162 protein-coding genes, 3 pseudogenes and 2 riboswitches are annotated in these 166,659 nt (G+C 71.2%); of the genes and pseudogenes, 101 read left to right on the top strand and 64 right to left on the bottom strand.

Annotated features, from left to right (window positions below):
- Positions 1–247 precede the first annotated feature (247 nt).
- Positions 248–1,735 (bottom strand): leucyl aminopeptidase, encoded by a 1,488-nt coding sequence (locus tag AB0N02_RS31705; RefSeq protein WP_363953900.1) that lies wholly within the window; start codon positions 1,733–1,735, stop codon positions 248–250.
- A 126-nt stretch (positions 1,736–1,861) separates the two neighbouring features.
- Between AB0N02_RS31705 and AB0N02_RS31700 the strand changes: the two genes are divergently transcribed.
- From AB0N02_RS31700 to AB0N02_RS31690, 3 genes are all read left to right on the top strand, one after another.
- Positions 1,862–2,209, top strand: coding sequence for a GntR family transcriptional regulator (locus AB0N02_RS31700; protein ID WP_363953898.1), 348 nt, complete (start codon positions 1,862–1,864; stop codon positions 2,207–2,209).
- An 88-nt stretch (positions 2,210–2,297) separates the two neighbouring features.
- The gene (locus AB0N02_RS31695; protein WP_363953896.1) at positions 2,298–3,281 is read left to right on the top strand and encodes a DUF1648 domain-containing protein; all 984 of its coding nucleotides are present in this window, start codon (positions 2,298–2,300) and stop codon (positions 3,279–3,281) included.
- A gap of 63 nt (positions 3,282–3,344) precedes the next feature.
- On the top strand, positions 3,345–4,268 hold the full coding sequence (locus AB0N02_RS31690; RefSeq protein ID WP_363953894.1) for a CPBP family intramembrane glutamic endopeptidase: 924 nt from the start codon (positions 3,345–3,347) through the stop codon (positions 4,266–4,268).
- Between the two features lie 17 nt (positions 4,269–4,285).
- On the opposite strand, the gene AB0N02_RS31685 is transcribed toward AB0N02_RS31690, so the two are convergent.
- Together AB0N02_RS31685 and AB0N02_RS31680 are read right to left on the bottom strand one after the other, a co-directional pair.
- The gene (locus AB0N02_RS31685; RefSeq protein WP_363953892.1) at positions 4,286–5,263 is read right to left on the bottom strand and encodes an adenosylcobinamide-GDP ribazoletransferase; all 978 of its coding nucleotides are present in this window, start codon (positions 5,261–5,263) and stop codon (positions 4,286–4,288) included.
- A 65-nt stretch (positions 5,264–5,328) separates the two neighbouring features.
- Entirely contained in the window at positions 5,329–6,501 is a 1,173-nt protein-coding gene (locus AB0N02_RS31680; protein WP_363953890.1) for a bifunctional adenosylcobinamide kinase/adenosylcobinamide-phosphate guanylyltransferase, read from the bottom strand.
- 228 nt (positions 6,502–6,729) lie between these two features.
- On the opposite strand from AB0N02_RS31680, the gene AB0N02_RS31675 reads away from it, so the two are divergent.
- The gene (locus tag AB0N02_RS31675; RefSeq protein WP_363953888.1) at positions 6,730–6,936 is read left to right on the top strand and encodes a hypothetical protein; all 207 of its coding nucleotides are present in this window, start codon (positions 6,730–6,732) and stop codon (positions 6,934–6,936) included.
- Between the two features lie 238 nt (positions 6,937–7,174).
- On the opposite strand, the gene AB0N02_RS31670 is transcribed toward AB0N02_RS31675, so the two are convergent.
- Positions 7,175–8,173: an aldo/keto reductase family protein gene (locus AB0N02_RS31670; protein ID WP_363953886.1), complete on the bottom strand. Its 999-nt coding sequence runs from the start codon at positions 8,171–8,173 to the stop codon at positions 7,175–7,177.
- Between the two features lie 56 nt (positions 8,174–8,229).
- On the opposite strand from AB0N02_RS31670, the gene AB0N02_RS31665 reads away from it, so the two are divergent.
- Entirely contained in the window at positions 8,230–9,585 is a 1,356-nt protein-coding gene (locus tag AB0N02_RS31665; protein ID WP_363953884.1) for an SMI1/KNR4 family protein, read from the top strand.
- Between the two features lie 177 nt (positions 9,586–9,762).
- Here the strand turns inward: AB0N02_RS31665 and AB0N02_RS31660 are convergent, their stop codons facing one another.
- Positions 9,763–10,371, bottom strand: coding sequence for a DUF3043 domain-containing protein (locus AB0N02_RS31660; RefSeq protein ID WP_363953882.1), 609 nt, complete (start codon positions 10,369–10,371; stop codon positions 9,763–9,765).
- Positions 10,372–10,518: 147 nt separating this feature from the next.
- Here AB0N02_RS31660 and AB0N02_RS31655 point away from each other — a divergent pair, with 147 nt between their 5' ends.
- The 8 genes from AB0N02_RS31655 to AB0N02_RS31620 all read left to right on the top strand — a co-directional run bounded on the left by AB0N02_RS31655 (position 10,519) and on the right by AB0N02_RS31620 (position 18,750).
- Complete coding sequence (locus tag AB0N02_RS31655) at positions 10,519–11,322, top strand: PspA/IM30 family protein (protein WP_363953880.1); 804 nt, start codon at positions 10,519–10,521, stop codon at positions 11,320–11,322.
- On the top strand, positions 11,319–11,597 hold the full coding sequence (locus AB0N02_RS31650; RefSeq protein WP_363953878.1) for a hypothetical protein: 279 nt from the start codon (positions 11,319–11,321) through the stop codon (positions 11,595–11,597). The genes AB0N02_RS31655 and AB0N02_RS31650 overlap by 4 nt, the downstream gene beginning before the upstream one ends.
- A 9-nt stretch (positions 11,598–11,606) precedes the next feature.
- Positions 11,607–12,515, top strand: a complete 909-nt coding sequence (gene htpX / locus AB0N02_RS31645; RefSeq protein WP_363953876.1) for a zinc metalloprotease HtpX — start codon at positions 11,607–11,609, stop codon at positions 12,513–12,515.
- Positions 12,516–12,518: 3 nt separating this feature from the next.
- Positions 12,519–13,136: a hypothetical protein gene (locus AB0N02_RS31640; RefSeq protein ID WP_363953874.1), complete on the top strand. Its 618-nt coding sequence runs from the start codon at positions 12,519–12,521 to the stop codon at positions 13,134–13,136.
- A 3-nt stretch (positions 13,137–13,139) separates the two neighbouring features.
- Positions 13,140–14,615 carry an alpha/beta fold hydrolase gene (locus AB0N02_RS31635; protein ID WP_363953872.1) on the top strand — a complete coding sequence of 492 codons (1,476 nt, stop codon included), beginning with the start codon at positions 13,140–13,142 and terminating at the stop codon, positions 14,613–14,615.
- A 95-nt stretch (positions 14,616–14,710) separates the two neighbouring features.
- The gene (locus tag AB0N02_RS31630) at positions 14,711–17,206 is read left to right on the top strand and encodes a protein kinase (RefSeq protein WP_363953870.1); all 2,496 of its coding nucleotides are present in this window, start codon (positions 14,711–14,713) and stop codon (positions 17,204–17,206) included.
- A gap of 1 nt (position 17,207) precedes the next feature.
- Entirely contained in the window at positions 17,208–17,960 is a 753-nt protein-coding gene (locus tag AB0N02_RS31625) for a maleylpyruvate isomerase family mycothiol-dependent enzyme (protein ID WP_363953868.1), read from the top strand.
- 70 nt (positions 17,961–18,030) lie between these two features.
- Complete coding sequence (locus tag AB0N02_RS31620; protein ID WP_363953866.1) at positions 18,031–18,750, top strand: SIMPL domain-containing protein; 720 nt, start codon at positions 18,031–18,033, stop codon at positions 18,748–18,750.
- A gap of 58 nt (positions 18,751–18,808) precedes the next feature.
- On the opposite strand, the gene nadA is transcribed toward AB0N02_RS31620, so the two are convergent.
- Positions 18,809–19,963, bottom strand: coding sequence for a quinolinate synthase NadA (gene nadA, locus AB0N02_RS31615; RefSeq protein ID WP_363953864.1), 1,155 nt, complete (start codon positions 19,961–19,963; stop codon positions 18,809–18,811).
- Between the two features lie 193 nt (positions 19,964–20,156).
- On the opposite strand from nadA, the gene erpA reads away from it, so the two are divergent.
- Positions 20,157–20,510 (top strand): iron-sulfur cluster insertion protein ErpA, encoded by a 354-nt coding sequence (gene erpA, locus AB0N02_RS31610; RefSeq protein ID WP_363953862.1) that lies wholly within the window; start codon positions 20,157–20,159, stop codon positions 20,508–20,510.
- Between the two features lie 170 nt (positions 20,511–20,680).
- Positions 20,681–21,667, top strand: a complete 987-nt coding sequence (locus AB0N02_RS31605; RefSeq protein WP_363953860.1) for a carbohydrate kinase family protein — start codon at positions 20,681–20,683, stop codon at positions 21,665–21,667.
- A 275-nt stretch (positions 21,668–21,942) separates the two neighbouring features.
- Here the strand turns inward: AB0N02_RS31605 and AB0N02_RS31600 are convergent, their stop codons facing one another.
- Both AB0N02_RS31600 and AB0N02_RS31595 read right to left on the bottom strand, forming a co-directional pair.
- A complete protein-coding gene (locus AB0N02_RS31600) occupies positions 21,943–22,212 on the bottom strand; it encodes a sulfurtransferase TusA family protein (RefSeq protein ID WP_363953858.1) in 270 nt (89 codons plus the stop codon).
- A 25-nt stretch (positions 22,213–22,237) separates the two neighbouring features.
- Complete coding sequence (locus tag AB0N02_RS31595) at positions 22,238–23,374, bottom strand: cysteine desulfurase family protein (protein WP_363953856.1); 1,137 nt, start codon at positions 23,372–23,374, stop codon at positions 22,238–22,240.
- Between the two features lie 294 nt (positions 23,375–23,668).
- On the opposite strand from AB0N02_RS31595, the gene coxB reads away from it, so the two are divergent.
- The 4 genes from coxB to AB0N02_RS31575 all read left to right on the top strand — a co-directional run bounded on the left by coxB (position 23,669) and on the right by AB0N02_RS31575 (position 27,796).
- A complete protein-coding gene (coxB, locus tag AB0N02_RS31590; RefSeq protein WP_363953854.1) occupies positions 23,669–24,340 on the top strand; it encodes a cytochrome c oxidase subunit II in 672 nt (223 codons plus the stop codon).
- Positions 24,337–26,004: a cytochrome c oxidase subunit I gene (gene ctaD, locus AB0N02_RS31585; protein ID WP_363953852.1), complete on the top strand. Its 1,668-nt coding sequence runs from the start codon at positions 24,337–24,339 to the stop codon at positions 26,002–26,004. Before coxB ends, ctaD begins: the two co-directional genes overlap by 4 nt.
- Positions 26,001–26,396, top strand: a complete 396-nt coding sequence (locus AB0N02_RS31580) for a cytochrome c oxidase subunit 4 (protein ID WP_363953850.1) — start codon at positions 26,001–26,003, stop codon at positions 26,394–26,396. Before ctaD ends, AB0N02_RS31580 begins: the two co-directional genes overlap by 4 nt.
- A gap of 203 nt (positions 26,397–26,599) precedes the next feature.
- The gene (locus tag AB0N02_RS31575; RefSeq protein ID WP_363953848.1) at positions 26,600–27,796 is read left to right on the top strand and encodes an Ig-like domain-containing protein; all 1,197 of its coding nucleotides are present in this window, start codon (positions 26,600–26,602) and stop codon (positions 27,794–27,796) included.
- 604 nt (positions 27,797–28,400) lie between these two features.
- On the opposite strand, the gene AB0N02_RS31570 is transcribed toward AB0N02_RS31575, so the two are convergent.
- Genes AB0N02_RS31570 through AB0N02_RS31555 form a run of 4 tightly spaced genes read right to left on the bottom strand, consistent with a single transcriptional unit; the run spans position 28,401 to position 32,598 of the window.
- Positions 28,401–30,047: a ubiquinol-cytochrome c reductase cytochrome b subunit gene (locus tag AB0N02_RS31570; protein WP_363953846.1), complete on the bottom strand. Its 1,647-nt coding sequence runs from the start codon at positions 30,045–30,047 to the stop codon at positions 28,401–28,403.
- Complete coding sequence (locus tag AB0N02_RS31565) at positions 30,044–31,156, bottom strand: Rieske 2Fe-2S domain-containing protein (protein ID WP_363953844.1); 1,113 nt, start codon at positions 31,154–31,156, stop codon at positions 30,044–30,046. The genes AB0N02_RS31570 and AB0N02_RS31565 overlap by 4 nt, the downstream gene beginning before the upstream one ends.
- Complete coding sequence (locus AB0N02_RS31560; RefSeq protein ID WP_363953843.1) at positions 31,156–31,965, bottom strand: c-type cytochrome; 810 nt, start codon at positions 31,963–31,965, stop codon at positions 31,156–31,158. The genes AB0N02_RS31565 and AB0N02_RS31560 overlap by 1 nt, the downstream gene beginning before the upstream one ends.
- 15 nt (positions 31,966–31,980) lie before the next feature.
- A complete protein-coding gene (locus AB0N02_RS31555) occupies positions 31,981–32,598 on the bottom strand; it encodes a heme-copper oxidase subunit III (RefSeq protein ID WP_363953842.1) in 618 nt (205 codons plus the stop codon).
- Positions 32,599–32,793: 195 nt separating this feature from the next.
- Here AB0N02_RS31555 and AB0N02_RS31550 point away from each other — a divergent pair, with 195 nt between their 5' ends.
- From AB0N02_RS31550 to AB0N02_RS31540, 3 genes are all read left to right on the top strand, one after another.
- Positions 32,794–33,192 carry a hypothetical protein gene (locus AB0N02_RS31550; protein WP_363953911.1) on the top strand — a complete coding sequence of 133 codons (399 nt, stop codon included), beginning with the start codon at positions 32,794–32,796 and terminating at the stop codon, positions 33,190–33,192.
- Positions 33,193–33,213: 21 nt separating this feature from the next.
- Positions 33,214–34,260, top strand: a complete 1,047-nt coding sequence (gene trpD, locus AB0N02_RS31545) for an anthranilate phosphoribosyltransferase (protein ID WP_363953841.1) — start codon at positions 33,214–33,216, stop codon at positions 34,258–34,260.
- An 83-nt stretch (positions 34,261–34,343) separates the two neighbouring features.
- On the top strand, positions 34,344–35,162 hold the full coding sequence (locus AB0N02_RS31540) for a histidine kinase (RefSeq protein ID WP_363953839.1): 819 nt from the start codon (positions 34,344–34,346) through the stop codon (positions 35,160–35,162).
- A gap of 95 nt (positions 35,163–35,257) precedes the next feature.
- On the opposite strand, the gene AB0N02_RS31535 is transcribed toward AB0N02_RS31540, so the two are convergent.
- The 3 genes from AB0N02_RS31535 to AB0N02_RS31525 are packed head-to-tail and all read right to left on the bottom strand — an operon-like array spanning position 35,258 to position 37,596.
- Entirely contained in the window at positions 35,258–35,545 is a 288-nt protein-coding gene (locus AB0N02_RS31535) for an Lrp/AsnC ligand binding domain-containing protein (protein ID WP_363953837.1), read from the bottom strand.
- 58 nt (positions 35,546–35,603) lie between these two features.
- Positions 35,604–37,331 (bottom strand): DEDD exonuclease domain-containing protein, encoded by a 1,728-nt coding sequence (locus AB0N02_RS31530; RefSeq protein WP_363953835.1) that lies wholly within the window; start codon positions 37,329–37,331, stop codon positions 35,604–35,606.
- A 58-nt stretch (positions 37,332–37,389) separates the two neighbouring features.
- Positions 37,390–37,596 (bottom strand): hypothetical protein, encoded by a 207-nt coding sequence (locus AB0N02_RS31525; protein ID WP_363953833.1) that lies wholly within the window; start codon positions 37,594–37,596, stop codon positions 37,390–37,392.
- A 109-nt stretch (positions 37,597–37,705) separates the two neighbouring features.
- Here AB0N02_RS31525 and AB0N02_RS31520 point away from each other — a divergent pair, with 109 nt between their 5' ends.
- From AB0N02_RS31520 to AB0N02_RS31480, 9 genes are all read left to right on the top strand, one after another.
- Complete coding sequence (locus AB0N02_RS31520) at positions 37,706–38,944, top strand: histidine kinase (protein WP_363953831.1); 1,239 nt, start codon at positions 37,706–37,708, stop codon at positions 38,942–38,944.
- A gap of 10 nt (positions 38,945–38,954) precedes the next feature.
- A complete protein-coding gene (locus tag AB0N02_RS31515) occupies positions 38,955–39,668 on the top strand; it encodes a response regulator transcription factor (protein WP_363953829.1) in 714 nt (237 codons plus the stop codon).
- A 311-nt stretch (positions 39,669–39,979) separates the two neighbouring features.
- Positions 39,980–41,302: an NYN domain-containing protein gene (locus AB0N02_RS31510; protein WP_363953827.1), complete on the top strand. Its 1,323-nt coding sequence runs from the start codon at positions 39,980–39,982 to the stop codon at positions 41,300–41,302.
- A gap of 46 nt (positions 41,303–41,348) precedes the next feature.
- Positions 41,349–41,963, top strand: coding sequence for a hypothetical protein (locus AB0N02_RS31505; RefSeq protein WP_363953824.1), 615 nt, complete (start codon positions 41,349–41,351; stop codon positions 41,961–41,963).
- A gap of 126 nt (positions 41,964–42,089) precedes the next feature.
- Positions 42,090–43,037, top strand: coding sequence for an NlpC/P60 family protein (locus tag AB0N02_RS31500; protein ID WP_363953822.1), 948 nt, complete (start codon positions 42,090–42,092; stop codon positions 43,035–43,037).
- A 664-nt stretch (positions 43,038–43,701) separates the two neighbouring features.
- A riboswitch (cyclic di-AMP (ydaO/yuaA leader) is annotated at positions 43,702–43,858 on the top strand.
- Positions 43,859–44,000: 142 nt separating this feature from the next.
- Positions 44,001–44,447 carry a C40 family peptidase gene (locus AB0N02_RS31495; RefSeq protein WP_363953820.1) on the top strand — a complete coding sequence of 149 codons (447 nt, stop codon included), beginning with the start codon at positions 44,001–44,003 and terminating at the stop codon, positions 44,445–44,447.
- 100 nt (positions 44,448–44,547) lie between these two features.
- Positions 44,548–45,333: a hypothetical protein gene (locus tag AB0N02_RS31490; protein WP_363953818.1), complete on the top strand. Its 786-nt coding sequence runs from the start codon at positions 44,548–44,550 to the stop codon at positions 45,331–45,333.
- Positions 45,330–46,619, top strand: a complete 1,290-nt coding sequence (locus tag AB0N02_RS31485; RefSeq protein WP_363953816.1) for a M48 family metallopeptidase — start codon at positions 45,330–45,332, stop codon at positions 46,617–46,619. Before AB0N02_RS31490 ends, AB0N02_RS31485 begins: the two co-directional genes overlap by 4 nt.
- Positions 46,616–47,893: a glycosyltransferase family 4 protein gene (locus AB0N02_RS31480; RefSeq protein WP_363953814.1), complete on the top strand. Its 1,278-nt coding sequence runs from the start codon at positions 46,616–46,618 to the stop codon at positions 47,891–47,893. The genes AB0N02_RS31485 and AB0N02_RS31480 overlap by 4 nt, the downstream gene beginning before the upstream one ends.
- A gap of 28 nt (positions 47,894–47,921) precedes the next feature.
- Here AB0N02_RS31480 and AB0N02_RS31475 read toward each other — a convergent pair whose 3' ends face one another.
- Positions 47,922–48,353, bottom strand: a complete 432-nt coding sequence (locus AB0N02_RS31475) for a YbaB/EbfC family nucleoid-associated protein (protein WP_363953812.1) — start codon at positions 48,351–48,353, stop codon at positions 47,922–47,924.
- A gap of 180 nt (positions 48,354–48,533) precedes the next feature.
- On the opposite strand from AB0N02_RS31475, the gene AB0N02_RS31470 reads away from it, so the two are divergent.
- Both AB0N02_RS31470 and AB0N02_RS31465 read left to right on the top strand, forming a co-directional pair.
- A complete protein-coding gene (locus AB0N02_RS31470; protein ID WP_363953810.1) occupies positions 48,534–48,833 on the top strand; it encodes a hypothetical protein in 300 nt (99 codons plus the stop codon).
- A 59-nt stretch (positions 48,834–48,892) separates the two neighbouring features.
- Entirely contained in the window at positions 48,893–49,603 is a 711-nt protein-coding gene (locus AB0N02_RS31465; RefSeq protein ID WP_363953808.1) for a hypothetical protein, read from the top strand.
- Positions 49,604–49,649: 46 nt separating this feature from the next.
- On the opposite strand, the gene AB0N02_RS31460 is transcribed toward AB0N02_RS31465, so the two are convergent.
- Positions 49,650–49,937 carry a hypothetical protein gene (locus tag AB0N02_RS31460; RefSeq protein WP_363953806.1) on the bottom strand — a complete coding sequence of 96 codons (288 nt, stop codon included), beginning with the start codon at positions 49,935–49,937 and terminating at the stop codon, positions 49,650–49,652.
- Between the two features lie 236 nt (positions 49,938–50,173).
- Positions 50,174–51,979 carry a long-chain fatty acid--CoA ligase gene (locus tag AB0N02_RS31455; protein ID WP_363953804.1) on the bottom strand — a complete coding sequence of 602 codons (1,806 nt, stop codon included), beginning with the start codon at positions 51,977–51,979 and terminating at the stop codon, positions 50,174–50,176.
- A 299-nt stretch (positions 51,980–52,278) separates the two neighbouring features.
- Between AB0N02_RS31455 and AB0N02_RS31450 the strand changes: the two genes are divergently transcribed.
- The 7 genes from AB0N02_RS31450 (at position 52,279) to AB0N02_RS31420 (ending at position 58,256) form a co-directional block, all read left to right on the top strand.
- Complete coding sequence (locus tag AB0N02_RS31450) at positions 52,279–53,046, top strand: metallophosphoesterase (RefSeq protein WP_363953802.1); 768 nt, start codon at positions 52,279–52,281, stop codon at positions 53,044–53,046.
- Between the two features lie 91 nt (positions 53,047–53,137).
- Entirely contained in the window at positions 53,138–53,584 is a 447-nt protein-coding gene (locus tag AB0N02_RS31445) for an SRPBCC family protein (protein WP_363953800.1), read from the top strand.
- A 73-nt stretch (positions 53,585–53,657) separates the two neighbouring features.
- Entirely contained in the window at positions 53,658–54,827 is a 1,170-nt protein-coding gene (locus tag AB0N02_RS31440) for a TRC40/GET3/ArsA family transport-energizing ATPase (RefSeq protein ID WP_363953798.1), read from the top strand.
- Entirely contained in the window at positions 54,820–55,269 is a 450-nt protein-coding gene (locus tag AB0N02_RS31435; RefSeq protein ID WP_363953796.1) for a DUF5304 family protein, read from the top strand. Before AB0N02_RS31440 ends, AB0N02_RS31435 begins: the two co-directional genes overlap by 8 nt.
- Positions 55,270–55,291: 22 nt before the next feature.
- Complete coding sequence (locus tag AB0N02_RS31430; protein ID WP_363953794.1) at positions 55,292–56,236, top strand: ROK family glucokinase; 945 nt, start codon at positions 55,292–55,294, stop codon at positions 56,234–56,236.
- A gap of 62 nt (positions 56,237–56,298) precedes the next feature.
- The gene (locus AB0N02_RS31425; RefSeq protein ID WP_363953792.1) at positions 56,299–56,997 is read left to right on the top strand and encodes an endonuclease/exonuclease/phosphatase family protein; all 699 of its coding nucleotides are present in this window, start codon (positions 56,299–56,301) and stop codon (positions 56,995–56,997) included.
- A gap of 131 nt (positions 56,998–57,128) precedes the next feature.
- On the top strand, positions 57,129–58,256 hold the full coding sequence (locus tag AB0N02_RS31420) for a hypothetical protein (protein WP_363953790.1): 1,128 nt from the start codon (positions 57,129–57,131) through the stop codon (positions 58,254–58,256).
- A gap of 141 nt (positions 58,257–58,397) precedes the next feature.
- On the opposite strand, the gene AB0N02_RS31415 is transcribed toward AB0N02_RS31420, so the two are convergent.
- Together AB0N02_RS31415 and AB0N02_RS31410 are read right to left on the bottom strand one after the other, a co-directional pair.
- Complete coding sequence (locus AB0N02_RS31415) at positions 58,398–58,874, bottom strand: hypothetical protein (protein ID WP_363953788.1); 477 nt, start codon at positions 58,872–58,874, stop codon at positions 58,398–58,400.
- A gap of 46 nt (positions 58,875–58,920) precedes the next feature.
- Positions 58,921–59,685, bottom strand: a complete 765-nt coding sequence (locus AB0N02_RS31410; RefSeq protein ID WP_363953786.1) for an alpha/beta fold hydrolase — start codon at positions 59,683–59,685, stop codon at positions 58,921–58,923.
- Between the two features lie 149 nt (positions 59,686–59,834).
- Here AB0N02_RS31410 and AB0N02_RS31405 point away from each other — a divergent pair, with 149 nt between their 5' ends.
- Positions 59,835–60,542 (top strand): lysophospholipid acyltransferase family protein, encoded by a 708-nt coding sequence (locus AB0N02_RS31405; protein WP_363953784.1) that lies wholly within the window; start codon positions 59,835–59,837, stop codon positions 60,540–60,542.
- 65 nt (positions 60,543–60,607) lie between these two features.
- Here the strand turns inward: AB0N02_RS31405 and crcB (AB0N02_RS31400) are convergent, their stop codons facing one another.
- The 3 genes from crcB (AB0N02_RS31400) to crcB (AB0N02_RS31390) are packed head-to-tail and all read right to left on the bottom strand — an operon-like array spanning position 60,608 to position 61,862.
- Positions 60,608–60,982, bottom strand: a complete 375-nt coding sequence (gene crcB / locus AB0N02_RS31400) for a fluoride efflux transporter CrcB (RefSeq protein ID WP_363953782.1) — start codon at positions 60,980–60,982, stop codon at positions 60,608–60,610.
- A complete protein-coding gene (locus AB0N02_RS31395; RefSeq protein ID WP_363953780.1) occupies positions 60,979–61,323 on the bottom strand; it encodes a DUF190 domain-containing protein in 345 nt (114 codons plus the stop codon). Before AB0N02_RS31395 ends, crcB (AB0N02_RS31400) begins: the two co-directional genes overlap by 4 nt.
- On the bottom strand, positions 61,320–61,862 hold the full coding sequence (gene crcB / locus AB0N02_RS31390; protein WP_363953778.1) for a fluoride efflux transporter CrcB: 543 nt from the start codon (positions 61,860–61,862) through the stop codon (positions 61,320–61,322). The genes AB0N02_RS31395 and crcB (AB0N02_RS31390) overlap by 4 nt, the downstream gene beginning before the upstream one ends.
- A 346-nt stretch (positions 61,863–62,208) precedes the next feature.
- On the opposite strand from crcB (AB0N02_RS31390), the gene AB0N02_RS31385 reads away from it, so the two are divergent.
- From AB0N02_RS31385 to AB0N02_RS31330, 12 genes and pseudogenes are all read left to right on the top strand, one after another.
- Complete coding sequence (locus tag AB0N02_RS31385) at positions 62,209–62,592, top strand: CrcB family protein (protein WP_363953776.1); 384 nt, start codon at positions 62,209–62,211, stop codon at positions 62,590–62,592.
- Complete coding sequence (locus AB0N02_RS31380) at positions 62,589–62,948, top strand: CrcB family protein (RefSeq protein WP_363953774.1); 360 nt, start codon at positions 62,589–62,591, stop codon at positions 62,946–62,948. Before AB0N02_RS31385 ends, AB0N02_RS31380 begins: the two co-directional genes overlap by 4 nt.
- Positions 62,949–63,267: 319 nt before the next feature.
- The gene (locus AB0N02_RS31375; protein ID WP_363953772.1) at positions 63,268–64,239 is read left to right on the top strand and encodes an urea transporter; all 972 of its coding nucleotides are present in this window, start codon (positions 63,268–63,270) and stop codon (positions 64,237–64,239) included.
- A 68-nt stretch (positions 64,240–64,307) separates the two neighbouring features.
- Complete coding sequence (locus AB0N02_RS31370) at positions 64,308–64,613, top strand: urease subunit gamma (protein ID WP_363953770.1); 306 nt, start codon at positions 64,308–64,310, stop codon at positions 64,611–64,613.
- A 2-nt stretch (positions 64,614–64,615) separates the two neighbouring features.
- Positions 64,616–65,419, top strand: a complete 804-nt coding sequence (locus tag AB0N02_RS31365) for a hypothetical protein (protein WP_363953768.1) — start codon at positions 64,616–64,618, stop codon at positions 65,417–65,419.
- A 79-nt stretch (positions 65,420–65,498) separates the two neighbouring features.
- Positions 65,499–65,834, top strand: a pseudogene (locus AB0N02_RS31360) (urease subunit beta); the annotation flags it as partial.
- Between the two features lie 273 nt (positions 65,835–66,107).
- Complete coding sequence (gene ureC / locus AB0N02_RS31355) at positions 66,108–67,832, top strand: urease subunit alpha (RefSeq protein WP_363953766.1); 1,725 nt, start codon at positions 66,108–66,110, stop codon at positions 67,830–67,832.
- Positions 67,833–67,850: 18 nt separating this feature from the next.
- Positions 67,851–68,540: an urease accessory UreF family protein gene (locus tag AB0N02_RS31350; protein ID WP_363953764.1), complete on the top strand. Its 690-nt coding sequence runs from the start codon at positions 67,851–67,853 to the stop codon at positions 68,538–68,540.
- Between the two features lie 27 nt (positions 68,541–68,567).
- Positions 68,568–69,197, top strand: coding sequence for an urease accessory protein UreG (ureG, locus tag AB0N02_RS31345; RefSeq protein ID WP_363953762.1), 630 nt, complete (start codon positions 68,568–68,570; stop codon positions 69,195–69,197).
- 77 nt (positions 69,198–69,274) lie between these two features.
- A complete protein-coding gene (locus tag AB0N02_RS31340; RefSeq protein ID WP_363953760.1) occupies positions 69,275–70,258 on the top strand; it encodes an urease accessory protein UreD in 984 nt (327 codons plus the stop codon).
- A gap of 118 nt (positions 70,259–70,376) precedes the next feature.
- Positions 70,377–70,583 carry a hypothetical protein gene (locus AB0N02_RS31335; protein WP_363953758.1) on the top strand — a complete coding sequence of 69 codons (207 nt, stop codon included), beginning with the start codon at positions 70,377–70,379 and terminating at the stop codon, positions 70,581–70,583.
- Between the two features lie 20 nt (positions 70,584–70,603).
- Positions 70,604–71,008, top strand: a complete 405-nt coding sequence (locus AB0N02_RS31330; protein ID WP_363953756.1) for a PIN domain-containing protein — start codon at positions 70,604–70,606, stop codon at positions 71,006–71,008.
- 126 nt (positions 71,009–71,134) lie between these two features.
- Here the strand turns inward: AB0N02_RS31330 and mmuM are convergent, their stop codons facing one another.
- The 5 genes from mmuM to AB0N02_RS31305 all read right to left on the bottom strand — a co-directional run bounded on the left by mmuM (position 71,135) and on the right by AB0N02_RS31305 (position 77,629).
- Positions 71,135–71,998 (bottom strand): homocysteine S-methyltransferase, encoded by an 864-nt coding sequence (gene mmuM, locus AB0N02_RS31325; protein ID WP_363953754.1) that lies wholly within the window; start codon positions 71,996–71,998, stop codon positions 71,135–71,137.
- A 254-nt stretch (positions 71,999–72,252) separates the two neighbouring features.
- Positions 72,253–72,396 (bottom strand): putative ATP-grasp target RiPP, encoded by a 144-nt coding sequence (locus AB0N02_RS31320; protein ID WP_363953752.1) that lies wholly within the window; start codon positions 72,394–72,396, stop codon positions 72,253–72,255.
- A gap of 224 nt (positions 72,397–72,620) precedes the next feature.
- Positions 72,621–74,252, bottom strand: coding sequence for a DUF885 domain-containing protein (locus tag AB0N02_RS31315; protein ID WP_363953750.1), 1,632 nt, complete (start codon positions 74,250–74,252; stop codon positions 72,621–72,623).
- A gap of 72 nt (positions 74,253–74,324) precedes the next feature.
- Entirely contained in the window at positions 74,325–76,811 is a 2,487-nt protein-coding gene (locus tag AB0N02_RS31310) for a VIT domain-containing protein (protein WP_363953748.1), read from the bottom strand.
- The gene (locus AB0N02_RS31305) at positions 76,808–77,629 is read right to left on the bottom strand and encodes a MerR family transcriptional regulator (protein ID WP_363953746.1); all 822 of its coding nucleotides are present in this window, start codon (positions 77,627–77,629) and stop codon (positions 76,808–76,810) included. The genes AB0N02_RS31310 and AB0N02_RS31305 overlap by 4 nt, the downstream gene beginning before the upstream one ends.
- Positions 77,630–77,742: 113 nt before the next feature.
- Here AB0N02_RS31305 and AB0N02_RS31300 point away from each other — a divergent pair, with 113 nt between their 5' ends.
- Positions 77,743–78,210 (top strand): DNA starvation/stationary phase protection protein, encoded by a 468-nt coding sequence (locus AB0N02_RS31300; protein ID WP_363953744.1) that lies wholly within the window; start codon positions 77,743–77,745, stop codon positions 78,208–78,210.
- Between the two features lie 226 nt (positions 78,211–78,436).
- Here AB0N02_RS31300 and AB0N02_RS31295 read toward each other — a convergent pair whose 3' ends face one another.
- Positions 78,437–78,892: a MarR family transcriptional regulator gene (locus tag AB0N02_RS31295; RefSeq protein ID WP_363953742.1), complete on the bottom strand. Its 456-nt coding sequence runs from the start codon at positions 78,890–78,892 to the stop codon at positions 78,437–78,439.
- Positions 78,893–79,048: 156 nt separating this feature from the next.
- Here AB0N02_RS31295 and AB0N02_RS31290 point away from each other — a divergent pair, with 156 nt between their 5' ends.
- Positions 79,049–79,477 carry an SPW repeat protein gene (locus tag AB0N02_RS31290; protein WP_363953740.1) on the top strand — a complete coding sequence of 143 codons (429 nt, stop codon included), beginning with the start codon at positions 79,049–79,051 and terminating at the stop codon, positions 79,475–79,477.
- A gap of 212 nt (positions 79,478–79,689) precedes the next feature.
- Here the strand turns inward: AB0N02_RS31290 and AB0N02_RS31285 are convergent, their stop codons facing one another.
- Positions 79,690–80,601: an NAD(P)H-binding protein gene (locus tag AB0N02_RS31285; RefSeq protein WP_363953738.1), complete on the bottom strand. Its 912-nt coding sequence runs from the start codon at positions 80,599–80,601 to the stop codon at positions 79,690–79,692.
- Positions 80,602–80,780: 179 nt separating this feature from the next.
- On the opposite strand from AB0N02_RS31285, the gene AB0N02_RS31280 reads away from it, so the two are divergent.
- On the top strand, positions 80,781–81,257 hold the full coding sequence (locus tag AB0N02_RS31280; protein WP_363953736.1) for a MarR family winged helix-turn-helix transcriptional regulator: 477 nt from the start codon (positions 80,781–80,783) through the stop codon (positions 81,255–81,257).
- A 155-nt stretch (positions 81,258–81,412) separates the two neighbouring features.
- Positions 81,413–82,204, top strand: a complete 792-nt coding sequence (locus AB0N02_RS31275; RefSeq protein ID WP_363953734.1) for a maleylpyruvate isomerase family mycothiol-dependent enzyme — start codon at positions 81,413–81,415, stop codon at positions 82,202–82,204.
- 103 nt (positions 82,205–82,307) lie between these two features.
- Here the strand turns inward: AB0N02_RS31275 and AB0N02_RS31270 are convergent, their stop codons facing one another.
- Entirely contained in the window at positions 82,308–83,795 is a 1,488-nt protein-coding gene (locus tag AB0N02_RS31270) for an acyl-CoA dehydrogenase family protein (protein WP_363953732.1), read from the bottom strand.
- 412 nt (positions 83,796–84,207) lie between these two features.
- On the opposite strand from AB0N02_RS31270, the gene AB0N02_RS31265 reads away from it, so the two are divergent.
- A complete protein-coding gene (locus tag AB0N02_RS31265) occupies positions 84,208–84,498 on the top strand; it encodes a hypothetical protein (RefSeq protein WP_363953730.1) in 291 nt (96 codons plus the stop codon).
- A gap of 243 nt (positions 84,499–84,741) precedes the next feature.
- Here the strand turns inward: AB0N02_RS31265 and AB0N02_RS31260 are convergent, their stop codons facing one another.
- Positions 84,742–85,098: a hypothetical protein gene (locus AB0N02_RS31260; RefSeq protein ID WP_363953728.1), complete on the bottom strand. Its 357-nt coding sequence runs from the start codon at positions 85,096–85,098 to the stop codon at positions 84,742–84,744.
- Between the two features lie 226 nt (positions 85,099–85,324).
- On the opposite strand from AB0N02_RS31260, the gene AB0N02_RS31255 reads away from it, so the two are divergent.
- Positions 85,325–86,200, top strand: coding sequence for a helix-turn-helix transcriptional regulator (locus AB0N02_RS31255; RefSeq protein WP_363953726.1), 876 nt, complete (start codon positions 85,325–85,327; stop codon positions 86,198–86,200).
- Complete coding sequence (locus AB0N02_RS31250) at positions 86,200–86,427, top strand: DUF397 domain-containing protein (protein ID WP_363953909.1); 228 nt, start codon at positions 86,200–86,202, stop codon at positions 86,425–86,427. Before AB0N02_RS31255 ends, AB0N02_RS31250 begins: the two co-directional genes overlap by 1 nt.
- A gap of 59 nt (positions 86,428–86,486) precedes the next feature.
- Here the strand turns inward: AB0N02_RS31250 and AB0N02_RS31245 are convergent, their stop codons facing one another.
- The 3 genes from AB0N02_RS31245 to AB0N02_RS31235 all read right to left on the bottom strand — a co-directional run bounded on the left by AB0N02_RS31245 (position 86,487) and on the right by AB0N02_RS31235 (position 91,706).
- Positions 86,487–87,182 carry an HAD family hydrolase gene (locus AB0N02_RS31245; protein ID WP_363953724.1) on the bottom strand — a complete coding sequence of 232 codons (696 nt, stop codon included), beginning with the start codon at positions 87,180–87,182 and terminating at the stop codon, positions 86,487–86,489.
- Between the two features lie 249 nt (positions 87,183–87,431).
- Positions 87,432–87,977 carry an AAA family ATPase gene (locus AB0N02_RS31240; protein WP_363953722.1) on the bottom strand — a complete coding sequence of 182 codons (546 nt, stop codon included), beginning with the start codon at positions 87,975–87,977 and terminating at the stop codon, positions 87,432–87,434.
- A gap of 408 nt (positions 87,978–88,385) precedes the next feature.
- Positions 88,386–91,706, bottom strand: coding sequence for a P-loop NTPase fold protein (locus AB0N02_RS31235; RefSeq protein ID WP_363953720.1), 3,321 nt, complete (start codon positions 91,704–91,706; stop codon positions 88,386–88,388).
- A gap of 198 nt (positions 91,707–91,904) precedes the next feature.
- Here AB0N02_RS31235 and AB0N02_RS31230 point away from each other — a divergent pair, with 198 nt between their 5' ends.
- Positions 91,905–93,080 carry an alkaline phosphatase PhoX gene (locus tag AB0N02_RS31230; protein ID WP_363953718.1) on the top strand — a complete coding sequence of 392 codons (1,176 nt, stop codon included), beginning with the start codon at positions 91,905–91,907 and terminating at the stop codon, positions 93,078–93,080.
- Between the two features lie 95 nt (positions 93,081–93,175).
- Here the strand turns inward: AB0N02_RS31230 and AB0N02_RS31225 are convergent, their stop codons facing one another.
- The 5 genes from AB0N02_RS31225 to AB0N02_RS31205 form a co-directional block, all read right to left on the bottom strand.
- Entirely contained in the window at positions 93,176–94,102 is a 927-nt protein-coding gene (locus AB0N02_RS31225; RefSeq protein WP_363953716.1) for an ABC transporter ATP-binding protein, read from the bottom strand.
- A 109-nt stretch (positions 94,103–94,211) separates the two neighbouring features.
- Positions 94,212–95,255 (bottom strand): ABC transporter substrate-binding protein, encoded by a 1,044-nt coding sequence (locus tag AB0N02_RS31220; RefSeq protein ID WP_363953714.1) that lies wholly within the window; start codon positions 95,253–95,255, stop codon positions 94,212–94,214.
- A gap of 24 nt (positions 95,256–95,279) precedes the next feature.
- On the bottom strand, positions 95,280–96,239 hold the full coding sequence (locus tag AB0N02_RS31215; protein WP_363953712.1) for an ABC transporter permease subunit: 960 nt from the start codon (positions 96,237–96,239) through the stop codon (positions 95,280–95,282).
- Entirely contained in the window at positions 96,236–97,318 is a 1,083-nt protein-coding gene (locus AB0N02_RS31210) for an LLM class flavin-dependent oxidoreductase (RefSeq protein ID WP_363953710.1), read from the bottom strand. The genes AB0N02_RS31215 and AB0N02_RS31210 overlap by 4 nt, the downstream gene beginning before the upstream one ends.
- 161 nt (positions 97,319–97,479) lie before the next feature.
- Positions 97,480–98,379 carry a helix-turn-helix domain-containing GNAT family N-acetyltransferase gene (locus tag AB0N02_RS31205; RefSeq protein WP_363953708.1) on the bottom strand — a complete coding sequence of 300 codons (900 nt, stop codon included), beginning with the start codon at positions 98,377–98,379 and terminating at the stop codon, positions 97,480–97,482.
- Positions 98,380–98,609: 230 nt separating this feature from the next.
- Here AB0N02_RS31205 and AB0N02_RS31200 point away from each other — a divergent pair, with 230 nt between their 5' ends.
- Positions 98,610–99,551, top strand: a complete 942-nt coding sequence (locus AB0N02_RS31200; protein ID WP_363953706.1) for a beta-propeller fold lactonase family protein — start codon at positions 98,610–98,612, stop codon at positions 99,549–99,551.
- Between the two features lie 175 nt (positions 99,552–99,726).
- On the top strand, positions 99,727–101,457 hold the full coding sequence (locus AB0N02_RS31195) for a N,N-dimethylformamidase beta subunit family domain-containing protein (protein ID WP_363953704.1): 1,731 nt from the start codon (positions 99,727–99,729) through the stop codon (positions 101,455–101,457).
- Between the two features lie 343 nt (positions 101,458–101,800).
- Here AB0N02_RS31195 and AB0N02_RS31190 read toward each other — a convergent pair whose 3' ends face one another.
- Together AB0N02_RS31190 and AB0N02_RS31185 are read right to left on the bottom strand one after the other, a co-directional pair.
- Entirely contained in the window at positions 101,801–102,052 is a 252-nt protein-coding gene (locus AB0N02_RS31190) for a hypothetical protein (RefSeq protein ID WP_363953702.1), read from the bottom strand.
- Positions 102,053–102,419: 367 nt separating this feature from the next.
- Positions 102,420–103,268: a helix-turn-helix domain-containing protein gene (locus AB0N02_RS31185; RefSeq protein WP_363953700.1), complete on the bottom strand. Its 849-nt coding sequence runs from the start codon at positions 103,266–103,268 to the stop codon at positions 102,420–102,422.
- Between the two features lie 290 nt (positions 103,269–103,558).
- On the opposite strand from AB0N02_RS31185, the gene AB0N02_RS31180 reads away from it, so the two are divergent.
- On the top strand, positions 103,559–104,923 hold the full coding sequence (locus AB0N02_RS31180) for an alpha/beta fold hydrolase (protein ID WP_363953698.1): 1,365 nt from the start codon (positions 103,559–103,561) through the stop codon (positions 104,921–104,923).
- Positions 104,924–105,499: 576 nt separating this feature from the next.
- Here AB0N02_RS31180 and glpK read toward each other — a convergent pair.
- The gene (gene glpK / locus AB0N02_RS31175) at positions 105,500–106,972 is read right to left on the bottom strand and encodes a glycerol kinase GlpK (protein WP_363953696.1); all 1,473 of its coding nucleotides are present in this window, start codon (positions 106,970–106,972) and stop codon (positions 105,500–105,502) included.
- Between the two features lie 148 nt (positions 106,973–107,120).
- On the opposite strand from glpK, the gene AB0N02_RS31170 reads away from it, so the two are divergent.
- On the top strand, positions 107,121–108,146 hold the full coding sequence (locus AB0N02_RS31170) for a 6-phosphofructokinase (protein WP_363953694.1): 1,026 nt from the start codon (positions 107,121–107,123) through the stop codon (positions 108,144–108,146).
- Positions 108,147–108,456: 310 nt separating this feature from the next.
- Here the strand turns inward: AB0N02_RS31170 and AB0N02_RS31165 are convergent, their stop codons facing one another.
- Positions 108,457–109,377 carry an MHYT domain-containing protein gene (locus AB0N02_RS31165; RefSeq protein ID WP_363953692.1) on the bottom strand — a complete coding sequence of 307 codons (921 nt, stop codon included), beginning with the start codon at positions 109,375–109,377 and terminating at the stop codon, positions 108,457–108,459.
- Positions 109,378–109,455: 78 nt separating this feature from the next.
- On the opposite strand from AB0N02_RS31165, the gene AB0N02_RS31160 reads away from it, so the two are divergent.
- The 3 genes from AB0N02_RS31160 to thiI all read left to right on the top strand — a co-directional run bounded on the left by AB0N02_RS31160 (position 109,456) and on the right by thiI (position 112,608).
- A complete protein-coding gene (locus AB0N02_RS31160; protein WP_363953690.1) occupies positions 109,456–110,565 on the top strand; it encodes a DUF5931 domain-containing protein in 1,110 nt (369 codons plus the stop codon).
- A gap of 21 nt (positions 110,566–110,586) precedes the next feature.
- Complete coding sequence (locus tag AB0N02_RS31155) at positions 110,587–111,225, top strand: response regulator transcription factor (protein ID WP_363953688.1); 639 nt, start codon at positions 110,587–110,589, stop codon at positions 111,223–111,225.
- Between the two features lie 180 nt (positions 111,226–111,405).
- Positions 111,406–112,608, top strand: coding sequence for a tRNA uracil 4-sulfurtransferase ThiI (thiI, locus tag AB0N02_RS31150; RefSeq protein WP_363953686.1), 1,203 nt, complete (start codon positions 111,406–111,408; stop codon positions 112,606–112,608).
- 130 nt (positions 112,609–112,738) lie between these two features.
- Here thiI and AB0N02_RS31145 read toward each other — a convergent pair whose 3' ends face one another.
- Both AB0N02_RS31145 and aroF read right to left on the bottom strand, forming a co-directional pair.
- Complete coding sequence (locus tag AB0N02_RS31145) at positions 112,739–113,023, bottom strand: YiaA/YiaB family inner membrane protein (protein ID WP_363953684.1); 285 nt, start codon at positions 113,021–113,023, stop codon at positions 112,739–112,741.
- A gap of 310 nt (positions 113,024–113,333) precedes the next feature.
- Complete coding sequence (gene aroF / locus AB0N02_RS31140; protein ID WP_363953682.1) at positions 113,334–114,371, bottom strand: 3-deoxy-7-phosphoheptulonate synthase; 1,038 nt, start codon at positions 114,369–114,371, stop codon at positions 113,334–113,336.
- Positions 114,372–114,700: 329 nt separating this feature from the next.
- On the opposite strand from aroF, the gene AB0N02_RS31135 reads away from it, so the two are divergent.
- The 4 genes and pseudogenes from AB0N02_RS31135 to AB0N02_RS31120 form a co-directional block, all read left to right on the top strand.
- A complete protein-coding gene (locus AB0N02_RS31135) occupies positions 114,701–115,321 on the top strand; it encodes a molybdopterin-dependent oxidoreductase (RefSeq protein WP_363953907.1) in 621 nt (206 codons plus the stop codon).
- A 48-nt stretch (positions 115,322–115,369) separates the two neighbouring features.
- On the top strand, positions 115,370–116,554 hold the full coding sequence (locus AB0N02_RS31130) for a histidine kinase (protein ID WP_363953680.1): 1,185 nt from the start codon (positions 115,370–115,372) through the stop codon (positions 116,552–116,554).
- Positions 116,555–116,630: 76 nt separating this feature from the next.
- Positions 116,631–117,389, top strand: coding sequence for a LytTR family DNA-binding domain-containing protein (locus AB0N02_RS31125; RefSeq protein WP_363953678.1), 759 nt, complete (start codon positions 116,631–116,633; stop codon positions 117,387–117,389).
- A gap of 410 nt (positions 117,390–117,799) precedes the next feature.
- Positions 117,800–117,943, top strand: a pseudogene (locus AB0N02_RS31120) (ClpX C4-type zinc finger protein); the annotation flags it as partial.
- Between the two features lie 784 nt (positions 117,944–118,727).
- Here AB0N02_RS31120 and AB0N02_RS31115 read toward each other — a convergent pair.
- Positions 118,728–119,567 carry a deoxyribonuclease IV gene (locus AB0N02_RS31115; RefSeq protein WP_363953676.1) on the bottom strand — a complete coding sequence of 280 codons (840 nt, stop codon included), beginning with the start codon at positions 119,565–119,567 and terminating at the stop codon, positions 118,728–118,730.
- A gap of 311 nt (positions 119,568–119,878) precedes the next feature.
- Between AB0N02_RS31115 and uraH the strand changes: the two genes are divergently transcribed.
- The 6 genes from uraH to AB0N02_RS31085 all read left to right on the top strand — a co-directional run bounded on the left by uraH (position 119,879) and on the right by AB0N02_RS31085 (position 125,247).
- Positions 119,879–120,190 carry a hydroxyisourate hydrolase gene (uraH, locus tag AB0N02_RS31110; RefSeq protein ID WP_363953674.1) on the top strand — a complete coding sequence of 104 codons (312 nt, stop codon included), beginning with the start codon at positions 119,879–119,881 and terminating at the stop codon, positions 120,188–120,190.
- Positions 120,191–120,194: 4 nt separating this feature from the next.
- Positions 120,195–121,100: a factor-independent urate hydroxylase gene (gene pucL / locus AB0N02_RS31105; protein WP_363953672.1), complete on the top strand. Its 906-nt coding sequence runs from the start codon at positions 120,195–120,197 to the stop codon at positions 121,098–121,100.
- Positions 121,101–121,102: 2 nt separating this feature from the next.
- Positions 121,103–121,990 carry an FAD binding domain-containing protein gene (locus AB0N02_RS31100; RefSeq protein ID WP_363953670.1) on the top strand — a complete coding sequence of 296 codons (888 nt, stop codon included), beginning with the start codon at positions 121,103–121,105 and terminating at the stop codon, positions 121,988–121,990.
- Positions 121,990–122,463: a (2Fe-2S)-binding protein gene (locus AB0N02_RS31095; RefSeq protein ID WP_363953668.1), complete on the top strand. Its 474-nt coding sequence runs from the start codon at positions 121,990–121,992 to the stop codon at positions 122,461–122,463. Before AB0N02_RS31100 ends, AB0N02_RS31095 begins: the two co-directional genes overlap by 1 nt.
- Positions 122,464–122,593: 130 nt before the next feature.
- Positions 122,594–123,952 (top strand): 8-oxoguanine deaminase, encoded by a 1,359-nt coding sequence (locus AB0N02_RS31090; RefSeq protein WP_363953666.1) that lies wholly within the window; start codon positions 122,594–122,596, stop codon positions 123,950–123,952.
- A 92-nt stretch (positions 123,953–124,044) separates the two neighbouring features.
- Positions 124,045–125,247, top strand: a complete 1,203-nt coding sequence (locus tag AB0N02_RS31085; protein WP_363953664.1) for a glycerate kinase — start codon at positions 124,045–124,047, stop codon at positions 125,245–125,247.
- Positions 125,248–125,369: 122 nt separating this feature from the next.
- Here AB0N02_RS31085 and pknB read toward each other — a convergent pair whose 3' ends face one another.
- The 4 genes from pknB to thiO form a co-directional block, all read right to left on the bottom strand.
- On the bottom strand, positions 125,370–127,322 hold the full coding sequence (gene pknB, locus AB0N02_RS31080; protein WP_363953662.1) for a Stk1 family PASTA domain-containing Ser/Thr kinase: 1,953 nt from the start codon (positions 127,320–127,322) through the stop codon (positions 125,370–125,372).
- A gap of 76 nt (positions 127,323–127,398) precedes the next feature.
- Positions 127,399–128,157, bottom strand: a complete 759-nt coding sequence (locus AB0N02_RS31075; protein ID WP_363953660.1) for a thiazole synthase — start codon at positions 128,155–128,157, stop codon at positions 127,399–127,401.
- 5 nt (positions 128,158–128,162) lie between these two features.
- Positions 128,163–128,363 carry a sulfur carrier protein ThiS gene (gene thiS, locus AB0N02_RS31070; protein WP_363953658.1) on the bottom strand — a complete coding sequence of 67 codons (201 nt, stop codon included), beginning with the start codon at positions 128,361–128,363 and terminating at the stop codon, positions 128,163–128,165.
- A gap of 16 nt (positions 128,364–128,379) precedes the next feature.
- Positions 128,380–129,552: a glycine oxidase ThiO gene (thiO, locus tag AB0N02_RS31065; protein ID WP_363953656.1), complete on the bottom strand. Its 1,173-nt coding sequence runs from the start codon at positions 129,550–129,552 to the stop codon at positions 128,380–128,382.
- Positions 129,545–129,651, bottom strand: a riboswitch (TPP riboswitch). (Overlaps the previous gene by 8 nt.)
- Before the next feature lie 235 nt (positions 129,652–129,886).
- Here thiO and AB0N02_RS31060 point away from each other — a divergent pair.
- From AB0N02_RS31060 to thiE, 3 genes are read left to right on the top strand one after another with little or no spacing between them, the layout of a single operon-like run.
- Positions 129,887–131,059 (top strand): FAD-dependent oxidoreductase, encoded by a 1,173-nt coding sequence (locus tag AB0N02_RS31060; RefSeq protein WP_363953654.1) that lies wholly within the window; start codon positions 129,887–129,889, stop codon positions 131,057–131,059.
- A 50-nt stretch (positions 131,060–131,109) separates the two neighbouring features.
- The gene (locus AB0N02_RS31055) at positions 131,110–131,484 is read left to right on the top strand and encodes an Rv2175c family DNA-binding protein (protein WP_363953652.1); all 375 of its coding nucleotides are present in this window, start codon (positions 131,110–131,112) and stop codon (positions 131,482–131,484) included.
- Positions 131,462–132,106, top strand: coding sequence for a thiamine phosphate synthase (thiE, locus tag AB0N02_RS31050; RefSeq protein ID WP_363953650.1), 645 nt, complete (start codon positions 131,462–131,464; stop codon positions 132,104–132,106). Before AB0N02_RS31055 ends, thiE begins: the two co-directional genes overlap by 23 nt.
- Before the next feature lie 105 nt (positions 132,107–132,211).
- Here thiE and AB0N02_RS31045 read toward each other — a convergent pair whose 3' ends face one another.
- Positions 132,212–133,279, bottom strand: coding sequence for a polyprenyl synthetase family protein (locus AB0N02_RS31045; RefSeq protein WP_363953648.1), 1,068 nt, complete (start codon positions 133,277–133,279; stop codon positions 132,212–132,214).
- A 290-nt stretch (positions 133,280–133,569) separates the two neighbouring features.
- On the opposite strand from AB0N02_RS31045, the gene metF reads away from it, so the two are divergent.
- Positions 133,570–134,502 carry a methylenetetrahydrofolate reductase [NAD(P)H] gene (metF, locus tag AB0N02_RS31040; RefSeq protein WP_363953646.1) on the top strand — a complete coding sequence of 311 codons (933 nt, stop codon included), beginning with the start codon at positions 133,570–133,572 and terminating at the stop codon, positions 134,500–134,502.
- Positions 134,503–134,506: 4 nt separating this feature from the next.
- Here metF and AB0N02_RS31035 read toward each other — a convergent pair whose 3' ends face one another.
- Positions 134,507–135,103: a GNAT family N-acetyltransferase gene (locus AB0N02_RS31035; protein ID WP_363953644.1), complete on the bottom strand. Its 597-nt coding sequence runs from the start codon at positions 135,101–135,103 to the stop codon at positions 134,507–134,509.
- A gap of 286 nt (positions 135,104–135,389) precedes the next feature.
- Between AB0N02_RS31035 and AB0N02_RS31030 the strand changes: the two genes are divergently transcribed.
- The gene (locus AB0N02_RS31030; protein WP_363953642.1) at positions 135,390–136,034 is read left to right on the top strand and encodes a helix-turn-helix domain-containing protein; all 645 of its coding nucleotides are present in this window, start codon (positions 135,390–135,392) and stop codon (positions 136,032–136,034) included.
- 248 nt (positions 136,035–136,282) lie between these two features.
- Here the strand turns inward: AB0N02_RS31030 and AB0N02_RS31025 are convergent, their stop codons facing one another.
- Positions 136,283–136,762 carry a YbaK/EbsC family protein gene (locus AB0N02_RS31025; RefSeq protein ID WP_363953640.1) on the bottom strand — a complete coding sequence of 160 codons (480 nt, stop codon included), beginning with the start codon at positions 136,760–136,762 and terminating at the stop codon, positions 136,283–136,285.
- Between the two features lie 109 nt (positions 136,763–136,871).
- Between AB0N02_RS31025 and AB0N02_RS31020 the strand changes: the two genes are divergently transcribed.
- Both AB0N02_RS31020 and AB0N02_RS31015 read left to right on the top strand, forming a co-directional pair.
- On the top strand, positions 136,872–137,678 hold the full coding sequence (locus AB0N02_RS31020; RefSeq protein WP_363953638.1) for a L,D-transpeptidase family protein: 807 nt from the start codon (positions 136,872–136,874) through the stop codon (positions 137,676–137,678).
- A 459-nt stretch (positions 137,679–138,137) separates the two neighbouring features.
- Entirely contained in the window at positions 138,138–138,584 is a 447-nt protein-coding gene (locus AB0N02_RS31015; protein WP_363953636.1) for an SAV_6107 family HEPN domain-containing protein, read from the top strand.
- A 63-nt stretch (positions 138,585–138,647) separates the two neighbouring features.
- Here the strand turns inward: AB0N02_RS31015 and AB0N02_RS31010 are convergent, their stop codons facing one another.
- From AB0N02_RS31010 to AB0N02_RS30965, 10 genes are all read right to left on the bottom strand, one after another.
- A complete protein-coding gene (locus AB0N02_RS31010) occupies positions 138,648–139,871 on the bottom strand; it encodes a PP2C family protein-serine/threonine phosphatase (RefSeq protein WP_363953905.1) in 1,224 nt (407 codons plus the stop codon).
- A gap of 146 nt (positions 139,872–140,017) precedes the next feature.
- Positions 140,018–140,512, bottom strand: a complete 495-nt coding sequence (locus AB0N02_RS31005; RefSeq protein WP_271219163.1) for a transcriptional regulator — start codon at positions 140,510–140,512, stop codon at positions 140,018–140,020.
- 271 nt (positions 140,513–140,783) lie between these two features.
- Positions 140,784–141,686: a universal stress protein gene (locus AB0N02_RS31000; protein ID WP_363953634.1), complete on the bottom strand. Its 903-nt coding sequence runs from the start codon at positions 141,684–141,686 to the stop codon at positions 140,784–140,786.
- A complete protein-coding gene (locus AB0N02_RS30995; protein ID WP_363953632.1) occupies positions 141,683–143,107 on the bottom strand; it encodes an amino acid permease in 1,425 nt (474 codons plus the stop codon). The genes AB0N02_RS31000 and AB0N02_RS30995 overlap by 4 nt, the downstream gene beginning before the upstream one ends.
- Before the next feature lie 95 nt (positions 143,108–143,202).
- Positions 143,203–144,138: a carbamate kinase gene (gene arcC / locus AB0N02_RS30990; RefSeq protein ID WP_363953630.1), complete on the bottom strand. Its 936-nt coding sequence runs from the start codon at positions 144,136–144,138 to the stop codon at positions 143,203–143,205.
- A gap of 61 nt (positions 144,139–144,199) precedes the next feature.
- On the bottom strand, positions 144,200–145,201 hold the full coding sequence (gene argF / locus AB0N02_RS30985; protein ID WP_363953627.1) for an ornithine carbamoyltransferase: 1,002 nt from the start codon (positions 145,199–145,201) through the stop codon (positions 144,200–144,202).
- 24 nt (positions 145,202–145,225) lie between these two features.
- On the bottom strand, positions 145,226–146,470 hold the full coding sequence (locus AB0N02_RS30980; RefSeq protein WP_363953625.1) for an arginine deiminase: 1,245 nt from the start codon (positions 146,468–146,470) through the stop codon (positions 145,226–145,228).
- A gap of 48 nt (positions 146,471–146,518) precedes the next feature.
- The gene (locus AB0N02_RS30975) at positions 146,519–147,949 is read right to left on the bottom strand and encodes an amino acid permease (RefSeq protein ID WP_363953623.1); all 1,431 of its coding nucleotides are present in this window, start codon (positions 147,947–147,949) and stop codon (positions 146,519–146,521) included.
- A 211-nt stretch (positions 147,950–148,160) separates the two neighbouring features.
- A complete protein-coding gene (locus tag AB0N02_RS30970; RefSeq protein WP_363953621.1) occupies positions 148,161–148,433 on the bottom strand; it encodes a DUF3040 domain-containing protein in 273 nt (90 codons plus the stop codon).
- A 115-nt stretch (positions 148,434–148,548) separates the two neighbouring features.
- Positions 148,549–149,472 (bottom strand): F0F1 ATP synthase subunit gamma, encoded by a 924-nt coding sequence (locus tag AB0N02_RS30965; protein ID WP_363953619.1) that lies wholly within the window; start codon positions 149,470–149,472, stop codon positions 148,549–148,551.
- 259 nt (positions 149,473–149,731) lie between these two features.
- Here AB0N02_RS30965 and pyrR point away from each other — a divergent pair, with 259 nt between their 5' ends.
- The 16 genes and pseudogenes from pyrR to AB0N02_RS30885 form a co-directional block, all read left to right on the top strand.
- Positions 149,732–150,301 (top strand): bifunctional pyr operon transcriptional regulator/uracil phosphoribosyltransferase PyrR, encoded by a 570-nt coding sequence (gene pyrR / locus AB0N02_RS30960; protein WP_363953617.1) that lies wholly within the window; start codon positions 149,732–149,734, stop codon positions 150,299–150,301.
- Entirely contained in the window at positions 150,298–151,230 is a 933-nt protein-coding gene (locus AB0N02_RS30955) for an aspartate carbamoyltransferase catalytic subunit (protein WP_363953615.1), read from the top strand. Before pyrR ends, AB0N02_RS30955 begins: the two co-directional genes overlap by 4 nt.
- Positions 151,227–152,522, top strand: a complete 1,296-nt coding sequence (locus AB0N02_RS30950; protein ID WP_363953613.1) for a dihydroorotase — start codon at positions 151,227–151,229, stop codon at positions 152,520–152,522. The genes AB0N02_RS30955 and AB0N02_RS30950 overlap by 4 nt, the downstream gene beginning before the upstream one ends.
- 133 nt (positions 152,523–152,655) lie before the next feature.
- Complete coding sequence (carA, locus tag AB0N02_RS30945) at positions 152,656–153,792, top strand: glutamine-hydrolyzing carbamoyl-phosphate synthase small subunit (protein ID WP_363953611.1); 1,137 nt, start codon at positions 152,656–152,658, stop codon at positions 153,790–153,792.
- Positions 153,785–157,105 (top strand): carbamoyl-phosphate synthase large subunit, encoded by a 3,321-nt coding sequence (gene carB / locus AB0N02_RS30940; protein WP_363953609.1) that lies wholly within the window; start codon positions 153,785–153,787, stop codon positions 157,103–157,105. Before carA ends, carB begins: the two co-directional genes overlap by 8 nt.
- A gap of 107 nt (positions 157,106–157,212) precedes the next feature.
- Positions 157,213–158,058, top strand: coding sequence for a dihydroorotate dehydrogenase electron transfer subunit (locus AB0N02_RS30935; protein ID WP_363953607.1), 846 nt, complete (start codon positions 157,213–157,215; stop codon positions 158,056–158,058).
- Positions 158,048–159,022 (top strand): dihydroorotate dehydrogenase, encoded by a 975-nt coding sequence (locus tag AB0N02_RS30930; RefSeq protein ID WP_363953605.1) that lies wholly within the window; start codon positions 158,048–158,050, stop codon positions 159,020–159,022. Before AB0N02_RS30935 ends, AB0N02_RS30930 begins: the two co-directional genes overlap by 11 nt.
- On the top strand, positions 159,019–159,732 hold the full coding sequence (pyrF, locus tag AB0N02_RS30925) for an orotidine-5'-phosphate decarboxylase (RefSeq protein ID WP_363953603.1): 714 nt from the start codon (positions 159,019–159,021) through the stop codon (positions 159,730–159,732). Before AB0N02_RS30930 ends, pyrF begins: the two co-directional genes overlap by 4 nt.
- A 186-nt stretch (positions 159,733–159,918) precedes the next feature.
- Complete coding sequence (mihF, locus tag AB0N02_RS30920) at positions 159,919–160,242, top strand: integration host factor, actinobacterial type (protein ID WP_012889515.1); 324 nt, start codon at positions 159,919–159,921, stop codon at positions 160,240–160,242.
- A 194-nt stretch (positions 160,243–160,436) separates the two neighbouring features.
- Positions 160,437–161,009 (top strand): guanylate kinase, encoded by a 573-nt coding sequence (gmk, locus tag AB0N02_RS30915; protein WP_363953902.1) that lies wholly within the window; start codon positions 160,437–160,439, stop codon positions 161,007–161,009.
- Positions 161,010–161,022: 13 nt separating this feature from the next.
- Positions 161,023–161,286 carry a DNA-directed RNA polymerase subunit omega gene (gene rpoZ, locus AB0N02_RS30910; protein WP_012889517.1) on the top strand — a complete coding sequence of 88 codons (264 nt, stop codon included), beginning with the start codon at positions 161,023–161,025 and terminating at the stop codon, positions 161,284–161,286.
- A gap of 8 nt (positions 161,287–161,294) precedes the next feature.
- Positions 161,295–162,668 (top strand): bifunctional phosphopantothenoylcysteine decarboxylase/phosphopantothenate--cysteine ligase CoaBC, encoded by a 1,374-nt coding sequence (coaBC, locus tag AB0N02_RS30905; protein ID WP_363953600.1) that lies wholly within the window; start codon positions 161,295–161,297, stop codon positions 162,666–162,668.
- A 79-nt stretch (positions 162,669–162,747) separates the two neighbouring features.
- Positions 162,748–163,116 (top strand): hypothetical protein, encoded by a 369-nt coding sequence (locus AB0N02_RS30900; RefSeq protein WP_363953598.1) that lies wholly within the window; start codon positions 162,748–162,750, stop codon positions 163,114–163,116.
- 146 nt (positions 163,117–163,262) lie between these two features.
- Positions 163,263–163,880: a TPM domain-containing protein gene (locus tag AB0N02_RS30895; protein ID WP_363953596.1), complete on the top strand. Its 618-nt coding sequence runs from the start codon at positions 163,263–163,265 to the stop codon at positions 163,878–163,880.
- A gap of 297 nt (positions 163,881–164,177) precedes the next feature.
- The gene (gene metK / locus AB0N02_RS30890) at positions 164,178–165,365 is read left to right on the top strand and encodes a methionine adenosyltransferase (protein ID WP_363953594.1); all 1,188 of its coding nucleotides are present in this window, start codon (positions 164,178–164,180) and stop codon (positions 165,363–165,365) included.
- A gap of 929 nt (positions 165,366–166,294) precedes the next feature.
- Positions 166,295–166,659 (top strand): annotated as a pseudogene (locus AB0N02_RS30885) (hypothetical protein); the annotation flags it as partial.

Raw genomic sequence — 166,659 nt, 5'->3', positions numbered from 1 at the left:
GGCAGCCAGTCGACGGTGTCGAACTGGGCCGCCCCCAGGGCCCGCCAGCGGTTGGAGAAGTGGGGGGGGGGGGGCGCCGGGGGGGGGGGCGCGGGGGACGCCCCCCCGGCGGCCGCCCCCCCCGCCTCCGCCCCCGGTCCCGGCTTGCCGCCGTGCCGGTGTCGCGCCCTCGGCCTGACACCGGCAACCGCATCCTTTCATCTGTCCGCGTCGCTCGCGGCCGCTCGCGGGCCGCTCACGCGACCTGTCAGCCCGCGTAGCGTTCCGCGAGGCCGACGAGGGTCCGGGTGATCGCGCCGGTGCCGCCCTTCGGCGTGTAACCGTGGGGCTCTCCCTTGTTGAACGCGGGCCCGGCCATGTCGATGTGCGCCCAGCGGACCCCCTCCGGCACGAACTCCCGCAGGAAGAGGGCCGCCGTCAGCATCCCGCCGAAACGATCGGGGTGCAGGTTGGCGATGTCGGCGACGGGGGAGTCGAGGCCCTTGCGGAGCTCCTCGGGCAGGGGCATGCCCCACGCGGCCTCACCCTGCCGGCCCGCGACCTCGACGACCTGCTCGCGCAGCTCGTCGTCGTTGGCCATGACGCCGGCCGTACGCCAGCCGAGCGCGACGATCTGCGCGCCGGTGAGCGTGGCGACGTCCACGATCACGTCGGGGTTGTCCCGGCCTGCGCGGGCGATGCCGTCGATCAGCACCAGACGGCCCTCCGCGTCGGTGTCGAGCACCTCGACGGTCTTGCCCGCCAGGCTGGTGAACACGTCGGAGGGACGCTGGGCGGTACCGCTCGGCATGTTCTCCGCCAGGCAGAGGTAGCCGACCGCGTTGACCTTCAGGCCCAGCCTGGCGATCGCGACGAGCGCGCCGAGGACCGCCCCGGCGCCGCCCATGTCCGACTTCATCCAGTCCATCGAGGCCGAGGGCTTGAGCGACAGGCCGCCCGAGTCGAAGGTGATGCCCTTGCCGACGAAGGCGACCGTCTTGGCGGCCTCCGGGTGGATGTAGGCGAGGCGGACCAGGCGCGGCGGGTTGGCCGAGCCCTGGCCGACGGCGACGATGCCGCCGTAACCGCCCTCCTTCAGCTGCTTCTCGTCCAGGACCTGGACCGACAGGCCCGCCTCGGAGCCGGTCTCCTCGGCGATCTCGGCGAAGCGCGCGGGCCACAGGTCCGAGGGCGGCATGTTGACCAGGTCGCGGACGAGGGAGACCGACTCCGAGACGGTGGCGGCGCGCCCGACGGCGTCCTCGGCGCCCTCGGCGTCGCTCAGCACCGTCAGCTCGACGACCGGGGCCGGCTGCTCGCCGTTGGTGCGGTACCTGGTGAAGGAGTAGGCGCCGAGCAGGCCGCCTAGGGCGACGGCCTCGGCCTGCCGCGCGTCGGCGGTCGGCAGGGCGAGCGCCACGCGGGTGGTGCCCGCCAGCGCGCGTACGGCGGTGCCCGCGGCGCGGCGCAGCGCCTCGGTGTCGTGGTCGCCCTCGGGAGCGTCCCCGAGGCCGACGACGACCAGGAGAGGGGCGGTCAGCGCGCCAAAGGTCGGAAGTTTGGCGATCTCGCCGGGTTTGCCGTTGAAGCCCACGGCGCCGAGAGTCGTGGCGAGCCTGCCGCCGAGGGCCTCGTCGAGCCCCTCGGCCCCCGGAGCGGGGAGAAGGCCCTCCGGGCCGCTATGGACGCCGACGACCAGCGCATCGGTATCGAACGAGACGACGTTGTCAGTTGAGTTCACCCGCACAGTGGTCACGCGCCCGATGCTAGCCCTGCTTGGGCCGTACGCATAAACGAGGGTTCGTCCTATGAATTTACAAGGCCGGTATGAAGCTAGTCCGGCTATCACCATCGAGATGATGGTGCTACTGTCGATAGCATCATGTTGCTCACTCTGGATCTGAACGACTCCCGGCCGCTGCACGAGCAGGTCGCGGGAGCGATCCGCCGCGCCATCGCCGACGGTTCCTACGCGCCGGGCGACAGGCTGCCGCCGGCCAGGGATCTGGCGGACGCGCTGGGCATCAACGCCAACACGGTGCTGCGCGCGCTGCGCGAGCTGCGGGACGAGGGGCTGCTCGAGTTCCGCCGTGGACGCGGTGTCAGCGTGTTCAGCAGGCCGGACGCCCGCGCGGTGCTGGCGGAGGCGGCACGTGAACTGCTCGCCGAGGCCGACCGGTACGGCTACGGCCCGGAAGAAGTGATCCACATCATCAGAGAACTGTCGTGAACCTCCCGCCCCCGCACACGTCCGCCCGGGTCTTTCGCCGGGTTCCCGAATCCCCCGCCCCGCAGCTCCACCATCGGAAGGAGGCGTGATGACTCTCCGAGGCCGCGTCGCCCTCGCCCTCGCCTGGGGCGCGCTCGTCACCGCGCTCATGATCGGCATTCAGCTCGCCCTGCGTGACCGCCTTCCCGGCACGCTCGCGACCCACTGGAACGGCGCGGGCACCCCCGACGGCCACATGTCCTTCACCGCCAACCTCCTGTTCGACCTGCTCTTCTGGGTCGTCCCCTGGATCGTCCTGACGGTTCTCGCACTGCGGGACCCGACGCTGCGCACCCGCCTCGGGCGCGCCTACTGGAGCGGATTCCTCTTCGGCTGGTCCGTGCTGGCCGTCGGCATGCAGGTCTCGACCCTCCTGGCCAACCTCGGCGTCGCCGACTGGCGCCAGGCGACGCTGCCCGCCTGGCAGGTCGGCGTCGTGATCGCCGCCGCCGTCGCGGCGGGCGTGCTCGCGGGCCTGCTCGGCAGGGGCGGCCCCGACCCGCGTCACGAGCACCCGGAGGCGCCCGCCATGCGGCTGCGGCCCGGGCAGCGCGCGGTCTGGGTGGGCCGTACCACCAACCCCTGGCTCGTCGGCCTGTCCCTCGCCTCCCTGGTCGGCGCGCTGGCCGTCGCCGTGTTCGCCGTCACGGGCGTCGTGTCCGGCGGGGAGCTCTGGATCGTCATGGTCGTCCTGACGGTGGTGACGGTTCTCGGCCTCGGCACCAGTTCGATCAGCGTCCGCGCCGACGTGGACGGCCTGCGCGTCGGCTTCGGCCCCCTGGGCAGGCCCGTGCGCCGCACCCCGATCGCCGAGATCGAGTCGGCCTGGGCGGAGACGATCAGCCCCGCCGAGACCGGAGGGTGGGGCCTGCGGGGCCTGCCCGGCACCGGCCGGGTCGTCCTCATGTTGCGCGCGGGCGAGTGCCTGGTCGTCCGGCGCGTCTCCGGAGGCGAGTTCGCCGTCTCCGTCGACGACGCCGAGCGCGCCGCCGCCCTGCTGAACGCCTACGTCGCCGAGACCGTCGACTCCTGACCCCCTCCTGCCCCCCCGGAAAGTCGACTCCTGATCCCCTCCTGCCTCCCGGAAAGTGGTCCCATGTCCCGCCGCCCCGCCGACCTGCGGTTGTTCCTGCTCGTCGCGTTCGGCCTGTCCTGGCTGTTCGCCCTGCCCCTCTGGCTGAGCGGAGCGCCCCTCGGCTCCCCGCTCCTGCTGGTCACCGGCACCGTGATGATGTTCACCCCCACGCTCGGCGTGCTGGCCGTCCGCATGTACGGCAGGCGGCGCGGCGAGCCCGGGACCACCTGGCGCGAGTGGGCCAGGCTGACCGGCCTGACCCTGGGGGAGCGCAGGGGCCGTACGGTCGCGCTCGTCGCGCTGGGCTGGTTCGGCACCCAACTGCTCGTGGTGGCCGCGATCGCGCTCAGCGCCGCCCTCGGGCTGGTCGTCCTCGACCTCGACGGGCTCAGCCTGTTCCGCGAGGGCCTGGAGGCGGCGGCCCCCGGCCGGCCCCTGCCCATGGCCCCCGGGACGCTGGCCGTGCTGCAGCTCGCCCTGGCGGTGCTGATCGCCCCTCTGATCAACTCCGTCGCGGCGTTCGGCGAGGAGTGGGGCTGGCGGGGCTGGCTCCTTCCGCGCCTGATGCCGCTGGGCACCTGGCGGGCGATCGTGGTCTCCGGCGTGATCTGGGGGGCCTGGCACGCCCCGCTCACCCTGCGCGGCTACAACTATCCGGAGCTCGGTGCCTGGGCCGCGCCGCTGTTCGTCGTCTTCTGCGTGGTCTACGGCGCGCTGCTCGGCTGGCTGCGCCTGTTCTCCGGCAGCGTCTGGCCCGCGGTCGTCGGCCACGGGGCCCTGAACGCGTCGGCGAGCCTGATCCTGCTCGTCGGCGACGCCGCCCATCCGCCCAACCTCGCCGTCGCAGGGATCACCGGCCTGGCCGGTTCGGCGCTGCTGGCCGTGATCGCGGCCGTGCTGTTCCGCCGCCTGCCGGTGCGCCCGCCCGTCTCCGCCGGGGTCTGACCGGGATCGGGGACTCGTCAAAGGACCGCCGCGCACACCACCAGCGCGGCGGTCGTGGCGATCTCGACGAGCGCGCCGAGCACGTCCCCGGTGACCCCGCCCAGCCGCCGCACGGCCCGCCGCCGCAGGGCCCAGGCCGCCGACAGAGCCGCGACGACGGCCAGGGGCGGCCCGAGGAGCCAGGTGTACGAGCCGAACGGGACGGCCAGGCCGCCCGTGTCCGTGTCGGCGGGCGCCTGCCCGTACAGCACGGTGGCGCTCCGTCCCCAGACCTCCTCCGGGACGGGATACACGAGGCCCGGGGAGAGCTCGTGGAAGGAGGAGTCCCCCGGGAACGGGAGAAGGGGCGCGTCCAGGACTCCGGCCGCGTAGGCGGGAGGCAGGGCCGCCGCCCCCAGGAGCACCAGCGCCGTCACGGCCAGCGCGGGGCCCCGCCGTACGGTTCCGGCGACCAGCGCGCCGAGGCCGCCGGGGCGGGCGGCGGGGACGCCCGTCCGGCAGGCCCAGGTCAGGGCCAGCCGTCCCGCCGCGCAGGCGGTGACCAGCGCGACCGGTCCCGCCCCCGAGGCGGTGACCTCCGACAGCGCCGCGACCTGGACCAGCAGGGTGAGCAGCAGCGTCACGACGCCGAACGGCCCGATGTCGGACCGTTTCATGATGTCGAGCGCCTGCTCGGCGGGCCTGCCGCTGCCCAGCCCGTCGGCCAGGTCGGCCAGTCCGTCCAGGTGCAGTCCCCGGGTGAGCAGCGCCAGGGCCGCGACGGCCAGCGCCGAGGCGAGCAGCGGGGCCAGGCCCAGCCACAGCGCCCCCGCCAGCACGGCCGCGCAGCAGACGCCGAGCACCGCTCCCACGAACGGGGCGGCCGTCATCGCGACCCCGCCCGCCCGGCGGTCGATCGTTCCCGGGCGGACCGGGAACACGCTCAGCGTGCCGATCGCCAGGCGCAGCCCGTCGGTCACCGTCGAGCCGGGTGCGGAGGGCGGGGTTTCGGACACGGACGACGATCGTAGCCCCCGGGGAACCGGCCCGAGGAGGGCGGCGCTCAGACGGGCAGGGGCGCTCAGACGGGCAGGGGCAGGAGGCGGCCCGCGACGACCAGGGCGACGTCCTCGGACTCCAAGGCCAGGCGCTGGTTCAGCCCGCCGAGGGCGTCGCGGAACATCCGGCCGCCCGCGCTGACCGGCACCACGCCCAGCCCGACCTCGTCGGAGACCGCGACCACCCGGGAGCGGGCCTGCCGCCAGGCCGCGACCAGTTCGTCGCACCGGGCCGCCACGGCCTCCAGGCGGGCAGCGCCGTCTGTGCCGTCTGTGCCGCCCGTGTCGTTCCCGTCGTTCCCGCCGCTCGCGTCGGGCCAGGCGCCGCACTCGTCGAAGACCGCCGCGATCCAGGTGCCGAGCCCGTCGATCAGCATCGGGGTCCGGGAGGTCCGCAGCAGGCCCGCCAGGTCGGTGGTCTCGACCGTCGCCCAGTGGGCGGGCCTGCGGTCCCGGTGCGCCCTGATCCGGCGCTCCCACTCGGCGTCACCCGCTCCGGAGGGGCCGGTCGCGACGTAGAGGACCTCGGGCTCGGCCGCCAGCCGCAGCTCAGCCTCCGCCGACTTGCCCGAGCGCGTCCCGCCCATGAGCAGGGTCCGCCGGGGCGGCGCGGGCCGGGCGGGCGCGGGCTCGCCGAGGTCGAGGACCGTTCCGTCGGGTACGGCCCGCACCCCCCACAGCAGCGCCCGCCGGGCCAGCTCGGCCTCGGAGGGCACCCGGTGGTCGAGGCCCACCGCGACGACGTGCGTCCGCTCGGTGAGCACGCCCCGGCGGCGCAGGTCGCCCAGCCGCTCCGGCCGGTCCAGAGGGTCGATCAGCACCAGGTCGCAGGCCGCGCCGTCGTCCCCGGCAGGCCGGCCCGGCGCGGACGGGACGGCGGAGGCGGGCGGAGTGGTGGAGGCGGGCGGGGCGGCGTGTCCCGGTGGGGCGGCATGGAGGATCCGATGGCCGGAGGGGGCGGTGACGACGAGGCCGTCCGGGCCCGCCGAGGCCAGGTAGCCCGGCGGCAGCCGGACGCCCGCCTCCGGGAAGACACGGCCGGGCTCCGGCAGCGGGAGCCGTAGCGGGGCCTCGACGCCGAGGACGACCTCGGTGGGACGGCGGTGGCCGGGGAGGAGACGGGCACAGGAGGCGCACCCGCACCCCGGGGCGGGCCATCCGCCCGCTCCCGCCGTACCGGAGATCAGGACTCGCACCGCCCCAGCGTACGGGCGAGCCCGCGGGGCGGTGGTGGCGTGGTGGTGGCGTGGTGGCGGCGCGGTGACGGCGCGGTGACGGTGCGGTGATGGCGCGGTGACGGTGCGGTGATGGCGCGGTACGGCCGGCGTCCCCCCGGTCACCGGAGGCGCGGGCGTTATAGGGTTCGCTGAGCCCTCTGGAAGGCGTCACCGGACCCCGGGATAACGGGATAGGGAGTGTGTTGCATGACGTGGCACTGGCGTTACGAAAACGCGAACGGCGGCGAGGTGACCGAGGGGGTCACGCCGTCCGACGCGTTCCCGAGCCAGGCGGACGCGGAGTCGTGGCTCGGTGAGAGCTGGCGCGAGCTGCTGGAGGCCGGTGTCGAAAGCGTCACGCTGCTCGAAGGCGACCGGGTCGAGTACGAGAAGATGTCGCTCCGTCCCGAGTGAGACGGGCCCGTCCGGCGCTGTGAGCGGGAACGTTCACCGGGGCGGAGGCCGCGCCGGCGCCGGTCCGCCCCGCTCCATCGCCCGCCGCAGGGCGCCCGAACGGTCACGAGCGCGGCGAAGGCGGGCGTTCAGCGCACCGGCGGCCCGATGTCCGGGGCCGGGAACGGGTGATCCCCTGGGCTCCAGGTGGGAGAGGACCAGGGGATCGGGTTCCGTCGCCGGTGGAGGGAGGCGGCGCCTACGGGCGCTTCTCGGGGCTGACGGTCTTGGCCGGATCCCGCTCGACGACCGGGCCGAGGACGTCGTCGATCTTCTTGAGGACCTCGGCGTCCAGCTTCACCCCGGCGGCCTTGACGTTGTCGCGGACCTGCTCCGGCTTGGACGCGCCGATGATCGCCGAGGACACGTTCGGGTTCTGCAGCACCCAGGCGACCGCGAGCTGCGCCATGGTCAGCCCGAGGTCGGCGGCGATCGGCTTGAGGTCCTGGACGCGGGTGAGCACGTCGTTGGCCAGGACCCGGGAGATGAAGCCTCCGCCGGTCGGGTCGGTGGCCCGCGATCCCGCGGGCGGGGGCTGCCCCGGAAGGTACTTTCCGGTCAGCACGCCCTGGGCGATCGGGGACCAGACGATCTGGCCGAGACCCTCCTTCTCACTCAGCGGCACCACCTCCGCCTCGATGACACGCCACAGCATCGAGTACTGCGGCTGGTTGGAGACCAGGCGGTCGAAGCCCATCTCGTCGGCGATCCTCAGCGCACGGGCGATCTGGTCGGCGCTCCACTCGCTGACGCCGACGTAGAGGACCTTGCCCTGCCGTACGAGGTCGTCGAAGGTCTTGAGGGTCTCCTCGAGCGGAGTCTCGTGGTCGAAGCGGTGGGCCTGGTACAGGTCGACGTAGTCGGTCTGCAGGCGCCGCAGCGAGCCGTGGATGGACTCGGTGATGTGCTTACGGGACAGACCGCGGTCGTTGGGACCCGGTCCGGTCGGCCAGTAGACCTTGGTGAAGATCTCCAGGGATTCGCGGCGGATCCCCTTCAGCGCGCGGCCGAGCACCTCCTCAGCCTTCGTTCCCGCGTAGACGTCCGCGGTGTCGAAGGTGGTGATCCCCTCGTCGAGCGCCGCCCGCACGCACTCCTTCGCGGCATCCTCCTCGACCTGGGAACCGTGAGTGATCCAGTTGCCGTAGCTGATCTCACTGACCATGAGGCCACTACGGCCAAGGTGGCGGAATTCCATGTTTCCGACCCTAGTAGGTGCGATGGGATAGGGGGATTCGGGATAACCTGCCCGGCGTGTTGCGGTTGATCACTTCTCGATGGGTACGGCTCGCCCTGGCGGCCGCCGTGACGACGGCGATCGTCGTGGCGGTCCTGCGCCTGCGCCGGTCCCCGGCCGTCTCCGGGGCGGGTCCCCGTCCCCGGACCGTGCCCAGGAGTGTGCCCAGGATCGCGCCCGGGGTCGCCGTCCGCGTCGAGACCGATCCCGGGACGCTCTCCGGAGCCGGATCCGGCCGATCGAAGAGCTGGCCCCCGGCCCCGATCCTCGGCACGCCGACGGCCGACGACCTCAGGCGCTACGCCGCCACCTCCCGTGTGCCGGAGTTCTTCCTCCGCGAGGCCGTACCGCGCAAGCCCCTGGACCACGCGCTCCGGCGCACGCTGACCCGCTGGGGCGCGGTCGTGTGCGCGCTGTGTCTGCTGGCCCTCGGCGGGCAGTTCCTGGAGAGCGCGGTCTTCCCCAAGAAGGTGGAGACGGAGGAGCGCAGCGTCATCGGCGAGTCCCGCGCGTGCCCGGTGTACGGGGGCGAGGCGGAGTGGCGGGAGGCGGGGGAGACCGACGACGCCTGCCCGGAGCGGGACGGCACGGCGTTCTACGACTTCTCCCAGCCCACGCAGCCGCCGGGCGTCGACGACGACGGCTCCTCCGATCACGCCGTCGCGGAGGGGCCGTGGACCCCCTCGCCGGAGCCGACCCCCGTCACGGCCGGTCCGGCCGTCGACGCCGACTGCCACCCGGTGGCCGGGAGACCGAGGGCGCGGCCGCTCAGCCCGAGGGTGACCAGGGCGGTGAACCTGCAGTGGGCGCGGATCGAGAGGTGGCTGAGGGCCAACGCCCCCGCGACCTACCGAACCCTCGCGGGCCCCGCCAGGCCCGGGACCATCGCGGTCGCCGAGGCGCAGATGGGCCTGCGCCTCCCCAACGACCTGCGCGCCTCCCTGCTGCGGCACAACGGCTCGACGGGGAGGAACGGGGCGCGGGGGTTCGGCCCGATGGGCGACGAGCTCATGGGCGTCAGGCAGATCCGCGACACCTGGCGGACGCTGTGCGGAACCGACGACAGGCAGGGGGAGGCGGAGACGGGGGCGGAGCCCGATCCGCGCACGGAGCGGTGGGACGGGCGGATGGTCCCGTTCGGCGTCGACGGCGCCGGCGGTCACCTGCTGGTCGACTCGGTCGCGCACGACGTGGGAGAGTCCGGCGGGGAGGGCCCGATGGGCTTCACCCCGGGCGGGATCCGGATCAGGTCGTACTACGCGCTGCTGAAGGCCACCGCCGACGCCCTGGAGACGGACGGGACGGTCGGCGCCTGGAGGCCCGTGCTCATGGGGAGGGCGCTGGGGTGGCGCAACGCCGCCGGATCCGGCTGAGTCCCGGGAGACGAATCCCTGGAAGGCACGTGTCGGATCCGGCCGTGGAGATCCGGAGCGGTCCGTGGGGATCCGTGGGGATCGGTCTCCGGCCGGGGGCGGACGGAAACGGAGGAGGGAAAGCACAAGCCCCGGTCGCCCGCTTCGGGGACCGGGGCTCGCGGGATCCGCTCGGGCCTACTTCTTCGCCGGGACCGGCCTGCCGCCGGGCAGCACGGTGGGCGGCGGGAAGCGCAGCTTGCGGATCTGCAGCGCGCGCATCGCGGCGTAGAAGCCGACGCCCTTGACGCTCTCTTCGGGGAACTTCTCCGCCACCAGCTTCTTGACCTTCCACGCGACCCAGAACGAGGTCAGCAGGACTCCGGCCATCATGAGCGGCCAGCCGACGGTGATGACGGCGACGTAGACGGTGCCGCGGATCTCCGCCGGGAAGGGGATCCAGGTCAGCAGTAGAATGAGCAGCGAGAACGGCAGGAAGTACTGGCTGGGCAGGCGCCGGGAGTCGACCCATTCGCGGGCGAACTTGCGGGCCGGGCCCCGGTCGCGGGCCGGGAAGTAGCGCTCGTCACCACGGAGCATGCCCTCGCGGGCCTTGACGCGATCGTTGGCCTGGCGCTCACGGAGCTGCTTGTAGGCCTCTTTGCGGTTCTGCGGGGCGTTCACCGGCTGGCGGCGACGACCTTCGGCGTCCCGGCGCTTGGGTGTGGGACGCCCCTTGCCCGCAGGCTTAGGATCGTTGACGGAGACGGGGGAGTCGTCCGCGGTGGTCTGGGTACGTCGGAACACAACGTCAGCCTACCGGGACTGCAACTTAGTGACGCCCCCGTGCGTTATGCGTAGGGTGAACCTATGGTGGCTCCGGTGCTTTTCTTCGGGGGCTGGAATCACTGGGGTGACCCGAAGCGCATTTGAAGAAGGGGACGGCCGACGCGCATGAGCGTGATGAAGAGACTTTCCATGATCTTCAAGTCCAAGGCGAACAACGCCTTGGACAAGATGGAGGATCCGCGCGAGACCCTGGACTACTCCTACCAGCGTCAGTTGGAGTTGTTGCAGAAGGTGCGCCGGGGCGTGGCCGATGTCGCCACCTCGCGTAAGCGGGTGGAGTTGCAGATCAACCAGATCGAGGCCCAGGCGCGCAAGCTCGAGGAGCAGGGCCGCAAGGCACTCGGGGTCGGGCGCGAGGACCTCGCCCGCGAGGCGCTGACCCGCAGGTCGAGCCTGCAGACCCAGATCGCCGATCTTCGTGTGCAGCACGACAACCTGCAGGCCGAGGAGGAGAAGCTCACCACGGCCTCGCACCGCCTGCAGGCCAAGGTCGACTCCTTCCGTACGCGGAAGGAAACGATCAAGGCGACCTACACCGCCGCCGAGGCGCAGACCCGGATCAACGAGGCCTTCTCCGGCATCTCCGAGGAGATGGGCGACGTCGGTCTGGCGATCCAGCGGGCCGAGGACAAGACCGCCTCGATGCAGGCCCGCGCGGGCGCCATCGACGAGCTGCTGGCCAGTGGCGCGCTCGACGACTTCAGCGGCCAGCGCGGCGACGACATCCAGGCCGAGCTCGACCGCATGGGCGGCGGGCACGACGTGGAGCTGGAGATCGCCCGGATGAAGGCCGAGCTCGGCCAGGGCCCCGCGCCCAAGAGCGCGATCGAGCAGGGCCCGTCCCAGCAGCAGCAGCCTCAGCAGCAGCACCAGACGCAGCAGCTGCGTCAGCCGGGGGAGGGGCTGTGATCGTACGCATCATGGGCGAGGGCCAGATCGAGATCGCGCCGGACGACCTCGACGTCCTCAACGCCCTCGACGGCGAGCTGGAGGCGGCCATCAAGGCCGGGGACGAGGAGTCCTTCCGGGGCAGGCTGCACGATCTGCTGGACAAGGTCCGTCACGTCGGAAAACCCCTTCCCGACGACAGCCTTGAGCCCTCCGAGCTGATTTTGCCTCCCGCTGACGCTTCCATGGACGAAGTGCGGGAGATGCTCGGCAACGAGGGGCTGATTCCCGGATAGTTTGGGCATATGGCACATACCCGGTTCGCCCCGGACCGGGGCCTGACCAGCCGCATGGTCGTGACCATGTTCCTGCTGGGGCTGTTGTACGTCGTGTTCGTGGGCGTCCTGATCTCGCTGGGCGTCCGGACGGTCGTGGTGCTGCTGATCGCCGTGGGCATCCTCGCAGTGCAGTACTTCATGTCCGACCGCATCGCGCTGTTCGCGATGCACGGGCGTGTCGTCAGCCCGCAGGAGGCTCCCGAGCTACACGGCATGATCGACCGTCTCTGCGCGATGGCCGACATGCCCAAGCCGCGGGTGGCGATCGCGGACTCGGACGTCCCGAACGCGTTCGCCACCGGCCGCAACCAGAAGAACTCCGTGGTCTGCGCGACCACCGGGCTGCTGCGGCGGCTGGAGCCCGCCGAGATCGAGGGCGTGCTCGCCCACGAGATGTCCCACGTCGCCCATCGCGACGTCGCGGTGATGACCATCGCCTCCTTCCTCGGCATCGTCGCCGGGCTGATGACCAGGGTCGCGCTCTACAGCGGCCTGGGCGGGCGCAGGGACAACCAGAACGGCCCGCCGATCGGCCTGATCGTGATGCTGGTCTCGCTCCTGGTCTACGCGGTCAGCTTCCTGCTCACCCGCGCCCTTTCCCGCTACCGTGAGCTGGCCGCCGACCGCGCGGGGGCGTTGCTCACCCAGCGGCCCTCCGTGCTGGCCAGCGCGCTGGTCAAGGTCAGCGGCGAGATGGCCCGCATCCCGACCAGGGATCTGCGCGAGGCCGAGCCGTTCAACGCCTTCTTCTTCGCGCCGGCGCTGGCCGGTCGCGGGGGCGCGTCCCTGGCCTCGTTGTTCGCCACCCACCCGCCGCTGGAGCGGCGTCTGGAACAGCTCAGGCAGATCTCCGCCCAGCTCGGCCGGGGGGTGTGACAGGTGGCCAGATGGTGGGACGCGCTGCTGGGCCGTACCGAGCCGGTCAAGCCCGACCTGGACGCGCTGTTCGCGCTGCCGTCCGCCGCGGTGACCCTGCAGGCCGCGACCGGGCTGGAGCCGATCGGGACCGGTTCGGTCTGCTTCCGCGCGGCCGAGGGCGGGGCGTTCACCACCCTGGAGCACGACGTCCTGGGGCTGCTCGACACCGGGGAAGGGCCGCCGATCACGCAGTCCAAGGACCCCTACGGCTACAGCTGGCTGGTGGTGCACCGTACGCCCGACCAGGTCGGTGAGCTGGTCACCGACCTGCACGCCGTCAACTCCTCCCTGGAGGCGGCGGGCTTCGGCCCCTCCCTGCTCTGTTCCCTGGTGGTCTTCGGCATCTCCCCGGACGGTCCGCCGGACGGTTCCCCGCTCGAATCCGTGGCCGGGGTGGGACGCGGGCTCGCCCTGGTCTACCTCTACAAAAGAGGCACCTTCTACCCCTTCGCGCCGCTGGCCGGCCAGCGCAGGGACAACGCGCTCGAACTCCAGGTGCGCGCGGCCCTCGAAGGGGAGCTGAGGATCGAGCCCGACCTCGGCCGCTGGTTCCCCCTCTGGGGCGCTCCCGGGCTGTGAGCGGTGCGCTCCAGGCGAAGGGTGACCCTGGCCGCCGCCCGCGCGTTCCTGCTCGCGGGCCTGTGCTACGGCGCCTGGGTGCCGCTGCAGTTCCTCAACCCGGGGATCGACCGCTCCTGGGCCTACCTCAGCGAGCTGGCGATCGTCGGCCAGCCCTGGTCGTGGCTGGTGCGGGCCGCCGACGTGGCGGCCGGGACCGCCTGCCTGGCGGGGGTCGCGCTGGCGCCCGACGAGCGGCCCGGGCGGGCGGGGGCGGCGGGGTGGCTCGGGCTCGCGCTGTTCGGTGTGATGACGGTCCTGGACGCGGCGCTCTTCCCGCTCGACTGTGCCGCGCTGAGTGATCCCTCCTGCGCGGTGGCCGAGGCCACGGGCCGGGTCTCGGCCGCCCACCGGATCCACGCGGTGGCCAGTTCGCTGGCGCTCGCGGGAGTGGCGGTCAGCCTCGTGGCGCTGCCGCTGAGTGCGCTGCGGCGGCGCAGGTGGCCGATCCTGGTGTACGGCGGAGCCGCGCTGGCCGCCCTCATGGCCGTCGCGACGCTGTGGACCCTGTCCCTGGTCGCGGCGCTGACGGTCGCCGGGCTCCGGGGGCCGGTGGGCACGGCGCAGCGCTTCCAGGTCGGGATCGTCGCGCTCTGGCTCCTGCTGGTGGGGGCCGCGCTGTGGCGGGACAGGACACGGGCGGCCCCGCCGAAGACGCACGTCCTGCCCGAGGGGGCGGACGGGCCGCCGGTGGTGATCTGCGCGGGGATGGCCGGGGCGTGGTTCCACTGGGACCGGGTCGCCGCGGGCCTGAGCGGCGACCACCGGGTGATCCGCTTCGACCGTCCGGGCCTGGGACTCAGCTCGGCCCACCTCGGCCCGCCCACGCTGCGTGAGGAGGCGGAGCGGATCGCCGCGCTCGCCGATCGCGCGCTGGTCGTCGGTCACTCGGTCGCCGGCTGGCACGCCGAGGCCTTCGCCCGGCTCCACCCCGGGCGGGCGGCGGGCCTGGTCCTGGTCGATCCCAGCTGCGAGCCGGGGCTCAGGCCCAGGGGGCGGGCGCGGGCGGCTCTCGTGCGCGCCGTGCAGGGGGTCCTGCCCGCCCTGGGCGGGACGTTCGGCGCCACCGCGCTCGCCTGGCTGACGCTGCCCCTCGCCCACCGCCTCGTCATGGGCCCGCACGACCGCGCCCGCCTGGTCTACGGCAGGGGCCGGGTCCTGGCCGCCGCGCTGGCCGAGTGGCTGGCCTATCCCGACATGGCCGCCGAACTCGCCGAGTTGCGCCGGAGCCATCCCCTTCCCGGGATCGAGGTCGTCATCCTCAGCGGCGGGCCGGGCGATCCCCGCCACCGGGCCCTGGCCGAGCTCCTGAACGCCCGGCTGGTCGCCCTGCCGGGGACCGGTCACGAGATCCAGCTCGAACGCCCGGAGGCCATCGTCGAAGCGGTCGGAACGCTCGGCTCCCTCCGCCGCGAACCACCGGACACACCGCGCGGATAGCGCTTTTCGGTCCGCCCGCTTCGGGATTGATGCACTGGCCGTGATGCTTTGCCGCCACAATGGAGCGTAAAAAGTCCCTAAAGAGAGGGTTGGGTATGCCGGACCTCGCGTCCTTGCGACCTGGGGACCCCGAGCAGGTGCGGGAGTACCGGCTCACCGGGCGGCTCGGTGAGGGCGGCCAGGGAACGGTCTATCTCGGCGTCTCGCCCACGGGCGCCCGCGTCGCGGTCAAACTGCTCCGCGCCGACCTCGCGCAGGACGAGGAGGCGATGGAACGTTTCGTCCGCGAGGTCAGCACGACCCAGCGGGTGGCGCCGTTCTGCACCGCCGCGGTCATCGACACCGGGGTCGACCAGCACCGCCCGTACATCGTCAGCGAGTACATCGACGGCCCCACGCTGGCCGAGGTCGTGGCCGCGGAGGGACCACGCGAGGGCTCGGCCCTGCACCGCCTGGCGATCGGCACGGTTACCGCCCTCGTCGCGATCCACCAGGCGGGGATCGTGCACCGGGACTTCAAGCCGTCCAACGTGCTGCTCGCCCCCGACGGCCCCCGGGTGATCGACTTCGGCATCGCCAAGGCGCTCGACCGGACCTCGACGCTGACCGCGACGGCGATCGGCACCCCCTCCTACATGACCCCCGAGCAACTGGCGGGGGAGAACGCCGGATCGCCCGCCGACATGTTCGCCTGGGGCTGCACGATGGTCTTCGCGGCCACCGGCCAGCCGCCGTTCGGCACCGACAGCCTGCCCGCGATCTTCAACCGGATCATGAACATGGAGCCCGACCTGCGGGCGATCACGGATCCGGCGCTGCGCGAGCTGGTCGGGCAGTGCCTGTCCAAGGACGCGACCCTGCGTCCCACCGCGGGGGACGCCCTGCTGCGGCTGCTCGGCCACGCGGGCGGCGCGCCCGGCGTCGCCATGCCGACCGCGCCCCGGGGCATCCTGGCCGAGGGATCGGCCGCCGCCGCGCAGCAGACGGGTCCGGGCGGGCACCCGCAGGCCGGGTGGAACGCCTACGGCCAGGCCTCCGGGCCGGAGCACGCGGGACCGGCCGGTCCCGTCGGCGGACCGTACCCCCATCCCGGTCAGCACGGACATCCCGGCCAGGGCACCTATCCGGACCAGGTCGCCTACCCCGGCGCCTACCCCGGCCAGAACGTCCATCCCGGTCAGCACACCTACCCGGACCAGGTCGCCTATCCCGGCCAGAACGTCAACCCCGGCCAGACGGGACCCGGCGTCCCGCAGGGCTTCCACGACGTGGGAGCCGCCCCCGCCGACTACGGGCAGACCCGCTACGGCGGTCCGGGATATCCGCAGCCGGGGCCGGGCCATCCCCAGCAGATGCCCACGCAGCCGGGACCGGTCCCCCCGCAGCAGATGTCCCCGCAGCCCTACGGCGGCCCGGTGCCCCAACCGTCTCCGGGGGCGGCGCCGTACCGGGGGCAGGAGGCCGGGCGTGGGCGCGGGCGCGGGGTCTGGATCGCGGTCGGCGCCGGGCTCGTGGTCGCCCTGCTGGCCGCGGGCGGGATCACGCTGGCGACGCGCGGCACCGGGACGGGCGGGACCGTCGCCACCGGCGCGGCCCGCACCCCGGAGGCCACCGGGCCTGCCGAGCCCTCGGCCACCCAGAAGGGTGAGCTCCCGGCCAGCCCGACCCCGACGGTCCCCGAGCTTCCCGAGGCGACGAGGAAGGTCAAGATTCCGGGCCTCTCGATCACTCTCCACGAGAGCGACGACGACCCGATCAGGCTGACCTCCTACAGCCCCGACGGGGGTCAGACCCTCTACGTCCGCAGCCCCGGCGGCGCCTTCGCCAAGAACGACAAGTACTTCGAGTACACGGTGAGCCCCTCGGGCACCCAGGCGCTGGCGACCGACCGGCAGTACGACGCGAACAACTACGCCATCGTCTCGATCGTCGACCGGGCGACCGGCGCCGTGACCAAGATCAAGACAACCAAGGCGCCGGTCTACCCGACCGTGCCGCAGTGGTCCGCCGACGGCCGGCGGGGCCTGGTGACGCTGTACGAGGCGGTCGGGGACATCAGCAAGGAGTACGGCTACGCGATCATCGACATCGCGAGGAAGAAGGCCAGGATCGTCCACGTGAAGGAGAAGGACGTGGGCAAGTGGAGCTACTTCTGGCGAGGGGACGGCAAGGCCGTCGGCAGCTGGGCGCTCGTCGGCAAGACCAAGCGCATCCGCTTCTACGACCTGCAGGGCACCGTGCTGCAGACCCTGCTCGACGTCGGCACCCCGATCACCGTGGAGGGCGACGACGTCTCCCCCTCGGGGGGGTTGATCATGACGTACTGCAAGGGGAAGGACAAGGGGGAGAGCCGGGAGGTCTGCATCTGGTCCACCGCCTTCGACGAGGACGCCCGCTACCGGGTCCCCTTCGAGACCGACCGGCTCATCGGCTGGTACGACGACCAGCACATCGCGGGCTGGCGGCGCAAGGGCGGCGGTTACGAGGTCGTGGTGATCGACTTCCAGGGCCGGGTGAAACGGGTCCTGGCGGTCAGCACCGACGCCAAGGAGTACGAGAAGCAGTACGTGCGCTTCACACGAAAGGACTGAGTTGAGGGACTGGACCCACGAAGAGCACGCCGAGGCCGTCGGCCGGGAGATCGCCCGGATGGCCGAGACGCTGCGGGGCCGTGACATGTCCACCGAGGTGCGAACCTGCCCCGGCTGGGATCTGGCCGCGCTCACCGTCCACACCGGCGGGGTGCACAGGTGGGCGACCGCGATGGTGCGCGACCTGGCCGAACGGCGCTACGACCGCGACACGGCGGAGATGGGCCTGCCCGCGCACGCGGCGGACTACCCCGCCTGGCTCGCCGAGGGCGCGGCCCCGCTGACCGAGGCACTGCTCGCGGCCGATCCCGGCGCGCCGATGTGGGCCTGGGGCGGCGACAGGCACGCGCGGTTCTGGTCGCGGCGGCAGCTGCACGAGACCGTGGTCCACCGGATCGACGCCGAGCTCGCGCTGGGCGTCCCGGTCTCGGTCGAGGAGGACGTCGCGGCCGACGGCGTCGAGGAGTTCCTGGACGTCCTGCCCTACGCGCGCTGGAGCCCCGGCGTCGCCGAGCTGCGAGGGGCGGGCGAGACGATCTCCCTGCAGACCGACACCGGAGCCGGGTGGACGGTCACCCTCGACCCCGACCGCTTCCATTACGAGCGCTCCCCGCGGCCGGGGACCGTCACCGTCCGCACCGCGACCGCCGCCGACCTGCTGCAGGTGGTGTGGGGCAGGCGGAGCGCGGACGACCACGCCGTCGAGGGCGAGGCGGGGCTGTTCGCCTGGTGGCGGGAGCGCGCCGTAATCTGATCTTCAAGACACGGCAGGGCGTCCAGGAGCCTCCCCGGCGCCACCGGCCTTCCGTGCTGGCATGGACCCTATGATCAAGTTGTCTCACACCGTGGCCGTGACCGCGCTCGTCACCATGGGGATGTTCGGCGGGGCCGCGTTCGCCGATTCCGACTCCGACGCTGCGAGGGTGATCGTGAACGAAAGGCAAGCCCAGGTGACGGTCGTGGGGGAGGCGAGCCTGTCCTCCGCCCCCGACGTCATGCGTCTGAACGTCGGCGTCGAGGTGCGCCGCCCCACCGCGGGACAGGCCTTCGCCGACGCGCGCCAGGCCGCGGCCAGGCTGACGAAGGCACTGCTCGACACGGGGATCGACGCCAAGGACCTGCGGACGAACGAGCTCTCCCTCGGGCCCGAGTACGACAACTACCCCAAGGTCGCCGGCTACCGGGCCGCACAGGGCGTCGAGGCGGTGGTGCGCGACGTCGAGAGCGCGGACCGGGTCATCGAGGCGGCGGTGGCCGCGGGTGAGGAGGTCCGGCTGAACGGCATCTCCTTCGAGATCTCCGACGGCCGCAGACTGCTCAGGGCCGCGCGTGAGGCGGCGTTCAAGGACGCCAGGGCCCGCGCCGAGCAGTACGCCAGGCTGTCGGGGCGCGAGCTCGGCCAGGTCGTGAGGATCACCGAGGAGAACGTCACCCCGCCCCGGCCGATGGCCTACGGCGCCGGCCTGGCGGCGGACAAGGCCTCGATCAGCCCCGGCCAGCAGGCCGTCTCGGTCAACGTCCAGGTGGTCTACGCGCTGCGGTAGGCCGGGGACCCCACCGGGCCGGACACCGCCCGCGGGCGCCGGCCGGGGGAGCGGACGGTCAGGGCAGGGCCAGCATCCGGTCCAGGGCGACCTTGGCCCAGCGGGTGGTCTCCGGGTCCACGGTGATCTGGTTGGCCACCTGCCCGGCCGCCAGGGACTCCAGCGCCCACACCAGGTGCGGCAGGTCGATCCTGTTCATCGTCGAGCAGTAGCAGACGGTCTTGTCGAGGAACGTGACGTTCTTGTCGGGGAACATCTGCCCCAGCCGCTTGACCAGGTTCAGCTCGGTGCCCACCGCCCACGAGGATCCGGCCGGGGCCTCCTGGAGCTTCTTGATGATGTACTCGGTCGAGCCGACGTAGTCGGCCTTGGTGACCACCTCGTGCCTGCACTCGGGGTGGACCAGCACGTTGACCCCGGGGATCCGGGCGCGGACGTCGTCCACGCAGCCGGCGGTGAAGCGGCCGTGGACCGAGCAGTGGCCCTTCCACAGGATCATCTTGGCGTTCTCGAGCTGCTCGGCGGTCAGGCCGCCGTTCGGCCGGTGCGGGTTGTACACGACGCAGTCGTCCAGCGACAGGCCCATCTCCAGCACCGCGGTGTTGCGGCCCAGGTGCTGGTCGGGCAGGAACAGCACCTTCTCGCCCCGGGAGAACGCCCAGTCGAGGGCGCGCCTGGCGTTGGAGGAGGTGCACACGGCGCCGCCGTTACGCCCGCAGAACGCCTTGATGTCGGCGCTGGAATTCATGTAGGTGACCGGGACCGTGACACCGGCGATCCCGGCGTCCTCCAGCACCTCCCAGCACTCCTCCACCTGGTCGAAGGTGGCCATGTCGGCCATCGAGCAGCCGGCCGCGAGGTCGGGCAGCACGACCTTCTGGGAGTCGTTGGTGAGGATGTCGGCGGACTCGGCCATGAAGTGCACGCCGCAGAAGACGATGTACTCCGCGCCGGGCCTGGCGGCGGCCTCCCTGGCGAGCTTGAACGAGTCGCCGGTCACGTCGGCGAACTGGATGACCTCGTCGCGCTGGTAGTGGTGCCCCAGAACGAAGACCCGCTCGCCGAGTGCGGCCTTGGCCCGCCTGGCGCGCTCGACGAGCGCCGGGTCCGAGGCTGCCGGCAGCTCACCGGGACAGTCGACACCGCGCTCGCTGTGCGGATCGGTCCCCCTGCCGAGGACGAAAAGCGGAAGTCCGGTCTCGGTGGTCGTCACGACCACACCCCCTTATCGTCGAACTGACGACTAATGATGACACACGCCGTAGGGGGATTTATTCCGGGGTCGGATGAGGGTTGCGGTCTCAGGAATGTGTAGCCGTCGGCGCGTGTTGGTAGCGTCTAAGAAGGACGTCAACATCAGACAACCGTTCCGAACGGGCGGTTGACGCAGACGCGGGAGTCACCACATGTCGGTTCACAGCAGCGAGACCACGGCACAGGGCCTGACCCTCACTGACGCGGCCGCGGCCAAGGTCAAGAGCCTGCTGGAGCAGCAGGGTGAGGAAGGCCTTCAGCTGCGCGTGGCCGTGCAGCCGGGTGGCTGTTCCGGCCTGCGCTACCAGCTCTTCTTCGACGACCGCTCCATGGACGGCGACGTCGTCACGGACTTCAACGGCGTCAGCGTGGTCACCGACCGGATGAGCGCGCCGTACCTCACGGGCGCCACGGTCGACTTCGTCGACACGATCGAGAAGCAGGGCTTCACGATCGACAACCCGAACGCCACCGGCTCCTGCGCCTGTGGCGACTCGTTCAACTAGGCGAACGCGCGCGGACACGCGCGGCCACGATCGACAAGTGATGTACGGCGGCCTCGCGAGGTGATATCTGTCACCTTGCGGGGCCGTCGCGCGTCTGCGTGGTCGCGTATTCTTGCGGGGCTCCAATCCCCGTCCTTTCCGTAGATGCTGACAACGAGGAGAATGATCCCGTGCGCATCGCCGTCACCGGCTCAATCGCGACCGATCATCTGATGACCTTCCCCGGCCGCTTCGGCGACCAGCTCATCGCCGAGCAGCTGGACCGGGTCTCCCTGTCGTTCCTCGTGGACGACCTGCAGATCCGCCGAGGAGGCTGCGCGGCCAACATCGCCTTCGGCATGGGCTGCCTGGGGCTGCGACCCGTCCTGGTCGGCGCGGTCGGCGCGGACTTCGCCGACTACCGGTCCTGGCTCGAGCGGCACGGCGTCGACTGTGACTCCGTGCGCGTCTCCGAGATCCACCACACCGCCCGGTTCCTGTGCACGACCGACGAGGAGCACAACCAGATCGCCTCCTTCTACACCGGCGCCATGGCCGAGGCGCGGATGATCGAGCTGGGCCCGGTCGCCGACCGCCTAGACGGCCTCGACCTCGTCCTGGTCAGCCCCAACGACCCCGACGCGATGCTCAGGCACACCGACGAGGCCAAGAACCGCGGCATCCCGTTCGCCGCCGACCTGTCGCAGCAGCTCGCCCGCATGCCGGGAGAGGACATCCGGCGGCTGGTCGACGGGGCGGCCTACCTGTTCGGCAACGACTACGAGAAGGGCCTGATCGAGCAGAAGACGGGCTGGTCCGACGAGGAGGTCCTCGACCGGGTCGGCGTCCGGATCACCACGCTCGGCCCCAAGGGCGCCGTGATCGACCGCAAGGGCGAGCCGTCGCTGCACATCGCGCCCGCCCCCGAGCTGGGCAAGGCCGACCCGACCGGCGTCGGCGACGCCTTCCGCGCCGGCTTCCTGGCGGGTCTCGCGTGGGACCTGTCCCTGGAGCGCTGCGGCCAGATCGGCAACCTCACCGCCACCCACGTTCTCGAGCACGTCGGCGGCCAGGAGTACGAGCTCGGCCAGCGGGGCTTCCTCGACCGCTTCGCCGCCGCCTACGGCCCGGAGGCCGCCGACGAGGTCGCCGCCTTCGTGAAGTGCCACTACGCCTGAGCCCTCCGGGGCACGAGGCACCTCTGAGCCCTCCGGGGCGGGAGGCACGCGGTACGGCGGGCATGAGGGGGCCGTCGGCCCCTGGCGCTCGCCGTACCCTCCGCGGAGGCGGAGCCGCGTGAGGGCGGCGCCGTCCGTCACGCGGCTCCGTCCGTACGGCCTCGCCACGACCTTGTCAGGGTCTGGCCCCGCCCGGCGCCGCCCGAGGGCCGCGTCGCGGGGCCGCCGGGCGCCGGGACGCCGGCCCGAGGGGCGTCAGCGGCTCCCGAGGGGCGTCAGTAGTTGCGCCGCACGTGGATGGCCCAGCCGCCCTCGGGAAGCTCGTAGCTCCCCACGTGGTGGTGCGACTTCAGCCTGCACCAGGCAGGGACGTCGGTGAACGCCGCCGGGTCGTCGGCGAGGACCGAGACGATCGCGTTGAGCGGCACGTGGTTGATCTGCTCGGCGAGCATGATGATGGGGATGGGGCATTTCTTGCCCAGCGCGTCGATGGTCAGGGCCGGCGGCTGGGTGGCACCCTCCGCGGCGGTCCGCACGGACGTCATGAAGCTTTCACTCCCCGAATGTTGATCATGATTTCACTCCCGCGTCCTCACGAATCCTCCTCACCATGTCCGGCAGGACGGCGAGGAACCGGTCGACATCCGTCGCGGACGCGCCTCGGGGCAGCGATACCCGGACGTTCCCGTGCGTAAGCACGCCCATGGCCTCCAAAACGTGTGACGGACGAAGCGTACTGGCCGTGCAGGAGCTGCCGGAGGATACGGCGAATCCTGCCTTATCCAATTCTGTCAGCAACGCCTCACCTTCCACGTAAAGACACGAAAAGGTGACAATATGTGGGGCGCGGGCGACCGGATCGCCGATCACCTCGACGTCGGGGACCAGCCGGGGGACCTCCGTCCTGATCCGGTCGACCAGCGCGGAAAGGCGCGCCGACTCCCTGGCCGACTCGGCGATCATGGCGCGCAGCGCCGCGGCCGACGCGACGATCGCGGGCACGTTCTCGAATCCCGGGACCCTGCGGCGCTCACGCTCGTCCTCGGGGAGCGGGCTGCGCCACCGGGTGCCCTTGCGGACCACCAGGACGCCCACGCCCGCGGGGCCGCCCCACTTGTGCGCGCTCGCCGTCAGCACCGACCAGCCGCCGGGCGGCGGCATCCGGCCCGCGGTCTGCGCGGCGTCGACCAGCAGCGGCACCCCCGCCTCGGCGCAGGCCGCCGCCGCCTCGGCCACCGGCTGGAGCGTTCCGACCTCGTGGTTGGCGCTCTGCAGGCAGGCCAGGGCCGTGCCCTCGGCCAGGACCGCCTCCCGGAACGCCGCCGGATCGACCGCGCCGGTACGGCCGACGCCGACCGTCTCCACCGAACCGCCGTCGCGTTCGTGGATCCCCGCCGCGTGCAGCACACTGGAGTGCTCGACCGCCGAGGTCACCAGGCGGCGCCCCGCCCTGCGCCGCCCGTGCAGGGTGCCCAGGACGCCCAGATGCACGGCCTGGGTGCCGGAGGCGGTGAACGAGACCTCGTCGGGACGCGCCCCCAGGGCTTCGGCCACCTCTGTGCGCGCTTGTTCCAGTAACATCCTTGCCCGGCGGGCGGGACCGTACAGCCTCGCTGGGTCGGTCCAGCCGACGTCGAGTGCCGCGATCAGAGCCTCGCGCGCCTGAGGGTGCAGCGGCTCTGTGGAGGCCGCGTCGAAGTACGCCACACCCCAATCGTCGCATCACGTGCGACGCAATCGGGGGCTGCGCGGGGGGGCGAGGGCGGTCCGCGCTAATGTGTCCCCCAGCGTAAAGCTGTGAACTACAAGTTGTGAACAAGAACAAACGACCGCCCAGGAGCGACTCCTGGGCTTCATCTGTGGGGTAGGCGATCCGTGAGTCCGACCCGCCGTTCTGCACGGCGTCCGTTGGCACGCCGCCGGGTGCCACGCGCCGCCGCTCTGGCGCTGCTGCTGGTGTCCGTGACGGCGTGCAGTGCCGATGAGTGGTCCCGTGGCGGAATGCCCGTCGGCATCACCAAGCAGGCCGACACCGTCCAGAATCTGTGGAACGGGTCCTGGATCGCGGCTCTCGCCACCGGTGTGGTCGTGTGGGGCCTGATCCTGTGGTCCGTGGCGTTCCACCGTAAGAGGAAGAACGCGAAGGAGGAGCTGCCGCCGCAGGTGCGCTACAACCTCCCGATCGAGATCCTCTACACCGTTGTGCCGATCATCATGGTCGGAGTGTTCTTCTTCTTCACCGCGCGGGACCAGAACTACATCAACACGGTCTCCGGGCAGCCCGACGTGAAGGTCAAGGTCGAGGGTTTCCAGTGGAGCTGGCGCTTCACCACCGACTACAACGGCAAGCAGGTCCCGGTCGTCGGCACCCCCGTCAGCGACTACACCCAGGGCCCGCAGCTGATGCTGCCCGTCGGCAAGAAGGTCGAGTTCGACCTCGTCTCGCCGGACGTCATCCACTCCTTCTGGGTGCCCGCCTTCCACTTCAAGCGGGACGTCATCCCGGGTGTGAAGAACAAGTTCGAGGTGGAGACCCTCGACAAGCCGGGCATCTACGCCGGCCGCTGCGCCGAGCTGTGCGGTACCGACCACAGCCGGATGCTGTTCTCGGTGAAGCTCGTCCCCCAGGCCGAGTTCGATCAGTACATCGCTAGTCAGGCGGGTGCCCAGTGACCGCACTTAACGAGCCCATTGCGCTCCCCCCGGTGGCGACCCGCAAGGGGTCGATCATCGCGAAGTGGACGTCGTCCACCGATCACAAGATCATTGGACACCTCTACCTCATCACCTCGTTCGTGTTCTTCCTGATCGGCGGCGTCATGGCGCTGATCATGCGAGCGGAGCTGGCGCAGCCCGGACTGCAGTTCACCAGCAACGAGCAGTTCAACCAGCTGTTCACCATGCACGGCACGGTCATGCTGCTCATGTTCGCGACGCCGCTGTTCGCCGGCTTCGCCAACGAGCTCATGCCGCTGCAGATCGGCGCGCCGGACGTGGCCTTCCCGCGTCTGAACATGGTGAGCTACTGGCTGTTCACCTTCGGCAGCACCATCGCCCTGTCGGGTTTCCTTACCCCGGGCGGCGCGGCCAGCTTCGGCTGGTTCGCCTACACCCCGCTGTCGAACGCCATCAGCTCGCCCGGCATCGGCGGTGACCTGTGGATCGTCGGCCTGACCATCAGCGGTCTGGGCACGATCCTCGGCTCGGTCAACTTCATCACCACGATCATCTGCATGCGGGCGCCCGGCATGACGATGTTCCGCATGCCGATGTTCACCTGGAACGTCCTGCTCACCTCGATCCTGGTGCTGATGGCCTTCCCGGTGCTGGCCGCCGCGCTGCTGGCCCTGGAGGCCGACCGCAAGCTCGGCACGCACATCTTCGACCCGGCCACCGGCGGTGCGATGCTCTGGCAGCACCTGTTCTGGTTCTTCGGCCACCCCGAGGTGTACATCATCGCGCTGCCGTTCTTCGGCATCGTCACCGAGATCCTGCCGGTCTTCAGCCGCAAGCCGCTGTTCGGCTACATCGGCCTGGTCGGCGCCACCATCGCCATCGCCGGTCTGTCGATCACCGTGTGGGCGCACCACATGTTCCCGACCGGCCAGGTGCTGCTGCCGTTCTTCTCGTTCATGACGTTCCTCATCGCGGTCCCGACCGGTGTGAAGTTCTTCAACTGGATCGGCACGATGTGGCGGGGACACCTGTCCTTCGAGTCGCCGATGCTGTTCTCGATCGGCTTCCTGGTCACCTTCCTGTTCGGCGGCCTGACCGGCGTCATCCTCGCCTCCCCGCCGCTGGACTTCCAGGTGTCGGACTCCTACTTCGTGGTGGCGCACTTCCACTACGTCGTCTTCGGCACCGTGGTGTTCGCGATGTTCGCGGGCTTCTACTTCTGGTGGCCCAAGTTCACCGGCAAGATGCTCAACGACACCCTGGGCAAGGTCCACTTCTGGACGCTGTTCATCGGCTTCCACACCACCTTCCTGGTGCAGCACTGGCTCGGCGCCGCGGGCTTCCCGCGCCGCTACGCCGACTACAGCCCCATCGACGGCTTCACCGACCTGAACATGGTCTCCTCGGTCGGTGCCTTCCTGCTCGGCGCCTCCACGCTGCCGTTCCTGTACAACGTGTGGCGGACCCACAAGACGGCCCCGAAGGTCACCGTCGACGACCCGTGGGGCTACGGCAACTCCCTGGAGTGGGCGACGTCCTGCCCGCCGCCGCGGCACAACTTCACCTCGCTGCCGCGGATCCGGTCCGAGCGCCCCGCGTTCGACCTCAAGTATCCGCACATCACCTCGGCCGTACGTGAGCTGGGGGAGGAGACCCGATGAAGGTCCAGGGCTGGTTGTTCATCCTCTGCGGCATCTTCTTCGCCGCGGTGGACGTCGTCTACTGGTTCTGGTCCAGGGAACCGGTCGGCACGACGGCGATGGCCATCTCGGTGGGCTTCGCCTTCATGATCGGCTACTACCTCATGTACACCGCCCGCCGCATCGGCGAGCAGCCTGAGGACAGCAAGCAGGGCGAGATCGCCGACGGCGCCGGAGAGCTCGGCTTCTTCAGCCCGCACAGCTGGTGGCCGTTGTTCGTCTGCCTGGCCGTCTCGCTCACCGCGGTCGGCCTGGTCATCGGCTGGTGGCTGTTCCTGATCGGCGTCTTCGCGGTCATCATGAGCATGATCGGGTTCGTCTTCGAGTACTACCGGGGTCACTTCTCGCACTGATCCCGGGGGCGGCCGCGGTGTCGTCCCTTGTTCCCGGAAACGGGCCACTCTTCCCGGAAACGGGCCACGGAAGCTTCCGTGGCCCGTTTTTTGGTGTTTATTGGGGGCTCTGCCCGGCTGTCATATGTGGCGCTCCGCTTACTCCGGGTAATAACAGGATCAGTAGACCGGTCCTGAACAGGGGAGTACACGTGGGGCGGGCGATGCGTGGTTCGATTCCGGGGGCCGGACTGCTGGTCCTGGCGCTGGTGACCTCATGTTCGGACGATCCGGCCGACGTCGCGCGGAACACGGCGGAGGCCAGGCAGTACGCCGACGCCGCCGTCAGCGTGGTCCCCCTGGACAAGGCGGGCAACGTCCCCACCGACTCGACGGTCCTGGTGGCCGCGCGGGGCGGAACCCTGAAGAACGTCACCGTGAAGAGCCCCAGAGGCTCGCTGCCGGGCGTGCTGAGCGCCGACGGGACACAGTGGCACAGCCGGGGTACGGCGCTTCCTGGGACCTCCTACGAGGTCACGGCGGTGGCGGTGAACCCGTCGGGGAAGGTCACCCAGACCGCCACCTCCTTCTCCACGGTGAAGGCCGACAAGAGCTTCGCGATCCAGGACCTGCAGCCCAACAAGGAGGCGACGGGCCTGACGGTCGGCGTCGGCATGCCGATCATGATCACATTCGACCAGCCCATCACCGACCGCGTCGAGGTCGAGCGCAACCTGGTGGTCCGCACCTCCAAGCCGGTCCTCGGAGCCTGGCACTGGTTCGACGACAAGACCGTGCACTTCCGGCCCAAGACCTTCTGGCCGGCCAACACCCGTGTCCGGCTGGACGCCCACCTCGAGGGCGTCAGGGGCGGCAGGGGCCTGTACGGCAAGCAGAGCCAGACCCTCCGCTTCAAGGTCGGCCGCTCCCAGATCACCAAGGGCAGCACCCTCACCCACCACCTGACCGTCAGGCGCAACGGCAAGGTCGTCCGGGAGATCCCCATGAGCGCGGGCCAGGGCGGCGAGTGGAAGTACTACACGACCAGCGGCGTGCACCTGGCCATGTCCAGGGAGCCCGTCACCGTCATGACCTCGCCCGGCATCGGCCCCGGCTCCGCCGGCTACTACCAGATGACCGTCTACAACACCGTCCGCATCTCCAACAGCGGCGAGTACGTGCACAGCGCCCCGTGGTCCGTAGGCTCACAGGGCTACTCCAACGTGAGCCACGGCTGCGTCAACGTCAGCCCGGGCAACGCCGTCTGGTTCATCGACAACACGCTGATCGGTGATCCGATCATCATCACCGGCTCGCCGCGCAAGCTGGAGCCGACCAACGGGTGGGGGCACTGGCAGGAGAACTGGAAGCAGTGGCTGAAGTGGAGCAGCGTCAAGTACTTCACCACCGAGTCCCTTTGAGCCGCTCGCGCCCGGTTCCTCTGTGAGCCGCTTCCCGTGAGCCGCTCGTGCCCGGTGGCCGGCCGGTACTCGGTGGGACGGCTCGTGCTCGGCAGGTCGGCCGGTGCTCCCTGATCGGCCCATGCTCCGGAGTCCGTCCGCGCTCCGGACTCTGTCCGTGCTCCGGGTTCGTCCTGCTCCGGGGTTCGTTCGAGCCCCGCGACCACGGGTTTTCCGCGAGCGGCCCATGACCCGCCGGAGGTTCACGGTGGGTTCACCGCTCAGGGAACTCCCGTGGGCCCCTGCTCCGAGCTCCTGAGAGGTCCCTGGGAGGTGCGTGCCCCCTTCTCCGCCTTCCCGACCAGGCGGGATGTGCGAGGTCGTGTGGGCCGTACAGGGGGCCGTACAGGGACGTCGGCGGGAGGCCGCGTCGCCCCCGATCCGTGGGGAGGGCGTTCCCGGTGTCGTGGAGGCCGTGAGGACGCGGGCGCGGTACGACGGTGAGGGAAGGACGGGGGAGCGGACAGGTCCGGGAAGAGGGACGACAGACGCGACAGGGCCCGGACACCGTGTGGTGTCCGGGCCCCGTCTTCGACGATCCGCGCCCGTCAGGCGGGCCGGCGGGTCAGTGGGTCAGGGACTTGTCGTCCTTGCCCGGGCCGACCTCGACCTGAGCGCCGTGGCTCTCGTCGTGGCCGTGACCCTCGTCCAGCGGGATCTTCTCGCCGCCGTAGGCCTTGCTCATCTTGGCGCGGAGCTTGCCGAGCGGACCGCGCATCTCCTTCGGCGGGACCTCCTCGTCGCCGGTCTCGGCCGCGGCGACCATCGGAACCGGCTGCTTGCCCCGGACGTGGGCCGCGATGTCCTCGTTCGGCGGAACGTGGACCTCGATGTACTCGCCGTGGGGCAGGCGCTTGATGACGCCCGACTCCACGCCGTGGCCGATCACCGCGGCGTCGCTGCGCTGCAGGCCCAGGCACATCCGGTAGGTGATGATGTAGGCGACCAGCGGGCCGATGAAGACCAGGGCCCGGCCGACGTAGGTCGTCCAGTTCAGCGAGACGTGGAAGAACGAGGAGATCTCGTCGTTCGCGCCGAGCAGCCACAGCACCCCGTAGAAGGTGATCGCCGAGATGCCGATCGAGGTGCGGTGCGGGTTGTTGCGGGGACGGTCGGCGATGTGGTGCTCGCTGCGGTCTCCGGTGACCCACTGCTCGATGAAGGGATACAGGGCCAGGCCCGTCATGACGATGCCCATCGGGACCAGCGCCGGGATCAGCACGCTCATCGGCAGCGTGAAGCCCAGGAAGTTGATCTCCCATGAGGGCATCAGGCGGAGCGAACCCTCCAGGAAGCCCATGTAGAAGTCGGGCTGCGAACCCGCCGAGATGTCCGCCGGCGTGTAGGGACCGAACAGCCAGATCGGGTTGATCTGGGCGAAGGTGCCCAGCAGTGCGATCACGCCGAACGTGAACATGAAGTAGGCGCCGGCCTTGATCATGAAGGCAGGGTAGAACGGGGCGCCGACCACGTTGGTGTTCGTCCGGCCCTTGCCCGGCATCTGCGTGTGCTTCTGCACCCACATCAGGATCATGTGGGCGGTGATGAGCGCAAGCAGGATGCCCGGGATGAGCAGGATGTGCAGCGAGTAGAAGCGGGAGATCACGTCATGGCCGGGATACTCGCCGCCGAAGAGGAAGAAGGTGATCCAGGTGCCGACCAGCGGCAGCGAGATCGCCACACCCTCGGTGATCCGCAGACCGGCGCCGGAGAGCAGGTCGTCGGGCAGGGAGTAGCCGGTCAGGCCCTCGGCCAGCGCCAGGGTCAGCAGCAGGACGCCGATCAGCCAGTTGAGCTCGCGCGGCTTGCGGTACGCACCGGTGAAGAACACCCGGAGCGCGTGCACCATCATGCCGGCGACGAACAGCAGGGCGGCCCAGTGGTGCATCTGCCGCATCAGCAGACCACCGCGGACGTCGAAGCTGATGTTCAGCGACGAGGCGTAGGCCTCGGACATCTCGACGCCCTTGAGGGGCTCGTACGAACCGTTGTAGATGACCTCGCCCATGGAGGGCTTGAAGAAGAAGGTCAGGAACGTGCCGGTGAGCAGCAGGACGATGAACGAGTACAGCGCGATCTCGCCCAGCAGGAACGACCAGTGGTCGGGAAAGATCTTGCGCAGGTTGCGCTTGAGGAAGTTTCCCGCGCCGATGCGGTCGTCGATGAAACTGCTCGCGCCCGCGATGGGCTTCGGGACGGTTTCGAGGCTCATGCGTGGCCTCCGTTCTTGCGGACCTCGGCCTCGGCGTCGCCGCGCTCCCAGAAGCTGGGGCCCGGCGGGACGGAGAAGTCGGCCGTGGCGACGAGGTAACCCTCGTTGTCCACGGCGATCGGGAGCTGGGGCAGAGGCCGGGCGGCCGGTCCGAAGACGACCTTGGCGCCGTCGGCGGCGTCGAAGGTCGACTGGTGGCACGGGCACAGGATGTGGTGCGTGGTCTGCTCGTAGAGGGCCGCGGGGCAGCCGACGTGCGTGCAGATCTTGGAGTACGCGACGATCCCGTCGTGCGTCCAGTTCAGGTTCGTGCCGGACTTGATCTCCTCCGGACGGAACTTGATCAGGATCAGCGTGGCCTTGGCCAGAGCGTTGAGGTCGTGCTCGTAGCCCTCGGGCACGACCGAGAGGATGCCGCCGGGGGAGTTGAAGTCCGCCGCGCGGATCGGCGCGCCGGTGCCCTCGACGACGAGTCTGCGGTTCTTGCCGTCCTTGGTCTTCTCACCCCAGACGGTGTGCCGCAGCTTCTCCGGGAAGTTGCTGTAGGACGGGCCGAGGTCGCGCAGCAGCACCAGCGGCGCCAGGCCCAGCGGGGCCGCGGCGAGCAGGAGCGTACGGCGCAGCAGCGGCCGCTTGACGAAGCCGCTCTCGTTCGCGCCCTGCAGGAAGGTCTCGGCGACGGTCTCGCGGGTCCCGGAGTCCGAGGCCATCGCGTGGCGTTCCTGGACCAGGTTGTACTTCGGCATGACCAGGCGGACCCAGACCACCATGCCCGCGGCCATCGCGAGCAGCGCGAGCGTGAGCGTGCCGCCCAGGGCCAGGGTCGAGGTCCGGGTCGTCTCGAGGTCGCCGACCTGGAAGACCACGTAGGAGACGATGAAGGCGATGCCCGCGATCAGGGTGACGGTGAAGCACAGGGCGGCGATCCGCTCGCCCTTCCTCGCGGTCTGCTCGTCCTTGAGGGTCACGCCGGGGACGTCGGAGACGCCCGCGGCGGACTGCTCGTCGGTTCCCAGCAGGGAGGTGCCGGCAGCGGGCGAGGGGGTGCCGATGACGCGGCGTGGCACGCGTTCGTCGGGCTGCTCGATGTCGTGGTTGTTGTCAGTCATTAGTGGGCCTGTCGCTTCTTCGCGGTGATCCAGATGGCGGCGAGGACCAGCAGGCTGATGCCCGCGATCCAGGCCACCAGACCCTCGGTAACCGGGCCGATGCGGCCGAGACCCGCGCCGCCCGGGTTGGGCTCCTCACGCACGCCCACGATGTAGGCGATCATGTCCCGCTTCTGGTCGGGCGTGATGATGCTGTCGTTGAACACGGGCATCGCCTGCGGGCCGGTGATCATGGCCTCGTAGATCTGCGTCGGGGTGGCCTCGCCCAGCGGCGGAGCGTACTTGCCCTGGGTCAGGGCACCACCGGCGCCGACGAAGTTGTGGCACTGGATGCAGTTCGCCCGGAACAGCTCGCCACCCTTGGCCTTGTCGCCCTTGGCCGGGTCGACCTGCTCGGCGCCGGGGACGGTCGGGCCGCCGCCCAGGGACTGGATGTAGGCCGAGAGCTGCCGGATGGTGTCCTCGTTGACCCAGTGGGCCGGCTGCTTGCGCGGAGCCTGGGCGCCGGGGTTGGCCAGGGGCATGCGGCCACTGCTGACCTGGAAGTCCACGGCGGCGGCTCCGACGCCGACGAGCGTCGGGCCGTTCGCGGTGCCCTCGGCGTTGAGGCCGTGGCAGCTGGAGCAGCTCTGCTCGAAGAGTTTCTTACCCTCGGCGACGTCGTCGGCCCTGCCGGACGCGATCGCCGCGTCAGCCCGCTCGCTCGTCGGGGCCGCGAGGGTGTAGAACCCACCGAGCAGCCCCAGGGCAAGAAGCAGGACCGCGTATCTCGCGAGGGGATGCCGCCGTCCAGCGGTGATCCTATTCACAGAGATCCCGATTCCTTAATGAATGCCGTAGATGGTCACGAAAAGGCCAATCCAGACCACGTCGACGAAGTGCCAGTAATAGGACACGACGATGGCGCTGGTCGCCTGCTCACGGGTGAAGCGCTTCGCGGCGTACGTGCGTCCAAGCATGAACAGGAACGCGATCAGTCCACCGGTCACGTGAAGGCCGTGGAAGCCCGTGGTCAGGTAGAACACCGAGTCGTACGCGGAGTGCGACAGGGTGTGCCCCTCGTGGGCCAGCTGGCTGTACTCATACAGCTGACCGCCGACGAACACGGCGCCCATCAGGAAGCTGACGATGTACCAGAACCGCAGCTTGGCGACCTGGCCCTTCTCAGCCGCCCACACGCCCAGCTGGCAGGTCACGCTCGACAGGACCAGGATGATCGTGTTGACCAGCGAGAACTGGACGTTCAGGTGAGCCTCTGGCCAGGGGAGTCCCTCGCCGAGGCTGACCGACCGGATGGTGAAGTACATCGCGAACAGCGCCGCGAAGAACATGAGCTCAGAGGACAGCCACACGATCGTTCCGACGCTGACCAGGTCTGGCCGGCGGGACGAGTGCGCTGTCGTCGTCGTTGATATTGCGGATGCTGTCGCCACGGGCAGCATTATTGCGGCTCTCCTGGTCGGGTCGCCGCACGACCCCCCAATAGGGGGCTCAACCGTCCCCCTGAAGCGGTCTGGGACGGCAATTGTCTCGCGTGCGGCTCCGGCCTGGGTCTCCGGGCGAGACGACCGGTACCATCCCTGGTGACCATACATCGACAAGGGATAGTGAGTGCCACCGTGAGCACCGACGACAAGATGAGGGTCCTCGTCTACAGCGACGACGCGAACACCCGCGAGAAGGTGCGGCAGGCCCTCGGCCGGCGTCCCGCCGCCGACGTGCCTCTCGTGGAGATCGTGGAGTGCGCCACCCACGCGAAGGTCGTCCAGCACTTCGACTCGGGCGAGATCGACGTGGCCGTGCTCGACGCCGAGACCCAGCCGGCCGGCGGCATGGGGGTCGCCAGGCAGGCCAAGGACGAGGTGTACGACTGCCCGCCGATCTGCCTGCTGATCGCCCGCCGTGACGACCGCTGGCTGGCCGAGTGGTCCCGCGCCGAGGCCGTCGTCCCCCAGCCCATCGACCCCGTGACCCTGGCCGGCACCGTCGCCGACCTGATGCGCCGCCGCCTGTCGACCCGTCTGACCGCCCGCTAGAACACCTTTCTGGAGACCTGCATGGACGCGCGCACCACCTGGCCCGCGCTGTTGTCCGCCCTGCTCGCGGGCGAGCACCTGACGGCGGACGAGACCGCCTGGGCGATGAACGAGATCATGTCTGGTTCGGCGACGTCCGCGCAGATCGCGGGGTTCGCCGTGGCGTTGCGGGCCAAGGGGGTGACGGTCTCCGAGCTGACCGGGCTGGCGCGCACGATGCTGGAGCGGGCGACCCCGCTGTCGGTCGAGGGGCCCGTCGTCGACGTCGTCGGCACCGGCGGCGACCGCGCCCACACGGTCAACGTCTCCACGATGGCCGCGATCGTGGCCGCCGCCGCGGGTGTGCGGGTGGTCAAGCACGGCAACCGGGCTGCCTCCTCCTCCTGCGGCGCCGCCGACGTGCTGGAGCACCTGGGCATCGTGCTCGACCTGTCTCCCGCGAACACCGCCAAGGTCGCGGTCGAGGCGGGCATCGCCTTCTGCTTCGCGCCGGTCTACCACCCGGCGCTGCGCTTCGTCGGGCCCGCGCGCGCCGAGCTCGGCATCCCGACGGTCTTCAACTTCCTGGGCCCGCTGACCAACCCCGCCAGGCCCCAGGCCCAGGCGATCGGCATCTTCGACCCGGTCATGCTCCCCGTGATCGCGGGCGTCTTCGCCGAGCGCGGCGTCTCGGCCCTGGTCTTCCGGGGCGACGACGGGCTCGACGAGCTCACGACCGCGACGACCTCGACCGTCTGGGTGGTGCGCGACGGCGTCGCCCGGCAGACCGTCTTCGACCCGGCCGTGCTCGACATCCCCAGGTCGGAGCCCGAGGCGCTGCGCGGCGGGGACGTGGCGTTCAACGCGCGGGCCGTACGCGACCTGGTGGGCGGCAAGACGGGCCCGGTGCGCGACGCGGTGCTGCTCAACGCCGCCGCCGCGCTGGTCTCCTCCGAGGGCGCCGGTGACGACCTCGACGCCGAGATGGCCGCGTGCTACGCCAAGGCCGCGCGGGCCGTCGACTCCGGCGAGGCCGAGGCCCTCCTCGACCGCTGGGTCGCCATCAGCCAGGAGTTGAAGCAGGCCTGACCGGTCTTCTCCCCTCACGGGCGGACTCAAGATCCTCCCGTGAGGGGATGTAGCCCCCTCGGACCCCGCCCTAGATTGCGCTCATGTGGCGTGTTGACCTTCTGACCGAGCGGGTGGCCTGCGGCCTGCTCGTCCTCGCGGTTTGCTGCCTGTCACTGGCGACCGCGAGGCTTCTGCGCGAACGGCGGCTGCTGCTTCTGCGGCTCACCGGGGAGCGCGCCCGGCTCGCCGGGCAGCGGGACCTGCTGGCCGGTGCCGTCATGCTGAGGGAACGCGCCCGCATCGCCGGGGAACTGCACGACGTGGTCGCCCACGGGGTCAGCATGATGACGCTGGGCGTCGGCGCCGGTCGGATGATCATGGAAAAGGACCCCGCCAGGGCCCGCGAGACCCTGCGCGTGGCCGAGGAGTCGGGCCGTCAGTCGCTTCTGGAGCTCCAGCGGATCCTGACCCTGCTGAGCGCGGCGGGCGGCTCCACCGGGAGCAGGGCGCCCCAGCCCAGGCTGTCCGACCTGCGCGACCTGCTCGCCCAGGTCCGTACGGCGGGCCTGCGGGTCGAGGTGGTCGAGGACGGCCGCCCCGTGGAGATCGGCCTCGCCCTGGAGCTGTCGGCCTACCGCATCGTCCAGGAGGCGCTGGGCAACACCCTCAAGCACGCCGGGGCCCGGTCGGCCCACGTCACCCTGCGCTGGCGCCCCGGCTTCCTCGACGTGCTGGTCCGGGACGACGGCCGGGCGGCCTCCGCGGTCACCGCCGGTCCCGGCCTGCTGGGCATGCGCGAGCGCGCCACGATGTTCGGCGGAACCCTGAAGGCCGGGCCGCTGCCCGAGGGCGGCTTCGAGGTGCGGGCGCGCCTGCCCACCGTGGGCGAGGTGCGCCAGGGCGTTCAGCCGCCCACGTGACCCCGCCCTCTTACGGCGCCTGGCGGCGCCGCGGGCGTGGGCTCGGGCTCGGGCACGGGTGATCCGCGCTCACCGGCCGGGGCGGAGCGTCCGTTCTAGTCGGACTCGCCGAGACCGATCGAGAAGGCGGCGTCCAGATCGTGCCGGGAGTAGGTGCGGAAGGCGATGTGCGTCTCGGTGTGCAACACCCCGGCCACCTTGTTCAACCGGCCGGGAATGACCTCGGCGATCTCCTCGTAGGCGGAGACGCGGACCATGGCCAGCAGGTCGTACTCCCCGGTGATGGAGTAAACCTCGCTCACCCCGCCGATCTCGGCGATCGCCTGGGCGACCTCGGGGATCCGGTCCACCTCGGCCTTGATGTGCACGATCGCGGTGACCACTGGCTTCCTCCTCGTTGAGAGCTGCTCGCAGTTTTCACCGAAGTTATCAGCGTGCCCGTCAGCGCAGCGGACGGCCCTCGCGCGGCCGGTGCTGTTCCCGGGCCTGGTAGGCGTGGTCGATGCGAGCCTTGAGCCGTCCCGCGCCGCCGATCGGCAGGCTCCAGCCGCCCTCCACCCGCACCAGCCGCACGCCGGGGCTCTCCAGCCAGCGCAGCACGCACTCGGTCTCCTCGGCGCCGGCCGCCGCGACGGGGCCGGGGCCCGGCACCACGGTCTCCGCGGTGGCCACCAGCGCGTCCACGAACGGGACGGGGTGCGCCCCCCCGGGCATCACCCCCGCCGAGACCAGCCTGCCGTGCCTGACGACGTGGATCTCCCAGGCGCCGCCGCCCGTCACGGGGGCGGCGGCCACCATCTCCGGGATCGAGGTCAGCGCCCGCAGCCGCTGCATACGCGCCGACGTGCGGATGTAGGAGGCGAGCCGGTCGCGGTCGGCCGCCGCCTCCTCGTAGCGCTGCTCGAGGGAGAGCCGCTCCATCCTGGCCTCGATCGCGGAGAAGACCGCGGTGGCGTCCACCTCCATCGCCCTGCGGGCGGCCGCCGCGTGCACGGCGTACTCCTCGACGCTCTGGCGCCCTTCGCAGGGCGCGCCGCACCTGCCCATCCCGGCGAGCGCGCAGGCCGGGCGGCCGGTGCGCGGGGTGATCCGGTCGGTGCACTGCCGCAGCGGGATCGTCTCGTGCAGCGCGGCGCGGGCGTCGTCGGCGGCGCGGGCGCTGCCGAACGGGCCGAGGTAGCCCGCGCCGTCGTCCTTGACCTCGCGCACGATGGACAGCCGGGGGAACGGCTCGTCGGTGAGCTTGAGCCAGACCATCCTCTCCGGGAAACGGGACCTGCGGTTGTAACGCGGCTTGGCGGACCCGATCAGCCTGAGCTCCCTGACCTCGGCCTCCAGCGGGGTCGCGCAGGCGATCGTCCTGACCCGCTCGGCGATGCCGACCATCTCGCGGATCCTGGGCCGGGTCTCGCTCGCGGTGAAGTAGCCGCGCACGCGGTTGCGGAGGTTGGTGCTCTTGCCGACGTAGAGCGGGTCGCCGCGCCCGTCCTCGAACACGTAGACACCCGGTCCCGACGGCACCCCGTCGGCCAGGTGCCGCTTCCGGCGCTGCTCGGCGCTCGGAGCGCGCACGAAGCCCTTCAGCTCCTCCAGGGTCGCCACCCCGAACGAGCCCGCCCGCTCCAGCAGCGCGTGGAGCACGTCGACGGTCGCCCGGGCGTCGGCGAGCGCGCGGTGGCAGGGCTCGTTACCGCTGAAGAGCCTGGCCAGCGTGGACAGCTTGCAGTTCGGGGCCTCGTCTCGGGTGAGCAGCCTGCGGGCCAGCACGACGGTGTCGACCACCGGGTGGGCGGGCGGAGGGTAGCCGTGGGCGGCGCAGGCCGCCTTGAGGAAGGACAGGTCGAACCCCGCGTTGTGCGCCACCAGCGTGGTGCCCGCGGCGAACTCCAGGAAGGACGGCAGCACCGACCCGATCCTCGGCGCCGTCACGACCATGGCGTCGGTGATGCCGGTCAGCACCGAGATGAACGGGGGGATCGGGGCGCCGGGATCGACCAGCGTGCCGAACTCGCCGAGCACCTCACCGCCGCGCACCTTGACCGCGCCGATCTCCGTGATCGCGTGCTCGTCCGCGGAGACTCCCGTGGTCTCCAGGTCGAACACGACGAACGTGATCTGGTCCAGCGGTGTGCCCAGCTCGTCCAGCGTCCCCTGCACGGCGTACTTCACGGTTAACGACCATAGGAGCCCTCACCGACATTTGCCCCCCGGGGGTGCCGCCGGGCGCTCACTTCCTCCTCACGGCCCCCGAAGCACCCCACAGCGCCACCCCCAGCACGCCCAGCACGATGCCGGCGAAGATCTGGCGGCCCTCCAGAAAGGCCGGGAGGTTCAGCTGGAACCAGCCGTGCCCGCCGCCCCACAGGCCGTCGGCCGTGCCGCCGACGGCCTGCACGACGCAGAGGGCTCCGAGGATCCGCAGGGTCGCTTTCACGGTCCCGATGCTGGCCGAGGACACGGTCGCGGCGCGTCGGCCGAAGGTCGACGGACCATCGACTTTGGTCGGTTCCGGAGCGTCTCGCGCGGCCCTACGCTCGGGGAACGTGACCGAGCAGACGGAGTACAGATCGCTTTTGCCGGCCGTCCTGCTCGGTGACCGGCCGGAGGGGCAGGCCGCGGTACGGCGCTCGACCCGTGACTGGATCGTCGACACCGTCGTCTTCCTCCTGGCCGCGGGGCTGGGACTCCTGGCGGCGCTGGTGCTGGACGCGGACGTCTCGACGCCGGGTCCGGTGCTCGTCGCCGACCAGGTCGTCGGCGGGCTCGCGTGCGCCGCCGTCTGGTTGCGCCGCCGCTGGCCGATGGGCCTGGCCCTGGCCCTGGTGCCGGTCTCGCCCGTGTCGACCGTCGCCGCGGGGGCCTGCTGCGTGGCGCTGTTCACCGTGGCCGTGCACCGCTCCTTCACGTCCGTGGCCCTGGCGGGCGGCCTGCACGTGGCGGCGCTCGTGCCCTACCTGTGGTGGCGGCCCGACCCGGATCAGGGCTTCTGGGAGGGGTTCGCGTTCTCCACGCTCGGCTACGTCGTGCTGATCGGCTGGGGCATGTTCGTGCGGGCCAGGCGCCAGCTCGTGCTCTCGCTGCGCGACCGCGCCGAGCGGGCCGAGGTCGAGGCGGTGCTCAGGGAGGAGCGGGCCAGGCGCCTGGAGCGCGAGCGCATCGCCAGGGAGATGCACGACGTGCTCGCGCACCGGCTGTCGCTGCTCAGCGTGCACGCGGGCGCGCTGGAGTACCGCCCGGACATCCCCGCGCCGGACCTGACCCGGGTCGCCGGAGTGATCAGGGCGGGGGCGCACCAGGCGCTCCAGGATCTGCGGGAGGTCATCGGCGTGCTCCGCCTCGACGCCGAGGGCACCACCCCGGACCGCCCCCAGCCGACCCTCGCCGACCTGGCCGGCCTGGTCGAGGAGTCCCGGCTCGCCGGGATGGACGTGACTCTGGACATGCGGGTGGGCGACCCCGGCCGGGCGCCGGCCGGACTCGGCAGGAACGCCTACCGGATCGCCCAGGAGGGGCTGACCAACGCGCGTAAGCACGCCGCCGCCGCGCGGGTCGACGTCACGGTGGCGGGCGGGCCCGACGAGGGGCTCACCGTGGAGATCCGCAACCCCGTGACCGGGGGGCGGACCATCCCGGGCAGCGGGGCGGGCCTGATCGGCCTCACCGAACGCGCCGAGCTCGCGGGCGGCCGCCTCGACTACGGCAGGTGTCTCGACGGCCGGTTCCGGCTCAGCGCGTGGTTGCCGTGGACGGCGGAGGCGGCCGGGACTCCCGGGCGCGGTTAACGTGACCGGCATGAGTTCATCCTTCTCCCGGCCGGACGGTGACCGGCTGGACGGCGGGGCGCCCGGCCCGGAGATCCGCGTGCTGATCGTGGACGACGACGCCCTCGTCCGCGCCGGGCTGTCGATGATCCTCGGCGGTGCCCCCGACCTCGCCGTCGTGGGTGAGTGCGCGGACGGGCGGGAGGTGCCGGCGGCGGTGGCCGGGCACCGGCCCGACGTGGTGCTGATGGACATTCGCATGCCCGGGGTCGACGGGCTGGCCGCGACCGAGCGGCTGCGCGCGGACGCCCCGGCCCCCGAGGTGGTCGTCCTGACCACCTTCCACGCCGACGCCCAGGTTCTGCGGGCGCTGCGGGCGGGGGCGGCGGGATTCCTGCTGAAGGACACCCCGCCGGGCGAGCTGGTCGCCGCGATCCGCAAGGTCGGGGCGGGCGAGCCGATCCTGTCGCCCGCGGTGACCCGGCAGCTCATCGCCCACGTCGCGGACGGCGGCGCCGGGACGCGGAGCGAGCGGGCTCTGGCGTTGCTGGCCCGGCTCAGCGAGCGCGAACGCGAGGTCGCGCTCGCGGTCGGCAGGGGACGGTCGAACGCGGAGATCGCCGCCGAGCTCTACATGAGCGTGGCGACGGTCAAGGCCCACGTGTCACGGGTGCTGACCAAGCTGGAGCTGAACAACCGCGTCCAGATCGCCTTGACCGTCCACGACGCCGGTCACCGGGCCTGAGCGGGCGCGCGCGGAGCCGTGCGCCGCGCCCCTCGCGTACGGCCGGCCGCCGGGATCCCGAGCCCCGGCCGGAGACCGCCGGCCGGATCCGGACTCGGCCGGAGATCGTTCGCCGGGATCCGCGTCCCGGGTGAAGGTCGTCCGGTGGGTATGACGTATACCTGCGAGACGTCCATCGGACGCCTGCCGGAAACCAGTGCTCCATGTCCCGTTTACCCGGGACGTGAATGCCCCAGGTCCGCCGGTCAGGTCGGTGGCGGGGTGCGGGAGCCGTACCCTTGACGTGAAGACCAATCCGAGTAGGGGCCGTGATGAGTTCAGCCGGAGAGGGCCTGTCTCGTCCGCTGCCCGAGCAGGTCCGCTTACATGTCGTGGAGCTGGCGTCCCAGATCCTGGGATCGATGCCCGCGGCCACCGTGCCTCCGCCGCTGAAGGGGATCGCCAGGTTCGACCCCCGCAAACGGGCCAAGCTGGGCGGTGCGCCGATCGCCGCCCAGCTGGAGACCGACAAGAAGTTCCGGGAGCTGGTCGCCGAGGCGCTGGGCACCGGCTGGCCCGAGCTGGTCGAGAGCCTCGCGGAGGGCGTCGTGCCGCCCGCCGCCGAGCCCGTGCTGGTCGCCGCGGCCGCCTATCTCACCCGGCCGCCCGGCTGGGTCGAGATGGTCGAGGCGGCCCGGGCGGATCTGGAGCAGTCGGCCGCCGCCGCCGAGGGATCGGCCCAGGAACAGACGCTGACCCGGCTGCGCGAGCAGCTCGCCGCGCAGAAGAGCGCGGCGAAGGAGGAGGCCGACCGGCTGCGCGAGCAGCTCAAGGGGGCCCGCGCGGAGATCTCCGACCTGCGTCGCAAGCTGCACGACGCGCGGGAGCGCGCGAAGGCGGCCGACACGCGGGCCGCCACGATGGCGGAGACCGCGCAGGAGGTCAAGGCCACCGCCGCCGCGGCGGGAAGCGCGGGGGAGAGCGAGCTGCGCCGTCTGCGCGAGCGGGCGGCCGACGCGGAGCGCCAGCTGGAGGCCACCCGGCGGGCGGCCCGAGAGGGCCGCAGCGTGGAGGACACCAAGGTCCGCATGCTGCTCGACGCGCTCCAGGACGCCGCCGCCGGGTTGCGCAGGGAGCTCGCGCTGCCCTCCGGCATCCACCGGCCCGCCGATTCGGTGGCCTCCGTCGCGCCGGGCAGGCACGGCGTCCAGGCGGTGCCGGCGCGGGCGCTCGCCGACGACGATCCCGCCCTGCTCGACCAGCTGCTCGCGCTGCCGCAGATCCATCTGATCGTCGACGGTTACAACGTGACCAAGACCGGCTACGGTACGCTCACCCTCGCCGACCAGCGCAACCGCCTGCTGACCGGTCTCGGCGCGCTCTACGCGCAGACACGCACCGAGCTGACCTGCGTCTTCGACGGCGCGGAGCTGAACGGCCCGGTTCCGGTCTCCGCCCCCAGGGGAGTCCGGGTGATGTTCAGCGCCCCGGGGCAGATCGCCGACGACCTGATCCGCCAGCTGGTCCGGGCCGAGCCCATGGGCCGTGCCATCGCCGTGGTCTCCTCCGACCGAGAGGTGGCCGAGTCGGTCCGGCGGATGGGCGCGCGCCCGGTTCCCTCGGTGTTGCTCCTGCGACGTCTGGGACGTGCCTGAGCCTTCCGGCCCTATGGTTCATCGGATCACACTGGAGGTTGGTTCGATGAAGAAGATCGCCGCGTTGGTCTGTGCCGCCCTGGTCGCCGGTACGGCCGCCGCCGCCCCCGGCATCCCCAGGGGCTTCCTGCTGTACGAGAAGGCCGCAGCCGTGAAGGACGACGATCCCCAGACGAGCTGGAGGGTCAGTGACTCGCCGAGGTCCCCGTTCGCGGTGGATCCCTGCGGCAGGGGAGCCGTGGGCAAGGCGGGCAGGACGGCCGTCAGGACGGTGACGTTCACCGGTGTCCCGGACTTCATGAAGGTCGAGCAGGTCCTGCTGTACGGCTCGCGGGCGGACGCCGGGCGGGCCATGACCCAGCTCCGCGGCGGCCTGTCCGCCTGCCGGTCGAGGAAGGACTCCGCGTCCGGTTACCGTTACACCTCCGCTCCCGTGACCGGGCTCGGAGACGACGCCCTGAGGGTCTCGGGGCAGGTCTACTACGGCGGGAAGGCCGGCGTCGGCGGGGAGCGCGGCGTGGTGGTCCGCAGGGGAAACGCCGTGCTGATCTATCTGCGGGCCGGGGAGTACGGCAGGCCCGCCGGGCGGGACTGGGCCGATCAGCTGCGGGACGCCACCGCGATGACCGGAAGGATTTGCGGGATCGCCACGTGCTCGTAATGAACAAAACAGCCAAAAAGGTGAGCTAACCCTTACCGGTTCTGTACTATTTCGCCCCAGGTCTTGGCTTGGGGAGGCAGTGCGGTGGCCGTGGCGGGTGTGCCGGTTAGGTTTGTGCGGGGGCCGATGGCCGCGGGGCTGGCCCTCGCCCTGCTCCTGATCCCGGTGGGCGGGGTGTCCGCCGAGCCCAAGCCGACGATCGCCCAGGCCAAGCGGAAGCTGGCGAAGCTCAACGAGCAGGCCGACCAGATCGTCGAGAAGTACAACCAGGCCGGCGAGCGCTGGAAGCGGGCCCGGAAGAAGTACCGGGAGCTGAACGGCGACCTCGGCAGGCAGAACGCGAAGGTCGAGGGTCTCCGCAAGGACCTGATCACCATGGCCGTCAGCAGCTACCAGAGCGGCGCCGTCGGCTGGCAGAACCTGGTCGGCCAGACCGATCCGAGCATGCTGCTGAACGGCCTGGCCGCGGCCGACCAGCTCTCCGCCTCCCGCGCCCAGTCGCTGAACGCCTTCGACGAGGCCACCAAGGCGCTGCGCCAGGGCCGCGACAAGGCCAAGGAGGCCCTGACCGAGGCCGACCGGACCCGCGACGAGCTGGCCGCGGAGAAGGCCAAGGCCGAGAAGATGGTCAAGGCCCAGACGAAGGTCCTGCGCGAGCTCGGCACCTTCCAGGCCGGCGACCCCAACAGCACGGGCATGCAGTACACCGGCTCGGCCTCCGGCAACGCCAGGGCCGCCCTGGCGTTCGCCTACGCCCAGATCGGCAAGCCGTACCAGTACGGCGGCACGGGCCCGGGTAGCTGGGACTGCTCCGGCCTCATGCAGGCCTCCTGGCGCAGCGGAGGCGTCAGCCTTCCCCGCACCACCTGGGAGCAGTGGAGCTGGGGCGCCAGCCGCAAGGTCTCCATGAGCGACCTCCAGCCGGGCGACCTCCTCTTCAGCAACGGCCTGGGCCACGTGGGCATGTACGCCGGGGACGGGAAGATGGTCCACGCCCCCCAGACCGGAGACGTCGTCAAGGTCACCCCGCTGTCGGCCTACGGCGGCCGTTTCGTCGGCGCCGTGCGCCCCTGAGCACCGCGCTCCCGGGCGTCTTCGCGCGCTCCCGAAGCCGCGCCTCCTGAAGCCGCGCTTCCCGAAGGGCCTTCGAGTGTTCCCGGGCGCCACGCCCCTGAGCGCCTTCAGGGCGGCCCGGGGCGCCGGGGCGGCTTTGACCCGCGGGGCGGGGGATCACGGCCTGTAAGGGGGCGCAGGGCCGCCCCGGCGAGGGCCGGACCCGAGGCGGTTCCGAGGCGGTTCCGAGGACGGTGCCCCATCGCGACACGCCGGTGAATCCACCGGGCGGGCCGCCTCGGATGGAACGGTCCCAGAAGTGTCTCCAAAAGGTCAGGCACGCGATGGAGCGTTCCCAGGGTGGCCGTCCGGAGCCGGGACGACGAAGATCGAAAAAACCGGTGTGACGCATGTAACAGAAGTGGTGCTTTTCGGCAACGATGTCAAGAATGTGATGAGGGTCATATTCGAACGGTGTACCGGGGTTCCGAGCAGGGATTTCATAAACGTGAAAATCTTTTTTCGATCTTCGGCTTTTACCGATTGATTGCCGAAACCCTGCCGCCGGGGTACCTTCTGGCCGCGGTCAGCAAGCCATGCGGACGCACCGAATGCCGGTCCCCCAGGCCGGTGTCCCACATAGAAATCCAGCTGGTCGCCGTTTTCCTCAGGGGTGCGCCCCAACCACGGTGACCTGCCGAGTCCGTGCAGTCATGAGGCGCGGAGCCGGGGAACCAAAAGGCCTTTGATATGGCCAGGGGTGAATCGACATGTCGTGTCGTAGGGCGTCCTTCCCTGCCCGAATCCGTCAGCTAACCCGGTAGGCATCAGTGGAAGTCCCAAGGAGAAATCCTGTCTACCACCCTGCACAACCCTCGTTTGTCGCGCCTTTCCCGCCTTTCTGTCGGCGGGTTCGTTCTCACGCTGGCCGCCTCAACCGGAGCGGTCGCACTGGGATCCACGGCGGCACACGCGACAGACACAGTGGCTGCGGTTCAGGTCAAGAGCACGGCGAAGACTCACGTCAAGCGCAAGGCGAAGGCCAAGATGAGCAGGGCCGCGCTGCAGAAGGTGAAAGCGAAGGCGGCCGTTCGGACGGCCAGGAAGCAGATCGGCGACCCGTATCGCTGGGGAGCCTCCGGCCCCGGCGCGTTCGACTGCTCCGGGCTCGTCCAGTACGCGTGGCGCAAGGCCGGCGTGTCCCTCCCCAGGATCACGACCAGCCAGTACCGCGCCGTCAGGAAGAAGGTCTCGTGGAGCAAGTTGCGCCCCGGTGACCTGCTGTTCTTCTACGGAAAGGGCCACGTGGGCATGTATGTCGGCCACGGCAGGATGGTCCACTCACCGAGCAGCGGCAAGACGGTCCGGATCGTGACGCTGAAGGGGTACTACAGGTCCGCGTTCGCCGGAGCGGTTCGCCCCGGCGCCTGAGAAGCGGGATACGGCCCCGTCCATGCCCCCGGATGGACGGGGCCGCCGCATGCGGCGCGTACACGGGAGAACGGGCACCGGTCGAGTAGCATCGGCTGACATGTCCGTCCCGAGGGGGCGCCGCGCCGTGCTCACCGGGATGCTGGCGCTGATGGGCGCGGGTCTGGTCGCGGGGGCCCGGCCTGTGCCGCGGGCGGCACGCGAGCTGTGGCCGGGGGCCGCGACCGTGGTCCGCGGCGAGCGCTCGCTCGTCGTCGGCCACCGTGCCCCGCCCGCCGAGCTGCGGGACCTGGCCACGAGGGCCGACCGCGCCTGCCGTACCGTCGGGGAGGTCTGGGGGCCGGTCAGGGCGGTGATCCTCTTCCCCGCCACCGACGCGGAGGCCGCCGCGCTCGCGGGGGCCGGGGCCACCGGCGGCCTGGCCGCGATGGCCGCCGCCGGCCGGGTGGTCGTCCTGCCGACGGGATACGCCAGGCTCAGCCCGGCGGGCCGGGACGTGGTGATCACCCACGAGCTCACCCACGTGGCCACCGGCGCGACCAGGGGCGGCCGGGTGCCGATGTGGCTGTCGGAGGGGTTCGCCGACTACGTGGGCTACCGCCACGCGGGGATCGAGGTGCGGGCGGCCGCCGCCGAGCTGGCCGAGGAGGTACGCGCGGGCGTCGTGCCCTCCCGGCTTCCCGAGCCCGCCGACTTCGCCCCCGGCGCGCCACGGCTGGCGCAGGCCTACGAGGAGGCCTGGCTGGCCTGCCGCTACATCGCGGAGCGCTTCGGCGAGAAGACGTTGGTAAGGCTTTACGGTAGCGATGTGGACAGCACGCTGGGCCTGTCGCGGGCGGAGCTCACCGTCGCCTGGCGCGATCATCTCCGGAGGGAACTCGCATGACGCGGACCGTGACGGACACTTCCGCGGGCGCCCCTGCGGGACCGCGGGGGGCCGGATGGGCGCTGGTCGCCCTCGGGGCGCTCACCGTGGCGGTCGTCGCCTTCACCACGCCCTGGCGGGCGCTGCCCGCCGACGCCCCGCCCGTCGCGCCGGATCCGGCCCGCGACTTCACCGCGGCCCAGATCGCCCGTTCCGAGGCCTTCGACGCCGTCACGAGCGTTCCCGGCTACCTGTCGCTCGGCCTGACCCTGGTCGTGGCGGGGCTGCTGATCGCCACCCCGCTGGGCGCGCGGCTGCTGGGCCGCCTGAGGGGCCCCTGGTGGCTGCGGGTGCTGCTCGGCGTCCTGGCGGTGACGGTGGCCGTGGCGATCCTGCGCTGGCCGCTGGGCATGTGGTCGGAGACCTACCTGCGCGAGTACGGCCTGTCCACCCAGACCTGGCCGTCGTGGGCGGCCGACCGCGCCAAGAACATCGGGATCGGCGCCGTGCTGACGGGGATCATGGTGCTCGCGGTGGTCGCGCTGGCCCGCCGCTACCGCCGCTGGTGGATACCCGCGGCGGTCGGGGCGTTCGCGCTGACCGTCGTCACCTCCTTCGCCTACCCGGTGGTGGTCGAGCCTCTCTTCAACGACTTCACGCCGATGCCCGCCGGGCGGCTCCGCACCGACCTGCTCGCGATGGCGGCCAGGGACGGCGTGCCGGTCGAGAACGTGCTCGTGGCCGACGCCTCCCGGCGGACCACCGCGCTCAACGCCTACGTCTCCGGATTCGGCGCGACCCGCAGGATCGTGGTCTACGACACGCTGCTGCGGGTCCCGGCGGACCAGGTCGAGCTGGTGGTCGCGCACGAGCTGGGCCACGCCAAGGCGGGTGACGTGCTGTACGGCACGCTCGTCGGCGCCCTGGGCACGGCCTTCGGAGCGTGCCTGCTCTACCTGGTGACCTCGGCGGGGCCGGTACGGCGGCGCACCGGGGTCGCCTCGGTCGCCGACCCGAGGGCGGTCGGCCTGATCATGGGGCTGCTGACGCTGGCCGGCGTCCTGTCGGGGCCCGCGCAGAACCTGGTCAGCAGGCACATCGAGGCCCGTGCCGACGCGCACGCGCTGGACCTGACGCGGAATCCGGCGGTCTTCGTGTCGATGCAGAAGCGGCTGGCGATCACCAACATCTCGGACCTGTCGCCGGACGTCGTCGAATATCTGCTCTACGCGTCCCACCCCACGACGCCGCAGCGCATCGCGATGGCGCGCTCCTGGGCACTGCTGAACGGCGTCCCCCAGCCGTGAACCGCACGTTGATCGTCACCAACGACTTCCCGCCCAGGGCCGGGGGGATCCAGTCGTTCGTGCACGGTCTGGCCGCCTGCCTCCCGCCGGAATCGGTGATCGTCTACGCCCCCAGGTGGCCCGGCTGCGGGGGCTTCGACACGCGGCAGCCGTACCCGGTCGTGCGCCACCCCACCTCCCTGATGCTGCCCACCCGCGCGGTCGCCCGCCGGGCGGCGGAGCTGGTCGCCGAGTTCAAGTGCGAGACGGTGGTGTTCGGGGCGGCGGCGCCGCTCGGCCTGCTCGCGCCCCGGATGCGGGCGGCGGGGGCGCGGCGGATCATCATGATCACCCATGGCCACGAGGCCGCCTGGGCGGGGGTCCCGGGCGCCCGCGCGCTGCTGGCGAGGATCGGCGGCCACGCCGACGCGGTGACCTACCTGGGGGAGTACACCCGGCGGTGGCTGGCCCGGGTGATTCCCGAGGACAGGCTGGTACGGCTCGCGCCCGGCGTCGACACCGGCGTGTTCCGCCCCGGCGCGGGCGGAGCGGGGGTCCGCGCGGCGCTGGGCCTGGGGAGCCGGCCGATCGTGATCTGCCTGTCCCGGCTGGTGCCCCGCAAGGGGCAGGACGTCCTGCTGCGGGCCTGGCCCCGGGTGCTGCGCGAGGTGCCGGACGCCGTGCTGCTGATCGTCGGCGGCGGGCCGTACCGCGGGGCGCTCGAACGTCTCGCCCGGCCGCTGGGCGGTTCGGCCCGGATCACCGGCCCGGTGCCGTGGGCGTCGCTGCCCGCCTACCTCGACGCGGGAGACGTCTTCGCGATGCCGTGCCGTACCCGGCTGGGCGGCCTCGACGTCGAGGGGCTCGGCATCGTCTACCTGGAGGCGTCGGCCAGCGGGCTGCCCGTGGTCGCGGGCTCGTCGGGCGGCGCTCCCGACGCGGTCCTGCCCGGGGAGACGGGGCTGGTGGTCGACGGCACCTCCCCGGCCGAGGTGGCCGAGGCCCTCGTGGGCCTGCTGCGGGATCCGGCGGCGGCGCGGGCGATGGGGGAGCGCGGGCGCGAGTGGGCCGAGCGGGAGTGGGACAGCCGGCTCGTCGGGGAGCGCTTCGGACGTCTGCTGGGCACGCCTCCGAACGCGGAACCGGGCGCGACACAGAGCACGGAACCGGGCACGACACAGAGCACGGAATCGGGCGCGACCCCGGGTACGGAACCTAGCACGGAACCGGGGGCGACCCCGGGTACGGAACCGGGCGTGACGCCGCCGGACGCGACGGTGGTCACGGGGGCCTGACACGGCCGGGGCCGCGGGTCCCCGGGCGTCACGGGAGGCCGGTCGAGCGCTCCCGCATGACGTGGGCGTAGGAGTCGTGCGACCGCCTCAGCCGCGCCTCGATCTCGTCGAGGTCGAGCGGCTCCGCGGGAAGCCCCATGCCGCCCATGGCCTCGCCGAGCAGCTCGCGGACCTGGCGCTCGCCGTCGTCCTGGGCCGCGCGGACGGCCTTGAGCAGTTCCTCGGCCAGGGCCCTGCTCTCCAGGCGCATCACACGGGGATTGAGATCGATCCGCTCCAGGCGGCCGGAACCGTCGGTGACCGCGCCGATCATGCCGTCCGCGCCCGTCCCGGTGCCGCGTATCCCGCCGAGCTCCCCTTGAACGCCGGCCAGGCGCCGCAGCGTGCGGTCGGCCTCCCCGGCCATCCGTTCCAGGTCCTCCGGGTCGAAGTCGGCAGGGTCGAATCGGAAGTCGGCCACGCGAAGCCCCCTTGGATGCTCTTGGTCCACTTTTGGACGCTGAGTTATCACATGTCACTTAAAACACTCGTGACACATGACAAAACTCAAGATACTGTCCCGTCGACGGGAACGTCGGCTTATCGAGCGACGACTTGAGCGTGAACAGAGGGTGCACGGAAATCGGGGGAGAGACCGCGCATGACCCAGGACAGATACGTCACCTCCACCTGCATCGCCAACATCCAGCGCAACCTCGGGGAGAAGGTCCTGCCGAGCCTGCGGCGTCTCAAACAGGACGTCGGCAGCACCGACGTGGACTTTCCCGGGTTCGGCACGCTCGGGGCGGTGCTGATCGGCAAGTACGGCGGCGTGCAGGACGACGTCCGGGGAATGGTCGAGGACTCCATCGACACCGTCGAGGCGTGGATCGCCGCGCTGGAGACCATCAAACGGAACTGGCGCCTGGCGGAGGAGAACAGCGCCGTCGTCTACAAGTGACGACCGCGCACAGACGACGACCCCGCCCACACGGGGTGACCGGGAGGAGTTGACGGGGCATGCCCTTTCCCGCCCTGCAGTCCAAGGCGGCCATCGACGCGCTCAAGGAGGCGGCCAGATCCGCTCCGGGCCTGCTCACCGGGGTGACCATCCTCGCCACGGCGGTGGCGAACGTCCCGGGGATGGGCGACGCCAAGGCCAACTGGAACGCGCTCGCCAAGATGCTCGAGGTCGAGCTGCCGGGCATCCTCGGCAACGCGGTCTTCCTGTCCAGGGGAGACTGGATCGCCGAGGACCGGGAGGAGTTCCTGCACGCCGCTTCGCTGTTCGGCGGTGACCTGCAGAAGCTCAGCGGCCTGTGCTACACGATGGAGGGCCAGGTCGACCAGGTGCGCGACGCCTACGCCGTCTACTGGCTGGAGATCGGCACCCTGGCCGCCACCGTCCTCGGCTACGTGACCGCGGCCCAGGCCATGCGGCTCACGCCGTACACCAGGGCCCAGGCCGAGGTGTGGCTCAACCGCCTCGTCACGCTCACGAACCTGATGATCGCCCAGAAGACGAAGATCCTCATGGGCTTCCTCGCCGTGGCGGGCGGCACCCTGGCCACCAGCAGCCAGTCGCTGGGGCAGCTGTTCAACGTCAAGCCGACGGGTGACGCCCGGGTCGACTTCAAGCGGGCCACGATCTCCACCGAGCCCCCACCCCAGTGGGTGGCGCCCAAGCGCGACGTCGCGGAGCCGTACCGGGTCGCGGAGCCGCAGCGGTAGGGGGCGTCCCGAGGCGTCCCGAGGCGTCCCGAGGCGTCCGCCGCGCCTATCGGTCGCGGGGGCGTCCGCCTCCCACCCCCATGCCCGGCCGGTCGCGTTCGTTCCAGACGGTGATGGTGGCGGGCCGCCACGCGGGTGAACGGCCGAATACCCTGTCCGGCCGGGGGAGATCGCCGGCTTTCGGTGTGCCGTTTCTCTGGTTGGCCACCGAACGGGCGTTGTAAACCCTGACGGTGTTGATCTGGACGCCGAGGAATCCGGCGACCTCAGAAATCGTCCAGTAATCCGCCTCAAGGTCCGGTTTTTCGGGAATCTCCTTTTCTGCGTCTTTCACTCATCCAAAATAGCAACGTTCACCGAGAAAGTGGATCGCCCTCGACTCCGGCCCTGTCCGATTATGCGCCCATTTGAAGTGGAATGTCGCCGAGGACGTGCGAAGACGGAATCCGTTCCCCCGGAGAAGGTCTCGGCGCAGGCCCGGAAGAATCGGCGCAGGCCCAGAAGAAGAGGAAAAGAACCTCCGGCGGGGCGTCACCGCGCACACCCCGCCGGGACGCCCCGCCGGGGGATTCAGCTCCGTACGACGTCGCCGTACAGGGCGGCGATCTGCCCGGCGAAGTCGCGGGCCACCACGTTGCGCTTGACCTTCAGCGTCGGGGTGAGGTGGCCGCTCTCCTCGGTGATGTCGGTGTCGAGCACCACGAACTTCTTGATCTGCTCGGCCTTCGAGACCGTCCTGTTGGCGTCGTCGATCGCCTTCTGCACCTCGGCCAGGATCACCGGGTCGCCGCTGAGCTCGGCGACGTCCGCCCCCGCCCGGCCGTTGGCCCTCTTCCACTGCTCCAGCGCCTCGGGGTCGAGGGTCACGAGCGCGGCGACGAACGGCCGGTCGTCGCCGACCACCATCGCCTGGCTGACCAGCGGGTGGGCGCGGATGCGGTCCTCCAGCGGGCCGGGGGCGACGTTCTTGCCCGCCGCGGTGACGAGGAGCTCCTTCTTGCGCCCGGTGAGACGCAGGTAGCCGTCCCGGTCCAGCTCGCCGACGTCGCCGGTGTGGAACCAGCCGTCCGCGTCGATCACGGCCGCCGTCGCCTCGTCGTCGTTCCAGTAGCCGCTGAAGACGTGGCGGCCCTTGACCAGGACCTCGCCGTCCTCGCCGATGCCGATCGTGACGCCGGGGAACGGCTTGCCCACGGTGCCGATCTTGTTGGCGCCCGGCTGGTTGACCGCGGAGGGGGCCGAGGTCTCGGTCAGGCCCCAGCCCTCGAAGACCTCGATGCCGACGCCCTTGAAGAAGTGGGAGAGCCGCTCGCCCAGGGCGGAGCCGCCCGACACCGCGGCCGACAGCCTGCCGCCGGTGGCCGCGCGGAGCTTGCCGTACACGAGCCTGTCGAACAGGGCGTGCTTCAGCTTGAGCCCCACCCCGGCGCCGCCGCCGGCCTCGGCGCGGCTCCAGGCGATGGCGGTCGCGACCGCGGCGTGGAAGATCTTGCCCTTGCCCTCGGCGGCGGCCTTCTGCTCGGCGGCGTTGTAGACCTTCTCGAACACCCGGGGCACGCCCAGCAGGAACGTCGGCCGGAAACTCTGCAGGTCGGGGGCGACGTTCTTCATGTTCGGCGTGTGCGCGAGGACCGTGCCGGTCTCGACCAGGACGATCTGGATCATGCGGGCGAAGACGTGCGCGAGCGGCAGGAACAGCAGGGCCGCGCTGCCGTCGGTGAACAGCGGCTCCAGCGGCCCCGCCGCGACGTTCTTCGCGGTGAACAGCAGGTTGTCGTGGGTCAGCGCGCAGCCCTTCGGGCGGCCCGTCGTGCCCGAGGTGTAGACGATGGTCGCCAGGTCGGCCCGCCCGCGCCCCGTCCTCCGCCCGGCCAGCGTCTCCCCGGTCACCTCCGCGCCCTGGGCCGTTAGCTCGTCCAGGGCGCCCTTCTCGATGTGCCAGACGCTCTTCGGCTCCGGCAGGCCGGCCATCGCCTCGCGGACGGTCTCCTCGTGCGCGTCCAGCTCGACGAAGACGACCTTCGCGCCGCTGTCGGAGATGATCCACCCGACCTGGTCGGGCGAGGAGGTCTCGTAGATCGGCACGCTGACCGCGCCGGCGGCCCAGATGGCGTAGTCGATGACGGTCCACTCGTAACGGGTACGCGACATCAGGCCCACCCGGTCGCCCGGCTCCACACCGGCCGCGATCAGCCCCTTGGCGACCCCGGCCACCTGGTCGCGGAACTCGCCTGCGGTGACGGCGGCCCAGGCGCCGCCGGCCTTGCGGCGCATGGTGACGGTGCCCGGCTCCCGCTCGGCGCGCTGGAAAACCGTGTCGGTCAGGTTGGCTGAGGCCGGGACATCCACCAGCACGGGGACGCTGTACTCGCGCACGGTTCACTCCTGAGGGACGCGGGTCGATGGCCGCCTGGAGCCGGAGGTCGTCGCGACGCGCTACGTGCGGGTGGATCCGTCGCCAAGCGTTCTCGGGGACGGTTTCACGGTATCAGCCTCCCCCCGCGTGCCCCTCTGACCACGCGCGCGGCGCACGTGTCGCGTCCGAGTCGTTATGCCCGAGCCCCGTCCCGCGTCCGAGTCGTTACGCCCGAGCCCCGTCCCGCGCCCGGACGGCCGTGCCCGGCGGCCCAGCCGCGCCCGGGAGCGGCCGCGGGCGGGTGGTTAGGATGGCGGCCATGCGGGTTCATGTCGTCAGCGATGTGCACGGAAGAGCCGACGCCCTGGCCCGCGCGGGAGACGGCGCCGACGCGCTCGTCTGCCTGGGCGACCTGATCCTGTTCGTCGACTACGACGACCACTCCCAGGGGATCTTCCCCGAGCTGTTCGGCCCGGAGTCGGCCTCGCGGCTCGTACGGCTGCGCACCGCCAAACGGTTCGACGAGGCACGGGAGATGTCGGCCGCGCTCTGGGCCTCGCTGGACGGCGACCCCGGCGACCACATCGAGCGCCTGGTGCGCAGGCAGTACGCCGAGCTCTTCGCCGCGATGCCTACCCCCGCCTACCTCACCCACGGCAACGTGGACCTGCCCCGCTTCTGGCCCGACTACGCCCGGCAGGGGCACCACGTGCTCGACGGGCAGACGGCCGAGATCGGCGGGCTGCGGTTCGGCTTCGTCGGGGGCGGGCTGCGCACGCAGTACCGGACGCCCAACGAGATCGACGACGAGGAGTTCGCGCGGAAGGTGGAGGCGGTCGGCGAGGTGGACGTGCTCTGCTGCCACATCCCCCCGGCCGTTCCCGAACTGCTCTACGACGTGGTCGCCCGGCGCTTCGAGCGGGGCAGCGAGGCCACGCTGGAGGCGATCCGGCGGACCCAGCCGCGCTACGCGCTCTTCGGTCACGTGCACCAGCCGCTGGCCGCCCGCACGCGCATCGGCAGGACCGAGTGCCTCAACGTGGGCCACTTCCGCAGCACGGGCACCCCCTTCGCCCTCGAATGGTGACCCGGGGCCGCTTCGGTGGGCCCGGGGCGCCCCGTCCTTGATCGGTGAGCCGGACCTCCTCGCCGGAACGATGAACGAGTACGGTAAGCGCATGGCTGATCGCACCACCTCGAGCATCACGATCGGCGCGGACCGGTCGACCGTCATGAAGGTCATCGCCGACTTCCCGGCGTACCCGGAGTGGGCGGGACAGGTGAAGTCCGCGCGGGTCCTGTCCACCGGGCAGGACGACCTTCCGGAGAAGGTCAGGTTCGTCCTGGACGCGGGAGTGATCAGTGACGAGTACACCCTCGGCTACGTCTGGCACGGCGAGGACGGCGAGGACTCTGTCGAGTGGAGCGTCACCGAGGCGGGGAAGATGGTCTCCGGGCTCACCGGCAGCTACCGCCTGGCCGACGCGGGCGGCGGCACCGAGGTGACCTACGAGCTCGCGGTCGACCTCAAGGTCCCGATGATCGGCATGATCAGGCGAAAGGCGGAGAGGGTCATCATCGACACCGCCCTGAGGGGGCTGAAGAAGCGCGTCGAGGGCCCGTGACGCCCCGCGCGGCGCGGCCCGGGGCCTCCGGTGAGCGTGCCGTACGGCCCGCCGTACCGGACCGGGAGGCCCCGTGAGCAGGATCCTGCTGTTCACCGGCAAGGGCGGCGTCGGCAAGACGACCGCGGCCGCGGCGACCGCCGTCAGGGCGGCCGGGTCCGGCCTCAAGACGCTGGTGGTCTCGACCGACACCGCCCACTCGCTGGCCGACGCGTTCGGCGTGACCGCGGGCGGTGAGCCCGAGGAGGTCTCACCCGGCCTCTACCTGCACCAGGTGGACACCCAGCGGGCGCTGGAGCGCCAGTGGGGCGAGCTGCGCGACTACGCCAGGGGCCTGTTCGCCGAGCTGGGCCTGGACGAGGTCACCGCCGAGGAGATCACCGTGCTGCCCGGCGCGGAGGAGATCCTCGCCCTGCTGCAGCTGCGCGAGCACGCCCGCACCGGAGCGTGGGACGTGATCGTCGTCGACTGCGCGCCCACCGCCGAGACGCTCAGGCTGCTCGCCCTGCCCGAGGCGCTCGACTGGCACGTCAGCCGGCTGCTGCCGGTGGGCAGGCGGCTGCTGCGCGTGCTGTCGCCGCTGGTCCGCGGGATCGCCCAGGTCGGCGTCCCGGAGGATCACGTGGTCGGCGCCGGGGAGCGGCTGCACCGGGGACTGCTGGAGACCCGGGAACTGCTCACCGGTCCCGGCGCCGGCGTCCGCCTCGTGCTCACCCCCGAGGCCGTCGTGCTGGCCGAGGCCCGCCGTACGCTCACCTCCCTCAGCCTGTACGGCTACCGCGTCGACGGGGTGATCGCCAACCGGGTCTTCCCCGCCGAGGGCGCCGACCCCTGGCGGCGCAGGTGGGTCGAGGCCCAGGCCGGGCACCTGGCCGAGATCGAGGAGTCCTTCGCCCCGCTGCCCCTGTACACCGTGCCCTACCTGGAGGCCGAACCCGTGGGCCCGGACGCCCTGGCGCGGGTCGCCGAGGCCATGTACGGCGAGACCGACCCCTTCGCCCCGCCCGCGACCGAGGCGCCGCTGCGGATCACCCCGGACGGCGAGCTGCTGCTGGCGCTGCCGCTCGCCGCGAAGAGCGAGGTCGGCCTGGCCCGCAAGGGCGACGAGCTGATCGTCGACGCGGGCTCCCACCGCAGGATCCTGGCCCTGCCCGCCGCGCTGGCCCGCAGGGCCGTGCGAGAGGCGGTGCTCCAGGAGGGCGTTCTCCGGGTACGGTTCGAGACGGGAGGGCCTGATGACTGAGAAGACCGCAAGGGCCGAGGACACCGAGAGGTCCGGCAACGACAGAGACCCGCTGGGCAGCGCGGCCGAGGAGGCTTTCAAGCTCTTCGAAGCGCTCCAGCAGAAGGCGACCAGGGAGCTGCGCAAGAACCTGATCAGAGGCACGGTCAGCGGGTTCGGCAACGCCTTCTCCGGCGGTGGCGGCGGAAACGACCGGGACGTGTGGGGAGAGGCGGTCGCCGAGCACGACGAGTACATCTGCCGTGCCTGCCCCATCTGCCGCGCCATGGCCGCGCAGCGCGAGTCGGGCAGCGCGGTCACCGACCACCTGATGCAGGCGGGCAGCGAGCTGTTCGCCGCCTTCAGGTCCGCCGTCGACGGGCTTAACCGGCCCTCACCCGAGCAGCGGGCGCGTGAGCGCGACCGGGCGGAGACCCCCGTGGAGCACATCGACCTGGGATGAGCCCAGGGGGAGAGGACGAGCAATGGCGCTGACCATCGGTGTGGACATCGGCGGAACCAAGATCGCGGCGGGTGTCGTGGACGAGGACGGCCGCATCGTCGAGCATCTGCTGCGGCCGACCCCGGCCAGGGATCCCGAGCGGGTCGCCGAGAGCATCGGCGAGGTCGTCAAGGAGCTGGCCAAGGACCGGGAGATCGAGGCCGTGGGGCTCGGCGCCGCCGGGTTCGTCGACGAGACACGGGCCCTGGTGCGCTTCGCGCCCAACCTCGCCTGGCGCGAGGAGCCGCTGCAGAGGAAGGTCTCCCACCTGGTCGGCCTGCCCGTCGTGGTGGAGAACGACGCCAACGCGATGGCCTGGGGCGAAGCCAGGTTCGGCGCCGGGCGCGGCGAGAGCCACCTGGTGTGCGTGACGGTGGGCACCGGGATCGGCGGCGGCATCGTGTTCGACGGGGCGCTCTACCGCGGCCGCTGGGGCATGGGCGCCGAGCTCGGCCACATGCAGCTCGTCCCCGAGGGACGGCTGTGCGGATGCGGGAACCTGGGCTGCTGGGAACAGTACGCCAGCGGCAACGCCCTGGTGATCGAGGCCAGGGAGATCGCCGAGGCCGATCCGGGGCGCGCCGCCACGCTGCTGGAGATCGCCGGTGGCAAGCCGGAGCTGATCGAGGGCAGCGCGGTCACCGAGGCCGCCCGGCGGGGAGACTCGGCCGCGCTGGCCGCGTTCTCCGCGATGGCCGACTGGCTCGCCCAGGGACTGTGCGACCTCGCCGCCATCCTCGACCCCGGCTGCTTCATCCTCGGCGGCGGCGTCTCGACCGCCGCCGACCTGTGGATCGACCAGGTCCGCGACGGCTTCACCGCCAACCTGACGGGCCGGGGGCACCGCCCGGCGGCCGACATCCGGCTGGCCGAGCTGGGCGCGTCCGCGGGCCTGGTGGGCGCGGCGGACCTGGCCCGGATCCGCTGACGGCCCGGAGGGCCGGAGGAAAGGAGCCTCTCCTGCCCGTCGAGGGCCCGGCGCCGCTCAGGGTGGCCACCTACAACGTGCGCTCCATGAAGGACGACGCGGCGGCGCTGGGGCGGGTGATCACCGCGCTCCGCGCCGACGTGCTCTGCGTCCAGGAGGCGCCCAGGTTCCTGCGCTGGCACCGCAGGCGCGGGCTGCTGGCCGCCTCGGGGGGCATGTCCGTGGTGGCGGGCCGCCGCCTGGGCGGGGTCGCCGTGCTGACCGGTCCCGGCGTGCGTCCGCTGTACGGGGAGGGGCGTCCGCTCAGGCGCTTCCTCGGCCTGGAACAGCGCGCGGTCGCGATCGCCGTGGTCGAGGCCGGCGGGCGCAGGGTGGCCGTCGGCTCCGTCCACCTCGATCTCGACGCCGCCGCCAGGTCGTACCACGCGGCCGAGGCGCTGACCCTGCTGCTGGCCGTGGCGGGCCGTTTCGACGCCCTCCCCGTGCTCGCCGGGGACGTCAACGAGCAGTCGCACGAGGCGGCCTGGCGGCTGCTGGCCGGGCGGCTGACCGACTGCTACCCGGTCTCGCCGCGCGGCGACGGCCTCACCTTCCCCGCGCGGAGGCCGCGCGTGCGCATCGACGCGATCTTCGCGGCGGCGGGGCTCCGGGTGCTCTCCTGCGGCGGGGCGCAGGCCGATCCGTCCGACCTGGCCAGGGCCACCGACCACCTGCCGGTGGTCGCCGAGCTGGCGGTCCCCGGGGACCGCGCGGACCTCTGAGAGGGGCGGGAACCGTTCAACCCCAAGGATCCGGCAGGTCACGGTCCGCGCACCTCCCCGAGATCTCCATCCGGAGGACAACTGCGGGAGCCACGCACACGGGCCACGTTTCGCCCCGTACCATTTGGGACATGACCCGTCGCCTTCCGCGGCGTGTGCTGGCGCTGTGCGCGGGAGGTCTGATCCTGCCGGCCTTTCTTCCGCCGGCCGCTCACGCCGATCCCGTCAGCCCGCCCGTGGCGGAGGCATGGCAGGCGCCGACCAGCGCGCGGCTGAGCACCGACGGGTCGCTGTCCGACGTGGTGGGGGTCTCGGCCTCCAGTATCTGGGCGGTCGGGCAGCAGAGCGTCTGGGACGTCTGGCAGAGCAGGGGCGCGATCACCCACTGGAACGGCGTGACCTGGACCGAGGTCGGCATCCGCAACGATCCGACCGGGGCGGGACTCCTGCGCTCGGTCGCCGCGGCCTCCCCGTCCCAGCTGTGGGTGGTCGGCGAGGGGCACGACAGCCTGCCGTACCTCGCCGTGGGCGACGGGACGGCCTTCGACCGGGTCGTCGTCGACAAGCTGCACGCGGGCGACTGGCTGGGCGGGGTCGCGGCGCTCCCCGGCCGGATGGCCGCGGTCGGCCGCCGGGACAAACAGCCGCTGATCCTCACCCAGACCGGCGGCAAATGGAAACTCACCCAGCTCAAGGACAGGGGCTCGCTGTACGGCGTGGCCCTGTCCGGCAAGGGCGACGGCTGGGCGGTCGGCGACACCGGGGGCAGGCCGCTGGTCACGAGGCTCTCCGGCGGCCGGTGGAAGCCCTTCGCCGCGCCCGACGTCCCCGGCGGCTACCTGCGCGACGTCTACGTCGACTCGCCGAAGCGGGCGCTGGCCGTCGGCGGCGTCTACCAGAGGTCGGGCGAGGTGCGCCCGCTGATCCTGTCCTGGAACGGCAGGAAGTGGTCCCGGGTGGCCGCGCCGGACGGCGACATGCGGCTGTACGGCGTGACCGGTGACCGCAAGGGGCGCTTCTGGATCTCCGGGGCGGACATGGACCGGCCGGGGGAGGCCTTCATGATCCGCTACGACGGCCGTACGACGAAGACGCTGCACGGGGCCGACAACGCCACGCCGCGGACGGTCAGGCTCCAGTCGGTGGCCTACGTGGCGGCCACCGGGACCGTGTGGGCCGTGGGACACGTGGTGGACGCCGAAGGCCGCTACAGCGACGTGATCGAGCGGTTCGGCTCACCGGAGCAGGCCAAGCCGTAGCCCGGATGCGGTCGTGACCCGGTTCCGGTCGTGACCTGGATCCGGTCGTGACCTGGATCCGGCCGTGACCCGGCTCCGGCGGCCCGGAGCCGATCCGGCGAGGGCGGGCCCGGTCCGCCCCGTGAAGGGCGGTCCCGGGCGTCAGACGACCGCGCCGTCGTCCCAGCCCGAGTCGTTGGGCGGGCCGTCGCCCATCCGCACCACCAGCGCCACGAAGCCGCCGATGAAGGCGGCGACCGCGGTGAACAACATCCAGCCCTGCAGCCGCCAGCTCAGGGCCGCGCTGAGCAGCAGGTAGGCGGGACCGCCGAACAGCGCCAGCCAAGCGATCTTGGTGGTGGTGTCGGTCTTGGGAAGGGGAGGCGGGGGCGGGGGAACGTAGTGACCCTCGTCGTCGTCATCCTCGGCCTTCCCGCCCTCGGCGTCGCCGATGTCGGCGAACTCCTCGGGCCGGGGAAGGCGCTCCTCCTCCGACTCCTTGACCACCCTCCGGGACGGCTCCGCAGGCAGGTTCTCGCTGTCCGGCCAGGGCTGGTGGGCCGAGTCGAACTCGGCGGTGTCGTTGAAGGAGGCGACGATCTGACGCCAGACCTCGTCCTCATCGCTTTGAGGTGTCACTTAGCTGGCCCGTCCCTCCCGGAGACCGCGCATCCCCCACTCGCGTTCAGTCTCCCTGCAAGGGTACAGAGGCGTTCGCGTTGATGAACTCCAGGCTCCCCGCAAAGATCCGATCCGCATCGTTGTCGAGAGTCGCGACGTGGTAGCTGTCGTTGAGCTCCACAACATTAAGATTCCCCCCGGTCAGCCTCTCACGCAAAATACGCAAACTGGTCGGCTTCACCACATGGTCCTGCGGGCTGTGAAAAACCAGCACCGGCTGGGTGACCTTGTGCAGTTCCGACTGGGTCAGCGCCCACAGCCGGGGAAGGGTCGCCGCGGCCTTGACCGGGGTGCGTGTGTACCCCAGCTCGGTCACGCCCTCCTTCTTGATGTCCCCGGCCACGCCCGGCACCGAGGAGATCACCAGGCCGAGCAGCGGCGCCAGCGCCAGCAGCGGGACGTCGTTGGCGATCGAAGGGTTGACGATCACCAGCCCCCTGATCCCCCCGCCGTGCACCTGGGCCAGCCGCAGCGCCATGCAGCCGCCCAGGGACAGGCCCGCCACGAAGACCTCGTCGCAGCGCCCGCGCAGGTCGGCCAGCGACTTGTCCAGTTCGGCGTACCAGTCCTCCCAGCGGGTGTGACTCATCTCCTGCCAGGTGGTGCCGTGGCCGGGCAGCCGGGGGAGCGCGACGCTCAGGCCTGCGGCGGCCAGGTACTCACCCCAGGGACGCAGTGACTGTGGCGACCCCGTGAATCCATGACAGAGCAGAACCCCGATTCGCCCACCTCTGTGGTGATACGGCTCCGCGCCGGGCATGACTGGCATCGCAGCTCCTTGTAAGGTTCGCCCGATCGTCGCACGACTGGGGCGTGTTTTGCGAGAGGTCGGTTTGGGTGGTTTGACGATGTAGGTGGTCCGTGCCGGAGGTGGGAGGATGACTTCAGGTCCCCACCTGCCGACAGAAGGAGCCTCGCGTGTTCTATTGGGTGGTGAAGGCCATCCTCTGGCCCTTCCTTCACTTCATCTTCCGCCCCTGGGCGGAGGGAGTGGACAATGTGCCGAAGGAAGGACCGGTGATTCTGGCCGGCAACCATCTGTCGTTCGCCGACCACTTCTTCGGGGCGCTGTTCCTGCCGCGCAAGGTGATCTCGCTCGGCAAGTCCGACTACTTCACGGGCCGCGGAGTCAAGGGCATGCTCAGCCGGGCCTTCTTCAGCGGGGTGGGCACCGTTCCGATCGACCGCTCCGGCGGCAAGGCGAGTGAGGCGGCGCTGCGCACCGGCAAGCGCATCCTGGCCGAGGGGCAGGTGCTCGCCATCTACCCCGAGGGCACCCGCTCCCACGACGGCCGCCTCTACAAGGGTAAGACCGGCGTCGCCCGGCTGGCGCTGGAGGCGCGCGTCCCGGTCATCCCGTGGGCGATGGTCAACACCTTCGAGATGATGCCGCCCGGCCGCCCCCTGCCCCGGCTCGGCATCCGGCCCGGGGTGAAGTTCGGCAAGCCGCTCGACTTCTCCCGCTACTACGGGATGGAGGAGGACCGCCTCGTCCTGCGCGCCGTCACCGACGAGATCATGTACGCGCTGATGGAGCTCTCCGGTCAGGAGTACGTCGACAAGTACGCCGCCAGCGCCAAGGTCGAGGCCGCCCGCGCCGCCCGGGAGGCCCACAAGCGCTCCTGAGGGAGAGTCCGGGGGACAGGGCGCCCGTGGGCGCGGGCGCGGGGCACATCGGCGGGGAAGGCCCCTCACCCGAAGATCACCTGGGCCAGCGTGACGCCGACGAACGTCGCGCCCAGCCCGGCGACGACCGAGGCGGCGACGTTGGCGACGGCGAAGAACGTCGCGCCGGTCTCGGCCAGCCGCAACGTCTCGTAGGAGAACGTCGAGTACGTGGTCAGCGCCCCGCAGAAGCCGGTGCCCAGCAGCAGCCGCACCTCGGTGCCCAGCGCCCCGGACAGCGTGGCCCCGGTCAGCACGCCCAGGATCAGCGAGCCGATCACGTTGACGGTGAAGGTGCCCCAGGGGAAGACGGTGTCGTGGCGCGCCTGCACGGCCCGGTCGGTCAGATAGCGCACCGGCGCGCCGACGGCGCCGCCGATCAGGATGAGCAGCCAGTTCACTCCGCCGCCTGACGTCCGCGGTGGTGGATGACCTCGACCTCGTCCAGAACGGCCAGGCCCTCGATCAGCAGGTCGTCCAGGAGGGGAAGGAAGGCGCGGATCCGCTCCTCGGTGTCGATGATCACGACGGCCACCGGCAGGTCGTCGGTCATCGACAGCAGCCGGGTGGTGTGCACGACCGAGGTGGCGCCGAAGCCCTCCAGGCCGCGGAAGACCGACGCCCCGGCCAGGCCGGCGGAGTGGGCGCGGTGCACGATCTCGGTGTACATGGGGCGGTGGTGCCAGGTGTCGGTGTCGTCGACGAAGACCGTCAGGCGCAGGGCCCGGCCGGACATGATCATCGCGTCCTCCTCGCTGTTCTCGCCGCCAGGAGACGGCGGGTGCCCCGCGCGCCGACCGTCACCGCGGCCATGGCGGCCAGGACCGTCGCGACCAGGTAGACGAGTGCGGCATCGGGGTTGCCCCCGGACACCAGGCGTTCGATCTCCACGCAGTAGGTGGAGAAGGTGGTGAACCCGCCGAGCACGCCGGTGGCGAAGAACGGCCGCACCCAGGCCGGCGCCGTCCACGCCTCGGTCAGTATCACCAGGAGGATCCCGATCACCAGGCAGCCCGCCGTGTTGACGACCAGCGTGGTCCAGGGGAAGGCGCCCGCCGCGGTGGGCCACAGCAGGGCAGCCCCGTAGCGGGCGCTCGCCCCGATCGCGCCGCCGAGGGCGACCACCGCCAGCGTGTGGCGGTGCGGACCGGCGAGGGCGACCAGCGCCGACACGAGATCGCGCGAACGGCGCGGCTCACGGCGCTCGCGCGGGACGGGGGGATCGGCATCGGGGTCGACGGGGTCGGTCACTGTCACGAACCTCATCTGATCCGAACTCATGTCTCTCCCTACACGTAACGAGCGCCCGCGTCCGCGGGCACGAGATGTCACGGGTAGGGACCGTTGGCGGCAGCGAAGTGCCGCGGTTCGGGTACGGCGGGTCCCACCGCCGCGGACCCCGCGTCGACCGACGAGGCGTCCTCGTCGTTCAGTGTAGCCCGGCGGCTCCCGCTCGCGCCCGTGTGGGCCGGAGTGCCATGGGGGAGCGGGCGGTGCCGTACGGAGGGCGGCGGGGAGGGACACCGTTCCGTGGAACGTGTCCCGGATCCCCAAAAGCAGGCCAAACAGCTCCACACCGGGAGTGTCGGGTCCGGCCGCCGCCCAGGTCCGCGCCTAGTCTGCCGATATGAGGATCTCTGGGCCCGCACTCGCGGCGGTGGCCTGCGGAGGGGCCCTCGGTGCGCTGGCCCGGCACCTGGTGCATCTGACCTTCCCGAACACGCCACAGGGGTTCCAGTGGACGCTTCTGTGGGTCAGCGTGTGCGGCTGTTTCCTCATCGGAGTGGTCACGGTGTGGATCGAGAGGCATCCCGGCCACCCGCTCGTCGGGCCGTTCGTCTCGACCGGTTTCCTCGGTGGTTTCACCACCTTCTCCTCCTACGCCGTGAACGTGGAGCGGAAGTTCCACTACGGCGAGACCGGTGTGGCCATCGCCCACCTGGTCCTCACCCCCGCGCTGGCGATGCTCGCGGTGTTCGCCGGAACGGCCCTCGCCAGGAGGGCGCTGTGATCGTCGGGCTTCTGGTGTTGCTCGGCGGTGCCGTCGGGGCCCCCGTCCGCGCCCTTCTCGACAAACGGCTCGCCGTGCGCCTCCCGTGGGGCATCTTCGCCGCGAACGTGTCGGCCTCGTTCCTGCTGGGCCTGGTCGGGGCGCTGGTGACCACCGGACGGCTGCCCGGCTGGACGCTCGCCCTGGTCGGCACCGGGTTCTGCGGGGCGCTCAGCACCTACAGCTCCTTCGCCAACGACACCCTGAAGCTGGCCGAGAAGGGCGAACGCCGTCTGGCGGTGCTCAACCTGCTGCTCAACGTGCTGTGCGGTCTCGCGGCGGCTGTCATCGGTGCCGCCCTGGGCAGGGCGGGCTGACGGAGGTAAGGGGCAGGCGGCCGGCTTCCCGCCCGGCACCCGGACGGAATCGCCGGTGTTCGATCCGGTGGGCGTCCTCGAAGCTCGCTCAGCGCCGCCTTTGATCTGTTCGTTAATGATCAGTGTGGCGCGAGATGAAATGCCGCTTTTATTGATTTTGATATTGACAAAGCCGGAAAGGTAAAAGTCGGTAAGAAATAGGTGTTGGTGATATTAAAAGAGTCGTCGGACGGTGGTTGGCCGACCTGTCCCGGGAATGACCGCCAACACGGGTCAACTCTTCCGCGATCGCCGTACGGGGAGAATCGGAGAGGCCGACGTGACATCGACGACCCCGGCGGAGACCCCTTCGCCCACCCGACAACTGAAGCCCCTCGACCTGCTCGTCGCCGTGGTCCGCGGCATCGGGCAGGTCGACTTCATGGCCAGTCCCTGGACCGGGCTCATCTTCCTCGTCGCCCTGTTCGTCGGCGGCTGGCGCTTCGGGGTCTACGGCCTGCTGGGCTCGGCCGTGGCCACCCTCACCGCCTACGCCCTCGGGGTGGCACGCGGCAGCCGGATCGCGCCGGGCCTCGAAGGGTTCAGCGGAACCCTCATCGGCGTCGCGTTCGCCCTCTACTTCGGGGCGAGCTGGATGACCACGCTCCTGGTCGTCCTGGGATGCATCGCCGGCGGCGTCGTCACCTCCGCGCTGGTCACCCTGCTCAAACCGTTCAACCTGCCCACCTTCACCGCGCCGTTCTGCATCATCACCACCGCGATGCTGCTGGCCGCCCCGGCCTTCGAGCGCGTCAGGCACGGCAGGATCGGTCCCATGCTCCCCTCGGCCGCGACCGGCCGTACGGCGCTCACCTGGAACGACGTCTGGCAGGGCATGTTCAACGGGATCGGCCAGATCTTCTTCCAGAACAAGTGGTACGTCGGCCTCGTCTTCCTCGTCGGCCTGGTCGTCGGCAACCGGGTCGCCGCCGTCGCCGCGGTGGTCTCCAGCCTGGTCGGGCTGCTGGTCGCCTGGGTGCTGGGCGCCCCCGCCGCGGACATCGGCGCCGGGCTGTACGGCTACAACGCCGTGCTGACGGGGATGGCGCTCGCCGGGATCTTCGTCGTGCTGACCCCGGCCGGCGGCGCCTACGCCCTGATCGGGGCGATCATGGCCACCGGTCTGACCGCGGCTCTCACGACCTTCTTCACCCCGTTCGGGGGCCACACGCTGACATGGCCGTTCGTCCTGGCCAGCTGGACGTTCCTCGCCGCGGTCCCGCAGTTCGCCCTGCTCAGACGGGCCGGGTGAGCCCGCCGGAAGGACACCCGGCGCCCTGTTCCGCCACCGGATCACACGAATCCCGAAAGGGGACTCTCATGAATCTCACACCGCGAGAGCTCGACAAACTGCTGATCTACGTCGTGGCCGACCTGGCGGCCAAACGCAGGGAACGCGGCCTGAAACTCAACTACAGCGAGACCGTCGCGCTCGTCAGCGCGGCCGTTCTCGAGGCCGCTCGCGAGGGCAAGTCGGTCGCCGACTGCATGGAACTCGGCAAGAAGGTCGTCGGACCGGCCGACGTCATGGAGGGCGTCCGGGAGATGCTGCCGCTGATGCAGGTCGAGGCGACCTTCCCCGACGGCTCCAAGCTCGTCTCCTGCCACGATCCCGTCGGCGTCTGAGCATGCCCGCGCTCCAGCGGACGGAACCACCGGCGGAACCGGCGGCGGTGGCGCGGGAGCCCGCCGCCGCGCGGCGGCCGCCGGCGGCCCGCCGGACGGTGCTGGTCGGCGGTCACGAGAGCCGGTACGGCGGCGCGATCGACGGGCCGCCCGGCGTGACGGTGACGGCCGTCGGCCGGGAGCTCTACGCCGCCACCCGGCATCCCGCGATCGTGGTCCCGATGACGCTGGGGCGGGACGCGGAGCTGGCGTCCCAGACGGCGCAGCTCCTCCGCTGGAACGGCCGCGGCCGCGAGCCCGGCGAACTGCTGCTCGCCCCGCCGCTCGGCACGGCCGCGCATCTGGTGGGCTGGCTGCGGGCGGCCGCCGGGCGCGCCGCCGTACCGGACACCCCGGGCCTCCCGGACACGGCCGCCGCCGGGTTCCGGGCGGTGCTGGTGACCGCGCCCGCGGCGTCGGCGGAGGAGGACGCCGAGCTGTTCCGGGTGGCCCACCTGGTCCGCAGGCACAGCGGGCTGCGCTGGGTCGAGGTCGCGTTCACGGGCGGGGAGCCGGACATCGCCGAAGGAGTGTCCCGGTGCCGGCTGCTCGGCGCGCGGCACGTCACCGTCGTCCCGGCGTCGTTCGACGAGCCCGCCCTTCCCGAGGGCGTTACGTGGGCGGGGCCGTTGCTCACCCCGGCCGCCCTGACGGAGCTGGTCGGGCGGCGCGTCGAGGCCGCCCGCGACCGCTGGGCCCGCGACGCCGACGACGGCCTGGCCGCCGTCTCCGCCGGACACCATCACCATCACAACCACCGTCACTGAGCGACCACCGTCACTGAGCGACCACCGTCACTGAGCGACCACCGTCACCGAGCGATCACGGGCACCGAGGAGGGAAGTCATGGCACGCAAGACACGACCGCACGAGGGGCTGCCGCGTTTCGAGCGCTACATCTACGGCGAGGGCGACATAGAGATCAACAAGGGGCGCAGGAAGGCCACCCTGACCGTCCGCAACACCGGCGACCGGGCCGTGCAGATCTGCTCCCACTACCACTTCTTCGAGGTCAACCCGGCGATCTCCTTCGACCGCGACGCGGCCTACGGCATGCACCTGGACCTTCCCGCCGGCAACGCCATCCGGATCGAGCCGGGGGACACCCACGAGGTCCACCTCGTCGAGTACGGCGGCGGCCTGCGCGTCTACGGCTTCAGCGGCCTGGTCGACGGCAGCGTCCGCGCGGGCAGGACCCACCGGGTCGCGCTGGAGCGCATGGACATCCTCGGCTTCCTCGACGTGCCGGAGGACAAGCAGAAGCGCGGGAACGGAGCGGCCAAGAAGGCACCCGCGAAGAAGCCCGCGACCGCCGCCAGGAAGACCGCGGCGACCGGCAGGAAGACCGCGACGGCGTCGAGCAGGGCGACCTCCGGAAAGACGGCGTCGAGCAGGACGGCCTCCGCCACGAAGGCCTCCGCCACGACGGCCTCCAGGAAGAAAGGCTGACGTCCCATGGTCACCATGAGCCGCAAGCAGTACACCGACATGTTCGGTCCCACCGTCGGAGACCGGATACGTCTCGCGGACACCAACCTCGTGATCGAGGTGGAGCACGACTACAACGCCGGCCTCTACGGGGACGAGACCGTCTACGGCGGCGGCAAGACCGCCCGCGACGGCATGGGCTCCGCGCCCGGCGCCACCAACCACAGCGGTGCGCTCGACATGGTGATCACCAATGTCGTCGTCGTCGACCCGGTCCTCGGCATCGTCAAGGGGGACATCGGCATCAGGGACGGCATGATCGCCGGTATCGGCAAGTCGGGCAACCCGAACACCGAGGACGGCGTCGACCCGAGGCTCGTCGTCGGCCCCGGCACCGAGGTGCTGTCCGGCGAGCACACGATCGCCACCCCGGGCGCCATCGACAGCCACGTCCACCTCATCTCCCCGCAGCAGGTCCAGGCCGCGCTGAGCAACGGGATCACCACGCTGATCGCCGGTGGCGTCGGCCCCTCCGACGGAACCCGGGGCACCACGTGCACGCCGGGACCGTGGGGGATCAGCCGGATGCTCCAGGCGTTCGAGGAGCTCCCGATCAACATCGGCCTGATGGCCAAGGGCAACGGCAGCAGGCCCGAGCCACTGAGCGAGCAACTTCTGGCCGGGGCGTGCGCGCTGAAGGTCCACGAGGACTGGGGCTCGACCCCGGCGGTGATCGACAACGCGCTGACGATCGCCGACGAATTCGACGTTCAGGTCGCCATCCACACCGACACCATGAACGAGAGCGGCTTCCTGGAGGACACGATCAGTGCCTTCAACGGGCGCGCGATCCACACCTTCCACACCGAGGGCGCGGGCGGCGGGCACGCCCCCGACCTGCTCCGCGTCGCGGGCGAGCCGAACGTGCTGCCCTCCTCGACCAACCCGACGCTGCCCTACACCGTCGACTCCGTGGACGAGCTGCTGGACATGGTGATGGTCTGCCACCACCTCAGCCACGACGTCCCCGAGGACATCGCCTTCGCCGACAGCCGGGTCCGCGCCGAGACCATCTCCGCCGAGACCGTCATGCACGACCTGGGCGTGATCAGCATGGTCTCCTCCGACTCGCAGGCCATGGGCCGGGTCGGCGAGTCCTTCACGCGCGCCTTCCAGATCGCCCACCACTGCAAGGAACTGCGGGGCGCCCTGCCCGAGGACTCCGCGCGCAACGACAACTTCCGGGTCCTTCGCTACCTGGCCAAGCTGACCATCAACCCGGCCAGGACCACGGGCATCGCCGACGTGATCGGCTCCCTGGAGACCGGCAAGCTCGCCGACATCGTGCTCTGGCAGATGTACGGCTTCGCCGCCAAGCCGTACATCGTCGTCAAGGGCGGGCAGATCAGCTGGGCGCAGATGGGCGACCCGAACGCCTCGCTGCCGACGCCGCAGCCGGTCTACTACCGGCCGATGTACGCCGCGTTCGGCAAGGCGCTGCCCGCGACGCACATCACCTTCATGTCGCAGGCCGGAATCGCGGCCGGGGTGCCGGGCAAGCTCGGCCTGGAGCGGCTGATCCACCCGGTGCGGGGCTGCCGCACGATCGGCAAGCAGGACATGCTCCGCAACGACGCGCTTCCGACGATCACCGTGGACCCGGAGACCTACAAGGTCACGGTCGACGGCGAGCTCGCCGCCATCGAACCGGCGGCCAAACTGCCGCTGACCCAGCTCTACTTCATCGCCTGAACCCCGTGTGAGTCCTGTGTGAACATCACCTCGCTCCTCGCCCAGCTCCAGCTCACCGACTCGGCCTTCCCGAGCGGTCTGTACACGCTGTCGCACGGCCTGGAGGGGTACGTCCAGTCGGGCCTGGTCGATCCGGAGGACCTGCCGGGCCTGCTGGCCGACCTGCTCCGCCACTCCGCCGGGCCCGGCGACGCGACGGCGCTGGTGCTCGCGCACCGCGCGGTGATCCAGGACGACTGGGACGGGCTGGTCGCGGCAGACCGGAGGCTGCACGCGATCAAGCTCAACCACGAGCTGCGGGCCGCCGCGACCCGGACCGGTCACCAGGTCCTGGAGACCGCGGCCCGTGTCTTCGGGGGGCCGGTCGTGGACCGGCTGGCGTCCCTGGTGCGGGAGAGGGCCACCCCGGGCAACCACGCCGTCGTGGTCGGCGCGGTCCACGCCGCCCTGGGGGTGCCCGAGGCGCAGGCGGTCGCCGGGGACCTGTTCGCCTTCTCCTGCAGCTGGACCGGCGCCGCCGTACGCCTGGGCAGGGTGGACTTCCGCCGGGCCCAGGCGATCCTGTACGGCGCGCACCCCGAGATCGCGCGTGCCGCCGCGACCGCACTCGCGGCCCGGAGCCCGCACGACATCCACGGCTCGGTGCCCCTGGCCGACACCGTCTCCGCCGCGCACGAGCGGGCACCCGCCCGCCTTTTCACGACCTGACCCCGTCAACGGATCGAAGGGATCCCCATGGAGAACGTACTGAAGGTCGGCATCGGCGGCCCGGTCGGCTCCGGCAAGACGGCCCTGATCGAGGCCGTGGTGCCGCTGCTGATCGAGCGGGGGCACTCACCGGGCGTCATCACCAACGACATCTACACCCAGGAGGACGCCCAGCACGTCCGCCGCTCGCTGGCCGGGATCCTCGACCCGCGGCGCGTCGTCGGCGTGGAGACCGGGGCCTGCCCGCACACCGCGGTCCGCGACGACCCCACGATGAACCTCGCCGCGGGCGCCGAGATGCTCGACCGGTTCCCCGACATCGACGTCCTGCTGTTCGAGAGCGGCGGGGACAACCTGACGCTCACCTTCAGCCCGGCCCTGGCCGACCTGTACATCTTCGTGCTCGACACGGCGGAGGGCGAGAAGATGCCGCGCAAGCGCGGCCCGGGGATCACCGACTCCGACCTGCTCGTGATCAACAAGATCGACATCGCCGAGTACGTCCGCACCGACCTGTCGGTGATGGAGCGCGACGCCCACACCGTCCGCGGCGACCGGCCGGTTCTGCTGACCGACTGCCTGACCGGGACCGGGGTGGCCGAGGTCGCCGATTTCATCGAGGTGCGCGGGGCGGTGACGTGTCCCTCGGCGAGGTAGGGACGCGCCGGACCCCCGCGCGCCGGGCTCCCGTACGCCGGGCCTCCGCGAACGGGGTCTCCGCGGACGGGTCCCCCGTGGACGGGTCTCCCGTGGGCCGGGTCTCCGCGGACCCCGTGGACCGGCTGGACCCCGGGTACTACACGATCGACGGCGTCCCCGGCGCCGTGACCGCCCACGCCGGGATCCCCGACATGCTCCCGGTGGGAAGCCCGGGCAAGGTGGGGATCCTGGAGCTGGAGTTCGGCAGGACCGACCGGCGGACCGAGCTGACCGGCCACTACCAGAAGACGCCGCTGCAGATCATGCGGCCGCTCTACTACGACGAGCACCGCCCGGAGATGGCCTACGTCATGGTGATGACGGCGGGCGGTGGCATCGTCCAGGGAGACCGCTACCGCATGGACTTCACCTGCGGCCCCGACACCGAGGTGAACCTGACCACCCAGGCCGCCACGAAGGTCTACAAGATGGAGCAGGACTACGCGACCCAGCTCGTCACCGTCACGGCGGGCCCCGGAAGTTACGTGGAGTATCTCCCGCACCCCACGATCCCGTTCGCGCACTCCCGGTTCTACCAGCGCGTCCGGCTCGTCGCCGACCCGTCGGCCACGGTGATCCTGGGCGAGGGCATGCTCGCGGGCCGCCTCGCCAGGGGCGAGCGCAACGACTACGACGCGTACTGCTCCGACCTGGAGGTGACCCGCCCCGACGGGGAGACGGTCTTCGCCGACACCGTACGGCTGGTGCCGTCCGAGAACGGCGTGACGGGTCCCGCGGTCCTCGGTGACTTCGGGGTGATGGCCACGCTGTTCGTGGTGACCGGCGAGGTCCCCGCCCCGGTGGTCGCCGACACCCTGCACGAGGCCCTGGCCGTACAGGTCGAGCGGGCCGGGGGTGCCCTCCGCGCGGGCAGCAGCGTGCTTCCCCGGGACTCCGGCGCCTGGGCGCGCATCCTGGGGGAGGAGTCGCCCGAGGTGGAGGCCGCGATGCGCGCCGCCTGGGACGCCGTCCGCCGTCTCCTCCTCGGCGCCCCCGTCCCCGCCCGCCGCAGACCCTGACGTCTTCGCCGTGTCCGGGGCTGATGAGGGGCCGCTGAGAGGTAGGTGAGAGGAGGAACAGGAGAGCCCGCCGGACCGAACGCGAGCTAGGGCCAGCCCCGCCTTCTACAATCGAGGTATGAGTGCCAAGGACGAGCTGCACCGCCTGGTCGAGGAGATCCAGGACAACGAGGCCGAGGAACTGCTTCGCGAGGTCCGGCAACGTTACTGTGTTCCGGCCAGGCGACGGCGTTCACCCGCCTTCGTGGGGATGGGCGACAGCGGTCGTTCCGATCTCTCCGAGCATGTGGACGATGCCCTGCGCGAAGGCGGTTTCGGCCGCTAACCTGCGGTGATGTGATCGTCATGGATACAGGGGTTCTCTACGCCCTCGCGGATCGCGGAGATGCTCACCACAACAGGTGTGCCAAATGGCTCACCTCGACGGCCGGCCCCCTGCTCGTGCCCCAGACGGTCGTCGCCGAGGCGTGCTACATGATCGGGACCTACTGTGGCGTCGACGTCGAGGCGGCCTTCCTCGATTCCGTGGGCGCGGGAAAGACCTTCCAGCCTGAGGCACTCGTCGACGGTGACTTCGAACGCATGGCCGAACTGGTTCGTCGCTACGGCGACCTGCCGCTCGGCGGAACCGACGCGTCCGTGATCGCGGTGGCGGAGCGTCGTGGAAGCACACGGATCGCCACGGTCGACCATCGGCATTTCACCGTCGTGCGCCCCCGTCACACTCCTGCCCTGGAGCTGTTGCCCTAGCGCACCCCTCGAACGGCCGTGTCATCGTGCTGGCCGTCATGCCCGCCCTGGCAGACGGTCGCGGCATCTGATCCGGCGGACCGGGCGGCCGGAGGGGAGAGGGGCGGGGCGATCGGCCGGTGGAGCTCAGCCGGTGGGGAGGTGTTCGCGGATCTGGTGGATGTGCTCGGGGGTGGTACGGCAGCAGCCGCCGACGAAGGCGGCGCCGGCCGCGTGCCATTCGGCGGCCGCCGCGCCGTACTCGACCGGGTCGGCCAGCCCGGACCAGCGGCGCTCCGCCGCGTTCCAGGTCTCGCCGGAGTTGGGGTAGACCACCACGGGCTTGTCCTCGATCCGGCCGATGAGGTCGGGGATGTGGCGCGGCGCGGTGCAGTTGACGCCGACCGCGAGCACCTGCGGGACGCCGCTGAACAGCGCGGCGGCCTCGGCGAGCGGGGTGCCGTCGCTGATCCGCTCCCCGTCGCGGCAGGAGAAGCTCACCCACGCCCGCGTTCCGGGCGTCTCGGCCAGCAGCCGCCGCAGCGCCCTCGCCTCGGCGTAGGAGGGGATGGTCTCGCAGGCCAGCAGGTCGGCCCCGCTGCCGGCCAGGATGTGCCAGCGGTCCCGGTGCCAGTCGGCCAGGCCGTCCTCGTCGAGGTCGTAGTCGCCGGTGTACTCGGCGCCGTTGGCCAGGTAGGCGCCGTACGGCCCGACGCTGGCGGCGACCGTGCCCTCGCCGTACGCGTCCCTCGCCTCCGTGGCCAGCCGGACCGACAGCAGGATCAGGTTCTCGGCCTCGCCGACGTCCAGCCCGCGCCGGGTGAACGCCGGGATGCTCGCCTGGTAGCTGGCCGTGGTCGCGACCTGGGCTCCGGCGGTGAAGTAGTCGAGATGCGCCTGGCGGATCACCGACGGACTCTCCAGCAGGAGCCTCGCCGACCAGAGTTCGTCGCGCAGGTCGGCGCCGAGCGCCTCCAGATGCGTGGCCAGCCCGCCGTCCAGAATCACCATTCCGCCACCCTACGCGGGCGTCACGGCTGTGCGGTCCGGTTCACTCGCGCCGCGTACGGCACGCCTCCGCCAGGCGGCACGGTACGGCGCGCCTCCGCCGGACGGCGTCGGTCCCGGACCGGCCGTGCCGTTCCGGTGGAAGCGGGAAAGAAGGCCTTCCCCCCGGCAGGCAGGGAGAAGGGGGGCTTCCCCCGCGAGCCGGGAAGGCGGTTCGCGGGGGGAAGCGCCGGTCGGACCCGGTCGTCCGGCCGGACTCAGTTGTTGGTGCCCTCCCACTCGGCGGGCCTGCCGCCGATCATCCAGGAGACGTGCATCCGGCCGCCGGACACCTCGCCCAGCTCGGCGTCGGACAGCTCGGCGCCCTCGAACGGGATATCGTCAATGTTGATCTTGGACATGTCGGACTCCTTCGCCGCTCTCGCGGTGATGCTTGATCTCCGGGCCGCCGCACCGCGACGGCCCGCTTACGTGGACCAAGCTAGGAACACCGACTTGGCGATCACTTGGGATCGCCTGAAAGTCGCCATGTCCGCCACTTGCGGTTCACCTGTGGAGTTCGGGCCCCGTGATCGCGGAGCCGAACTCCACGGATGAAGTTCGGGTTCCGTGGTCGCGGAGCCGGTCAGCCGATCCGGCGCAGGGCCTCGGCCAGGCCGGACAGGCCGACCGGGCCGAGCTCCAGGGCCGCGGTGTGCCAGCGGCGCAGGTCGAAGTCCGCGCCCAGCCGCCGCCTGGCCTCCTCCCGCGCGGCCAGCCAGGCGCGCTCGCCGAGCTTGTAGGTGATCGCCTGTCCGGGCCAGCCGAGGTAGCGGACCACCTCGGCGTGGACCCGGTGCGGTTCACACCTGCCCCGCTCGCGCAGCACCTCGCAGGCCTTGTCGAAGGTCCACCGCGAACCGTCGGGGAGCGGCAGGTCCAGGTGCGAGCCGATGTCGATGACCACCCTGGCCGCCCGCAGCGCCGAGCCGCCGAGCATGCCCAGGCGGGTGCCGGGCTCGGCGAACCAGCCCAGCTCGTCGGCCAGCCGCTCGGCGTACAGGGCCCAGCCCTCGCCGTGGCCGCTCACCCAGGAGTTCCTGCCGAAACGCGACAGGCTCTCCCCGGCCACCCGGGTGGCGCCGAACTGGAGGTGGTGGCCGGGCACGCCCTCGTGGAAGACCGTGGTCAGCTCGGGCCAGGTCTCGAACCGGTTCCTGCCTTCGCGGACCGGCCACCAGGTACGGCCCGGCCGGGACAGGTCCTCGCTGGGCGGGGTGCAGTAGGCCGAGCCCGAGGTCGAGCCGACGGCCAGCGTGACGTCCACCCTGCGCAGCGGCTCGGCGATGTCGAAGTGGGTGCCGTGCAACTGCTCGATCGCCCGGTCGTGGCGCTCCTGCAGCCAGTCTCGGTAGGCGTCCGGCCCCTCGACGTACTGGGTCCGGTTGAGGATCTCGGTCGCCTCCTCCACCGAGGCGCCGGGCCGTACCCGTCCCGCCTCGACGGCCAGCTCCGCCTCGATGCGGGCCAGTTCGGCCCAGCCCCACTCGTAGGCGTCCACCAGGTCGATGTCGGCGCCCAGGTTGATCCGGGCGCCCACCGCGTAGCGTTCGGCGCCCACCGCGTCGTGCTCGGCGGCCCGGGGGGCGTACTCCTCGCGGAGGTATCGGGCCGTCTCGGCGTAGGCCGCGTGCGCGGCGGCGGCGCCCTTGGCCAGGTCGCCGGCGACGGGGCCCTCGCCGTACCGGGCCACGAGGGGCTCGTGCGTGCCGTCGCTCGCCAGGAGGCCGGCCTGGACGGCCGACTCCAGCGCCTGGCGGCGGGCCGCCCGCAGCCCCCGGTCCAGGCCGGTCTCCAGGCTCCTGCGCCAGCCGTCCAGCATCTCGGGGACCGCGGCGAGCCGGGCCGCCACGTCGCGCCATTCGTCGTCGGTGCCGTGCGGGAGCAGGTCCACGCTGTCGCGTATCTCGCTGACGAGTCCGAACGGCGCCTGCACCGCGCGTAGCGGTTCGCCCGTGTCGTGCCAGGCGAGCTCGACCTCGAGGCGTTCGCGCAGGTGCGCCGAGGCTCGCACGTCCGCCTCGCCCAGGGGGTGCAGGCGGGCCAGCCTTCCCAGCGTCTCGCTGATCAGGGCGGCCCGGGCGGCGTGACCGTCCGGGCCGTAGTCGGTGGCGGGGGCGAATTCCATGGCGATGCCCGTCGTCTCGGCGGCGATCGGATTGAGCGCCGCCGACTGCGAGACATATTCATCGCAAAGGGTAAAAATCGGACTGGTCACGCGGGAACTGTAACCAACCTGATCTGCAGATCAACCCCTATTGTAAATTTTCCTTACTTTTATAGTAAGAAGTTATCTCTTCCAGAACGGGCGGCGCTTTTTGGGCCCGCTGAGGGCCTCCAGTCCCTCGACCGCCCTGCGCCACAGGGCCTCCAGGTCCCCGCCCGCCCGGAGGTCGTCGGCCAGGGCTTCGAGCTCCGCATGACCGCCCAGACGGACGGCCAGGGCGGCGAGCCTGCCGGCCAGGTCCTCCAGATGGCGCAGCCGGTCGGCGGCGGGCAGTGACGCGGCGGCGCGCAGCCGCCGCAGCTCCTCGCCGAGCTGGGCCGTGAGCGTCTGAGGCGACCCTACCGGGGGCGCGGGCACCGGAGCGGGACTCGGAGGCAACGTGGCACGCGGAGCAAAGCCGCCCCCGCCGGCCGTGCCCTCGGCCCCGCCCTTGTAGCCGTGCAGGAAGTCCGGCACGTCCATCTCCTCCTCTTGCGGGTCGAACACCACGCTCCTCCTCGCGGCCCTGGGGGCCGCGCCGGGAGCCCCTCCGGCGGCCATGGGACTCATCGGAGCGGGCATCGGAGCGGAGATCGAGGCGGGCATCGAGGCGGGCTGAGCCATCCCGGTGAGCATCATCGGGGCCGCGACGACCGGCTCCGCCCAGCCGCTGGGCGTCTCGACCGGCTGGATCACCCGGTGCCCGGGGCCGCCCTCCGCGACCACCCTGCTGTCGACCGCGACGAACGCGGTGAACCGGCACAGCACGCCGTACTTCAGCGAGACCCCGACGATCTCCTCCTCCAGCGAGCGGTCACCCGTGGCGTAGCGATCCTCCAGCGCGCGCAGCCGGGCCCGCGCCCAGATCGCCCGCACGGCCGGGTTGCCCACCCGCGTCCCGGTGACCCGCCGCTCCCAGGGGCGCCCGGCCGAGTCCAGCCCGTGTACGGCCAGCGCCCCGTCCGGCGTCCCCCGGTACCGTCCCTGGACGGTGAGCGGCACGCCGGGATAGATCGACCCGAGGTGCCCGACGCTCCCGGGGACCAGGTCGAGCCCGTCGGCCTTGACGGACAGATCCGTGACCAGGGGAGCGCCGATCCTGCGGTGGATGTGCTCCATCGCCTCGTCGAGCCTGTCCTCCGACTCGACCAGCTCGCACCGGCCCGCGCCCAGCCCGGCCAGCCTGCCGAGGAACCCGGCGTTGACCGCCCGGTCGATGCCGACGGTGTGCACCCGCGCCCCGGCCAGCCGGGCGCCGAGCCGCTCCAGGATCTGGTCCTCGTTGCCGACCTGGCCGTCGGTGACGAGCACCAGGACACGGTCCCTGCCGGAGTCACCGGCACCGGCATCGGCACTGTCACCGTCACTGTTCCCGGCGGGGGCGGCGAGCAGTGTGACGGCCCGCTCCAGCGGCTCCAGCATCTCGGTGCCGCCCCTGGCCTCCAGGCGGGCCAGGTGTTCGACCGCCCGGTAGCGGTTGCGGTCGGACGCCTCGGACAGCCCCTCGCCGAGCCCCTCGGGATGCTCGACCACGGTGTCGAAGGAGAGCACGGCGAACCGGTCGCCGCTCACGAGCGTGTCGACGATGCGGGCCGCCGCGCGCCTGGCGGCGACCATCTTCCAGCCGGACATGCTGCCCGAGCGGTCCAGCACCAGCACGACGTCCTTGGCCCTGGCCGTGGCACCCGCGGGATCGGGGACGACGGTCAGCGTGAACGTGCCCTCCCTCTCGTCCTCCGTCTCGTCCTCCGCACCGCCGGTCCCCTCGTCGGGGACCAGCGCCAGCGACGTCGAGGCGTCGAAGTACAGCCGCAGGATGAAGTCGCGGTCCAGCCGCTCGCCGGGGCTCAGGCGGACGGTGCCGCCCTCCTCCCGGACCACGTGCAGGCTGGAGCGGACCTCGCGCAGTTCCAGGCCCGCCGGGTCGACGGAGACAGCCAGCGACAGCCGTACCGGGCTGGGGAAGCCGGGCAGCAGCACCGGCGGCGTGATCCGGGAGGCGTCGGGCACCGCGTCGGTGTCCGGAGCCCAGCCGTCGCCGGCCTGCTCGCCGTCGAGCGGGGTGCCGGGGATGTAGCGGGGGGCCACGACCAGCGGGAAGCGGAAGGTCGAGGCGCCGTCCTCGTAGGGGAGCGGCTGGTCGAGCGTGAGGCGTACGGTGACCCGCTCGCCGGGCACGATGTTGCCGACCCTGATGGTGAAGACGTCGGGGCGGTCCTCCTCGGCGATCGCCGCCCGCCTGCCCTCGGAGATCGCCTGGTCGTAGTCGGCCCTGGCCTGGCCGCGCTCCTTGAGGGTCCCCTCGATGACGTGCCCGTCGGCCTCCATCCTGAAGGAGGTCACCGCGGCCCGGTCGGGCAGCGGGAAGACATAGGTCGCCTCGAGCGCCACGTCATGGGGGTTGCGGAAGCCCTGGACCACCTCGACCCCGGCGACCAGGCCGGACACGGCGGCGGTCACGTCCACGCTCTCCAGCGGCAGGTTGCCGCGCTCGGTGACGAGCGCCCCCAGCCCGGCGTCCGCGACCGGCTCGCACTCCTCGGGGCGTAGCGTCGTGATCTCGGTAATCATGGCTGGTTCCCTTCCTGGTCCTGCTGATGCTGCGGGTTTGCGGGGACGAGGTCGTGCTCACGGAGGACCGAGAGGAGCGCCTGGGAGGCGGCGCCGATCTCGGCGAGTGCTTCCGGCGACGGGGTACGGCCGCCGCCGTCGAGCAGCAGCGTCACCCCGGCAGCCAGCCGTACGCCGTGGACGGCCACGGGGGACGGGGACGGCGCGCTCCGGGTGTGCGGTGGGGCCTGCGGGGCGCCCCGGGGGGCGGCCGCGCGGGGCGCCCCCTCCGAGGCAGCGGGCTCTGAGGCGGCGGGCTCTGAGGCGGCGGGTCGCGTCGTGGTGCCTGCCGGGGCGGAGGCGGTTCCTGTCGCGGCGGCGGGGGCGGCGAGGGGGCCGGAGGCGGCGTCCGCAGCGGTGTTCGCGGTGGCGTCCGCGGTGGTGTTCGCCGCGGTGGCCGACGGCCCGGCCCAGAATCGGGGACGCCCGGTCCGGGGCGCGGTCCTGTCCGGCTCGCCGTTTCCGCCGGAGGCGGCGTCCTGGAGACCGGCGACCGCCTCCAGCGCCTGGTCGGTCGCCCCGGCCAGCTCGGCCTGGATCTCCGCGATGGTCCGGCCCTCCGCCTGACGGCGCTTGACGGCGATGAGCTGGAGCAGGTGGCGCCTGCTGTACAGCGCGACGCGGCCCCGGCGGGCCGAGGGCGGATCGAGAAGGCCGATCGTGGCATACCACCGGATGAGGCGCTCGTTGGGCGTGTCCCTGACCCGCCCGTTGAGCTGAGCGGTCGGGGACAGTGCCGCGGAGGCCCGCTCCGCCAGTTCACCGATGGTCCATTCCATGCTTCGATAGTGACACTGTCATCGTGACACTGTCAACATAAGGTGGAGATAGGTGGGTAGGGACGTTTTAGGACAAATAGGAAATTGATCCTGAAACAGGGGGAGGACACCGTATGTCCGCGATCACCAGTCCGCTCAAGGGTGAGGACAAGAAGGTCGTCACCACCGCTCTCCAGGGAGCGCTCGTCGACCTCCTCGAACTCTCGCTTCTGGGCAAGCAGGCCCACTGGAACGTGATCGGCCACCACTTCCGCTCGCTGCACCTGCAGCTCGACGAGATCGTCGCGGCGGCCCGGGAGCACGCCGACACCGTCGCCGAACGGGCGGTCGCCATCGGGGCCAACCCCGACGGGCGCGCGTCCACGCTCGCCAAGACGAGCGAGGTGCCGGAGATAGAGGCGGGTTACATCAACGACGGCAAGGTCGTCGCCGCCATGACGGACATCCTCGGGTCCGTCATCCGCAGGATGCGCGAGCGCATCGAGGCCACGGAGAAGCCCGACCCGGTGACCCAGGACATCCTCATCGAGATCACTCAGGACCTGGAGAAGCAGCACTGGATGATCGAGGCGCAGCGCTAGACCGTCTCCGCCGCCCGGAAGACGTCCCGGCCCGACGGGGCCGGGGCGCCCGCGCCTGTCCGCGGGGCGTGCGCGGGTCTTCGGCCGGGCCGTCCGGGGCGGGTCCTGCGGTGAGGACGGTCGCGGAGCCGTACCGGTGTCCGGGGATCGTCGTCAGGTCGTCGGGTTCCGTGACGTCCCGCGCCGTCCTTCACGGCGGGCCGCCGCGTCCTGAGAGACGTCGTCCTCAGGACGCGGCGGGCGCCATCGAGGCGTTCGGGACGGTCGACGCCTGCTCGACCAGCATCTTGATCAGAGGGGCCAGCCGCTGGAGCTCTTCCAGATGGGTGGCGCTGAGCAGGGTCAGTTTCTTCTCGCCCGCACCGGTGAGCGCGAGGCGCACAAGCCGGCGGTCGTGGCCCTCCCCGCGCTTGCGGGTGACGAGGCCGAGGTGCTCCACGCGGTCGATCAGCTGCACGGTGCTGTGGTGCCGCGTGCACAGGTATTCGGCGAGCTCTCTGATGGTGGGTCCCCGGGGGTCGGAATGCCCTCGGATCGCCAGCAGCAACTGGTGCTGGGTGGCGGTGAGTCCCACCTCGGCCGCCCGCTCCTCGCTCCAACGCAGGAAGCGGCGGACCCCGACCCGGAACGCCAGCAGCTTCGCGTAGTCACGGTCGGTGAGACAAGCGGGTAGTGACTTCATACTCATAATCTCCTGGCATGATATTATCACAAAGTGATATATGAGCCGGGCGCCGGCGAGGGGGATACGGCTCCACGCCGCAACTGATCGCGGTCGCCTCGCTCGAGCAACCTCACGCACGCGCGCACGCTGCGTTCGGAGAAGGTGGTGAAAGACATGGCTGATCAGGCCATGAGGCTGCACCCCGACATCGCGGAGTTGCGGGCGAAGTACGAGCTCGCCTCAGAGGCGCCGACCGCCAAGGTGATCGCCGGCCTCGCATTCCTGTCTGGGCTCTACCTCGCAATCTCTCCATGGGTCGTCGGATTCAACAATCGGTTCCCGACCCTGACGGGGAACAATCTGATCACCGGGATCGCCCTGGCGGTGCTGGCTCTCGGATTCGCCTCCGCCTACGGTCGGACCCACGGAATCGTCTGGGTGGCACCGCTGATCGGCGTGTGGACGATCATTGCTCCCTGGGTCGTCAGCGGCGGCGTCGCCACCGCGTCGACGATCTGGAGCAACGTGGTGGTAGGTGCGATCATCCTGCTGCTCGGGCTGGGGATGGCGTTCCCCATGGTGAAGGGGGCCCGTTCCCGATGATGAAGGAGGCCCGGTGACCTTCGAGAAGAGTCTTTCCTGAGCGGAAGCCGGACCCGGCCGTCCGGCTTCCCGCCTCACGTCGGCCTTGTGCGCCTTTCCAGCCGATCCGCTCACTGTCGAGGCGGCGGTCGTCGGCAGGCGCGACGGTCCGCCACGCTGTCCGCGCGGCACCGGAGCGCTCACCCACGGGGCACCGGAGCGCCGGAGCGCGCTCACCCACGGGGCGCCGGACCGTCCGTCCCGCCGACGCCGGACCACCCCGTCTCGCCGGCGCCGGACCGACCCGTCTCGAAGTCGGCGCGGTGCGCGCGGGCCCACTCCGTGAACGTGCGGCCGGGGTGACCGGTGATCCGCTCGACGGTGTTGGTGACGGGTGCGGGGACGCCCACGGCCGCTGCGGCGGTGTCCAGCAGCGCTTCCAGGACCGGCTCGGGCATCCAGGGCGCGCGTCGCGCCAGGGCCTGTTCGCGGGTCAGCTCGTCGACCGGAACCGGTGTGCCGAGAACATCGCCGAGGACGCCGACGACGTCGCGCAGACGCATCGACCGAGGCCCGGTGAGCACCTGCATCCGGCCGCGATGCGTGTCCCGGGTGAGCAGGTGCGCGGCCACCTCGGCGACGTCGTCGATGTGGACGGGATTGACCTGCGCGTCGGGGTGGGCGAGACCGACGCGTCCTTGGGAACGGATCTGCTCGCCCCAGTCCCGGCGCGCGTTGGTGGCCAGCCAGCCGGGATACAGCACCGTGTGGCGCAGGCCCGATTCCTCCAGCGCCCGCTCCACCGCGCGATGGGCGAGCCCGATGGGCCGGTCGTACTCGCCGGGCTCGTAGGCCGCGGGCGAGGACAGCAGCACGACGTACCGCACGCCCGCGTCACGTGCGGTCTTCAGGAAGCCGCCGACCTCACCTCGTGTCGGGTAGAGGAACATCGCCTCGACGCCCCGCAGGGCCTCCTCGGCGCTGTGCGGGTCGGTGATGTCCAGCTCGGCGGTCTCGACGCCCGCGGGTGGCCGTAGCGTGGCCGCGTTCCGGGCCGAGCCGCGCACGTGGTGCCCGGCTTCGGCCAGCATGGCGACGACGCGGCCGCCGATGTTGCCTCGGGCGCCGGTGACGAGGATGGTCATATCGCTCTCTGTGTCCTTCGTTCCTTTGGGGGCCGGGGCCGTCGCGATCCCGTGACCTGCGGACGGCGGGCGAGTGCAGCCCGGACGGGGACGGGCCCTCGGCTACGATGAGTACACAACTGTTTTGCTTTGGAAGGCAAATATCTTTGCTTGCAAATGTATCTTGCGGGGGGCGGTAGATGTCAACCGGACCCCGGCGGCCGGATGAGGCGGGACCGGGCGTCGACGACGCCATCCGGGCGCTGCTGCTGCTCATGCCCCGCATGGTCGGACGGGTGAAACGGCTGCCCGTGCCCGAGGAGTTCCAGTCGCTGGCACTGGGGCCGCGGCACCTGTCCCTGCTGTCCTACCTGCTGTTCGACGGCCCGATGACGGTGAACGAACTGGCCGCGCGCCTGGAGGTCGCGCCGACGACGGTGAGCCTGATGGTCGGCGAGCTCAGCCGTAAGGGCGTCCTGCACCGGCGGGAGGACGACGACGACCGGCGCCGGAGGATCGTCAGCATCGCCGACGCCAAACGACCGGTGATCGACGACTGGCTGGCGCGCGGCGCCGTCGCGTGGCGTCAGGCGCTCGAACCGCTAACCCCCGACCAGCGGCGGATGTTCGTCGACACCCTGCGCGCCTACGAACGCGCGGTCGAGGACCTGTCGTGAGACCGGTGTGAACGAGCGCTCCCGGCGGTGACTGTGAACGAGCGCTCCCGGCGGTGACCGTTCGCCGAGGCGCGGTGTGCGGGACGGCGGCGACGCGCCGGTCCGGAGGATCGGCGGGCGCCTGTTCTGTCGGAGGGGCGTTCTAGCGTGGCGTCATGTCCCTGTTGAGCTATGACCGCCACTGCGCCGAGATCGTCGCGCAGACCGACCTGCTGAGGTCCCGGATCGAGGGCGCGGACCTGACGGTTCCCGTGCCGTCGTGCCCCGGCTGGAACGTCGGGCAGCTGCTGCGGCATCTCGGCGGCGGCCACCGCTGGATCGAGGAGATCGTGCGGACCCGGGCGACGCGGCCCCTGCCCGACGAGAGCTTCCGCGACCTGTCCGCTTACACCGACGAGGATCCGGCCGTGCTCGGCCCCTGGCTCGCCGAGGGCGCCGCGCGACTGGCCGACACGCTGCGCGCCGCCGGACCCGGCGCGCCGGTGTGGACGCCGATCCCGGGGGAGACCTCGATGTTCCTGGCCCGCCGGTTCGCGCACGAGACGGTCGTGCACCGCGCCGACGCGACCCTGGCGCTCGGCAAGGAGTTCACCGTCGAGGAGGAGGTCGCCCTCGACGCCCTCGACGAGTGGATGGAACTCGGCGCGCTGCCGCAGATCCTCGACGTCCACCCCGAAAAGCGTGCCCTGTTCGGCCCGGGCCGCACCCTCCACCTCCACGCCACGGACACGGCACCGGAGACGAAGGCGGAGTGGCTGGTCGACCTCACCGGCGAGACCGTCGTCTGGCGCCGCGCGCACGAGAAGGCCACCGTCGCCGTCCGCGGCCCGCTGACCGACCTGCTGCTGATCGTCTACCGCCGGCGGCCCGCCCGCGGCGAGGGCATCCAGATCTTCGGCGACGAGGGCCTGCTCGACTTCTGGCTGGAGCGGGTCGGCTTCGGATGACCGTGAAGACGTCCCGGGGGCCGTCTTCACGATGGTCCAGGTCGTGCGGGATCGTCTAGCGGAGCACTTCGCCCCGGGCCGCGACCGCTTCATTCCTTCCTGGTCACGTCCGGGCGAGACGCGAGAACGCGCTGCGGGTCGGCGGTACCGCATCGTCGGCGTCGCCGAGGATTCCGGTGGCCATTAGGCGGAATTCCGCGGCGACGCCGACGAGGTCATGTTTGAGGAACTCGATGGCGGCCTGGACTCTACCGGGGGTGGCGCGGGTCTCGGCGGCCCACCGCATGACCTGACCGGCCGCGAACAGGTAGGCGATGGCACGGCCGGCCAGCACCTGATGTTCCTGGTCGAGGTCTTGATCGAGGAAGCTCAGGTCCGGCTTGAGCGTTGTGACGGCGGGCGCGGTGAGTGGCCAGCCGGACAGGAAGCCGCTGAGGGACCGGCCGGTCTGCTGGGCCAGGCAGTACTCGGTGAGCTGCTGGCTGAGCAGGTCGTTGTTGCCGTCGAAGACCGTGAAGACGCGGCTGTCCAGGGCCGCCTGGCCGGCGATGTTGGTGGGTGAGCCGCATCGGTACCCTTCACCACCGGCTAGCTGCTGGTAGTGCAGGGCCGAACTGAGCATGCGTTCGGAGGCGACCGTCTTGATGGCTTGCACGGCGGGGAACGCCAGTGTCATGTCGGCTTTGACGTCCAGCGTTGTCTGCAGACAGTGGTTGAGCGCCTCGCAGATGGTGTAGGAGGTGTCGATGGCCGCGAGCCTGTAGCGGGCGAACCGGATCGTCGACAGCGGCGCCGTCCCGATCTTGCGGTGGTCCGCGTACGCGTGCGCCTCACGGCTGACACGGCGGAGGAATCCGCACCCCATTGCCGCCATCATCGCCCGCGACACCATGAGGATCTCCACCAGGGGGCCCAGGTTCGCTCCCTCGACCTTGAGCCGCCGGTGCCGGGGAACGATCGCATCGATGTCGTTGACCCCGTAGTCGACTATCTTCAGGCCCAGTGGCTCGTAGCGCTCGATGGTGCGGAAGCCCTCGCTGCGCTTGACGATGAAGTAGCCGTACTCGCGGCGACCGGGATCTGCGTGGCGAGCGACGACCAGCCACCAGTGTGCGGAGAAGCTGAGGGCCTGCCAGTGCTTACGGCCATGGATTCGGTAGCCTCCCTCGACCTCCTCGAACGTGGTGGTCATGCTGGACAGAGCCGAGCCGCAGCCCGGTTCGGTGGCGGCGAGCCCGGCCATGAGCGGATCGTTGCCGGCGAAAAGCGGCAGCATCTCCTGCTGGGCGTCCTCGCCGGCCCACTTCACGACGGGCCGCAGACCAAGCGCCATGTTGACCGTCACGTGGACGCCCAATGCCAGATTCCACTCCGAGGTGATCTCGGCGATCCGGCACATTTCTACGTGGCTGTCGCGGCCTCCGAACTGCTTGGGCAGAGATGGAAGCAGGACACCGGCCTTCACCAGTCGTTCCCAGTCGGCGGCGGGAAGGTTCTGCTGCGGATAGCTGGCGGAGTCGAACGTGGATGCGACCGCGTCGATGCCGGCGATGAACTCGTTCGTCGGCAGTGCCAGAAGATCCCTGGTCATGTACTCGCTCTCAGGGTCGGGGGCCGGCAGGGGGAAGGAGAATCCAGATCAAGGCCGCCCTGACATCCGAAATGCCCGTTCCATAATTTAGTAGTGTGGCATGCGGAGCCCCTCCCGGGACGCTAGTTATGCGTAGTGGCCCACAAGCTCATGGTGATTACGGAAATCGCGAAGCGTAAGACGTCGTTTTGGCCAGCTTCAAACCACTCACCCGTCGCCTTGGACCGGGCCTCACCTCGATGGATGGATGATCTTACTTTCGCGCGCGAGCCTTACGACTGGCCGGTGCGGTCGGACCCGGGTCGCAGAGCCGGGGACCTACAGGTCGGCCAATGCTCTGAAGGCCCTCGATGACTTCGAGAAGCACTTTAAGGACAACGCACTTCCCAAGTCGAATACATTGGTGAACGCTGTGGCTCTGACAGCTGATGAACAACAGTCGACAGTTGACCATATCCTCCGCGGGATTCTCGGGCGTGTCTTTCAGTTCCTGGTCCTGCTGGGCCGCGGTGATCGGGCCAAGGCAGCCGAGATCGTGGTGCTTCGCCATCAGGTCAGGGAATGCGCCAGCAGGCTGCCGATCTACGGTGAATGCCATCTCCGCCGAGTTCTGCAAGCATACGAACGGCATCACAACGGCCGCGGGCAGGTGAGGCCGGGTGAGCCGTCCGTGCTCGTACCGCAGGCCGTACCGGTGTGCTGAGCCGCCGCGCTGATCACCCCCGCTCCAGCCGCCGGGGCGGGTGGGCAGAGCAGGGCCCGAGCCCGTCCGCGTCCGGCGCCTCGCTGACGCCCGGGGAAGCCGACCTTCGCGCACGCTTTCAGGCACAGGTCCTCCAGCGCTCAGAGGGCGAGTGGCCGGCAAGACCGACCTCAGGTTCTGGCCCTTTCCGCCGTTCCCGGTGCCTGGTTCGACATGGACAGGGCGCTCTCCCGTCTCCGTGACCTACGACAGGGAACCTTCCGTGCCGTCCGGCCGTACGGTGTCCTCCCCGAGCCAGACGAGGTCGGAGTGGAGTCGCCAGGCGGCGCTGTCCGCGCTTCTCCACAGGCCGAAGCCGTGGCCGTTCGCGCCGACGGTTGTCGCCGTCCCGCCGGGCAGCGCCAGCCCGTAGGCCACCACCTCCGCGACGGTCTCCTCGTCGTCCCCTCCCCGGACCAGGGCGAACATGCGGGGGAGTTCGCGGATCAGTGCTCGTGTGTCCTCATGCGCGGGTTCCGGGGCGGTGTCCCAGGGGCGGGGGGTGTCGAGGCTCGGATCACGGCGGGCGGATGACTGGTCGGAACCGGTGTGACGCTCCATGGCGAGTGTTCCCTTCCGGTGCGGGGCCTGAGCGGAGATCTGATGGACGGTTCCACGCCGATTCCCCTGTGTTTTCGGGCGAATGCCGAGCGTGACCGTCGTTGCTTCGGTAGCGTGACATTGAATTTAGATAAGCGCAAGCTTGCCGTAGAACATTGTTGGCATTGTCCGATTTTGCCTAGAAATGCCGGGTGGGCCAACAATGGAAATCCGAAGGAGATGGCCGATGAAGGTAAAACGAGGGCCGACGCTGCGCGCTCAGTGGCTCGGTAAATACCTGAAGGAATACCGCGAAGCGGCTGGATTGACGCTCAGGCAGTCGGGCGACTACCTCCAGCGTGACGCCGGAACCATAAGCCGGGTCGAGTCCGGGATCATCCCGGCGAGAGTCGCCGACGTGCTCGCGCTGCTCAACCTGTACGGCGTCGACGACCGGAAGGTTCGCGACGGCCTCGAACAGCTCAGCCGTGACATCTGGCGCAAGGGCTGGTGGGACGGCTACGCCGCCGACTCGCTCGGAGGAATGCTCGACCACGCCTGGCTCGAAACCCGCGCCGAGGGGATCCGCTCCTATGCGGTGATGCTCGTCCCCGGTCTCTTGCAGACCCGGGACTACGCCTCGGCGGTCATCACGGCGAGCGGCATGGGAGTCCCTGCTGACCAGATCGAACGCTGGGTGGAGTTCCGGATGACCCGGCAGCGCGTGCTCGACACGGAGGCTGCGCCGCGACTGCGGGTCATTCTGGACGAGGCCGTGTTACATCGCATGATCGGCGGTCCGGAGGTCATGCGTGTTCAGTTGGAACATCTGTCCGAGGCCATTACCAGGCCGAATGTGACCCTCCAGGTTCTGCCGTTCACCGCTGGGGCGCACGCCAGCCTGGAGGGCTCATTCATGATTTTCGACATGTTGGAGCCTTACTCCGACGTGACTTGTGTAGAGACCAGGGGAGGCGCCGTCTACACCGAGGCGGAAGGTGTCGAAAACTTCGCCCGAGCGTACGATTCGATACATAATGCCGCGCTCACCCCGGATGAGTCCGCGACCGTCATCCGGAGTGCCATCGATTCGGTCGGTCAAGCGAACGGGAGGGGCACGTGATGATCACCCGCGAGGAGTTGGCGAACGTCGCCTGGCACATCAGCACGAGAAGCCCTGACGCCGGTGGCCAGTGTGTGGAAGCCGGGCCATTGGGAGACGGAAGTGGGCGGGTGGCCGTACGGCACAGTCGTCGTCCCGATGCCGAGGTGATCGTCTACAGCCGGGCGGAGTGGGAGGCGTTCGTCGGCGGCGTCAAGGACGGCGAGTTCGACTTCCCTGTCCCCTGACAGCCCCGTTTCCGGTGCGCTGTTCCGGGTGAGGCTTTCGCCGCCGTGAGGAACGCTCGTCAGTGTGCCGGGTCCAGGATGGACAGGACGGCGGTCAGTGAGGGCAGGAACGGGCCGCGCCAGTCGGTCTCGCGGGAGTGGGCGTCGTTGTCGGCCCAGTCGGTCTCCCGCAGCATGAACGCCCGCATCCCGCAGTCGGAGGCGCCGGTGAGCTCGTCTCCGCCGCCGTCGCCGACGTAGAGGCAGTCGCGGGGATCGACCGCGAGGAGGCGGGCGATCTTCTGGAAGAGTTCCGGGTCGGGCTTGCGCCGCCCCTCCTCGCAGGAGAGCACCCGCGCGTCCACCAGGTCGCAGAGCGGAAGGTCGGGCCAGGTGCAGGCCAGCTCCACGGTGCAGTCGCTGAGCACGCCCACCCGCAGACCCCGCTCGCGCAACGCGGTCAGCGTCGAGACCGCGTCGGCGCGCAGGCCGAACAGCTCGCGCTGGGCCGCCAGTCGTGCGGCGCAGGCGGCCAGCAGTGCCTCTTCCCCCGGATCGGCGCCGACACGGCCGAGGAGCGTACGGAAGGTCGCGGGCAGGTCGCCCAGGTGTCCGACCGCCCGCTCGGGGAAAGAGGCGTCCAGCGCCGCGCGCCAGGTCAGGGCGGGGATCCCCAGGGGTTTCGCGCTGCGCGCCGCGTGCTCGTCCCACACGTGGGTCGGCGTGCTGTGGGTGAGGGTTCCGAAAAAGTCAAAGATCACTCCGGTCACGGGCATGATCAGACCTTAACCTCGTGGCCCGGAACGTTCACCGGGTCCTTCCACGGTCGAGCGGCTGCCGAGGAGGCGTATGTCGAGGGCCGGGGAGCCGGGCGGCGTCGGAGGGACAGGTGTTCGTCACCCGATCGGCGCCGACCGGCGGGGCCTCCCCAGGCCATGACCAGTGATACGGGCACTCGCTTGCAAGCCGCTCGATCATCGCTTGCCGTACGGCCTGCAAGCGCCGTGCAAGGGCACCGGACCGGCTCACCTCTCCAGGTGCCGGCGGACGAACGCGGCGCGGGAGTCGACGTCGGTTCTGGGCAGGGTGATCGGCTCGTAGCCGTGGCAGGTGTAGGCGTCGACCATCGCGTCGTGGGTGCGGACGGCCTCGTCGAAGTCCTGGGTGCGTTCGTGGTCGTTGGCGTAGATCTCCTCCCAGGGCGGTGCGACGAACACGCGGGGGTGATAGCGGAACAGGCGTGCCGCGGCCGACACGTACGGTGGCACAGGACGGCCGAGTAGCAGGTGGTAGCCGACGATGTCGGGGATGCCGCGGTCGAAGAAGACGGTTCCGGTCCGGTGGGCGGCCTCGCGGTACGAACGCATCTCCCAGGAGAGCATGATCTCGGCGAACAGCAGGGAGTCGGCCCGGTGCAGCGCCCGCCCGCCGATCGCCGCCTGGTCGCGGATGATCGCCCTGCCTGCCTCGGGCACGCAGGAGAATCCGTGCTGTCCGAGTGCGTCGATCAGACTGCTCTTGCCCGCGCCCGGACCGCCGGTGATGACGACGAACCGCTCCGCTGTGCTCATCTGCTCCCTTTCGGTGGAGTTTCAGTGGAGTTCTAGTGGAGAGCGTTCACTCGCATGCGGCACCTCCTTCCGCGCCGGTGCGGACAGGCGGGTCCGATGCGGAGAAGACGTCTCGGCGGAGGAGGGAAACGCGGCGGTGGCGAGGGGCCGGATCGGGCCGGCCGGTCAAGTGTGCTTCCGCTGGAGAGGGCTTCGGGGCCGGTGAAGGCGTCCTGGAGGCGGCCTCGGGCGGGCGTGATGTGGCAGCGGTCGTCAGCTGCGGCGACAAGGGGGCCGGGCCTCGCCCACCCTCCTGGACAAGGACTCTAACGCACACCGGGACGGTCACGGCCGTCGGTGCTCTGTAGTAGGTGGAGGGGAGCGGTCCCGAGGACTCCCCGAGGCCCCTGCCCGGAAAAGGGGCGGGGCTCAGAGGAGGTGGCGGGCGAGGTCCGCGATGGGGTGGGGGCAGGACAACAGGTCGCGCAGGGTGTCCAGGTGGGTGTCGTCCCAGGCGCCGTGGCCCGCCAGGCCCGCCTCGCGGACGGCTCCGTCCCAGACCTTGTCGTCGGCCGCCTCCGCCGCGCGTTCGAGGCTCTGCAGTACGGTCACCCCCTCGACCTCCATGACCAGCAGCGACAGCAGGTGCGGCCAGTGGATGGTCAGCGCCGCGAGCTTGGCGACCTCGGCCTCCGAGGCGGGCGCCGCCCCGGCGAGCGTACGCCGGTAGGTCAGGAACGAGTAGAAGCGGAAGACGTTCACGTAGCGCTTGATCTGACGCGGGTTGAAGAACGTCAGGGCGGGCAGCACGAACTCGATCGCCCGGTAGGCGTTCTCGTCGCTGTAGAGATCGTCGAAGACCCGGTCGGCGGCCTCACGCGCCGCCGCGGACAGGCCGCCGATCATGTCGGGGCTCTCGATGCCCAGGGCCTCCTGCGCCAGCCTCGCCGCCTCGTCCAGGGTCGCCGCCGTCGGCCGCAGCGTCCAGATCGCGTCCTCCAGACGGCTCACCTGCACCGGGTCCGGCGGCTCGACGGGACGCGGCAGGGGGTCGGCTATCGGGACGTCGACCGGGCTGCGCGACCGGGAGCCCGGTTCACGCGCCTCTTGTCCCGCCCCGGACCACCCCGGCCCCGATTCGGACCGTTCCGCCCAGGGCCGTCCCGCCCCGGACCGTCCCGCTCCGGGGATCCGCGGCGCCGACCCGCGTGGCCCGCGTCCGTTCTCGTACGGCTGCGCCTCCCCCTCCCCCCGAAGAGCCCGGGAACGGGAGGACCCGCCCCGGTACGGCCGCGACCCCGCCCCTGCCCCCGGCGACTCGGACGGCCGCGGCCCGGAAGGCGGGGAGCCCGAGGACGGGAGGCCGGAGTACGGGGAAGGGGGCAGGTCCGGAAGGTCGGGCATGCCCAGCAGGGCCCGGACGAACGCGGGCAGCCGGTCGGCGTCGTCGAGCAGCGGCACGCTCAGCGGCAACTGCACGATCTTCTCCAGGAACCGCCAGCCCAGCCCGGACCTCCCGTCGCCGGGCAGGGTCTCCGCCAGGTCGCGGTAGGCGGCCTCCACGTGCGCGACGACCACCTCCGGCTCCATGGCCAGCACGAACACGCAGTTGGGGAACTCGCCCGCGAGGAACAGGTTGATCGCCTCGATGACCTGCGCCACCGTTCCCGGCGAGCAGCGGTCCAGGTCGTCGACGAACACCACCAGCGGCCGCTCCTCGGTCGCGACCAGGTCCAGCACGTGCCGCATGTCGGTCTGGACCAGGTGCAGGAAACCGGTCCTGGACCGGTAACCGGGACCGGCCCCGACCTCTCCAGCGATCCCGGCGAATCCGTCGGTCATGTCGCCCGAGAGCAGGTCGGGCTGCCGCACCAGGCCGGAGAAGGCGCTGCTCGCCGACTCGCCGAAGAACCTCGCCAGCCTCACGGCACCCGCCCCGACCGCGGCGACGGACCCGGCGGAGCCGACGGCGGCCGCGGCGTTCCGCAGGAAGGCGTCGAAGGCGGGCAGCAGCGCGGAGGCGGCGAGCAGGGCGCCGGTGAGCACGAGGGTGGTGAGGAGACCGAGGGCCAGCGGCGCCAGCCGGGTCAACGCCAGCTGGTAGGCCCGCCTGCGGACCGCCTCCCGGTCGATCCGGGCCAGGTTGAGCTCCAGCCAGAACCGCTCCCGCTCGGCCGTGGGCAGCCGTTCGGTGACCTGGCTGATGATCTCGTGGGCGAGACCGGCCCAGACCTGCTCGCCGTTCTGGTACATCCACGGGTTGAACCAGACGGTCGGGCGCCAGTCGGCCCGCCGTACGGGGAGGGCGCCCGGCACCGCGCGCGCCACCCCCTCCCTGGGCCGCTGCCCGGCACGGGTCAGCACCTCGGCGTTGGTCGGCGTCCGGTCCGCGCGGGATCCGGGCAGGTGGATGGCGGCGGGGTTGTTCCCCGCGGCCCCGGGGTCCAGCAGGTCCTGGATCATCCGCATCAGGGAGGTCTTGCCGGTGCCCCAGGGGCCCTTGACTCCGATGGTGAGCGGCGGCCGGGTCTCCGGATGCCTGACGAACGCGACGATGGCCTCGGCGTAGAGCCGGTGCCCGAGCTGGTCCTCGGTGGTCCAGCGGTCCGCGGTGAGCCGTGCCCTCGGCGGTACGGCCCGCCTCCCGGCCCGCCGGCGGCGCAGCAGCGCGGAGGTCCGGGCGCTCTCGACCGGGGAGAGACACGAGTGGCCGAAGGACCGCACGTCCGGATGGGCGAACGTGGTGGTCTCACCGAGCAGGCCCCACTGCCGGAGCTCGGTGGCGTCGCCGAAGACCTCCTCGACGGACTCGTCCTCGGCCAGGAGGGACGCCTTGCGCAGCAGTTCCTTGGCGGGCTCGCTCAGGTGCAGCTCGTAGACGCGCCTGACGACCTCGACGCCGGAGGCGGGCGGAACGGAGTCGCCGAGCCGGGCCGCGGCCCGCGCGAGGGCGGCGGGCAGCGGGACCGACGGGTCCCCGGCCTGGGTCAGCGGGACCTTCGCGACGGCGCCGTAGGTGATCAGGATGGGGGTGCGGGCGGCGGAGGCGATCGCGTAGTGGTCGAGCGCGTACGAGTGCAGCTCGCCGACGGTGATCACCCCGTCGCCGTCGAGGTCGGCGGCCCGGGTGGCCAGGCCTTCGGCGATGACGTCGGTCAGGCTGCGCACGGGGCCGGGAAGCGTCTCGTCGTATCTCAGCGTCAGCGTGAGGGCGGCCGCCGCCACCCGGGGCTCTCCCGCGACGGCCAGCTGCCTGACCGGGGTCGCCGAGTCGTCCAGGGCGCTCCAGCCGAAGTCGACGATCAGCAGTACGGCCGCCGCCAGCGACTCGCCCACCTGCCTGCCGAACGCGCCGATCATCGAGCCGAGCTGCCCGGAGGTCCAGCCGCCGTCCGAGGGAAGCCGGATCACCAGCAGGTCCCCCTCCTGCGCGGACCTGAGGAACTCCCACACCCGCTCGCCGTCGTCGCCCGCGCCCCGGCTGTGCTCGGAGTCGACGGCGAACCCCTCGGCGCGCAGCGCGCCGGCCAGGCGGGCGTCGGGCTGGGAGGGGCCGTCCGGTACGGGCACCGGTTCCGGTACGGCCGAGGCCGAGACGGAGTCCGGTGCGGAGTCCGGTATGGAGGCCGGGGCGGGGGAGACACCGGGGAAGGCGGAGGGGGGTGAGTCGAGGAACACCAGGGCTCTGCGGCCGCCCACGGCCGGGGCGGCCTCGGAGATCGGACTGGCGAACGTGAGTCCCTCGCTCAACGGTGCTCCCGGCCTGACGACGGTGTGATCTCCACTGTGGACGTCCGCGCGGGGATGAATGGGGATCTTGGCGATAGGGCGACTGGTTTTGAGGAACGCTTGCTCTTCGGTTTCCGCAAAGTTTGGGCGTGGGCAGTCGCCCTGTTCACATGAGTCCGATCGACTTGCCGCGTAACGAGAAGGCGACCAGGAGGAGCCATGCTTCGCCGAACGTTCGTGCGCAAGGGGGGACTGGCCGCCGGAACGGCCTTCGCCGGATCGCTCTGGCAGGGGGCCGCCCTGGCCGTCGTGTCGCGGCACGACAGCCCCTACGGCCCGCTGGGCGCGCCCGACGGCAACAGGGTCGCGCTGCCCGCGGGGTTCACGAGCAGGATCGTCGCCCGCACGGGACACCGGGTCGGCGGGGTGCTCTGGCACCCGGCCCCCGACGGAGGCGCGTGCTTCCCCGACGGGAGCGGCTGGATCTACGTGTCCAACTCGGAGATCCCGCTGCTCGGCGGCGCGACCGCGATCAGGTTCGGCCCCGACGCGGCCGTCCGCGGCGCCTACCGCATCCTGTCGGGCACCAACCTCAACTGCGCGGGCGGCGCCACCCCGTGGAACACCTGGCTGTCGTGCGAGGAGATCTCCCGCGGGCGGATCTTCGAGTGCGACCCGTACGGCGTGCGCGCCGCGATGCCGCGCCTGGCCATGGGCAGGTTCAAGCACGAGGCCGCCGCGTGCGACCCGGTCAGGCAGGTGGTGTATCTGACCGAGGACGAACCCGACGGCTGCTTCTACCGCTTCGTCCCCGCGCACTGGGGGGATCTGACGACGGGCAGGCTGGAGGTGATGTGCTCCTCCCCGGTGAGCGGCTCCCCGATGGGCGGTTCCCCGGTGGGCGGCGCGGACACCGGCGCGGTGACCTGGCGGAGGGTGCCCAACCCCGCCGCGCTGCTGGAGGCGACCCGTCACCAGGTGGACACCGCCCTGCGTTTCGACGGGGGAGAGGGCTGCCACTACTCCGACGGCGTCTGCTTCTTCACCGGCAAGGGCGACAACCGGGTCTGGGCCTACGACGCGGAGAACGAGCGCCTGGAGGTCGCCTACGACGCCGACGCCCCGCTGAACGGCGTGGACAACATCACCGGCACCTCCTCGGGCGACCTCTACGTGGCCGAGGACGGCGGGAACATGGAGATCAACCTGATCACTCCGGAGCGCACGGTCACCCCGTTCCTGCGGGTCGATGGCCACTCCGGGTCGGAGATCACCGGTCCCGCCTTCTCCCCGGACGGCGGTCGCCTGTACTTCTCCTCCCAGCGCGGCCCCCGCGGTGACGCCGCCGGGACCGACGGCGTCACCTTCGAGATCACCGGCCCCTTCCGCCGCTGACCCCGGCCGCTCACCGGGCTCGGCCGGTCATCGGGCCCGGCCGGTCATCGGGCCCGGCCGGTCATCGGGCCTGGCCGGTCATCGGGCCCGGCCGGTCATCGGGCCGTTGGGCCGGTCGCCGAGGCGGCGCGGCGGACGACCTCCGTCAGCTCCTCGCGCAACGCGGTGAAGCGCGGGCCGCCGCGGGGCCGGTCCTCGTACGGCAGGTCCGAGGCGCGGTCGAAGATCACACGCCCCGGCCGGCCGCTCAGCGCGAGCACCCGGGTGCCCAGGTAGACCGCCTCGTCCACGCTGTGCGTGATGAACACCACCGTGGTCCCGGCCCGCCGCCACAGCTCGCGGACCTCCTCCTGCATGCGCTCCCTGGTGAAGGCGTCCAGCGCGGCGAACGGCTCGTCCATCAGCAGCAGCGCGGGACCGGGCGCCAGCGCGCGGGCGATCGCCGCGCGCTGCTGCATCCCCCCGGACAGCTCGTACGGCCTGGCCCGCCCCACGTCGCCGAGGCCGGTCAGCTCCAGCAACTCGGCGACCCTGGCCCGCCGTACGGCCCTGGGCACGCCCCGGAGCCCGAAGCCGACGTTTCCCGCGACCGAGAGCCAGGGGAAGAGCCGGTGCTGCTGGAAGACGTATCCCCGGGCCGGGTCGGGGCCCGTGACCGGCAGGCCCGAGGCGGTGATGCTCCCGGCGGACGGCGCCGTGAACCCCGCGACCAGCCGCAGCAGTGTGCTCTTGCCGCACCCGGAGGGGCCGACGACGGTGACGAACTCGCCCGCGGCGATCTCCAGGTCGACGGGCCCGAGGGCCGCGACGGGGCCGCCGCGTCCCCGGTAGGAGTGCGAGACCCCGGCCAGGGCCAGTGCCGGATCCCCGTCACCGCCCACCCCTCGGCCCTCTCGACCCGCCTTCCCGATGTCTCGGCCCGTCTTCCCGGCCAGTGCTCCGCTCTTCCCGGCCTGTGCTCCGGACGCCGGGCGCATCCGGTCCGTGCCCCCCGCTTCGACGCCCGCGTCCACGCTCCCCATGTCCACGCTCCTCGCGCCCAGGTCCGAACCCCCCGTGACGGACACCTTCACGGCCAGGGTGGCCGTGGTCGGAGCGTCCGCGGCCGGGGTTCCCCGGCCGGTCCCCGGGTCAGCCGCCCGCGAACGCATCGGCCAGTTCCCGGGTCGCCAGGCCCTGCTGGAACACGCTCAGCTCGGGCACCGCGTCCACCTTCTGCTGGGTCTTGAGGAACTCGGCCGCGCTGTGCAGGTTCTCCGCCAGTTTCCCCGGGGCCGACGGCGTGCCGAGGTAGTCGGCCGAACGCTGCTCGGAGGCGTCCAGCAGTACGAGCTGTCCCAGCTGGCGGGCCGCCTCCGCCGGGTCCAGGTTCAGCTGGCGGCCGATCGCCGCCGCCGCGGCGGCCTTGTCGCTCCTGGCCAGCTTGACCGCCCGGTCCTGCTGCTGGAGCCAGACGCTCAGCGCCTTGGGGTACTTCTGCGCGAACTCGCCGCGCACCACCGCGAGGTCGGCGGTGAGCTTGCCGCGCTGGGCCAGTTCCCTGCTGGTGACCAGTGTCCTGCCGCCGTTCTTCTGCAACTCGGCCAGGTTGGGCGTCCAGACGTAGGCGGCGTCGATGTCACCGCGCTGCCAGGCGGCCTGGATGTCCGGCGGCTCCATGTCGAGGATCTTCACACCGGACTCGGAGAGCCCGGCCTCGGTCAGCGCGGCGAGCAGGCTGTAGTGCGAGGTCGAGCTGAACGGCGTGGCGATCCGCTTGCCCGCCAGGCCCTTGACGTCGGTCACGCCGCCGCGTGCGACCAGCGCCTCGTTGTCCCCGATCACGTCGAAGATCCACGGAACCTTGTAGGGGATGTTCAGCGGCGCGGACAGACCGCGGGTGACCGGGCTGCTGCCCGCGAGGCCGATGTCGAGCGAACCGGCGATCATGGCCGTGTTGACGTCGCCGCCCGAGTCGAACTTGCTCCACACGATCTTGGTGTTCGGCAGGGCCGCCTCCAGCCACTTCTGGTCCTTGACGATCAGATCGCCGTTCGGGATCAGCTGGTAGCCGATGCGCAGGGTCGCGGGGGAGCCGTCGGCGGCCGGCTTCGCCTCCTGGGCGCCGGACCCGCAGGCGGTCAGCGTCAGGGCGGCGGCCAGGGCCAGCGGCAGGAGCAGGGATGTGCGTTTCACAGGGCGCTCTTTCTCGGGCTTCGTTCAGGTACGGCCGCGCCAGGGCACCAGGCGGCGGTCGAGTGTTTGCAGCAGGAAATCGATGAGCAGGCCGGACAGGCCGATGACGAGGATGCCGAGCACCACCACGTCGGTCTGGTTGTAGCGCTGGGCGTCGCGGACCATGCCGCCGATCCCGGGCACCCCGTTCACGGTCTCGGCGGCGACCACCGTCGTGTAGGCGACCCCGACGGCGACCCTGACGCCCGTGATGATCTCGGGCAGCGCGCTCGGCAGCACCACCCGCAGCGGCAGTTCGTGCCGCCGGGCGCCGAGCGAGCGGGCCGCGTTCAGGTAGTCCTCGTGCACGCTCCGTACCGCGTCCGCGGTCGCCACCGCCACCGGCGGCAGCGCGGCGAGCAGCAGGAGCCAGATCTTGGGCTCCTCGTCGATGCCGAACCAGATCACCAGGAGGCTGAGGTAGGCCAGCGGGGGCAGCGTCCGCACGAACGTCACCGGCGGGCCCAGCAGTGCCCGCAGGGTGGGGACCATGCCGATCAGCAGTCCCAGGACGATGCCGCCGGTCACGCCGTACAGGCAGCCGAGGAGGATGCGGCGCAGGCTGGTGAGCAGGTGCTCCTGGAGGGTGTAGCCGCTCACGCCCTCGGTGGTCGTCCGCAGGAACTGCTCCCACACGGCCAGGGGCTCCGGCACGAAGACCGGGGGCCAGATCCTCGCCATCGCCACGACCTGCCAGATCGCGACCAGCGCGACGATCGCCCCGGCCCGCAGGGCCATGGCGCGCCAGACGCTCCGGGCGGGAGCCGGTCCCGCGCCGGACGTACCGGCGGGAACGTCCGCGCTGTCACCGGCGAGGGCGTCCGCGGCGTCGCGGGCGGGAGGGACAGGGGTGTCACGGGTGGGGGAGCCCGCGGTGTCGCGTGTGGAGGTGTCCGCGGTGTCGTGGGCGGACGCGTCACCGGTGAGGTCGCCGAGCGCGCTCATGGCACGAGGGCGGGAGCGGTGAGTCGGGGGAGGACGAAGTCGCCCACCCGCCAGGCCTCCTCCAGGTGCGGCCAGCCGGACAGGATGAACTCCGACAGGCCGAGCCGGGCGTATTCGCGGATGCGCTCGGACACCTCCGCGTAGCTGCCGACCAACGCCGTGCCGGCACCTTCGCGGACGAGTCCCACCCCCGCCCAGAGGTTGGGTGATATCTCGAGCGCATCCGCGGAACCCCCGTGTAGCCCGGCCATGCGGCTCTGGCCCACGGAGTCCATCCGGGCGAACCGCGCCTGGGCGGCGGCGATCCGCTCGGGGTCCATGCCGTCGAGCAGGCGCCGGGCGTGCGCCCAGGCCTCCTCAGCGGTGTCACGGGCGATGACGTGCAGCCGGATGCCGAAGCGCGGCTCGCGCCCCGCCTCGGCGGCGAGGCGCCGCATCCGGGCGATCCGCTCGGCGATCATCGCCGGGGGCTCGCCCCACATCAGGTACACGTCCGCCTGGGCGGCGGCCACCCGCTCCGCGGCGGGGGAGGCGCCGCCGAAGTAGATCTCGGGGACGTCGGTGAGCGGCGTGGTCAGCCCGCCCCCCGACACCCGGTAGTGGACGCCGTCGTGGTCGAACGGCTCGCCGGTCCAGGAACGGCGGAGCACGGTCAGGAACTCCTCGGTGCGCGCGTAACGGGCGTCGTGGTCGAGAAAGTCGCCGTAGGCGCGCTGCTCCCGGGGGTCGCCGCCGGTCACCACGTTGAGCAGCAGCCGGCCACCGCTGATCTGCTGGAAGGTCTGCGCCTGCTGGGCGAGCAGGGTGGGCAGCGTGAAGCCGGGCCGGAAGGCCACCAGGAGCCCGATCCGCTCGGTCCGCGCGGCGACGGCGCCGCACACCACCAGCGGGTCGGGGCAGCCGGCCCCCACGGGGGTCAGCACGGCGTCGAAACCGGAGGCCTCCGCCGCCCCGGCCACCTGCGCGAGGTAGTCGAGCGTCGCGGGACGGGCCGCCGAGCCTCCCGCCGCGACCGTGGTCGTGGCGGGTCTGACGTGGTGGCCGTCGCCGGTGGTCGGGAGGAACCAGTGGAACCGCATTTTCGCCTCACGCAGGTGGGGGGTGCTCTTGATACTAACCAGATAATACCTATCAAGAAAGAAGGAATTACGCCGAAGGTGTGCAGCGGGCGACATCGTGCTCCGGCGTCGCGGTCGGCGTGGTGCCGGGGTCGGCGGCCCGGCCGATCACGGTCCGCCGGTCACAGGTCCCTGGCCCAGATCTCCTCGACGATCCCGTTCTCGGTCCGCTCCTCGATCGGCTCGAAGCCCGCCGCCCGGTAGATGTGCCGGGCGCCGGTCAGCACGCCCCTGGTCCACAGCACCATCCGCCGGTAGCCCGCCTCCCGGGCGAAGTGCAGGCACTCCTCGACGAGCCGCCGGCCGATGCCCATGCCCCTGGCGGACGGCTCGACCAGCAGCATCCTGAGCTGGGCCGTCTCATCGTCCTTGCGCACGCAGAACACGCAGCCCGCCCGCTCGCCGTCGACCTCCGCGATCCACCCGGCCTCGCGCGCCGGATCGTGGCCGTCCACGTAGTCCGCCACGATCCTGGCGACCAGCGCCTCGAAGTCCTGGCCCCAGCCGTACTCCTGGCTGTAGAGCACCCCGTGCCGGTGCACCACCCAGCCGAGGTCCCCGGCGCGCGGCGGGCGGATGACGTACGGCGCGCTCCTCCCGGCGGGGGAGAGGATCTCCTCGATCGTGGCCATGCTCGTCACGAGGCGCCGCGCGTCCTCCTCGGTCACCTCCTCCAGCAGGCCCCGCACCTGCGCCGCCGAGCGTTCGTCGAGGGTCGCGAACGTGGTCCGGCCCGCCTCGGTCAGCGCGACGATCTGCCGCCGGGCGTCGGCGGCCGACCGCTCGCGCGCGACCAGCCCGTCGCTCTCGAACCTGCTGAGCATCCGGCTGAGATATCCGGAGTCGAGCTCCAGCAGTCGCCGGAGCTCGCCGGTCTCCATGCGGTCCCGCGAATGGAGCTCGAACAGCACTCTCACCTCGGTGAGGGAGTAGGGGGTGTCCAGGATGCCCTGCTGGAGCACACCGATCACCTCGGTGTAGAAGCGGTTGAACGCGCGAACCCGCGCGACAAGGTTCTCCATAGCTGACAGAATCAACGTTTTCGTTGCTTGAATCAACCAAATTATCCCGGGCGCGTCGCGCCGTCTCCGGAGCGCGGCCCCGGCGGCTGGCAGATTCAGGACAGATGGGTACGTTCGGGGGAAGACGGGTGCCCAGGGAGTAATCGACTGCGCTAAGTTCGCAGATTGATCGAGGACGGATGACGATCTTCGGGTGGCGACGGGCCGCCCGATCCGATACCGGGAGCATGATGGCTGAGGTCGCGTACATCGGTGGATACACCCCGGACACCGGGGGATCCGGCACGGGGATCAGCGCCGTCGAACTGGGGAGCCTCACGCGGCTCGGCACCACGCCGGCTTCGGGGCCGTCGTTCGTCGCCGCCCACCCCCGGCTCCCGATCCTGTACGCCGTGGGCGAGAGCGAACGCGGCACGGTCGGCGTCTTCGCCAGGGGCGAGGGCGCGCCGACCCCCCTCGCCCAGCGGCCGAGCGGCGGATCCTCCCCCTGCCACCTGGCCGTCGCCCCGTCCGGCACGCTGCTCGCGGTCGCCAACTACGGCGACGGCACGGTGACCGTGCACCGGATTGAGGAGTCCGGCCTGCTGACCGACGTGTGGACCTTCCCCTACCGCGACGGCGCCCACGCCCACCAGGCCGTCTTCGGCCCCGACGGGGTGCTGTACGTGACCGACCTGGGCGCCGACGAGGTCCGCCGATACCTGGTCGGCGACAGGGTGGAGCCACACCCCGAAGGGCCGGTACGGCTCGCACCCGGCATGGGTCCCCGGCACATGGCCCGATCGGGGGACCACTGGTACGTGGCCGGGGAGTTGGACGGCACGGTCCGCGTCTACGACGACGGCTGGCGGGAACTCGGGGCCGTCGCCGCCAGCACGGCGGAGGGCGGGAACTACCCCTCGCACCTGGAGGTGTCCGGCGGGTTCGTCTACGTCGCCAACCGGGGCCCCGACACGATCTCGGTGTTCGAGCCGCTCACCCTCGCCCGGGTCGCGGAGGTCCCCTGCGGCGGTGTGTGGCCGAGGCACTTCGCCATCGCCGACGGCCGGATGTACGTGGCCAACCAGCGTTCCGACGGCGTCGCCGTACTGACGCTGAAGGAGGGGATCCCGCAGCCGGACCCGGTGGTGTACGCGGTCGGCACCCCCTCGTGCGTGCTGCCGCTGTCCTGAGCCCGCCGCCGCCTGATTCCGCCGCCCGAGTCCGCCTCCCCGAGTCCGTCGCGGTCATGAGCCGGTCGTGTCCAGAGTCCGTCGCCTGAGACTGTCACCCTTCTGAGGCCAAGAACCCGCCAAGTCTCCGGTCAGGTTCCCGGGCGGCGGTGCTCGGCGAGGTCATGCTGGTGCCATGTTCCGAGCGTTCACTCACCTGGCGATCACACTGGCTCTGAGCACGGTGGGCGCCGGATGCTCCCCGGCCACCGGCACCATCGGCGGTGTCACCGGCGAGAGCCACGGCCGGGCCGTGGCGACCCCCTCTCCCGCGACCTCCCCTGGTCCGGGAGGCCCGGGAGACACCCCGAGGGGCCCCGGAGACCCGCCGGGGACGAACACCGGGGGGACCGGCGCCCCGGAGGCGGCGGGGAACGCCACCGTGGCCGAGAACGCCAAGCCGGGCGACCCGCTCTGGCGGGGAAACCGCACCGGCGGCGAGCACGAGATCGAGGGGTTCGCCGACCGGGTGAGCGTGCTGCCGGGGGAGACGTTCCACCTCTACGTCTCGACCACGGCCGACAGCTACACCGCCAGGGCCTTCCGGGTCGGCTGGTACGGCGGAGACGGAGCCAGGAAGGTCTGGGAGTCCGAGGAACTCCCGGGGATCAAGCAGGCGTCTCCCAAGGTGGTCCCCGGCACCCGTACGGTCACCGCCGCCCACTGGAAGCAGGGCCCGGCGATCGACACCGCCGGCTGGCCCGAGGGCTCCTACCTCATCCGGCTGGACGCCAAGACCGGGGCGAAGCGTTTCGTGCCCATCACCGTCAGGTCGGCCTCGACCCAGGGACGCGTGGTCGTCGTCAACGCGGTCACCACCTGGCAGGCCTACAACCTCTGGGGCGGGCGCAGCCTCTACCTGGGCCCCGGGGGGTTCGAGGACCGCTCCTACGCGGTCAGCTTCGACCGCCCCTACGACACCTCGGGGGCGCGGATCTTCCTGGACCTGGAACGCGACGGAATCGAGGTCGCCGAGCACAGCGGCGTCCCGCTGGCCTACATCACGAGCCTGGAGCTCGAAAACGACCCGCACATCCTCGACGGCGCCAAGGGATTCGTCTCCCTGGGCCACGACGAGTACTGGTCGGTTCACATGCGCCGCAACGTCGAGGCCGCCCGCGACCACGGCACCAACCTCGCCTTCCTCGGCGCCAACGCCGTCTACTGGCGCATCCGTTTCGCCGCGACGTCGATGGGTCCCGACCGCCTCGTCATCTGCCACAAGAACGGCAGGCTCGACCCGAGCACCGACCGGTGGCGCGTGACCGAGCCGGAGAGCGCGCTGACCGGCCCGATGTACACCTGCTTCCCGGCGGAGGCCGTCTACGTGGTCCACAACCCGGACAACTGGATCTTCGAGGGGACCGGTGTCCGGCGCGGCACGACCTTCCCCGGCCTGGCGGGTGTGGAGACCGACGAGGTCCTGTCCAGCATGCCGCGGCCACGCCCGATGGAGATCCTGTCCGTCTCCCCGGTCGACTGCAGCGGCAGGCCGACCACCGCCCACACCACCTACTACACCGCGCCGAGCGGAGCGGGGGTGTTCGCCTCGGGCACGATGCGCTGGGTGTGCGCGATGCGCGGCTCGAACTGCGGCCACGGCGTCACCGACCAGGCCGCGCTCTTCGTCCGCAGGGCCACGACGAACATCCTGCGGGCCTTCGCCAAGGGCCCGGCCGCGCTGGAGCACCCGGCCAAGGACAACCTCGAATCCCTGGGCCTCGGCGGCCCTCTCCACGCCACCGCCCCGGACCGCCACATGGAGGGCCGCCCGACCAAACGCCTCAGCGACCGCCCGGAAAGACCCGTCCGCAACCGCCCGGCCCACCACCCCGGGAACCGCTCGCCCAAACACCGCCGGATGTAGAGCCTCACGCGGCCTCGCCTGGTAAGGGCCTCGTACGCACCTCACCGAACCTTCGCGCCCCGCGCGTTTCCTTTCTCCGGGCAGTTGTCGTCGGGGTGGGTGGTGGCGCGGGGTGCATCCGAATGGCGGCCTGTGGCACATTCCTCAACGGCACCCCGAGTACGGAAGGCCCCCGCACCGATTGGTGCGGGGGCCTGATCTCCTGGGATGCTTCAGGCGTGTCCGGGGCCGATGACCGCGGCCCCGGACACGCTCACTTCTTCTCGCCGAACGAGCGGGAGATCCCGCTGGAATCGTCCCCGTTCACGTACGCGGCACCGTCTGAACGTTCCCGATGCGACGGCTACTGCACGAGATCGTCCACCCAGATGTAGAGAGTACGTCCAATGCAGCGGGCCTCGCCGCCGTAGTTATCAGCCATGTTCAAGCATTCCACCACGGTGGGGTAAGTGTGGTAGCGAATCCAACCCATGGCTGTGGCCGTCGACGCGGTGCTGGCCTCGGAGGATGTGGACGACGCCTGTGCGGTGGCGGCACCGCCCACCAACAGGGTGGCTCCCATGGTTACTGCTGTGAGCAGTAGACGTGCGCGCATCAGCGTTTCTCCTTGTTGTCTGGTGAGAGTGGACTCGCTCTGTGCGGTGAAGGCGTACCGCTCCTCTGCTGGTCCTCTGCTGGCAGGAGGTAGCGGTTGGCCTACATGAGCCAGTTTTGGGATGCACCGCGTTGTTCGGCACACTTGCTGCCGTAACTGAAAGGCTCTTGAGAGGATTGTGCTTGGGCCGCCAGGACGGTGTATTGAATATTTGGGACATCATGCGTCTTCTCCCTGCTCCCCTGTCCGGTTCCTGAGCAGTCCTACTGGTCCGAGACATACGGCCACTCGCATTACTTGCGCAGGAAGAAAAACCCACTCCTTCTCTGGTTCCTCCGGTACGCGGACAGGCGGAGATGGTTTCGTCTCAGAGTGGCTTCCGCAGGAACTGGGTGGGTGTCCGGCCGGAGATACTGCGGAACTCGCGGATGAGGTGCGCCTGGTCGCTGAAGCCGGCGTCCGCGGCCACCCGCGTCTGCCCGAGGTGGGGTTCCTCCTTCAGGAGGTCCAGTGCGCGCTGCATCCGGAGGATTCGCGCCAGTGTCTTGGGTGGCAACCCCACCTGTTCGGTGAACCTGCGGGTGAGGTGCCGCCGGTTCCAGCCGACGTCGTCGGCCAGATCCGCCACGGCCCTTCGCCCGCCGGTGCGCCGCAGTTCACGCCAGGCGTGGCCGATGTTGCGGTCGGCGACCGGCCCGTTTTCCAGACGTTCGAGCAGAAAAGCGCTGAGCAGACGGACCTGAGCCGACCAGTCGGAGGTCTCCCTGAGCCGGTCGACCAGTTGCCGTGCGGCGAATCCGAAGAAGACCTCGAGATCGAGAAAGGTGTTGGCCAGTTCCCTCATCGGCACACCCAGCAGCGAGTACGCCCCCAGGGGCGTCATGTCCATCCGGATCAGAGCTGTTCCGTGCGGGTTGGCCGAAAGATGTGGTCGTTCGTGCAGCCCGACGACGAACGAGGGAGGGGCGGCCGTAATGATCTGGTGCTCCTGAGAGATCGGTGTACGCAGTGGGTCGCCCAGGCTGACGATCAGCGTGACCGTGCCCTCCGGCAACTCCCACTCGCTGAACTGATGCGACGAAACGCACAGCGGCCCGGTGTAGCCGATCCAGTGCACATGCTCACGCAGCGCCACATGGAGATGGCGGTTCTCGCACACTCTTCGATCTCGGGAAGAATTGCCATTAAACCTATCGAGGTTTTCATTTATGCCCATGGAGTGAGTGTGTGGGGGGCATGGATGTTCTACAAGCTTGTGCGGCGTTATGGGCCTGCGCTTTGACCGTGACCTAAAGGCGGGACATAATCCACGTCATGTTCCGCGCCATTTCGGTTTTCCCTGATCAGACGGGCTGAGCCCCGACGACTGCAGGCGGCGAATCCCACCGGCCGGGGCCGGGGCAATCGACTCTGGTGGAGCTCGCGCCGGTCGGCGGCCGCTGTTACACACTCATCACGTGTTCAACGACACCCGATAACATTGATCCAGCAGGCTCTCCCCCTGTGATGACGAAACTCCTTCTCGCCGCCGTTCTCGGTCTGGGCGGCGTCCTCGCGCCGCAGCCCGTCCCCGCCATCCAGTGGGAGAAGTGCCCGCCCGATCCGCCTTACCCGGCCCCGGGCCAGGGCATCGAATGCGGCACGGTCAAGGTGCCCGTGGACTGGTCTCTACCGGACGGCGAGCAGATCGAGGTCTTCGTCTCCCGCAGCAAGGCCCGCAAGCAGAAGCTCGGCACGCTGGTCACCAACCCGGGCGGCCCCGGCAATCCCGGCGCGACCCCGGTCATGATGGCCCCCGAGGAGTTTCCCGACGAGATCCTCGACAGTTTTGACATCATCGGCTTCGACCCGCGCGGCATCGGACGCAGCCACGGCATCCAGTGCGACGACGCGCTGGTGAGCAGGGCCTTCACCCCACCGGCCACCCAGGCGGCCTGGGACGAACTCGTCGTGCACAACCGCAGGCTCGGGGAGAGCTGCCGGAAGAGGACCGGCCCGCTCTTCGATCACCTGGACACCATGTCCGTCGCCCGGGACGTCGAGGCGATCCGCCGCGCGCTCGGCGCGGAGAAGATCAGTTTCCTGGGCCAGTCGTATGGCACGCTCATCGGCCAGCAGTACGCTCAGCTGTTCCCGGACAAGCTCGACCGGCTCGTCCTGGACGGCGTCGTGGACCATGGCCTCAAGACCGCCGCCGCTCACTTGCTCGACGGCGCCAAGGAGGCCGAGCGCGCCTACCGTGAGCATCTGGACCCGGCCCAGAGCCGTACCGTGACACTGCTGTTCGCCAAGGCCGACAAGGGCACGCTCAAGCACGGGAAGACCACCGTCACTCCGCACATGCTGACCGCGTTGCTCAACGAACATCTCGGCGCCGACTCCATGAAGGAGGTCATCGGGAACCTCGCCACAGGCAAGGGCGAGGTGCCCTTCGAGCCGCCGTACGTCGAGATCATGCATCGAGCCACGTGGTGTCGGGATTTCTCGGTCGCGACGACGTTCGCCCAGTTCGGCAAGGCGATGGCCGCCGCTCGCAAGGCCGCCCCCGGCATCCGCTACAACGCCCAGTCCACGGACTTCGTGCTCGGCTGCCAGGGCTGGCCGGCGAAGGTGACCAACCCGCCTGCGACCCCGGAGGTGAAGGGGGTGAACGCGCTGATCGCCACCCACGAGCGCGATCTGGCGACCCCGAAGGCATGGGCGCTGCGCGTGGCGGCCCGCATTCCCGGCGCCGGGCGCGTCGTCCTCGCGGCCACCGGCCACATCACCTACCGCCGGCACGCCGTCACCGACGCCCAGAAGTGCGTGCAGCGCGAGGTCTCCGGTTTCCTGATCACAGGAGAGGATTCGGACACCACCTGCGGTATCTGACAGTCGAACACCTCCACGCGAAATCTCAGCACCTCACGGCGCGCATCTTCCACGGATCGCACTCCTTTGCGATCAAGGAATCCCGTATGGCCTGCCCGCCTGCGGGGTTCCGCCTCACATGACGCCGGGCGGCGCCGTAGTCGAAGTAGCTTGATGTGTCCAATGGGTGATACTGCGTTGCATCAGGGGTGGTGCAACGCGTGCGACGGGTCACGGGGGCAGGTGTCCGATCTGCCTGATTCCGGAGGACCTGGGATGGCCGCGTCTGGAACCGCCGGGCGCGGCGGACGGCCAGAAGCCCTCACCGGGTTGCGCGTCGTGCATCGGCGCCGATCGGCTCGGTGCCACCGCTCGCCGTACCGGCGCCCTGGAGTAGCCACCACCTGATGGCGGCTGTGCGGAGCCGGTCGGTGTCCGGGGAGTGTGAGGGGCTGGCAAGCCCCTCACCCGGGGTTTGGGGCGGCGCCCCAAAGGGCGCAGTCCGAGCATGATGCGCGCGGAGCGCGGAGACTCGGTGAGGCCCGTATGAGGCCCTTCCAAATGAGGTCCTTGTCAAGGGAGCACCGTGAGGCCCTGTCAGACGGCCCAGGAGCGGGCGCGGTCCACGGCCTTGAGCCAGCGGGTGTAGGCGGCCTCGTCCCGGTCGCCCGGCTCGAAGCGGCGGTCCAGAGTCCAGGTCTTGCGCAGTTCCTCGGTCGAGGACCAGACGCCGGTGCCCAGCCCGGCGAGGAAGGCCGCTCCCAGCGCGGTGGTCTCCTGGATCGCGGGCCGTTCGACCGGGACGCCGAGTTGGTCGGCCTGCAGGCGCATGAGCAGGTCGTTGCCGCTGGCTCCGCCGTCCGCCTTGAGGGCGGGCACCCGCAGGCCCGCCGCGCCGGTCATGACCTCGACGACGTCGCGCACCTCGAACGCGACGGCCTCCAGCGTGGCCCTGACCAGGTGGGCGCGGGTGGTGCCCCGGGTGATGCCGAAGATCGTGCCGCGGGCGTCGGGATCCCAGTACGGCGCGCCCAGGCCGGTCAGGGCGGGCACGAACACCACGCCGCCGCTGTCGGCGACCGTGCCCGCCAGCGCCTCCGACTGCGGCGCGGTGTCGATCACGCCCAGCCCGTCGCGCAGCCACTGCACGGCGGCGCCGGTGACGAAGATCGAGCCCTCCAGGGCGTAGGTGATCTCCCCGGAGGGGGTCTGCCAGGCCACGGTGGTCAGCAGCCCGTCCTGGGACCTGACCGGCTCGGTCCCGGTGTTGATCAGGACGAAGGAGCCCGTGCCGTAGGTGCACTTGACGTCGCCGGGGGAGAAGCACGCCTGGCCGAACAGCGCGGCCTGCTGGTCGCCCGCCATGCCGCCGATCGGCAGGTCCAGGCCGAGGAAGGCGGCCGGGTCGGTCCTGCCGATCTCGCCGTGGTTCGGCACGATCTCCGGCAGCGCCTCCCGGGGCACCCCGAAGAGCTCGCACAGCTCCGCCGACCATCCTCCCGCCCCGAGGTCGTACAGCAGCGTGCGGGAGGCGTTCGAGGCGTCCGTGACGTGCCGGGCGCCGCCGGTCAGCCGGGCGACCAGGTAGGAGTCGACGGTGCCGACGACGGCCTCGCCGGAGGTCACGGCCGACCAGGAGCGGGGGTCGTGCTCGCGCAGCCAGGTGAGCTTGGTCGCGGTGAAGTACGGGTCCAGCCGCAGCCCGGTCAGCTCGGCCACCCGGGGCTCGTGGCCCGCCTCGCGGAGCCCGGCGCAGATGCCCGCCGAGCGGCGGTCCTGCCAGACGATCGCGGGACGGGGCGCGGCCAGGGTCGTGGAGTCCCACAGGACGGCGGTCTCGCGCTGGTTGGTGATCCCCACGCAGGAGGGGGTGACGCTCGCCCGGTCCAGCGCGGTACGGCAGGCGGCCAGCGTGGCCTGCCAGATTTCCTCGGGAACATGTTCGACCCGGCCAGGTTCGGGAAAGTACTGGGCGAACTCCCGGTAACCCCTGGAGTCGATCCGGCCGTCCTCGGTCACAACCAAGGCGGTGACCCCGGTCGTCCCGGCGTCGATGGCGAGAACCGACATAAGAGGGACTCCTTCGTTTTGGTCTAGACCATTGGGCTTGTCTGCAGGCAGAATGCCTTGCGTCGGCGTCCGAAAATCCCTCGATCGCCGGCCGCGTCACCCCATTTAGTCTGGCCGTCTTGCCTCGGAACCACCACCGGAGGATGCCATGCGTATTGGAGTGCTGACCGGGGGCGGGGACTGCCCCGGCCTCAACGCCGTTATCCGCGCCGTCGTGCGCAAGGGGGCGAGTGTTTACGGTCATGAGTTCGTTGGTTTTCGCGATGGTTGGCGAGGTCCGCTAGAGGGCGACACGATGCCGCTGGACATCCAGGCCGTGCGGGGCATCCTGCCGCGCGGTGGCACGATTCTCGGCTCGTCGCGGACCAACCCGATAAAGATCGACGGCGGTGTCGAGCGGATCAGGGAGAACCTGGCCGCCACCGGGGTCGACGCGTTGATCGCCATCGGCGGCGAGGACACCCTCGGCGTCGCCAAGCAGCTCTTCGACAAGGACGTCAACGTCGTCGGCGTGCCGAAGACGATCGACAACGACCTCAACGCGACCGACTACACCTTCGGGTTCGACACCGCGGTCAACATCGCGACCGAGGCCATCGACCGGCTCCACACCACCGCCGAGTCCCACCACCGCGCGCTGATCTGCGAGGTCATGGGCCGTCACGCGGGCTGGATCGCCCTGCACGCGGGCATGGCGGGCGGCGCCAACGTCATCCTCATCCCGGAGAAGCCCTTCGACATCGACCGGGTCTGCGCCTACGTGGAGTCCCGGTTCAAGACGCGCTACGCGCCGATCATCGTGGTGGCCGAGGGCGCCCATCCGATCGAGGGCCAGATGACCCTGCAGGCGGGCGAGCTCGACGCCTTCGGGCACGTCCGGCTCGGCGGCATCGGCGAGATGCTCGCCAAGGAGATCGAGAAGCGCACCGGCAAGGAGGCCCGCACCACCGTGCTCGGCCACATCCAGCGCGGCGGCACGCCCACGGCCTTCGACCGGGTGCTGGCCACCCGCTTCGGCCTGCACGCGATCGACGCCGTGCACGAGGGCCGCTTCGGCAGCATGGTCGCGCTGCGGGGCACCGACGTGGTGACGGTCGGCCTCGACGAGGCGACCAAGGAGCTGAAGACCGTGCCGGTCAGCCGCTACGAGGAGGCCGAGGTCTTCTTCGGCTGACGGTTCCGGCCGGCGGCCCTGACGGGCGGTTTCGGCGACCGGCTCCCGCCGCCGGTTCAGGCGGGCGGGGCCGGTGGCCGGTGCGGGGCGGCCGGGCCGCCGGCCGGTGGCGACCGGCGGTTCCGGCGGGCGGCGTGGGCCGGTGCCTCCGGCCGCCGGAGGCGTTTCCCGGGTCTCCCTATCGCCTTGCAAACGTTCTGCAACCGGCCGCCCCTAACGTTCTGTCACGGAACGCGAGCGTTCCGCTGTCCCCTCCATGTACGGCTTGCGCCTCGACCGAGCGGCCCACCCGGGCGCAAGCCGTACATCATTACCTGCCGTCCCCGCCGGATCGCCGGTCGTCGGCGGCGTCGAACAGGGAGGGACGCCGCGGCGCCCCGGCGGGCGGCGGGGCCGGAACCGCCTGGGCGGCCCGGGACGCGGGGGCGGCCGGGGCGATCAGGGGAGACGGCTGCTCGCCGCGCCGCCTCTCCAGCTGGGCCAGCAGTTCGGCGTCGTCGCGCATCTCCTGGTCGGAGGGCGCCAGGATGACGGCCAGCAGCAGGCCGAGCGTCAGGAGGCTGATCACGCTCAGCGTGGGCAGCATGAAGTCGATGCCCCGGGCGCCGGAGACCGGCGTCACGGAGACGCGCGGGTGCACCTCCATCGCGAACATTCCGACGTAGTGCATGCCGGAGACCGCGACCGCCATGATCAGGGCCGCGCCCCCGGCGGCGAGCGTGCCGCCGGTGCGCAGGGTGAACCAGAGGGCCACGGTCGAGGCGGCGATCGCGATCAGCACGGAGAGGGCGACCAGCATGGGGTCGTAGGAGACGTGCGCCGACATGTTCATCGCGTACAGGCCGAGGTAGTGCATCCCGGCCACGCCGAGACCGGTGAGCACCCCGCCGAGCAGGAGGGGGCCGAACCGCTCGCCCTTGGCGGACACCAGCAGCAGGCCGGCGCCGACGAAGACCACCGCGAGGAGCGCGGAGGCGGTCGTCAGGGGCACGTCGTAGCGGATCTGGCCGCCGCCCACGGTGAAGCCCATCATGGCGATGAAGTGCATGACCCAGATGCCGGTGCCGCCGATGGACAGGGCTCCGCCGATCAGCCAGCGCACGCGTTCCGGGCCCGTCGCGGCCCGTGCCTTGGCGGTCAGGAGAAGGCCGAGCATGCACCCGACGGCCGAGGCGATGTAGGCCAGGACGGGGGTGAGCAGGCCGTATGAGAAGTGGTCTACGAGAGACATGGTCCAAAGTTCTTTTTAGGGAAATATGGGTAAATTATTACATTCATTCGCCATCGCGCCTAAAGGTAGGGTCAGGGCGTGACGGGGATCGAGGGTCCGTTCTGGCGGGTCATCGCGGTCTTCCGCGTCGCGTCGCTGGTGTACGCCACGGTTCTGCTGCTGCGCGCGGGCGGGTACGCCCACCCGGCGACCGGCTGGCTGGTGATCGGCTTCATGACGCTGTGGACGGTGGCGACGATCTTCGTCTACTCCGACGCGGAGTTCCGCGGCTGGCCGCTGCTGATCGCCGACATGCTCGTGACGCTGGGCTGCCTGCTGGCCACCCCCCTGGTGCAGGGCGCCTACCAGGTGGGCAGCCTGCCGATCACCGGCACCTGGATGGGCGGTCCCGTGCTGGCCTGGGGGGTGTACGGCGGGCGCCGGGTGGGGGCCGTGGCGGCTCTGATCGTCTCCCTGGCCGACCTGTGGCTCCACGGCATCCGCGGGTTCGACTTCGAGACCCTGCCGATCAACGGCACCGTGCTGCTCTTCCTGGCGGGGGTGCTGGTCGGGCACGTCGCCCGGCTGGCGAAGGAGGCGGAGGCGCGCCTGCAGCGGGCGATCGAGATCGAGGCGGCGGGGCGCGAGCGCGACAGGATCGCCAGGAACATCCACGACTCGGTGTTGCAGGTCCTGGCGCTGGTTCAGCGCCGCGGGCAGGAGGCCGGCGGTGAGGCGGCAGAGCTGGGCAGGCTCGCGGGTGAGCAGGAGGCCGTGCTGCGGGAGCTGGTCAGGCTCCGCCCGGAGCCGCCCGCCGTCGGGACCGCCGACCTGCGCGTCCTGCTCCAGGTGTACGGCTCGGCCTCGGTCACCGTCTCGGTCCCGGCCACCCCGCTGCCCCTCCCGGCCTCGGTGGCCGGGGAGATGAGCGCCGCGGTCGGCGCCGCCCTGGACAACGTGGTCAGGCACTGCGGCCCGTACGCCCCCGCCTGGGTCTTCGCCGAGAGCGACGGCGGCGCGGTCACCGTGACCGTCAGGGACGAGGGGCCGGGCATTCCCGAGGGCAGGCTGGAGGAGGCCGCCGCGGACGGGCGGCTCGGGGTCGCCCAGTCCATCCGGGGCCGCGTCGCAGATCTGGGCGGCACGGTCACGGTGCTGTCCGCGCCGGGCGAGGGAACCGAGATCGAAATGTCTGTTCCGGCGCCCTGACCGTCTCAATAGGCTTGGCGGATGCGCGTGATGGTGGTGGACGACCACCCGATGTGGCGGGACGGTGTGGCCAGGGACCTGACCGAGGCGGGATACGAGGTCGTGGCCGTGGTCGGCGAGGGCGGGCAGGCGCTCCGGGTGGCCGCGGCGGCCGGGCCCGAACTGGTCGTCCTGGACCTGCGGCTGCCCGACCTGTCCGGGGTCGAGGTGGCCAGGCGGCTGGCCGCCCGCGAGCCGCAGCCCCGGGTGCTGGTGCTGTCGGCCAGCGGCGAGCAGGAGGACGTACTGGAGGCGGTCAAGGCGGGCGCATCCGGATATCTGCTGAAATCGGCGAGCAAGGAGGAGTTCCTCGACGCGGTCCGGCGGACCGCGGCGGGCGACGCGGTCTTCACCCCGGGGCTCGCCGGGCTCGTGCTGGGGGAGTTCCGCAGGCTGGCCGCCCAGTCCGCCCGCCCCGACGGGCCCCGCCTGACCGAACGGGAGACCGAGGTGCTGCGCCTGGTCGCCAAGGGCCTGTCCTACAGGCAGATCGCCGAGCGCCTGGTCCTGTCCCACCGGACCGTGCAGAACCACGTCCAGAACACGTTGAACAAGCTCCAGCTCCACAACCGCGTCGAACTCGTCAGGTACGCCATCGAGCAAGGCCTGGACGGGTCATGAGGACGACTAAAGTGGCTAGGTCGAGGCATTGTCTTCACACGACCACGCGCGACACTTGGCGTTAGCCCCCAACGGTCCCGCGTCAGTCCCACGTCAGTTCCACACCGGCCCCATTCCAGCGGCGCGGCAGCGCCGTACCAGCCCCATCTTCCCCCTCGAAGCTCCACCGGAGGTTGCACCATGACCATGTCCGCCTTGGGCGAGCCCTGCGTTCTGCTCAAACTGGGCGAGGTCGTCCTCAAGGGAAACAACCGCGAGCTCTTCGAACGCAGGCTGCAGGCCAACATCAAGGCCGCCGTCAAGAACCTGGACTTCAAGGTGGACCTGCGGCAGCGTCACGGTGTCATCGCGCTCTTCCTGCCGGAGGGCTCCGGCGCCGAGCGCGCGGACGCGGTCGCCGAGCGCGTCAGCCATGTTCCCGGCCTGGTCTGGGTCCATCGGGCCTGGCGGGTCCCCAAGGACCCGTCGGCGGTCACCAAGGCCGCGATCGAGCTGCTGGCCGACCGGGAGGACGTCAAGCGCGGTGTCTCCTTCGCGGTCCGCTCCCGTCGCCGTGACAAGCGCTTCCCGCTGACCTCGATGCAGCTCGACCGCTCCGTCGGCGGCGAGCTCAACGACATCTACGGCCTGCCGGTCGACCTGAAGAACCCCCAGCTGGTGGTCTCCATCGAGGTGGACCGCGACGAGGTCTTCGTCTTCACCGGCGGGCAGCCGGGCCAGGGCGGCCTGCCGGTCGGCACCAGCGGCCGGGGCCTGGTCCTGATGTCCGGCGGCATCGACTCCCCGGTGGCCGCCTACCGGATGATGCGCCGTGGCCTGCGGGTCGACTTCCTGCACTTCTCCGGCATCCCGTTCACCACGTCGGAGTCCATCTACAAGGCGTACGCCCTGGTCAGGGCGCTGGACAAGTTCCAGGGCAGGTCCCGCCTGTGGGTGGTGCCGTTCGGCAAGGCCCAGCAGTCCATCAAGGCCTCGGGCCAGGACCGCCTCGCGGTCATCTCCCAGCGCCGCCTGATGCTCAAGACCGCCGAGGAGGTCGCCCGGCGCCTCAGGGCCGGAGCACTGATCACCGGTGACTCCCTGGGCCAGGTCTCCTCCCAGACCCTGCAGAACATCACCGCCCAGGACGACGCGGTGGACATGCCGATCCTGCGCCCGCTCATCGGACTGGACAAGACCGAGATCATGGCCGAGGCCCGGCGCATCGGCACCCTGGAGATCTCCGAGCTGCCCGACGAGGACTGCTGCACCCTCCTGGCCCCCCGCCGGGCGGAGACGGCCGCGAAGATCGCCGACCTGAAGCAGATCGAGCGGCGCCTGGACGCCGAGGAACTCGCCGTCCAGCTCGCCGGGTCCCTCCAGGAGTACAAGCTGGAGGGCTGAGCACCGCCCGCGGAGAGGTCTCTCCGCGGGCGCCCCGCCCGCCTCCGCCCGCCGCCTGTCACGCCCCCGCGTGGCCGCGGGCGGCGGGCCGGGCGCCGGGCGGGGGAGGCACCCGCCCGTGCTCCGGCCGTCAGTCGGTCTTGAAGGGGTCGTGCTCGGTGAGGAGCTTCTCCAGGCGCGCCCTGTCGACGCGGTTGGTGACGTCGCTGAGCTCCTGGCGGTCGCGCACGCACTTGGCCAGCGTGAACGTCGAGGTGACGACGTAGAGCACGCCGATGCCCAGGAACGCGCGGACCCAGGTCTCGACCGGGAGATAGACGATGCCGACGGTGACCGCGGAGGCGGACACACCGAAGGACACGACCGACTGGAAGTAGAAGGCGCCGGTGTGCCGCGGCTGGATCGTTTTGGTCATGCCTCCACGATCCACGCCCGCCGGTCGCCGCGCCTGAGCGCTCGTACTTAAATTACCCGTGAGTACGGTATTACTCGTGAGTACGGCCGGCGGTTCGCGGAGCCGGCCGTACCCCGGACGCGTGGTGCTGCCCCCGATGCCCCCCTCGGTGCCCCCTCGGTGCCCCCTCGGTGCCCTCTCAGTGCCCTCTCAGTGCCCTCTCAGTGCCCTCTCAGTGCCCTCTCAGTGCCCTCTCAGTGCCCCCCGACGTTCCCCGGTGCCTCCGGTGCCGGCGGAAGCCGGGAGAGACCGGAAGGGCGGACGGGGAAGGTCAGGCGTGGGCCAGGGCGTCGCCGGTCGCGCTCTTGCCCAGCAGCGGCGGGAAGCGGCGCATCACGTCGGCCAGTTCCTCGAGGTCGCCGTCGAGCAGTGCCTGGGGGCCGTCGCAGAGTGCCAGCTCGGGCTGCGGGTGGACGTCGATGATCACACCGTCGGCGCCGACGGCGATGGCGGCGCGGGTGAGCGGGAGGACCAGGTTCCGGTGGCCGCCCGAGTGGGACGGGTCGATGATGACCGGCAGGTGCGACAGACGCTGGGCGACGGGGACCGCCGAGACGTCGAGGGTGTTGCGGGTGGCGGTCTCGAAGGTGCGGATGCCGCGCTCGCACAGCACGATGTCGAGGTTGCCGCGCTGGGCGATGTACTCGGCGGCCATCAGCCACTCCTCGATGGTGGCGTTCATGCCGCGCTTGAGCATGACCGGCTTGCCGATCCCGCCGACCGCCTGCAGCAGCGCGAAGTTCTGCGCGTTACGGGTGCCGATCTGCAGCATGTCCGCGTACGAGGCGACCAGCTCGACGTCGTGGGCGTCCACGACCTCCGTCACCACCGGCAGGCCGGTCTGCTCGCGCACGTCGGCGAGGATGCGCAGGCCCGCCTCACCCAGCCCCTGGAAGGCGTAGGGGGAGGTGCGGGGCTTGTAGGCGCCGCCGCGCAGCAGGGTGGCCCCGGCGGCCTTGGCCATCTGGGCCGCCTGCAGGGTCTGCTCCGGGGTCTCCACCGCGCACGGGCCCGCGATCAGCGTGACCGTGCCCGGGCCGATCGGCACCCCGCCGACTCTGATCGTCGACCGTTCGGGGTGGTTGTCCCGGCTCACCAGCTTGTAGGGGGCCGTCACCCGCATGACCTGGGCGACCCCTCGCATGCTTTTCAGGTTGAGCACGCTGAACTGGGCCACGTCGCCCACCAGGCCGATGATCGTGCGGCTCACGCCACGGCTGACGAACGCGTCGCCGCCCGCCGTGCCGATGACCTCCACGATCGCCTCGACGTCGCCCTGCGTGGCGTCGGGGCCCATGACGATGACCATGTCTCTCCTTTGATGATCCGGTGAAGGGTCCGTGAAAAACGAGAAGGCCCCGAGTCCGATATCCGGACCCGGGGCCTTCCCATTCGCCTTAGCTGTCAGCGCAGCATCTGGAGGCGAACGGTCCGACCCACGGGTCCGTCGCCATACCAAAACCAGAACGCAGTACGCATCGCGGGAAATAGTAGCGCATCACGGAGACGTATCGGTGATCGGGAGGTGTTCTCCCGGTGTCCACGCGGTGGAGCGCGTTATGCGGTGGCCGCTGAGACGGCGGCCGAGGCACGGTGGCAGGATTGCCCCGTGTGATCGGGGAAGGGGAGAGGGGAGTGGTGGTGGAGCAGTCCGAACCTCCGCAGGAGGAGACTCGCCTGCCTCCGGGCCAGTACGTCCCCCGTGGACGTCCGGTCATCCACTACGGGCGGGTGCCCACGTTCCGCCCGGCCACCTGGCGGTTCCAGGTCATGGGGGCGACCGCCTCCGGTGAGCCGCACAGCTTCACCTGGCCGCAGTTCTCCGAACTGCCGCGCACCACGATCATCGCCGACTTCCACTGCGTCACCAAGTTCTCGATCATGGGGAACGAGTGGTCCGGGGTGTCGGCGGCGACGCTGATGGAGCTGGTCCCGCCGGCCCCCGGGGTGAAGCACGTCATGCTCTGGGCCGAGTACGGCTACAGCGCCAACGTCCGGATGAGCGACTTCGAGCGCCCCCACACGCTGTTCGCCCTGGAGCTGGACGAGCGGCCCATCGCCCCCGAGCGGGGATTCCCGGTGCGGGCCGTGGTCCCCCATCTCTACGCCTGGAAGAGCGTCAAGTGGGTGCGCGCCGTCGAGTATCTCCTGGAGGACAGGCGCGGCTTCTGGGAGGAACGCGGCTATCACAACGTCGCCGACCCCTGGCGGGAGCAGCGCTACTCCTATCAGGAGGAACCGGGCGAAGGGCCACCGTGATCGGCGTTCTTGCCTGATTGACAGGCGGGGTTGACTACGGTTTCCCGCATGTCGACCAGTGTCTGGGCGCTGCTCTGCGCCGTCAGGACCCTCACGGGATTCGTCCTGCCCGGCCGCCGCCCGGTCTCCCCTCGCCGCCTGGGCGGCCTGCCTGACGAGGCGACCTTCGCCGCCCTGCACGTCGCCGCGCTGGCGGCCAGGTCGCTGCGGGCGGGCCTGACGCGCGACTCCGCCCGCAAGGCGATCCGCCACCTGCGCACCCTGCTGGGCACCGCCGCGATCGCGATGACGGACGCCGACGGCGTGCTCGCCTGGGACGGGGAGGCCGACTGCCACCGTGACCACGCGCCGGGCCACGCCCGCACCGTGCTGTCGTCGGGCAGGCCGCGCGTGCTGACCGGGAACGCCCTCGCCTGCGGCACCCCGGGATGCGCGATCAGGGGCGGGGTCGTCGTGCCCCTCACCGTGGACGACCGCGTGGTCGGGGCGCTGGCCGCCTACGACGCCGAGGTCGGCCCGGCGCTGGTCAGGACCGTCACCGAGGTGGCCCGCTGGATCTCCTGCCAGCTCGAACTGGCCGAGCTCGACTCCTCGCGGCGGCGCGCGATGGAGGCGGAGACGCGGGCGCTGCGCGCGCAGATCTCCCCGCACTTCATCTACAACTCGCTGACCACCATCGCCTCGTTCGTCCGTACGGATCCGGAGCGGGCCCGCGAACTGCTGATGGACTTCGCCGACTTCACCAGATACGCGCTGCGCCGCGAACGCGACTTCACCACCCTGGCCGACGAGCTGCACTGCGTCGACCGCTACCTGCTCCTGGAACGTGCCAGGTTCGGCGAACGGCTCCGCTTCACCGTCCGGGTCGCGCCGGAGGTGCTGTCGGTGCCGGTGCCGTTCCTGTGCCTGCAGCCGCTCGTCGAGAACGCCATCAAACACGGCATGGCCACCACCGGCGGCTGCGGCGAGGTGCGGGTGCTGGTCTGGGACGCCGGCGCGGAGGCCCACGTCAGCGTGGAGGACGACGGCCTCGGCATGGACCCGGAGCGGGTCAGGCTGCTGCTCGACGACGACTGGCGGGGCGAACGGGGCGAGTGCGGGATCGGGCTGGCCAACGTGGACGTGCGGCTGCGTCACATCTACGGCGAGAACTACGGCCTGCTGGTCGAGACCGCGCCGGGGGCGGGCACCAAGGTGCGGCTGCGCCTGCCCAAGCTCTCCGCTCATCGATAGCTAATTGTAGTCATATCATTACGTGAAGTTGACCTGCCCCTTGCGGTGCGGCGTGTTTTGAGTGCAGCGTGGGGCCATGTTGCGAGTCCTGGCTGTTGACGACGAGGTCCCCGCACTGGAGGAGCTTGCCTACCTCCTGCGGCAGGATCCCCGCATCGAGCACGTCTCCACCGCCTCCGGAGGGGTGAACGCGCTGCAGGACCTGGTTCAGATGATCGGCGCGGGCGAGCGGTTCGACGGGGTCTTCCTCGACATCCGGATGCCGGGGCTGGACGGCCTCGATCTGGCCCGTCTCATCGGGGGCCTGCCCAACTCCCCCCGGCTGGTGTTCGTCACCGCCCACGAGGACTGCGCGGTACAGGCCTTCGAGCTGGAGGCCGTCGACTACCTGCTCAAGCCCGTCAGGCCCGACCGGCTGGCGGAGGCCGTACGGCGGCTGGAGAGCGCGGCGCCCGCGACCGGCGAGCCTGAGATCGAGGACGTCATCCCGGTCGAGCTGGGCGGCCGGACCAGGTTCGTGGCCCAGCAGGCGGTCCGGTTCGCCAAGGCGAAGGGCGACTACGTACGGCTGCACACCGTGGACGGCAACTACCTGGTGCGCATGTCCCTGGCCGCGCTGGAGCGGCGCTGGGCCGCGTCGGGGTTCATCCGCGTGCACCGCAGCACGCTGGTCTCGGCGCGGCACGTGAGCGAGCTGAACTTCGACGGCGGGCGGGTGACGCTGCGGGTGGGCGCGGAGACGCTGCCGGTCAGCCGCCGTCACACCCGGCGGGTGCGCGAGCAGCTCGTCCGCCAGCTCCAGGACCGGTCGTCCTCCCCGGGAACGCTCCGGTAGCCGCCTGTCCGCCTGTCCGCCTGTCCGCCTGCCCGCTTGTCGGCCTGCCCGCTCCTCGCCCGCCTGTCCGCCTGTCCGCCTGTCCGCCTGTCCGCCTGTCGGCCTGCTCGCCTGCCCGCCTGTCGGCCGGCCTGCCCGCCTGCCCGCCTGCCCGCCTGCCGGTCGGAGTCTGGTCGTCCGGTGTGGTGGCCGCTCGCCTTCGCCGCGTTCGTGACCGTCCGGGCGCCGGTACGGCGAGCGGTGGAACGGGGCGGGCCGGCGCCGTTGGGCGGTGCCCGGCCGGTGGGCGTTCCCGGTCGCCGCGCCGTGCGTCCCCGTCTCGCGAGTGTTGTCAGGTGATTCCTGACGCTGTAGGGTCGCGGCGGAGGCTGTCAGGAGAAGCCTGACGGCGATCGTCCCTGGAGTGCCGTATGTCCGCAACGTCGTCCGTCGAGCAGGACCTCCACTGCTCCTTCTGCGCCAAGTCCAAGGCCGAGGTGACCAGGCTGATCGCCGGCCCCGGCGTGTACATCTGCAACACGTGCGTCGACCTCTGCAACACCATCCTCGGCGAGCTGGCCCGGCCCGAGGCGGACTCCGAGGCGGACGCCGGGACGCCGGACGCCGGGACGCCGGACGCCCCCGAGGGGGCGGCATCGGACGAGAAGATCCCCGAGATCCCCTGGCCGGACGGCCTGACCGACGAGGAGATCCTCGACCACCTGCCCCGCGTCGCCGCGGCGAGCGCCCGGGTCGAGGCCGACCTGCGGGCCTGGGTCGGGCGGCTGCGGGAGCGCGGCGTCACGTGGGCCAGGATCGGCGCCGCCCTCGACATGACGCGGCAGTCGGCCTGGGAGAGGTTCTCCGGCGAGGAGTAGGGGACCCCGGTCGGAGGGGAGGATTTTCGCCGGTGCCGGGGTGGGTGTCCCCCGGCGCGGGGGGTGACCGTTCGTCGTCCGCGGGTGGCCGCTCGTCGCGTCGCGACTCTCCGTACATCGACGACTACTAACCGTTAATCGCGCTGGTCGCAAAGCACCGGTCGCGCCTCCGAGCGTCCCTCTAGTGTTCCCTACATCGGAGAGCCGAACCCGCTGCACCAGGGGGGGACAAGGGCCGAAGGGCCCTAAGGACCTGGTGCGCGGAACCCCAGGGTGACGCCGGACGTGCGCTCACCCGTTGTCGGGCCCTGACCGGGGGGAGGGGCCCGGCGATCTCCGGTGTGACGGGACGCCCGCGCTGGTCCGCGGGCCCGACCGTGATCCGGCCACACGGGGGCGGCCGGATTGCGCGCCGCGGGCGTCCCGTCACACCCGCGGACCGCCGCGCCGGGCACCCGGCGTCCGGTGTCAGGCACCCGCGTCAGGCGTCGCGGAGTTTCTTCAGTGTCTCGATGTCCTCGCGGTGCCTGGCCGCCGGACCCGGCGTCTCGATGCACAGCGGCACCCCGGCCGCCGCCGGATGGCGCATCAGGTCGCCGAAGGGCAGGGAACCGATGTGGCCCGCCCCGATGTTCTCGTGCCGGTCCTTCTTGGAGGCGCACACGTCCTTGGAGTCGTTGGCGTGGATCAGCTTGAGCCGCCCCGGGGCGATCTCGTGCAGGGCGTCGAGGGTCTCCCGGACGCCGTCGGCGGCCGACAGGTCGTGACCGGCGGCGAAAGCGTGGCAGGTGTCGAAGCAGACCCCGGCCTTCGGATGCCAGTCGAGCGCCGCGAGATAGGGCTCCAGGTCCTGGACGGTCGCGCAGAGCATCGCGCCCTGACCCGCCATCGGCTCCAGCAGCAGGTCGGGGCCGTCCTCGGGAATCTCCTCCAGCAGGGGCAGCAGGTGCTCGTGCAGCTGGCGCAGGGCGTCGTCGCGCGACTGGGTCACCGCGGAGCCGGTGTGGACGACCACGCCCCTCGCGCCGATCGCGTGGGCCCGCAGCAGGCAGTGCCGTACGGTGGCCGCCGACCTCTCCAGGGTCTCGGAGCTGGGGGAGCCCATGTTGACGAGGTAGGGCGTGTGCACGAAGGAGAGCATCCCCGATTCGCGCAGCGCCCTGTCCTGGGCGGGGTCGCCCGCGGCGAGCGCCCATCCCCGGGGATTGGTGACGAACACCTGGATCATCTCGGCGCCGATGTCCGCGGCACCCCGCAGCCCGCCCTTGGCCAGGCCGCCGGTGACGGAGACGTGTCCGCCGATGAGGGAGAGAGAAGTCATGGTGGGACCAGTTTAGGCGTCGCGGCCGACGTCCGACCGGCCCGCGGTGCCGCCCCTGCCCGGGGCGTGTGAGCCGTTCCGTCCTTCTTGCCCCCTCCCGCGACCTCCGTGCCGCCCGGACACGGCCCGTTCCCGGGGGCCGCTTTGGAGCGTGCCATGAAAAGCCGGGGCGAACCTTTGTCTCACCCGGGAGTCCTGGCAGCTGGATCCTTTGCGGGCCCGCTGTGTGTACTGCTCACATGTCCAACGTGAACCCCGTGACGGCGGGGACTCACCCGCCCGCGCCCGGCGAAGCTCTTGGAGGCGACCGCGTGAGCCTGTCCACACACGTCCTGGACGCCGCGCTGGGCAGACCGGCTGCGGGCGTCGCCGTACGGCTGGAGCGGGCGGGCCGGGTGCTGGCCGAGGGCGTCACCGACGCCGACGGCCGGATCGGCGGCTGGACCCCCGAAGCGGGCGCCAACCGGCTGGTCTTCGACACCGGAGGCTACTTCGCGGCCCGCGCGGTCGAGGCCTTCTACCCGGAGGTCTCGATCGACTTCACGGTCGGCGACCCCGGCGAGCACTACCACGTACCGCTGCTGCTGAGCCCGTTCGCCTATTCGACCTACCGTGGGAGCTAGGAACATGGTGGTTCTCGGACCCAACCGCTACGGCAAGGCGGAGACCCGCCTGGTCCGCGTCCTGCGGGACGGCGGTGTCCACCACATCAAGGACGTCAACGTCAGCTCCGCGCTGTCGGGCGCGATGGAGGACGTCCACCTGGCCGGCGACAACGCCGCCGTCCTGCCGACCGACACGCAGAAGAACACCGTCTACGCCCTCGCCAGGAAGCACGGCGTGGACGAGATCGAGGACTTCGCGATCCTGCTGGCCCGCCACTACGTGGAGTCCCAGCCCTCCGTCCACCACGCCCGCGTGGAGATCGAGGAGTATCTGTGGGACCGCATCGGGGAGGGGCAGGACTCCCGGCCGCCCGGCGAGCGGCACTCCTTCGTCAGGTCCGGCGCGGAGGTGCGCACCTGCGTCGTCCACCACGACCGGGACGGCACCACCACCGTGACCTCCGGCCTCAAGGACCTGGTCGTGCTCAACTCGACCGGCTCGGAGTTCTCCGGCTTCATCCGCGACGAGTACACCACGCTGGCGCCGACCCGTGACCGCGTGCTGTCGACGGCCGTCTCCGCCCGCTGGCGGCACCTCCCTCGGGACTTCCGTTCCGGCACGTCATACGGGTTCGGCGCGTCGTACAGTGAAGTACGGCGATGCCTTCTGGAGGCGTTCGCCGGGACTCACAGCCTGTCGCTGCAGCAGACGCTGTACGCGATGGGCAAGCGGGTGCTGGAGACCCGCGAGGAGATCTGTGAGGTGCGCATGGCGATGCCGAACAGGCACCACTTCCCGGTGGACCTGACGCCGTTCGGGCTCGACAACCCGAACGAGGTGTTCTACGCTGCCGACCGCCCCTACGGGCTGATCGAGGGCGCCGTCCTCGCCGACGACGCGCCCGGCGCCGGTTTCGCCTGGGAATGACGATGGACTTCCTGCGGCCCGCCACGTGGGCGGAGGCACTGGCCGCCAAGGCGGAGCTGCCCGAGGCGGTCCCCGTCCAGGGCGGCACCGACGTGATGGTCGAGATCAACTTCGACGCCCGCCGCCCCGCCGCGCTGCTGGACCTGAACCGGGTCGCCGAGCTCGGCCGGTGGAGCCTGGAGGAGGACGGCAGGCTGCGGGTCGGCGCGGGCGTCTCCTACACCCGGGTGATCGCCGAACTGGGACAGGCGCTGCCCGGCCTGGCACAGGCCGCGCGCACGGTCGGCTCGCCGCAGATCCGCAACCGGGGCACCGTGGGGGGCAACCTCGGCGCGGCCTCGCCCGCGGGGGACAGCCATCCGCCGCTGCTGGCCGGGGACGCGGTCGTCGAGGTCGAGTCCGCCGCGCGCGGCGTGCGGATGATCCCCGCCGCCGAGTTCTATCTCGGCGTCAAGCGGAGTGCCCTGGAGGACGACGAGCTGATCCGGGCGTTCTGGACGAGCCCCGCGCGCGGCCCGCAGTACTTCTCCAAGGTCGGCACCCGCAACGCCATGGTGATCGCCGTCTGCTCCTTCGCCCTCGCGCTCGACCCGGCCGGGCGGCGGGCCGGCACCGGCATCGGCTCGGCGGCCCCGACCCCGCGCAGGGCCCGGGCCGCCGAGGAGTTCCTCGCGGCCGAACTCGACTGGGACGCCGGGCCCGGCGGTGGGCTCGCCCCCGGCCTGCTCAGGCGCTTCGGCGAACTGGTCGCCGGGGCCGCCTCGCCGATCGACGACGTGCGCGGCACCGCCGACTACCGCAGGCACGCCCTCGGCGTGATGGCACGGCGCACGCTGACCTGGGCATGGCACGACCTGCGGGCCGGACGATCGGACAGGAGGGCCGGCTGATGCGCGTCCGCTTCACCGTCAACGGCCGGATGGAGACGGCCGACGACGTGTGGGAGGGGGAGAGCCTGCTGTACGTCCTGCGCGAGCGGCTGGGCCTGCCCGGTTCGAAGAACGCCTGCGAGCAGGGCGAGTGCGGCTCCTGCACGGTCTATCTCGACGGCCTGCCCGTCTGCGCCTGCCTGGTCGCCGCCGGTCAGGCCGAGGGACGCGAGGTCCGCACGGTCGAGGGACTCGCCGAGGGCGACCGGCTCGACCCGCTCCAGGAGGCGTTCGTGGAGTGCGGGGCCGTACAGTGCGGCTTCTGCACCCCGGGGCTCATCGTGCAGGCCCACGACCTGCTCGCGCGGATCCCGACGCCGTCGGACGCGGAGATCCGCGAGGCCCTGGCGGGCAACCTGTGCCGCTGCACCGGCTACGAGAAGATCCTCGACGCCGTACGGCTCGCCGCCGCGCGCAAGGCGGCGGCCCCGTGACCGTGTGGCGGCGGGGAGACCCTGACGAAGGCTCTGACGGAGGCTCTGACGGAGGCTCTGCTGGAGGCTCTGACGGAGGTCCGGAGGGCCGGGCGGGTTCCGGAGGCGGAGACCGGGGACGGGAGCGTGGATGAGCGCCGTACTGATCGAGAACGCCCACATCGCCCCCGTGGCGGGGCCAGAGATCCCCTCGGGGCACATCCACGTCGAGGGCGACCGGATCGTGGCGCTCGGCGCGGGGCCCGCCCCGGCCGTCCCCGGCGCCGTCAGGATCGACGCCACCGGCTGTCTGGCGACCCCCGGCCTGGTCAACACCCACCACCACCTCCACCAGTGGGCCTCCCAGGGCCTGGCGCAGAACGCCACGCTGTTCGAGTGGCTGGCCACGCTCTACCCGGTGTGGGCCGCGATGGACGCCGAGGTCGTCAGGGGCGCGGCGGGCGCGGGCCTGGGGCATCTCGCCCTGTCCGGCTGCACCACCTCGGCCGACCACCACTACCTCTTCCCCCGGGGACGCGGCGACCTGTTCGCCGCCGAGGTCGAGGCGGCCGCGCGGGTGGGCCTGCGCTTCCACCCCGCACGGGGCTCCATGGACCGGGGCGAGTCACAGGGCGGGCTGCCCCCCGACTCCGTGGTCGAGAGGCTCGACGAGATCCTCGCCGCGACCGCCGACGCCGTCGACGCCCACCACGACCCCTCCTTCTCCTCGAAGCTGCGCGTCGCGGTCGCCCCGTGCTCGCCGTTCTCGGTAAGCGCCGACCTGATGCGGGAGTCCGCCGCCCTGGCCAGGTCGAAGGGCGTGCGCCTGCACACCCACCTCGCCGAGACCCTCGACGAGGAACGGCACTGCCTGGAACAGGCCGGCATGCGCCCGGTCGCCTACATGGACAGGCTCGGCTGGCTCGGGCCGGATGTGTGGTTCGCCCACGCGGTCCACCTCAGCGACTCCGACATCGAGGCCCTCGCCCGGACCGGCACCGGCTCCGCGCACTGCCCGAGCTCCAACGGCCGCCTCGGCTCGGGTATCGCCCGGGTCTCCGAGATGCTCGAACGCGGCGCGAACGTCGGCCTCGGGGTGGACGGCAGCGCCTCGGCCGAGCTGACGTCGCTGCACGGGGAGATGCGCCAGACCCTGCTGTTCCAGCGCGCGAGATATGGGCCGGCCGCGCTCGACGCCCGCCAGGCACTGGAGCTCGCCACCCTCGGCGGCGCCCGGAACCTGGGCCGCGAGCGGGAGCTCGGCTCCCTGGAGGCGGGCAAACTCGCCGACATCGCCCTGTGGCGGATCGACGGCGCCTTCACCTCCGCCGTCGCCGACCCGGTCTGCGCCCTGGTGCTCGGCGGCGACCGGCCGCCCCTGGCCCGCCTGCTGGTCGGCGGCGAGACCGTCGTGGAGGACGGCGAGCTGCGCACGGTCCCCCAGGACGAGCTGGGCCGCGCGGGCGCCGAGGCCGGCCGCCGTCTCATGCGCCTGGCGGAGCGGGTGTGATGATGGTCGTCCATCTCACCGGTCCCGGCGCGCCGCGCCGCCCGTCCACGGCGGGCACGCGTGCCAGGGCCCCTTCGCACCGAGGAGCAGGGTTGTCTCAGCTGTCGGGACACGTCGTCATCGCCCCGGACAAGTTCAGGGGATCGCTGAGCGCGGCCGAGGTCGCGGCGCACGTGGCCGCGGGTCTTCGCGCACACGCCGGGCGGGAGGTCGTCACGGTCGCGCTGCCGGTGGCCGACGGCGGCGACGGCACCGTCGAGGCGGTCGTGGCGGCCGGATTCACCCGTGTCGAGACCGAGGTCACCGGTCCCGCGGGAGATCCGGTCCGCGCCGCCTACGCCTGGCGCGAGGCCGGGGCGGGCGAGCGGGGGCCGACGGCCGTCGTCGAGCTGGCCGAGGCGTCCGGCCTGCGGCGGTTGCCGTCCGAGGGGGAGGACGTCCGCTTCGCGCCGCTCACCGCCACCACCCACGGCACCGGTGAGCTGATCGCCCACGCCGTACGGCGGGGCGCGCGGCGGATCGTGCTCGGCCTGGGCGGCAGCGCCTCGACCGACGGCGGCACAGGCATGATGCGGGCGCTGGGCGTTCGATTCCTGGACGCGGACGGGCGGGAGCTGCCGCCCGGCGGAGCCGCCCTGCGCGACCTGGAAAAGATCGATATATCGGGACTTGTCGCTGTGGACGGCGTGGAGTTCGTCATCGCGAGCGACGTGGACAACCCCCTGCTCGGCCCGCAGGGCGCCGCCGCCGTCTACGGCCCCCAGAAGGGCGCGAGCCCGCAGGAGGTGGACCTGCTCGGACGGGCCCTGGCCAGGTTCGCCGCCGTCGCCGCGCACACCCACGGCCTGGTCGGCGCCATCGAGCACGACGGCGTGGTCCGCCCCATGGGCGTCGCGGCCCAGCCGGGCGCGGGCGCGGCGGGCGGGACGGGCTTCGCCGACCTGGCCTTCCTGCGGGCCGAGTTCAGGCCCGGCATCGACTACCTCCTCGACCTGCTCGGCTTCCAGGAGCGGCTCGACGGCGCCCGCCTCGTCATCACCGGCGAGGGGGCGCTGGACGAGCAGACGCTGCGCGGCAAGGCCCCCGCCGGGGTCGCGGCCGCCGCCGCCAAGGCGGGGATCCCGGTCGTCGCGGTGTGCGGCCGGTGCGACCTCGGCGAGGAGGAGCTGAACGCGGCGGGCATCACGGCCGCCTACGCGCTCACCGGCATCGAGCCGGACCCGGCGCTGTGCGTGTCCGGCGCCGGGCCGCTGCTCGAACGGCTCGCACGCGAGATCGCGGACGAGCATCTGTGACATCTGTGGCATGACCCGCCCGGTCCCCGGTCCCCGGGGACGCGGACCGGGTTCGGGCGGCACGGTGTCACGGGTTCCGGCCCGCCGGGCGGTCGCCCCGGGGGCCGGTGCCGGACGGGCACTCAGTGCCAGATGGTGACCTCGGTGCCCGGCGGGACGGGCTGGCCGCCCGGCGGGCGCTGGGCCAGGACCCTGCCCCTGCCCAGCCCCTTGCGCACATGGACCTTCATCCCCGAGGCGCGCAGCTCCTCGCGGGCCGCCTTGACGTCCTTGTACATCACGTTGGGGATGACGACGAGGTTCTGGCCGTTGCCCTGCTGGTTCTCGTCCTGGCCGTTGATCTCCCAGGGCCAGTGCCACTCGATGTTGTTGCACTGCGACAGGGTCAGCCGGATGACAGCGCCCTTGTCGATCTCCGCGTTCGGCTGCGGGTCCTGGGCGATGACCGTGCACGGCTGGGCGGAGTCGGTCTGCTCGACGAACTCGGGCACGAAGCCCGCGCCGCGCAGGAAGGCGTCCGCCTGGTCGCGGGGCATTCCCTTGACGTCGGGGGCCACCAGGCCCGCGCTCATCACCAGGCCGACCTTGGTGCCCTCCCTGACCCGGTTCCCCACGGCGGGGCTGGTCCGCATCACCTGGCCGCGCGGGACGGTGTCGCTGGGCTGCTTCCTGACCTGGTCGACGCCCAGCCCGGCCTCGGCCAGCTTCGACCTGGCCTCGGCCTCGCTCAGGCCCACCACGTTGGGCACGGCGATCCGCTTCGGCCCGTCCGAGGCGATGATGACGATCTTGGACTTGTCCTCGACCTCGGTGCCCGCCACCGGGTCGGTCCGGATCACGTTGCCCTTGGGCACCTTCTCGTCGTTCTCCGGCTTGCCGATCTCGACGACCAGGCCGCTCTGCCTGGCCTCGGTCTCGGCCGCGTTGACGTTCTTGCCGACGAGGGAGGGCACGACGATGGTGGTGTTCTGGGAGAACAGCCAGCCGGTCACCCCGACCGCGACGATCATCACCACGGCCAGCGCGATCAGGAACCAGTTCGGCCGGAAACCGCCCCGCGCCTTGGGGGTGGGCGGGGCGAGGTCGGCGGCGGGGCCGGTGAGCAGATCGGCGCGCGGCTGGATCAGGGTGTGGTTGGCGGCCGCCGGCGCGGGGGGCGGGGGGCCCTGGGGAGAGGCGGCGGGGCCGACGGGCCCGGTGGGCACCGACGGCGCGGGACCGCTCTCCCGGGGCAGCGTCCGGTGCGCCTCGACCGCGGCGACCAGCAGCGCGGTCGCGTCCGCCGGGCGCATCGCGGGGTCGCGGGCCGTCGCCTGGGCCACCAGGGCGTCCAGCAGCTGGGGCGTGCCCGGCAGCAGCGAGGAGGGCGCGGGCACGCTGTCGTGCACGTGCCGGTAGGCCACCGACATGGGGGTGTCGCCCTCGTACGGCTGGCGCCCCGTGATCAGCTCGAACAGCATGATCCCGGCCGCGTAGACGTCGCTGCGGGCGTCGGCGGCGCCGGCGGTCACCTGCTCCGGCGACATGTAGCCGATGGTGCCGATCATGACGCCGGTCCGCGTCTGGTTCGTGGCCTCGATCGCGCGGGCCAGGCCGAAGTCCACCACCTTCACCCGGCCGTCGTCGGCGAGCAGGACGTTCTCGGGCTTGACGTCGCGGTGGATCATCCCGGCCTGGTGGGCCGCGCCCAGCGCGGCGAGCACCGGGATCATGACCTCCAGCGCCTCCCGGGCCGGCAGCCTGCCCCGGGTGCGGAGCACGTCTCGCAAGGTGCGTCCCGGAACGTACTCCATCGACAGGTAGACGTTGTCCCCGTCGGTGCCCTGGTCGAAGACGTGCACCACGTTGGGGTGCGACAGGCTCGCGACCGACTTGGCCTCGCCGATGAACCGGCGCACGAAGGCGGGGTCCTCGGCGAGGGTGCGGTGCATCACCTTCACGGCGACCGTGCGGTCGAGCCGGACGTCCAGAGCCAGATAGACGGTCGCCATCCCGCCCCGGGCGATCCGGGACTCAACGCGGTAACGCCCGTCGAGGAGCCTCCCGACCAGGGGGTCCGTAAGCGTCGTGTCCACCCGGCAGAGTTTACGGGCGATTTGGCGCTCACAGGGTCCCCGTGTTCGAAACCGATGCGCAGAAGTTGGCTGTTTTCTACGGAACCATGGGGGAGGAAGCCTCAGCATAGCGGCGCCGCGGGATCCGCCCCGCCAGCCGGGCCTGACGGCCCGCGACGACCGCCGAGCGCATGGCCTGGGCCATCAGGTCGGGCCGTTGCGCCCTGGTCACCGCGGTCGCCAGCAGGACCGCGTCACAGCCCAGCTCCATCGCCAGGGCGGCGTCGCTGGCCGTGCCGATCCCCGCGTCCAGGATGACCGGCACGTTCGCGGCCTCCACGATGAGCTCGATGTTGTGCGGGTTCCTGATGCCCAGCCCCGAACCGATCGGCGCGCCCAGCGGCATCACCGCCGCGCAGCCCGCCTGTTCGAGCCTGCGGGCCAGAGCGGGGTCGTCGCCGATGTACGGCAGCACCACGAAGCCGTCGGCGACCAGCCGCTCGGCGGCGTCGAAGGTCTCGATGGGGTCGGGCAGCAGGGTGCGCTCGTCGGAGATGACCTCCAGCTTGACCCAGTTCGTCTCCAGGGCGTCCCTGGCCAGCCTCGCGGTCAGCACGGCCTCCCCCGCGGTGAAGCAGCCCGCGGTGTTCGGCAGGACCTTGATGCCGCGCCCGCGCAGCAGGTCGAGCACCGAACCCCGCGCGGACGGGTCGAGGCGCCGCATCGCGACCGTGGTCAGCTCGGTGCCCGAGGCGGCGAGCGCCTGCTCCAGAACGTCCAGCGAGGGAGCGCCCCCGGTTCCCATGATGAGCCGGGAGGAGAACTTCTCCCCTCCGAGAAGCAGATCGTCGTTCATGTTCCTCAACCTCCCTGCACCGCGGTGAGCACCTCGACCCGGTCGGCCTCGGTGAGCGACGTGGAGTCCCACGCGCCGCGCGAGACCACCTCGTCGTTCACCGCGACGGCCACGCCGCTCCTGAGCTCGGTCAGCCTCTGTACGGCCTGCGCCACCGTCGCCCCCGGGGGCAGTTCGTGGGCGGTGCCGTTGATCGTCACGTTCATCAGAACTCCTGGAAACTCATCGGCGCTCCTGGAAACGCAGCGGAGAGCAGCTCGCCGACAGCTCGCCGTCCGCGTCGCCGAGACAGAGGTCGGCGGTGAGCGGGGCGAGCAGCACCCCGCCCCTGTGGTGCCCGGTGGCCAGCGACAGGCCGGGCACGATCGTGGGGCCGACCAGCGGCAGGTTGTCGGGCGTGCCGGGGCGCAGGCCCGCGACCACGTCGCCGAGTTCCAGCTCGGTGACGCCGGGGACGAGCTCCCGCGCGTCGCGCAGCAGCTCCCACATCCCTCCCGCCGTCACCCGGGTGTCGAAGCCCATCTCCTCCTGGGTGGCTCCGACGACGACCTCCCCGTCGCCGCGCGGCACCAGGTAGACGGAGGAGCCGTGCACGACGCCGCGCACGCACCGCTGCAGGATCCGGGAGGGGGAGCGCAACCGCATGATCTGGCCCTTGACCGGCCGCACCGGCGGCACCGCCTCGGCCGGCAACCCCTCCAGGGCGCCCGACCAGGCCCCGGCGGCCAGGAGCACCCGGGAGGCGCCGATGATCTCGCCGGTCGCGAGCCGTACCCCGGTGACCGTCCCCGTCCCCGTCCCCGTCCCCGTCCCCGCCGTCTCCGTCCCCGCGGTCGTCCCCGCGGTCGTCTCCACGCCGGCCACGCGGGAGCGCACCAGCGCCCCTCCCGTCCTGGCCAGGGCGGCCAGGAGCGCCCCGGTGACCCTCCTGGGGTCGACCCAGGCGTCTCCGCCCGCCAGCAGGCCGCCGCGGACGGACGGCGCGAGCATCGGCTCCAGGCGGCGGCACTCGCGGCCCGTCAGGCGCTCGGCGGGCAGCCCGAGCTTCTCGGTGAACGCCGCCAGCTCGTCCAGGGCCGCCAGGTCGTCCGCGCCGAAGGCGACGTCCAGCGTCCCGTCGGTGCGGTAGTCGAGGTCGAGCCCGCTGTCCGCGCCGAGTTCCGCCGCGAAGGCGGGCCACCTGTCCAACGAGGCCAGGCCCAGCCGCAGGAGGGGCTCCTCGGTGTAGGTGACCTCGCTGACCGGGGCCAGCATGCCCGCGGCGGCGTGGGAGGCCCCGGAGCCCGGGGCCGGATCGACCACCGCCGTCCTCAGCCCTCGCCTGGCCGCGCGCCACGCCACCGACAGCCCGATCACGCCGCCGCCGATGACGAGCAGATCGAAGTGGTGTGACATAAGTCTCCGCTCCCTTCGCCGGCATGACCCGGATCAGGTTCGTGGCGGTCGAGGGCCCGCTTACGGTCACGTCCGAATCCGCCACCACCAGGAGCCGTGCCGCGGCCGTGCCGGTCTGGCACGGTGTTCTCGCACGTCACCCGGCTCGCGCCGGTCCTCGTCGTGCCGCAGCCCTCCTCTCAGCCCGGTGCGTTCCGGGCTCCCGCGCGTCTGTTCGCTCCCACCCTAAGGGCTGGAACAACACCCTCACTGCGTTGGATGCGAGCTAAATACCGTTTTCGTTATCAAACAGCTAATGGCAGAGGGTCGGCCTGGCCGCTTAGGCTCGTGAGTTGTGAATCATGTCGTGGTGGTTGGCGCCGGCTTGGCCGGCGTACGCAGTGTCGAGGCGTTACGAGCCCGCGGGTTCGCCGGCACGATCACGTTGATGGGCGAGGAGGCGCACCGCCCCTACGATCGCCCGCCGCTGTCGAAGTCCGTCCTGCTGGGCGAGACCGACTCCACGATCGTCGACTCCGATCTGGACGCCCTGGAGGTCGACTTCCGCGCGGGCGTCGCCGCCAAGGGACTGCGCCCCGGCGTGGTCGAGACCACCGAGGGCGAGCTGGCCTACGACGGGCTGGTCATCGCCACCGGGGCCCGCCCGATCCGGCTGCGCGGCGACGGTGCGCAGCACGTGCTGCGCACCATCGACGACGCGCTTGAGCTGCGGTCCCTGCTCGTCGCCGGCAGGAGCGTGGCCGTCATCGGGGCGGGCTGGATCGGCGCCGAGGTCGCGACCGCCGCCCGCAGGGCGGGCTGCGAGGTGACCGTCGTCGAGGCCGCCGCCTGCCCGCTGGCGGCCGCCCTCGGCCCCGTCGGCGCGCACACCGCCTCCTGGTACGCCCAGGCGGGCGTCGAGCTGCGCCTGGGCGCCCAGGTCGCCTCCGTCGACCACGACGGGCTCACCCTGGCCGACGGCTCCCGGATCACGGCCGACGTGGTCGTCACCGGCGTGGGCGTGCGGCCCGCGGTCGAGTGGCTGGCGGGTTCCGGCGTCGAGCTCGACAACGGCGTCGTCACCGACGAGCACCTGCGCACCGCGCTGCCCGGAGTGGTCGCCGCCGGCGACTGCGCCGCCTGGTGGTCGCGCCGGTACGGCCGCCGCCTGCGGGTCGAGCACTGGGACACCGCGCTGGGCGCCCCCGAGGTGGCCGTGGCCGCGCTCCTGGGCGGCGACGCGGTCTACGACCCGGTGCCCTACTTCTGGTCCGAGCAGTTCGGCCACATGGTGCAGTACGCCGGGCACCACGACGGCGAGCGCCTGATCCTGCGTGGCGACCCGGAGGCCGACCCCAGGTGGGGGGTCTGCTGGGTCGGCGAGGACGACAGGCTCGTCGCCGTGCTCGCGGTGAACCGCCCCCGGGATCTGCTCCAGGGACGCCGTCTCATCGAGGGCGGGCAGCGCCTGGCCGTCGACCGCCTGGCCGATACCGCGGTAGCGTTGCGCGATTGCACGGTGGCGTAACCTCGCCGCCAGGTGTTTGGCGAAGGGCGCGATGTGGTAGTGGTGGATTCGTGACGCTTTCTGTTGCGCAGATCGATCGGGAGACAGACCAGCTGGTGGGCGAGTGGCTCACCCTGACCGAGGTGGCCCGGAGGCTCAACCTCAGCGCCGGTCGCGCGAAGCAACTTCTCAAGGACCGCAAGCTCATCGGAGTTCGACGGGGCGGTGGCGAGCCACAGGTCCCCGCGGCCTTCCTCGCCGCCGACGACGTCGTGAAGGGACTGCCGGGCACGCTCACCGTGCTGCTCGACGCCGGATACGACGACGTCGAGTCGCTCCGCTGGCTGTTCACTCCAGACGAGACCCTGCCGGGGTCCCCGGTGGACGCGATCGTCGCGGGCCGCCACACCGAGGTCAAGAGACGTGCCCAGGCCCTCGGTTTCTGACGCCCGCCTGTACCTGTGCACCGACGGTCGCCGTGACCGGGGAGACTTGGCCGATTTCCTCGACTCCGCCCTGGCGGGCGGGGTCGACATCGTCCAGCTGAGAGAGAAGGGCCTCGAGGCACGTGAGGAGCTCGCGCTCCTCGAGGTCTTCCGCGACGCCTGCGACCGCCACGGCAAGCTGCTGGCGGTCAACGACCGGGCGGACATCGCCTACGCGGCCCGTCCCGACGTGCTCCACCTCGGTCAGGGCGACCTGCCGGTGCGGATCGCCCGGGACATGCTCGGCGACGACATCCTCATCGGGCGTTCCACTCACGCCCCGGAGGAGGTCTCAGCCGCGGCGGCCGAGTCCGGAGTCGACTACTTCTGCTGCGGCCCGATCTGGCCGACGCCCACCAAACCGGGCAGGACCGCCCCGGGCCCGGCGCTGCTCCGGCACGCCGCGGCACTGGACACCGAGCGGCCCTGGTTCGGCATCGGCGGCATCGACCTGTCCAACCTGGACGAGGTCATGTCGTACGGCGTGCGCCGGGTCGTGGTCGTGCGGGCCATCACCGAGGCGGACGACCCGAAGGCCGTGGCGGAGGAGTTCCACCGGCGCCTGGCCGCCGGACCCGCCTGATCTCCGGATCCGTCCGTCCCCGGACCCCCGGTGCCCGGGCCCGTGCCCGGTCGCCGGAGGATCCGGGGCGGCGGATCCGACCTGGAGAGTCCGGAGAGTCCCGCCTCAGGTGCGGCGGGACGTCGCGGCCACGGCCAGGTCGGCCAGGGCCGTACGTGCCTCCGCGGTGATCGGGGCGTCGTCCAGCGAGCTCAGGGCGTCGTCGAGATAGTTCTTGATCATGTCCTCGCACGCCGCGAGCGCCCCGGTCTCCTCGATGATCCGGCGCAGCCCGCCGACCCCGGCCGCGTCCAGCTCCGGATCGCCGAGCGTGTCGTTCACCGTCCTCGCCTGGGCGGGGGAGGCCGCGGCGAGCGTGCGGGCGATGAGCATCGTCCGCTTGCCCTCCCGCAGGTCGTCCCCGGCGGGCTTGCCGGTCTCCGCCGGGTCGCCGAACACCCCGAGGATGTCGTCGCGGAGCTGGAAGGCGATGCCGACGGAGCGGCCGTACTCCTCACAGAGCCGGTCGATCCACGGCTCGCGCCCCCGCGCGGCCAGCACGAGGCCGAGCCTGAGCGGCTGCTCGACCGAATACTTGCCGCTCTTGAAGAGGGCGACCCGCAGCGCGCTCTCGAAGGTGTTGGCGCCGTGCGCCTGCTCCAGCAGGTCGAGGTACTGCCCGCACATGAGCTCGGTGCGCATGTGGTCGTGGACCTGCCGGGCCGCGGCCAGCGACTCCTCGGGCAGGCCGCTGCCACGCCACATCTCCCCGGACCAGATGAGCATCAGGTTGCCCAGCAGGATGGCCGCGCCCTGCCCGAACTGCTCGGCCGAGCCGCGCCAGCCCGCCTTCTCGTGCAGTGACTCGAACCTGCGGTGAGCCGACGGCATGCCCCTGCGCAGGTCGCTGGCGTCCATCAGGTCGTCGTGCACCAGGGCGCTGGCCTGGAGGAGCTCCAGCGACGCGGCGGCGGTGAAGACGGCGGGGTCGTCGCCGCCGCCCGCTCCGCGCCAGCCCCAGTAGCAGAACGCGGGCCGCAGCCGCTTGCCGCCGGCCAGGAAGTCCTCGGCCGCGGCGAGCAGCGGGGCGAGCTCGGGGGCGTTGACCTGGGGGCGCTGCCGGTCGACGAACTCCCTGAGGGAGCGATCCACTTCGGAACGGATGGTGTCGAGCGCGGCTGCGGAAGCGGTCATGCACCGAGATTATCGGCCCGGAGGATGGGGTTCTGTCCGCGGATGCCCCATAGGAGGTGAGGAGGCCACGGGACCCGTGCGGGGGAGGTTTCCGGACGGCCGTCCCGGCTGGGCGTCGAGGACGCCGGGGAGGGCTCCGGGGATGTCCGGAGGATGTCCGTACGGATATCCGGAGATGTCCGAAAGACGGCCGGACCGGGCCCCGGGGTTGCCCGGACGATGCCGGAAGGTGACCACATTGGGCCGATCACGGTTGTGGCGGCTCGTCGGGCGGCCAGTACCCTAGGGTCATGGCTCTGGGTCGCCCGTCAATCCTTCCCGATCGCGTGCCCACCGTCCGCGAGCTCCTCGCCGCCGGTGGCCGGTCCTTCTCATTCGAGTTCTTCCCCCCGAAGACGGATGAGGGGGAGCGACAGCTCTGGCGCGCCATCCGGGAGCTGGAGGCCCTGCGTCCCACCTTCGTCTCGGTCACCTACGGCGCCGGCGGCGGCACCCGGGACCGCACGGTCGAGATCGTGGAGCGGCTCGCCCACGAGACCACGCTCACCCCGGTCGCCCACTTCACCGCCGTCAACCACTCCCTCCGCGAGCTGCGCCACCTGGTCGGCAGGTTCGCCGGGGCGGGCGTGCGCAACATCCTCGCAGTGCGGGGCGACCCGCCCGGCGACGTGACGGGGGAGTGGATCCGCCACCCCGAGGGCGTGCTGTACGCCGAGGAACTGGTCCGGCTCATCCGCCAGTCCGGCGACTTCTGCGTCGGCGTGGCCGCCTTCCCCTACAAGCACCCCCGGTCGGCCTCGGTCGAGGCCGACACCGAGCACTTCGTGCGTAAGTGCCGCGCGGGCGCCGACTACGCCATCACCCAGATGTTCTTCCGCGCCGAGGACTACCTCAGGCTGCGCGACCGGGTGGCGGCCAAGGGCTGCGACACGCCGATCATCCCCGGCATCATGCCCGTCACCCAGATGAGCACGATCGCCAGGTCCGAGCAGCTGTCGGGCGCGCCGTTCCCGCCCGAGGTCGCGGCGCGGTTCGAGGCCGTCGCCGACGATCCGGCCGCGGTGCGCAGCCTGGGCATCGAGCACGCCGCCGAGCTGTGCCAGACGCTGCTCGCCGAGGGCGCGCCCGGCATCCACTTCATCACCTTCAACCGCTCCAGCGCGACGCGCGAGGTCTTCCAGGCCCTGGACGTCGCGCCGAGGACGGCCCAGCTGGCGGTCTGACCGGTCAGCGGGCCGACCCGGCCGACCCCGCCGGTCGGTCGGAGCGCCCGGCGGAGTCCGGCAGCGGGAGCGTGGCCCCGACGATCGCGTAGTGCTCGTAGCCGCCGGGGAAGACGAACCGGGTGAGCAGGTCGACGAAGCCGACGCTGCGGTAGAGATGGCGGGCCGCGGTCGCCTGGTCGCGGGTCGACAGTACGGCGGTGCGTTCGCGGCGGTCCTCGCACAGGCCGGTGACCATCGCCCGGCCGACGCCCTTGCCCTGATAGTCGGGGTGCACGTGGATCTCGGCCAGTTCCAGGGCGTCGCCGAGCCAGCCCCGCGCGCTGGCCTCGCCGTTCCGCTCGGCCAGCGCGTGGCGGACGATGTCGTGCCACCACTGGCCGGGTTCGCCGTGGAAGCCGTAGGCGACCCCCACCGGTCTTCCGTCGGCACGCTCGGCGAACAGGCAGGTGAACCCGGTGTGGGCGGCGTGGTTCCGCATGATCGCCTTACGCCCGGTGATCTGGTCGGCCGGCGGGAGCATCGCCGCGGTGTAGACGTCGAGGACCGCGTCGAGTTCCGCGGTGAACTCGTCGGGGCTGACCCGTCGCAGTCCGATCACGCAACGCACCCTAGCAGCAGCGGTGTCATGCGAACTGTTCAAAGGTGCCAAAGTGACGTGCGGGATTTTCACATATTTGGCATATCTCGATATGGAAAGCGGATCTTTCCATGCTTTTTCTGGTGTTTCCTGCCTTCTCGCACCCTCCGTGCTCCGCCCGCGGGCCGGCGCGGTGCGACGGCGGGCGCGGACTCGGCCGCCGGGTGACTGGACAGTCACTACACGCATGTGTAGTTTCTTTTTCCATAAGATGGTCAGATATACGTGTGGACAGGAAAGGCCGGCGGTGGCGAGGATCGAGGCGGACTTCGAGGACCTGACGGCTCGCGCCCGGATCAGGGACGCCGCGCTGCGGCACTTCGGCGAGCACGGGTTCGAGCGGGCGACGATTCGCGGGATCGCCGAGACCGCCGGGGTGTCCTCCGGGCTGGTGCGCCATCACTTCGGCTCCAAGCAGGCGCTGCGCGAGGCCTGTGACGAGTTCCTCGTCAAGGAGGTCCGCAGGCTCAACGACGAGGCGCGCGCCGTCCCCGTCTCCGTCGAGGTGAACCCGGTCGCCGCCGCGCTGGCCGCGCTCGGCCCCTACCGGCGCTACCTCGCCCGTGCCCTGGCCGAGGGGTGGGCCGAACCGCTGTTCGACGAGATGGTGCGGATGAGCGAGGAATGGCTCGAAGAGGTCGACAGGGACCGTCCCGACCCGCCCTTCGCCGGACGCGGGGCCCGCGCGGCGGTGGGCACCGCGATGGCGCTGGCCGTACCGCTCCTCCACCGGCACCTCTCCCGGAGCCTGGGCGTCGACCTGTTCAGCCCGGAGGGGGCGCACCAGCTGGCGGTGATCCTCCTCGACATCCACTCGCACCCCATGCTCACCCCGGAGGCGGCCGCCTCGATGCGGGAGGCCCTCGAAAAGCTCCGGCCCACATCACCCTGATCCGCGTACGCCGAGGAGCGCGAAACATCCGAAGCGCCCGTCGAGGGCCTGCGTCCGGCCGGGCCCGCCCGGCGGACCCCCTGAAGGACGACTCGAACCTCTGGAGAGTCGGGCACCTGCCGATGGCGTGCCGGCTTCCTCGCGCGCCGGGCGGCCGGTGGGGCCGCGCCGCCCGGCGAGGGATCACGGCCCCGCGGGCCGAGGCCGGAGCTCTCAGCGCCGGTACCGCCGGCGCCACCGGGGGACGGTCACCGTTCCACCTCGGCCGCGACCCCGCCCGTGACGCGGACGAGTTCGGCGAAGGAGGTCGGGAAGACCGTGTGCGGGTGACCGGCGGCCGCCCAGACCACCTCGTACCTGCCGAGCCAGACGTCGACGAGCGTTCTGATCGGAGCGGGATGGCCCACCGGGGCGACGCCGCCGATGACCTGGCCGGTGGCCGCGCGCACGAAGTCGGGGGCGGCACGTTTCACCTTCGCCGCCCCGACCGTCTCCGCGACCAGGCCCGTGTCCACCCGGTGGGCGCCGCTGGTGAGCACCAGGAGCGGTTCTCCGTCGGCGTCGAAGATCAGGCTGTTGGCGATGGCGCCGACCTCGCAGCCGAGCTGCGCCGCCGCCGTCGCGGCGGTCGGGGTGGCTTCGGCGAACACGACGATCTCGCCGGGGACGTCGTGTTCGCGCAGGACGGCGGCGACCTTCTCGATATTGGGATGCAACTTTTCTGGCACGCGGTCACTCTAAACAGGTTGACCGTTGATTACCGCTTCATAACCCTTACTGGGGCTTTGGAGGACGGTGCGCTATGGTCCGTGGTCTGGGCTTTGGTACTACGAGGGGATGATTTCAGTGGGGGTTGAACGGCGGCTCGGAGCGGCCGCGCTGATGACGGCGGGGGCCGTGTTCCTGTCGTCGCTTGTGTCTTCACCCGGCGTCGCGAACGCCCAGGCCGTCACCGCGACGGCCCCGGCGGCCTCGGCCAAGGCCGAGACGCCCGCGTTCGTCGCGCCCGGCAAGACGCTCAGGCTGGGGGCCAAGGGAAGCGTGGTCAAGGCGCTCCAGACGAGGTTGCAGGAGCTCGGCTACCAGCCGGGCAAGATCGACGGCCAGTACGGCGGGACGACCCTGACCGCTCTGTGGGCCTTCCAGAAGGTCAACGGAATTCCGCCGACGAGCACCGTGACCCGCAGAACCTGGAACGCTCTAGAGGCTCCGCGGAGCCCGAGGGTGCTGGTGCCGAACGGCAAGCCGACCCGGGTCGAGGTCAACCTCACCCAGCAGGTGATGGTCCTCTACGTCGGCGGTCAGGTGAAGCTGATCAGCCACACCTCCTCGGGCAGCGGGATCCCGTACTGCGAGACGGCCACCTGGCAGGGCAAGACCCAGAAGTTCTGCGGCGACGCCCGCACGCCGACCGGTGACTTCAAGACGACCTGGCGCAGGAGCGGCTGGCACAAGTCCTACCTGGGCCAGCTGTACAACCCGATCTTCTTCAACGGCGGCATCGCCTTCCACGGCGCGCTGTCGGTGCCGCTGGCCCCGGCCTCGCACGGCTGTGTGCGGCTGCCGATGCACGTGGCGGCGGTGCTGCCGGGCCTGCTCGGCACGGGGGTGCCGGTGCACGTGCGCGGCAAGTTCGTCCGTTAGCCGCCGGGCCCCGCGCCGTCCGGCCTTCCGCCGTCCGGCGCGGATCGGACGGCGCTCCGGACCGGATGGCGCTTTGGATCGGGCGGCGCTCGGACCGGGCGGCGCGGGCGGAGCGGCCGCGCGGTGGCGGACGGACAACGGCAGGTGGAAGCCCCGGGAGACCCTGGTCTCCCGGGGCTTTTGCGTCTTTCAGGAGGATCGAACTTTTGTTCGTGGTTTGCTTGACACGATAAGTGATCGAATTTATGTTCGATGTGAAGACGTGAGACTCGCGGCTCACGTCCAGGGTGGTCGGCTTCGCCCGTGTCGTCGGCGACGACGATCGGCCGGGCCGGGGCGGACGGGGAGAGGGGAAGCTCCTCGTCCGGCCGCCCGGCGGATTTGTCGGTGGGGTCTGCGAACGTTGACCTGACCGGTGAAAACGCCGGGAGCCGCTTGCGACCAAGGAGGCTGAAGCACATGACCCCTCGGCTCAGCGATTCCGATGGGCCCCGGCTCTCGACCACGGTGCGGGCGCACCTGACCGACGCGCGCGACCACCTCGAGGAGGCGTGCGCCGCACGCACCCCCGCCACCCGCTACGTCGCCGCCCACCTGGCGGCGCTCAGGGCGGCCGCCGCCGTCCTGGCCGCACGGCCGCGTCCCATGGACGGCCGCAGGCGCCGCCTGCGCAGCGCCTGGGAGCTGCTGCCCGAGGCCGAGCCCCGGCTCGCCGACTGGGCGCCCTATTTCGAGGTCAGCGCGACCAAGCGGGCCGCCGCCGAGGCGGGGATGACCCGGATGGTCACGGCCAGGGACGCCGAGGAGCTGATCTCCGAGGCGGAGAGGTTCGTCACCACGGTGGAGAACCTGCTCGGCGTGCCCACCCAGCCCACACTGCCGGCCCGGGTCCCCATGGCCGGTTAGGAGTGTCTTCCCGCGACACCTGACGGTGTCGCGGGCTCGGGCGCGCCCGGGCCGGTTCCCGGATCAGGCGGCCGAGGCCGCGGAGCTTGCGGCGCGGTGGCGCAGCAGGAGCATGGCGGCGTCGTCGCCCAGCGGCCTGCCCACGTGGCGCAGCAGGTCGGCGCGGAGGGCGTCCAGGGCCAGCTGAGGGTCGGTGCCGCCCAGCAGGTGCGCCCTGGCCTGCAGCGGATAGAACTGGCCCGTTCCATTGCGGGCCTCGATGACCCCGTCGGTGTAGAAGAGGACCTGGTCGCCGGGCTCGAACGGGATCTGGTGCGGCACGGCCTCACTCGCCTTCAGCGAGACCATGCCCAGCGGGAGCGCCTCGTCCGGCGGATCGGCGAACCACCGCTCGCCGTCCGCGGCCAGCACCATCGGGGCCGGGTGCCCGCAGTTGATGACGGTGATGGAGGTGCCCTCGCCGATCTCGGTGTTGTCGGCCATCTCGGTGATCTCGGCCAGGATGGCGGTGACGAACTGCTCGCCGGATAGCTCCCGGGTCAGCGCGTTCTCCAGCCGGGTCACCACGCCCTGCAGCTTGGCCTCGTCGTGGGCGGCCTCCCGGAAGGCACCCAGCACCACCGCCGCGGTCTCCACGGCCTCCAGGCCCTTGCCCTGGACGTCTCCCACGATGATCCGGACCCCGTGCGGAGTGGTCACCACCTCGTACAGGTCACCGCCGATGCGGGCCTCGGCCGTGGCCGAGGTGTAGGAGACGGCCACCCCGATCCCGGGTCCCGCCCTGCGGGGCACCGGCCGCAGCAGCACCCGCTGGGCGGCCTCGGCCACCGAGCGGACGTCGGCGAGCTGGCGCTCGTGCCGGAGCCGCCCGGCGCTGGCCAGCACGCTGGCCACGGTGACGCCGAGGATGGCGGCCATCGTGATGTTGGTGCGGGGCGTCCAGAGGATGTCGTTGTAGAGGCCGAGCGCGACGCACAACGCCAGGGCGATGACCCCGGCCACCGTGGTCCTGGCCAGGCCGCAGGCCACGCTGGCGAAGGCGGGACCGAGGGCCAGCAGGGGCAGCAGGCCGAACGTCGGGCCCGAACCGAAGTCGATCAGGGCCACCACGGCCATGACGACGAACGGCAGCAGCCTGAGCGTGTCCTGCGTCCTGGTGGCCCCGATGGAGGTCAGCAGCCGAAGAAAGGCCCGCGTCTTGGTCGATCCCAGCGACGCCTTGAGGGCGTCGAGACGGCTCTTCGGGCGTGCTTGAGAGTGATCATGCCGATCCCCTCCCCGGGCCATGTCCACCACATCTCGTTAAATGCCATGTTTGCCTTTTCCTACCACAGCGATCGTCACCCGTGGCGGGATGCAGGTCATGTTCTAACGAGAGAGCAAGATTTCCGGTCGTGGGATACACCGGAGCGTACCCACGACCGGACAGGCCGTCAGAAGGACTCGACGGCCCGGCGTGCCTCGGGGTCCAGGACACCCCAGGTGATGAGCTCCTCGGTGAGCTCGCTGGGGGACTTGTCATAGATCACGGCGAGGGAGCGCAGGTCCTCCTGGCGGATGGACAGCACCTTGCCGTTGTAGTCACCACGCTGGCTCTGGATGGTGGCCGCGTAGCGGGCCAGCGCCCCTGCCTTCTCCTTCGGGAGCTGGGCAAGACGCTCAAGGTCGATGACAAGCTTCGGCGTCGGGCCGAGCGGGCTCGGCGCACTGCCACCGGGCAGTAGTTCATTGACCGGAACCCCGTAGAAGTCCGCCAGCTCGGCCAGCTTCTGCACCGTCACCGCGCGGTCTCCACGCTCGTAGGAGCCGACGACAACGGCCTTCCAGCGGCCGCGGGACTTCTCTTCGACTCCGTGCAGGGACAAGCCCTGCTGGGTGCGGATCGCACGGAGTCTTGCACCCAGCGACTTGGCGTATTCAGACGGCATCGTGTGGCCCCCCGGCTCTGTTATGTACTGCTTTCACTTGATTGTGCTCCCTCGCAACTTATGCCCCTTTCACCGGGAAGGCGCCTGGGGTAGGCACCTTCGGTGACCGAAGCGTTGGGGTTTACCCGGTAACGTCGCGAGGTGTGGTTACGGACAGTGACGGTAAAGCTGTGGGCGCCTAAGGTCAAGCTGATTGGAAAAAAGAGGTCGAATCCGATCCGATGTGGTCCGCCTCAAACGCCGTGCTTGTCCCCTCGCGGATAGTGAATCATCACGGTTTCCCGAGCTTCTCGGCGGACCCTGGCTTGGCGGGGGGATTCCTGGGCAACATCATCACCGGGCACGGTGCCGAGCGTATGATCTTCAAGGAGACGTCGCCGAGGAAGACCCGGCGCAGAGGCCCCGTTTCGCTGGAGGCGCAGATCAAGATGGAGCCCTCGCAGTCGGCGCGCGCCAGTGCCGTGGCCACGTCCCTGCCCTCCAGCACCCCGACGTCCACCCGCACACGTCCCCGGGTGATCTCCTCGAGGTCGGCGGCCACCTGCTCCCTGAGCCGGCCGAGCATCTCCTCCTCGACCTTCGCCTGCCGCCTACCGCTCACGACGAGGGTGATCAGGCGCAGCGGCACGTCCACCTGCGCGGCCAGCTCGAAGGCCTGCCGTACGGCCTCGTCGGAGCCGGGGTCGCGCCGGTAGGCGACGGTCAGCCTCCGCAGCTCCGGCGACCCCTGCTCGCCGTATCCCCGGGGGGCCAGGGCGACCGGCACCGGAGAGGCGTGCAGGAGCTGGTCGGCGGTGCTGCCGATGCGGATGCGGCCCCGCCCTCCTCCGGGGGCCGACCCGATGACCACCACGTCGGCCTTGACCCTGCCGACGAGCTGGACCAGGCCGCGCCCGCTGCCCCGGTTGGGCTGTGAGAGGTAGTCGACCGAAATGTCCGTAATATCCGCCATGAAGTCGCGCGCCCGTTCCAGGATTCCGGCCGTCTGCTCGGCCACGTAGGACCGCCATTCGGCGTCGATCTTTCCGGGGCCCGGTGTCGGCCAGGCCGGCACGTGGACGTGGGCGACCGTCAGCCTGGCCCCCGCCCGCCGCGCCATCAGCACGGCCAGGGCCAGCCCGTCCTGCCCGCGGGCGCCGGGGACGAACCCGGCGAGGATGTGTTCGATCTTCATCGGACGCTCCGGTTGAGACGGGAGTGGCGGAAGCCGTACAGGAAGTAGGCGAGCAGGCCGACGACCAGCCAGAGCGCGAAGGCCAGCCAGGTGATCCCGGCCAGTCCCAGCATCACCACGACGCAGAGGATCACCCCGAGGACCGGCGTCAGGGGGAAGAACGGCGTCCGGAAGCTGCGGGGCAGATCGGGCTGGGTGTGGCGGAGCACCAGCACGCCGACGTTGACGATGGCGAAGGCGAACAGGGTGCCGATGCTGGTGGCCTCGGCGAGCTGGCCCAGGGGGATGAACCCGGCGAGCACGGAGACGAAGGTGGCCACGATGAGCGTGTTGGCGATCGGGACCTGGCGGCGCGGGTCGACCTTCTCGAAGATCTTCGGTATCAGGCCGTCGCGCGACATCGCGAACAGGATGCGGGTCTGGCCGTACAGCACGGTGAGGACCACGCTGGCGATCGCCACGACCGCGCCGAAGGAGATGATGACGCCCGCCCAGGTCGCGCCGGTCGCGCGGTCGGCGATCAGGGCGAGGCTGGCCTCGGTGCTCTCCGGGTGGAACTCCTGCCACGGCATGGCGCCGACGGCGGCCAGCGCCACCAGCACGTAGACGACCGTGACGATGACCAGGGACAACAGGATCGCCAGGGGGAGGTCGCGCTTGGGGTTCCTGGCCTCCTCACCCGCGGTCGAGGCCGCGTCGAAGCCGATGTAGGAGAAGAAGACCTGTGAGGCGGCGGCGGTGATCCCGGCGGCGCCCAGCGGGGCGAAGGGGGTCAGGTTGCCGCTCTCGAAGGCGCTGAAGGCCACCACGCAGAAGAACGCCAGCACCGCGATCTTGATCAGCACGAAGACCGCGTTCGCGGTCGCGCTCTCCGAGGCGCCGCGCAGCAGCAGCCAGGTGGCCAGCAGGACGATCAGGATCGCGGTGACGTTGATCACGCCGCCCTGGTCGCCGGGGGAGTGGGTGATGGCGTTCGGCAGCTGCCAGCCGAACAGGTCGCGGAGGAAGTGGTTGAGATACTCGCCCCAGCCGACCGCGACCGCCGCGACGGAGACGGCGTACTCCAGCATCAGGCACCAGCCGCACACCCACGCCACCAGCTCGCCCAGCGTCGCGTAGGCGTAGGAGTAGGACGACCCGGAGACCGGGATGGTCCCGGCCAGCTCGGCGTAGGACAGGGCCGAGAACAGGGCCGTGATCGCCGCCAGCACGAAGGAGGCGACCACCGCCGGTCCCGCCTTCGGCACGGCCTGGCCGAGGATGACGAAGATGCCGGTGCCGAGCGTGGCGCCGACGCTGAAGAGGGTCAGCTGCCACAGGGTCATGGTCCGGCGCAACTCGCCGCCCTCACCGTGCCCGCCCTCGGCGATGATCTGCTCGGCGGGTTTGGTGCGGAACAGCCGCTGTGCCACGGAAACCATGTGGTGCCCCCCTCGACTGGACTGGTGTGCCGATGATCCGTCGTGCCGGGGGGACTACCCGGCCCCCGCCCGCCGGAACGCGAGGGGGCCCTCGGTCACAGGGTGCTGGCCAGCGGCCAGGTGGCGTTCGGGGTGACGATGGTGCCGGCCCTGCCCTCCAGTATCCGTTCGGCCTCGTCCAGACGGCCGATCGCGGCCATGTCGCCGGTCGTCTCGACGAACCGGCAGACCGCCTCGACCTTCGGCCCCATGGAACCGGCGGGGAAACTCTCGGCGCGGAGCTGGTGCGGCGTGGTGTGGGAGATCTCCTCCTGCTGCGGGGTGCCGAAGTGCCTGGCGACCCGCGGCACGTCGGTCAGGACCATGAGGACGTCGGCCTCCAGCGCCTCGGCCAGCACGGAGGCGGTCAGGTCCTTGTCGATGACCGCCTCGATGCCCTGGAGCTGTCCCTTGTCGTTGCGGATGACCGGGACGCCGCCGCCGCCCGCGCAGATCGTCACGACGCCGTCGCGGACCAGGCGGCGCAGCAGCCGGGTCTCCACGACCCGCTGCGGGGCGGGGGAGGGAACGACCCTGCGCCAGTACTGCCCGTCGGGCTTGACGGTCCAGCCGTACTCCATGGCCAGTTTCTCCGCCTCCGCCTGCTCGTAGACCTGGCCGACGAACTTCGTCGGGTTGTCGAAGGCCGGGTCGACCGCGGAGACGAGCGTCTGGTTGATCGTGGCGGCGACCTGCCGTCCCGGCAGCGCGTTCTGCAGCGCCTGCAGCAGCCAGTAGCCGATCATCCCCTGTGTCTCGGCGCCGATCGTGTCGAGGGGGTAGGGCCGGGCCAGGTTGGGGTCGTTGGAGCTCTCCAGCGCCAGCACGCCCACCTGGGGGCCGTTCCCGTGCGTGATGATCAGCTCGTGCCGTTCGGCCAGCCGCGCCAGTGAGGCGGCGGCGACGCGGACGTTCTCCCGCTGGGTCTCCGCGTCGGGCTTCTGCCCCCGGCGCAGCAGCGCGTTGCCTCCCAGGGCGACCAGGACGCGCATGGTCAGCCTCCCGCGGCCGTGGGGCGGGCGGGTGCCTCGGTGGTCAAGGTGGCGCGCATGTTCACTCTCCCAGGGTCGCGACCAGGACGGCCTTGATGGTGTGGAGCCGGTTCTCGGCCTGGTCGAAGACGATCGACCGGGGCGACTCGAAGACCTCCTCGGTGACCTCCAGCGCCTCGTGGCCGGTCTTGCGGAACAGGTCCTCGCCGACCGTGGTCTCCCGGTTGTGGAAGGCCGGCAGGCAGTGCATGAACTTCACCCTCGGGTTGCCCGTCGCCTCGACCACCCCGGCGTTCACCTGGTACGGCATGAGCAGCTTGATGCGCTCCTCCCACACCTCCTTCGGCTCGCCCATGGAGACCCACACGTCGGTGTAGAGGAAGTCCACGCCCTGGACGCCCTTGGCCACGTCGTCGGTGATGGTGATCCTGGCCCCGGTCTCCCCGGCGAGGTCCCTGGCGGGCTTGACGACCGAGTCGTCGGGCCACAGCGCCTCCGGCGCCACGAGCCGCACGTCCATGCCAAGCATCGCGCCGGTGACCAGCAGCGAGTGGCCCATGTTGTTGCGGGCGTCGCCGAGGTAGGCGTAGGCGACGTCGTGCAGGGGCTTGTCGCTGTGCTCCTGCATGGTGAGCATGTCGGCGAGCATCTGGGTCGGGTGCCAGTCGTCGGTCAGGCCGTTCCAGACCGGGACGCCGGAGTAGGCGGCGAGCTCCTCGACGTCGGACTGCTTGCTGCCCCGGTACTCGATGCCGTCGAACATCCGGCCGAGGACCCGCGCGGTGTCCTTCACCGACTCCTTGTGGCCCATCTGGGAGCCGCTCGGGTCCAGGTAGGTGACGTGGGCGCCCTGGTCGTGGGAGCCGACCTCGAACGCGCACCGGGTGCGGGTCGAGGTCTTCTCGAAGATCAGGGCGATGTTCTTGCCCCTGAGCCTGGGTTCCTCGCTCCCGGCGTACTTGGCGGCCTTGAGCTCGGCCGCCAGTTTGATCAGGAACCTGAACTCGTCCGGGGTGAAGTCGAGTTCCTTCAGGAAGCTGCGGTTGCGCAGGTTGAATGCCATGTTGACGCCCCCCGTCGAAGGAGATCAGATGCCGTCGCGCTCGAGGGGGCAGCTCATGCACCGGGGGCCGCCGCGGCCCCTGCCGAGTTCGCTGCCCCTGATGGTGATCACTTCGATGCCGTTGGCGCGCAGGTAGTTGTTGGTGGTGGTGTTGCGCTCGTAGGCGACGACCACCCCGGGGCTGACGGCCAGCACGTTGCAGCCGTCGTCCCACTGCTCGCGCTCGGCCGCGTACACGTCCTGGGTCGGGGTGAGGATCCTGATCTCGTCCATGTCCATGGCCCGGGCGATGGCCCGGTGCATGTCCTCGGGGGCGTGATCGGTGATCTTGAGTTCCTTCTCCGTGTCGCCCGGTTCGACCGTGTAGGAGGGCAGCATGCCCAGCCCGGCGAACTTGGTGAACACCCCGACGTCCACGTTGGTCATGACGGTGTCCAGGTGCATGAACGCCCGCGCCTTCGGCATGTTCAGCGCGATGATCTTCTTGGCCGCGCCCTTGTGGAACAGGCTCCGCGCGAGCATCTCCACCGCCTGCGGCTGGGTGCGCTCACTCATCCCGACCAGTACGGCGCCCCGGCCCAGGACGAGCACGTCGCCGCCCTCGATGGTCGCGGGAGCCGAGGCCATGCCGGGCATCCAGAGGTTGAAGCCCCCCTCGTCGGGCCTGCCGAACCCCGAGGCGAACAGCGGGTGGTAGCGGTAGATGGCCTCGTAGTTCACGGTCTCGTGCTGGCGGGCCTTCTTCTTCATCGCGTTGATGGAGACGCCGTCGTAGATCCAGCAGGAGGTGTCGCGGGTGAACAGGTGGTTGGGCAGCGGTGGCAGCACGAAGTCCTCGGGGGCGAGGGTGTGGAAGACCAGGCTCTTGGGGTCGGTGCCCCGGTCCACGAGCTCCTGTTTGGTGATCCCCCCGGTCAGGTAGAGCTGGAGGTCGGCCGAGTCCATCGCGTCCAGCGCGTTGCGCAGGGCGTCGACGGCCATCGGCCCGAAGAAGCGCTCGTCGATGACGTGGTCGAGGATGTACTTGCGGGCGTCGGGGATGTCGATGGTCTCGCGCAGCAGGTCGGCCAGCATGTAGACGGTGATGCCGCGCTCGCGCAGCGTCCGCTGGAACTCCTCGTGCTCCTCGACCGCGCGCTGTACCCACAGCACGTCGTCGAAGAGGAAGTCGTCCTTGTTGGAGGGGGTGAGCCGCTTCAGGGACAGCTCGGGCTTGTGGAGCAGGACCCGGTGGAGCCGGCCCACCTCTGAGTCGACGTGAAAAGCCATTTCTCTTCCTTCGTCGTCGTTGACGTGGTTGTGCTTGACGGGGCGCCGTCAGCGGGAACGTTCCCGGACGGAGACGGGGGCCTTCTCCCTGGGGCCGTACTCGCCGCGTTTGGCCTTGGTCCAGATGTAGACGGGGATGCCCACCAGGAGCATCAGGAAGCCGATGAAGATCGCTTCCATGCCCGCGCCGTACGTCATCCAGAAGCCGAACAGGATCGCCACGGCGGTGATGGCGAGGTCGCGGCCCAGCCGGGCCCCGCTGACCGCGCGGGCGCCGGTGACCAGCCAGAACAGCTGGGCGCACGCGGAGAAGAAGTAGGGGATGACCGTGGTGAAGGTGGCGATCAGCAGGATCTTGTCGAAACCGTTGGTGGTGCCGAAGTAGTTGTAGAGCGCGACCAGCGAGGTCAGCGCGGTGCCGGCGATGATCCCGACCCAGGGGGCGCCGCGGCGCGACTCCCTGGCGAAGACGCCCGGGAACAGGCCGTCCCTGGCCGCGGCCATCGGCATCTCCGCGACCAGCATGGTCCAGCCGTTGATGGCGCCGATGCCGGAGACGATCGCGCAGGCGGCCATGATGCCGCCGCCGATGCTTCCGCCGAACATGTTGTTGATCGCGTCGGCGAACGGGGCCTTGGAGTTGACGAGCGCCTCGTGCGGGACCGTGCCGAAGATGGCGACGGTGCTGAGCATGTACATCGCGGCGCAGATCAGCACGCCGTAGACGCTGGCCCTGCCGATGTTGCGCGCGGGGTCCCTGACCTTGTCGGCCGCGATGGTGACGCTCTCGACGCCCGAGTAGATGAACAGCGCGAGCGCGCCCGCGGTGGACAGGGCGCCGATCCAGTTGCCCCCGGTCGCGTTGAACGACCCGAAGTTGCCGCCCCTGATGAAGAACAGGCCGACCACCGCGACGAAGATCAGCGGGATGAACTTCAGCACCGTCGTGACCAGCGCGAAGGCGCCGATGTTCTGCACGCCGCTCAGGTTGACCAGCGCCGGGATCCACAGCGCGACCAGTGCCAGCGCGAACTGGGCGACGGGGGACTGCCAGTGCAGGAAGTAGTTGACGTAGTTGACCCAGACGACGGCGATCGCGGCGTTGCCGATCCAGGCGGTCAGCCAGAACGACCAGGCGTTCCAGAAGCCCGGGAACTCACCGAAGGCGTCCTTGGCGTAGGCGTAGGGCCCGCCTCCGGTGGGCAGGCGCGCACCGAGCCTGCCGAAGACGACGGCGAGGGCGATGGCGCCGATCGACACCAGGGCCATGGCCACGATGCTGATCGTGCCGTAGGCGGCGAGCGAGGCGGGCAGCAGGAACACTCCCGTGCCGACGATGTTGCCCACGATCAGGGCGATCGCCGCGGGAAGACCGAGCTTGCCGTGTTCCTCGGCGATGACCTCGGCCGCCTCGTCGCGGATCACTCCCTCTTCGGCGGCGGTGCGCCCTCGCGGGCGGTCGCCAGAGGAATCCCCCATTGTGCGCCCCCCGGCACATATCCCCTGGACAGTCCACTTTCAGTGGCAATATCCAATGAGGTCCCCCGGCCGGAGGGGATGAAACCCGTACGGTCGTGACGGGGAGGCGTGATCCAGGACTTTCCCGACAGTACGGTCGCGGCCGGAACGCGGCCCCGAGGGCGGTCCCGGGCCGGTGCGGACGGGGTGGGGGGCGGGGCCGGAGAGGGGATCAGCCGCGGTTCAGTATGTGGGCCGCGGGGGCCGGGTCGACCTCGGACGCCGAGACCGGGGGGAGCGCCAGGGCCATGATCGCCATGATCGCGGCCAGCAGGGCGACGGGGAGCAGGACGGCGGGGAAGGGGCTCTGCCGGGAGGGCAGCGCCTCGGAGGTCACCGCGCCGGTGGCGAAGGAGGACAGGGACTCCGCCAGGTCCGGCTCCTCGGAGTAGAGCCGGTCGGCGATCCGGTCAAGGGTGCGCTTCTCGCGAGCGGACAGGCCCATGTTCTCGTATCTCCCGGTAGCCGACGGTGACGCGAAGGATTTTAATGCCGCTTTGTCGGGTTTTGCCAAGTTGGGGAGGTAGATCTTCGCCCACCCGTCCGGCGCCGGCCGTCCCCTACCTCTCGGCGTTCGAGTGGGCCAGCGCCTCGGCGCCGCCCGTGATCTCGGTGAGCTCGGTGGTGATCTCGGCCTGGCGCGCGGAGTTGGCCCGGCGGGTCAGGTGCGCGATGAGCTCGTGGGCGTTCTCGGTCGCCGACATCATCGCCTGGCGCCTGGCGGCGTGCTCGGAGGCGCTGGACTCCAGCAGCATGCTCCAGATCCGTCCCCTGACGTACTGCCGCAGCAGCAGGTCGAGCACGACCCCCGGGGACGGCTCGAACTCGTACGGCGGCAGCGGGGCCGGGATGGACCCCTCGCCGCCCCCGCCGATCTCCATCTCCTCCAGTTCGAGGGGCAGGATCCTGAGCACCCGGGTCTGCTGGTTCAGCATGGAGACGAACTCGGTGAAGACGACGTGCACCTCGCCGACCCCGCCCTCCCGGGTGGGCATGTCGAAGGCCTCGACCAGGGTCTGGCCGATCTCGGCGGCCACCTCGTAGGTCGGGCGGTCGGACAGGCCCACCCACTCCCGTTCCGTCCTGCGGCGCCGGAAGCGATAGAAGTCGACCGCCTTGCGGCCGCACAGGTAGAACGTCGGCTCCTTGTCCTGCTCGCGCAGGAGCGCGCTGAGCGCGTCGCCCCGGCGCAGCGCGTTGTTGTTGAAGGCGCCGCAGAAGCCCCGGTCGCTGGTCATCACCAGCACGGCCACCCGGGAGGTGTCCGGCCTGCGGTTGAGCAGCGCGTAGTTCATGTGGACGCCGTGGCTGACCAGGATGGAGGCGGCCCTGGTGATCTCCCTGGCGTACGGCCTGGCGGCCTCCAGGTGCTGGCGGGCCCTGGGGATCCGCGAGGACGCGATGAGCTCCTGGGCGCGTGTGATCTTGGCCGTCGACGTGACGGACCTGATGCGCGCGCGGATCGCGCGGAGCTCTGCGCCCATGGTGGTTCCCCGAGATCTCCGGCGGGGGCGGGATGCCCCTTCCCGATGGCCCTGCCCCGGAAGGCCTGTCGCTACGGTCGATGAAGGGCCAGGTTTTGCCAATCAACCAGCCCTCAGGGGCTTATGCTCCTTATGTCATGTTTTGTCCCCGTTAGGGAATCAAGGGGCTGATTCTGAGGCACCGCCCTCCGGCTGCTAACGTGAGGGCGTCGGCTTCCTTTAAGCCCCGTCCTGTGAGGCGGGAAAGGTGGTGTTTTCTTTGGCTGATGCGATTTCGCATGCCCGCGGCAGCGCACGAGCGGTCCTCGAGGGACCTGACATCAACCGGGCGCTGATCCGCATCTCCCACGAGATCCTCGAGCGCACCAAGGGTGCCGAGGACATCGTCCTGCTCGGGATCCCCACGCGAGGGGTCTACCTGGCACGCCGCCTGGCCGACCAGATCAGGCAGTTCGAAGGCCGCTCGGTGCCCGTCGGCTCCCTCGACGTCACGATGTACCGCGACGACCTGCGCCTGCGCCCCGCCCGCGCGCTGGGCCGCACCGAGCTGCCCGCCGACGGCATCGACGGCAAGATCGTCGTCCTCGTCGACGACGTCCTCTACTCCGGCCGCACGGTCCGTTCCGCGCTCGACGCGCTCAACGACCTGGGCCGCCCGCAGGCCGTGCAGCTCGCCGCCCTGGTCGACCGCGGCCACCGGGAGCTGCCCATCCGGGCCGACTACGTGGGCAAGAACCTTCCCACCTCCAAGTCCGAGATCGTCAAGGTCTACCTGGAGGAGAACGACGGCCGCGACGCCGTCCTGCTGCTGAAGGAAGACGACAAGTGAAGCGGCACCTGATCTCGGCGGCCGACCTGAGCCGCGACGACGCCCTGCTGATCCTGGACACCGCCGACGAGCTGGCCAAGATCTCGGAACGTTCCATCAAGAAGCTGCCGACCCTGCGCGGCCGTACCGTGGTGAACCTCTTCTTCGAGGACTCGACCCGCACCCGGATCTCCTTCGAGGCCGCGGCCAAGCGCCTGTCGGCCGACGTCATCAACTTCTCCGCCAAGGGCTCCAGCGTCTCCAAGGGCGAGTCGCTCAAGGACACCGCGCTCACCCTGGAGGCCATGGGCGCCGACGCCGTCGTCATCCGGCACAGCGCCTCGGGCGCGCCGCACCGCCTGGCCGCCTGGGTCAGGGGCAGCGTCGTCAACGCCGGTGACGGCACCCACGAGCACCCGACCCAGGCCCTGCTCGACGCCTTCACCATGCGCCGCCGCCTCGGCGCGCTGGACGGCAGGAAGGTCACGATCGTCGGCGACGTCCTGCACAGCCGGGTCGCCCGCTCCAACGTGCTGCTGCTGGCCACGCTCGGGGCCGAGGTGACGCTGGTCGCCCCGCCGACCCTGCTGCCGGTGACCGTCGCCTCCTGGCCGTGCGAGGTCTCCTACGACCTCGACGCCCTGCTGCCCAAGTCCGACGTGGTGATGATGCTGCGCGTGCAGCGGGAGCGGATGAACGCCGCTTTCTTCCCCACCGAGCGGGAGTACAGCCGCCGCTACGGTCTCGACTGCGATCGCGTCGCCAAGCTGCACGACGACGCCATCGTGATGCACCCCGGCCCGATGAACCGGGGAATGGAGATCGCGGCCGAGGTGGCCGACTCACCGCGCTCGACGATCGTCGAGCAGGTCGCCAACGGGGTGACCACCCGCATGGCCGTCCTTTACCTGCTGCTCGGCGGCGCCGACCTCGGAGGAGAGATCCAGTGAAGACCATCGTCATCAAGGACGCGAGGATCCTCGGCGGCGAGCCGGTCGACATCCTGATCCGCGACGGCGTCGTCGCCGAGATCGGCCAGGGGCTGAGCGGCGACGAGACGGTCGACGCGCGGGGCCTCATCGCGCTGCCCGGCCTGGTCGACCTGCACACCCACCTCCGCGAGCCGGGCCGCGAGGACGCCGAGACCGTCGAGACCGGCACCCGCGCCGCCGCGCTGGGCGGCTACACCGCGGTGCACGCCATGGCCAACACCCACCCGGTCGCGGACACCGCGGGCGTCGTCGAGCAGGTCTGGCGCCTGGGCCAGGAGGCGGGCCACTGCGACGTCCGCCCGGTCGGCGCCGTCACCGTCGGCCTGGAGGGCGAGCGCCTCGCCGAGCTGGGCGCGATGGCCGACTCGGCCGCGCGGGTCCGCGTCTTCTCCGACGACGGCAAGTGCGTCTCGGACGCGGTGCTCATGCGCCGCGCGCTGGAGTACGTCAAGGCCTTCGACGGGGTGGTCGCCCAGCACGCCCAGGAGCCGCGCCTGACCGAGGACGCGCAGATGAACGAGGGAGCGGTCTCCGGCAGGCTCGGCCTGACCGGCTGGCCCGCGGTCGCCGAGGAGGCGATCATCTCCCGTGACTGCCTGCTCGCCGCGCACGTCGGCTCCCGCCTGCACGTCTGCCACCTGTCGACCGCGGGCTCGGTGGAGATCGTCCGCTGGGCCAAGTCCAAGGGCTGGGACGTCACCGCCGAGGTCACCCCTCACCACCTGCTCCTCACCGACGACCTCGTCGAGGACTCCCCGGTCGGCTCCTACAACCCGATCTACAAGGTGAACCCGCCGCTGCGCACCCGCGCCGACGTGGAGGCGCTGCGCGCGGCCCTGGCCGACGGCACGATCGACTGCGTCGCCACCGACCACGCCCCGCACCCGGTCGAGGACAAGGAGACCGAGTGGGCCGCCGCGGCCATGGGAATGATCGGCCTGGAGACGGCGCTGTCCGTGGTGCAGGAGGCCATGGTCGAGACCGGGCTGCTCGACTGGGCCGGTGTCGCCGACCGCATGTCCCACGCCCCGGCCAGGATCGGCCGGGTCGCCGACCACGGGCAGCCGATCGAGGTCGGGGCCCCGGCCAACATCACCCTCTACGACGCCGGGGCGCGCGCCGAGGTCGACCCCGCGGGCTACGCCTCCAAGAGCCGTAACACGCCCTACGAGGGCAGGACCCTGCCGGGCCGCGTCGTGGCGACCTTCCTGCGCGGCAGGCCGACCGTGCTGGACGGAAAGCTCGCGTGACGCCGCCTCGCCGAGTCGCGGCCGCCCTGCCCGCCGGGCGCGTCGCCGTCCCACATCATGGAGACGCACCCCTCGGGTGTGTCAGATATTTCATACTTTGCGAAGCATTGACCGAGATGAGCGGGGTGTTTGAGTGACCGCAGTGCTAGTGCTGGAAGACGGCCGTGTCTTCCACGGGACCCCCTACGGCGCCGAGGGCGAGACCTTCGGCGAGATGGTCTTCAACACCGGGATGACCGGCTACCAGGAAACCCTCACCGACCCCTCCTACCACCGCCAGATCGTCGCGATGACCGCGCCGCACATCGGCAACACCGGGGTCAACGACGAGGACCCCGAGTCCTCGCGCGTGTGGGTCTCCGGCTACGTGGTCCGGGAGCCCGCGCGGGTCTCCTCCAACTGGCGCGCCACGCGCTCCCTCGACGACTACCTCAGGGAGCAGGGCGTCGTCGGCATCGCCATCCCCGGCACCCGGGCCCTCACACGTCACCTGCGCGAGCGCGGCGCCATGCGCGCCGGGATCTTCTCCGGCGAGACGCTCGCCCCGGTGGAGGAGCTTCTCGAGCGGGTCCGCAACAGCCCCGCCATGGAGGGCGCCGACCTGGCCGAGGCGGTCTCGACCGCCGAGCCGTACGTCGTCCCGGCCATCGGGGCCAAGCGGTTCACCGTCGCGGCCGTCGACCTCGGCATCAAGGCGATGACCCCGCACCGGATGGCCGAGCGCGGCTGCGAGGTGCACGTCCTGCCCGCCTCCAGCACCGCCGAGGACATCCTCGCCCTGAACCCGGACGGGGTGTTCTTCTCCAACGGCCCCGGCGACCCGGCCACCGCAGACCGCCAGGTCAAGGCGCTGCGCGGGGTCCTGGACGCGGGCAAGCCGTTCTTCGGCATCTGCTTCGGCAACCAGATCTTCGGCCGTGCCCTCGGCCTGGGCACCTACAAGCTGCGCTACGGCCACCGCGGGGTCAACCAGCCGGTCCAGGACCGCCGCACCGGCAAGGTGGAGATCTCCGCGCACAACCACGGCTTCGCCGTACAGGCCCCGCTCGACGGGAGCTTCGACACGCCGTACGGCCCGGCGGAGGTCAGCCACGTCAACCTCAACGACGACTGCGTCGAGGGACTGCGGCTCATCGACCGCCCCGCCTTCAGCGTCCAGTACCACCCGGAGGCCGCGGCCGGCCCGCACGACTCCGCCGGGCTGTTCGACCGGTTCTGCGCGCTGATGGAAGAGAACACGAAGACGACGGAGGGCAGCAAGGGTGCCTAAGCGCACGGACATCCAGTCGGTCATGGTGATCGGCTCAGGGCCGATCGTGATCGGGCAGGCCTGCGAGTTCGACTACTCCGGCACCCAGGCCTGCCGCGTGCTGCGTGCCGAGGGCTTCCGCGTGATCCTCGTCAACAGCAACCCGGCCACGATCATGACGGACCCCGAGTTCGCCGACGCCACCTACGTCGAGCCGATCACCCCGGACATCGTCGAGAAGATCATCGCCAAGGAGCGCCCCGACGCGCTGCTGCCGACCCTGGGCGGCCAGACCGCGCTGAACACCGCGATCGCCCTGCACGAGGCGGGTGTCCTGGCCAAGTACGGCGTCGAGCTGATCGGCGCCGACGTCGACGCCATCCAGGCGGGCGAGAACCGCGAGATGTTCAAGGACATCGTCGCCAAGGTCGCCGCCGAGCGCGGTCTCAACGCCGAGTCGGCCCGCTCGTTCGTCTGCCACACCATGGACGAGTGCGTGGCCGCCGCCGGCGAGCTCGGCTACCCGCTGGTGGTGCGGCCCTCCTTCACCATGGGCGGCGTCGGCTCCGGCTTCGCCCACGACGAGGAGGAGCTGCGCAGGATCGCCGGCGCCGGCCTCGACGCCTCGCCGACCACCGAGGTGCTCCTGGAGGAGTCCATCCTCGGCTGGAAGGAGTACGAGCTGGAGGTCATGCGCGACAGGGCCGACAACGTCGTCATCGTCTGCTCCATCGAGAACCTCGACCCGATGGGCGTGCACACCGGCGACAGCGTCACCGTGGCCCCCGCGCTGACCCTCACCGACCGCGAGTACCAGAACATGCGCGACGTCGCCATCGCGGTCATCCGCGAGGTCGGCGTCGACACCGGCGGCTGCAACATCCAGTTCGCGGTGAACCCGCGCACCGGGCGCATGATCGTCATCGAGATGAACCCGCGCGTCTCCCGCTCCAGCGCCCTGGCCTCCAAGGCCACCGGCTTCCCGATCGCCAAGATCGCGGCCAAGCTGGCCATCGGCTACACCCTGGACGAGATCCCCAACGACATCACCAGGGAGACCCCGGCGTCGTTCGAGCCCTCGCTCGACTACATCGTGGTCAAGGTGCCGCGCTTCGCCTTCGAGAAGTTCGCCGGGGCCGACCAGACCCTGACGACCCACATGAAGTCGGTCGGCGAGGCCATGGCCATCGGCAGGTCCTTCCCCGAGGCCCTGCAGAAGGCGCTGCGCTCGCTGGAGAAGAAGGGCGCGACCTTCACCTGGGCCGGGGAGCCCGGGGACAAGGACGCGCTGCTGGAGGCCTGCCGGACCCCGCACGACGGCAGGCTGCACACCATGCAGCAGGCCATCCGCGCCGGGGCGAGCGCGGCGGAGCTGTTCGAGGCCACCGCCGTCGACCCGTGGTTCCTGGACCAGCTCTACGCCGTCGACGAGGTCGCCGCCGAGTTGCGCGAGGCCGCCCAGCTCACCGCCGAGGTGCTGACGAAGGCCAAGCGGTACGGCTTCAGCGACGTGCAGATCGCCGAGCTGCGCGACATGTCCGAGGCCAGGGTCAGGGACCTGCGCCACGCCCTGGGCGTGCGCCCCGTCTACAACACCGTGGACACCTGCGCCGCCGAGTTCGCCGCCCGGACGCCCTACCTCTACTCCACCTACGACGAGGAGAGCGAGGTCCCCTACGGCGACCGCCCCAAGGTCCTCATCCTCGGCTCGGGCCCCAACCGGATCGGCCAGGGCATCGAGTTCGACTACGCCTGCGTGCACGCCTCCTTCGAGCTGTCGGCCGCCGGATACGAGACCGTCATGGTCAACTGCAACCCGGAGACCGTCTCCACCGACTACGACACCTCCGACCGGCTCTACTTCGAGCCGCTCACCCTGGAGGACGTCCTGGAGGTCGTCCACGCCGAGCAGCAGACCGGCCCGGTCGCGGGCGTCATCGTCCAGCTCGGCGGCCAGACCCCGCTCGGCCTGGCCCAGGCGCTCAAGGACGCCGGAGTGCCGATCGTCGGCACCTCGCCCGAGTCGATCCACCTGGCCGAGGAGCGCGGCGCGTTCGGCCGGGTCCTGGCCGAGGCCGGGCTGCCCGCGCCCAAGCACGGCACCGCGGTCACCGTGGACGAGGCGCTGGCCATCGCCGACGAGATCGGCTACCCGGTGCTGGTACGGCCCTCCTACGTCCTCGGCGGCGCGGGCATGGCCATCGTCTACGACGACGAGACGCTGACCACCTACATGGCCAAGGCGGGCGCCGCCAGCGACCACCCGGTGCTGGTGGACAAGTTCCTCGACGAGGCCGTCGAGATCGACGTGGACGCCCTGTTCGACGGCGAGGAGCTCTACCTCGGCGGCGTGATGGAGCACATCGAGGAGGCCGGGATCCACTCCGGCGACTCGGCCTGCTCGCTGCCCCCGATGACGCTCGGCGGCTACGACATCAAGCGCATCCGCACCGCCACCGAGGCCATCGCCCGGGGCGTGGGCGTGCGCGGCCTGCTGAACGTGCAGTACGCCATGTCGGCCAACATCCTCTACGTGCTGGAGGCCAACCCGCGGGCCAGCCGTACGGTGCCGTTCGTCTCCAAGGCCACGGCGGTGCCGCTGGCCAAGGCGGCGGCCCGGGTGATGATGGGCGCGACGGTGGCCGAGCTGCGCGCCGAGGGCATGCTCCCCGCGGAGGGCGACGGCGGCACCCTGCCGCTCGACGCGCCCATCGCGGTCAAGGAGGCCGTGCTGCCGTTCAACCGCTTCCGCGGCGTCGACACCGTGCTCGGCCCCGAGATGCGCTCGACCGGCGAGGTCATGGGCATCGACGAGTTCTTCGGCACGGCCTACGCCAAGTCGCAGGCCGCCGCCTACGGCTCGCTGCCGACCAAGGGACGGGCGTTCGTCTCCGTCGCCAACCGCGACAAGCGTGCGATGATCTTCCCGGTCAAGGCGCTCGCGGACCTCGGCTTCGAGATCATGGCGACGGAGGGGACGGCCGAGGTGCTGCGCCGCAACGGAGTCCATGCCAAGATCGTGCGCAAGCAGAGCGACGGAACGGGTCCCGAAGGGGAGCCGACCATCGGCAGGCGCATTCTGGACGGCGAGGTGGACCTCATCGTGAACACGCCCTTCGGCAGCCCCGGTCAGTCCGGGCCGCGGCTGGACGGCTACGAGATCCGCACCGCCGCCGTGCTGCGGGGCATCCCCTGCATCACGACCGTCCAGGGACTGGCCGCCGCGGTTCAGGGCATCCAGGCCATCGTCCGAGGTGACGTGGGCGTACGGTCGCTCCAGGAGCACGCGGAGCGGCTGAAGGGACGAGTGAGCGGAGTGGGCGGCGAGGTATGAGCCGTCCGCGTAGCGAGCGAGGAGCCGAACGCGACCGTGAACACGACACGCCTTACGGGGTTGATGCCTAAGCGGAGGTGAGGGAGACGCCTGTTACTCCGGTACAGGTGACGGGCACGGTGCTGACCACGCGCCGGGTCGACGCCTATCATGCGCTGACCGTGGTCGCGCCCGGCATCGCCGAGCGGTTCAGGCCGGGACACTTCGTGTCGGTGGCCGTAGGCGGACCGCAGACGTCGATGCTGACGCGCCGTGTCTTCTCCGTCCACGACGTCAAGCCCGACTACGGCGGCACGGTCGAGTTCGTCTTCACCGTCGGCGGGCCCGGCACGGCCTGGCTGGCCGAACGCCGCGCCCGCGACACGCTCGACCTGGTCGGGCCGCTCGGCAGGCCGTTCCCGCTGCCGCGCGACCCGGTGACCTGCGTGCTGGTCGGCGGCGAGTACGGCTCGGCGACGCTGTTCACCGTGGCCGACGCGCTCCAGCAGCGCGGCTGCCGGGTCGACTTCGTGCTCGGCGCGGCCTCGGCCGACCGGGTCTTCGGCGCGCTGCGCGCCCGCAGGATGGGGGAGACCACCACCCTGACCACCGAGGACGGCTCCCTGGGCATGCGGGGCAGGGTGACCGACGTGCTGCCCGGCGTCATCGCCGACGTCCGGGCGGACGTGGTCTACGCCTGCGGCCCGATGGAGACGCTGCGCGGCGTCACCGCCGTGGCCGTCGAGTTCGACATCCCGGTCCAGGTGGCCGTGGAGGAGCGGATGGCCTGCGGGATCGGCGTGTGCATGACGTGCGTGCTGCCGGTCATCGGAGACGACGGTGTCACCCGGATGGTGCGCTCGTGCGTCGAAGGACCGGTCTTCCGGGGCGAGCGCGTCCGCTTCGACGACGTGGGGACGATCCCGTTCGACGCGCTCGGAGCGCCGGGTGGGGGAACACGGAATGTCGGTTGACATGCGGACGTACCTGGGGCACGTGGAACTGGTCAACCCGATCACCACGGCCGCCGGGTGCGCCGCCTCGGGCTCCGAGCTGGCCCAGTTCTTCGACCTGGGCCGGATCGGCGCGCTGACCACGCGGTCGATCACCATGGCCCCCAGGGCGGGCCGTCCGACGCCCAGGGTGGCCGAGACGCCCTCCGGCATGCTCAACGCCGTAGGGCTGCAGGGGCCGGGCGTGGACGCCTTCCTGGAGCGCGAGCTGCCCTGGCTGGCCCAGCGGGGCGTCAAGACCGTGGTCTCGATCGGCGGCGGGACCGTCGCCGAGTACACCGCGCTGGCGCGCAGGCTCACCGACGCGCCCGGCGTGACGGCCGTCGAGGTCAACCTGTCCTGCCCCAACATCGAGGACAGGGGCCGGGTCTTCTCCCGCGACGGGGCCGCCTCGGCCGAGGTGATCGCCTCGGTGCGCTCGGTCATGCGCTACGACGTCCCGGTGGTGGCCAAGCTGTCGCCGGACGTGGTGGACATCGTGAGCGTCGCCAGGGCGTGCGTGGACGGGGGCGCGGACGCGCTCTCGATGATCAACAGCCCGATCGGCATGAGCATCGACACCGAGGCCATGCGTCCCGCGCTCGCCGCGGTCACCGGGGGGCTGTCGGGACCGGCCATCCGGCCGCTGGCCGTACGCTGCGTATGGCAGGTCCACGCGGCGCTGCCCAGCGTGCCCATCATCGGCATGGGGGGCGTGCTGACCGGCAGGGACGCCTTCGAGCTGGTCCTGGCGGGCGCGTGCGTCGTCGCCGTCGGCACGGCGCTGTTCCACGACCCCTACGCCTGCCTGCGCGTCCTGCGGGAGCTTGAGGAGCTTCTGGCCGCGCGGGGTTTCCATCGGCTGGCCGACGCCGTCGGGCTGGCCCATCGCCCGCCGGGGGCTTCCACCCGGCACCGGATAGATCTGGAGGAGAGTTCCCTGTGACGCCCGCACCCATCGCCGTCGCTCTGGACGCGCCCGACCTGGAGACCGCGGCCCGCTGGGCGAGCATGGTCACACCGCACGTCAGCACCGTGAAGGTCGGTCTTGAACTCTATCTCCGCTACGGCCCCGATGTGATCGCCTCGGTCCGGGGCGCGAGCGGCGTCCAGGTCTTCCTCGACCTCAAGCTCCACGACATCCCCAACACGGTCGCCGGCGCGGCCAGGTCCGTGGCGCGGCTCAAGCCCGCCATCCTGACCGTCCACGCGGCGGGCGGCCCCACCATGATCAAAGCCGCGGTGGACGCGCTGCCCGGCACCCAGATCGCGGCCGTGACGGTGCTCACCTCGCTCTCCGAGGCCGACCTGGAGCGGATCGGCGTGGCGGGCTCCCCCGGCGACGCCGTGCGCCGCCTGGCGGTGCTCGCCGTCGACGCCGGCGCCCAGGCCCTCGTGTGCTCGCCGCATGAGGTCGCCACCGTGCGCGCAGAGGTCGGGCCGGACATCACCCTGATCACTCCCGGCGTTCGCCCCGCCGGCGCCGAGAGTCAGGACCAGGCAAGAGTAGCGACTCCCGAGAGGGCTTTGGCCGACGGGGCCGATCTTCTCGTGATCGGCCGCCCGATCACCGGCTCCGCGGACCCCGGGGCGGCCGCCGCGGGAATCGCCGCGGCGCTCCGCCGAGCCCTCTCGCCCGCCGACCGCGGCGCCTGATCCAGGCCCCCAAAAACGCGGAGTTGAGGGTCGTTTCGTCGACACTCGGCGACTTTTGCGCTACACAAAGTGACGAAGTAGATTTTCTAAGGGAAGAAACTGGTCTTGACGTTGCTTGAAACGCGATGACCAGCTAGTTTCCCTTCCCGTCCGAGTACATCGACAGGAAATTCGAGGTGACCCGGCGTGGCTCTTCCTCCCCTTACCCCTGAGCAGCGCGCCGCAGCCCTAGAGAAGGCTGCCAAGGCCCGCCGAGAGCGTGCCGAGGTTAAGAACCGCCTGAAGCACGGCGCTATCTCTCTGGCTGAGGTGCTCAAAGACGGGCAGGCTGACGACGTCATCGGCAAGATGAAGGTGTCGGCTCTTCTGGAGTCGCTCCCCGGCGTGGGCAAGGTCCGCGCCAAGCAGCTGATGGAGCGGCTCGGCATCGCAGAGTCCCGCCGCGTGCGGGGTCTGGGCGCCAACCAGAGGGCGTCGCTCGAGCGTGAGTTCGGCGGGGCCGAGAGCTAATCTCGGTTCAAGACACACGCTCGTCCGCATCCGCGGAAACGGCATCACGGGGGGTTTTGGAGTTGGTCGGAACGTCGTGGCCCGGTGGGAACCGGGCTCCGGAGGAAACCGCTGAGAGCGGGTCCGGCGGCTCCACATCCCCGGTCGCAGGTCCGGAGAGGGCGCGAGCCCTCCCCGAGCCGACCGGCAATCGCCTGACGGTTCTCTCAGGGCCGTCAGGCGTCGGCAAGTCCACGGTCGTCGCCGAGCTTCGGCAGGCACACCCCGAGGTGTGGCTGTCGGTCTCGGTGACCACCAGGAAACCCCGCCCGGGGGAGACCCACGGGGTCGAATACTTCTTCGCCGACGACGAGGAGTTCGACCGCCTGGCCGCCTCGGGCGAACTGCTGGAGTGGGCGGAGTTCGCGGGCAACAGGTACGGCACGCCGCGCGGCCCCGTGCTCGAGAAGCTCGCCGACGGGGTTCCCACGCTGCTCGAGATCGATCTCCAGGGGGCACGTCAGGTCCGCGCGACCATGCCCGAGGCCCTGCTGGTCTTCCTGGCCCCGCCGACCTGGGAGGAGCTGGAGAAGCGCCTGAGGGGCAGGGGCACGGAGCCGGAGGACGTCATCGCCCGGCGCCTCGCCGCGGGCCGGATCGAGATGGCGGCCGAGCAGGAGTTCGACCTCACCCTGGTGAACACATCCGTCCAGGACGTATGTCACCGGCTGATAGCCTTGTTGGCTGATGCTCCCGAGGCTTCGAGCCCCGGACGTTCACCTAGCTAGGGGAAAACACAACGTGGCAACGAACGCGGCCTATTCCGAAGGCATCACCAACCCGTCGATCGACGCCCTGCTCGACATCGTCGACAGCAAGTACAGCCTCGTGATCTTCGGTTCCAAGCGCGCCCGCCAGATCAACGCCTACTACTCCCAGCTCGGCGAGGGCCTGCTGGAGTACGTCGGCCCGCTCGTCGAGACCCACGCCCAGGAGAAGCCGCTGTCCATCGCGCTGCGCGAGGTCAGCGAGGGTCTGCTCACCTCCGAGCCGATCGAGGGCTAGTCCCACCCATGCGGACGCCTGGCGAGGGCACGGAGGACACGAAGGACACGCCCGGAGCCGGCTCCTCCGAGTCCGGCTCCCTCTCTTTCCCCCCGGAGTCCTCCTCCGAGCGGCGGGTGCCGGGCGGCGACTCCCCGGTGGCGGAGCCGGCGGTCCCCGGCCGGCGTCGCGGACCGGCGGTCGTCCTGGGGGTGAGCGCGGGCATCGCCGCCTACAAGGCGTGTGAGCTGCTGCGCCTGTTCACCGAGTCGGGCCACGACGTCCGCGTCGTCCCCACCAGGGAGGCCCTGCGCTTCGTCGGCGAGCCGACCTGGGCGGCGCTGTCGGGCAATCCCGTGACGACCGACGTCTGGGACTCCGTGCACGAGGTGCCGCACGTCCGCATCGGTCAGGGCGCGGACCTGGTGGTGGTCGCCCCCGCCACCGCCGACGTGCTCGCCAAGGCCGCCCACGGGCTGGCCGGAGACCTGCTGACCAACACCCTGCTCACCGCGCGCTGCCCGGTGGTCTTCGCCCCCGCGATGCACACCGAGATGTGGGAGCACCCCGCGACCCGCGCCAACGTCGCCACGCTCCGCGAGCGCGGCGCGATCGTCATCGAGCCCGCCGTCGGCCGCCTGACCGGCGCCGACACCGGACGCGGACGGCTGCCCGAGCCCCGGGAGATCTTCGAGATCTGCCGCGGGGTCCTGTCGGGCCGGCCCGCCGACCTGTCGGGCCGCCACCTGGTGATCTCCGCCGGAGGCACCCGCGAGGCGATCGACCCGGTCCGCTTCCTCGGCAACCGCTCCTCGGGCCTGCAGGGCTACGCGCTGGCCCGTACGGCCCTGGCCCGCGGCGCCGAGGTGACCCTGATCGCGGCCAACGTCGCCCTGCCCGATCCGGCGGGCGCGACGGTCGTCCGGGTCGAGTCGGCCATGGAGCTGCGCGAGGCCGTGTTCGAGGCGATCGAGGACCCGGCGAAGGCCGTGGACGGGGTGGTCATGGCCGCCGCCGTCGCCGACTTCCGGCCGGCCAGGCGGAGCGGCTCGAAGGTGAAGAAGACTTCGGCCGAGCCTGACCCTATCTATTTGGTGAAAAACCCGGACATTCTTGCCGAGCTGGGGGAGCGTCGCCGGGCCGGGGTCAAGCCGTACCCTCACGTCATCGTCGGGTTCGCCGCCGAGACCGACGACGTGCTCGCCAACGGGCGCGCCAAGCTCGCCCGCAAGGGCTGTGACCTGCTGGTCGTCAACCAGGTCGGGGAGAACCTGGCCTTCGGCACGCCGGACAACGCGGCGGTGGTCCTGGCGGCCGACGGCGATCCGGTCGAGATTCCGCGCGGTCCCAAGGAGGCTCTCGCCGACGTGGTCTGGGACCTCGTCGCCGAACGTCTCGCCTGATCCGCTTGATGGAGATCCTTTTGCGGCGGATACTGCGTCCGGAGTGACCTGGAACGTTACGCCCGGGAGGGTTTTGACCATGCCGGTGTCTGCCGTCGTCAGGGCACGGTGCCGCGCCCTGCTCCCCCCTGGGGAGGACATCCGCTACATTCTGCCCGCCTTGTCGGTGAACTCGCCGGGCATGGCGACCTTCCTCATCGTGGTCACCGACCGGTCGATCCTGGTGCTGTCCACCAAGTTCTTCGACCGCGACATGCCGAACTCGGTCTACGCCACCCACGCCCGGCGGACCAGGCTCGGCCCGGTCGAGTTCTCGGCGGGCGCGGCCATCGAGCTGGACGGCATGGTGTTCGAGATCGACGAGGAGTACGCCGCGGTGATCGGCGCCGCCGACGCGGAGGTCTTCGCGCCGGAGACGTTGCCCCCCGACCCGCTTCCCGACCTCTGATCCGTCCCCGTCCGGATCCGCTTCCGGCCGGTTCCCCCTCGTGTCCTCCCCGCGCCGTGCCCGATGCGTGTGCACTTCTTCTCAATTGGGGATAAAAGGGATAAATCCGTCAAAGTACTTTTCGGGGGTTGACGGGGGATTCTTGGATGCCGCACATCGTCCGGGTTCTCGTCGTGCTGCTGTCCGTCGTGTTCCTGCCGGGCCTCGCGGCCCGCGGGGACCGTACGGCCCGCGCCGATCCGCCCGTTCCCGTCTCCCGGCCCGTGACCGACGGGGCCGGGGTGCTCGGCGACCGCCGGGCCCAGGTCGAGGCGGCCGTCGCCGGGCTGCGGGACCGGTACGGGGTTCGCCTCTACGTCGTCTACGTCGGTGACTTCTCCGGGCTGCCGGCGAAGGAATGGGCCTCCCAGACGGCGCTGCGCAGCCGTCTGGGCAGGTTCGACCTGCTGCTGGCGGTCTCCGTCGGGCAACGCCGCTACGCGGTCTCCGCCGACTCGCGTTTCCCGCTCTCGGCGGGAGAGCTCGACGCGGTGGCCGCGACCGCGATCGAGCCCGCGCTGCGCCGCGGCGACTGGGCGGCCGCGGCCACCGGCGCCGCCGCGGAGTACGGCGCGGCGCTCGCCGACCACGGCAAGATGTTCGCCGAGATCGGCGCGGGCCGCGGGGCCCTCGCCGCGCTGTCCGGCCTCGCCGCCCTCGTCCTGGCGGCGTCGCTGTCACCGCGGTGGCGCCGGATCCGGCGTCACCGCCCTCGCCGCCCGTAGCCGGAACCCCCGTGAACGGCGGGCGCCGTCGCCGGCGGGGAAGCGGGGAGCCCTGGACGTCCGCAGGGGCGACACGGGTCCGGTGGCGCCGTGAGACCCGCCCCGCACGGCCGATCGGCGGGAGAGAACGCGTTTGCGGACCGGCTGCACGGCCGTCTTCCCGGTTTCGGCTCGCCGGATTCAACGCAGTTTCGCGGCGCCGCTCCAGGTAAGGCTAGAATTCGGCGAGCGCTACTGGTGTCGTGCCGACGCCAGAGCCCCCGAACGCCAGCAGCCGCTGCATGAGGAGCCACTGACTTGTCCCGTCGCCTGTTCACCTCCGAGTCGGTCACTGAGGGCCACCCGGACAAGATCGCCGACCAGATCAGTGACGCGATTCTCGACGCCATGCTCAAGGGTGACCCCAAGAGCCGTGTCGCCGTCGAAACGCTGATCACCACCGGTCAGGTCCACGTCGCCGGAGAGGTGACGACGGAGACCTACGTCGACATTCCCGGCCTCATCCGGGAGAAGATCCTCGAGATCGGCTACGACGCCTCCCACAAGGGCTTCGACGGCGCCTCCTGCGGCGTGTCGGTGTCCATCGGCGCCCAGTCGCCCGACATCGCCCAGGGCGTCAACGACGCCTACGAGGCCCGTGAGGGCGAGGGCTCGGACGAGCTCGACCGCCAGGGCGCGGGCGACCAGGGCCTCATGTTCGGCTACGCCTCGCGTGAGACCCCCGAGCTGATGCCGCTGCCGATCCAGCTGGCCCACCGCCTGGCCGAGCGCCTGTCGGAGGTCCGCAAGAACGGCACCGTCCCCTACCTCCGCCCCGACGGCAAGACCCAGGTCACCATCGAGTACGACGGCGACAAGCCGGTCCGCCTCGACACCGTGGTCGTCTCCACCCAGCACGCGGCCGAGATCGACCTCAAGGAGATGCTCGCCCCGGACATCAAGGAGCACGTGGTCGACCCGGTGCTCGCCGGCCTGGAGATCGCCACCGAGGGCTACCGCCTGCTGGTCAACCCGACCGGCCGTTTCGAGATCGGCGGCCCGATGGGCGACGCCGGCCTGACCGGCCGTAAGATCATCGTCGACACCTACGGCGGCATGGCCCGCCACGGCGGCGGCGCCTTCTCCGGCAAGGACCCGTCCAAGGTGGACCGCTCGGCCGCCTACGCCATGCGCTGGGTCGCCAAGAACATCGTGGCCGCCGAGCTGGCCGACCGCGCCGAGGTCCAGGTCGCCTACGCCATCGGCAAGGCGCACCCGGTCGGCGTTTTCGTCGAGACCTTCGGCACCGAGAAGGTTCCGGTCGAGAAGATCCAGGAAGCCGTGCTCAACGTCTTCGACCTGCGCCCGGCCGCGATCATCCGCGACCTCGACCTGCTGCGCCCGATCTACTCGGCGACCTCCGCCTACGGTCACTTCGGCCGCCCCGAGTTCTCCTGGGAGGCCACCGACCGCGCCGAGGCCCTGCGCACCGCCGCCGGCCTCTGACCGGAGCACCCTGACAGCCGGCACGGTTCACCCGTGCCGGGGAGAGCCCCCGCGAGATCCCTCGCGGGGGCTCTCCCGTTTCCTCCGCCACGCTCCCTTTCCCTCTCCGCCGTACTGTCCCCTTCGCCCCACCCTGTTCCCGTGCTCCCGCCGGACTTTCGCCGGACCGTCCACTCGCTGTGACACCGTGCCGCCGTGTCGACGTGGCCGGAGACGACGGCCACTCGACGGCCACCCGACCGCCGGCCTCCGCCGGCGCGCGGTCGTCCCCCTCCTCAAGGGGGTGCTCACGGACGACCGCGACGGATGACGCACGGGAGGAGGGCGGGCGATCCGCGCTCCGGCCCCGCGGGGCCCGCCGGACCGGGTCGCCGGAGGGCCGCGCGGGCCGTTCCCGCGTCAGTGAGAAGGAGCCTCGGGGGCGGCGTGACGCCGGTGAGCCGCCTTCCACGTCCACACATTCAAGACGTGACCTTTCCTCCACGGCTCGGTGGAGTTTTTCGCCCCGTCGCCATGTGGTCGGCGGCAGAGATTTTTATGGTTTCACGGGGAAGGTGAAAAGTCGTTGCCGATTTACGTACGACTGTTGCCGGGTTCCGTGTCGCCTGACGCCGGGTCGTCGGCGACGGCCGGCGGGTGATGCCGCGGTGGTCGCGGGCGGTCGGAGGAGTCATCTGACATGGGATTTCTCGATGAGGTTCCGGCGGTGGCGGCGGTGTGGACCGGTGGCGCGGCCCGGGTGGTGAGCCCGGCGACGAGCCGGGGAATTCCCCGGCTCGTCGCCGGGGGGCGTCTGGATCTCGAAAAGGGAAAGCCTGGAGAAAAGCCGTGCTTTGGCTGCGCGCCCGCGCTTCATATAACACACACTTGTATAAGAACTGCGCGCATCTCTTCTCCGCACGTCCTCACTCGGCAGAAAGAGACACCAAGTGGAGTTTCGTATTCTCGGTCCGGTCGAGGTCCACGCCGGCTCCGGGCGGCTGGACCTGGGTCCCCGGATGCACCGGCTGCTGCTGGCCGTCCTGCTGGCCGAGGGGCGCCTGATCACCACCGACCGGCTCATCGACCGCCTGTGGGACGACGACCCGCCGCTGTCGGCGCGCGACCTGCTGCACGGCTACGCCAGCAAGCTCCGCGCCCGCCTCAACGGCGCCGTCGCCGACGGCGCCACCGCCGACCTCACCGCCGGCGTCACCGGTGTCGGCGCCCTGGAGGCCTGCGGTGCCACCCCGGTGGCCGGGCAGATCATGCCCAGGTACAGCCGCGGCTACCTCGTCCACGCCGCCCGCGGCAG

It is taken from the genome of Streptosporangium sp. NPDC051022 (assembly GCF_040683035.1).
Taxonomy (GTDB): domain Bacteria; phylum Actinomycetota; class Actinomycetes; order Streptosporangiales; family Streptosporangiaceae; genus Streptosporangium.
Note: the sequence above shows the minus strand (reverse complement) of the source record. Positions and strands in the feature narration are given on the sequence as shown.

Excerpts from the sequence above, each read along its gene's own strand:
- AB0N02_RS31700 (WP_363953898.1), top strand. The coding sequence starts at position 1,862 with ATGTTGCTCACTCTGGATCTGAACGACTCCCGGCCGCTGCACGAGCAG.
- AB0N02_RS31695 (WP_363953896.1), top strand. The coding sequence starts at position 2,298 with ATGACTCTCCGAGGCCGCGTCGCCCTCGCCCTCGCCTGGGGCGCGCTC.
- AB0N02_RS31690 (WP_363953894.1), top strand. The coding sequence starts at position 3,345 with ATGTCCCGCCGCCCCGCCGACCTGCGGTTGTTCCTGCTCGTCGCGTTC.
- AB0N02_RS31675 (WP_363953888.1), top strand. The coding sequence starts at position 6,730 with ATGACGTGGCACTGGCGTTACGAAAACGCGAACGGCGGCGAGGTGACC.
- AB0N02_RS31670 (WP_363953886.1), bottom strand. The coding sequence starts at position 8,173 with ATGGAATTCCGCCACCTTGGCCGTAGTGGCCTCATGGTCAGTGAGATC.
- AB0N02_RS31655 (WP_363953880.1), top strand. The coding sequence starts at position 10,519 with ATGAGCGTGATGAAGAGACTTTCCATGATCTTCAAGTCCAAGGCGAAC.
- htpX (WP_363953876.1), top strand. The coding sequence starts at position 11,607 with ATGGCACATACCCGGTTCGCCCCGGACCGGGGCCTGACCAGCCGCATG.
- AB0N02_RS31630 (WP_363953870.1), top strand. The coding sequence starts at position 14,711 with ATGCCGGACCTCGCGTCCTTGCGACCTGGGGACCCCGAGCAGGTGCGG.
- AB0N02_RS31620 (WP_363953866.1), top strand. The coding sequence starts at position 18,031 with ATGATCAAGTTGTCTCACACCGTGGCCGTGACCGCGCTCGTCACCATG.
- erpA (WP_363953862.1), top strand. The coding sequence starts at position 20,157 with ATGTCGGTTCACAGCAGCGAGACCACGGCACAGGGCCTGACCCTCACT.
- AB0N02_RS31600 (WP_363953858.1), bottom strand. The coding sequence starts at position 22,212 with ATGACGTCCGTGCGGACCGCCGCGGAGGGTGCCACCCAGCCGCCGGCC.
- coxB (WP_363953854.1), top strand. The coding sequence starts at position 23,669 with ATGCCCGTCGGCATCACCAAGCAGGCCGACACCGTCCAGAATCTGTGG.
- AB0N02_RS31580 (WP_363953850.1), top strand. The coding sequence starts at position 26,001 with ATGAAGGTCCAGGGCTGGTTGTTCATCCTCTGCGGCATCTTCTTCGCC.
- AB0N02_RS31575 (WP_363953848.1), top strand. The coding sequence starts at position 26,600 with ATGCGTGGTTCGATTCCGGGGGCCGGACTGCTGGTCCTGGCGCTGGTG.
- AB0N02_RS31570 (WP_363953846.1), bottom strand. The coding sequence starts at position 30,047 with ATGAGCCTCGAAACCGTCCCGAAGCCCATCGCGGGCGCGAGCAGTTTC.
- AB0N02_RS31565 (WP_363953844.1), bottom strand. The coding sequence starts at position 31,156 with ATGACTGACAACAACCACGACATCGAGCAGCCCGACGAACGCGTGCCA.
- AB0N02_RS31555 (WP_363953842.1), bottom strand. The coding sequence starts at position 32,598 with ATGCTGCCCGTGGCGACAGCATCCGCAATATCAACGACGACGACAGCG.
- AB0N02_RS31550 (WP_363953911.1), top strand. The coding sequence starts at position 32,794 with ATGAGGGTCCTCGTCTACAGCGACGACGCGAACACCCGCGAGAAGGTG.
- trpD (WP_363953841.1), top strand. The coding sequence starts at position 33,214 with ATGGACGCGCGCACCACCTGGCCCGCGCTGTTGTCCGCCCTGCTCGCG.
- AB0N02_RS31540 (WP_363953839.1), top strand. The coding sequence starts at position 34,344 with ATGTGGCGTGTTGACCTTCTGACCGAGCGGGTGGCCTGCGGCCTGCTC.
- AB0N02_RS31515 (WP_363953829.1), top strand. The coding sequence starts at position 38,955 with ATGAGTTCATCCTTCTCCCGGCCGGACGGTGACCGGCTGGACGGCGGG.
- AB0N02_RS31510 (WP_363953827.1), top strand. The coding sequence starts at position 39,980 with ATGAGTTCAGCCGGAGAGGGCCTGTCTCGTCCGCTGCCCGAGCAGGTC.
- AB0N02_RS31505 (WP_363953824.1), top strand. The coding sequence starts at position 41,349 with ATGAAGAAGATCGCCGCGTTGGTCTGTGCCGCCCTGGTCGCCGGTACG.
- AB0N02_RS31500 (WP_363953822.1), top strand. The coding sequence starts at position 42,090 with ATGGCCGCGGGGCTGGCCCTCGCCCTGCTCCTGATCCCGGTGGGCGGG.
- AB0N02_RS31490 (WP_363953818.1), top strand. The coding sequence starts at position 44,548 with ATGTCCGTCCCGAGGGGGCGCCGCGCCGTGCTCACCGGGATGCTGGCG.
- AB0N02_RS31485 (WP_363953816.1), top strand. The coding sequence starts at position 45,330 with ATGACGCGGACCGTGACGGACACTTCCGCGGGCGCCCCTGCGGGACCG.
- AB0N02_RS31470 (WP_363953810.1), top strand. The coding sequence starts at position 48,534 with ATGACCCAGGACAGATACGTCACCTCCACCTGCATCGCCAACATCCAG.
- AB0N02_RS31465 (WP_363953808.1), top strand. The coding sequence starts at position 48,893 with ATGCCCTTTCCCGCCCTGCAGTCCAAGGCGGCCATCGACGCGCTCAAG.
- AB0N02_RS31450 (WP_363953802.1), top strand. The coding sequence starts at position 52,279 with ATGCGGGTTCATGTCGTCAGCGATGTGCACGGAAGAGCCGACGCCCTG.
- AB0N02_RS31445 (WP_363953800.1), top strand. The coding sequence starts at position 53,138 with ATGGCTGATCGCACCACCTCGAGCATCACGATCGGCGCGGACCGGTCG.
- AB0N02_RS31435 (WP_363953796.1), top strand. The coding sequence starts at position 54,820 with ATGACTGAGAAGACCGCAAGGGCCGAGGACACCGAGAGGTCCGGCAAC.
- AB0N02_RS31430 (WP_363953794.1), top strand. The coding sequence starts at position 55,292 with ATGGCGCTGACCATCGGTGTGGACATCGGCGGAACCAAGATCGCGGCG.
- AB0N02_RS31420 (WP_363953790.1), top strand. The coding sequence starts at position 57,129 with ATGACCCGTCGCCTTCCGCGGCGTGTGCTGGCGCTGTGCGCGGGAGGT.
- AB0N02_RS31410 (WP_363953786.1), bottom strand. The coding sequence starts at position 59,685 with ATGCCAGTCATGCCCGGCGCGGAGCCGTATCACCACAGAGGTGGGCGA.
- AB0N02_RS31395 (WP_363953780.1), bottom strand. The coding sequence starts at position 61,323 with ATGATCATGTCCGGCCGGGCCCTGCGCCTGACGGTCTTCGTCGACGAC.
- crcB (WP_363953778.1), bottom strand. The coding sequence starts at position 61,862 with ATGAGTTCGGATCAGATGAGGTTCGTGACAGTGACCGACCCCGTCGAC.
- AB0N02_RS31385 (WP_363953776.1), top strand. The coding sequence starts at position 62,209 with ATGAGGATCTCTGGGCCCGCACTCGCGGCGGTGGCCTGCGGAGGGGCC.
- AB0N02_RS31370 (WP_363953770.1), top strand. The coding sequence starts at position 64,308 with ATGAATCTCACACCGCGAGAGCTCGACAAACTGCTGATCTACGTCGTG.
- AB0N02_RS31365 (WP_363953768.1), top strand. The coding sequence starts at position 64,616 with ATGCCCGCGCTCCAGCGGACGGAACCACCGGCGGAACCGGCGGCGGTG.
- ureC (WP_363953766.1), top strand. The coding sequence starts at position 66,108 with ATGGTCACCATGAGCCGCAAGCAGTACACCGACATGTTCGGTCCCACC.
- ureG (WP_363953762.1), top strand. The coding sequence starts at position 68,568 with ATGGAGAACGTACTGAAGGTCGGCATCGGCGGCCCGGTCGGCTCCGGC.
- AB0N02_RS31335 (WP_363953758.1), top strand. The coding sequence starts at position 70,377 with ATGAGTGCCAAGGACGAGCTGCACCGCCTGGTCGAGGAGATCCAGGAC.
- AB0N02_RS31330 (WP_363953756.1), top strand. The coding sequence starts at position 70,604 with ATGGATACAGGGGTTCTCTACGCCCTCGCGGATCGCGGAGATGCTCAC.
- mmuM (WP_363953754.1), bottom strand. The coding sequence starts at position 71,998 with ATGGTGATTCTGGACGGCGGGCTGGCCACGCATCTGGAGGCGCTCGGC.
- AB0N02_RS31320 (WP_363953752.1), bottom strand. The coding sequence starts at position 72,396 with ATGTCCAAGATCAACATTGACGATATCCCGTTCGAGGGCGCCGAGCTG.
- AB0N02_RS31310 (WP_363953748.1), bottom strand. The coding sequence starts at position 76,811 with ATGATTACCGAGATCACGACGCTACGCCCCGAGGAGTGCGAGCCGGTC.
- AB0N02_RS31305 (WP_363953746.1), bottom strand. The coding sequence starts at position 77,629 with ATGGAATGGACCATCGGTGAACTGGCGGAGCGGGCCTCCGCGGCACTG.
- AB0N02_RS31300 (WP_363953744.1), top strand. The coding sequence starts at position 77,743 with ATGTCCGCGATCACCAGTCCGCTCAAGGGTGAGGACAAGAAGGTCGTC.
- AB0N02_RS31295 (WP_363953742.1), bottom strand. The coding sequence starts at position 78,892 with ATGAAGTCACTACCCGCTTGTCTCACCGACCGTGACTACGCGAAGCTG.
- AB0N02_RS31290 (WP_363953740.1), top strand. The coding sequence starts at position 79,049 with ATGGCTGATCAGGCCATGAGGCTGCACCCCGACATCGCGGAGTTGCGG.
- AB0N02_RS31285 (WP_363953738.1), bottom strand. The coding sequence starts at position 80,601 with ATGACCATCCTCGTCACCGGCGCCCGAGGCAACATCGGCGGCCGCGTC.
- AB0N02_RS31280 (WP_363953736.1), top strand. The coding sequence starts at position 80,781 with ATGTCAACCGGACCCCGGCGGCCGGATGAGGCGGGACCGGGCGTCGAC.
- AB0N02_RS31275 (WP_363953734.1), top strand. The coding sequence starts at position 81,413 with ATGTCCCTGTTGAGCTATGACCGCCACTGCGCCGAGATCGTCGCGCAG.
- AB0N02_RS31270 (WP_363953732.1), bottom strand. The coding sequence starts at position 83,795 with ATGACCAGGGATCTTCTGGCACTGCCGACGAACGAGTTCATCGCCGGC.
- AB0N02_RS31260 (WP_363953728.1), bottom strand. The coding sequence starts at position 85,098 with ATGGAGCGTCACACCGGTTCCGACCAGTCATCCGCCCGCCGTGATCCG.
- AB0N02_RS31255 (WP_363953726.1), top strand. The coding sequence starts at position 85,325 with ATGAAGGTAAAACGAGGGCCGACGCTGCGCGCTCAGTGGCTCGGTAAA.
- AB0N02_RS31250 (WP_363953909.1), top strand. The coding sequence starts at position 86,200 with ATGATCACCCGCGAGGAGTTGGCGAACGTCGCCTGGCACATCAGCACG.
- AB0N02_RS31245 (WP_363953724.1), bottom strand. The coding sequence starts at position 87,182 with ATGCCCGTGACCGGAGTGATCTTTGACTTTTTCGGAACCCTCACCCAC.
- AB0N02_RS31240 (WP_363953722.1), bottom strand. The coding sequence starts at position 87,977 with ATGAGCACAGCGGAGCGGTTCGTCGTCATCACCGGCGGTCCGGGCGCG.
- AB0N02_RS31230 (WP_363953718.1), top strand. The coding sequence starts at position 91,905 with ATGCTTCGCCGAACGTTCGTGCGCAAGGGGGGACTGGCCGCCGGAACG.
- AB0N02_RS31225 (WP_363953716.1), bottom strand. The coding sequence starts at position 94,102 with ATGGGGAGCGTGGACGCGGGCGTCGAAGCGGGGGGCACGGACCGGATG.
- AB0N02_RS31215 (WP_363953712.1), bottom strand. The coding sequence starts at position 96,239 with ATGAGCGCGCTCGGCGACCTCACCGGTGACGCGTCCGCCCACGACACC.
- AB0N02_RS31210 (WP_363953710.1), bottom strand. The coding sequence starts at position 97,318 with ATGCGGTTCCACTGGTTCCTCCCGACCACCGGCGACGGCCACCACGTC.
- AB0N02_RS31205 (WP_363953708.1), bottom strand. The coding sequence starts at position 98,379 with ATGGAGAACCTTGTCGCGCGGGTTCGCGCGTTCAACCGCTTCTACACC.
- AB0N02_RS31200 (WP_363953706.1), top strand. The coding sequence starts at position 98,610 with ATGGCTGAGGTCGCGTACATCGGTGGATACACCCCGGACACCGGGGGA.
- AB0N02_RS31195 (WP_363953704.1), top strand. The coding sequence starts at position 99,727 with ATGTTCCGAGCGTTCACTCACCTGGCGATCACACTGGCTCTGAGCACG.
- AB0N02_RS31190 (WP_363953702.1), bottom strand. The coding sequence starts at position 102,052 with ATGCGCGCACGTCTACTGCTCACAGCAGTAACCATGGGAGCCACCCTG.
- AB0N02_RS31185 (WP_363953700.1), bottom strand. The coding sequence starts at position 103,268 with ATGGGCATAAATGAAAACCTCGATAGGTTTAATGGCAATTCTTCCCGA.
- AB0N02_RS31180 (WP_363953698.1), top strand. The coding sequence starts at position 103,559 with ATGACGAAACTCCTTCTCGCCGCCGTTCTCGGTCTGGGCGGCGTCCTC.
- glpK (WP_363953696.1), bottom strand. The coding sequence starts at position 106,972 with ATGTCGGTTCTCGCCATCGACGCCGGGACGACCGGGGTCACCGCCTTG.
- AB0N02_RS31170 (WP_363953694.1), top strand. The coding sequence starts at position 107,121 with ATGCGTATTGGAGTGCTGACCGGGGGCGGGGACTGCCCCGGCCTCAAC.
- AB0N02_RS31165 (WP_363953692.1), bottom strand. The coding sequence starts at position 109,377 with ATGTCTCTCGTAGACCACTTCTCATACGGCCTGCTCACCCCCGTCCTG.
- AB0N02_RS31155 (WP_363953688.1), top strand. The coding sequence starts at position 110,587 with ATGCGCGTGATGGTGGTGGACGACCACCCGATGTGGCGGGACGGTGTG.
- thiI (WP_363953686.1), top strand. The coding sequence starts at position 111,406 with ATGACCATGTCCGCCTTGGGCGAGCCCTGCGTTCTGCTCAAACTGGGC.
- AB0N02_RS31145 (WP_363953684.1), bottom strand. The coding sequence starts at position 113,023 with ATGACCAAAACGATCCAGCCGCGGCACACCGGCGCCTTCTACTTCCAG.
- aroF (WP_363953682.1), bottom strand. The coding sequence starts at position 114,371 with ATGGTCATCGTCATGGGCCCCGACGCCACGCAGGGCGACGTCGAGGCG.
- AB0N02_RS31130 (WP_363953680.1), top strand. The coding sequence starts at position 115,370 with ATGTCGACCAGTGTCTGGGCGCTGCTCTGCGCCGTCAGGACCCTCACG.
- AB0N02_RS31125 (WP_363953678.1), top strand. The coding sequence starts at position 116,631 with ATGTTGCGAGTCCTGGCTGTTGACGACGAGGTCCCCGCACTGGAGGAG.
- AB0N02_RS31115 (WP_363953676.1), bottom strand. The coding sequence starts at position 119,567 with ATGACTTCTCTCTCCCTCATCGGCGGACACGTCTCCGTCACCGGCGGC.
- pucL (WP_363953672.1), top strand. The coding sequence starts at position 120,195 with ATGGTGGTTCTCGGACCCAACCGCTACGGCAAGGCGGAGACCCGCCTG.
- AB0N02_RS31100 (WP_363953670.1), top strand. The coding sequence starts at position 121,103 with ATGGACTTCCTGCGGCCCGCCACGTGGGCGGAGGCACTGGCCGCCAAG.
- AB0N02_RS31095 (WP_363953668.1), top strand. The coding sequence starts at position 121,990 with ATGCGCGTCCGCTTCACCGTCAACGGCCGGATGGAGACGGCCGACGAC.
- AB0N02_RS31090 (WP_363953666.1), top strand. The coding sequence starts at position 122,594 with ATGAGCGCCGTACTGATCGAGAACGCCCACATCGCCCCCGTGGCGGGG.
- AB0N02_RS31075 (WP_363953660.1), bottom strand. The coding sequence starts at position 128,157 with ATGAACGACGATCTGCTTCTCGGAGGGGAGAAGTTCTCCTCCCGGCTC.
- thiS (WP_363953658.1), bottom strand. The coding sequence starts at position 128,363 with ATGAACGTGACGATCAACGGCACCGCCCACGAACTGCCCCCGGGGGCG.
- thiO (WP_363953656.1), bottom strand. The coding sequence starts at position 129,552 with ATGTCACACCACTTCGATCTGCTCGTCATCGGCGGCGGCGTGATCGGG.
- AB0N02_RS31045 (WP_363953648.1), bottom strand. The coding sequence starts at position 133,279 with ATGACCGCTTCCGCAGCCGCGCTCGACACCATCCGTTCCGAAGTGGAT.
- metF (WP_363953646.1), top strand. The coding sequence starts at position 133,570 with ATGGCTCTGGGTCGCCCGTCAATCCTTCCCGATCGCGTGCCCACCGTC.
- AB0N02_RS31020 (WP_363953638.1), top strand. The coding sequence starts at position 136,872 with ATGATTTCAGTGGGGGTTGAACGGCGGCTCGGAGCGGCCGCGCTGATG.
- AB0N02_RS31015 (WP_363953636.1), top strand. The coding sequence starts at position 138,138 with ATGACCCCTCGGCTCAGCGATTCCGATGGGCCCCGGCTCTCGACCACG.
- AB0N02_RS31010 (WP_363953905.1), bottom strand. The coding sequence starts at position 139,871 with ATGGCCCGGGGAGGGGATCGGCATGATCACTCTCAAGCACGCCCGAAG.
- AB0N02_RS31005 (WP_271219163.1), bottom strand. The coding sequence starts at position 140,512 with ATGCCGTCTGAATACGCCAAGTCGCTGGGTGCAAGACTCCGTGCGATC.
- AB0N02_RS31000 (WP_363953634.1), bottom strand. The coding sequence starts at position 141,686 with ATGAAGATCGAACACATCCTCGCCGGGTTCGTCCCCGGCGCCCGCGGG.
- AB0N02_RS30995 (WP_363953632.1), bottom strand. The coding sequence starts at position 143,107 with ATGGTTTCCGTGGCACAGCGGCTGTTCCGCACCAAACCCGCCGAGCAG.
- arcC (WP_363953630.1), bottom strand. The coding sequence starts at position 144,138 with ATGCGCGTCCTGGTCGCCCTGGGAGGCAACGCGCTGCTGCGCCGGGGG.
- argF (WP_363953627.1), bottom strand. The coding sequence starts at position 145,201 with ATGGCATTCAACCTGCGCAACCGCAGCTTCCTGAAGGAACTCGACTTC.
- AB0N02_RS30980 (WP_363953625.1), bottom strand. The coding sequence starts at position 146,470 with ATGGCTTTTCACGTCGACTCAGAGGTGGGCCGGCTCCACCGGGTCCTG.
- AB0N02_RS30975 (WP_363953623.1), bottom strand. The coding sequence starts at position 147,949 with ATGGGGGATTCCTCTGGCGACCGCCCGCGAGGGCGCACCGCCGCCGAA.
- AB0N02_RS30970 (WP_363953621.1), bottom strand. The coding sequence starts at position 148,433 with ATGGGCCTGTCCGCTCGCGAGAAGCGCACCCTTGACCGGATCGCCGAC.
- AB0N02_RS30965 (WP_363953619.1), bottom strand. The coding sequence starts at position 149,472 with ATGGGCGCAGAGCTCCGCGCGATCCGCGCGCGCATCAGGTCCGTCACG.
- AB0N02_RS30930 (WP_363953605.1), top strand. The coding sequence starts at position 158,048 with ATGTCGGTTGACATGCGGACGTACCTGGGGCACGTGGAACTGGTCAAC.
- coaBC (WP_363953600.1), top strand. The coding sequence starts at position 161,295 with ATGCGGACGCCTGGCGAGGGCACGGAGGACACGAAGGACACGCCCGGA.
- AB0N02_RS30900 (WP_363953598.1), top strand. The coding sequence starts at position 162,748 with ATGCCGGTGTCTGCCGTCGTCAGGGCACGGTGCCGCGCCCTGCTCCCC.
- AB0N02_RS30895 (WP_363953596.1), top strand. The coding sequence starts at position 163,263 with ATGCCGCACATCGTCCGGGTTCTCGTCGTGCTGCTGTCCGTCGTGTTC.